Below are 230,686 nucleotides of genomic sequence, written 5' to 3' on the forward strand. Positions count from 1 at the left end.
AACCGCTGGCGCAGGCCGCACTGATACTGAAGTTCACGCCCCGCAGTTTGAAGATCGTGGCCAGGTTCATGGTTACGGTAGAATTCAGCACCTGGAATACCGAGCCGGAGCCGATCAGCATGGAATCCTTTTTCTCGCGTAATACGTCGATACCGTCTATTACGGGTTTGGCGCAACTGTCGTTGCCGTAAATGATCCCGGTTTCGTGTTTGTGGAAAAAGTCGATATCCATACCTGCCTGCTGCAGGGCCTCGATGGTGGCCATATAGGCAAACTCGGCCTGTTCGGGCATCATAATGCGCGAACGGCGGTCGAGCAGGGATTTTAAATTAGGACGGGCTACAAAACCGGTAAGGGCCGAGCGGTAGCCCAGCGCTTTACGCTCGGGGCGGTAAATAATACCGGAACGCCCCTCGAACAGGGATTTGGCCACTTCCTCCCTGTTGGTGCCCAGTGAGGAATAAATGCCGATCCCTGATATAACTACTCTATTCATTACTTCCGCTTTTCTAAATGCAAACTGTAAAATTAATAATTCAAAACCGCCCGGGTTATTCGTACCGGAGGGCCTGTATCGGGTCGAGTTTGGCGGCCTTGGCTGCAGGGTAATACCCCGAAATAAGGCCGACCAGCGTACAGAGCAATAGTCCGAGGCTGATCCACATCCAGGGGATGATGAAACCGCTCTTCAACAATACGGATACGATATTGCCGATCAGGATACCGGCCATGACACCGATAAGGCCGCCGGAAATGCTGATCAGTACCGACTCGGTAAGGAACTGGTTTTTAATGGAACTGTTTTTAGCGCCCAGCGCTTTATTGACGCCGATCTCGCGGGTGCGTTCGGCCACCGATACCAGCATGATATTCATAAGCCCGATGGCCGCGCCAAGCAGGGTGATAAAGCCGATAAACATAGCGGCTACCGATACCCCGTTAATGTTCTCCATAACCATAGCGGCCAGGTTGTCATTTTTATTGATGCTGAAATTCGGTTCCGCATTCAGGGGCACTCTCCGGATAATGCGGAACAGCCCCTCAGCCTCTTCACCGGCAATATTGATCATGGCTACATTCGGCACTTTTACGCTGATCACGAACGAGCGGTCGCCGCTGTATACGGCGCGGGCATTCTGCAGTGGTACGAATACGTTGTTGTCGACATTCGAGACCATACTGCTGCCCTTGCTTTCGGCTACGCCTACCACGCGGTATTTGATAAAACCTACGGTAATGACCGCATTCAAGGCATTTTGTTCTTTGCCTTTAAACAGCTTTTTGGCAATGGCATTGCCCAGCAGGCATACATAACTGCCGTTTTCGATTTCGGTAACGGAAAAATTGCGGCCGGCAATAAGATTGGTGCTGGAAATGGGCAGGTAGTTGTCGTCTACGCCCATGACGCTGATGTTCGGGTTGGTTTTTTCGTTGGCAAACTTTACGGTTGCTATGCCCGTGCCTACCATGGATATGCTTACGTCGGAGGGAAAGGTAAACCGTTCTTTAAAAGTAACGGCGTCTTTGTAACTGATGTTTTTCTGATCGACGGAGGAGATATTGATGCCGCCGCCTCTTTTGCTTTTCTTCAGGAGCTCGTTGGTAACCTGGAAGGTATTGGCGCCCATGCCGCTGAAGCTGGAATAGATACTCGCCTTCATGCCTTCGATAGCCGTAAGGATACCCACCAGGGCCATAATGCCCAGTGCGATAATACCTATGGTAATACCGGTACGGAGCTTATTGGTACGTACCGACCGGTAGGCAAGCTCCGTATTGAAAAGAAAACTGTTGTTAGCCATGGATAGGACAATGAGCTGGACCGGGGAATGAAGGCTTTGGAAAGCGCTCCCCAGGGAGCGCCGGGAAATTAAGGGGTGTAGTTATACAAAATGATAAACTCAACCCGCCTGTTTTTCCGTTTACCTTCCTCGGTATCATTGGTGGCAATAGGATTTTCTGAGGCATGTCCCCAGGTATGCATGCGCTCCATCACTACCTTATCCTGTTGTAACAGGCCACGGGCGCTGTCGGCGCGGTTACGCGACAGTTTCCGGTTCAGCTCTTCGGTACCGCTCTTGTCGGTATAACCGTTGATCAGGATACTGGTTTTATCATACTTGTTGAGGGCATCGGCAAAACGCTGCATCAGCGGGTAGGTGGCCTGGTTGATCTCCGAAGAGTTCAGGGCGAAAAGGAGATGTTCGGGGAACAAAACTTTGATGGTATCATTAAGCATGGTTACCTCGGCTTCGTTCACTGCCTCTTTCAGCTCCTTGTAACTTTTTTGCATATAGGTATGCTGCTTGCGCGCAAGCCGTTTCTGTGGACTGCAGGCAGCAAACAGCAACAGGCCTACAACAGGGACCAGGATAAACAGGTTCTTTTTCATAGTTTGGTCTGATTTCGGCAGCGAAATTAACTATTTTATCCTATTTCTGAAGTACCAGCTTAAAGCCTACCCCGTGCACGGTCTGTAACTCAACGCCTTCCACGTCGCGCAGGTATTTCCGGATCTTGGTCATGAAAACGTCCATGCTCCGGCCCAGGAAGTAATCTTCTTTACCCCATACATTCAGCAGGATATCTTCCCTTTTTACCACGGTATTGGTATGCAGGCAAAGGTATTGCAGCAGGTCTGCCTCTTTCTGGGTCAGTTGCTGCTTATGGGCGCCGTCGATCAGCAGCAGGTTATTGTAGTCAAATTCCAGTTTGCCCAGTTCAAAACGTTCTACCCCTTCGTTGGCTTTTTTGCGCGTGCGTTTCAGGAATACCTCGATACGCAGCAGCAGTTCTTCCATATTGAAGGGTTTGGTAATGTAATCATCGCCACCAGCCTTGAATCCCGCAATACGGTCCTCGTCCATGGACTTTGCGGTAAGAAAAAGGATCGGGATCTTTTCGTTCTTTTTGCGGATCTGTGCCGCGAGCGCCATGCCGTCCTTTTTAGGCAGCATCACATCCAGCAGGCAGATGTCTACATTATGACGCATAAACTGTTGCCATCCGCTTTCACCGTCAGAACTGAAGATTACCTCATACCCGTTTTCTTCCAGGTTATCTTTAATTACGAATCCAAGGGAGCTATCATCTTCTACTAAAAGGATCTTAGCTTTAGGTTGCATAGTATTGTTTTTAAATTTTTGGAAAAATTAAGGAAAAAATACTTCCTTTCCCAACTTTGCTGTTACAAATTGCCTCGCCGCCATGTGCCCTGGCGATGATGCGTACATAGTTCAGGCCAAGACCAAAACCTTTTACATCGTGGATGTTACCGGTGGGCACCCGGTAAAATCTCCGGAATAACATTTTCTGGTGGGTCTTATCGATACCGATACCGTTATCCGATACTTCCACCCGTATCTCCTTATGGTTGTCGCGCAGGCGTATCGTTACTTCCGGGTGTTCTGCCGCATACTTGAGGGCATTGTCTACCAGGTTGCTGATCGCATTTTTAAGATGCAGCTTGTCGCCCGAGAACGAAACCGGGTGCTCCGGCATCTCCAGGTGGATCTTCGCTTCATCCTTCATCAGCCTGCTTTCGAAACTATTGCCTACATCGCGCAACAGGTCCTGCCATACAATCTTTTCTTTACGCAGCTGGATCTCGCCTTTCTCTGCATGGGCCATCTGCAATACCCGCTCTACCTGCAAGGCCAGCTGCGACGCCTCGTTGTCGATAATAGTGGCATAGTTGAGCAAACGTTGCGGCTTCTGCACGATATCGGGATTCTTAAGCACTTCGGCCGACAGCTGTATGGTCGCCAGCGGCGTCTTGAACTCGTGCGTCATGTTGTTCACAAAGTCTTTCTGCACCTCGCTCAGCCTTTTCTGTTTCAGGATCACGAATACTACGTAACCCAGGAACACCAGTACGCATAATAATACTAAAGACGATAAAATCCAGATGGATAACTGGGAAGTGAGGTATTTATTTCGATGCGGGAAGAAAACACCGAAGTAATAGTTTTCCCGGGTCAGCGGCGGGAAGTTCATGACCGGGTCGAAAGTCTCGTTGCTGCCGCTCATCTGCACATAGTGATAACTCATTACCGTGTCGTGCATACAGTCGTACAGCCCGTATTCGAAATCGGTGATGATGCTGCGCTTTTCAAACTCTATCCGGAGAAAATGTTCCAGCACCACCGATTCTACGTGGTCGTTGATCTGGACGATGAAATAATCGGGGCTTACCTGGTCTACGACATTGAACACCAGCGGCTGCACCCGTTTCATCTCCCAGATCTTCATCGCCACATTACGGAGCGCGGTATTGACATTCAGGTTAAACTCTTTTTCTTCCAGTACGTAAGCCCTTTGTACCCAATAGGTCTGGGTAGCGATGATGCCGGCGCAGGAAAGAACGGCCAAAACAAAGATGAGCCGTATGGTTGCATTTTTCATTTACTATACAAATGTAGCCGTAAACCAGAGGTTTAGCAAAATATCGTACGCTATTCACATTTGTTTAAATTAATACCGGGCTTATGCAGGGCAGAACCTGAAAAACGCCAGCAGGTCGGCAGCCAGCCGTTCGGGGTATTCGTCCATGCTCATATGGCCGCAGGGGCTATACAGGTGCACGCTGTTTACCGGCGCCAGGTGGCATTGTTCCAGCGCTTCTTTCATCGGTGTAGCGGTATCTTCGTCGCCGATGATCCACTGCAGCGGGAAGCCGAAAGTGGCAAGTCGATCCCTTTTATCGCTCCGGTCCATAATGGCCTGGTAAAATGCGCAGAGCGCCTCGCCCGACAGCTGCATGCCCCGTGCTACAACATTGCGCACCACCTCGGGATGTGCTTCTGCAAAGCTTCCGGCAAACAGGTTCTGCGCCATACCCCGCAGGAACATTTCCTGCTCGGAGCGGCCCTTACGGATCAGGGTCATGGCTTTGCGGCGGTTTTCTTTTTTCTCTTCGCTATCGGCAGAGGCCAGCGAATGCACGAGCGATATACCCTTAACCCGTTCCGGGTAGCGAACGGCAAACTCCATAGCCGTATATCCGCCCATCGAATGGCCGGCCAGCAATACCTTCCCGATACCTTCCCGGTCCAGTACCTCCAGCAGGGCATCGGCCATCAGCGCCATGCTCAGCGGGGTATCCGGCATCGGGCTCTGACCCGCACCGGGCAGGTCGGGTAGCAATACCTGGTATTGTGCCGCAAGGGCGGGTACGATATTGTTCCAGGCGCTGCTGTCGTTGGGAAAACCATGGACCAGGAGTACAGGTTGGCCCTGTCCTGTTTTACTATAGTGTATCATCGGCAGGTGGATTGGCGGTTGGGGTAAGGGCGGCCGGTACAGGCGCGTCTATATTCTGTTTGTACAGGTCGATGTAAATATACATCAGGGCCAGCATCAGCGGCGACAGCTCGATCAGCGGCATCCGCTGGAAGCCGATCACATGGACGATCAGCGCTACGATCAGCAGGCTGATGGCCGCCAGGGCATAGATCCGCAGCCAGAATTTTTTCTTGCCGGCCAGGAAGGCTACGACCAGGTTAAGCGGTATGGCCCAAAGAATATTGTAATTGCCGGTGCAGGCCTGGTGATTGGTGCCCAGCCACATAAACAGCATCAGGCAACCGAGCAGGCCGGTTACCAGCAGGATTACGAAACGGATAACCGGTTTCAGGTAACGGAAGGCCGGGATATGAAAAGCCAGTACGGTCAGGATCAGCAGGCCGATCATCATCCAGAGCGGCCCGTTAAAGCGGCGTGCTTCGGTAATGCCTGATTTCATCAGTACATTGTCGGCGCTTACTACATGTTTGCCCCGGTATTTGGCATGGATCAGGCTTTGGTGCACAAAGTCGGGCAGGTACATACTGCCGTCGTCGGTCATAATGCTGTCGGTAACGCTGCCCAGCAGCAGGTTAATGCCAAAGCGCTCCCAGTGCTTGTTGACGAGGTATTGGTTCATGATGCCCCGGTAGCTGATCTTTTTCCCGTTGAGGGCTGAGCCGAAATAAAACTCCTCGCCCAGTACTTTGGGGAAGATGTCGCGTACGCGGGTGGCACAGTTGTCGAAAAAGAAATCGTAGCGGTAGGCACGGTTTTCGGGGCGCAGGTTGCTGTCGAGATACGACAACATGGTACGCTTCTGCACTTCGGTAAGATCGAGCACCTGCTCGTCCACAGCGCGTTTCTCTGCAATATAAACATTGATAAAATCGGGGTAGCTGCTCTTGTCGAGATAGTACAGGAGTTTGCCCAGCATAAACTTGCTGTAAAAATCGGGGTCGCCAAAATCGAAGGTGCCGTAGTTGTACACTTCATCCCGGCCTTTGCTGCTATCGATCACGCGTACGCCGGTATGGCCGAAGGAGGAGTACAGCTCGTTGCCGGAGCCACAGGTAAGGATACTGATGCGCAGGTGGCTGTTGTCGGCCACGGGGCCGAGACTGTCGCCCTGGGCAAAGGAAGTAAAGAAAAAGAGGGTAAGGACTACGGAAAAAAAGAAACGCATAAATATGCTTTTGTGAATAAAACTAAGGTCTGTTGTGGCTTAGGCGGTTAGCAAGCCGGCCACCTGCTCCAGGTAGTAACGGTCGGTTTCGTCGAAATGGTTCAGTTGTTCGCTGTCGGCATCCAGTACGCCGGTTACTGCGCCGGCACGGATCAGCGGCACTACGATCTCGGAGCGCGACAGGCTGCTGCAGGCAATATGCCCGGGAAACTGTTCTACATCAGGCACCACGAGGGTAGCGGCCTGTTCCCAACTGCTGCCACATACGCCTTTGCCTTTGCGGATACGGGTACAGGCCACGGGCCCCTGGAAGGGACCTACGACCAGTTCGCCATCCTTTACCAGGTAAAAGCCGATCCAGAGCCAGCCGAACTGCTGCCTGAGCGCTGCAGCAACATTGGCCAGGTTGGCCACCAGGTCGCTTTCGCTGGCAATCAATGCGGCAATCTGTGGCAGGAGCGCTTCGTATTGCTCCTTTTTATCGCCCTGGGTAATGATCAAATCTTCTGACATATCTTGATATTGAACAACTATTGGCCGGTTCAGGTGCAAACTTCCCACAAAAAGGTTAATTAATGGTAATTTGCAGCCAAATTTATTCCTGTTATGGCGCAAAAAACCAATTTATTAGCCGGTATCGCCGGTATGAAATGTCCGAACTGCCGGAAGGGAAGTATGTTTACCAACAAGAGTATTTTCCCGCTCGGCCAGCTTTTGAAAATGCCGGACCACTGTGCAGTATGCGGTCAGAAAATGGAACTGGAAATCGGTTTTTATTACGGTACCGGTTATGTGAGCTATGGCCTGTCGGTGGGTGTAGCCATTTTTAATATCGTCTGGTTCGCCATCTTCGTCGGTTTTTCCTGGAAGGATAACAGCGTGTTCTGGTACCTGGGTATTACCATAGGTATGTTGCTCTTGCTGCAACCCCTGCTGATGCGGTATTCCAGGGTGCTGTACCTGTATATGTTCGTGAAATACGGCAGCAGCCCGTATCGTAAACCGGGCACTACAGACGAGCTCAATACAGGCGGGCCCCCTCCGCAAAAAGACGTAATTTAAGCGGCTACGCCATGTTTTGACGGGGTTTTGCGGTAACTTTAGTTACCAAACAAAAACCTGCTGCCATGTATCCTTTTACCTGTACATGCCCGTCCCTGGCCCGTTTCCGTCGTGGCGCGCGCATCCGTAACCTCCCGCTGCTGCTCTGGCTCAGTGGTATATTACTCAGCGGCGCTGCTCCTGCACAAACCGCCACCCCCGAATTCCCCAAAGGTTATGTAGGGTACCTGGGCCTGCAACAGGGCCTGGTCTCCGATTTTAAATCGAGTGCCGATGCCTACCAGGTGGGCTTTACTTTTGCTCCGCAATATACCGTGGTGCCCCGTGTACTGCGGCTGGGCCTGCTGGGCGCCGGCATTTATGCCCAGCACCGCTGGCAGGCGCAGGTCGGGCCTGTTGCGGCTTTGCGCCTGTTCGACATTAAGGCCGGGGCTTTCGGTACCCTGGTCAATGTACAGCTTACGGCCGCCCATCTCTGGGGCTCGCATCGGCAAAAGCTTGCCGGTGGCGGCTTGCAGGCCGAGATCTTCCAGTTGTTCTCTTTATCTTTTTCCGGTTACCGCGACTATGGCAATAACCAGTGGTGGTTACAGTCGGCCATCGGTTATAATATCCTGAAACCACGCAAGCGTCCTTCCGACCCTTTTCAATAATCCTGAAAACTGTATGTTATGTCAAAAACAGCTTTGGTCATAAGCGGTGGTGGCTCCAAGGGCGCCTTTGCCGTAGGGGTGCTGAAGGCCATTTACCAGCATAATCCCGGTCTTAATTTCGACCTGCTGATCGGCACCAGCACCGGCGCCCTGATCGCTCCCCTGGCTACTTCCGGCTCGATACCCCTGCTGGAACAGTTGTACACTACCGTAAAGACCGATAACGTGATCGAGACCAATAATGTGGGCAACCGTTTTCTTACCGCCGACAGCATTTTTGGAGTAGGGCCGCTCGGCAAACTGATCCAGCAATATTATACCGACACGTTTTTTCAAAGCCTGCAGGCCCAACCCTGCAATGTGCTGCTGGCCACTACCTGCCTGCAGACGGCTACGGCCGTTTACTTCAGCACCCGAAAGGCCGCGGCGGTTAAGGGCTACGAAGTGGTACCACTCGGCAAGGCCGATCACTTCCGGCGTGCGGTAATGGCTTCGGCTTGCCAGCCGGTGTTTATGCCACCCATAGAGGTTATACCCGGGGCCGTACCGCTGCGGCAGTATGTGGATGGCGGCGTACGCGAGTATGCCGGTATACAGCTGGCTATCGAGCAGGGCGCCGACGAGATTTTCGTAATCCTATTGTCCAGCGGGCTCAACAAGCCGGTAGAAAAGCGTTACACCCAGGTGCCCGATATCCTGCTGCGTACCATCGAGATCTTTACCGAGGATGTGGGGGACAACGACCTGGAAATGCCCCAGATGTATAACAAAGCGCTCGACTACCTGAACAGTGTACGGCAAAATATGAAGCAGAGCGGTATGAGTGATCAGCAGATCGGCCAGTTGCTTTCCGTACCCGGTAACCCGCTCAGTAATAAAAGACCGGTAAACCTGCATGTGATCCGTCCCGACGGCGACCTGGGCGGCGGTACCGGCGGACTCAATTTCGATCCGGCGGAGATGAAGGGCATGGTAGCCAAAGGCATTACGGTAATGAACAACTATATTGCCGGTTTGCCACCGGGCAGTAGCATACTGGTATAACCCCGGGCTGTGCATGTTGGCCGGGAACGTATATTTGCAGGATAAAAATCAGATCATGCAATTATCATTAGAAGGAAAACACGCACTGGTAGGCGGTAGTACGCAGGGTATAGGCCTGGCCATCGCCAAAGAGCTGGCAGAACTGGGGGCAACCTGCACCCTGATTGCCCGCAACGAAGATTCTTTAAAGAAAGCCGTAAAGGAACTGGGTACCGCTTTCAACCAGCAGCATGATTACCTGGTTGCCGATTACAGCGACTATAAACAAGTAGAAGCAGTGGCGGCCGCTTATATACAACAGCAGCATATCCATATCCTGGTCAACAACAGCGGCGGTCCTGCCGGCGGTCCTATTACGGAAGCTACGCCCGGGGCCTTCCTGGATGCCTTCCAGCAGCACCTTATCTGTAACCAGGTGCTTACCCGCCTGGTGGTACCGGGCATGAAAGCCGCTAACTATGGCCGTATTATCAGTATTATTTCCACTTCCGTTAAAATTCCGCTGAAAGGCCTGGGCGTAAGCAATACCATTCGCGGCGCGGTGGCCTCCTGGGCCAAGACCATGGCCAACGAACTGGGCGCCTATGGTATTACCGTAAATAATGTATTGCCCGGTGCTACGGCCACGGCGCGTCTCGAAACCATTGTCAACAACAAAGCCTCCAAAACCGGCGCTTCTACCGATCACGTAGAGCAGGAAATGCTCGACGAGATCCCGATGAAACGTTTTGGTCAACCCGAAGAGATCGCTGCCGTGGCGGCTTTCCTGGCTTCGCCCGCAGCAGCATATGTAAACGGGGTAAGCATACCGGTAGACGGCGGCCGTACCGGAAGTCTTTAATACGGAATAGTTATGTCGCACTACGGAATTATCGGTTACCCGCTCAGTCACTCTTTCTCTCCCGGTTATTTCCGGGAGCAGTTTCGCCTGCGCGGTATCGATGCCACTTACGAAGCCTTTCCTATCGAAACGATATCGGCGCTGCCGGCCCTGCTGGAGCAAAACCCTGCGCTGCGCGGGCTTAATGTAACCATACCGTATAAACAGTCGGTGATGGCTTACCTGCACGAGCTCGACGATACGGCCCGGGCAGTTGGTGCGGTTAATTGTATCCGCATCAGCGAAGGCAGGCTGAAGGGGTTTAATACCGATTGTGTTGGCTTTGCAACAACGCTGCAACCCTTGCTGGGCGATATGCCCAGGCAGGCCCTGGTACTGGGTACCGGCGGCGCGGCTAAAGCCGTGGTGTATGCCCTGGCGCAACTGGGCATACCTTACCAGCTGGTATCGCGCAGTGGCGGCGACCTGCAGTATGCGGCGCTCACGCCCGAACTGATCGCCGGCCATACCCTGATCATTAACACGACGCCGCTGGGTATGTACCCCGCGGTCGATACCTACCCGGATCTGCCTTACGGGGCGCTGGGGCCGCAACATATACTCTACGACCTGGTATACAACCCCGAAGCAACCCTTTTCCTGGGAAAAGGCCGGCAACAGGGGGCTACGGTCAAAAACGGTTATGATATGCTGATCGCACAGGCCGACGCCGGCTGGGCGATATGGAACGAACCCTTATAAAAGTAATACCCGCTGCAACACCTGCAGCGGGTTCTTTTTAAAATAACATGCATAATTTTGTTAGGCATAAAACAATGCTTATTTTTGAAAACGATGGAACCCAATAAAATTATACGAGGCAGCCTGAGTACCGTGATCCTGCAATTGCTGCAGCAGAACGGGCGCATGTACGGCTATGAAATGACCAAAGCGGTTAAAGACGGTAGTAAAGGTAAAATGCAGATTACCGAAGCCGCCCTGTATCCCGCATTGCATAAACTGGAAGAAGCCGGGCTGCTGGACACGGATTCGGAGCTGGTAGATGGGCGCATGCGCAAATACTACAAGCTCAACCGGAGAGGGAAGAAAGAGTCGGCACTACAGCTAAGCGCCTTACAGGAGTCGATCGCTTCGCTTCAGAAGATCATGAAATACAAACTCAAACATGGATAACGGAATCCTAAGCGCCGGTGAACTGCGGCAGTTGCACCAGTTTATTATGTCCCGTTCGGCGAGGTTTGCCGGCCCGGTGATTATGCGGCTTACCGATCAACATTTACAAGCGGCTTTATGAGCATCCGTACTTATTGTATCGGCGGTTTCGCTACCGATGTCCGTTTGTTCCGCGACCAGCTCGATCATATACCGGGCACGGTATACCTGCCGTTCCCACAGCCTGAGCGCGGCGACAGCCTGGAGACCTATGCCCTTAAATTCCTGCCGCTGATCGACCAGGAACAGGCCTTCAACCTGGTAGGGCAGTCTATGGGCGGTATTATCGTGATGGAACTGGTCCGGCATATCCGCCCGGAAAAAGTAATCTTGATTTCATCGGTAAAAAGCCGGGCAGAAATGCCGCGCTGGTTTAATTTCCTGCGCGATACGCGCCTGTACCGGCTTTCGCCCGGGCCGGTCATCGTGGCGGCCATCTGGCTGGGTACCCTGTTTATGCGGGAACTTACGCGGGTAAAGGGGTTAAGACGCTTATGCCTCGATATGACCCGCGAAAACGGTCCTGCCTTCCTCCAATGGTGTACCGGCGCAATTATGAACTGGAAGGGCCAGCCCTCACCCAGGCCGGATATTATCCATATCCACGGTACAAAAGATACGATGTTTCCTTTCAGATATGTAAAAAATACGCTGCCCGTAACAGGCGGTACCCGCCTGGTGATGCCGGATCAGGCAGCCCTGATTACCGGCATGCTGTGCGGGTAACTCTGACCGGCACTGTCTCCGGAATCAATTCCTCGCTTCAATTTCTTATTTTTGCACCCGCGTACCCCAAAAATTACCCGAGGACAAATGATGGACGAGGAACTCCAACAAGAAGAAACATCCAGCACGCCATCCATCAACAGGATGTATGAGAGCTGGTTTTTAGAATACGCCAGTTATGTAATACTTGAACGTGCCGTACCCGCTGTAGAAGATGGCCTGAAGCCGGTGCAGCGCCGTATCCTTCACGCGATGAAGGAGATGGACGACGGCCGGTTTAATAAAGTAGCCAATATTATCGGTCAGACCATGCAGTACCACCCGCATGGTGATGCGTCGATCGGCGATGCCATTACCAATGTGGGACAGAAGGACCTGATGATCGAAACCCAGGGTAACTGGGGCGATGTGCGTACCGGCGACAGCGCGGCCGCAGCCCGTTATATCGAGGCCCGCCTGTCGAAATTTGCGCTGGAAGTGGCCTTCAACGGTAAAACCACCGAATGGCAGCTGAGTTACGATGGCCGTAAGAACGAGCCGGTAACCCTGCCCATGAAGTTCCCGCTGCTGCTTACGCAGGGTGCCGAAGGTATTGCTGTAGGTCTTTCGACCAAAATATTGCCGCATAACTTCTGCGAGGTGATCGATGCCGCAGTGAAACACCTGAAAGGACGCAAATTTGAATTGTATCCCGATTTTATGACCGGTGGTATGATCGATACCAATAACTACAACGATGGCGCCCGCGGCGGCAAAGTGCGGGTCAGGGTGCATATCGAAGAGCTGGATAAAAAGACCCTGCTGATCAAGTCGGTGCCTTATGGCGTAACCACGCAGCAACTGATCGACAGCATACTCAAAGCCAACGACAGCGGCAAGATCAAAATCAAGAGCGTAACCGACAATACGGCCAGGGATGTGGAAGTAGCGGTGCAGCTGGCGCCGGGCGTATCGTCCGACCAGACCATCGACGCGCTGTATGCCTTTACCGATTGCGAAACCTCCATATCGCCCAATGCCTGTATCATTCTCGAAGACAAGCCACACTTCGTAGGCGTTACCGACCTGCTGAAACACTCGGTAGAACATACCAAGGGCTTGCTGAAAAGAGAGCTGGAAATAAAACTGGCCGAGCTTGAAGACGACTGGCACTACTCTTCGCTGGAAAAAATCTTTATCGAAAAACGTATTTACCGCGATATCGAAGAAGAAACTACCTGGGAAGGCGTACTGGCTGCGATCGACAACGGGTTGAAGCCTTACAAGAAGCTTTTCCGCAGGGAAATTATACAGGAAGATATCGTGAAGCTGACCGAGATCCGCATCAAAAGGATTTCCAGGTTCGACTCCTTCAAGGCCGATGAACATATTAAAGCGACCGAAGCGAATATTGCCGAAACCAAACATCATATCGAGCACCTGGTCGACTATGCGATCGCTTATTATGAAAACCTGCTGAAGAAATACGGCAAAGGCCGGGAGCGCAAAACAGAAATAAAAATATTCGACAATATACAGGCCACCAAAGTAGCTATTGCCAATGCCAAGCTTTATGTAAACCGTAAAGAAGGCTTTATCGGTACGGGGCTGAAGAAAGACGAATTTGTATGCGATTGTTCGGATATCGACAACATCATCGTGTTCCGCAAAGATGGCGCGATGATCGTAACCAAGGTTTCCGATAAGACCTTCGTGGGCAAAGACATTATCCACCTGGACGTATTCCGTAAAAACGACGAACGTACCACTTACAATATGATGTATATGGATGGCAGTTCGGGTGTGGTATATGCCAAGCGTTTTAACGTAACCGGCATTACCCGCGATAAGGAATACGACCTGACCAAAGGTAATAAAGGCAGCAAGGTGATGTACCTGACCGCAAATGCCAACGGCGAAGCCGAGGTAGTATCGGTAACCCTGTCGCCGGGCAGCACCGCGCGCAACAAGGTTTTCGATTTCTATTTCGAAGAGTTGGCCATTAAAGGCCGCAGCTCGCAGGGCAACCAGATTACCAAATACCCCGTGCGGCAGATCAAGTTTAAAGAACAGGGCCGTAGCACCCTTTCGGCGCCCAAGATCTGGTACGACGAGCAGGTGGGCCGCCTGAACACCGATGGTTATGGCAGGCTGCTCGGCAGTTTCGAACAGGACAACCGGATCGTGGTGTTCTTCAAAGATGGTCATTACGAACTTACCGATTTCGACCTGAGCAACCGTTACGAGCCGCAGCAGATCGTACGGATCGAGAAATTCGATCCCGAAAAGGTGATCACTGCCGTATATTACGATGCTGATAAGACCCAGTATAATGTAAAGCGTTTCCATATCGAAACGCAGACGCTGAAAAATAAATTCCTGTTTATAAAAGAAGGTCCGAAGCATAAGCTTGAACTGGTAACAACGGTACAGGATCCGGTTGCCCTGCTGAAAACCGGTAAGAAAAAAACGGAAGCCCGCGAAGAGGAAGTGAACCTGGCCGAAAAAGTAGGCGTAAGCGGGTATAAAGCCGTGGGTAATAAACTTTGCGAAAAAGACCTGCTGGAGATAACTGTGGAAGAGCCGGCTATTGCCCCTGAAGCAGAACCGGAGGAAGAAAAAGGCCATGCCGCTGCTAAAAAAGAGCCCAGCGACGACTCGCCGACTTTGTTTTAAACAACGGCCTGAGCAGGGCTATATGCGGTAAAATGAGGTTAAAAGAGATAAAAATTTTATTGAATAATTCAAAGGTTTATTAATTTAGCGCCTTGTGTAAATCAGGTCATGCCACCCCTAACGACAAGGCTTATTGAGCGACAATATTTGTAATGAAAAAAATTGAACTGGAAATAACGGCTTTATCAAGTAGTGTAACACAAACCCATTCCTATGCCGTTGTGCTGGGCGAAATCAATGGCCTGCGCCGCCTGCCGATTGTTATCGGTGCATTCGAGGCACAGGCTATCGTAGTAGCCCTGGAACGGATAAAGCCCAGCCGCCCGCTTACCCACGACCTGTTTTACAACTTTATGCTCTCTTTCAACATCGAGTTGCAGGAGGTCCTGATCTATAAACTGGAAGAAGGTATTTTCTTTGCCCAACTGGTATGCACCTCGGGCAACGAAACCATCGAGATCGATTCCCGCACCTCCGATGCCCTGGCCCTGGCGGTACGCATCGGTTGCCCGATCTTTACCTACGAAAATATACTGGAAGCGGCCGGCCTCTTTATGGACCAGCCTGCGGCCAGTGCTACCCCAACGCCCTCGGCAGAAGAGGAGCAGCCCGAGCCGGTATCCGGTTCCGACCTGAAAGGCAAGACCCTGGATGAGTTGAACGACCTGTTGCAACAGGTGCTCGATAATGAAGATTATATGCAGGCGGTAGCTATCCGCGACGAGATTAAAAAACGCGAAGGCAAGGCTTAACCCGCTGCCCGTAAACGATAAAGGTCCGCACCGGCGCTTGATGCCCCTGCGGACCTTGTTTTGTTTAAGACCCGTTTAAGCTGTCCCTGTTTTATTTGCTCGCGGCGGCGCGCCACTGCGGGAAAACATGAAATTTAGGGGATCACATTCATCCGCCTGGACCTGGTATGATAGTATATTTATCTATCCCGGATAGCTACAGTACTCCCTATTTATTTTCTTTTAATAAGTCATGCAGGAACATTGCTGCAGGCTCGATTTTTACCCCTCCCCCCAGAAATTCCGCTTGATCCGGTGTCAGGATAATACTTTCTCGAACGCTTTACGGGCCGAACCCCGGAAATAAACTTCGCCGCAATAGGTATACCCCAGGCGATCCAGTATTTTGAGCATCGGGATATTGTCGAAATTGGTATCCACTTTAATGCTGTTGACTTGCTGCGCCAGGCAATGGCCTTCGATCATCCGGAACAATCCGGTGGCAATGCCTTTGCCTTTTGCCGCCGGGGCGGTGGCTACGCGATGTACCACGGCATAGTCGCCATCAGTAAGCCAGCGGCCCTCGATACCTTCGTAGGCCGGTTCGATATCGAAAATAATGGCGGCGTAGGCCATCAGCTCTTCACCTGCTACCAGCACATAGGCATAGCCCTTCGCGATATCGTCCAGGATCGTTTGCTCATTGGGGTAGCCGTCCTGCCATTGCTTACTGCCATCGGCTTTGCGTTGCGCGACTGCGGCCTGTAAAATGGTCCAGATGGCCGGTACTTCGGCTGTTGTTGCTTTTCTTAAATTCATGATTACGGATAACCCGGCGATTCTATATACCAGCGGAACAGATCGCCTGTTTTAATTCCCCGGGAGCATGCAAAGGTATTACTATTCCCCCGAGATCGGCTACAGGCGGAGGCTGCCGGTTATAGCGCCGACCGTATATTTTTTGTGGTATTGGGGAAGGTGTGTATTTTTATTCTTTTAATTTATTATGCACATCATAGGACCGGTGTGGCCAGGACCTTTAATCCGGGGCCGGACACCGGATCGCAACCTGGTTCAACATACACATACCCTACCCATGAAACATTTATCCTGCCTGGCTTTTGCGGCGTTCCTGCTGTTGCCCCTCTGCCTGCATGCGCAAACCGTATTGAATACCCGCAACACCGAGAGTGTGCTCTACCTGCCCGATACCCGGCAACCGCATGCCCTGGTCGTAGGCCTGGGCGGCTCGGAAGGCGGTAATGCCTGGACCAGCGATCGCTGGAAGCAGACCCGCGACCGCTTCCTGGAAAAGGGTTATGCCTTCCTGGCTATCGGTTATTTTGGTGCAAAAGGCACACCACCCATGCTCGATAAGATTGCGATCGATGCCGTACACGAGGCGATCGAAACAGCGAGGAAAGAACCCGGTGTGGACCCAAAGAAAACGGCCATCGTGGGCGGTTCGCGGGGTGGCGACCTGGCCCTGTTGCTGGGCAGCTATTACCCCGATATCTCCTGTGTGGTGGGCATCGTATCCAGTCATGCGGTGTTCCCCGGACATACCATGCACTTTACCAGTTCCTGCTGGACCTTCGGCGGCAGCGAGCTGCCCTTTATCCCTGCAAGCCGCGAGTCGGTACCTTTTATCCTGAAGCGGGACCTGCGCGGCGCCTTCGAAACCATGCTGAAAGATACGGCGGCCGAAAGGCGTGCACTGATACCGGTAGAACGCATCAAAGGCCCGGTATTCCTGCTTTCTGCAACGCAGGACGAGATCTGTCCTTCCACGCCCATGGCCGAAAAGATGATGGCCCGCTTCCGGGCCACTGGCTTTAAATATACTTTTGAACATGTAGCGGTCGAAGGGAAACATACCGCACCGCTCGATAAGTTCGACCTGGTCTTTAAATTTCTCGATACGCATTTCCCGGCAAAACAGGGATAATGTAAACAAGGCAGGCCCGATGGCCTGCCTTGTCGCATACTTTTATTTATCTTAATAAAAATACTGTTCTGTGTTGTGTGTGCCGGTTAGGAAATGGTCAGTGTAGCTGGTGCAGAAGGCATGGACGGCGTCTGGCTCCAGGTACAGAACACCAGCATCGGACAGAAGGCCACGTTACCCATAGCGAAAGGGGTATAGGTCGGTGTCATACCCACGGTAAACAATGGTGTCGAGGGAGAAGACAGATCGTAAAACGTAGCGGCCACAGCGTGCCTGGTAGCGCCGAAATTAAAAGTTACGGTAGGGTTGGCGCCTAAGCCCTGGCTGCTGGTCGTACCATCGGAAAAGGTAAAGGTTACGGAAAACTGGCAAGGCTTACCGTTGTTTACGGTTAATACATTGGCTTTGCTTTCCTGGGCAAAGAAAGTGGTCATGGCGAGGGTAGCAAGGCCTAAAATTACTCTTTTCATAATTAGTGATTTAAATGGTTAAAAAAAAGGTTATAATCACAATATATGAATTTGAAATTTCGCAATAAATAAAAATATTTTAAAAAATAGTTAAATAAATATTTGTATTCAAAAAACTCATATTAAATGAGCAGGCTTGCCTTTAGCGGGTAATACATGTGTTGTTCCTTACCTGCGCCATTTACCGAATACTTTCTCAAACAACCGCTGCAGAACACTTTTGTCCTCTGTCAGGATCTCGCCGATACCGTCGAGTTGCGGCTGATCGGGGATAACCTTGCCGGCATTGGTCCTCAGGCCATCGGCCAGTTTGATCTCCAGCAGGAATACGCTATCCATCGCTACCGCCGAACGCGACAGCACCTTACCGCGCAACATGCCGTATTCTTCAAAAGGGTAGGCCGTCAGTTTGATCAGCACATCCTGTCCGGCTTCGATCTTACCGGAACGGTCGGGGCCCAGCTCGCCACGCGCAATGTATTGCTGGGTGGGCGGCGTTACCATCATAACACCTTCGCCGGCCTGTACAAACTGGTTTTCCTTCCAGAACTTGAAGAAGGTTACCACACCCTCGATCGGGCTTTTGATGATATAGGTCTGTTCCCATTGGGCATACTGGCCGCTGAAGCGGCTGGAGGCGTCGCGTATTTTCTGCAGCAGGGTGTTTTCCTGGCTCTGCCTTTGCTGGCTGATCTCGGCAATGTTCTTTTGGTATTCGGTTTGCTGCAGGTTATTCTGGATAATACTGCTGCGGTTGGTTTGGGTATTCATCTGCTGGTCCAGCATGGTTTTGCGCGAGGTCTCGTACTCGGCCCGCGAAATCACCCTTTCCTTTACCAGCGAGGAGTCGGCTGAAAAGCGGTTGTGTTGCAGCGCGAGCTGCTCCTGCAGCATACGTTCCCGCTTGTCGAGCTCGCGGTTGAGCGCCCCGGTATACTCGGCCTGTTTACTGAGGCTGTTCAGCGTGGCGCCATACGAGTTATGTTTCAGGTAAAAGCGGTAGTCCTGTACGGCCTGGTACAGTTCGGCATAATTGGTTTGCAGTTCGCCCATTTGCAAGCCGGTCGGTATTTCTATACGTTCGAGGGTTTGCGGCAGGGATACGGTGGTATCTATCGAGCGGGTAATGGTTACGATCTTTTGCAGGTCGTCGTAGTTGGAGGCATTGGTAAGGATGCACAATACCTGTTCGGGTTTTACGGTCTCGTTACTTTTTACAAATAGCTTTTGTATGGGCAGGTTGCTGCGCGCCACCAGTTTTACCGGTGGTGTGCTGGATGAGATCAGTACCCGCGCCGGGATTACATCGGGGTATTTAAAGAAGTAGGCGCCGATGCCGATCACCAGCAGTAAGATGGCGACCAGGGTTATGCCCCGGCGTACCAGCCAGGCGGGCATTTTACCCATGATCTCCTGCACTTCCTCGCTTCTGACGTCTTCGTGCAGGGTATTTTCTAAATTATTTCTTTCTTCAGGCATATGGTATTGTGTTGGTGATTGCCGCGCATCCCGGGCCGGGAGGCAGCGGCGTTTGTGGTTTGTTGCAGCATCCCGGGGCTTAGCTACCCAGTTCCAGCTGGTTCTTTACCAGTTCATAGTAATTCCCCCTGCGGGCGGTAAGCTGCTCGTGGGTGCCTACCTCTACTACTTCGCCCTTCTCCAGGACCACGATCTGGTCTGCATTTTTTACGGTACTGAGCCGGTGTGCGATTACCACTACCGTTTTCCCTTCGAAGAAGCGGTCCAGGTTTTCCATGATCACTTTTTCGTTGTTGGCGTCGAGAGCGCTGGTGGCTTCGTCGAAGAAGAGGTACTGCGGGTCTTTATACACGGCCCTGGCAATCTGCATACGCTGCTTCTGGCCGGCGCTGATGCCGTTGCCCGAGTTGCCGATCTTGGTCTGGAAGCCCAGGGGCAGGTCTTCCACAAAATCTTTGATATTGGCCACATCAACGGCACGCATCAGTTTTTTGCTGTTTACATTTTCTTCGCTTACCGAAATGTTGCGGGCAATGGTATCCGAAAAGATAAAGCCATCCTGCATCACGGTACCGCATTGGTTGCGCCACCATTTGGGCGAGATCTGGTTCAGATCTTTATTGTCGACGGTGATCTTACCACCGGTGGGTTCGTAGAACTGCAACAGCAGTTTAAGCAGGGTAGTTTTACCGCTGCCGCTGGTGCCTACCACGGCGGTTACTTTACCCTGCGGTATGGTCAGGTTTACATCTTTAAGTACGTAAGGCGACTGCTGGCTGCCATACTGGAAGGATACATTCTCGAGGTTAATACTGCTCGATTCATTATCCAGGTTGGTATAGCGCAGTTTGTCGTCTTCTTCTTCCTCTTCCCGGTTGTGGATCTCACCAAGACGGTCGAGGCTGATCTTGGCATCCTGTGCGGCCTGTACAAAGCTCAGCAACTGGTCCAGCGGGCTGTTCATCTGGCCGATGATATAACTTACCGACAACATCATACCCAGGGTCATATTCCCGGTCATCACCTCGCGGGCGCTGATGTAAGAGATCAGGATGTTCTTAAGCTGGTTGAAGAATACGAAACCCACCTGCTGGTACTGGCCCAGGGCCAGGCCCTTAACGCTGATCTTGTACAGGCGGGCCTGTACTTTTTCCCATTCCCAGCGTTTAGCTGTTTCGCAATTGTTGAGCTTGATCTCCTGCATACCCGTGATCAGTTCGAAAAGCACGTTCTCATTTTCGCTCATGCGCTGGAACTGTTTGTAGTCGAGCTCTTTCCGTTTGCGCAGGAAGAACAGGATCCAACTGATGGCGCAAACGCTGAACAACAGGAAGGTAAGCAGGATCTTCCAGCTGTAAATGCCCAGTACGATGGAGAATACGAACAGGTTTACAAACGAGAAGAGGGTAGACAGAGTAGTGCCGGTAAGAAAGCTTTGTATCCTGCTGTGGTCGCCGATACGCTGGTGGATATCACCGATCATTTTGGTATCGAAAAAGCGGATCGGCAATTTCATCAGTTTGATCAGGAAGTCGGAAATGATACTGATATTGATCCGGCTGTTCATATGCAGCATGATCCAGCTGCGGATCATTTCGATCGAGGTGCTGCCTACGAAGAGTACGAGTTGCGAAATCAATACCAGGTATACGAAGCCGAGATTCTGGTGGTTGATACCGTAATCCACGAGCCCCTGGGTAAGGAACGGCGCCATCAGCGACAGGAGGCTGGCTACGATAATGCTGAGGAAGAGCTGTACTACGTATTTGCGGTAAGGGCGCAGGTAGCGGAACAGGAACTGGAAACCCTTTACTTTTTCATCGTCTTCTTTTTGCTGGTAAAAGGCATCGGTAGGTTCGATCATCAGTACGATGCCTTCCGAGCTGGTACCCATCCAACTGCGCAAAAAGGTTTCCTTGTCGACCTTGATCAGGCCATGGGCCGGATCGGCCAACAGGATCTTGTCGTTCTTTTTGTTGCGGTTATAGTTTTGCGGGGGCAGTACCACGAAGTGTTTCTGGTTCCAGTGCAGGATACAGGGTAGGGTCGCTTCTTCGTCCAGTTGTTCAAAACTTATTTTCGCCGCCAGGGTCCGGAATCCTATCTTCTCCGCCGCTTCGCTGATACCCAGCAGGCTTACGCCTTCGCGGGTAATATGTGCATTCTGTCTTAAAAAGTCCAGGGAGTAACTCTTGCCATAGTGTTTCGCGATCATGCGCAAACACGTGGGGCCGCAATCCATGGCATCCAGTTGTTTATAAAAAGGGAAGGGCATTATTTTTTTTGTTTTTTATGGCTGTCCGGGATTGGCAATGCCGTTCCAGGACATTGTTTAGCAACAGCGCGTATCTTATGTGCTGAGCAATAAACAGCCGGTTCATAAACATATGCATCTAGCTGGAGCATAAAGGACAAAACCATTTATGACACCATTCTTGTTCCAGTTTTTTCCGGATCACTGCCCCCGGTACGGAACCGCAGGACAGTTGCTCCTGTTTCTATTTGTTGTCGTCATTTTCAGGGTTAAAAAAATGACGGGAAATAAAAGCCTGGCACCTTTCCCGGCTTCCCATCCACAGCTGTCGCCGTTCTTCTTACAGCGTAGTGTATCCGGGCGGCCCTGCAAAAACAGGTGAACCGGGGTGTACGAAGGCCATCATTATAAAACAAAGATCCTGTCCTGCTTCCCGGTCCCTCCTGTAAGGTACCGGTGGCGCCTGGCGCGGGGCACAATAGCGCTGCAACACATGAAAAAGAATTTGCCGGGTAAACGGTCCTGTAACCCGTTTTCGGCGAACCGCGGCCAGCCGGTTGTACTACCGGCCCCGTAGTTTTAGCACCGCAATATACTTTAAAATATAACCATTCGCTATACAAAGAAAAATTCCTTTTTAATTCGATACCGCAACCGTTCCGGTCCTGCCGGGGTGACTCCTGCGGTGCTACCTGGTTTCCGGTAGCCGTGCCCTGCGGCGCTGTTCAGCGTCGCAGGACCGGTTATAGCTACAAGCCCCTGTTATACGCAGCGCGCATCCCGCAGGGCAGGCGCTGCCGGGCAGACACCTGTAACGCGGGAGCGCTACGAATATAAACAGGGGCATAACGTATGCAGGGCAATATTGTACTAATGCGTATTTACTGCGTACAAACGGGAAAGGTGCAGCAACAATGGGGGTATCAGGAGAAGAGCAAGGCCCGGTCCCATCCGCTATCGTTATACAGGCTGCTGATCAGCGACAGGCCGATACCGCTTATGCCCACGAGGAAACCCTGCGAGCGCGTCCATTCTATGGGAACTTCGCCGGTATGTACCCGGAAACCGGCAAAGCCTTCATCGAAGACGCCCATCTTAAGCGTTTCTTCCTGCCAGTAATTGCTGGCTTCCAGGAAGGTGGCATCGCCGGTATGCAGATGCATACGTTTAAAGATCTGCGCCAGGCCCGATGTGCCATGGCATAAGCCGGCATCGAACAGCGCAAACACCTCCTGGTCCTGCCGGGTGCAAAGTTCCAGCCCGTAAGATAAGGTGTCGTTGTATAGTTGCTGGTCCCCGGTTTGCAGTGCGGCCATCATCAGCGAAAGGGTAACGCCCGGATCGCCGTGGCACCAGGCCATACGGGTGATATGCTCCGACTCGCGTTCGTCGTTCACCATATGATAGGGGTAAAAATCGATGCCGTCGGTTTGGGTCCTGCAGGACCTGATATAGCTGGCCAGGCGTTGTATGTCGGCCGCCCGTTCCGGGGCCAGTACACCCGCCTGCTGCGCCAGGGAGAGGAACGCAAGGATACTGGAGAGGCCATGTGCCATGCCCAGTGTGGTTACCCGCTTCTCGGCATGCTCTCTTTTAAAACCATAGTAGTCCTGCCAGAGTATGCCCTGGTCGTGGTTTTCGCGGAAGGAGAACAGGATTTCGATCAACTGGTCGAGGTAGCTTTTTACACTTTTATCGGAGGCGTACCGCTCCAGGAAATAACGGCCCTTACCGATCATGCCCACAAAATAATCGTAACGGAACAGCGACATGTTCTCGCGTACCGCTTCGAAGATCAGCTCGTCGAAATCCCGGATGTTCTCTTCATAGGCCGGATCGAGCATGCCCGCGTTGACCAGGTGTTGCAGGCACCAGGCAATACCCGTAATACCATGCGAAAAAGAGTCGTCTACCTCGATCTGTTCGGTCACTTCGATCATACGGTCGATAAGGCTGTACATACGGGCGCCCGCTGCTTCGTCGCCGGTGCATTTATAGAGATAACCATAAAAAAGAATAATGCCGCCCAGGCCCGAAAAAAGGGAGGGCAGTTCGATCTCCAGTTGGCCATCGAGTACCTGCCGGATCTGTTGCAGCTTTTGCAACAGGGCGGCGTTCAGGCTCAGGGGTTCAGCGCTGTATAATGTTTGCATAGGATAAGGTAGTTGAAATGACTGATATAAGGACCCGCGCAGGAAGCCGCTACGGGAATAATGCCTAAAGAATGGGTAAGCTGAGCCTGGCACGCTTCCAGGGTGGTGAGCAGCGCGGCGTTGCTTTTGCGGTAAGGCCCGTAGGCCCGTACGATGCCGTCGTTCTCAATCGTACGGCTATTGGCTTTGCCGGTAGTGGTATTAAAGTACTGGACGCCGGTAATGCAAAGCCCCCGGGGCATCTGCTGCGACCGGTAGTAATCCCGGAGCTGACTGGCAAACATGCCCTTGCCATCGGCAGTGTTGACATGTGTTTCGCCAAACGAAGCGAAGAAGGTCGTGTGGGCCGGGTTAAGGTCGTATAACTTCAACATCAGGACAAAGTTCGCCAGCAGCTCATCATCGCGCGAGCCGCGGTAATCGGTATATGCGCTGGTAACAGCCAGCAGCTCCCGGTAACCGGCTTTAAGGAGTTGCCGGTAATGTTGCAGCTCCTGCTGCAACAGGGCAGCGATTTTTTGGTTGTAATTACGGATTTGTTTTTTGCTGCCGGCTGTGCAGGCCGCGTGTAATAAGGGGATAAGCCCGTCGCCCGGCGCCTGTTGCCGTAATGCGGTTTCAAAGTAGCGCAGGCAATCATGATAGGCTATGGTTTTGAAACCGGAAGCATCGTTGCCGATACAGAGGTCTATGCCGATAAAACGGATCTGCATACTATCGGGTTGCCCGCTGTTGAGACGGCGCAATTGCTGTAATAACCAGGTACTATGGCGGCTGTCGGGATGGCTAAGCAGGCTGTCGGTACCGGTTTGCAGGAAGAGATTATAGCGGAACGCATAACTATGCGGCATTTCCAGGATAACATACCGTAATGCCCGCTCCCGGTGCAATTTCCTGATATAAATGAATTGCAGTACAGGGTTGATATCGATATTATGAAGTTCTGAAAGCAGGAAGAATCGCGCTTCGGGTACCGCATCGAAGTCCAGGCGCCGGCCCAGGCCGGCGGTGTCGGTATCTACCATAGCCTTGCTGATACAGGAACGTATATCCCGGGCAATGCAAGGCCGCCACAGGAGCAAGAAGCACAGGAAAAGAAACGGGGTGTAGCGGCGCATAGAAATAACATAAACCCGGTTGCCATGTCGGCACGGCAACCGGGTGGATTGGCTTAGCAGTTAGAGCAACGGGTAGTACCCCTGTTGGTCATCCTGGCGCAGCTGTTCCTTTCGCTGCAGGCTACACCGATAGACAAGATACCCGGAGTGCCCGGATCGAGTGAAATGGTACCGCCGCCGCCACCGGTGGTCACGGCTCCGCCTTTTACTGCGTCGATTTCGTTGTTGGTCAGGTTAGATACCCTTACTTTTCTGATAGAAAGTTTTTTGATGTCCTTTTTCATTTGATGTGATTTGATATTTCCCGTTTTGTCGTACAGGAATAAAAACGCTGTCATTTTAAGTGTGCAGGCACTGCGCTCTTCGCATTTGTAATCCGCCCTGAAGAGAAGCGGTGTGCTGCCGGCCGGCTTATCGCTGCAGTCGAAAAGCTGCCGTAGGCAATAGGGTTGGGTTGCCGGATCAGGCCGGCTGCACCTGTTTATGTTTAGCCATCGCTAGTTGCGACAGGTAATATTTATCCAGGAAGAAGTAGATCAGCAATTCATATTTACGTTGCTGCGCCAGGAAGAGCCGGTTCATGAACATGTGGATATAACTGCGCAGCAGGTCGTCGAGTCTTGCTGTGTCGTCCTGTACGACCGACAGTATTCGCTCTATTACAGGGCCGTTACTGATCGAACGCGTTTCGAAGATAGCCGCCGCTTCTGCGATACCGTTTTCATCGTCCTGGTCAGTGTCGAGATGACGGGCAATTGCTTTTTGCAGGTTGCGGTACTTGTCGTTGAGTTGTTTTTGCAAAGCCGGGTGACCACCAAATTCTTTAAAGAAGCTGGTCTGCATGGCCTTCAGCAGTTTGCTGCGGCTTTCGGTAGTATACCCGAAATCGTCGAGCAATTTGCCAATGCCACGCATCGCGAAGTAAAGCCGGTATTGTTCGATCTCTTCGCCATCGAGCAGGTTGATAAAGCGCAACACGGCCAGGCTGTCGTTGCAAAACAAATGCTCTGCCGCTTCGATAAGGTCGTCGCCGTAGCGCTCCAGCTCCCGGCTGTAGCGATCGGTGGTTACTTTATACAGGGTTCCGGTGTCCAGCAAGGGTTGCAGTACTGCCATCAACTGCCGGGCCACCGCTGCTTGTTTGCGGGTATCGGTATTGTAAAAACGGATGCGGAAGTGTGCCCCGCTTTCGTCGCGGTAACGGATAAAAAAGAAACGTTCGAACAAGCCGTCTTCGAGTCCCTGTTCCACAAAGGGCAGCAGGCATTCTTTCAATACCTTCTCGGCTGTAACGGAGCCGCTGTATACTTTAAAGTAAAGCCATTCGCTGTGCAGGGCAAAGTGGCGCTGCGCTTTACCGGATTTTTGCAGCAGGACGCCGGTATCGTTACCGCCTTGCTGTGCGGGCAGCGTGACCGGTATAATAATTTCGTTGGTAAACGGCGCATCGCCCGGCCCGCGCACCACACAGTTCTCTTCCGTAAACAGGAACTCTTCGAGCAGCACGGATTTATGGCGGTTAAGATAATGCAGGAAGAGCTCCCGCCCCAGCTCCTGTTCGAAGTCGATCAGCAGTTCATTATCGCCCTCTACATAAACCACCCGGACCGGTATGCCTGCTTCGTTGCGAAAGGCCTGGAGGGCGGCATCGCGGCCGGCTTTATCCTTTGGCAGGTTGCCCAGGTCTTTTTCTTCGACCCGCCATTTGGCCTTATGCAGTACCAGGTTCTTGTATACTACGCGGGGCAGGTGTCGCAACTGTACCAGCGGCCCCCAGTCCCATACATTGGGATAGGCGATATGCTGGGCCTGTAGGTCGCAGAGAAAGCGGTATACCGGCAGGCTTTTTACGCTGAAGTTATGTGCAGTGGTAAGCCTGGGCATAATGCGTTTACCCAGTTTATGACTGAATAGGATCACTTCGTCCTGTTCGATGCGCACATAGAGGTCTTCCAGGGGTATCTGGTGTTCCTTGTCCGTGCCGGACTTGCCTACATAAGGGATCTCGTAGCGGCGCAGTACGGGCCGGAGCAGGATATTGCCTACCCTGGCCTGTGGCAGGTGCGCGATCTCGGCATAGATCACCTCCGGGTCAGTAGCTTCTTCGGCAGCCAGTATGGTTTGAGTAAGCTGGCATATGGCCGCATCGCCATGGGTAAAGCGCCCAAGTATATTACCACCCGAAGGACCACTAAAGCCCGAGAGGTCGAAGACGAAATGCTCCGCATCCAGCAGCCCGTCCTGTTTGAGTAAACTGCCCATCAGGTGCATGCTCGAAGGGAAGGTATAATTTTCTGTTTGTTTGCGGAATGCTTCCAGCTCTTCTTCCGTAACAACCACCTGGTCCTGCTTATGCTTTAGCCAGTCATGGTATTTCGATAGGGTAAAATGGGTAATGTAGTCTTCGTGGGCGCTGTTCTGGCTGCCGGGTACAAAGGCCAGCAGGTCGTCGATCCAGGCGCTGCCCCCGGCCAGCTCGTCGCGGGCGCTGCCATAGCCGATGCCCAGGTCGGCATCGAGCACGATGGCCAGCGGTACTTCGGCCTCTTCGTAGCGGGCATAGAATTTTTGCTTAAAATCGTCGAGATCTTTGTTTTTGGCAGGTCTGGCAAGGGCTTTCAGGTCTTCGGCCTGGTTGATGATAGCCGTTATCAACGACTTGCTGATGGTCTGTTCAGCCGTATCAAGGAAGAGGTCGGCCTGCAGGGTATTTTTAGGCACATCCACGCTCAGGCCCAGTTGCCGCAGTTCATCTTCTACCTGCTGGTAGTAAGCAACACCCGGCGCGGGGTTGCTGATCAGGGCCTGTATCTTCTTCAGTTGTTGCAGGATGGGCATTATGTCGCTGAACGATTCCAGCTGCCCGATCAGCTGGTCCAAAGGTTCCTGGCCCGTAACACAGGGCTCAAGCGATGCCGTCAGCAATTGCGATTGCCACATATCGTCTATGAATTCGAGCGCGCTTGCTTCGTCTACCGCCTCCTGCTCCATCAGCATCAGGCACAGTTCCTGTACGGTAGCGCCTACGGCTGCCCGTTGCAGTGTTGCTTTAATATAGTCCGTTTTGTCGATGGAGGTGAGGTGGTAATTCCGGACATTGTTCTGTATGGTATATTCGGCATAACGGAACCCGTCCGGCAGTTCATAGAGGCTATTGTTGGTATACAGGACTACCTGTTCGCGGATCACCGGCATGCCGATCAGGGCCTGGATGATCCCGGAAATATAGTTCATGTCGATGCGCAGGCGGCGCATATGTTGTGCCTTATCGCCCAGCAACAACCGGGTTGCCTGTTCGTCGCTTACGCCGGCCAGTGCCGATCCGGCAAAGGTGCCGTAAGGCGTACAGCGGGTACAGCTGCGTAACCAGTATTTGGCAAAACTCTGCCGCAGCTTCTCAACCGGTCCGGAGCGCCCGCCGCCGGCCTTTTGGTATTCGTTCCAGAACTCGGGCGAAGACAGGTAAAGGCCTTCCTGGAACAGGACATCGGTTTGCTCCGGGAAGCGAAAGGCCTGCTGCAGGCTTTGCAGAGGCGAGCGGAACAGGATATGATCGAAGTGCTGGTACATAAATACATTGGTTTTAACGGCGACAGTCGTAATGGTTGAACTCTTCTGCTGTTACCCGGATCCTGGCGCCGGAAAAGGCTACCAGGTCGAAGCCCAGGTCGCCGGTTGATGCCCCGGTGGCAAAAATGCCGGTGCTGAACAAACGTTGTTTGCTGCCGGCCGCGTAGCGTTCCATCATGCCGGCAGGCTTATCTTTGCGGCCTTCCCGGCCGAAAGCATTACGCAGTGCGATATGCCGGTTGGCGGCCCAGATAACCGTTATGCCTTGTCTACCGGTGGAAAAATGACGCTCCAGGAAATCTATATTAGCGGCCATCATCTCTTCGCGTAACCTGATCTTGTCCTGGCTGCGGGTATAAGCCAACAGGCGTGCCAGCACTTTACGGTTTTCCAGGCAGCGCACCAGTAAGGCGGTATAAGCCGGCTGCTTGTCTGTACGTTTCAAATCGTTGATGAGCGTATCCTGCGCAGCTATAACTAATGCTGCTTCTGTTGCGCTCAGGGCGCGGGTTTTAGCTCCCGGGTATTGTGCTATAGCCAGGGCCAGGAGCGCATCGCTGCGTTGTGCCGTTGCCCTCATGGCGCCGCTTATATAACCCTGTTCCAACAGGTAACGGTTAAGATACAGGAACGAACAGTTTTCCTGTGGATCCAGGCCGGCAACAATCACTTTGTTTTTTTCTATAAAGCCCGACAGGCCCGGGTATACGGCCTTCGTTTTCCAGAAGGGGTATACAAAATAGCTGTAAGGCTTTTGTTCGATCATTGCCAATACCGCATCGGTAAAGGGGCTTTCGAAATACAGGGCGCCTACCGTACAACGGCTATGGAGTTCCTGTAGCAAGGCCAGTTTATACAGGTGTTGTTGGTCGTCGTTGTGTTCGCTTTCGCCAAGCCCCACCAGTTGCGGCCCGGCCCGGCATATCTGTTCTGCCACTGAGGCGGCATCCTGGCCAAAGGCAGGCCCGGTACACAACAGGAGGACGAACAGCAGCCGGCTCATAACAGTAATATCTTTTGCCAGTCGCTGGTCGCGGGCTGCACCAGGCTCTGGTAGCTGAGCCCGATACCGGTAAGCCCTTCGAGCAGGCTGCTTTTTTCGGCCAGGGGCACATCCTTGTCTTCGTAAAAAAAATAACCATCGCCGCGTTTAAAGTCCAGGCCCTGTTCGTACCAGTATATCGATGCATCCCGGAATCGTTGCAGGCCGGTAGTGCGGTAGATGGCGTTATAGATCAGGATGCAACTGCTGCCGCCATGGCAAAGACAATTGTCGTAGATCACGGCACTGCCGCGGGTATCGCGCTTCAGGGTCCTGTCGGCCAGGGCCAGGCCTTCTGCATACAGCCCCTTATGTTGTAACTGCTTGCCTGCATGCAGCAGGGTACTGGCAATAGCCAGGTCGCCATAACACCAGGAAAGCCTTGTGGAGCGCCTGTTGTAGTCGGTTCGTTCCTGGAGTTGGTCGTCGAGGCGTATTTCGGTGGGGAACTTGGAAAATTGCAGGTCGTCGCCGTTAATGCTAAAGGTTTTCATAGCTTCGTAGGAATCGCAGATGATGCCTGCGATTTCCTGTTGTGCCGCTGCCGGCAGGAATCCCGCTATATCCGTAAGCAGGTACCACATCGAAGGTATGCCGTGTGCCAGGCCGAGATTATAGGCATAACCCTTACCCAGCTTCACATTCATATAGTCGAGCCAGAAGTATTTTTTGTTGACCCCGTACGTTGAGGCTTTAATTACCTTATGATACAAGGCGGCAAAGTCTTCGGGGTTGCGGATCGCGTTCCTTTCCCTGAGATAGATGTAATCGCCGAGACTGCCGAAGAGCAGGTCGAAGTTGCCGTTATCCATTTTATCCTGCAGCGAGGCATAAAGGTCGGCATCGATATCGTCGAATGATCCGGTATCCAGGAGGCTATGGTCGAATAAACGGTTTACATAACTCAGCGACCATAACATACCCGAGAGTCCTCTCGCAAAGGAAAGGTCGTCAACCGAGCCGCACTGTTCCGCGATGCGGTTACAGAGGTCGTGTATCACGGCCAGGTCAGCATCATTCTTTACGGGTTGGTATTGGTAATGCTGTGCCAGGAAAAGGTTTACGCCTGCCAGACCCTGCATCAGCGAATAGTCGTTATGTACAGCGGCTTCGCGGGTCAGTGCCTGGTGTATACCCGACAGCTCGCTGGTAACCGAATGTTTTACATCTGATAATAACTCCATAGACCGGTTGCTTGATGGGTGTGCGAAGAAGGATAGTGAAAGGGAATGATCCAACCTGAATGTATTTCGGACGGCAATTCAGGTCGGATCCCTTTTTGTCTTTATTGGTGATGTTGGTGCTTGTCGTACAAATATATCCAGCTGCCTGAAAGGCAGGAAATGAATAGGATAAACGGGAGTATAACAGGGATAAACCGGCGGGATAGTTTTGATAATACCCTTTTCTATAAGTTCGTAGCGGGACGCAACGAGCAGTGCAGAATATGTAAATGCAAAACGCCCCGGAGCAAGAAGACCGGGGCGTTTATATAAAAACAAAAGTATTAGCGGCTACACATTGTATCCACGCAGCAGCTGTCGCAACGCTGACAATGAGAACCGTTTTCTGCTTTACAGGTAATCATAGACAGGAAACCGGGGTTTTCGATAACAACGGTACCGCCACCGCCGCCGGCTGTAGTGCCGATAACACCGCCTTTAACGAGATTGATTTCCTGGTTGTTCAGGCTGGCAATTCTTTTTTTGTTGATCTGGAGTTTAGAGGAATTTAATTGGATCTTTTTCATGTTTGTAAGTTTTAAAGTACTCTTTTCTTGACCGCCGTAGAGTAATAGTTCAGCGTGCGTTGATGGAGGCAGGTTATAAACGCGTCTTCCTGTTTTGCCCGCGGATACAGATCCGGCAAGCGTTTCTGTTGCCTTGCCTGGGGTGGAGCTGCAGTCTGCCACCCGGCGGAGCACCCGTTTATCGCAGCCTGCCGGAAGGCAGTATTGCAACGCTGGTAAAACAAATATAATCGCAGCGCCGCCGGACTAAAAAAAATATCTTGTCAAGCAGAACATAGCAGGGATGAACCCTTTTGATAGGAAGGATATTGATTTTTGCAGGTACTTTCCGGGGTTTTGTACCGGGCTTATTGCGTTTTGCGGCCACTAAACCAGGGGTTAATATCTGCTAAGACCTGGTTCGTACCCGCTTAAAACGGATTGGGCTTAAAAAAAATACCGGAATTATGGAGTCAGTATATTTGTAATATCTTAATGGAGACACTAAAATCAACTAAAAACACTAAAGTTAACTAAACATGAAAACGAGGAACGTACAGCATAAAAGCACCAAACTGAAATTAAACAAGATCGCCATCGTAGACCTGACTGCTACGGAAATGTTACAGGTAAACGGCGGAGCGCCCACAGGTACCGGCGCCAATACCGGTACTGGCGGCGGTGGCACCAACACCCTGCAGACCGGTACCCGTACCATTCACTCTGCTGCACCGAGCGGCCCCTGCACCGGCGAGCCCATCCCTTATACCACTACGATCCTTACGGCTTCTATAGGCTAATCCCGGCCCGGCCCCTGTACATATTGATACCAGCCCCCGGGATGGTATCAATATTTTTTTTATAAACCTCCTGTATGCACGCTAAACTTCTGACCGTACTCCTGTTCCTGCTCCTGCTTGGCCCTGCTGTACAGGCCCGTGATACCGATCTTGAATTCCTGGTGGAAAAGATCAAACTGGATTATCCTGTATTCCGCGAGAAAACACAGCACATTAATTTCGACAGTTTCGTTACACGGACCATTGCTGCCAACAGCGATACTTTCAGGGCTATGGCGCTTATCGTCGATTTCTTTAAAGACCGGCACCTGGACCTGGTCCGCACACGCGCTGCCTCTCCTGTGGATACGGCCTTATGCCAGGCGGGATATCGGGATGTGATGCGTTATTTCGGCCGGCAGCAGCGCTTACAACGTTACGAAGGGTTCTGGGTAAATGATTATAATAATTGTATCATTGCACTGAAACAGGAAGGGCGCAGGCCCCTCGCTTACAGGGGATATGTAATTGCGTCGCGCGACAGCAGTATCCTTCGTCCCGGCATGACGGCACTTGATTTTGAACAGGATGCCGCAGGCGCTTACTTCGGCATGTTTGTGAGCGGTTATACCGGATCCCGGTTTTATGTCACCACCCGGTTCCGGAGCGATACCCTGTTTACGACCGGCGCTAACAGCAAGTGGCGGAAACTGCCGCATTTTGACCCCGGCCTGCTCCGTAACCTGCCGGTATTCGATAAACGGGTGCGCGGCGGCCTGCTGGACGAAGACAACTACCTGGTAGTACTACCCGGGAATACAGAAGACAATACCCTGCTGGCAGACAGCATCGTCAGGCGCGATTATAAAAAGATAGCCGGGGCCAAAAACCTGATCATCGATCTGCGTAATAACCTGGGCGGTACCATCAGGACCTATTTCCCGCTGATGCCATTTATATATACAGGGCCTATTGCGCGTACCGACGGTGATGTGTATTGTACCGAAGACGGTATCCGCAACGAAGAAGAAAGCCTGGCTGCTTATTGCAGGCAAGGCGCTGTGGATTCCGGCCAGCTTAAGGCCTGGAAGGCGTTAATCGAAGAGAAAAAGACGAAGATCGGTTCCTTTGTATCGGGTTATACCGATACCCTGTTTTATGACAGCGTGATGCGAAAGCCGCAACAGGTGGGCATTATTATTAACTATGCCTGCCAAAGTGCTGCCGAGATGATGCTGCTCGAATGCAGGCAAAGCAAAAAGGTGATGCTGTTTGGCGAGCATACCATGGGCGCTATAGACCAGCTGAACTACTTCCCGATACCCTTGCCATCCGGTAAATACCGCCTGATGATGGCAACCGGGAAAAGAAAAATACCACCCGGCGGCGCACCGATCGACGGTAGGGGTATTTACCCCGATGTGCCGATAAGCGATGCCGAACCCGACTGGATACAGTTTGTCAAAACCTACTATGAAAAACATTAAAAGACATATTATCTTCTGGTCCTGTTATTTTTTGTACGTCTATATCACAGACTACTTTACGGACCCCGATGCCACGCTGGTAAAGGAACTCATCTTCTTCCTGTCGCAGAATATCTTTCTCTTTTACGGTTTGTATTATGTGTTGCGCAGGTTTTCGGTAAAAACGAAAAAAGACATTGTACTCAGCCTGCTCCGGGCAATACTGATGCTGGCGGCCTTTTGCGCCCTGCGCTATTTTGTACGGTATTGGCTGCTTACGCGGTATTTCGACCCGGCCTATGGCCAGTACGATATGACCATATTCTGGGTGAAGAATTTGCTTTGGGTGGTTAACTATATGTTCTTCGCGCTTGCTTACTTCTATTTCGTATCCTCGGTAGAAAAACAGAAAGCGCTGATGAAAAGCCGGGAAGAAAAAATGGCCGAAGAACAGGCCAAGATACAGATCGAGAATACCGCCCTCAAAGCACAGATCAACCCGCACTTCCTGTACAACACCCTGGATTTCCTGTATGCAAAGGCCCTGCCTCATTCTGCCGAACTCTCCGATGGTATTATACGGCTCGCCGATATTATGCGGTATTCGATCAAGCCGCAGGACCGTGATGGCCTGGCCAGGCTGGAAGAAGAGATCGAACACCTCGAAAATGTGATCGATATTAACCGGCTTCGCTTTAATAATTCTATTTATATTAATTTTGAAGTGGAAGGCGATCCCGGGGAGTTGAAAATTATACCGCTGGTGCTGATCACCCTGGTCGAGAATGTATTGAAACACGGCAGGGTCAATGATCCCTCATATCCCGCTACCATACGGTTATCGGTAACCGGCGGCAACCGGCTCGAGTTTTCGACCAGCAATAAAAAACGAAGCGGTCCCAAAGAATTATCCACGGGCATCGGTCTCGAAAACATCAGGAAAAGACTGGAAAGTGCTTATGGTAGTCATGCTTCTTTCAGGACAGAAGAGGCGGACGATTTTTTTCATACGCACCTTACCCTGCAATTTGTTTAAGTAAACCCCATACCCCATGATCAATTGTTTAATTGTAGACGACGAACAGCACGCAATTGATATCCTGACGCATCATGTGCAGCAGACCAATTTCCTCAACCTGGTACTGGCCACGACCAATGCCATGGAGGCGCTCGATGTGATCAATAACCAGAAAATAGACCTGTTGTTCCAGGATATACAGATGCCGGAAATATCGGGTATCGATATGGTAAAGGCTATTAATGGCAAGTGCAAAGTGATCCTCACCACAGCCTATAGCGAGTATGCGCTGCAGGGCTACGAACTCGATGTGGTCGACTTCCTGCTGAAGCCCGTATCTTTTCCGCGTTTTATAAAAGCAGTACAAAAGGTAGCCGCGCTGATGCCGCAACAGCCGGCTGCGCCTGTGGCCGAAGCCCGGCCGGAAGAAGATTTTATTTATGTAAAGACCGGTATAAAACACAAGGTGATCAAGATCAACCTGGGCGAGATCGACTACATAGAAAGCCTGAAAAACTATGTGGCCATCTACCACGAAGGCAAGAAAACACTGGTATACCTGAGCCTGAAAGAACTGGAGGCCAACCTGCCTGCCAGCCAGTTTATCCGGGTACATAAGTCTTATATTATTCCCTATGCGCGCATCATGCGTATCGATGGCAACCAGATCATCCTGAAGAATGTGCAGGCCGATATCCTGCTGGGTGAAACGTACAAGGCCTTTTTCTGGGAGAAGATAAAAAACAAAACGATCGGCTAAGCTGCCTTGCCATAGGCAAAGGGCTCCCGGTATCCTACCGGGAGCCCTTGTGGTATTGACTACAGCGCGTTTCAGGATATAGCTGCCACAGTTTGCAGCTTGTTGTCGAGCTGTAAGGGATGATAGCGCCTGAACACCTTGCCCAGCAATACATCGGCGATCTGCTCCGATATTTTATGGTCAGCCAGCCGGTCCAGCCAGAAGTACTCGCCGGCCGAGTTGATCTCCAGGAAGTAGTATTCATTTTCCGGTGTAACGATAATGTCGATCGCTCCATAATTGGCGCCATAGATATCCATCAGGCGCAGCAACTTCTCCCGCACGTCTGCGGGCAGTTCGTAGGGTTCCCATTGGGCCAGCAGTTCCAGTCCTTCGCGCCGCCAGTCTACTTTTGCATTGTCCATCTGCTGCGAATCCACGGCGAAGGTAAACACGGCGTCGCCTACGATCGTGACCCGCAGCTCGCGGGCCTTTTCTATTTTCTGTTGGAACTGCATGGGGCAATACTGCAGGCTGTCGATGCTATCCAGGTTGTCTTCCGTGATGACATTGGTAAAGACTACATGCTCCCGGCCTTCGCGATATATGGCAAAGGAGCTCTGCATCTTTACAATAGCGCCTTCTTTATGCGCCAGTACAAACCGCCGCGCTTCTTCCGGACTGTTGGTGATACAGGTTTCCGGAACCTTGAGGCCCAGTGCTGAGGCGATTTTCATTTGTTCCTCCTTGCTGTCGAGCCGACGGTACTGGCTGAACCGGCCGATCTGGAAGCAATGCATGCCTTCGAGCATACCGAATAAGGTTTGCCGGATCTCGCCGTGTGCGCTCGACAGGTACTCGCCTTCGAGTTGTTCTTTAAGACCGCTGGCCAGGTTATGGCTGCGGCGGTACCACAGGGCGGTTATATCCCCCAGGTTTTCCCTTTTTCCTTCATAGTCGAGGTAGGTATGCCATACGCCGTTTTCGTAACAGGAGCTCAGGCCATAGGCCAGCGGGTAGCGGTCTACATTAAAGCGGATTACCTGTGCGCCCTGTGCTTCGAGCTTACCGGTTACGATATCGATGCATTCGTTGTCCTGGCTATGGGTAATGATGAGTATTTTCTGCATAGTGTGGTCTTGTGAGTAATGCCAATAATAGGGTGTTGAAGCGGATGCTTATATTTTGCCGGCCAGCTTTTCGGCTATGGTTTCTCCTATAGGGTAGCCCAGGTCGCGTTGCAGCATGCCCCATTCTCCCTGCGGGTTTACTTCCAGGAAAAAATAGCGCCCGTCCTGGTGCCGGATCATATCTATCGCGCCGAATAGCAGGCCCATGTCGCGCATCATCAGGTCCAGGCTGCGCTGTATCCCTCCGGGTAACTGGTAGGCTTGCCAGGCAAGGGGTACATCGGTCGCAATGCGCCAATCCGTTTTCCCTTTTTCGGAATCGCCGGTATCGATCTTGCCGGCAAAGAATACGCCATCTGCATAAGCGATCCGGAGCTCATAGGCTTTGGGTATAAACTGCTGGAAGATCATAGGGCAATAGGGCAGGGCATCCAATTGGTCGAGGTCCTGCTCGCGGATGCGCGTGGTCGGGAACATAGCGCCGCCGCCCGACATACTGCGGCTCAGGGTGCCATGCAGTTTAGCGATCATGGCGCCCTCGCATTGGCTATGGAAAAAATCCTGTACCTGTTGCGGGTCGTTGGAAAACAGGGTGGGCGCGATCAGCAGGCCGTTCTTTTGTGCCAGCTCGAGCTGTAGCGCTTTGTTGCCACCGATGCGGTGGTCCTGTTGCATAGGGTTCATCCAGGGCACATCACGCAGCGCATCGAAAAACAGGTCGCGCATGGTATCATACTCCTGGTAAAAGATAGCCCTGTACTGCGGATCAAGTTCGGCAGGAGCCTGTATGCCCCATAGCTTGCGGTACCATACGGCGGTTACCTCGCGGGTGTCGATACTGCGGCCGTCGAGTAGCAGGGTAAAATTAAAAGGGTAGGCATTGCCGCCGAAGGCAAAAGATACCTGGTCGGAAAACCGGTCGGTATCGAGCCGGATACTTTCGTGGCCCAGCTCGCCGAGCCTTTTTTGTACGATGTCAATGTTATAGAAATCTCTGGAATGGGATAGGCATAAGATCATGAAATACCGGTTATAAGGGCAAATAAAAAGCAATAGCCTGCCTGCCCGGCGGGCTATTGCTTCAGGAAAGATCAGGGGATTAAGCCGGGAGGCTTGTAATATCGTCGTCCCCGTCGGAAGGATATTTGTTGGTATGTGCTTCGTCGCTGTCGGAAGGTACCTTAAGGGTTACATGAATGGGGCCGCCATCGAGGTCGGAAACCTTGCTGGTATTGTCTTCCTGGTCGGAAGGGTATTTCAGGGTCTGGCCGCCCTGTACGGCTTCGGATTCAGATCCGGACAGGTTCTGGTCTTCGAGGAAATGCGCGAAGAAGGGCTTTTTAGCGTTTGTTTGTTTTTTCATATGGCTTTTGTTGAGGTAAGGAATTGCGTTTTTAACGGGATACGATAGGGGGTATTGCCGGTATAATTAAACCCGTTCCGGCAACAAGCAGAAACGGGTTTAAAGCTAAAGCAATTTTCTTCAACTTATAATGTTTTAACATAATTTGAGATAATAATTTATGTCAAAATAATCATTATATTGATAGCCATTCTTTTACTGTTTCCCAGCACCGGGTGCTCAGGACACCGGTACGGCCTTGGCTGCCTGCGCCACTTTGGAGGTGTAATATTTTTCCAGGAAATGGTAAATAAGCAGTTCATGTTTCCTTTGTTTGGCAACGAAAAGCCGGTTGAGGAACATGTGGATATAACTTGAAAGCAGGTCCCAGTGCTGGTTTTCGTTACCCGACTCTTCGGCGGCAAGCCTTACGATCTCTGGCGCCAGTTCGCGGATGCGTGCTGAGCGCTGCCTGAAGATGTCGATCACATCCGCAATATCGTTCTGCTCGTCATCTTCATCGTTCAGGAACGATTCGATATCCTTCTGGAACCTGCGGTACTTATCATTCAGTTGTTTGTTCAGGAGTTTAGCGCCGCCAAATTCTTCTACGAAGCCCCGTTGCAGGTTGCCCAGCAGGTTCTTTTTCCATTCCAGGTTAAAGCCGAAGTCATCGAGCAGGATGTCGAGGCCGCGTGCAGCCAGCTTCCAGCGGTACTCTTCGCCCTCCGGCCCCTCCAGCATACTTACGATACCCAGTACGGCATGACTGTCGGCATCGAAGAGCTGTTCGCTCAGGGCCATGGTGCTTGCGCCGTAACGCTCTATTTCGCGGGTATAGGTATCGGTCTGTATCTTTTTGATCTGGCCTGCTTCGATATAAGGTTGCAGGTCGTCGAAGATCATGGTAAGCAATTGTTCGTTCTTCGAACGGTCGGCGCTGTTCAGGAACCGGAGCCTCAGGTGCGGGTTAGGATCGGCATAACGCAGGAAGAAGAAGGATTCGGCAAGACCTGCTTCTTTCCACTCCGGTATCTTTTCGGCAAAGTAGGTAGACAGCAGTTCTTCGGTAAGTGCATAACCGCAGTAGATCTTCACATACAGCCATTCACTGCCCGGCGTATAGTTGCGGGGTATCGACTGCATCTGCTCCTGGTCGTGGAAGCGGGCCGCAGCCTTCTGTTCGGCGGTTACGGGTTTGTAGCGTAGCGGTATCAGCACTTCGTTGGTATACGCTCGGTTATCCGTATCGGTCACCATGCTTTCGTTTTCACCAAAGAGGAATTCCCGCAGCTTAACGGACTGGCGTTTCTTCACGAAGTCGAATAAGATCTCCAGGCTTTCGGGTTGTGTACAGTCGATCAGCAGTTCATTATCCGCATCGGCAATGGTTACCAGCGCCGGCATATTCCGTTCTTCGCGGTAGCGGGTAATATTTTCGACGATTTTATTTTTGTCCTTGGTCAGGGTATCCACATCTTTCTGTTTCAGCTCCCAGGTAGCCCTGCTGATGATGATGTTATGATACATAACGCGGGGCAGGTAAGGCTTGCCCGAACATACGCCCCAGTCCCAGTAGAAGCCGCTTCTTACGCCCTGCTGCTGCAGGTCGCAGAGAAACTTATAGGCGGGCAGGCTGTTATAGCCGTAGTTATGTGCAGAACTCAGCCGCGGTATAACGCGCTTATTCCATTTTTTACTTCTTAAAACGATATTGCCGCGCTGCACCGATACCATAAGGTCGGAAAGCGGCAACTGGTGTTCGGCGTCTACGCTCGCTACGCCCACATACGGAATCTCGTAAGGACGCAGGATAGGCCGGATCAGTACATTGGTAGCCCGCGCCTCGGGGAAGTGTACCACCTCGGCAAAGATGGCATCCGGGTCGGTGGCTTCTTCTTCGCGCAGCAGGTCTTTTACTTTTTCGGTCATTTCTGTATCGCCGCTGCAGAAGCGGCCCAGCAGGTTGGCCGCAGAGGGGCCGCCCAGCGATTGCATACTGAACAGGTAATCCTGGCCTTCGGGCGCCCCGGGCGCCGCTTTGTGCAGGCTGCCGAAGAGGAAGCAACTGCTGGCAAAATTCAGGTTATCTGTTTTGCCGAAGGGTTTCAGGTCTTCGTCGGTAATGTGTACGGTGGTCAGCCGGTCTTTGATAAACTGCTCGTACTTGTCTAAGCTGAGTTGTTGTAACGGAGTCCAGTTGATGGTGCTGGGGCCATTGCTGCCGCCGCCGGCCATAATATCTTCTACGAAAGGCGTATGGAACGAGTTGTCGATACTGGCGCCGTAACCGATGCCGGTCTCAGCATCGAGCGCCAGGTTCAGCGGTATTTCCTGGCCGTCGTACAGCTCGTTCAGTTTATTGCCGAAATTAGTAAGCTCTGTATTGCCCTGTGGATAACTGTTACAGATGGCCAGCAGCTTGGAGAGCTTTTGTGTAATGTCGTTTACCATATCGGCGCTCAGCGTGCAGTGGCTGGTGCTTTTAAACAGGTCGATCTGCAGCAGGTCCTTGGGCAGGGCAATGGGAAAGTCGGTTTCGCATTGCTGGTGGATCTCCGAAAGGCGCTCCTGGTCATAATCCTGTTTGCTGAACAGGACGGAGAGCGCCAGCAGCTGGTCCCTGAGGGCTTTGGCATCGGCGATGCTTTCCAGCCGGTCGATGAGCAGGGGCAGGTTGCCGGGCCCGGTTATTTTAGGTTCCATTTCCGAGATCAGCAGCTGCGCGTCGATCAGTTCGTTCACAAAGCCTTCTGCTTCTTCCTGCGCAATGCTGTCGTCTTCGGCCAGGATCAGTTGTACCATCTCGCCGATCGTCAGGCCCGCCTGGGCCTTTTCGATGATCTGTTCGATAAACACCGAGTTGGTAATGGAGCTCAGCAGGTATTTACGCCGGTTATTGTTGATGGTATATTCGGCGTAGCGAAATTTATCGCCGATCTTATACACGCTGTTATTGGTATAGAACCGGAGTTCTTTACGGATATATACCTCTTTGAGGATATAACTGCAGACTTTGGTATAGTAGTCCATATCCAGCCTTACCTGCTGGATAGCCTCGCCGGGACCGTTTATGGTAAGCTGTGTTTCGGCGCCTATCGTACCCAGGCTACAACCGGCAAATACACCGTAAGGGGTGCTGCGGGAACAGGCGCGTACCCAGTATTTATATAAGGAAGACTTCAGTTTATTGATCTTCTTTTCGTTGAATTCGCCGGGTTGTTCGATAAACCGGTTCAGTTCTTTTACCAGTTCCCGCGAGCCGATGTACAAGGCATAAGCAAACTCGGGTTTGCCGGCAATCAGTTGTGCCGGATCTTTTTCAAAGATATCCTTGTATTGGGCAACCGGGAAAAGCGGTGTTCTTAAGACGAAAAAATCAGATGACGTTAGTGGCATAGGTAATAAAAATAGGGTCCAATGATGTATTCAAATATAAGTATATGCCCCGGGAAATGTGTAATAAAAAGGACGAAACCTTGTTTTTACGTGATTTCCGGTAGGGGCAGCTAAGGGTATCCGGGTAGGCCGGGACCAGGCCCGGTAGCGATACATAGGAAGGATAACCGGGCAAAGCGCATTCCTGTCTTTTGCCCGGTTATTGATCCTGTTTTTAATTGCATTGCCCGCCCGGACCTTCCAGGGTATTGGCGGGGCACTTGTTACAGTTGGTCTGGTAACGTGTGTATACGCAGTATACCCGGTCGGTATACAGGTCGCCGCCTACAACCGCCCTTTGCTGGCCGGTATGCAGTGCTGCAATGGTTCCTTTATCGAGGAACAGTTTTTTGCCGAATGCTACTTTTCTTTTTTTCATAACCATTGGGTTTTTAAATGTTAATAAAAAAAGCATTGTTGCCGCAAGTCCGTATATACGGGCCTTTGGGGGTAGAAGCCAGCCAGGGCCGGGGCATCGAGCCGACCGGGTAACCCTGCTGCTAAGAGATCAGCAGCGATTCGTCCCAGTGCAGGGGCTCGTCCACATGGCGGGAGATAAGGCTAAGGCCCGTACCGGCGCTGCCATCCAGGAAGTCCCAGCGGTATTGCCATTTGTCGTCCTTGCCTTGCCATACGCTGATGCCGCGTTCTGCGGGATTCTCCGAGAAGCGGATCATTTCGTTGGTCATCTCGTACCAGTCCTCCGCGCATTTAAAAAAGGCGCGGTCGTTGGTGGCATGCCAGAACCTCAGGTACATGGCTGCATTGCCGGCTGCTCCATGGCAGAGGCAGGCATCCAGTATACCCGCCGATTCGCGGGTAACGCGCTTGGTATTGTGCATCAGTATATTCAGGGCTTTGGTCTGCCAGCGTTGTTCCTGGAACTGTTCGCCGCAATACCATAAGGCAATGGCGACATTGATATCGCCATAACACCAGGATATGCGGCTGTAGTTCGATTCGCCCAGGCTGGCGGGGTAGAGCGGGTCCAGCGGACCTGAGATCTTATTCTCGTGGTTCAGGATAAACTCCATCGAACCGTATACCAGTTCCTGGCAGGTTTTCCGGGCTATACCGGCTTTATGGATCTTGGCCAGTATGATCTGCATGGAACAGGTACCGTGCGCCAGGCTAAAGGCATCGGTGCCGGTGGGCGACGGCGGGTCGGTATGATAATAGAAGATCGGCATGCTCAGGCCCTGCGGTGTTTGCAGGCAAACGGCGGATAGGCAGTTGACAAACTTTTCGAGATGTGCTTTTACCTCGGGCCTGTGGCTGAAGGGCACCAGGAAATTACAGATACCACCGCTGCCATGCAGCAGGTCGAAATTGTTTACCGACAGGTGGTAATCGCTTTCCATAATGGCGGCACGTATAAAGTCGGAAGCCAGGTCTTCGAGATCCAGTTCTACAAATTCGTATTTATGCAGGTGGTGCAGCAGCCAGAAGGGGCCTGTAAGCCCGTTGCAATAGGTAAAGGTACTGGTGGGGCCGGCCTGGAGCTCGTTATAGAGCTCTTCCATAAAGGGGATGGCATTGTCCTGTGTATCGTCTACATACTGTTCGTAGTAAAACATATAGAACAGGGCGCCCCATGCACCTTTAAACATATTAGGGCCTGCTTCCTTCAGCAGTTCTTTGTCGGAGATGACACGGAGCAGATCTTTATAGATAAGCTCCTGGTTTTTTTCTAGGGTGATCATGTATGTTTTGCAATTGATAGGATACTAATATAACAACTTTAAGCTGATTTACGTGCAAGCGTTCTGAATTCTTAGCGCATTTTAATGTGCCGTTGGTAAGCCCGGTTGCGTATGGAGCGTCAAATGCCTGTAGCGGTTAGCATACAGGCATTTGTAATCGTTTGTCGTGCTGGCAGGGTTTAAGATGCGCAGGCAATGTTTACCGATACCTCGTACACGGGGCAGCATTGGGTCAGGTCGATGCCCAGGCCAAGCGTCCGGCAGTTATCATTATGGGTGGCCACTACGCAGCCTTCGTGCAGGGACGCTCCGCCCAGTATATTGTTTTGTGCTGTGTTGTTCAATGCGGCAAGGGTTGCTTTGCTGAAGGTCAGTTTACCGGATAAGTTCAGGGTCTTTCGTTTCATTGTTGGTTGTTGAGGTTGGTTAGTGTGTAACAAGGTACACGGGTTTGGGAATGCGGGTACTTGCCTGTCCGCCGAGGATCTTAAGGATGTTGAGATCGCCAACGGTTATGCTAAAATTAACCTTTACATGATCGGTATAATAATAGCTTTGTGCCGAGCGGCAATATTCAATCGGTAGCCCGTCCTCGCGCAAACTGCGGATGATTCTTTTGGCTTGCCAGCCCGTAACGCCGATTTTTTTTCCAAGGAGTTGCGGGGGCCCTGTGGCTCTTCTTCTGATCAGTTCGTCGATGTACGCGAATGATTCATTGTGTTTTTTAATTTTCATAAGTTTTTTTGGATCATTTAAGAGTAAAGATTGCTTTTCAGTATGCTTAATCTCAATGAGTAAGGGCATTGCCTGTATAGAAAAGAATTTCAGAGGCGGATGCACCGGTTAAAAACCAGTCATCGAATTTAAAGATTTCCTATGCGAACATGCCTGATTTATGATAAAAATTTTTTATAATTGCAGGCGTTTTTTTTCGAATCACTAAAAAAATATCAGGATAACAGATATGGAAATGGTTAATGGATTTGAAATACTTAAAAAAAGGGTAGGGGCTAATATTAAAAAGATCCGTTTGATAAAAGGTATAGAAGTGAAAATGCTTTGCCTGGATCTGCAGATCTCTCCGGCCGCCTACAGTAATATAGAAAGGGGGGTTACGGATATCACGGTCACTAAGCTGGCCCTGCTAGCCGATTACCTGAAGGTTTCCTACGACCAGATCCTCGACTTCGAGCATCATACCCAATTTGGCGATGGCCCCGAACAGCAGGCCGATAAGGAGCCTGCTATGGCTACGGAACAGCATATGGAGGGCTATATGGTGGCGTTGGAACAGGCCAAAGAGGAGAACAGGTTCCTGCGGGAACAAAACAGCAAACTGCTGAATATGCTCGCGCAACAGCAGGACCTGGTAAAAAAATAAAAGTGGTCCTTATGCAATCGTCCGGGTACCCGCATCTAATGGGTATAAAACGAAAGGACATGGAAAATAAGATCAGCATCCCCAAACCCTGCCACGAAAACTGGAACGCCATGCTGCCCGAAGAGCAGGGCAGGTTCTGCCTGAGCTGCAGCAAAACGGTAATCGATTTCTCCGGCTGGGAACCCGAAGCGATACTCGACTACCTGCGCAACCGTAAGGAGGAACGCGTATGCGGACGTTTTAACCTGGAACAGGTAGCCACGCTTCCTCCCAAAGAAGACCTGCTGAACCGCGTGGTACGGGCGCAGATGCCACTATTGCGTAAGATCGCTGCGGTAATCGTATTGAGCTTTGGCCTGCTGCATGCCGGTGAAAGCCAGGCGCAACATATGTTGGGTAAGGTAAAAGCGCCGCAGGCCACAGAACAGGTACAGGCAGCGCCGGTAGATACCGCCGTAACCGCGGTTGATACGGCACGGCCCGAACCCCAGATTATGGGTATGATCGCCTTGCCGCCCAAACCACCTAAGGAACCCAGAAACGGGCATAAGCCGGTGAAGCAAAAAACGGCAAAGGAAAAGGCTGTAGCCCCGAAGCAGAGATAATAGCCGGCCTTGCCACTGCTATCAATGCAGGGTCCAACCCAGCAACAGCCAGCCCAGCACGATCAGCGGTGCGGGTATCTTGGAGAATTGCAGCAGGCAGAAGGTGATGATAACCACGACAAGACTCATAAAATCGAAACCGGTCCGGTTGATCTCCATAAACAGGATAATACCGGAAGCCCAGATCACCCCTACGATAACGGCATTGATACCCTCGAGCGCACGATAGATAATAACGTGTTGCTTGAGGTTCTGGTAAATGGGAAAGAGGAAAAACAACAGCAGGGTGCTGGGCAGGAATATGGCGATAATGCTTACGGCGCTGCCCGCTGCCTGCCATAGCGGCCCATAGGTGCTCATGGCAATACCACCAGTATAGGCGCAGATCGAAAATACCGGTCCGGGCATGGCCTGTACCACGCCAAAACCGGTCATCAGCTCGCCGGAGGTCATATAGGGGTTATGCCCGCGCTTCAGGGGCAGGTTCACGAACTGGGCCAGCATCATGGGTATCAGGGCCTGGCCTCCCCCGAATACGGTGCTGCCGAAACGGTAAAAGTTCTCAAACAGGTTAAAGAGCCGGCGATGCTCCCAATGCTGGCGCCGCGCAATCTCGCTGAGGATACCGGCGATAAGGAATACCAATACGAATAGCCAGATATTGATCCAGCGGATCGGCTTGGGTTTGCTTACCTGTGTTACGATACGCTTGTCGCTGAAGTTGGAAATAAAGCCCGCGACCACCAGCAGTATCGGGAAGATCCAGGGAGAGCGTATCAGTACGGTGGCCAAAATACCGCCGGCCATAATGCCGTAAGTGGCGATATTGCGCACACTCTTACGCATCATACGCATGGCGGCATAACAAACAAAACCTACCGACATGGGTTTCACATACAGGAACAGGTTGGTCTGTACATTGCGCGTATCGATATAATAAACCAGGAAGGACAGGGCCGACATCAGTAAGGTAGCCGGCAATATCCAGATCAGCAGGGTAAGGATAGCCAGGGGTATGCCGCCTCTTTTCCAGCCGATCAGCATCACGGTCTGCGTGGACGAAGGCCCCGGCAACATCTGGCAAAATGCATTGTATTCGACCAGCTCTTCTTCCGTAACATCTTTCCGCTTCTGCACAAATGTTTTTACCATCATACCGATATGTCCCTGCGGACCGCCAAACGCCGTAAGCGAATAGGCAAATACCGCTTTAAGAAAAGGAATATGACGGAACAACATAGGGATGATTAAGACTGATCGGGTTAAGGTAAACGGGCTGGGTGTAACAGGACGCTAGACCTGGTCCATGCGGATCACTTCCCCGGCCCTGATGCCTCTTTCGGTCTGCTCCAGGTTGCACAGTTCGGTAGCGGCATCGTGTTCAAAAAACAGGAGCCAGTTATGGTCTGCGGCTTCTTTCAACAGCTTCTTCTTTTCGTTGAGGGTATCGAGCGGGCGCATATCATAACCCATAATCCAGGGCAGCGATATGTGGGCCTTGCTGGGCAGCAGGTCGGCGGCATAGAGTATGGTTTGTCCTTTATAGGCGATCTGTGGCAGCATCATGGCTTCAGTATGCCCGTTCACATAACGGATCCGGATGTCTTTCATCCATTCTTCGCCATCAGCTGTAGTGATCATCTCCAGTTGCCCGCTTTCCTGTAAAGGCATAATGTTCTCCTTCAGGAAAGAGGCTTTCTCGCGGTCGTTGGGATGTACCGCCCAATCCCAATGCGCCTCATTACTCCAGTATTTTGCGTTTTTAAACACGGGAGCGAGTTTATCGCCATCGCGTTTTACGGCGCCGCCTACATGGTCGAAGTGCAGGTGGGTAAGGAATACATCGGTAATATCATCAAGACCGAAGCCTTTCTGACGGATCGATTTTTCCAGGCTGTCGTTGCCATGCAGGTAATAGTGGCTGAAAAATTTTTCGTCCTGTTTGTCGCCAATGCCGGTGTCTACCAGGATCAAACGGTTGTCGTGTTCGATCAGCAGGCAGCGCATAGCCCAGCTGCACATATTGTTTTCGTCGGCAGGGTTTTGCTTGTTCCACATGCTTTTGGGCACTACGCCATGCATAGCGCCGCCATCCAGCTTAAACAGTCCGGTATCTATCGTATGTAATTGCATAAATTGAGGCTTGAAAAATGACGGCATAAAAGTAACGATTTGCGCCGTTTTATGGCTCAATACCGGCTTATAGTTTTCAAATAAGGCCGTTGCAGCGTCAACATGTTCGTGTTGCAACCGGCGATGGGGAACAGTCCTGGTTCCGGGAGCCTGCCGGCATTTAGAGATACTGCGTTTTTTATCTACTTTCGCGGCCTCAACCAATACACCATGTTTAAAAGATTTTTTGTTTTTGTAATGCTCCTGGTCTGTATTATACCAGGGGCAAGGGCCACCGTAATTTATGTAGATAGTAACCAGGTGGCCGGTATCCAGAACGGGCTCAGTTGGGCCACTGCATTCCGCGATTTCCAGGCAGGCATTGATGCGGCAGTCCCTGGCGACAGCCTGTTTGTTGCCGCCGGCAGCTACCAGCCCGCAGCGGGCGCTTCCTTCATCATGAAAGAAGGCGTAAAGCTATTCGGCGGTTTTACCAATACCATGCCGGCTTTTGCCGGCCGTAACTGGCAGCAGTATAAAGTTACCCTCAGGGGCAATAATGCCGGTGTGATCCGGAACAATGGCAACGGGCTTACCGCCGCCGCCCGCCTCGACGGTTTTTATATTACCGGGGGCAAGGCCGATGCAGGCGCGGGTATGTATAACAACGACTGTTCGCCCAGTATCGTGAACTGTTATTTTTCCGGCGACACAGCTACGGGCAAAGGCGGAGGCCTGTATAACCGCGGTGCTTCCGGCCCCGATATCATCAATTGCACGTTTGCCAATAATATGGCTACCTATGGCGGCGCCATGTACAACGATTCTTTTACGATGCCGAATATCGTCAATACCATCGTCTCTGCCAACCGTGCAGCCTTTACCGCAGGTATCTCCAATATCTATGCTACACCGGTGCTGACCGGTTGTACGTTTACGGGTAATGTATCTACCAATTGGGAGTCTATGGGCGCCGGTGTACAAAACTGGTATTCGCCTGCAGTTATTACGAATTGCACCTTTAACGCCAATAAGGGGCAGGGGCTTAACCCGGCGATGGATAACGGAAGCGGTGGCGGAGCCATTGCCAACTACCGGTCTAACGCGACCATCAGTTTTTGCAACTTCTCCAACAACGAAGCCAATTATGGCGGCGGTATATACAATAACCTTTCGGTGCCCCAGATCAGCAATTGCAATTTTACGAGTAATACAGCAGCCGACGGTGGCGGTATATCCAGCTATTACAGCTCGGTCTATGTAGCGCATTGCGATTTCAGGTCCAATTACGTGTACGGATCGGGTGGCGCCGGTGCGCAGAATATGCTGGGCTCGAGCACCTTTGTCAATTGCCTGTTTGCCCGCAACTCCTGCGGCGCCGGTCCCGGCGGTGGCATTAGTGATTACGTAGGACGGATAAAGCTCGTTAACTGTACAATCGCTTTTAACTGGGCCAGCTATGGCGCGGGTATGGGAGGATACGGCTCTGATTTTTCCATTACGAATACGATTATGTACGGCAATGGTAGCAATAGCCTGACGCCGGCTCCTGCAGCGGGCAGTGTACGGTACAGCATGATACACGGTATGGCTGCCGATGCGGTCAATCATAACCTGGATGGTAATATCAATCCCCTGTTCATCAATAACATGGTCAACAACTTCCGGCTGCAGGCAACCAGTCCCTGTATCGATGCGGGAACCAACGACTCTATCGCCGGTTTCCCGGCTGATCTTGAAGGTAATACACGCATCCTCGGTGGTACGGTGGATATGGGTGCTTATGAAAACGCGGGAAGTCCCCTGGCTTTGCAACTGGTATCCTTTAACGGGACGCGGGTGCGGGAGCAGGCGCATTTGCTGACCTGGGTTACGGCCGATGAGCGGGAGCTGAGCGGCTTCGAACTGCAGCGCAGTGCCGACGGGTTTGGGTTCTTACCCCTACATACCCTGCCTGTAAAAGGCTACGGCGCGGGCCGGTATAACTTCGAAGATCAGTATCCCCTGCCGGTTAATTATTACCGGTTAATGCTGGTACATACCGATGGCTCCCGGACCTATAGCGATGTATTGAAAATGGACCTGGCGCGTAAAATGCCTGCGAGTAAGGTGTATCCCAACCCGGCCAGGGAAAGCGTTACCCTGGTGCCTGGCGACCGGCAACTGATCGGTACCCGGGTCGTATTACTGGATATCTATGGCCGTAGCCGCGGCTCCTGGACGCTCGACGGCCACTCCAATACGTTGCCGCTTGCCGGCCTGGCCCCGGGCATCTATGTATTGCAGCTCGAAAATGGCGAACTGCTTAAAATTGTAAAAGAATAAATAAATTGTTCCTGCCCTGTAAGTTAGGCCTGTGGCCAGTTATAGCCTTGTAGAGCATTGGAAAAAAATGTCGGAGCCTGTTGACAGGTGATATAAAGAGATACAAACGTCCCGATGGCAAAGCCATCGGGACGTTCTGTTGATAGGTTGGGTATAGTCTAAAAAGCAAGGCGCCCCGGGTTAACGGGACGCCTTTGTCAGCCATATGCGGATCGGAAAGTCTAATCCGGTTTTTTGCCGTCTAAAAAGGTATTGATCGTACTGATGTTACCCTGGTTGCCGTTTTTGTCGGAGTTTACCGAGTAGCCGGATAAGTACGGATCAGAGGAGCTTACCTGGTCGTCGAGGTTGGCTTTGTTACGCATGTAAGCCGGTATGTTTTCGATATCCGAAGGGTTTTCGTTGCCCTGGATATTAAAGCTCATACGGCGCAGGCGTTCGGCGCGCTCTTCGAGGGCCCTCTTCTGCTCTTCAAACCTGCGTTGCTCTTCCAGTTCGTCAGGGCTCAGGAAGCGGTCGCCTCGTTTAACCTGTGTTTCCTGCTGGGGCAGCGGTTGCTGGGCTTGTTCGTTTTTAATGATCAGTTCCAGTTCCGGTGCTTTATATTCCTGTACCGGCGGTTGCTGCGGTATTACCGGTTGTGGCTCGGCCTGTGCTTTGGGCAGCTCGAGGTTGAACGATGTCCGGGTCTCTGCTACCGGTGCAGGTTCTGCAACGGGCGCGGTATAATACACCGGCTGTGGTTGTTGCGGTACCGGCGGTGCTTCTACCAGTACGGGGGCCAGCGGATCGGTCTCCTGTTTCGGCGGAGCTGCATCTGCTTTTACCTCGTTATGGCCGGTATTGCTCTGGCCCAGTTCTACCACGATCTTTTCGGGCGCCGGCTCTTTTTTAACCAGTACGTCGGCATTGATCTCGGTATGGTGGAAACCGGTAGCGATAATGGTTACCGACAGGTTTTCGCCCAGGTTAGGATCGTGACCCATACCCAGGATAATGTCGCAGGTATTACCAGCCTGCTGTTGTACATAACCCTGGATAATTTCCAGTTCGTCGAGCGTATGCTCGTGCGCACCGGCGGCAGAGGTTACGTTCAGCAGGATCCATTGTGCACCTTCGATCTCGCTGTCGTTCAGCAAGGGAGAGCTCAGCGCTTCTTCCACTGCCTGGCGGGCGCGGCCTTCGCCGGAGGACAGCGCGCTGCCCAGGATCGCAACACCACCGTTTTTCATAACGGTCTGTACGTCGTTAAAGTCAAGGTTTACTTTGCCGTCTACCGTGATCAGGTCGGTAATACACTTGGCTGCAGTAGCCAGTACATTATCCGCTTTGGAGAAAGCCTGGGTAAAGGGCAGGTTGCCGTATTGCTGGCGCAGCTTATCGTTGGATATGATCAGGATCGTGTCTACATGTTCGCGCATAGCCTCGATGCCTTCTTGGGCCTGCTTCAGGCGCTTACGGCCTTCGTAGGCAAAGGGAGTGGTAACGATACCCACGGTAAGGATACCGAGCTCGCGGCATACTTTAGCAATGATCGGCGCGCCACCGGTACCGGTACCGCCGCCCATGCCCGCAGTAATAAACGCCATCCTCGTGTTTACTTTCAGAATTTTAGATATTTCATCTACCGATTCTTCTCCGGCCTGTTTCCCGATCTCGGGATTAGCGCCCGCGCCCAGACCCTGCGTCAGGTGTGGGCCTAACTGGATCTTATTGGGTACAGGGCTTTGTGCCAGCGCCTGGGAATCTGTATTGCAGACAATAAAATCCACACCTTCTATGCCAAGGCCATACATGTAATTTACGGCATTGCCGCCGCCGCCACCTACACCGATCACTTTGATGATGGAGGATTGATTTTTGGGGATTTCAAAGTGTATCATAATCTTCTATTGTTTAAAACATCTTCATTCCGGGAGAAACAAAGAGCGATGGGTTAGTAATTAATGCGTACTGAAAAGTAGTTATGCTGCTATAATGGTGGATTACATTTTCTGGTCTTCAGGTTCTTCGAAGAAGCTCATGAAACCGTTTTTTATTTGTCCGAACACTTTCTTGATCATATCGGAACGTTTGTTGTTGCGCTCCTGTTTCTCGTACTGTTGTTCGGGTGTTTCGGCCGCTGCCGGTTGTTGCTCCGCTACCGGTTGCTCTACCCGCACTTCCTTCGGCATCTCCACTTTAATGAAGACATCTTTGGCAGGCGTTTCCTTAACGGCATGCATCTCTTTATTCGTACCCAGGAAGGTAAGTTTCCCGGTTTCGAAGTCGGAGTAACCGCGCAGGATCAAACCGATACAGGTCGCATACATCGGGTGTTTCAGCAGGTCGGAATGACCGCCGGCAAGATGCTCGTTCGGATGACCGATACGTGCACCCAGGCCGGTTACATACTCCGTAAGCTGGATGATGTGCGCCAACTGGCTGCCACCGCCCGTCAGGATGATGCCGCCATGAAGCCTTTTGTCCAGGTTGATCTGTTTCAGGTGGTACATTACATAGTCCAGGATCTCCTGGGTACGCGCCTGGATGATGTGCGCCAGGTTTTTTACCGAAATCTCTTTCGGCGGCAAGCCCCTCAGGCCCGGTATGGTAATATAGGCATTGGTATTGGCTTCGTCGGCCAGCGCCATACCGAATTGTACTTTCATAGCCTCGGCCTGTGCACGCAGTACACCCAGGCCCTGGCGGATATCGTTGGTAATATTGGTACCTGCATAGGGGATTACCGCAGTATGCTGCAGCAAACCGTCGTAGAACACCGCCATATCTGTCGTACCGCCGCCGATATCGACGATGGCTACACCGGCTTCGAGGTCTTCATTATTCATTACCGCCGCAGCAGAAGCCAGGGGTTGCAGCACCAGGTCTACCGCTTTCAGGTTAGACTTGTCTACACACCTTTTTATATTGCGGATCGCGTTGCGGTCGCCGGTAACGATATGGAAGTTGGCGCCGATCTTAACACCGCTCATACCGATAGGGTCCAGCACGTTCGGCGTATTGTCGATCATGAAGTCCTGCGGGATGATGTCGATGATCTGGTCGCCGGCAGGAATATAGGTCTTGTACTGATCTTTGATCAGCAGGTCGATATCTTCCTTGGTGATTTCATCATCGGTAATGGAACGTACCCTGTCGCCGCGGGTCTGCAGACTTTTAATGTGCTGACCGGCGATACCTACATATACCTCGTTAATTTCCAGGTTGGGGTTAGACTGGATACACTTGTCAATCGCCTGCTCTATCGATCGGATGCACTGTTCGATATTAAGGACCACACCATGGCTAACGCCCGCTGAATCTGCTTTTCCAAAGCCAAGTATTTCCAGTTTTCCGAATTCATTTTTACGGCCGGCAATAGCTACCACTTTGGTTGTGCCGATGTCGAGGCCAACAATGATGGGCTGTTCTTTCTTATTCATATTCGATAGTTGTATTTTAATGATTGCCGGCTTTCTTCCCGGAGTATATGTATTTAGGTGTGGGGTGTTTACTGTCTTTACTGTTGGCGGCCTTTGCTTTGGCTGCCGGTTTGTTGTCCTTCTTCACGGCCTGTTTGGCGATCGCTACAGGCTTCTCTGTTTTTTTGGCAACAGCCGGTTTTGGCTTGGCTGTTGTCTTTGCCGTTGTTGCGGCCGGTTTCGCAACTGCTGTTACCGGTTTATGTACTGCGGCATCTGCTTTGGGCGCTTCGGGTTTTGCCGGTGCCGCCGTGGCCAGGGCCGGGTTGTTATGGATCTCGTAGCTGCCGGTATCGGTTACCTTGGGCGGTACCCAGCCTATCGAAGGACTGGCCACTACCTGGTCTTTATACCGCAGGTCCAGGGTTTCGTATTTGTCCCAGCCTATCTTCGTGGATACCTGTTTGTAGAAAGCCCAGAGGTTGCCCAGCTTCCGCACCGCACCGGCGGTATCGCCGAGCAGGATACGCTGGTTACCGAACAACGGAGTCAGCACAAAAGTTTGATCGGGTTGTACATCGATCTGTGTGATCTGCGAACGCCAGAAACTGTCGGCGCCGATTACATTGCTGATATAGGCGATCTTGGTCTTCAGTATCCTGTTAAGGCTGTCGTTCTTCAACAATACCACATTGGTAAATACGGGCGCTGCATAGGCATAACCGCCGCTAACGGGCATCAGGTTCAGCAGGCTGTCCATATAAAAGCTGGCGCCATTGGCATCGAACAAGCGGGCTACGGGTTCGCGCTGGGTGATCTTTACCTGTAATACCTGGCGGTTGTCCACATAAATATCGGCCTTGGCCACCCAGGGGTTAGTCCTGGCAATGGCTTCCATACGGTCCAGGTCCAGTTGGTCCAGCGACGTATGCTCCAGGTCAATATTCCTGTTTTTAAGCAAAAGGTTTTCTATATCTTTTCTTTGTAAAAAGCTAAAGTCATTTTCATCATTAAGATTGATCTCGATGCCCTGTATCGTCTTATTGCCCTGGTAATGGGATGCCGCGACCAGTGCTACCGAAAACAGGATAACAAGCAACAGGCCTACGCCGAAGCGCATCGTCTTTTTTAATGATATTTTTTTCGGTTCACTCATATGCTGTCCTGGTCTTTGGCCTCCGGCGCCCGACCTCGTCCTGTTTTTACTTTTATTAGATTACTTCGCTTCCAGCGCTGCTTTGATCGGTGTCACCAGTTTATCGATATCGCCGGCTCCCGCAGTGATCAGCAGTGCTATCGGCGCCCTGCGTACATACTCCACCAGGCCTTCTTTCGATAAGATGGTATGGTTAGGATTGGCCATGCGGTCGGCGATCATCTGTACCGTAACGCCCTCCATCGGCAACTCTCTCGCCGGGTAAATATCCAGCAGTAATACCTCGTCGGCCATGTCCAGGCTATGGGCAAAGCCATCGGCAAAGTCGCGGGTGCGGCTGAAGAGGTGCGGCTGGAAAGCCACTACACAGCGCTTACCCGGGAACAGGGTCTTGGCGCTTTTGATCAGGGCTGCCAGCTCCTCGGGGTGGTGCGCATAGTCGTCGATATACACCACCTTATCGTTCTTCACTACATATTCGAACCTTCTCTTTACACCTTTGAACGAAGCAACGGCATTACGGATCAGGTCGCCGGCTACCCCCAATTGTTGGGCTATGGCAATGGCTACGATGCAGTTCTCCACATTGTGCATACCGCCGAGGTTCAGGTGTACCTGGTCCAGTTGCCAGTCTTTACCCTGCACGTCGAAAATATAACCGCCGTCGTTGATCTGTACCTGGCTGGCATATACGCCGGCAGCATCGTTCTGCAGGCTGTACGTTTGTTTATGATCTGCTTCAAGCCGGTTGGCATGCGGCAGGCCGTGCCGGTACCACAGGGTGCCACCCGCTTTAATATTTTTTGTGTATTGTACAAAGGCATTTTCCAATTCTTCCACCGTACCGTAAATGTCGAGATGATCGGCATCCATGGCCGTCAGTACGGCGATCTCCGGTTTCAGCTTCAGGAAGCTGCGATCATACTCGTCTGCTTCGATTACCGCTACATTATTTTCGCTGCCCCAGTAATTGCTGTTGTAGTTTGTCGAAATGCCCCCCAGGAAAGCATTACAACCAAACCCGGAATCGCGCAGGATATGTGCGATCATGTTGGAGATGGTGGTCTTGCCATGGGTGCCGGCTACGGTAACGGCTACCATACTTTCGGTAATCCATTGCAGTACATCGGAACGTTTGAAGACCGGGTACTGGTGGTCGCGCAGCCAGTTCAACTCTTTCTGGTCGGCAGGAATGGCCGGTGTGTATACGACCAGTTCCGCGTTTTTATCGATCAGCTCAATATTGTCTTCATAATGGATATCCATGCCTTCGGCAGCCAGTTGCCTGGTCAGTGCGGTTTCGGTGCGGTCGTAGCCGCTTACCCTTACGCCGCGTTCGTTGAAGAAGCGGGCCAGGGCGCTCATACCGATGCCGCCGATGCCGATGAAGTAGATGTTTTTTAAAGTATTGATATCCATTTTGGGTTATTGTACGCTGTTCTTAATTTTTTTTGTTTGCCATTTTATTTGCGGCTTATCGCGATCACTTTTTTCGCGATCCGCTCGTCGGCATCTTTAATGCCGTGTTTTACAATGTTGGCGGCCATCAGCTCCTGCATCTGTTCGTCGTGTACCAGGGTGTCCAGTTTTTTTACCAGGTCGGTATCCGCATCGTTATCTTTTACCATCATGGCGGCGTTATGTTCTACCAGGGCCAGCGCATTGCTGGTCTGGTGGTCTTCGGCTGCAAAAGGGTAGGGCACGAAGATTACCGGTTTGCCTGCGATGCAAAGTTCTGCACTGGCCAGCGCACCGGCCCTCGAAACCACCATATCGGCTGCGGCATATGCGTACTCCATGTTTTTAATGAACTCCTGTACCACTACCTGCCTGCCATAAAGCGCAGCTGCTTTCCGAGCCTCTTCGGTAAAGAGCTTGCCCGTTTGCCAGATTACCTGCAGGCCCCAGTTGGTTATCGTTTTCAGACCGGCGGCTATGGCTTCGTTAATGGTTTTGGCGCCGAGGCTTCCGCCCACTACCAGCACCGTTTTCCGGGCCGGGTCGAGGTTAAAGGCTGCTACGCCTTCGTCGCGGGTAATATGTGCATGCGCGATCCTGGCCCTTACCGGGTTGCCGGTCACGATAATCTTATCTTTCGGAAAGAAGCGGTCCATACCGTCATAGGCTACACAGATCGCTGCTGCTTTTTTACCAAGTATCTTATTGCTTTTGCCGGCAAAGGAATTCTGCTCCTGGATCAGGGTCGGAATACCTTTGCTCTGTGCCGCGTACAACATGGGGAAGCTCGCAAAGCCACCCACACCTACAACGGCGTCGGGCTGGAAGTCGCGGATCACGGCATTGGCCTGCTGGCGGCTCTTCCAGAGTTTGAACGGCAGTGTAATATTTTTCAGCAGGTTGCTGCGGTTAAACCCGGCAATATCGAGGCCTACGATCCGGAAGCCTTCCTGCGGTACCTTTTCCATCTCCATTTTACCATTGGCCCCTACGAACAGCAGTTCGGTGCCCGGTTGCAGGCGCTGCAAGGCATGGCCAATTGCCACTGCGGGAAATATATGTCCGCCTGTACCACCGCCTGCTATTACTACTTTCATCTGGAAATGGGATGTTTCTTTTTTATAAATCGTTTTATGCTTTAATCTGTTGTGCTCTTAATTTATCGGTACCCTCCATCTCATCTACATAACGGCTTACACTCAGTATAATACCGATGGCCACGCTGTTGAACCAGATCGAGGAACCACCCATACTCACAAGGGGCAGCGTAAGACCGGTAACGGGTACCAGGTGTACATTTACCGCCATATTCATCAGCGCCTGGAATACCAGGGTAAAGCTGAGCCCCACTGCCAGGAAGGCTCCGAACGCATAGGGACATCGCCTGAAGATGAGGATACTGCGCCAAAGAAAGAGCAGGTATACCCCTATTAATATCGTTGCCCCTATAATACCGTACTCTTCGATAATGATCGCGAAGATAAAGTCGGAATAGGGGTGCGGTAAAAAGTCGCGCGCCCAGCTTTTGCCCGGGCCGCGGCCGGTAAGGCCGCCACTGGCTATGGCAATCTTAGCCTGGGTACTCTGGTAATTGCTGTCTGCATCCTTATCGTCCGAACCCTTGCCCATATAGTTCTCGATACGTTTCTCCCAGGTAGCGCCACGGCCTATGCCCAGCGCCTTCGATACCAGGAAGAGCATCACCACGCCTGCAAGACCTACTGCGGCAAGCAACATAATATGCTTTACATCGACCCTGCCAATAAAGAACAGGATACAGCAGGTAAGGCCCAGCAACAAGGCCGTAGACAGGTTGGCCGGGGCAATGAGGCCGCAGATAATGAGTACGGGTACCAGTACCGGCAAAAAGCCCTTCTTGAAATCCTTGATCACTTTCTGCTTTATACTCAATTGCCGTGCCAGGAACATAAAGATTGCCAGGCGCGCCAGGTCCGAGGTCTGGAAGGTAAGGTTGATGATCGGCAGCTTGATCCAGCGGGAGCCCTCGTTGAGCGAGGTACCGAAGAACAGGGTGTAGATCAGCAAGGGGATACAAACCAGGAACAACAGCACGGAGAACCGTTTAAACTTGGTATAGTTGACCCGGTGTACGACGAAGATGATGCCGATGCCCGCGATCAGTACGCCAAGCTGCTTGACCATGTAAAAGCCGGAGCTTTTATCCATGCGCCAGGCCAGCGAGCCCGTAGCAGAGTATACGGCGAGCAGGCTCAGGAGCGATAGTAAGATCACTACCGACCAGATCACCTTATCTCCCTTTACCCTCTGTAATAGCTGTTGCATGATAATATCTGAATTTTAAAAAAATTACTTACAGTTCGCGTACCGCCTGCTTGAACTGAGTGCCGCGGTCTTCGTAGTTTTTGAACAGGTCGAAGCTGGCGCAACCCGGCGACAGCAATACCACATCTCCTTTTTCTGCCAGCGAATAAGCCGCGTTTACGGCATCTTTGGCGCTCTGTGTATCTACAATATGTTTGATCACGTTTTCGAATGCCTTGTGGATCGGCGCATTGTCGATACCCATACATACGATCGCTCTTACCTTTTCCTGTACCAGGTCCATGATCTCGTTATAATCGTTGCCTTTGTCCTGTCCGCCGAGGATCAGTACTACCGGCTGTTTCATGCTTTCGAGTGCAAACCATACCGAATTGAGATTGGTACCCTTGCTGTCATTGATAAAATCAACACCACGTACGGTCGCTACAAATTCGAGCCGGTGCTCGAGGCCTTCGAATGTGGAGAAACTTTCCCGGATCTTTTCTTTACGGATGCCTGCTGCCCTTGCTGAAATACCTGCCGCCATGGAGTTATATTGATTGTGCTTGCCTTTTAATGCCAGGTCGTGAATAGACAGTTTCATGTCGTCGCCTTCGTACTTAATGTGCATGTCTTCGTCTTTCATAAATGCACCTTCATCCTGGGGTAAGTTTTGTTCGCTCATCGTAATGCTGATTATTTTCGGTTTAATATGGTTATGTGCTAAGTATCTGGTAATCTCCGGGTCGTCTATATTGAGGATCAGCATGTCGTTTTCCGTCTGGAAGGCAGCAATCCTGAATTTCGATTTTATATAATTTTCAAACTTGTACTCGTAACGGTCGAGGTGGTCGGGCGTAATATTCAGCAATACCCCGATCTCGGCCCTGAAAGAAGTAATGTCGTCCAGCTGGAAACTGCTTACCTCGATCACATACCAGGCTGTGGGCGACAGGGCCACCTGCTTGGCAAAACTGATCCCGATATTGCCGACCATCGATACATCGAGTCCCGCATTGTGCAGCAGGTAATACAAAAGGCTGGTGGTGGTACTTTTACCGTTACTGCCCGTTATCGCTACAATCCTGCTGTCGCCTTTAAAACGGTAGGCCCATTCGATCTCGCTGATGATCTCTTTGCCCGCAGCCCTCAGGTTTTTGATCAGCTGCACTTTTTCCGGTATACCCGGGCTTTTGATCACCAGGTCGGCTGCCATAATGCGGTCGGCCGTATGCCCGTTCTCTTCGTATCCGATGCCTTCTTCCTCCAGTTCCTGTTTATAGTGCGGCTTTATGGGACCATTGTCCGACACAAAAACCGCGTATCCCTTTCGCCGGGCCAGTATGGCCGCACCGTTGCCGCTTTCTCCTGCGCCCAGTACTACGATATTGTTATATACTCTTTCCATGTATCCTCTTATTGTACTTTCAGCGAAACGATACTTAATACGACCAGCATGATGCCAATGATCCAGAAACGGGTTACGATCTTGCTTTCATGATAGCCCAGCTTCTGGTAGTGGTGATGCAGCGGCGACATCTTAAAGATGCGGCGGCCTTCGCCATACTTCTTCTTGGTATATTTAAAATAACTGACCTGGATCATTACCGACAGGTTTTCGACGATGAAAATGCCGCAGATGATGGGTATCAGTAATTCTTTACGTATGATGATAGCCAGCGAGGCAATGATACCGCCCAGTGCCAGGCTGCCGGTGTCGCCCATGAAAACCTGCGCCGGGTAAGAGTTGTACCACAGGAAACCGATACAGGCCCCAACAAAGGCCCCGATAAATATGGACAGCTCGCCCAGGTTGGGAATGTGCATGATATTGAGGTAACTCGCAAAAATGTAGTTACCCGATACATAGGCAAACACGCCGAAAGCCAGGCCCGCTATGGCCGAGGTGCCGGTGGCCAGCCCGTCGATACCATCGGTTATATTGACCCCGTTGGATATGGCGGTGATGACCAGGATCACGAACAGGATATATATGGTTGGCGTAAGCCAGCCCACTGCTTTTTCGCCGAATATGGAAGCGATCTTGGCATAACTCAGCTCATGGTTTTTGGTAAAGGGTACGGTGGTTACCGCGGCCTGTACCTGTACATAGGTATGCACATTGCCGTTTTCATCCACGCGGGTATAAGGCTCCGAAGCCAGCTTTTCCGCGTCGTTATAGAGTACCGGCTGGCCTTCGCGGATCTCGCGGGTGGTTACCACATGCTGGTTGTAGTACATGGTAAAGCCGATAATGATACCCAGGCCTACCTGGCCCAGTATTTTAAAACGGCCGGCCAGGCCTTCTTTATTCTTCCGGAATACTTTAATATAATCATCGAGAAAACCGATCAGTCCCAGCCATACGGTAGACAGCAGCATCATGACGATGTATACGTTCGTAATGCGCGCAAAGAGCAGGGTAGGGATAATGATACCTGCGATGATAATGAGTCCGCCCATGGTGGGAGTACCGCGTTTGGTTTCTTCGCCCTGCAGACCCAGGTCGCGTATGGTTTCACCGATCTGTTTGCGTTGCAGGAAACGGATCAGCCTTTTGCCGAAAACTAAAGTAATGACCAGCGACAATACTACGGCAACGGCAGCGCGGAAGGTGATGTATTGAAACAGCCCTGCGCCGGATAACCCGAATTCTTCCCGTAGGTATTTGAATAAATAGTATAACATGTCTGGTCTTTAATTACTTTTTGAATACGGTATTTTATTTTTCTAAAAGGGTAAACATCTCCTGCAGTACTTCTTTGTCGTCGAAATGGTGCCGCACGCCTTTTACCTCCTGGTACGTTTCATGTCCTTTGCCGGCGATCAGCAACACATCGTCGGGCTGGGCCAGCGAGCAGGCGGTCTTTATAGCCTCCCTGCGGTCGGTGATCCGGAGTACCTTTTTCTTATAAGAATAGCTTAGTCCCGATTCCATATCGTTCAATATCGCTTCCGGATCTTCGCTCCGCGGGTTATCGGAGGTCAGGATCACTTTGCTGCTGTGCTCGCAGGCTACCTCGGCCATTAGCGGCCTTTTGGTCTTGTCGCGGTCGCCGCCGCAACCTATTACCGTAATGATCTGGCCGGCCGATCCAAACTGTTTGATCGTAGCGAGTACATTGAGCAGCGCATCCGGCGTATGGGCGTAGTCCACGATACCCAGTATGCGTTCGTGGGCCGACCGGTAGGTTTCGAACCGGCCCGGGGCGCCCTGCATATTGCTGAGCAAAGCCAGTACCTGCATTTTATCTTCGCCCAGGCATACCGCGGCGCCATATACCGCCAGCAGGTTGTAGGCATTAAACAGGCCGCTCAGCCTGAAGTGTACATCCTGTTTGTCGATGGTCATATGCAGCCCGTCGAGGTTATTCTCCAGCACCTTGCCTTTAAAGTCGGAAGGCACGCGCAGGGAATAGGTCTTCTGCGTGGCTTTGGTATTCTGCAGCATCACCATGCCTCTTTTATCATCTACATTGGTAATGGCAAATGCTGTTTTGGGCAGGTTGTCGAAAAACGATTTTTTGACACTGATGTATTCGTCGAACGTCTTGTGGTAATCAAGATGGTCGTGGGTAATATTGGTAAACAGGCCACCGTCGAATGCGATGCCGGCAATGCGGTGCTGGTGGATGGCATGGGAGCTCACTTCCATAAACACGTGACTGCAGCCATCGTCGGCCATCTGGCGGAACAGGGCCTGCAGGCTTATCGGGTCGGGTGTGGTATGCGTGGCGGGCACTACCTGCTCGCCGATATGGTTCTGCACGGTAGAGATCAGGCCGCAATGATAACCCAGGCCCTGGAACAGTTTATAACTCAGCGTAGCCACGGTGGTCTTGCCATTGGTGCCGGTTACCCCCACCACGGTCATATTACGGCTGGGGTTGCCATAAAAGGTGGCGGCAACGATACCGGTCACTGCGGCTACTTCCTTTACCTGGATATAAGATACCTGTTCGGAAAGCGTGGCTGGCAGGTCTTCGCATACCACGGCTATTGCACCGGCAGCGATCACCTGGTCTATATATTTATGTCCATCGGTAAGGGTGCCTTTCTGTGCAAAGAAGAGGCAGCCCGGCTGTGCCTTACGGGAGTCGAGGATAAGCGCGCTTACCTCCGTATCGCTGTTGCCGGCGATATGCAGGGTGTTGATGGTTGCAATAAGTTGTTTAATCGTTGCCATATTGTGCGCTTATCCTAACTGTATATGTATATGTTGTCCTTTAATTACCTTGTTGCCGGCCTGCAGTGATTGGGTAACCACCTTGCCGTTGCCGCTTACGCTCACCTGCAATCCTGTATTTTCAAGGATGTATAAGGCGTCGCGCAGGCCCATGCCGCTTACGTCGGGCACATAACTTTTAGATGTTTCAACTTTGCGTAACGCATAACGGCCCGATGAATCGGGTTGGAGATACGCGATGCCCCGCCAGTTTTCGGCCGGGGCGGGCATGCCCATATTACGCATTACGGTCACCAGATTTTCGCTGGCCGCTTTTTTGGCTACGATCCTTTTCTCCTTAACCAGCGAATCGGCCGGAACGCGCCAGCCGCCGATATGTGCGGCATACAGCTTGTCGGCAATAGCTTTGAATACCGGTGCGCCTACCACGGCGCCATAGTAAGAACCGTGCGGGGTGGAGCGCACCACTACGGCAATGGTATACTGCGGGTTTTCATAGGGAAAATAACCTACGAACGATCCCTGGCGTACGCCATCGGCATAGGAGATGCCCTTATCGGCTACCTGTGCCGTACCGGTTTTACCGGCAGCGGTATAATAAGGCGACTTGATACCCCTTGCGGTGCCTTCTTCCACCACGGCGCGCATGGCCTGCTGCATCTGCGCTACGGTGCTGCGTTTGCCGATGCTGTCGACCAGCACGGTGGGTTTGAATTCTTTTACATTTAGACCGTACTCCCTGATTGCGCTTACCAGGTAAGGCTTCATCATACGGCCGTTATTGGCTACCGCATTGTACACCATGCAGGTGTGCAGCGGCGTGATCAGGCTTTCGTAGCCGTAACCGATCCAGGGCAGCGAGGTTACTTTGTTCCAGTCGCTGCTCGAGGTGGTCTTGATCCGCGGGCTGCGCTCGCCGGTAAGGTCTATGCCGGTTTTGATATTCAGCTTCAGCTTTTGCAGGTGACGGATATACTTCATCGGGTCGTTGAAGTAGTATTGGTTCACCAGTTTGGCAAAGGCCACGTTCGACGATTGGGCAAAGGCTTTCTTGATCGAGATCAGGCCCAGGCCGCCGTGGTCGTCCACCACGCGCTGGTTACCGAATACGGCTACACCGCCCTGTGCATTTACATTATCGTTGATGGTTACGTAACCGTCTTCCAGCAGCGAGTACAGCGACATCAGCTTAAAGGTGGAGCCGGGCTCCGTTGGGATCATGGCGTAGTTAAAGTCTTCCCAGTAGCTGCCATCCGACTGGCGGCCCAGGTTGGCCAGCGCCCTGATCTTGCCAGTTTTTACCTCCATTACGATGGCGGTGCCGTACTGGCAATTGTTTTTGGTCAGCACATCGAGCAGGGCATGTTCGGTTATGTCCTGGATATTGATGTCGAGTGTCGTTACGATATCCTGGCCGTTGATCGGGTCTACCTCCGAGCCTTCGATAGGCATCCAGGTGCCGCCTGTGGTTTTGCGGATAATACGACGCCCCTGCTTACCGCAGAGGACCGAATCATATTTTTTCTCCAGGCCGATGTTGTCCGCATTTTCACGGAACAAGCCCACCGTACGGTAGGCCAGCATGCCATAGGGGTTTACCCTGCGGGACCGGGGTTCGGCGATAAAACCGCCTTTGTTTTTTCCTTTACTCAGCAGCGGGAAGTTGCGCACCGCCTGGTATTCGTAATACGGTGCGTTCTTCCTGAGCAGCCAGTAGCGGTCGCCGCGTTTGTAGGCGTTCTTAAGCTGCTGCCGGTAATCATCGGCCGAGGCATCTGCAAAAAGCCGGGACATACAGGTGGCCAGCGTATCTACATATTGCCGGAAGGTATCTTTATTGATCGCTTTAAAATCCACGCGCAGGTCGAACTGCGGTATGGTGGACGATAACAGGGTACCGTCTTCGGAATAGATATTGCCGCGTTCGGGAAATAATTTTTCTTCTTTGGTATGGGCTTTCTCTGCCTGGGCGCGCAGGGACTCGCCTTCGTTTACCTGTATGGTCAGGGCTTTTACAATAATAGCCACTGCCAGTATAACTATACCGGTAAAGGAAAGGTAAACCCTGAATCGTATGTCGCGTTTTACATCCATCTCTCTCTTGATCGTGCCAGGTGTATATATTAATCTTCGGTTGCCGGAGCCGGCGCGGTTACTTTTATTTCGAAGGCCGGTTTGTCGAGCGGTTTAAGGCCCAGTTCTGCTGCTTTAGGTACCAGTTGGGTTTCGGAGGTCTGGTACATCAGCCGCGACTGTATATCCATATACCGCCAGCGCAGCTCCTTTAGTTCTTTTGTTTTATCGTTGATACTGCGGGTCAGCGAAATGGCCCTGTTGTTGTTCGTGATATACAGGATACAAAGCAGCGTTACGAACATGAGGTACGGCGTGTTGCGCACGATACCCTGGTACGAGATCCGCTCTATCACATCTTTCCAGCTGCTCTGCCGCGCCGCCGCAGCACTCTCGGGCGCCGGTTGTTCCGGTGCGGGTACTGCGATCTCCTCTGTATTGCTTGTTGCCGGCATGATCTGCTGCTGTTTCTTTTATATTTTTTCGGCCACCCTCAGTCTTGCACTGCGCGACCTTGGGTTTTCATTAATTTCTTCTTCTGTAGGCACGATATCTTTAAGCGCCTTCAAAGGGTTTTCGAAAAGACTGCGGCCAAAAGGATCGGTCTGCTGTTCGGTTTCGAAGGTGCCGCGTTTCATAAACTGCTTTACCATGCGGTCTTCCAGCGAGTGGAAGGTGATTACGGCCAGGCGCCCGCCCGGGTTGAGACAGGCTATGGTCTGTTGCAGGAAGTCCTGCAGTACGCCCATCTCGTCGTTTACTTCTATGCGTAAAGCCTGGAACACCTGTGCCAGGTAGCGGTTGGGATTGCCTTTAATGCAATCGCCGATCAGATCTTTAAAACTCTGTATGGTCTGTACCGACATTTTCTTTCGTCCATCGACGATAGTCTTTGCCAGGGTACGTGCATTTCTTACTTCGCCGTATTGCTCCAGGATGCGGTGCAGCTGCTCTTCCGAATAGTCGCGTACCAGGTCGGTAGCGGTAAAGTCGGCGCGTTCGTCCATACGCATATCGAGCGGTGCATCGAAGCGGATCGAAAAACCCCTGTCGGCTGTGTCGAACTGGAAAGAGCTAACCCCAAGATCGACGAGTATACCGTCTACCCTGGGAGATCCGTGTAATCTCAGGAAGCGTTTCAGGTAGCGGAAGTTTTCCTTTACCAGGATAATACGCTTATCATCCGGCAGGTTTTGCCAGGCGTCTTTATCATGATCGAAAACGATCAGTTTTCCTTTTTTGCCCAACCGTTTCAGGATTTCGCGGCTGTGCCCGCCGCCGCCGAAGGTGCCGTCCACATACACGCCGTTATCCCTGATGTTCAGGGCATCTACGGCTTCGTGCAGGAGTACGGAACGGTGGTAGGTGGACGGGTTACTCATGGGTACTTATATATATTGCCGTTAGCGGCGGGAATGAATCATTGTTATTGAAAAGGGTCCATAAAACTTCCTCCGAATACCTCGTCTGCCAGGTCGCTGAGCCCTTCGCTATGTTGCTTGATGTAATCGTAATAAGTATCTTTATCCCAAATTTCAACTTTGTTACCCTGCGCCGAGAATACGAGATCCTTTTTCATGCCTGCATACTCCTGTAGCGATTTCGGTAGCAGCATACGTCCGGCACTGTCCAGCTCCACTATAGTTGCGCCGCCCATCAACAATCTTTTTACCCGGGCGGCCTTGGTATTCAATTCATTTAGTTTGGAAAGCTTTGCGGTAAACTGTTCCCAGTCCTGCATAGTATATAATGTGAGAAAGTTCTCCAGGCCGCGGCTGACAATAAAGCGCAATTCACCTTCTTCCGGCAATTGCTTGCGAAATCCGGCGGGCATCAGGAAGCGACCTTTGGCGTCCATTGCTACTTCATATTCCCCTAAAAAGCCTGTCATTGCTGGGTTTTACCAAAACTTTCCACAAAATAACACAATTTCCCACAAATTACCACGGCGTAGTATTGAATATTTTTTCCACATATTATTTTGTCTTAGATGCAATGCTGTCGCGGCTTTGCGCAATTTTTTATCTTTGTGGTCTAAAAGTGTGTGGATAAGTTGTTTGTTGTTGTGGATATCTTTGTTTTGAGTGTGATTTGTTGCTTTGTTGCTGTGGGCAACTTGTTTGTAATGCGGATTTTGTGATTTTTTTATGCAATTTTAAATCAGGAAAAATATGGATATCAGGAACCGGGAGGATATCGAATTGCTGGTAAACGAGTTTTATACCGCTATTCGCGGGGATGAATTACTGGGGCCGATCTTTAATGGTGTGATCGGCGACCGCTGGTCCTATCATCTGGAAAAGATGTACAGCTTCTGGGAAACGGTGCTGCTGGGGAACCATACGTATTCGGGGGCGCCCTTTATGCCGCATGCGCGGCTGCCGCTGGAGCAGCGTCATTTCGATCGCTGGCTGCAACTGTTCGATCAAACGGCAGACCGGCATTTTGAAGGGGATATCGCCGATGATGCCAAAGCCAGGGCCGCAAAAATGGCGGTTATGTTTCTCGCCAAGATCAATTACCTGAAGGAACACGGGCAATTCCGGCCCCTGGCCTGAGCCGCTGCAGACCGTTAGCAGGCATATAGCTACCGTTTATATAATTGGCTCTATTAATTTTATGTTTTTCTTTTGACTTCATTAACTTTTCTTTTATTTTCGCGGCCCTAAAATCCCCCTGAAAAAAGTTATGAACTTCAAAAGAATCAAATTCAAGACCTTGTGCCTGGGTATTATCCTGACCTGCCTGTTGCAGGATGCCGGCGCGCAATGGTTCCAATTGCCGGGCGTGCTCCAGCGTTATGAAATGGGATATAGTTATGCCGTTGGTATGGCTACCTACAAGAGTTCCAACAATTGGAATAACGGGGGCAATAACCTCGATACTTCCTTTAGCCAGGATGTAACTTCCACCGCTGGTTTTGGCGTAGTGGTCGGCACATCGATCCCCTTAAAGCAGCTGAGCAACCGTTGTATGCTGGCCCTCGGCATCGGTTACAACTACAACATGTTTACCTGGGATTATAAAAGTCCTTCGTTCCGGAACAAGCTGACCGATGGGGAAGGAAGGGTGTATTATGATTTCAACGAACTGCCGATCTCCGGTGTCTCTCTCCAGATGGGTTTGCCGATAAGCGCCGATTTTAAATTCGGTAACGATGCCTTCCTGCGTAAAAATGTACGGTTTGGTACCACCTTCGGTGCAGGTGTACTGCCTGTGGCCGCTATGACGGCCGACTTCGACAATGCCGGTTTCGGTTTTGGCGCTGCGCCTTTTGTAAAAGCCGAAGTGGGCATTTTTGCCGGGATCTGTTTTAAGCTGCGTGCACAATACGCGCTGGGCTACCTGCCTTTTTACGACAGCAAGAACAGCCTGTCCGGCTTTACCGGTTATGATGTGAAAAGTTCCCTGATCGGGAAACAACAGCTTTCCATTTCCCTGTTGATCATGCCGTTTTCCTGGGCATGGCAGGAGCGCGGCTGGTGGAATACTTATTAATAGCCGGAGTATATGCCGGGAAAGTACAGCCTTAACCGGGTTGTACTTTTTTTTAAAATCACCGGGTTTAAATACAGTCGCTTACGTATAGTTTATGTAATTGACGGTTATGGCCCAACCCCGGATTTCTTTCGATCGTCTTTAAGAATATAGGCCCGTAGTCAATCAATCCAGTAAGGCGCCTGCTTTTCCGCTGCTCCTGTAAAATAGCCTGCCGGCCCCAGATCTCCCGATAACATAATCAGCCTGCCCGGCGATAGACCGGCAGGATGGTGAGCATACTAAAGTCGTTTTTTTGTTTTTTGTTTTCGATTGTACAGACGGCCGGAAGGCCGTCTTTTTTTGTAAATAATTTAGAAACTGCAGCGGGTTTCCTATCGGTATAAAACCGGATAAAGTAAAAACACCCATCCCTTTATCCCATGAAAAAATACCTGAAAAAAACGGCCCGTTTTACGGCTTATGTGCTCGGTTCCCTTACCGGCCTCGTGCTCCTCTATATCGGCGCAGCCTGGTTGCTGTCGCGTGTGCCCGTAAACCGGCATGCGGCGCCTGCCGGCGATACGGCGGTCTCCATATATATACGGACGAATGGTGTGCACACCGATATCGTAACGCCCGTTCGTAATGCGATTAAGGACTGGCGGCCGGATATTCCTTTTACAAATACCGGCTCGGGCGATACGGCTATGGCCTATATTGCCTTTGGCTGGGGCGATAAGGGCTTTTACCTGCAAACCCCCGAATGGTCCGATCTGAAATTCAGCGTGGCCTTCAAAGCCATGTTCCACCTGGGTTCTACGGCGATGCACACTACCTTTTATAAAACCATGTCTACCGGCGCCTCTTGTAAGGAGATCCGGATCAGCGCAACGCAGTACGGTAAGCTGGTGGCGTATCTGGAGGGGAGTTTCTGCAAGGATGACCGGGGGAAGTTTATAGCCATTGCTACGGCAAATGACGGGTATGGGGATGATGACGCTTTTTATGAGGCCAAGGGCGTATACGACCTGTTTCATACCTGTAACACCTGGGCCAACAATGCGCTCAAGGCCTGCGATCAGCGTGCCTGTTTATGGACGCCCATCGATAAGGGTATTTTTTACCAGTACCGGGAGCGATAATAAAGGCCCTTTCGAAAAAGGGCCTTTATGTTGATCGTAAAAGTTGAAATAGTGGTTAGGCCAGCGCCGTAGGCGGGCGGTGGCGCGGCTACGGCGTATATTTAATCAGGGGTAAAGCATGCGATGGTTCAAAACAAAACGGGCCGCCTCTTCAAGAGGCGGCCCGCGGGTCTATTGCGTATCGTTGGCTTATTTATGTTTACGACTTCCGGAGCCGGATCACTTTAAGGTGATGCAGTGCGAAGATCACGACATAAGAAGGATCGAACTCGTACCACTTCTTGGCAAAGTTCACGCTGTTGGGACTTTTGTGATGGTTGTTCTGCATCAGTTCGCCCATCATCAGGAAATCGATCGGCAGGCTGTTTTTACTGTGGTCCTGGTTATCGAAACTGGAATAGCCGTATTTGTGGCCGCACCAGTTTACGATAGCGCCATGCACCGGTCCCATAAAGAAGTGTACCGGCAGCAGGAGGAACATCCACCAGGACGAAGCGAAAGCGATATAAAAGGCAATATAACCCAGCATAAACAAGATGCGCACCGACCACATATCGCTGATCTTATCCATGATCTTCCATTCGGGATAATTGCCCTGGAAGGCCTTTTCGGGCTGTACATTATACTTGGCGTAATTGAGGTAAATATCTTTAGTATGCATGGTCATATGCCATACATCTTTGAAAAAATGCGGGGAATGCGGGTCCTGCTCGGTATCGCTGTAGGCATGGTGCATACGGTGCATGATGGCATACGCACGCGGGTTCAGGAACGAAGAGCCTTGTGTAACAAAGGTGAACAGGTAGAAAAAACGTTCCCAGAATTTACTCATGGTAAACATTTTATGGGAGCCGTAACGATGCAGGAAAAACGTTTGGCCGAAAAGAGATAAGAACCAGTGTGCTACAAAAAAAATTAAAATGGGCATTACAAATATTAAGCGATAAAAAAACAACAGCTCTGAAGCCGTTCAGAGCTGTTGGCAGTCGGCGCAAAGTTATCGTTTATAACCGATTCCTTCGTTTATTATATTTCAAATTATATGGCTACCGGGCCTGGTACTCAGAGGTACTCCGCAGTATAGCTTTCTTTTACCTTTTTTAGTCCGTCGGGCTGACCGCTGTATAAGAGCTGGCCGCCGCCGGCGCCGCCTTCGGGGCCGATATCGATCAGCCAGTCGGCATTTCGGATCACATCGGTATTGTGCTCGATCACGATAATGGAATGTCCCTGTTCGATCAGGGCGTGGAAGGAGCGCAGCAGTTTGTTGATATCGTGGAAATGTAGGCCGGTTGTGGGTTCGTCGAATATAAAGAGGATCTTCTCCTTCGTATTGCCGCGGCCCAGGAAGGAGGCGAGTTTTACACGCTGCGCTTCACCGCCGCTAAGGGTATTGCTCGACTGTCCCAGCTTTACATAACCCAGGCCTACATCGCTCAGCGGCTGCAGGCGTTGTGCCAGGGCCTTTTCATCGTCAAAGAAAGCGATGGCTTCATCCACGCTCATTTCCAGCACATCGTGTATGTTCTTCTCCCGGTAGGTTACTTCCAGCACTTCGTCCTTAAAGCGTTTGCCCTTGCAGCTTTCGCATACCAGGTGTACATCGGCCAGGAACTGCATTTCAACAACCACTTCGCCTTCGCCTTTACAGGTATCGCAGCGGCCGCCATCTACGTTAAACGAAAAATGCTTGGGCTGGAAGCCGCGCATTTTGGCGATCCGTTGTTTGGCAAACAGGTTGCGGATCTCGTCGTAGGCTTTAATATAAGTAACGGGGTTGCTGCGCGATGATTTGCCAATGGGATTTTGATCGACCATTTCCACCTGCTGGATCATTTTAAGATCGCCGCTCAAGGCTTTGTGCGTGCCCGGCCTGTCGGTCGTTTCGCCCAGGTGCTTTTGCAGCGCAGGATACAGCGTTTGTTTGACCAGTGTGGTCTTGCCCGAACCGCTTACCCCCGTAACCACGCAAAGCATGTTGAGCGGGAACGATACAGTAATATCTTTAAGGTTGTGCTGGCGGGCGCCTTCGATGGTAATATAATTGATGGCCTTACGTTTAGCCGGTATGCCGCTTTGGCCGGAGGTAACCTGTAAGGCGCCCGAAAGGTATTGTCCAGTAAGGCTTGCAGGCGCTTTCAATATCTCTTTATAGGTGCCGGCGGCAATCACCTCGCCACCCAGGTGTGAGGCCAGTGGCCCCATGTCGATAATATAATCGGCTTCCTGCATCATCATTTCATCGTGCTCTACCACCACTACCGTATTGTTCAGGTCGCGCAGGTTTTTGAGTACATGGATCAGGCGTGCCGTATCGCGGGGATGCAGGCCTATGCTCGGTTCGTCGAGTATATAAAGCGAGTCGGTAAGGTTGCTACCGAGGAATTTGGTCAGCTGTATACGCTGGCTTTCACCACCCGACAGGGAATTGGCCAGGCGGTTAAGGGTAAGGTAGCCCAGGCCCACGTCCAGCAATGTTTTCAGGCGTTGGTTGATCTCTACCAGGATACGTTGGGCAATAGCGCTTTGTTGCGCCGATAGCTTAATCGATTCGAACCAGGCATTGAGATCGCTTACCGGCAGGTCGGTAAGTGCCGCGATGTCGGCGCTGTTTACCTTTACATACAAGGCATCGGGCCGCAGGCGGGTACCCCTGCAGGTCGGGCATTTGGTACGGCCGCGGTAGCGGGCCTGCATAACGCGGTACTGGATCTTGTACAGGTTCTCTTCCACCATTTTAAAGAAGTCGTCGATCCAGCGCTGCAACACGGATTCCTGTTCTTTGCTCAGTTCCAGCACGGGCTTGTGTATCGGGAAGCCTTTGGGGCCTTCGGCCCGGATAAAGGCCGCCTTCCATTCCGACATCTTTTCTCCTTTCCAGGGTACCACGGCATCTTCATAAACACTCAGTCTTTTATCCGGGATCACCAGGTCTTCGTCGATACCCAGTACCTGGCCGAAGCCTTCGCATACGGGGCATGCGCCGTAAGGGTTGTTGAACGAAAAGAGGTTGGGCGTAGGTTCTTCGAAGCTCATGCCATCGGCCTCGAAGCGGTTGTTGAAGGTATGAATCTTATTACCATCCGTTTCGAGCAGGCAGGCGCCGTCGCTTTCGTAGAAGGCCGTCTGCACACTGTCGGCGATACGGTGAATGTCATCTTCATCAAAATCCGCCTTGGCCACGATACGGTCGATCAGCAGGTATACCTGGGCTTTAGCGCCGGGTATCTGCGTTTCATCTTCGATCAGGTCTTCGATGCGCAATACGGCGCCTTGTTTTTTCTCTACGGCATACACCCTCGAAAAGCCTTTCTGCAACAGTACATTCAGCTCCTCTGCAATGCTGCGGCCGCTCAGGGTGCGGAAGGGAACCAGGATCTGCACCTTGGTGCCTTCCGGCAGGGTTTTTATAAAATCCACCACATCGGTTACATCATCCTTCTTCACTTCTTTGCCGGATATGGGCGAATAGGTTTTGCCCACACGGGCGAAGAGCAGGCGCAGGTAGTCCTGCAGCTCGGTCATAGAGCCTACGGTCGAGCGGGGCGTGCGCGTGGTTACTTTTTGTTCGATGGCAATAGCCGGGCATATGCCTTTAATAAAGTCTACGTCGGGTTTATCCATGCGCATCAGGAACTGGCGGGCATAAGCACTGAGGCTTTCTGCATAGCGTCTTTGTCCTTCGGCAAAGAGGGTATCCATGGTCAGCGACGATTTGCCGGAACCGGATACGCCGGTTACCACCACCAGTTTATTACGGGGAATGGCAACCGTTATATTTTTCAGGTTATGCATCCTTGCGCCCTGGATGATGATGGCATCCTGTTCGGGTGTGGGGGCTGCGGCTTTTGATCTTTTTTTCGGGGGTGTTTTTATGGTCGACATCTGTATGCACCTCTGTATTGAGTATGGGTGAAGCGTTTCGCGCTGCAAAGAGGAAGACCGGATGAACGGCGCTAACTGCTGCGCAAAAACGGACGTAAAGTTACATCATTTACGACGATCGGCGGGCTTAAAGCTATCGTAAAAATCTATTTCTTTATCATGTATGGCCGGCCGGAGCTCGTAGAGGCCATAGGGCTAATCTGCATGAGTTCTGGTCGCGTTACCGTTTGCGGGTAGCCGGGATTCAGGTAAAAGGTTTGGAAGCATGTTATCGACCAACCATCGTAGGATGATCCATGATTTCTTTTTGCAAATCTTTACAGTAGCGTAATTATGTGCTCTTTCCCAATAAGTTAAAATATTTGTATAAATTAATGTAAATGTTATTTTTAATCTAAAATATAGCTACTATTTTAGTTGTAGCAAAATGATCCTACTCTTTTTCTGATGTTATGCATATTTATGAATAAGGTAGCGATCTGTTGTTTTTTAACGCTAACTGGTTTGCCATGAAATATATCCTGTATGTGCTGTTTTTACTAGCCTATTTCCCCAGTCTTGCCCAGCGTTGCGCACAACTTTCCATGGAAAGTATAGGAGGGAATAAAACGGATGTTCTTTCCGATCTTGTAACTGTTCATGATGATGGTACTTTCAGCTTATTGATTTTTAATAATTCCGTTTCAGGAAATATTAATACAGCATGTTTACGGCCAAGTCCTGGTGGTGGTGTAGAGCACGTTTTTTATAGACGTTATAACGCAGCAGGATCCATTATGCTTAGTAATCATTGTGCTCCAATAGGTTCATCATTCGTTCAAAAGTATTATTTCCCGCAAGCCAATGGTGATACGATTTTTATCGGTAACAAAGAGATAACGGGCCGGAGTGATGATATCGCCATTGAGCGAAGAAGCGCTTCGGGAGTCCTGCTGTGGACCAAATACTATGGTGGAACCGGGGATGATGGATTAGGCAAAGTTATACCCACACCGGATGGCGGCTTTTTTATCGCCACCGGTACCAATTCGACCGATGGCGATGTCGGCCTGCACTATGGCAGCGGTTTTGATGCCGATATCTGGATACTGCGTGTCGATAATAATGGAGATAAATTATGGGGCAAGGTATTGGGTGGGACGGGACCTGAATTGCCACGTGACCTCGAAATTTCCCCCGGCGGTGGTTGCTATGTATTTGGGGTTACAACTTCTACAGACCATGATGCTGTGGGCATGAAAGGCGGGAGCGATCTGTATATCGTAAAGCTGGACAGCATGGGCCAAAAGGAATGGCACCGCTGCCTGGGGGGGACGGCAGCCGATGGCGGTGGTTATGATCCTGAAGGGATTAAGGCACTTGAGGATGGTCAGGGAGGATTTTATATAATGAACCGCACGCATTCGCACGACGGCGATGTACAACGCCGGGTACCTCTGGACGATGGGGCTGATTTCTGGCTGGTACATATCGACAGCCTGGCCCATATCCTTTGGGAGAGCACCTTTGGCGGGCCCGGTTGGCAGGTCCCCAGGGTTTTTTGCCGGGCTGCAGACGGCAGTTTCTGGATGGGGGGGGCAAAATTTGAGCAGCCGGATCGGTGGTATGATCGAGGTTACTTATGGCATGACGGACTCCTGGGTGGTACATGCCGACAGCCTGGGCAATTTTATTAACCAAAGAAGTTTTGGCAACAATAAGGAAGACCAGATCGATATGCTGTATCCGCTGCCGGGTGGTACCGTATTGGCGGGAGGCAGGTACTATGAACCAACCACACCAGGTCCTGCCAGCCCCGGGTTTCCCGCAACTTCAGAAGGGGAACTTGATATTTTTCTTACCCGGCTTGGCCCCGAAACCGTAGGTATAAAAGACAAACTGAAGGAACCTTTGGCTTGGGAGCTGTTCCCAAACCCACCTCGGGGGCGGCTTACTATTTGGAATAAGACAAACGATAAAAATAGATCCCAGTTGCGCATCACCGATTCCCGGGGCAAGCCGGTATTTCAAAGCAGTTTTCGGCAAAAGCAGGAAGTCAATACCGGGGCATGGCTCCCGGGTACCTATTTTGTTGCATTGCAGGATGAGCATGGTCGCAGCGGCACGAAGAAGATAACGATACCCTCATGGAATGCAGTAATGTAAACCCCAATTGCTAAATACTGTGTAAACACTTTCTCCATGACTAAGCATCTGTTTTTCCTGTTACTGATAGCCGGTTGCACCGGGGTATGTAAGCCGCTCTATGCCCAGCGCTGCGCTCAACTTTCGATGGAAAGCTTTGGGGGGAATAAATCGGAAGGGGTTTCTGACCGGGTGATTGTCCATAATGATGGTACGTTTAGTTTATATGTTGAGAGTGAATCTACCACAGGTAATATCAATACGTCCTGCTCGGCCATATTTCCCGGAGGAGGTCCGGGGAGCTTTTATTACCGTAGGTATAATACTGCTGGGACATCGATTCTTAATGAGTACTGTGCGCCAAAAACTACTTCCTTCTATCCGGAATATTGGTTTGCGCAGCCGAACGGCGATACGATCTTTATCGGTAACAAAGAAATACCCGGCCGGAGTGATGAGATCGCCATCGAGCGAAGAAGTGCATCGGGAGTTCTGCTGTGGAGCAAATACTATGGGGGGACGGGCAGTGATGGATTGGGTAATGTTATTCCGGCGCCAGATGGCGGTTTTTTTATCGCTACTGGTACCAATTCGACCGATGGCGATGTCGGCCTGCACTATGGCAGCGGTTTTGATGCCGATATCTGGATACTGCGTGTCGATAATAGTGGAGATAAATTATGGGGCAAGGTATTGGGCGGAACATTACCGGATTTACCCGGTGACATTAAGTTGTCGCCCGATGGCGGCTGTTATGTATTTGGAGTAACGGCTTCTGTAGATCATGACGCTATTGGTACGAAAGGTGAAAGCGATCTGTATATCGTAAAGCTGGACAGTCTGGGGCAGAAGCAGTGGCACCGTTGCCTGGGTGGTACAGGCTCCGATGGTAGCGGATATGATCACGCAATTCTATGCCTTGAAGATGGTATTGGTGGCTTTTATATACTGAATCGTACCAGTTCAAATGACGGCGATGTACAACGCCGGGTACCTCTGGACGATGGCCCCGATTTCTGGCTGGTACATATCGACAGCCTGGCCCATATCCTTTGGGAGAGCACCTTTGGCGGTCCGGGCTGGCAGGTCCCCAGCGTATTTTGCCGGGCTGCAGACGGCAGTTTCTGGATGGGCGGGCAAAACCTAAGCAGTCGTACCGGGGGCATGATTGAAGTTACTTATGGCATGACGGACTCCTGGGTGGTACATGCCGACAGCCTGGGCAATTTTATTAACCAAAGAAGCTTTGGCAATAACAAGGAGGACCAGGTAGATATGCTGTATCCCTTGCCTGATGGGACCGTATTGGCGGGAGGCAGGTACTATGAACCAACCACACCAGGTCCTGCCAGCCCCGGGTTTCCTCAGACGTCTGAAGGGGAACTTGATATTTTTCTTACCCGGCTTGGCCCCGAAACCGTAGGCGTCAGGGATAAGATATTGGACCCGGCAACCTGGGAGGTATTTCCCAACCCGGGGAACAGGCTTATCCAATTCCGGGTAAAAAACGGGGATAAGCATAAGTATGCGCTGTTGATTACAGATGGCGCTGGCCGGACCCGATGCAAAGCTACATTTCGAGATAAGCTGGAACTTGACATCAGCCAGTGGGCGGCCGGGATATATAGGGCAACGCTCAGCGACAGATCTGGGAATGCCGGTACGAAGAATATTGTTGTAAGCCAACCATGACTGCTATGCTACTGCCAATAGCCCGCATCCTTTAAAAACAAAACAGATGAAAAAGCTCATTTTTACCTGCTGCCTGTTATGGGCGGCCTGGCAGGGCTATGGACAAGATTTCCTGAGTTTAAGCCCCTCGGATACGAATAGTTTTGACTTTATCTCCCGGCAGTACCTGAACGGAATGCTCGGCCAGGAAACCGATTCCACAAAGATTGCCAGGGCGAGAAAATTACATGGCCGTTGGGAGGCTTTCTGGAAGGGACGTGTGGCTAATGATGCCCCTCCAGGCACTTCCATTTTTGGCAAAGTGAGCGAAGCGCTGGATATAGAACTGCGTTCGTTCTCTAATTGCCTGGGAGCAGGTTACAAGGGGAACTGGACTTGTCTTGGCCCCTTTACCAATTACTATAATAAAAATGCAGACTTTAACGGACGCGTTGTTAGTCTTTGGGTTAGTCCCACCAACCCGGATTCTATTCTTGCCGGGTCGGGCGCCGGTGGGTTGTGGAGAACTGTAAACGGCGGACAAAGCTGGACGAATATTACGGACGGCGTAAATAACGATGTGTTGCCGGGAACGATGGGTATTACTCATATTGCAGTGACCCCGACTAACCATAAAAGTATTTATGTCGCTGCGGGTACTTTTATGGGTGCAGGGCAGGCCTGGCACGGGCTATATGGATTGGGGCTTATGTACAGTAAAGATGGCGGGCAGACCTGGCAGCCGGATATGAAATTCAGGCAGATTGTAAATACGACAACGGACAAAGGGTGGACTACAGAACCTATTGTTAAACTTGCTTACAGCCCCATGACCAATAGATTATACGCACTATGCAATAAGAAGCTGTATGTAAAGCCGATGGCCGGTGATAACCAACCCTGGTTTGATATAACAAGTTCGGTTTTTAATAGTTACTACAACTTATCCGATATGGATTTTACCCATAACCCGGCAGGCAGCATTCTACTGAGTACCACCAATACTGCTACAGATCACAAACTGTATACATTCAATGAAATCAACGGTACGCTGCCTGGTGTATGGGGAGAGCACAACATCACTTTTGATCCGGCAAATACAACAGCCGGAATCTGGGATATTGCCTTAAACGCTGTTGATGATGTTTATATGCTGGTACAGGGTACCGCAGGTGATGAGAACTCCTTTAAACTATACAAAACAGGTATTCCTGCGTTAAGTACGCTCTCCCTGTTGAATAGCAATCTCTCGGGTGCAGCCAACTCTACTAAATTCCGCGGTATAGAAGCTTCGCAAAAAAATCCGAATGTTCTTTACCTCTACAATCACTCAGGCATTCCGGATTACCCTTACAATTTTATTCATAAATCTGCTAACGCGGGACAGACCTTTAGCCCGATAGGCGGTGGGCATCCCGATGGCCGTATCGTTCATATCTACCATGGAGGGAGTACCGGAGGAGATACGCTTTTTTGTGGAACAGATGGCGGGTTGTCCCGTTCGGATAAGGGAGCCACTTTTAAAAGCCTTATGGGGGGCAATATCTGCGTCACGCAATACTATGGGGTAGCAGTAAGCCCGTCTGACGATGCCTATATGTCGGCAGGGGCACATGATAACGGCAACCACGCTTATAACAAGCGTCGTGCTGTACCCTGGAGCCTGGAGGATACCTATGGTGATGGTATTATCCCGGCATTCAGCAGGAATGGTATTAATAGCTCTTACATGCAGATGCAGTATGGCATGAATGTACACTTAAACTTCTCCGGTGCAACCGTAACCAACCTGGGAGGAATACCCAATCCTCCGGATATCATGGATGAACGTGTGGCAAAACGTTGGATGCGCCCGTTAAAATTCGATGAGCATAATATTGCCCGGCTGGGCTTTCATTTTATCTGGAAGAAGAGTTTGCAGGATGCCGGCTGGTCTTCTGAATTTGGTGGTCAACTAAATATGAATGAGCCAAAGCCGTCTATTGGACTCAACACATCAGCAGCTAATTTAGAATTGATTTCCCGGCACAAGAATCCTCCCGATTTTATTATATCCCAAAAGAACCCGGACGTGGCCTACATCGCCTACTCCGATCTGTACTGGGCTAATGGCGAGGCTGGCGATCTTTATGGCAACCTGTTCCTGACAAAAAACAGGACGACTTTTTTTACCTGGGAGAACATTACACCGACAAAAGTAGAAGGTTGCGCCATCAGCGACCTGGAGATCGATCCACAGAACCCCAACCGTATATGGGTAAGCTATGAAAGTATTATTTCATCACAGGTTGCGGTACCCAGTACATCGCGGGAAAAAAGGGTTTTGTATTCCGGTAATTATGGTAGCACCTGGACCGATGTCAGTAGAGGATTGCCCGCTATGCCAGTAATTAAGTTGCTTTATATAGAGGGTTCGGATGATTTATTATTTGCAGCCACCGATGTGGGTGTATACCGCTGGAGCAAGGCCCGCCAGCAGTGGGAATGCTTTAATAACGGCATGCCCAAAACGGTAGTTACAGATATTGACTACAATGCCTGTAGTGGTAAATTAAAGATATCCACCTTCGGCCGCGGCATCTGGGAAACCCCGATAGAAGATAACCCCAGCAGCCTTAACCCTGTGGGTGAAACTAATATCATCACCACTAATACCACCTGGTCGTCGAGCAAGACAATCAGCGGCAGCATCCGGGTAAAAGCGGGCGCCACCTTAACGATCAGCGGCACGGGTACTACCATTTATATGCCTTCGCGGGGCAAGATCGCGGTAGAACGCGGCGCCAAACTGATTATCGATGCGGCCCGCATTACCAACGAATGCGATGGCGCCATGTGGCTGGGCATACAGGTAGCCGGCGATATCAACCGCCCCGCTGATCCCGCTTACCAGGGTTACCTGGAATTAAAGAACAACGCCCTGCTCGAACATGCGCGGCTGGCGATCCTCAATTTTGAGCTGGGCGAGAATACAGGCGGGGGCATCATCAAAGCCAGCAACAGCCGGATCAATAACTGTAAAATGGCCGTTTGCCTCAACAATTATCCCAACTATACCTACTTTACTCCTGGTACTATAACATCCAATTGTAAGTTCGATAACGTACAATTCATCAAAGACGACCCGCGTTACGAGATCGATGGAGGCGGCTATTTTGCTTCCTGGTTAATCAAGGGTGGCGTGGATATTCGCAATTGCACCTTCCGTTATAGCGTGCCCTGGCAACAGTTGCCTTATCTCAATCGGTCGTCGGCCATCAATGTATCGACGACCGGTATGCGGGTAGAGAGCTGTGTTTTCGACGGCTACCGCAGGGGAGTTTACATCAGCGGTTATGACAATAGTATTACCGCACCCATAATTTACAATAACACGTTCGATCATAATTCAGAAAGCATTACGGTAGCCGCCAGCCTGTACGCCGACATCCGGGGTAATGTGATCCGGAATATGTATCCCTACAAGACCAGTAGCGGTAATACCCTCACCTACCGGTACCCGGTGGGCATTTACCTGGATATGGGCGCGGGCAGTTATGTAGGCTGTAGCAATACGGTATCCGGTACCATCGATGGTGGTCCCAATGATATGTTCCTGAAACGCCTGGGCATATTGGCCAATAATAATGGTTTTCATAACATCATCGTTACCGATAATAACCTTAATGACCTAAGCATCGGTACACAGACTCAGGGCGGCCATTTTTATTTGAATATCTTCTGTAATAGCTATAACAGGAATCAATTGGCCTGGGCTGTCAACCCGCACGCATCGGGGCAGGTAGAATTTCTAAACGACCAGGGCACCAGCTGCGATCCGGTAAGCGGCATCAGGGCAGGCAACCGTTTTGTAAGCAACCAGCGGGACATCAACTCTTACTCGGCTGTACCCTGGCGCTACTATGCGGGCAATGGCGCTTACGAAAATCCGGTATGGGCCGGTTTAATGATCATGAACAACTGTGCTACTAACAGCAATTCGCAATGCAACCTGCCCCGAAGTTGTCCGCAGCGGTTTATGACGCGCCAGGCACACAATATCCTGTTGAATGTCTATAATCTTATGGTAAAGGCGGGCGGCCAATACAGCCTTGCAGGCAGAATCATGCAAACGCAGTTGATATGGGGTTATAAGGACCTGGAAGACGAAGCCGGCCTGATGAGTTTCCTGGAAAAGGAAAAAGATGTGCCATCCCGTAAACTGCTTATTCCGATATATGTCAATGCCGCGATGTACAGCCAGGCATTAAGTACGATACAGGGTCTGGACTTACCCCAGGTTGAATCGGATGCCTATACTGCCTATTATGGGGTAATGATCAGTCTTAAACAGCAGGGGCGGCGCATTGATGCGCTGACTCCGCAGGAGCTGGCCCTGGTTACGGACCTTGCGGCAACGAACCTGGAAGTAAGCCGCCTGGCCAAAGGATTGCTGGAGTATGCCTATGGGCAGGACTGGCTGCACCCGATCGAGGAACTACCCACTGACCCGATGTCGAAAAAGATACAAATCCCCGAAACGCCGGGGCGGCAGCCCAGCACGCTTGCCGACGCTGTGCCCAACCCGGCGGGGCAAAGTACCATGATCCTCGCTACGGTAAGTGCCGATGATATGGCATTGCAACCAAGACTCGTGATCCGCAACAGCCAGGGGTTTGAACTATGGAAGACAGCGTTAAGCGCCGGGGAAAACCGGGTTACGGTACCGGTAAACAGCTGGCCCGCCGGGGTGTATTTCTATACCCTGGAACTGGGCAACAAAGTCATTGCCTCCAGGAAGCTGAGTGTGGTCTATCAATAATAAAACCTGATGCTGCATGCCGTCTCAGTCGGCAGTGCTTTATTTAATTTTTAAATGTAGTTGTTATGAATAGGCATTTTTTTAAGGCGCTCCTTTTTTTTGCGCTGCATCTTATCTCATTACAAACAAACGCACAAAGGATTTATTTTTCGGATACGACGAATAACTGGATCTGTAGTCGCGGGGGCGAAATGGGGCCTGGTGGCATGAGTACCTGGAGTTATTGTCAATATTATGCTTCTGACACTTTAGTGGAAAGTAACGGGCATATCTATACCGAAATAAAACCTGGTATTGGATGGGGAGGGCAATACTTTGCCAGAGCCTTGGTGAGGGACGATACCGCAGCTGGTTTAGTATATATAAAACCTCAAAACCACCAGAATGGATTTTATCGCGCAACCGACACTAATGAGTTTGTGTATATGAATTATAATCTTAATGTTGGCGATACCCTGATTATGCCCTTGGTTTTAGGTGGTCGTAGTGACAGTATCAGTATGCATATAGTCCAACAAAAGGATAGCTTCCTGGTCGGTACAACCTGGTACAGGCAACTTGAACTTTACGCATACAAGGGAATGAGCGGCGGGGGTACTTCGAATTATACCCGTTATACTATTTACGAGGGAGTAGGACCGGGCTCCGGCCCGATCCTGGAACCTAGTACTTTAAACGAATACGGTCCCCCGAATTTAAGCTGTTTCCGCAACCAGGGTGCCATTCATCCCAAATTCGGTTACAGCTGTGACCCCTTAGCGTTGAGAAAAGTGGTGGAAAGACAACAGAACTTTCAATACTATCCGAATCCAACTTCGGACCAATTAAGGATTAAAGACCCGGAGTTATCGGGTAGCCTTTACGCTGTGAGCATAACAAACCTGCATGGCAGTATACTGCAGCATGTTTCGTTCCGTAACGAAATCACCCTTGAGCTTGAACAATTACCGGTGGGCCTGTACTTTCTTCATTTTTTTAACGGGACACTACTCCTGCAGTCCGAAAAACTTTTAATAGACCGCTAGAACTAAAGACCGCTCTATTTCCTGGCGCCATTACCTGTAATCAAATCCTTGGTTTGATCAGTACATGTATTGTGCCCATCTTATAAAACATTTCATCCCCGATATCCATGAACAAACAATTATCCTTTGTAATCCTGGCGTTGGCCGGGACGATAACTTCCTATGCACAGCAAGATAGCGCTGCATCACGGCAGCAGGTTGCCGAAATTATCGTTACCGCCAATAAGTTTGAAGAAAAGAGCAGTTATGTCGCCCAGAAAGTGGAGGTAATGGATACGCCGGTTATCGCGGATGCTTTATCCAATACTACGGCCGGCCTGTTAGAGCAGAGTGGAAAAGTGTTTGTGCAAAGAAGTCAGCTGGGCGGTGGAAGCCCTGTACTGCGCGGCTTCGAGGCCAGTCGTATCCTGCTGGTAGTGGATGGTGTACGGATGAACAATGCCATATACCGGACCGGGCATTTACAGAATGCGATTACGATCGATGATGATATCCTGGAAAGGGTCGAGATCCTGTATGGACCCGCTTCTACCATCTACGGGTCCGATGCGCTCGGTGGTGTCGTACACTTCCAGACAAGGCAGGCACAATTGTCCGCAAGCGAAAAGCCCCTGGTAACAACTAATGCCAGCGTCCGCTACAGCAGCGCCTACCGCGAATACAGCGGCCATGCGGACATCAACCTGGGGTGGAAAAAATGGGCAATACTCACCTCCCTTAGCTATAGCAGCTTCGGCGATCTGCGCCAAGGCAATAACCGTAATCCTTTTTATCCCGAACTGGGCAAAAGAACAACTTATATAGACCGGGTTAATGGCGTGGATTCCATTGTCGCCAATACCGATCCTAATGTGCAAAAGTTCAGCGGCTATAAACAACTCGACCTGCTACAGAAAATACTTTGGCAACCCAGCCGCACGCGAAGCCACCAGTTAAACGTTCAGTATTCGACCAGTAGCGATATACCCCGTTACGACCGGTTGACAGATACCCGGGATAGTAAGCTGCGTTGGGCGGAATGGTACTATGGGCCACAGCAAAGGTTTTTAGCGTCTTACCAGTACAAGGCAAAGGCATTGAACGGATTTTTTGATCAGTTCAATGCCGGGGCCAGCTACCAGAAAATAAACGAGAGCCGCATACAGCGCGCTTACAGGAAGGATCATAAGGAATACCGGGTCGAAGATGTTGATGTGTTGGCGCTGAACGCAGACCTGCGTAAAAGTACCGGCAGGCATGAGTTGGGCATAGGCGTCGATGGCCAGTTCAATTTTTTGAACTCAACGGCTTTCCTGCAAAATATCGTCAGCCAGGAAAAAAGCTATGGCCTCGATACCCGTTACCCGGACGGTAGCAATAGGATGAGTTATACTGGTCTGTATGTGCAACAGCTTTTTAAACTTATACCAGGCAAACTGATCCTCAATGATGGGTTGCGGCTGAACTATGTAAGCCTCAGGAGTCGATTCAGCGACACGGCCATTCTGCATTTGCCTTTTACCGAAGCCCGCCAGCGCAATCTTACCTTCAGTGCCAATGCTGGCGTCATTTACCTGCCGGATGCCAAAAGCAAACTCTCTTTCAATTTTGCAACCGGTTTTCGTGCGCCTAACATAGACGATATGGCCAAGGTTTTTGAATCGGCGGGTGGCGTACAGCTTGTGGTGCCTAACCCTAACCTGAGGCCGGAGCAAAGCTATAACTTTGATCTGAGCCTTTCGCGTAATTTGCTGGGATGGATTTACATAGAAGGCAGTGGTTTTTACAGCTTATTCCGCAATGCGATGGTATTGGATCAATACCGGCTTAACGGGGCAGACTCTGTGCTGTACAATGGGAAGCTGACGGCGGTGGTGGCGAACCAGAATAAAGCCCGTGCTTTTATTTACGGCTTCCAGGGCAGCATTGAACTACGCCCGAAAGATGGGCTCAGTATATACGGTCACATTACCTATACTTATGGCCGTTACCAGGGGGCGGATGGTCACGAAGTGCCGATGGATCATATTCCCCCCATATTTGGTAAGGTGGGGCTGAGCTATCGTTACCGGTCCGTAGTAACAGAAGCCTTTATTTTGTACAATGGCTGGAAACACCTGGCCGATTACAATCCTTATGGCGAAGACAACCTGCAATATGCCACGTCACCGGGCATGCCATCCTGGTATACGCTTAATATCTCCTCTACCTGGACCGTTACGCAGCATATAAAAACGCAGATTGGCATCGAAAATATTTTTGATCAAAACTACCGTGTGTTTGCTTCCGGCATCAATGGCCCGGGCAGAAACCTGGTCGTTAAACTGAAAGCAGGTTTTTAAGCGCCCTTGTTGTTCGGCGTAGATTGTACCGGGCATAAAAAGGCCCGTATGCGGGATACGGGCCTGGTTGAATCAGTCTTGGATCAGTTCGAGAAATTCCTGTTCGGTCAGTACTTTTACGGTGCCCAGCTTCTTGGCTTTTTCCAGTTTGGAACCGGCATCGGCGCCTACTACCAGGAAGTTGAGTTTGCTGCTTACGCCGCTCAGCAGTTTACCGCCGCGTTCTTCTACCATGGATTCTGCATCGTTGCGTTTAAAATGCGTGAGGGTACCGGTAAACAGGAAGGTTTTGCCACTGAGGGCGCCACCTTCGCCGGTTGCCTGGCCCACGTGCTGGTTCGTCAGCGTCAGGCCTATGGCCTCCAGTTCGTCGAGCAGGTGCAGGTTTTCGTGGGTCTGGAAGAACTGGTGTACCGAGCCGGCCACTTTCGGACCGATATCTTCGAGGGTACACAACTGTTCTACCGTCCAGGTGTTGTAGTCTTTGAGATGTGCCACTGCATTGGCCAGGGTCTTGGCCGTGGTTTCGCCCACATACCGGATGCCCAGTCCGAATACAAGCCGGTTCAGCGGTTGGCTTTTGGACTTTTCGATAGCGGCTTTCAGGTTTTCGATCGATTTGGCGCCAAACTTCTCGAGCCCGTTCAGCTGTTCGAAATCTATTTTGTAAATGCCTGCGATATCGCGTACGATACCCAGCTCATAAAAACGGCGGATGATAGAGTCGCCGAAGCTGCGGATATCCATGGCATCCTTACTGGAGAAATGGATAATGCGCTCTACTACCTGTGCCGGGCAGCTTACATTGATACAACGCCAGGCTGCTTCGCCCTCGGGGCGATACAGGTCTTCGGCGCATTCGGGACACTGTGTCGGGAACACGATAACGCGTTCCGTGCCATTACGCAGTTCAGGGTTGGATTTTACGATATAAGGTATTACATCACCGGCCCGTTCTACGAGTACGGTATCGCCTTCTCTTAAATCTTTTTCGCGGATCACCTCTTCGTTAAACAGCGACACGCTGCTTACCGTTACGCCGCCGATGGGCACCGGCTCTATTTTGGCTACCGGGGTAATGCTGCCCGTACGGCCCACCTGGAACGCTACCCGCAACAATTTGCTGGTGGCCTGGCGTGCCTTGAATTTATAGGCGATGGCCCAGCGGGGGTGGTGCGTGGTCATGCCCAACTGGTCCTGCTGATCGAGGCGGTTTATTTTTACTACCATACCGTCGATCTCGAAGGGCAGTTCGTCCCGTTTCGTTTCGAAATCGAGACAGTGGCTGATCACCTCGTCGATGGTGCTGCAGCGCTTCATATCTTTTACCGGGGTATTGAAGCCCAGTTGCTGCAACCAGGCCAGGGTGCCATAGTGTGTATGCAACACTTCCGGGTCGGGTTGATTGTCTGTAGTGGTATGATAACTTACATTGTACAATACTGCGCTCAGCCCGCGTTTGGCCACTTCCCTGGGATCGAGCATACGCAGGGTGCCCGAGGCGGCATTGCGTGGGTTGGCCAGTGGTGGCAGCCCTTCCGCAATACGTTGTTCGTTATATTTCTTAAAGGTCTCTTTATGGATAATCACTTCGCCGCGCAGTTCGAGGCTGTCTACCTGTTGTGTACTTAGCTGCGCCGACAGGGGTATACTCCTGATCTGCCGGATATTGGGCGTAATGTCTTCGCCCTGTATCCCGTCGCCACGGGTAGCGCCACGTACGAGTTGGTTGTTTTCATAGATCAGCGAAATACCCGCGCCATCGTACTTTGGTTCTACGGTGTATTCGATCGCAGTTTCTTTCAATCCTTCCCTGCTGCGTTTATCCCATTCCCGCAGGTCGTCGGGGTTGTAGGAGTTTTCGAGACTGAGCATGGGCACCAGGTGGGCCACCGAGCTGAATTGTTCGCTCAGCCCTTTGGCGATGCGCTGCGTAGGCGAATCGGCCGTAAGTAGGTCGGGATACTGAGTTTCCAAATCCTTCAGCTGGCGGAATAGGGTATCGTATTCCACATCGGCCAGCACAGGATTGTCCTGCACATAATATTTCCAGTCGCTGTAATTGATTACGCCCCGTAACCGTTCCACACGGGCGGCCGGCTCTTCCGTGTCGGTCTGCTGTAACAGCTCCTTTGCCCAAATGGCAAACCTTTGTTCGTCTTCTGGTTGGTACATGTATAAGTTACGGTTGAATGATTTAATTGGGTATTGGGTATTGGGTATTGGGTATCAAGAGGGAGGCTGTAATGCTGAGCGTAACGAGCATCTCAGCCATTAGCTGATCGTCTTCCCTGGTAGCGTACTCCTTGTTTTACAATACACGCTCCCTTCGATAAGATCCTTCGCTGGGCTCAGGAGGATAATCGTCTTCCCTGATAAAGTACTCCTCGTTTTTACAATACACGCTCCCTTCGATAAGATCCTTCGCGATGCTCAGGATGACAATCGTCTCCCTTTATAGACTAATCCTTGCTTTTACAATACACAGGCCCTCGGGTAAGATCCTTCGCGATGCTCAGGATGACATCTAACTTCTAATATCTCACATCTCAAATCTCACATCTCAAATCTAACTTCTCACATCTAATAGCTACACAAACATCTGCGCTGCTTTTTCTACGCCGGCAACCAGGCGGTCGATATCTTCCTTGTTGTTATAAAAGGAGAAGGATGCTCTTACGGTACCGGGTATATGGAAATGTTCCATAACCGGCTGGCAGCAATGGTGCCCCGTACGTACCGCAATGCCCTGCTTATCCAGCAGTTCGCCGATGTCGAAGGGGTGTACCTGGTCGATCAGGAAAGACAAGGTACCTGCCTTATGTGTAGCGTCGCCAATGAAGCGCAGGCCTTTAATGCCCGACAGCGCCTGTTGCGCATAGGTCATCAGGTCATGCTCTGCTGCGATAATGTTGTCTAATCCTATTTCGTTTACATAGTCGATAGCTGCGCCCAGACCTATAATACCGGCCACATCGGGTGTGCCTGCTTCAAATTTGAAGGGCAGGTCGGCATAGGTTGTTTTTTCGAACGATACCGATTTGATCATCGAACCGCCGCCCTGGTAAGGTGGGATGGCGTTGAGCAGGGCTTCTTTACCATACAGTACACCGATACCGGTGGGACCATAGATCTTGTGCCCCGAAAATACGAGGAAGTCGACGTCCAAAGCCTGTACATCCACATGGGTGTGTTGTATGGCCTGCGCGGCATCCAGCAGTACGGGAATGTTGCGGGCATGTGCACGCGTTATGATCTCGGCAACCGGGTTCACGGTGCCCAGGGAGTTAGATACCCAGGTCAGCGCTACGATGCGGGTACGGGCGGTCAGAAGCTGGTCGAGATCTTCGAGGATCAGTTCGCCCTTATCGTCGATGGGTATTACTTTGAGTGTGGCGCCATGGTCCTCGCAGGCAATCTGCCAGGGTACCAGGTTGGAATGGTGTTCCATACCGGAGATCAGCACTTCGTCGCCCGCCTTAAGGTATTGCTTGCAAAAGGAGTAGGCTACGAGGTTCACGCTTTCGGTTGTACCGCGTGTAAAGATGACCTCGTAATCGTGTTTGGCATTGATAAAACGTGCGATCTTGCTGCGCGCCGCCTCCTGTGCATCGGTGGCTACCTGGCTCAGGTAATGCACGCCGCGATGGACGTTTGCATTATACGTATCGTAATAATTGCTGATGGCTTCGGTTACCTGCCGGGGCTTCTGGGTTGTAGCGCCATTGTCGAGGTATACCAGGGGCCGGCCGTATACCGTGGTCTGCAGTATCGGGAAGTCGGCCCGTATTTTTTCTATATTTAAATGCGTAGTCGGTGTCATGTGTACTTATTTAAGCGGGAAACGGCCCTGTAAAAAGGCGATGATCGGTGGTTCCCGGGCGACAAAGTTAGGTAAAAGGAGAGGGGATTCATTATCTTGCATTCCCAAAAGTTATATAGTTTTTCAATAGCCGCATGAAGATCCTGCAACTGGTCAATCGCATTCCTTACCCCTTAAATGATGGCGGAAGCCTGGGTATTCATTATTATACCCAGGGCTTTATAGATGCAGGTGTACGGTTAAGCATGCTGGCGATGAACACTACCCGGCACTGGGTGGAGGAGCAAAACCTGCCCCCGCTTTACCGGCAGCTGGAACATTTTGTAACCGTAAAGGTCGATAACCGGGTAAAGCCCCTGCCGGCCCTGCTCAACCTGTTCGGCAGCTCCTCCTATAATATCGACCGTTTTGTAACCACCGGCTACCGCAATGCCCTGGTGGCCCTGCTGCAACAGGAAACCTTCGATGTGATCCAGTTGGAAAGCCTGTTCCTGGTGCCTTATATCCCCGTGATCAGGCAGTACAGTAAAGCGAAAGTGGTGATCCGGCAACATAATATCGAGTACCGGATATGGGAACGGCTGGCAGCACAGGCCGGCAACCCGCTTAAGAAGTGGTACCTGCGGTTACTGGCCAGGCGGTTGAAGCAATTTGAGCTCAGGCATCTCGACGACTACGACCTCATCCTGCCCATATCGGAGGCCGATCTGCAATTGCTACAGGCCCTGGGTGTGCGCAAACCCATGTTCCTGCATCCTTTCGGGATCGATATGGCACACATTCCCTACTGCCCGGCTACCGAACAACCGTTAAGCCTGTACCATATCGGCGCCATGGACTGGCTGCCCAACCAGGAAAGTGTAAACTGGCTGCTGGAGCAGGTAATGCCACTGGTGAGCCGCGAGCTGCCTTGTATAAAACTACACCTGGCCGGTAGAAATATGCCGGAATACTACCTGAAAAATACCTGGCCCAATGTGGTGGTGGCGGGCGAAGTGCCCGATGCCATGGCCTTTGAGCGGGATAAAAGTATGCTGCTGGTGCCACTGCTTTCGGGTGGGGGTGTGCGGATCAAAATATTCCAGGGTATGGCTATGGGCAAAACCATCGTGACCACGCCTGTAGGATTGGAAGGGATCGAAGCCCGCGACGGACAGGACGTGCTGGTGGCGGAAACGCCCGAAGCCTTTGCCCGTAAGATCATCGGAGTGGTGCGCGAACCCGGACAACTGACCGCCATAGGTACAGCGGCGCGCCGCCTGATCGAAGAAAAATATGACCGTAAAAAACTGATCGCTGCGCTGCTGGACCGTTACCGCCGGCTTTAGGGTTGCGCGGCAGGCGGCAGTGGCTCGCCCTGTTCATCGTACCGGTAGCTGTAGCGTACGCCGGCCGCATTGCGCAGCTGGATCGTATAAGCGAGGTGGTGTGCGCCCTCGGGTGACGGGTTGTCCCGCTCAATACCTGCCATAATCAGCCTGCCGCGGCCATTTGCCGGGTCGGCAGCCAGGGTACGCAAGGCCTGTTCGGCGAGTTTCCCCATCTGTTGCAGGTTGCCGTTCTGCAGTTGAAATAAAAAATCACGGGGTTGTACGCCCGAACATTTTAATTCGATATCCGCTTTTTGTTCCCAGAAACCATGAAACCAGGTCCATTGTTCCTGCATGGCTTTATCGGGATCGGCTGCGCGTTCTACTGTTATCATATCATCGCCCGCAGCGTCGTGCACCAGGATAATGCTGTTGTACCAGGCGCCGGCTCCGAATTTTTTTTCGAGTACCTGGTACAGCTGTTCCATGCCTTTACGATCGGGGTTGAAGCTTTTGTTGCAGGACCAGGCCAGGCAGGCAAGTAGAAGGAGGAGCACAGGCAGCAGGCGTTTCATGAAATGGCGGTTGATATTTGCAAATATAACGAAATGTTAAGGTTTTGGCGGCAGATAATAAGATGGATAAGCAGTGTTTATGCTTTGAAAATAATATTGCCGGTCTTACGTTATAAATAGCCTGCAGACCGCTAAAATAGGGACTGCACAAGGCTTCTAGGCTAACAAATCTTTATATTTTCATTACACGCAAGTCAAAAGCCAATTCTTTATCTTTGCTGCATTTTAAAATGAATAAAATTTAATATTGGGTAAAATTCAATGTTTTACGCAAAAAACATCCCTGTTTAATGAGCGCTGTACTTAAACGTTTTTTGATCATTTCCGGATTGCTCTCTGGTCTTCATATCCTGCCTTTTGCCCCCGAATCCGCTGCACAGATACCGATAAGTAACCGCGTCGAAGACAGATTGCTGAAGCACGGGATCGAACAATTTCAGCAGGGCCACTATACCCTGGCATCCCAGTCTATAAAAGAATACCTGCAACAGCATATCCAGCCTGCCGAAAGCCGCAATAAAGAAGCCCTGTCCCTGTCCATACAACAGGCTAAATACATACTGGCGCTCAGCAACCTGAAAGGCAAACATGCCGATGCGGAAGACGAGATCCGTACCTATATCGAAGAGACCGTAAACCCGGTATACCGCCAGCGGGCTGCATTTGCCCTGGCGCAATATTATTTCCAGCAGAACAACCTGCCCGAAGCCATTGCCTACTACGAGATTGCAGGTATCGATAACCTGAGCAATAAGGAGATCGCCGATGCAAAGTTCGAACTGGCCTACAGCTATTTTAACGAACGCCGTTTCGATAAGGCCAAACCCCTGTTTGCCATTATTAAAGAACTGCCGGACAACAAATATTATATAGCCGGTAACTACTACTATGGCCTGCTGGCTTATAATGATAAAAATTACGAACTGGCGCTGAAGAGCTTCGACCGTATTCATAACCAGGAAGAGTATAAAGACATCGTACCTTACTACGAGGCCGAGATCAATTATTTCCAGGGTAATTACGATAAAGTGCTCCAGTTGTCGAATCGCTACCTGCGTAAAAAAGACAAACTGTTTTATGATAAGGAAATGAGGTTGCTTACCGGGCAAACCTTATTCGAACAAAAGAAATTTGCCGAAGCCCTCCCTTACTTCGAGTACTACTATGAAAACTCCGATAAGATACGGAAAGAAGAGCTGTATGAACTGGGCTACACGTATTACCGGCTGGAGAAATGGCCCAGGGCTATCGAGAGTTTCCAGCCGTTAAGTAATACCCAGGACTCGCTCGGCCAGACCTCGATGTACCTGTTGGGCGATTGCTACCTGAAAACAGGCGATAAGAAGGGCGCCCGTAATGCCTTTGGTCTTTGTTCCGACATGGATTTTAACGCCTCGCAAAAAGAAGCAGCCAGCTTCCTCTTTGCCAAACTCTCCTATGAACTGGGCGACGAAGGTATCGCCACGCGCAGGTTCAACAGCTTTATCAAACAATATCCCAACGCTACATTTGCTACCGAAGCCAAAACCATGCTCTCCGGTCTGCTGGCCAAAAGCAGCAACTATGGCGAAGCCTTTGCCATTATGAGCGACATGGCCGTTAAAGACAACGCTACCTGGGCCGTGTACCAGCAGGTGGCCGTAGGCCGCGCCATGCAACTGATGCAGAACAACCAGTTTGCATCGGCCGACAGCGTGCTGAGCCTTTCGCTGCAACAGCCGGTAAATAACGCCTACGAAGCCATCGCTTACTTCTGGAAGGGCGAGATTGCTTACCGGGAAAAACGGTACCCGCAGGCTATCCAGTTTAGCCAGTCCTTCCTCAATACGGCTAAAGGCAACGAAGATGCGATCCGCAGGATCAGCGCCAAAGCCACACCGCAGAATGCACACCTGAATATCGGTTATGCCCAGTTGGCTAAGGAGAACTACGGTAACGCACGCGAATCTTTCCTGGCCGCACAGCAAGGCAGCAAGGACGGTGGTTACAGCAATACCCTGGCTGCCGATGCCATACTGCGGGAAGCCGATGCGATGTTTATGCAGAAGGACTTTGATAAGGCCGCGCAATTATACGACAAGGCGATTGCCGGCAATATCAGCAACCCGGACTACGCCCGCTTCCAAAAAGCCCTGATCTATGGCCTGCAAGGCAAGCAGAACGATAAGATGAATATCCTGAGCGATATCATCCAGAAACAACCGGCCTCGGAATATAAGAAAGATGCCCAGTACGAACTGGCCGTATCTTACCTGGAGGCTGACCGCAACAGCGAGGCCATATCCATGCTGAAAACACTTACCGATAACAGCAGCACCCCGGATAACCTGCGTGCCAAATCGCTGGTAAAACTGGCCTACGCCTACCAGGAAAGCAACCGGAATAACGATGCGATCGACGCCTACCGGAAATATATTGCCGATTACCCATCGGCTACCGACCGCGCTGCTGCGGCCGATGCGCTGCGCAGCCTGTACATTGCCACCGGTCAACCCGAAAAATACGAAGCTTTCCTGAAGGAGAACAATATGCCGTCGACCAGCGATGCGTCGGTTGAGGCTACCTATTATGCTGCAGCAGAAACAGAATATGGCAACAGCAACTGGGCCAAGGCCGCCGAAAGTTTCAGTAAATACCTGAACCAGTTCCCCAACGGCGTCAATGCCAATAAAGCGCATTACTACCGCGGCGAATCGTACTATCATCTTAAAGACAATACCAAAGCGCTTGCCGACTACGATGCCGTGGTAGCGGGCGGCTGGAGCGACTTTACCGACGATGCCGCTTCGAGGGCCGCATCGCTGGCTATGCAGCAGAAAGATTATACCGCAGCCGGTAAGTACTACAATACCCTGCGCGGTTCGGCTATGGATAATAACAACCTCCAGAATGCCTATACCGGCCTGGTAAAAACAGCATACGAACGTGGCGCCTTTACCGAGGCCAGCGCTTATGCCGATACCCTCCTATCATTGCCCGACCTGGGTGCGCAGGCGGTAACCGAAGCGCAGCTCTATAAAGCAAAAGCCCTGCAACGCGGCAATAGCCTGGAAGAGGCCAAAGCCCTGTACCAGGTTATCGATAAGAAAAATATCGGGGTGATCAGCGCCGAAGCCCGCTTCCGCGTGGCAGAGATCCTGCTGGCACAGAAAAAGCTGAAGGAAGCCGAAGCACAGGCCAACTACGCTGCGCAGACCTCCGGCGGACAGGAATACTGGGTGGTAAAATCCTATATCCTGATCGCGGATATCCTTACCGAGCAGAAAGATTACTTTAATGCCAAAGCCACCTTACAGAGTATCGTTAAAAATGCAGGCGACAAAGAGCTGAAAGAAGAAGCTACTAAAAAGCTGGAAAACGTAAAAGCCCTGGAAAAAACAAAATCCAAGCTTACTGAAGAATAAAAACAGGTTGCCATAAAAATACCACAAACATGAATTACGCTAAATATATTGCACTAACCGGTGGCAGCCTCCTGTTCTTATCTGTCCGTACCAACGGGCAACAACGGAATACCAGGGATACCGTCATACAGGGCCAGACTATCGAAATCATACAGTCGTACAAACCCGAGATCGCACGTCCCGACAAACCGGAGCTGACCCCTACGCTGCCCAATATCGATACTACCAAACCGCGTTTCCTGTACGAAGTACCGCAGCAGACGCTGAGTTATACTTATCATTCCGTACCGATCAGGCCCCTCGCCCTCGGTCGCCAGGAGGCGGTAACGCCTTTCCAGAACTATATCAAAGCCGGACTTGGCAACCTGTCTACCGTTTATATAGATGCCGGTGTGGGCAGCCTTAAAGGCCAGGATTACGAAACGGCTTTCCATTTCAACCACCTGTCCCAGAAGGGGAGTATCGCTAACCAGCAAACCTCGCATACGGGTTTCGACGCTTCGGGCAAATACTATACTTCGGGTCATGCCATAGGCGCTACCCTGGGAATACAACGCGATGCGCTTTCTTATTACGGGTATAACCACGACTCTTTCGAATATGCCCGCAACTCGGTAAAACAGGTGTATACCGGCGCCGATATCAAAGTGTTTGGCGAGAATACCGAAGCCAACCGCTGGAACATCTGGTACAAGCCTTCTGTGGCTTTCAGCATGTACAGCGACAAGTACAATGCCCGCGAGCGCACCTTCGCTTTTGATGTGCCGGCGCGTATTGCCATCGATTCTACGCTGAGCTTTGGGCTGGGCGTAGAAGGCAACTTTACGCAGTTAAAAACCGACGCTTCCGACCGGGGCAATAACCTGATCAAGGTAAATCCCGCACTGGATATCCATTTCCCGACCACGAATATCCACTTGGGCCTGAGTCCTGCATGGGGTATGGATAATACGGCCTACCTGCTGCCCGACCTGAGCATCAACAGCCGTTTCTTCAACAGCGGGCTTACCCTGGTGGCCGGCTGGAAGGGCAACCTTATCCAGAATACCTACAAGCAACTGAGCACCAAGAACCCCTTTATCAATAACAGCTACGACCTGAAGCAGACAAAGTCCGACCAGGTATATGGCGGGTTTGAAAGTGCGCTGGGACAGCATATCTCCTTTGGCGGAACCGTAAGCTGGCGCCAGTGGAAAGACCTGGCCGAATTTGTAAACGACTATTCCGGTACCGGCGATGGCAAGCGTTTCGACGTGGTATACGACCGCAACGTGCAGGCCATCAGCCTCGACGCCTTTATCCGTTACCAGGTAGGCAATGTGTTCGGACTGAGCGCAAGCGGCTCCTGGTACAACTTCTACCACCGCGAAACGTTCAGCAAGGTATACCACGAACCCATGTTGCGCCTGGGTGGATCGATGTATGTGCACCCGGTTGACAAACTGCATATTAATGTAAACCTCGACTTCTGGGACGGCAGCTACGCAAGGCTCTCGAATGGCGACAGTTATAAATTAAGCGCATATATCGATCTGAGTGCAAATGCCGAGTATAATATTATTCCGCGTTTATCTCTATTTTTACAGCTCAATAATATTCTGGGTAATAAATACGAACGCTGGTACCAGTACGAGGCGTACGGCTTTAATATTATGGGTGGGTTAAGATTTAAGTTTTAATTCAAAACCTATTTGATTATTTTAGCCCTGCATATTACATTGCCGGATAATTCAAATAATATAATAAGACCTGAAAATGGACATAGCAAAATACGTTGGTTTATTCCTGATTAAAAATGAATACTGCTTCCTTCCGGGTATCGGGAGCCTGCAGGTGATCAAGAAGAAGTCGGTATACAATAAAGAATCGGAACAGTTGAGCGGACCTGCTTATGATGTGGTATTCGATCAGCGTTACGGATCGATCGACGACTCATTTGCCAACTTCATTGCCAATAACGAACGTATCAGTATCGCTCATGCGGCCAACCATCTTAAGGACTTTTGTGCCGGCGCTAAACAGGAACTGAAGGACGGTAAGGAAATAATTATCCCGGCCATCGGCAAGTTTATCAGCGCGGCCAACGGGGCTATCCAGTTTATTGCCGATCCGAACCTCAATATCCAGGGCCGTACCATTCCTTATTTCAAGAACAGTACGGTAGCCGAAGCCAAACGGGAAGAGCCTATTACGCAGATTATCGAGAATACCTCGTTCCGCGAACCTAAGGGCGATGAGGAGATTGTGCTGAAGGCGCCGCAGGTAAACTGGGGCAAGATCGTTATGCTGGTCGGTATCGTGCTCGTGATCCTGGCAGCCGGTATTTTCCTGTTCTGGTACATGAACAACAATAAAGAAGAAAAAGCGCCGGCCGCTACACCGCCGGTTACCGAAGAGCAAAATACCGCACCACCGGTTGCCGATACGCCTGCAGCACAGGCGCCTGCCCAGCAACAGCCTGCTACTGCAACGCCAGCTGTTAATGCCGACGGTACGATTACTTACACCGTGGCGCTGCACCAGTATCCTACCCGCGAAAGGGCCGAAAGCCGCGTTGCCAAACTGAAGTCTTACGGCAACAGCTCCGTAGCTATGGTGGCGAAGGATTCTTCAAATTATTTTGTAACCATTTCCGTTTCTTCCCTTCCTGCCGATACCACCAGGACGGTAGACTCCCTGAAAAAATTATTCAATCCATCAGGTAAAGTAGAGATCCTGAAATAAGTAATTTCAAATAAAGTAAAAAGAGAGATCGTCATTTCACGGTCTCTCTTTTTTTGTTGGTAACCGTATGCGGAAATCCGCCCCGGACAAGGCATACCGGATCAAGCGGAATTTCCGGGCGGTATTAAAAATTGAGCCTGCAGTTGTGTTCCTATAGTATTGATTCAAAGAAAATAAATAGGAAGCGTTTAAGCTATCCAGGGTAGGTAAATAGGTGACAATACCGGGCCTTTGCGGGTGCATGTGATGTCGTGAATTTTATTGCGGCCACAGTAGGGCCTCAAACAGGTCGGCCGGTTTTCGCCGCGACGGCTACTGTAAGGGACGTTGCGCGTGAGTGGCATTTTATCTGGTAGGTAGGGATACGCATTTGATGCTATTTACTTCTGTTATCCCCCGCCTTCCGCAGGGTCCCTTTGCAGGAGCCCCTGCGGGGGACAAGTTTCCCAAACCCAGGCGCCATCGCTAATACCGGCTTACCCGTAAAAACGAAGCCTTAGTTTTTACGCATCACGAAAATGAGATTACTGGTTTTTTTCGAAAGGTCTATGACTTCGGTAGCCAGACCTTTTTCTTTGGCCCAGTTTTCCAGGAAGTCTTTGCTCAGGAAGTGCAGTTCATTTTGTGTCTTATTGAAGTTCACGATCTGTGTTGACCATACCTCCGTGCGGCGTGTGCCTTTATGCCTGTCGGCCAGTTCTTTTACGCCATCTCTTATAATCAGTATGCCGCCCGGTTGCAGGGCGGTATAACTTCTGTTCAGCAGGTCCAGCTGCTGTTCGGGCAACAGGTAATGCAATACATCGCTGATGATAATGCCGTCGCAGGCTTCCAGGGTATAAGCGCTCAGGTCGGCCTGCTCAAAGCGGATCTTTTCCGGTATGGTTATGTTTGCAGTAAGGGTAGCCTGCTCTTTTTTCGAACGGCGCTTGAGGCGTTTATAGTTATGTTGTGCCGTTTCTATTTTGTTTTCGTCGTAATCTACACCGATAAAACGGCGTTCTTCCGAAGCCCAGTGCAGCATATAGGTCATAAAGCCATAACCGCAGCCCAGGTCATAAAACTTGCCGGCGCGCGGTAATAATTCATGGAATGGCTCGTAGTTGCCTTCCAGCGCGGTTTTAACCCTGCAATACCATTCCAGTACCGGGCCTTTGTAGATATGACTCTTAATGATCTGTTCGCGAAAATAACGCGGTGTTTCGTTTTGCGCTTTCTCGGCTGCAAACGCCTGCCGGAACCAGCGGCTGATCTGCTTGGTGCGTTCCCGGTAACCCGTACCGAAGCTGCTGTCATTGGCCCTGATCGGCGGGTGGATCTTTGCCGTGGCAATACCGTCTTTCAGCAACCAGTCGCCTTTCTGCATGGCATAGTGTACGCCATGTAATACCACTGGTACCACATCCAGCTGCAGCTGTTCTGCAATATAAAAAGCGCCCTTATGGAAGCGGTGTATCTGGTCATCGTAGGAACGCGTACCCTCGGGAAATACAACGATGCCGTAACCCCGTGCTACCAGGCTGCGCAGTGGTTCTATACTATCCTCGGCGCCATCGGCCACGGGGTAGTACTCGGCCATGCGCACGATCTTGCCGAATACCGGCGAACGCCATACCCATTTATTGGTCAGCAATACCAGCCTGGGGTGCAGCATCGTAGTGATCAGGATATCGAGAAATGAAGAGTGGTTGGCGATATAAACCGCTGGCCGGCCAAATACGCCGGCATCCATTTTGATTACCCGCTTTTTGATATTCGTCATTACATACATCACACTGCCGGTGTACTTGCTCAGTACCAGGTGGAACAGGTATTTGCTCCTGGCCCTGCCAAAAGGCCGGAGGCCGGTAAGCAGCAGCCCGGCCAGGGTAACGAGCAGGCAGCCTGTAAAGAAGTACAGGAAGGAGAAGGCCGATTTAAAAAGACTCCAGAGCGTAAAGGGCATAAAACCCTTGTCGGCCCGGTGTTGTATCATAAAGTTGAACAGGAAGGGCTGCAATACCTGCGATACGAATACCACGCAAACCAGGCCCAGCGTAGCCACAAGGGCAATAGACTGTAAGGCCGGGTGTTTGGCGAAGATGAGGGTACCGAGGCCGATAACCGTGGTGAGCACGGAAAGGTATACCGCGGCGCGGGCCGGCCGGATATTGTTCTGCCCCGTACGGTATTTTTCCATCAGGCTATCCATCATAAATATGCTGTAATCGTCGCCCAGGCCGAAGATCAGGGTGGAGATAATGATATTGACGATATTGAACTTCAGTCCGAAAATGCTCATCATACCCAGGATCCAGATCCAGGTAAGGGCCATGGGCAGGAAGGAGATCAGCGCCAGTTCGATACGGCCATAAGCGATAAGCAGGGCCAGGAATACCAGCAGCCCGGAATACAGCAGGATCCGGTTAAAATCGTGGTTGAGCAGTTGCAGCAGGCGTTCGGATACCGATTGCCGGTCGGTGGCAATTACGTCGGGACTATGGCCAAAAGCATCGAGTACTGCTTTACGTGCGCCGGGCGCTACTTTCAGGGTGGCTATGGCATAGTGTTCCGCACCCTTCTGCGCCAGGGCGCCGGGTACCAGTTGCTGAAGAAAGGCTGTAGTAGCGGTGTCGAAGGGGCTATACGTTTGCCGGAGCGTGGTGCCGAAGTCGGCAAAGGCGTTGGCGCTGAAGCCTGCAGCCTTGCCATATTGCTGTACGGCCGAAAGGGTACGGTCGATCCGCTCCCCGGTCCAGAACTGTTGCCAGCGGCTGATGCGGCGTTGTTGTTCCTGCAGCGAAGGCAGGATCACTGCGGGATTGATGCTGTTGCGGATGGCTCCCCGGGCCTGCAGGTTTTGGATTGTAGCCTGTACGGCCTCCATTTTGCGGGCGGCAGCTTCGGCGCTTTGCTCCTTGGCCACTACAAATACCGAACTGAGCGCATAGGCATTGTTGCGGTTGAGCTCCTCCTGGGCCTGCTGCAAGGCCGGCGACATATAATTCAGGTGCATCAGGTCGCCGTCGAACTGCACTTTTTTGGCATAATGCCACAATACAGGCGTGGCGGCGATTACCGCCAGCAATAACCATTTGTTGCCCTCCGGACGTAAGCCAGCCAGCCGGTCTATAAAGTTGGGTTTGGCATGTGTGGTAGCTGCAGAGCCGTCGAGCCCTTTTAATAAATGAGGCAGGAAGATCAGGGTGAACAACGAGGCGCCGGTAAGGCTTGCTGCCGCAAAGGTGCCCAGGTCCTGCAACAGCGGGGCATGGGCAAAACGCAGGGCAAAGAAGGCGCCGATGGTGGTAAAAGCACCCAGGGTAAGCGGGAAGGCCAATGCTTTTACATGACTGCGCATACCCTTGTGCAACCGGGCATGGCTCATAAAATGCACGGAGAAATCCATGGCGATACCCAGGATCACTGCGCCTGCACCCAGGGCGATCAATGATATGCTGCCCTGTACCAGCGCGGTTACCGCCAGGCCGAATACCGCGGCAAATACCACGGGTACCATCAGCAGCAGGGGCGCCCGCTTACGGCGGAACACGTAAAAAGTAAGCGCCAGCAGCAGGGCAATGGTAATGCTGAGTGTGAGTATAGTGTCAGCCCGCATCTGGCTGGCATTGCCGGCTGCTACTGCCGGGCCGCCAAAGTAGCTGGTATGCAGCCCCGGATGGGCACGGTTCCAATCCTGCAGTTGGCCATCGAGTTGCTTGAAAAATTTGCCGTTGATACCCGTTTCAGATGCGGGGTGTTTTAATTCCAGGAAGAAGGTAAGGCGCTTGCTGTCCTTGCTGAAGATATACCCGTTATACAATTCGTAACCCGGGTCGAAATGGAGCGATTTCAGTTTGTTGAAAGCCAGGGGCACCATGCCGATCGGGTCGCCGGCGATCCATTGTTTGGCTACGATACCGGCCGGTGATAGCAGCAGCCGGTGTTCTTTTTCGAGGGTAGCCCTGATCCGTTCGGGTTGTACCAGCGAGTCAATGGTGGTATAGTCGTGTTCGTCCAGTAGTAAGGGCAGGTATTGCAGGGCCAGCGCCGAAAACTGTTGCTCTTTATCTTCGTTGACCTGTGCCTGTATCGTTTTTACCCAGGCCCCGTTGCCCTGCAGCAGTTTTTCCTGCAGGTGCTCCTGCAGGCTGATCAGGCTGTCGGGCGCCGTTGCGTTGCTGTCCTTAAAGGATAACGTAAAAATGATCTGTTCGCCCGTTTTTGTTTTGCTGAGCACATCGTTCATTGCTTCAATACCGGGATCGTGGGGGATCATTTTATTGATATCGTCGACAAAACGGATCCTGGAGGCGCCGAGCAGGCAAAGCCCGAACAGGAGCGCGAGGCAAAACCAGAAAAGCTTTCGGCGGTTTTCAAAAAAATCGTAGAGGGCCGTGAAGATATATTGCATAAAGATAATACTGCAAAAGTAAAGGAAAAGAATAAGGCTGGCTTACCTTCCCGCTTCAATCCGCTATAAATATTGCGGACAGTCGCTTTGTAATTCTTTTCCGTATATTTTTGAATATATTTGTCCTGCATAAAAAATATCCTTTCATGACCTCAGCCCCCGTCCGGTATCTTATAGTCGATGATAACGAGCTGGACCGTATGGTAGCGGAGGCCTTCGCCGGGCCTTATCCTTTCCTCCAGCACCTGGGCAGTTATGCAGGCCCCGTAGAAGCATTGGAGGTGATAAAAGCGCAAAAGCCCGACCTGGTATTGCTCGATGTGGAAATGCCCGGGGTAAACGGCATCGACCTGTTCCGCGCGATCAAGGACATGGTACCCATGGCCGTATTCATTACCGCCTATCCCGAATTTGCGCTCGAAGGCTTCGAGTTGTCGGCGCTGGATTATATCCTCAAGCCCCTTACCGAAGAACGTTTTGCCTTATCCGTAAAGAAGATCGCAGAGTATTGGGAAATGAAACAGAAGTCCACGGCTTACGATGTGTTTATCGAACAGGAAATGATCACCATCAAGCAGGGGCACGATAAAATACGCATCCCGCTTAACGATATCATTTACCTGGAAGCGCTTAACGACTATACCAAGATCTTTACCTCGGAAAAAAGTTATATCACTATCGGCGCGCTCAGCCGTTTGCTGGAGCAGCTTCCTGCACAGCATTTCTGCCGTATTCACCGCAGCTACGCCATAGCAGTCCATAAAATTTCGGCCTTCAGGCGCAATGAAATAGCCTGTGGTGCTGTTGTTTTGCCGGTAGGCAAGACTTACAGGGCTGCGGTCGCACAAATGAAACAATAGTGTTTCCCCCTTCTCAATCCTGTACCTATGCGGAAAATCTTTACCCTGCTTTTCTTATGGTTACCTACAGTGCTCGCGGCACAACATGCTTTTAAAAAAGAAGCGCAACAATGCGACTCGCTGATCGGCATCACCAACAACCACGAGCTCGAAATACTGGCCCGTAAAGTATTGCCGCAGGTAGCCGGCGACGACTGGTATAACCTGGCCCTCTTTCATTATTATATCGGGCAGAGTATGGAAATGCCTGCCAACTACGATACTGCCGTATCCCATTATGAACAGGCGATAGCTTATGCCCGTAAGGCAAAGGATGGCGCCTTGCTATCGCGGCCGCTGAGAGGATTGGTATTTGCCTACTACGCGGCCGGAGAAAAAATGAAGCTGGACGAGGTGGCACGCGAACTCGAGCATATGTCCGATACCACGAAAAACCAGGACCTGCGTATCATCAATAATTCTGTACTGGCCAATTATTATGCAGCCAAAGGTATTCATGAAAAACAACTCAACTACCTGCTTGAAGACCTGGCTTATGCACAACGGGAACTGGCCAAAGGAAAAGAGACGGCGCGCTTTAATGCCTATGTAGCCGAAGATCTGATTAAGATTGCCGAATTGTACAATGTAAACCTGAAGCAGCCCGATAAGAGTAAGGTATACCTCGATAAAGCAAGGCCTCATATCCTGCCCGCCGACCGCGGCGCCAGTGTATTTTATTATAAATTATATGCAGAAGCCTTACTGGACCTGGGACAGGCAGATAAGGCCAACCTTTACTACGATAGCCTGAGCGCTATGTGCACCGGCGGATTCGGTATGGCCTGCAATGTGCGCATTACGCTCGACCTGGTATTTATAGAACATATGCTTGCAGCCGGCAAGCAGGACCAGGCCCGTTTGTTCCTGGATCGTGCCAAAAAGCTGGCGCCCGAATATGCGCAGGATCCCACTACCCTTAGCCAATTGCAGTTACTAGAAGGCCAGGTATATATGGCTGCTGCGGATTACAAGGCAGCCTTGCCCTTGCTGAAGCAAGCCGAAGCCGGTGGACGCTTGGTAAGCCTCGAGTTCTTTACTAAAGTGCAGGCCGCCCTGGCCCGCTGTAGCGCCGGCCTGGGACAATGGCAGGACGCCTATCGTTATGCACAGGAAAATGTGTTGTTGCAGGATTCGCTATACCTGGAAAAGACGCAACAGGGGCTTGCCAATGCAGAAGCAAAATACCAGAACAAAGAAAAACAACAACAGATAGAACAACAGCAGGTACAATTGTCCTATGCCCGTAAGCAGCTCTGGTGGCTTGTTGCAGGCCTCGCCCTGGTCCTGCTTATTGCGGTGCTCCTGTTTGTTATTTACCGGAATAAAAAACGTACCGCCGATCTGCTGGATCATAAAAACAAAACGCTGGCCCGGCTCAACCACGACCTGGAGGAGGCCAACCAGACCAAAGCCAAGCTGTTCAGTATTATCAGCCACGATCTGCGCTCGCCCATAAGTCAGGTCTATCAATTCCTGAAGCTGCAACAACTGGATCAGAACCGGCTTACCGAAGAACAACGGAATGTATTAAGCTACCGGATACAAACTGCTACCGGTTCGTTGCTCGAAACTATGGAGGACCTGTTGCTCTGGAGCAAGACCCAGATGAACCAGTTTAATACCGAGATGCAACCCGTTTCTGTGGCCGATGTGGTAACCGACTGTTTGCAACTGCTGCAGCTCAACAGCGATGCCAAAGGGCTAAGGGTAAATAATGCCGTAGCTGCAGACGCCCGGGTAAAATCGGACCCCTACTTCCTGCAGGCCATTGTGCGCAACCTGTTGCAGAATGCCATAAAAGCAGCCCCTGAAGGGAGTGTTATCGATATCGGTTTTACCGGACATACCTTGTCGATAGGTAACGACGGCGTACATTTTTCGCAGGCAGATTATGAAACGGCAATCGCCGCGGCACAAAGTCCCAAATCCTTGTCGGGATTGGGTTTGCGCCTGGTCGATGAGCTGAGCCGTAAAATAGGCGCAACTATAACCTTTGCCGATACCACGGGTAGCGGTACCCGGGTAGCGCTGAGTATGGGGTAAAACAGGCTGCGACTGGGGAAACCCCATAGCTGGAAAAGGCGGTCTTTAAGGCCGTCTTTTCCATTGGGCGATTATTTGCAGGCGTTGGGCGATTATTTTATGTGTGTTGTGTGAATAATACCATTTTTGTCCCGGGTATCACTTGTACATGCTGCCTGCCCCGGCAGCCTATCCACAGTGCAGTTGATGCCTCCGCCCCTATACCCGGCGTTCTGCAATATCACCCTATGTTGCTCACCCTAAAATACCTATACCATGAAAAAGTCTATCCTGTCCGCCGTGTTGTTCTGTGCAGCAACATGGTCCTTGCATGCGCAGGTAAAGCGCCCTCCGGTTATTGTCCGCCCGGTCAGCAATTGCTGCAGCAGTAATCCCTACGTACTTACCCCCTGTGCTACGGCCTTATTCCAATCCTTCAAAAACCTGGCAGCCGGCGCCGGTACCCGTATCTGCAACACCAGTCTCAACTATCCAAGCCTGAGCTTCGCCATGCCGCACAACTGCTATTCGCTTATGGATACCGCAGCCGGTATGGTTACCTTTACCAGCTTCTATGTGCCTTCGGTATCCGAGTTCCGGGTAATCTGGGGTAGTGTGCCGGGCAACTTCAGTTACTACGGTGTTTGTGCGCCGGAACCTATCATCTTCCCGCATCCGGGCATTATCGAAAATCATGTGTTTGCTGCAAAATTGATCCGGCAGAGCGATTACAAAGCTTTTAGCGGCGCAGTTAAAGATTATTCATCAATGGCTGCCGTGCCTTATGTAAAAGTGGCTGCCATCGAAAAGATACTCGCTGTTTATGTGGAGGAGCAGGGAGGGTTTATCAGTACCACCGAAGCTGCGAGCTATAACAGCCGCAATTCTTCCAAAGGCATCGTGGTAAAGGTAAAACTCAAAAGAGGCGGTACCGAGCTGTGTTACCTGGTCAATAATTATGACAATGCAGGCACCATTTATTGGAAGGAGCCTAACCCTGCCTGTATACCCTGATCCGATCCCTGTTACGCGCTCCGCGTAAATGACTGCGAACACCGCAACGAAAGCCCGGGTATAAAACCGTGCAGCAATGAACGTTGCAGCGACCTAAGGTTATTGGCCGGCCTTCGAACGAAGGCCACTGCTCTGCACCTGTTTTGTACGGGCCGGGCGCCTTACGCTTATTTGTCCTGGCAAACCGTTGCCTGGCGCCACATCCCAATCATCTTTCTTTAAAAAATACAACATGAACAATAAATTTATTTACCTGAGCTGCCTTTTTATGGGCTTGTTGCCCCTGCGTATGATGGCGCAAAATGTGGGCATCGGTACTACCACCCCCGCCACCAGCGCCGCACTGGATGTGAGCAGTACCACTAAAGGCATATTGATACCGCGTATGACTACTGCACAGCGTACAGCCATTGCTGCGCCCGTTAATGGACTGATGGTATACGATACCGGCACCAACAGTTTTTGGTATTACAAGGGCTCGCTATGGACGGAGGTGGGCGGCACTGCCGGCGGCTGGTCGCTTACCGGCAACACGGGCATCGATACGGCCATAAACTTTATCGGTACTACAGATAACAAACCGTTACGGTTCCGGGCGGGCGGTTACCGTTCCGGTGGTATCGATCCCAATAACGGTATTGTTTCTTTGGGTATCGAAGCTTTGTTACACAATACTTCGGGTTCTGAAAATATAGCCGTGGGTAGTAATGTGCTGTTTAGTAACACAACGGGCGGCAACAATACGGCTATAGGTGGCTATGCCGCCTACAGCAACACGTCGGGCAGCAGGAATACGGCCTCGGGCCGCGATGCATTGTACAGCAATACCACGGGAAGTAATAACTCGGTATATGGCGCCGGGGCTTCATATTACAACACGACAGGTAATAGCAATGTAGCCCTGGGCGTACGTTCGCTGTATAACAATACTACGCGTAATAATCTTGTAGCCATAGGCGATAGCGCCCTGTACAACAACGGGACAGGTGCTACGGGCGCCCTGGAGGCCAGCGGCAATACAGCCGTAGGCAGCAAAGCGCTTTTTAGTAATACGACCGGCTATCGTAATACAGCCGGCGGCAGCCGGGCACTGTATAGCAATACGACCGGGGCGGGCAACACGGCCCATGGTTTCAACGCCCTTACTGCAAATGTTTCGGGTGCAGGCAATACCGGTACCGGTAATTATGCGCTTACGGCCAACCTGAGCGGAAGCAATAATACAGCTGGCGGCGCAGGGGCTTTATACAGCAACACTACCGGGGAAGACAATACTGCTACCGGCGCTGCTGCCATGCTGGCTAATACCACGGGGGGCGGCAATACAGCCGCAGGAAGGCTGGCCTTGTATAACAATAACACGGGTTACAATAACGTGGCCATTGGTATAGGCACATTATACAGCAATACTTCGGGCAACAGTCTTGTCGGTATCGGTGATAGCGCTTTGTATTATAACGGTACCGGAGCAGGCTCGGGCGCTGCCTATAATACCGCCGTTGGCAGCAAGGCCCTCTATGCCAATACACAGGGCTCGGGCAATACGGCCCATGGCTACCGGTCGCTTAACGATAATACGATAGGCGACAACAATACCGCTACCGGCTATAATGCCTTGTCGAATAGTACGGAAGGGTTTAATAATACCGCCACCGGCAGCTTTGCCCTGAATGCAAACAGTACAGGATCGTTTAACGTAGCAGTGGGCAGCAATGCCTTGTTTAATAACACTACCGGTAGTAACAATACGGCTGCCGGGCGCACGGCTTTAAACTTCAATACGACCGGTTATAGTAATGTAGGCATAGGTACCCGCGCTTTATACAACAACACTACAGCCAGTAACCTGGTGGCTGTAGGCGATAGCGCCTTGTATAGAAACGGTTCGGGCGCTACAGGTACACAGGAGGCTACGGGCAATGCGGCCGTGGGTAGCAAGGCGCTCTTGGGCAATACCACCGGCTATAACAATACGGCCGGCGGTAGCAAAGCACTATATACAAATACATCGGGCTTCCGCAATACGGCTTATGGTTATAGCGCTTTGTACCTCAATAGTTCTGGAAACTATAATACCGCTGTAGGTACCAATGCCTTGCTGGGCAATGCTACCGGCGATAATAACACCGCCATAGGCGATGCGGCAGGTACGGTGGGTAATATCTCCAACGCTACGGCTATAGGCGCAGACGCATCGGTAGATGCCAGTAATAAAGTACGGATTGGCAGCACCGGGGTAACAAGCATAGGCGGGCAGGTAAGCTGGACGACCTATAGCGATGCACGGTTCAAGCGCAATATAAAAGATAATGTACCCGGCCTTGCCTTCATCAACAAGCTGCGGCCTGTTACTTATACCGTAGATATCGATGGTATCGATGATTATTATGCCGGCGCCAAAGAGCTCCGGGGCAATATGGCTACCGGTATAAAAGCAAAACAAAGTAATCCTATGGCAGCAAGCAATGTGCAAAGCGGTTTCCTGGCGCAGGATGTAGAAAAGACGGCCAGGGAACTGGGTTACGATTTCAGCGGGGTAGATATCCCGACCAACGATAAGGCCTTGTATGGCTTGCGTTACGCCGACTTTGTAGTACCCCTGGTTAAAGCGATACAAGAACAGCAGGAGCTGATCGAAGCGCTGAAAAAAAGAATAGCGCTGCTCGAAAATAAATAACCGGTCATCAGCAGGGATGTATTACGTTACGAAGGTTAATGATCCTGCTATCCTTGCCTTTTACTTGTAAAACGACCGTGGGGAAAACTTGATATTCCTGTTGTGCTGTTTGCAACGGCAACAACTTCATCAATGCTGCAAAGTACCAGCCGGATGCATCTATCTTTTTATGCCACAATATTACTGCAGCGATTCAATGATCTGCTCTTTATTTAAAAAATCAAACAATATGAGAAGGAAAATTATCTATTTATGCGTACTCCTTTCGGTAACCCTTATCCCTTGGGCAAAAGCGCAGAACGTTGGGATCGGTACGACTATCCCCACCGAAAAGCTGGACGTAAACGGGGCCATTAAAATAGGGACTACGGGTAGCGGTTCGAAAGGTACGATACGCTACCGCGACGCCGACTCGAGCGTGGAAGCCTATGCCGGTACCGGCTGGAAATCGGTGATCAATTACTTTGATGTAGTGGGCTTGGCTGCAAATGGTTCGGTGCCGGTTTTTACCTCCATGACGCGGGGCCAGGCGGTGGTCTTACCCAACCTTACCTATACGGTTAAAAAAAGCGGCTATTACCTTGTATTGCTCAGTGCGGATGGCACAGGGGTACAGGAGCGCAACAACATTTTTAATTTCCAGGATAACCGCGAAGACCAGGAAGGCGAGATCAAACTGCGCAATAATGGTTCCGGTATCCTGACGAAAAGATTCTTCCATATCAGTCCCGATGCTGCCGATGCGGCCCAGGATACGCCATGGCGTTATCATTCGGACGATGGTGAAAAGAGTACGATCCAATACCTGGCGGCCGGCGACGTGATACAAACGGTAGGTACCGTATACCAGGCCGTAGGCGCAGCAGCTCCGGCCCAGCAAAATCCCTGGTCGGTTTATGTGCAGGTTAAATTCATCCTGCTCCGGTAAATAACCCCCCATTTATTAAATGAATACACCATGAAAACACTTTTATTACTCCTGGCATTGATAACGGCGACCGCATATAGCTTCGCCCAGAAGGTAGGTATAGGTACCACCACGCCGGGTTATACCTTAACGGTAAAGGATACGACCCCGGCTGGAGTGGGTATTGCACAGGTATTGCCCGGTCCGGGCGGACAGATCGAAGTGGGTACTGCGATAACCGGCGGCGAAGCCTATATCCAGACCCATTCCAGCCATAACCTCAATTTTACGACCGGCGATTTCCCCGGCATACCCCAGGTAACAATTGCGAACGAAAACGGGTATGTCGGGATCGGCACATCCAACCCGGTGGCACGGCTCGATGTGAGTGGGAACATAAATATATCGGGTTACGTGCGGCTGCAGGCGGGTACGCCCGGCTTAGGCAAAGTACTGGTCAGCGATGCGCTTGGGGTGGGAACCTGGCAAAGTATGCCCCGTTCGGCTAAGGTAATGTCCATACCGGCCGTGGCGTTTGTCAGTAACCAGGGCGGCAATCTAGCCTTTAACCTCACAGACGGTGCCTGCGTAGGCATGAACCCAGGCATTGCCAATACGATGACGATGTTGGCCCCTGTTATGTTGCCCGACAGTGCCGTAATCACGAAGGTGAAAGTACTTTACGTAAATAATACTACAGCGACGGTCTCCCTGAAACTAATGCGGGGTTCAGAATTCGGCAGTATTACTACAACGGCTGTTACGGATTTAGCGCTCACTTTACCCGGTACGGTTATTAAGGTGGCCCAATCTTCGGTATTAAGCCATACGGTATCCAACACCAGGGCCAACTATTACATCACGGTGAATACAACAGCTGCCAACTGGCCCGATATCTCCCAGTTCAAAATAACATGGGTCGAAATTACCTATACCAATTAATTGCGGGACAAAAACAGCGAAGAGCCGGCAGAGCGTCGGCGCCGCTACTAATGCACTAAAAATAATAACCATGAACAAGATCATCCATATACTCGCCCTGTTGCTGGCTGGCACAGGCGTCCATGCCCAACTGTTTATCGAAAACGGCGCTACCGTATACACAACCGGCGCCGCGGTGGTAACCCTGCAACATACCAACCTGGTCAATAACGGCACCTACTTCCAGGCCACCGGCGGTAAAACAATATTTGCCGGTCCGGGCAACGATACCATTAGCGGGACGGTCTCCCCGCTATCGGCATTGGATACCCTGGAAATAGCCAAACAGGGAAACGGCAGGCTGGTGCTGCTCCAGGACCTGAAGCCCGAAGGCGCCCTGAAGTTTACATCCGGCATCCTGGATTTACACGGGCATATCGTTAACCTCGGGCCTAATGCCGCGCTGACTGGCGAAACTGAAACCAGTTATGCTACAGATACCCTTTATGGCGGCTACCTCGCTGTTACGCGCAGCCTCAACGCCCCGGTGGGTGTTAATCCCGGCAACCTCGGGGCCATCATTACCTCGGCGCAGAACCTGGGCGCTACAACGATTCGCCGCGGGCATATGTCGCAGCTAAACGCACACAATGCCGGCAGCAGTATAACACGCTATTATGACATTCTTCCTGCAAATAACACCAACCTGGGCGCGACCTTACGCATCCTGTACCGCGATGGAGAACTGAACGGCCTTACGGAAAGCCAGCTCGAGATGTGGAAGAGTACCGATACGGTTACCTGGACGAATACGGGCAGCTCTTCCAAAAGCGCGGCTGCCAACTATGTAGAGCGTAACGGTATCCAGGATTTCTCCCGCTGGACACTCTCTGTTGTCAATAGTCCCTTACCCCTGCAGTTGACCCGCTTCGATGCCGCTTGTGATAATGGCCGCGTAAACCTGGCCTGGACCACAGCGCAGGAAACTAAGGTCAGCCGCTTTGTAATACAATACAGCACCGATGCGCTGACCTGGCAGGACTGTGCTGTTGTCGCGTTTAATGCCGGGACGCATGGCTATACCTATACCGCTAAACAGGACAGGGGATACTACCGCCTTGCTGTCATAGACCGTGATGGCAGCGCCCGATACAGCAGGGTGGTGTATGCAGCATGCGACGCAGTAGCCACCGGGCCTGAATTATGGCCCAATCCTGTTGCCGGCCGTTTATTTCTTGCTTTTACGGTAACTGCCGCAGCCGAATTGCAAATGAAGCTATTCGATGCTAAAGGAGCATTGGTCTACAGTGGCCGGCAGGCACTACAACCCGGGCGTAACCAACTGGGTCTCGAAACACAGCAGTTGCCGGCGGGCATCTACTGGCTTACTGCGGCATGGGAGGGCAACAGGCATACCTTTAAGGTCGTAAAACAGTAACAGGGTCCGGTACCCGGAACCAGGATCACGAAGCCCGGGACCTTTGTCGCCGGGCTTCGTAGCGCCAGGAGTTCTGTCTGCTCCAGGGTATCACCGGTTCTTCCGGCAAGGTCCGTATCCCGATGGATACAATAACAACAAAAATCCCGCTCCTTTTGAGAGCGGGATTCTTTATGGGGAATCAGGTCAACTTATTTGTTGTTACCCTCTTCTTCGTTTTTCAGCTTTTCTTTCAGATCAGCTAAGGCGCCCAGGTCACCCAGGGTAGCTTTTTCCACTTTAGCCTGTATGTTTTTTACAGTCTTTTTAGTGTTTTCAGCTTCAGCCTGGTTGGCTTTGTGCTCAGCTTCACGCTCGTCAGCTTTAGATTGTTCCCAAACTTTGCTGTGAGAAACCATGATACGTTTGTCGTTACGATCGAATTCGATGATTACGAAAGGCAGGGTTTCGTCTACAGACAGGATGCTATCGTCTTCTTTACGCAGGTGGCGTGCAGGTGCGAAAGCTTCCAGGCCGTATTGCAGTTGTACTACAGCACCTTTTTCATCCTTGCGGATTACGGTACCTTCGTGCTGAGAGCCGATCGGGAATACGCTTTCAAAGGTGTTCCAGGGATCGTCTTCCAGTTGTTTGTGGCCTAAAGACAGTTTGCGGTTATCTTTATCGATGCTCAGGATGCTCACTTCGATCTCATCACCAACTTTGGTGAATTCGCTCGGGTGGTTATAGCGTTTGGTCCAGCTCAGGTCGCTGATGTGGATCATACCGCCGATACCTGTTTCCAGTTCAACGAATACGCCATAAGGAGTGATGTTTTTCACGATACCTTTATGACGGCTTTCGATCGGGAATTTGTTTTCGATAGCACCCCATGGGTCTTCGGTCAGTTGTTTGATAGACAGGCTCATTTTGCGCTCGTCTTTATCAAGTGTTACAACTTTTGCACCGTATTCGTCACCCATTTTGAAGAATTCTTTCGCATTGATCGGCTGTGAGCTCCAGGTAATTTCTGAAACGTGCACCAGACCTTCTACGCCAGGCATAACTTCGAGGAATGCACCGTAGTCTTCGATGTTTACAACTTTACCCTTAACGGTAGCACCTTCCTGGATTTCTGCAGGCAGGCTATCCCAAGGATGAGGAGTCAGTTGTTTCAGACCCAGGCTGATACGTTTTTTCTCATCATCGAAATCAAGAACTACTACGTTCAGTTTCTGACCGTTGCTCAGAATTTCGTTCGGATGAGAGATACGACCCCAGCTGATATCTGTAATATAAAGCAGACCGTCTACACCGCCCAGGTCAACAAACGCACCGAAGTCGGTAACATTTTTGATGGTACCTTCCAGTACCTGGCCTTTTTCCAGTTTAGACATGATCTCGCCGCGCTGCTGTTCCAGATCGCTTTCGATCAGGGCTTTGTGCGATACTACGGCATTGCGGATCTGCTCGTTGATTTTCACAACTTTGAAATCCATAGTCTTACCTACGTACTGATCGTAATCCGTTACCGGTTTTACATCAATCTGAGAGCCAGGTAAGAATGTTTCCAGGCCATTAACGTCCACGATAAGGCCGCCTTTGGTTTTGGAAGTGATGGTACCGGTAACCACTTCACCGGATTTGAAGTAGTCAACCACGTTCTGCCAGCTGCGTACCTGGCGCGCCTGGCGGCGGCTGAGGCTCAACTGTCCGTCGCGGTCTTCTTTTTCAAGAACCAGTACTTCGATTTCATCACCGATTTTCAGGTTAGGCATATCGCGGAATTCGTTCAGCGATACCAGACCGTCAGATTTGAAACCGATGTTTACGATAGCATCAGTTTTGGTTAAACCAACAATAGTACCTTGAATCAGTTCGGATTCTTCGATGCTTTTGAAAGTTTGTTCGTAGCTTTTTTCAAGCTCTTCGCGTTGCTCTTTAGAGTAAGTAGCAACATTTCGCTTATCGACGTTCCAATCGAAATCGTCATGAGCGCTGTTTTGAGTGTTAATAATTTGGTTTTCTTCCAATGTTAAAGTCCTCCTTTTATAAGAAATTTTGGGATGCAAAGGTAATATTTTTTTCTAATGAGAAGAAATATTATTGCTTTTTAACAAAAAAAGGACGCTTTTCAGGGCGTCCTTTCCGGTTTAACTTAAAAATGGTTTAGCGTATCAGGGTCACTTCGCCCTTAAAGGCTCTTTCCGTGCCGTTAGGCAGGGTCAGTTTTACGGTGTAGAAATATACATCCATAGGCGCAGGCTGGCCGTTATAGGTACCATCCCAGCCTTTGCGGCCATCCAGTGTTTCAAACACCATTTGTCCGTAACGGTTAAATATGCGGAATTCGGTAAGCTTGTCGTACCTCAGGTTTTCTACCCTGAAGATGTCGTTCAGGCCGTCGCCGTTTGGCGAGAAGGCATTGGGCATACCGCTGTTCGGTTCGTAGATCACTTTTACATTCACAAGAGCAGTGTCCCTGCAACCGTATTTATTGATGCCTACCAGGGTGTAACGGGTCGACTCGAGCGGTGTTGCATAAGGCGCTTTGGCGGTCGGGTCGCTCAGGTAAGTAATCGGGTTCCACAGCCAGTAAATGGCCTCGCTTTCCGAGTCGAACTGGATCTGGTCGCCGTAGCGGATGGTCGTATCTACAGGCCTTACGGATACGAATTCGAAAGGAGGTACTACATGTACGGTAAAGCTATCCTTGCTGCTGCAACCGGCAACAGGTGTGGTGGCTGTAATTACATACCGGTAATCGCCTACGGGGGCCTTCAGCTTGTTGTTGGCCGAACTGTTGTCGCGCAGGTAAGTGGCCGGCGACCAGTTGTACTGGTACGCTATACCGGTAGGCAGGGCGTATACGCTCAGGTCTACAGAGTCTGCACCAACGCATATCGTAGTATCTTTTGCCGGCAGTTTTATACGCGGCAGCGGTTCTACATTAGCAATATAATTACGTCTTACCGGCGGACAGGTGGCCGGTGCACCCGGTTGCGTTACGGTAATGCTGAACTGGGTAGTCACCGTAGGTTTGGGGTGTATGGTCAGTCCCAGGGGCAGCGGATCAGGAATGAGCGCTGTCGGATTCCAGTAAAAATTCAGGGAGGTATCGATATTGGCGGTAATGGTAATCTCCGTATTCGGACAAACGGTTACCGGTGCAGTCGGGATTTCTACGAACAGGGAATCGTGGATATACATCACCGCGGTATCTACAACATTGGGCTGGCCATTGCCGCAGGTATACGGAGATAAGGCGCGGATAATAACCTCTTTGACGCCGGAAGGATATTGTACCAGTTTGGGTTTGATCTCGAGCTCGGCGGCGATCTGGTTGGCCGGGATAATGATGCTGTCCGTAATGGTCTGGTAGTCCACGCCATTAACTGCGCTGCCGCTGATCAGGTATTTGATGGTAAGTGGGGTAGGCCTTACCGCAGGGCGGGCAAAACGGATAAAGCCCGATTTACAGCCGCGGATACAGTGTGCCTTCGTGTCGGCGCCACCATTGGTCGATTCGGGGGTCAGTTTGATACCGGTAGAGTTAAGACTGCCTGCTTTCAGGAATACGCCCGAATCCAGGATCTCGTCGATACCGGAACCGGAACCATCGGCAATGGCGAGTTTCAGGTGGAAGGTATCGCAGGGAATAACGGCCGCCACCGCGGTATATATTTTGGTAAAACCGGAGTAGGTAATGGTTGCGCCACCCACATTATCCACATAATAGATGGAAAAAGGAGAGCCGGGCCCCATAGCCGAACATTGGGCGCCGGTCGTAACCCCGGTAGTACTGTTTACGCAAATAGGGATATTGGTGCCCGGGATGAGGGCGATATTACGTGGCGCGGTGTAACCCGGTCCGGAAATAAAGAAGCCGAAGATATCGTTGAAGCTCGAGCAGGAATAGTTCATATACTCGCTGGAGCCGAAAACATAATCGAACTTAACGGTATCGCCTGCAGGAACAAAGTCGAACTCCAGGTTACAGCGGTCCTTACTTAAGAGGCCTGCCAGCACGGTGTTCAGATCCGGGTCGCCGGGGGCGCCATTACTCTGCGATGGGCCCGAGGAGGGGGCAACGTTGGGTCCGTTAACGCCGATATCGCCGGGTATGCTCATTGCCCGGCCGCTCGTAAGTACGATGCCGCTATCGATACCCAGGTTAGTGGTGCCGGCGGTAAGCCTAAACTTACCGTTGGCTATGCCGGGGCAGTTCAGCACCGGGTTGAGCAGTACGACACCCTGTCCTACAAGCGTTTGGGCGAGGGCCTGGGCCGTTTGGTTGTCTACCACGTCGATCTGCGCGCGCAGGCCGAAATGGATGCTTATCATTATACCTAAAAGGAGTAATGCTTTTCTCATAAAAGAATAAAAGTTTGGTCTATGGATTTTTGTTGGATCTAAGTAGGGCTGACAATAGCTTCCGTGGGCTTCCCTGCGTTGCATCTATGGTCACCGGTTAGAATTTTTAATTAACACCAGTTTGCACTAATTCTGGTTAATGACTTGTTGCCTACATTTAAAGGTTGGGTAATATTAAGGTATTTTCACAGAAAAAACAATTTAATAACAGATAGGGTGAATTCTGAAATGTATTTTCAGTTGAAAGCACTTTCTTTGAGCTAAGATGTTAAAAACGGTAAATAATTGTTTTTGATGTATTTTAACTTTTATCTAATCCTTAACCTTTAACTTACTTATTACCAACCAGACCGTAAACAATACTGTCTTATCTTTGTAGCAAGTAGGTAAAGAATTCAAGAATTTTAAGTATACCGGACAAATGAACAGATTATTAAAGCAGGTTTTCAGGAGTGGGGTCTTATTGTGGATGATGCTTGTTCCTGCTTTGGTCCACGCTTCGCATATGATTGGCGGTGATGTCACCTACCGGTGCATTGGCGGCAATAATTTTGAAGTAACCCTGACCCTTTACCAGGACTGTCTTTACGGCGAACCTGTTGCTATACAACAGGATAACCCGGCACAGTATGCAATCTACACCTCCGGTAATCCCGCAATATTATACACCAGCGGTAATGTAAGCGCTTTCAGTACCGAAACCGTTCCACCCAATTTCAGTAATGAGTGTATTAATAATTTCCCGAATACCTGTATGCGCAAACAGGTATTCAAGTTTACCGTCAACCTGCCGCCCAGCAGTACCGGTTACGATATCGTATACCAGCGTTGCTGCCGTAATGCAGCGATCAACAATATCGCGAATCCCGGTAATGTGGGGGTAACCTATTCCGCACAGATCCCGCCGTTTTTAGGCGACCAGTGTCCCAACAACAGCGCCGTATTCAAATCGATGCCACCCCAGATCATCTGTGCACAAAATCCTTTTGTTTACGATTTCTCCGCTATAGATCCTGATGGCGATTCCCTGTCGTACCGGCTTTGTGCCGCGCACCCGGGCGGTATGGCCACCAACCCGGCGCCCTCCGGCGGCGGCATTTCTCCCCCGCCGTTTCCATCGGTTCCCTACCTGGCGCCTTATTCCGCAACAAGGCCCATGACAGGATCTCCCGACCTGCAGATCAACCCGGTAACCGGGCTGATGACCGGAACGCCCGGCACAATAGGCCGTTTCGTTGTTACCGTCTGCGTAAGCGAATGGCGTAATGGCGCGATCATCAATACGAGTTCCCGCGATGTACAGTTTGTCGTTACCAATTGCTCCAAAGCGGTGGTCGCCAATATTCCCGAGCTGGCCGACGAGCCCAATACCTTCACGGTGCAATGCAAGGGCAAAACGGTACAGTTTATCAACAACAGTACGGGCGGCTTTACCTATTTGTGGGATTTTGGCGTGCCGGGCGCTACCTCTACCGAATTTGCCCCCTCCTTTACCTATCCCGATACCGGCACCTACATCGTGCGGTTGCAGGTAAATGCAGGTACTACCTGTCCCGACAGCATTTCCCGCCTGGTAAAGATTTATCCCGAATACAGGGCCGATTTTGTATGGAATGGCAAGCTCTGCCCGGGCGAACCGATCCAGTACTTCGATTCAAGCGTAGCTACCTATCCGCCTGTAGTAAGCTGGAACTGGGATTTCGGCGACGGCAGTACCTCCGACCAGCAGAACCCGGTCCATGTTTATGCCAGGCCGGGCGGCGAAAAGCAGGTTACCCTGATCTCGCGCAGCAAACTCGGCTGCCGCGATACGGTGACCAAAACCCTGCCGATGCGGTATTTCGATCCTTTTGCCGGTAACGATACCATTATCGTATTCGGGTACAATTATAGCCTGAACGGTACGGGCAGCCAGCATTACCGCTGGACGCCAACAGATTACCTCAGCGATCCGAATATTGCCAACCCGACCGTTAACTTCCCCGATACGGGTACCTATACCTATATCCTGCATGGCTCCAGCGACGAAGGTTGTGAGGCCACCGATACGATCAATATACAGGTCGTAAACTTCGGGCACATTTTCATTCCCAATGCCTTCTCGCCCAACGGCGACGGTATTAACGACGTGCTGATACCGCGCCTGGTAGGTTATGCCAGGATCAATTACTTCTACATTTTTAACCGGTTTGGCCAGCGGGTCTACGAGTCGATCAATAACAATGCGCCGAATTGGGACGGACAGTTCAATGGTGCGCCGGTAGAACTCGGCGTGTACTATTGGGTGATCAATGTAACCGACGTAAACGGCAACCGCGTCGACCGCAGGGGCGATGTGATGGTGATCCGGTAAAACCTGAAATCATAAAAAGATCATGAATATATTTATTACCGGCGCAACATCCGGTTTTGGAAAGGCTATTGCGGAAAAATTTGCAGTTCCCGGTAACCAGCTCTGGATCACGGGCAGAAGGGCCGACCGCCTGGAGGCCATCAAAAAAGACCTGGAAGAAAACAAGGGTGTGACGGTTACGGTAAGTACGCTCGATGTAAGGGATAAAGCCGCTGTGGCTGCCCTGGCAGACACCGTAAAACAGCAGTGGCGTACCATAGACCTGCTGGTCAATAATGCCGGCCTGGCATTGGGTATGAGCAGTATAGAAGAAGGCGATACCGACGACTGGGATACCATGATCGATACCAATGTAAAGGGCTTGCTGTATGTAACCCGTGCCATAGCGCCGCTGATGCGCGCGCAACGTTCGGGGCATATTATCAATATCGGATCTACGGCGGGCAAAGTAGCCTACCAGAACGGCAATGTGTATTGCGCCACTAAGTTTGCGGTAGATGCCTTGTCACAAACCATGCGTATCGATCTGTTGCCTTATAACATTAAAGTGACGGCGATCAACCCGGGTATGGCGGAAACCGAGTTTTCGATCGTACGGTTTAAGGGAAATGAAACGCAGGCGCAAAAAACGTATGAAGGTTTCCTGCCCCTGCGTGCCGAGGATATAGCCGATGCCGTTTACTATTGTGCGACACTGCCTCCTCATGTGTGTATCAACGATATGACGATTACCTGCACCCAGCAGGCAAACAGTATTTATAAAGTGAGCCGCTGATTTATGCGCCGCCTCTTGGCGTAGCGGCAGCGGTACGGAACAGCATAATGTCCCTGTCGAACAGGTAAATGCCGCTTTTGTCGTCGCCTACCAGCTCCAGCTTATCATTGAGCGTGCGGGCCAGTCTTTCCTCTTCGATCTGCTCGGATACATACCATTGCAGGAAGTTGTGGGTAGAGAAATCTTTCTCTTTAAGCGCCTGGTCCACGATCTCGTTAATGCTTTCCGAAACCTTGATCTCGTGTTTCAGTAACTCCTCGAACACTCTTTTCAGCGATTGGAACGTAATATTAGGCTGGGGCAGTGCAGGCACCACGGCAAATCCGCCGCGTTCGTTAATGTAACGGATCAGTTTGAGCATGTGTATACGCTCTTCGTCGGATTGTTTGTAGAAAAAGTCGGTTACACCGTCGAGACCCGGCTGGATCTCCGCCCAGGAGGCCATAGCGAGGTAAGCCTGCGAGGATTCTGCCTCCATAGCTACCTGCCTGTTCAGTGCTTCTTGAATAGTTTTTGACAGCATGTTTATCATGTTTTTGTGTACAATACTAAGATAGTATAAAAAAGTTATCCGGCAAGACAGCACAGGAAGCGCTGCCGCTGCAAAAGGCCTTATACTATGCCTTTAAAGCCGTTATAGATCATCTGGATAGCCAGATAGGTAACAACGATCGCGAAGCCGATGCGCAGCCATTTGGTCTGCGCCTTTACCAGTATCCTGGCGCCGAGCATAGCCCCGATCAGTACACCCAGCATAACCGGTGCCGCGATACCGGGTATGATATAACCCTTCTGGAAATACACGACAGCGCTGGCCGCTCCCGTTACCCCGATCATAAAGTTACTGGTAGTGGTGGATACCTTAAAGGGAATGCGCATAATGTTATCCATGGCCAATACCTTCAGCGCTCCCGAACCAATACCCAGCAGCCCCGACATAATACCGGCAAAAAACATCATTACAAACCCGCCGATCACGTTCAGCACAGTATAGTGCTGTTCGCCGTTCGGGCCGGGATAGGTACCGTTCAGCTTAAAGGTCGAGGCCCAATAGCCCGATGGGACATGCGTTTCATGGTTTACCTTTTTACGGGTCGACATGAAGGCGGAGAACAGCAGGATAAATCCGAAGATGATCCCGATAATATTTTTAGGCAGGTAGCGCGCCAGCAATACCACGGCTATTACAGCGCCCAGCGTGGTGGCCACTTCCAGGAACATACCGATACGCATATTGGTAATGCCTTCTTTTACATAAGCCGATGCCGCACCCGAAGAGGTGGCAATCACCGAGATCAGCGATGCCCCGATGGCATATTGCAGGTCTACCCCCAGCCCGAGGGTAAGCAGGGGAATAATGATCACACCGCCGCCCAGCCCGGTAAGGGCGCCCAGCAGCCCCGCCAGCAGCGATCCTAAAAACGTAATGAGGGAAAAGAGAGCAATAGACATGAGATGCGAAAGTACAAATTAACTGCCAGCCCCATAAAAAATACGGTTATTATTTATCAGGTACCGGGTCGTGCCCGTGCCCGCCCCAGGGGTTGCAGGAGAGGATGCGCTTGAAGGCAAGCCAGCCGCCTTTTAAGGCGCCGTGCTTTTGCAGGGCTTCTACTGCGTACTGGGAGCAGGTAGGCGTATAGCGGCATTGCGCCCCCAGGAAAGGTGACAGGAACTTCTGGTAAAGCCGGATGATAAAGATGAAGATCTTGCGGATCATAGGTGCAAAAATAGGTAATCAGGCGTTAGCGCCTGCAGCTGTTTCTCCCTGCCCGCTTTCCGGTGCAGGGTTTACGATACGCAGCAAGCGGCCCATTACTTTTTTTACCACCTTCTCCGCATCGGGAAAGGTAAACTGGTCGTTGCCGGTATAGATAAAAAAACAGTGCAGCTGGGCCGTGGCCGGTACCTGGGCGTAGAGGGCATGCTTTTGCAGGCGCCAGGCCTCCTTCAGCAGGCGGCGTACCCTGTTGCGTTGTACCGCCTTGCGCAGCCTTTTTTTGGGAATGCTGAAACCTATGCGCACGGGGGAGGGTTCCGCTTCGCCTCTTTCGGGCAGGTACTGGTATACCACCCGTAAAGGGAAAACAGAAAACGCCTCTCCGGTCTGGAAAAGCGTTTCAATTTGTTTACGCAGCTTTAGCCGTTCTACAGCTTGCAGCGTGAACCGTTGATGAATACGGGTTGTACTCAAGAATAACGGGTTTTAATGCTTTGAATTTTTTATTTCAGGCGCAGCTCGTCGGAAACAGTCAGTTTTTTACGGCCTTTCTTACGGCGGGAAGCTAATACTTTGCGGCCGTTGACTGATTCCATACGCTTACGGAATCCGTGAACAGACTTACGACGGCGGCGAGATGGTTGATACGTACGTTTCATAAAATCTTAATTAACAAATCCCAGTTTACAGGGACGAGGTTCAACAATTAATACAATAACCCCGAAGCCGGGTTCATTTTTAAAAAGGAATGCAAAGGTATAAGATATTTCCGGAATAACAAAAAGATTTTTTCTTCGTGTTTTGCCGGGGTATTAATAACGGGTCAGCTTCGCTACCGCTTCATCCAGTCTTTTGTTGGCCAGGAAGTTTTGTTCCAGTTCGATGGCAAAAGGCACCGGGGTATCAAGACTGGCGCAACGCACGATCGGCGCATCCAGGTATTCGAAGCAATGTTCTGCGATCCAGGCGCTCAGTTCGCCGCCCAGGCCACCGATCAGGGTATCTTCGTGCAGCAGCAGTACTTTGCCTGTACGTTTTACGGATGCTTCTACGGCCGTATAGTCGATCGGGAGCAGGGTACGCAGGTCCAGGATGTCGATCGACAGCCCGGGGTGTTTGGCGGCATAGTCCATAGCCCAGTGTACGCCGCTGCCGTAGGTAATAATGCTCAGGTCTTCGCCGGTCTGTACCTGGCGGGCCTTGCCGATCTCCACGGTATAGTAGTCGTCCGGTACCGGACCGCTGATGCTGCGGTACAGGATTTTGTGCTCGAAGAAGATAACCGGGTTCGGGTCTTCAAACGAGGCCAGTAACAAGCCTTTGGCATCCTCGGGCGTGGAGGGGTACACCACTTTCAGGCCCGGCGTATGGGTAAACCAGGCTTCGTTGCTCTGCGAGTGGAACGGGCCTGCGCCTACACCGCCGCCCGTAGGCATACGGATCACCACATCGGCATTCTGGCCCCAGCGGTAGTGGATCTTGGCCAGGTTATTGATGATCTGGTTAAAGCCCACGGTTACGAAGTCGGCAAACTGCATTTCCATCATCGACTTAAAGCCTTTTATGGATAAGCCGAGCGCCGTGCCTACGATGGCGCTTTCGCAAAGCGGGGTATTACGCACACGCGATTTGCCAAAGAGGTCTACCAGGCCTTCGGTCAGTTTAAAGGCGCCGCCGTACTCTGCAATGTCCTGGCCCATCAGCACCAGGTTATCGTGTTTTTCCATAGCCTGGCGCATACCATCGCTCAAGGCCTGGATCATTTTCTTTTCGCTTTTGGCAAGCGGGGCCAGGTCGGTGCTCGTAGTGGTAAAGGGCTGGTATACATCGGCCACCTCTTCGACAGTATCGGGTACAACCGGCGCGGCGGCAAAACCGATCTCCAGGCCTGTTTCGATTTCCTGCTGTATGGTTTCGCGTATAGCAGCGATCCGTTCGGGCGTCAATACTTTTTCCTGCAGCAGGAAGTCTTCAAAGTTCTTAACCGGGTCTTTTTTGCCCCAGGTTTCAAACAGTTCTTTCGGTACATATTTAGTGCCGCTGGCCTCTTCGTGGCCACGCATCCTGAAGGTCATGGCCTCAACCAGGATCGGCTTTTGTTCTTTGATACAGTATTCGCGGGCTTCTTTAATGGCCTGGTATACTTCCAGCAGGTTGTTACCGTCGATGGTAATGCCTTTCATTCCGTAGCCTATGGCTTTATCGGCAAGCTGCTTACAGATAAACTGTTCGTTGGAGGGGGTGCTGAGTCCGTAACCATTGTTTTCGATCAGGAAGATAACGGGCAGGCCCCATACTGCGGCGGTATTGAGGGCTTCGTGGAAGTCGCCTTCGCTGGTGCCGCCATCGCCCGAGAAGGCCAGGGATACTTTATCTTCTTTCCGGAGCTTATGGGCCAGCGCAATACCGTCGGCAATGGCCAGCTGCGGACCGAGATGCGAGATCATACCGCAGATATGATGCTCGTTGCTGCCGAAGTGAAAAGAGCGTTCGCGGCCTTTACTGAAACCTTCTTTGCGGCCCTGCCATTGCAGGAACAATTTGGAGAAAGGCATTTTACGTACGGTAAACACGCCCAGGTTGCGATGCAGCGGCATTACATATTCGTCTGCATCGAGCGCCATGGTAGCACCCACGGCAATGGCCTCCTGGCCGATACCGCTAAACCATTTACTTACCCTGCCCTGGCGCAGCAGGATCAGCATTTTTTCTTCTATCATCCGCGGCTTTACGATTTCCTGGTAGAGTTCACGTAACAAATCGTCAGAAAAGCCTTTACGGGTAAATTGCATAAGTTCGAAATTTGCGCAAAGGTATAGGAGTTTTCCATTGGGTGTATCAAAAAATGCCGTGGTAAAAAGAAGGGAAGGGATGTCTATAGCTTTTACACGCAACACGATGCGGGATTAAAAAAATATCGGGCTTCTTTTTGTTTTTCAATTCTAAAAATTATATTTGTACGTCTTTTGTTAAGCAGCTATTAATTCTGGAACTGCTTTCCGAACAGCATTGTATTAATTCATATTAAAATTGTTGCCTTGAAAAGACTATTACTTTCTTTCATGTGTGCCTTACCGTTTTTAGCATCTGCTCAGAAACACCACGAAATAGGGTTGTGGGTCGGAGCTGCCAATTACTATGGCGATCTTCAAACGAAATGGGTACCGACAGGTGCGTCCAATTCCAGGACCTACAGGCCTGGCGGTGGCATTATCTATAAGTATTTCCCTAATCCAAGGCTGGGCTTCCGTTTCGGGGCATCTTATGTGAGTATCACTGCTGCCGACAGTCTTTCGGATATTAAAGCCAACAAACTCCGTAACCTCGATTTCACGAATAACATCGTGGAAATGTATGGTGCGCTGGAGCTGAACTTCCTGCCGATAGACATGGAAAAGTTCAAGGTAACCCCTTACGTGTTTGCAGGTGTGGGCGCCTTCTATGGCCGTCCGTTCTCTCTTGATGCCGGTGGCAATAAGATCATCCTGCGCGATATGAGCACCGAAGGTCAGGGCCTGCCCCAGTATCCCGATCGTAAGGTATACCCGCTGGTAAATGCCATGTTCCCCTTCGGTGGCGGTATCAAATGCTTTATCGGTAACACGGTTATGCTCTCTGCGGAAGTAGGTCTTCGTTATACCACCACCGACTACCTGGACGACGTAAGCCGTTCTTATGTAAGCATGGATACCCTCCTGGCTTACAAAGGTCAGAAAGCGGTCGACATGTCCTATAAAGGTAATATGGAGCGCAACTGGGACGGCAACTATCCCAACTACAAGTTCCAGCGCGGCGACTATAAACGCAACGACTGGTACTGGACGGCCGGCCTCTCCGCAACGATTTACTTCGACGCCTTCGGCAACGTAAAAAAATATATCCAGACCAAATGCCCCCGTATTTTCGGCAGGAGGTAAACACGATACCAGATTCTTAAAAAAACAAGCCTGCTCCGGGCTTGTTTTTTTTGATCTGTTCCGAAAAATGAACGATCGTTCATTTTTTTGACGCTAATTTTACTTTTGGATAAGTAATGTTATTTATATTTGCGCACATTTCTAATAATCATCGATTAAATATTCAGTTTCATGAAAATACTGGTTTGTATCGCCCAGGCGCCAGACACCACGGCAAAAATTGCTTTTACGGACAACAACACCAAGTTTAACGAACAGGGAGTTACTTATATCATCAACCCTTACGACGAGTGGTATGCACTGGTGCGTGCACTGGAGCTGAAAGAAACAGGCGTTGCATCTGAAGTGCACCTGGTAACCGTAGGTAATGCCGGCGCCGAAGCCGTTATGCGCAAAGCACTGGCTTTGGGCGGCGATCAGGCTTTCCGTATCAATACCGAAAGCCACGACACTTTTGTAGTTGCTTCCGAAATCGCTGCATTTGCAAAAGATAAAGGCTACGACCTGGTCCTGGCCGGTAAAGAGTCTATCGACTATAATAATGCTTCTGTGGGCGCTACCATCGCCGGTGTGCTCGACCATAACTTCATCGGCTTCGCTACCAGCCTCGATGTTGCGGGTACTACTGCAACCGTAAAACGCGAGATCGAAGGCGGTGAAGAAACCGATACCGCTACACTGCCCCTGGTAATTTCCTGCCAGAAAGGTATGGCCGAAGCCCGTATCCCCAACATGCGCGGCATTATGGCTGCCCGTACCAAACCTTTGAATGTTGTTGAACCTACTGCCGTTGCCGCGCTGACCGAGATCGTAGCTTACGATCTGCCACCGGCTAAAACCGGTGTGAAACTGTTCACCGTCGACCAGATGGACGAACTGGTAGAAGCACTGCACAGCCAGGCCAAAGTGATCTAATCAACCCGGAGTACAACCATTCAATTTTTTAATTTTCAATATTCAAATAAGATATGTCAGTATTAGTATTTGTCGACCATACCCAGGGCTCTTTCAAAAAGAAAGCCTTCGAAACCGTAAATTATGCTGCTGAAACCGCTAAGCGTATCGGTGGCGGCGATGTTACTGCAGTAGTATTGGGTACTGTAAGCAACGAGGAAATTAACCAGCTGGGTCAGTACGGCGCTACCAAAGTGCTGCATCTGAACGATGCCCGTTTCGATAATTTCAGTGCCCGTGCCTATGCCAAAGCGATTGCTGCAGGCGTACAGCAGGCCGGCGCTAAAGTAGTGATCGTTTCCTATAACGTAAGCGGTAAAGCCGTTGCCGGTATCCTGGCAGCCCAGCTTAAAGCAGGCCTGGTTTCCGGCGCCGTAGACTACCCGCAGACCGACAACGGTTTCGTGGTAAAGAAAACCGTATTCTCCGGTAAGGCCTTTGCACATGTAAAGATCACTTCCGACGTGAAAATCATTGCCCTGGTGCCGAATACCTTTGCACCTAAAAAAGGCGAAGGCGCCGCTGCCGCCGAAGCCCTGAATGTAAGCCTGAGCGATGCCGACTTCGGTATTACCAAAGTTGCTGAAGATGTGGTAAAAGGCGAGATCCCGCTGAGCGAGGCGGAACTGGTGGTATCCGGCGGCCGTGGCCTGAAAGGTCCCGAAAACTGGGGTATCCTCGAAGACCTGGGTAAAGCCTTCGGTGCAACCCTGGCTTGTAGCCGCCCGGTAGCCGATGCACACTGGCGTCCGCACCACGAGCACGTAGGACAGACCGGCGGTACCATCCGTCCGAACCTGTACGTAGCCGTAGGTATCTCCGGCGCTATCCAGCACCTTGCGGGTGTAAACAGCTCTAAAACGATCGTGGTGATCAATAAAGATCCGGAAGCGCCGTTCTTTAAAGCTGCCGATTACGGTGTGGTAGGCGATGCTTTCGAAGTACTGCCTAAGCTTACTGAAGCGGTAAACAAATTCAAAGCCGCGCATAACTAATCCGTTAGCGCTTAAGATAGGGAAAGGGACTGCAGTCTAGACATGCGGTCCCTTTTTTTATGAACCGGGAAAAATAATATATATATAATGCGACGGCGCCTGGTTGGTTACAGCCAGGTAACAAGCCGGTTATAATTTTGCGGGATTTTATGCGCTGCTTATCTGCGGGCATACCCAAAAACGTTATATACCTTATTATATTATGCTTCATCCCGTTCAGGATATTACCATAAGGCTGTCGGACGACAGCGACTTCGATAGCATCTTTAATATATGGCTCGAAGGCATCGAAAACTCGTTCGATATGGGCGAGTTCGGCGAAGCAGAAGTACGGCAAAAATTCCATACCAATTTCCGGGAGCGCCAGGGCATCTTCAACTTCTGGGTAGCCGTCGATCCTGAAAACAAGGTAGTGGGCTGGCAGTCGCTGGTCAAATTCTCCAATAATCCATTCCGCCAGGATACCTATGCCGAAAGCAGTACCTATATCGCAAGGGCTACCCGGCTGAAGGGCCTGGGCAGAACCCTGCTCAGCCATGCGGTACAAGAAGCCGAGGCCAGTACCCTGGAATATATCATCGCCTTTATTGCACAAAAGAACGAAGCCGCGCGTAAAATGGCCCGCGAAACCGGTTGGCTGGAAGTAGGCGAGATCCCCGCCGACCGCGAGCGTATGAAACACAAACATCCCAAGGTATTCCTGGTAAGGCAGGTGGGGTAGTTATATTGCCGGTAAGATAAGAGGGTGCAGTAATTCCGGGAACACCAATAACATTATTGGTGTCATCCTGAGCTTCCGGCTTTTTCTTATGCCCGACAAACGGCAACCAACCGGGCCGCCGCATATGCGGCTTTGTAACGGCAGGCCTGGGCTATTTGAAAAAATGGAAGCAAAGTAAACGTGCTACGAGGGTTGTCACTTCTTGTTGGTGTAAAGTTTTGCCTTTTTAGCTTTAGGGGTTCCCCTGCATATATCCCCCTCTTCCACCCCGACTAACCACATCCTTAATGCTTTGATCCGGGTTTTGGTCAGGTTTGTTTTATGCAGGTTCCAACACATCGGGGCCGAACTTCCTTGTAGCTCGTCCGCGCGTTCGGGGTAATAGGCGTCCATTTCCGCATCGCGAAGCTGGTACCATATTTTTTGCGCTTTTTTAAAGTTTCGGATGAATACCGTATCGCTTTTATAGGCTTTTAATATTGCCTGGTAACTGTTGTTCAGTTGCTTTTCAGCCTTTAGATAGCCCTTATATGCAATCTGGTTCAATTCGTATTGTGTCTGACCATAGCCCAGCATGGTGATTAAGCAAAAGCAGGTTAATGCAAGTATCGTCTTCATGACTTTTTTTGAAATTTATGCATTTTATAAATGCCCATCATGGCGGGGAAGTTTTTTTTATTACGGCTAATGATAATTTCAATGGCCAGGAAATAAGTGTAGTATAACTGCCCCGTAGCCGCCTATTAGGCCTCCTCCCTCTTATGTCGTACCTTGTAGGGAGCTATGTCTACCATTTTATCATCGGGCACCTATTACGGGATAGAACGTAAACAGGAGGAGGGGATGTGTTTCAAACTGAACATTACCCGTTACGATCCTTTTACGGATATCGGTAAGCATTATCATGAAAATGCTTACCTGAGCCTGTTGATCCATGGGGTCTACCGGGAAATGAACCGGAAAGCAGAACAGGACCTGCTCCCGGGCGAATTGATCTTCCGGCCTGCGGGTTACGATCATGCCAATCATTTTGCGGCCGGCGGTGGCAGTTGCCTGAATATAGAATTCAAACCGGAAGCCATACAGGCGTTGATCGAAAAGCCGGTGCTGCCACAGGTTATGGCTGTTTATCCCGCCGGCACTTTCGAATACCTGTACAAATTGCTGTACTGTTTTATACAGGACCTGGGCGATGGCCTGCAGGATGAGTATATACTCAACTGGCTCGCGGCGCAAACCGTACAGAAAATACCCGCCCGGCTTTTATGGTTGCCCAGGGTAAAACACATCCTGGAAGAGGAGCTGGACCAACCCTATTCTATTACCGGCCTGGCTGCCCGGGTACATGTGCACCCGGTATACCTGGCCCGGGCCTTTAAAGAGCGCGAAGGTATTACGCCGGGCGAATACCGGCTGAAAATGCGGCTGGGCAAGGCAATGGAGCTGTTGTTCCGTACCCGCGAGTCTGTTTCTTCTATCGCCTATGCAACGGGTTTTACCGATGCGGCTCACTTTATCCGGTCTTTCCGGGCCTGTTATCCTACCTCCCCGCACCGGTTCCGTGCGTCCCTGAAAAGTTAATAGGGTACAATTTTTACCGGTTCTCCTTCCCTTTATTTGCAATAAAAAATCATGGGCCAAGTTATCCGTGTACTGAAGAACCGCATCCTGGTATGTCTTGCCGTATTCTGTCCGCTGTTGGCAGCTGCGCAGCAGGACCTGCATTACGAGTTAACAGTCAGGGCAAATCTTGCCGGTAAGACATTTTCTGTAAATGGCTCCATGTCTTTCCTGGCGGGCCCTTCGGCTACAGATACCCTATCTGTTACGCTCCACAAATGTGCAGCCCCGCCTGTACTTCGCTTAAAATGCCCTTCGGGGCAGCTTGCCGGTATCGATACATCCACCAACGAAACAGGCGACAGGGTTTACCGGTTCCGGTTTCTAAAAAGGCTTGCTGCCGGTACGCGCCTGGAATTCGATTACCGGTACGAACGTGGCGCCGCGCCTGCATTCCAGTATTACATAGACCCTACTTTTTGTATGGCGGGTGGTTACGGATCGGCATGGTACCCGCAGGTTTCCGCTGCTACGGGCACGGGTGCAGAAGAGGTAATGCGGGGTACTGCCCATATCAAGGTTGTATTGCCCAAGCCGCTGGTGGCGGTGATGGCGGCTGCAAGTCAGAGCACTACAATGCAGGGGCAATCGGTTACCTACGATTTCCGCTATGCAAGGCCCGATATTTTTTCGTTGTATATCGGCGCTTACCGGCGACAGGAAGTAAAGGGCCCGATCCCGTTTTACTACTTCAGCATGGATCCCGAAACTCAGGTCGCGGAGCTTTCTGTAAAAGCGTCGGAAGTACTTAACTATCTCGTATCCCTGTTCGGTCCTTTGGCTATTCCCCATTTCTCTGTAATCGAATTCCCGGATGAGGTGTCCGAGCGCACGGGTATCGGCGGGGCCAGCATCATGGGTGGGATCGTAATGCCGGCGCATGCCATGAAACGCTTTAACTACGCGCTTTTCGGCCATGAGTTTTCCCACCAGTGGTGGGGCAATAAAGTGCTTGTGCGCGGGACTAAAGGCGGACCAATGTTAAGCGAAGGCCTGGCGCAATACGGCTCCCTGCAGGTGGTACAACACTTCGACAGTGCGCAGGCGCTCCTGTACCGGAAAACGGGGTATCCGGGTTATATCCCCGATCAATGTGGCCTGGGCTACCTGAAAAATGCGGCGGCAGGTATCGATGCTCCACTCGCAGAACTGACCGATGCAAACGGGCATACGATCGGCAACAGTAAAGGATTCCTGGTGCTGGAGCTGTTGTCCCGGGTAATGGGGAAGGAAACATTCCATAAAACCTTACGGCATATCGCCGATCAGTATAGTGTACCCGGCCTGCGTTGGGAAGACTTCCTGCAGGAGCTCGAAACGGCGCATGGCGGTAGTCTGCAGTGGTTCTACAGTCAATGGTTCGACCGTACCGGCGCCCCCGCCTGGAACACGGCCTGGCAACAATCGCAGGACGAGCTCCTGCTCACGGTTACGCAAACAGGCAGCAGCTACCGCCTGCCCCTGGATGTGCTGATCACCTGTGCCGGTGGCGAACGTATACTGCAACAGGTATGGATCAGCGGGCGCGAAACTTTATTGCGGTTTCCTGTACCGGGCCGCGTTACAACCGTACAGCTCGATCCGTATTTTAAGATAATCCACTGGGACGACACATTGACGCCTATGGCCAGGGAGCTGAGCAAGGTGCAGCGTGTACAACAGCTCCGTGCCGAACAAAAACCAGAAGCGGCCGAAACACTGGCCTGGTCTTACTTGCAGGCCGGATTCCCCGAAGATCGTTACGGTACCGAATTTCACCTTTGGTATAACCTGGGCCGTATTAAAGGGATACTTGGTAAAGAAGAGGAGGCGCTTTCCTGTTACCAGGACGCGTTGCGTTGCGCCGTTCGTTCGCCCGAGCTGCTGGCCTATACCTATTACCGGATCGCGCAGATCGCGCAGCGTAAAAGAGACGCCGCGCTATTGCTCTGGGCCTGCGACCAGGCGCTTAAAGCAGATGCCTTGTATGACAGGCAGGACGATATGCAGACATTGATCGGTCAGTTGAAAACGGCCGGTATGCCCGCGCAGAAAAACTAAACCGTTGCGGGCAAAAATTACCCATGGTTAGGTATAGAAACTGCCTGTTATTCAGGCTACGTTTGTGGCATTGCTGATATGTAATCCCTTATCAAAATTATGCTGCACGATGTTTTTATAAGCTATACGCAACCCGACCGCAATGTTGCCACCTATATGCATGATCTGTTCCAGGCCAACCAGCTGAAAAGCTGGATGGCGCTTTCCGGGAGCAACGGTATCGTGATGGACCCGCCTTTTGAAACCCAGCTCGTTCATGCTATCCGTAACAGTAGGATCTTTGTATTGATCTACTCCGATTATTGTAATCATTCCGACGATATAATCCGGGAAATCCGGCAACGTAACAAGCAACATCCGACTGTTATTATCCGGCTCGACGATTCCAGATACCGTCCCGATCTTTCTTATTATCTTGAAGGTATCCAATACGTGAAAGCTGCTCATCATAACCTTTATCCTGCTGCCTGCAGGGTGTTACAGGAAGTGATCAAAAAACTGCAGGAGCATTTCCCCGGTCTGAACCTCCCTACAGATAAACTGCTTTTTTACAACGGCGTGAAGCTGCTGGATGACAGGAAATATAACAGGTCGGTTGCTACTTTGGCGCAATACACAGAGATCGATCCGGATAACTGCGATGGTTGGTTTTACCTGGCACTCGCGACCATAGGCGGCAGAAAGATCCGGAAAATGACGCTGCAGGAGGTACAGCGGTTAGAAGCTATGCTGCTGCCGGTATCCGGTACGAAGGAAACGGGTTTTATCAGCCTGTTACTGGCGATCATCAGGCAGAGTTATTATGCCGGTAATGGTTTTATCGTACCTGCGCCGGGTATCGAAGCTTTGGTAGATGGTGTCGTCCTGGTCAGGGAAGAGGCCCTGGTACTCGTTATGCATATCGATGAATCGGAACGCAGCCGGTTCCAACAATTTTTAGCATATTAAATAAGGCGCCGCATGGATTATTCTTCAAACGAAAGCCGCAGAACGGGAGTCGCAAAATACTTTATAGAAACACCGCGCAAACCGGACAAAAAGATCTGGATACTAATGACTGGGGTTTCATTATTACTGATACACAAAGGATATGGACAGGCCAATGAGGGAGGTACGCTTTTTATAATTGCGGGTTGGGGCGGCTTATGCTGGGTAGGAGCCAAACTCTATCAAATCGCGAGGCAATATCGTCTTGATTTTAACGAAGCCGAGCCTAAAGCTACGGATATGGATATGGACGCATGGCTTGTCGATGGGTATGCTATGATCCTGGGTATGGCAAAAAAGAGATTAGGGCTCGAGGAGGACGACATCAGTGCAAACCCCTTGAGGATCGATGGCCCTGATCTCCAATCCCACATAGCGCCGGGCCGGGACCGTGTGCTGCGTTTTGATCGTCATGATATTCTTTTATTGTTTTTGACGAAACATCACGTTGCTACCTACCGCTGCACTTTTGATCTTCGTAGCGGGAAGATTCTGGCAGAGGACACAAAAGAAATCCTGTACCGGAATATTACCACCGTGGAAACAGGCAGATCCGGTGATGTTTTTGTATATGGCATCAAAAAGATCCCGATAAAAGGGGTACGAAACCTGGCTATATACACAGCCCATGGTAAAGTTATTTCCATTAATTATTTCCTGGACCGCGAAATCCAGGATGACAATACAATTACGCCTGCATCGGATGCGGAATATACCATCATGGCCTTGCGCAGGCGGATAATCGAGAGCAGGGGCGGATAGGCAGCGCATATTTATATATAGGCGGGCAGCGAAAAGGCGGGACTGGTTATCAGTCCCGCCTTGCTTTGTATAACGTTGGCCTGGTATTTACCGGTTAGTAGGTTTCGGTCACATAATCTGAATTTACAAGCATGCGTTCGTAAAGATCTTCGAGCAGTTTTGTCGATTCGGGCCTGTAACCAAAGAAACGGAAGCCGGAAGGCGCTGTTGTTATACCATGTTTAAATGCATCTGCCATATCCTCGGCGCAGATCAGCTCGTCTATCTTGTCCAGTACAAAGTCATCACCCTGGCCATAAATCCCGATATAACTCAGGCAATAGATAAGCGCACAACAAAAGAGAAGAGCTGCGATAGTGTACTGGTTAACGATATAAAAGAGGATGGCAACACCAATGACCAATAGCGGTTCGACGAAAGTCTCCTGTATGCGGGTCCGGTTTCTGGCCGGGCCAAGGCCTATATTTTCAACGAAGGGCAACAGCTTGCCGGTCGAGCGGCTGAACCGCATATGCTTCTCGTCGGGATAATATTTAGACTCCTGGTAGCGGAAGTAGCTGAATATTAAAAATCCTGCTGTAAAAAGATACCAGCCCCAGTTGAGGGCCATGATATCAGACCAGTCGGCCCCGTGCATCATTGACGCCATGAAAAGGGGGAAAATAATCAGGAACAGGCCAATCACAGTTACGGGGAAAAGATTGAAATAGCGGCAGCCCATGTCACGGCGTATAAAGACTTCGAGCAGCAGCTTTGGGTAAGAGGCGATGCCCAGGAAAAAGTTAAGCAGCGCTTCTCTAATGGGGTTTCTTCTTTGGCAGACAGAGGTGAAATAAAGATTTTTCTTCATTGTTTTTGTTGTTTGATAATTGTATGATAGAAAATATTTTCATGTGTAAAATTAGCCTGCGACGATATGCCGGGATGTACCTACTGCTGGGTATTTTGAAAGAACAACGGGCCGGAGATTACAGGATTCCGGCGGGAGCCTCCGGGAATGCGGCATTTGTTGAGGGGTACCTGCGACAATGTTCCCGGATGCGCCTTTAGCATATGTGCGCGTCCGGAAGCTGTTGCAGGCATGGGGTGTATAAGATGCCGAGGTTGATCTGTGAGGCCAAGGTGCAATCTTGCCTTGAGAAAATGTATTAAGAAATTAAATGATCCTTGGCCGGGACAATGCCGCTAATGACGGATAATATTAGTATTTTTATAATCCTATAAATTGGCCATGAAAAGACTCGCTTTGATCATCCTTTTACTTGTTACTGGGTTAAAGGTAACGGGACAACAAATTAATGCTAAAATATCAGCCGATCAGCGCAGGCAGGAAGTTATACTGCTTCAAAAGTCGCTGATCAGCTTGCACCCCGGATTATACCGTTATAACACACCCGGGCAAATCGATCAATACGTAAACGAGTTGCTGCAAAAGGTATCGGGCCCAATAACGGACCATGCGTATTTTATTTTGTTGTCTCAATTTGTGACGAAAATAAAATGCGGCCACACTTACCTGAATCCCTGGAATCAAAAAAAACAAGTCATCGACGATTATTTTTCTAAGTCCTACATCCCATTTTTATACCGGGTAGTCGATAAGAAATTTATCATCACGCATAACCTGTCTGAGCATCCCGGGATCAGGGAAGGAGATGAAATCATCAGTATTAATGGTATTGCGGTACATACGATCTTTGATAGTCTGTGGACGGTAAGCCGTTCCGATGGCAACAACGGGCCGGGAAAGAAGTCAGACAATATGAATATTGTCCCTATAGATATTGACACCAGTAATTATTCGATGTTCGATATATTTTTCCCGCTCTTTTTTCCTCAGAATTTTGATACAGCTACTTATCGTTTCGGGATAAAATCCTCAAAAGGCAAGTCCCGCATGATAACGGTCAGGTCGCTGTCGAAGAAACAACGGCAGTTGGTTTGCGTTTCAAGATTCGGGAAAATCCCGATACACGAAGAAAATTGGACGTTCAGATCACTGAATCCTGAAACTGCCTATTTCAGGATCGGAGATTTTGAAACATGGGAATGGAAAACTGATTACAAAAAGTACCTGGACAGTGTTTTTAAAACAGTGGCACGAAATCATACACCAAATCTGGTCATAGATATCAGGGGCAATGAAGGTGGCGATGATGAGGCGCGGGACGAACTGCTGTCCTATATAATCGATAAGCCATTTGGTTGCGAAAATCCTACCAGGAGGTTGTATAGATTTCTGAGCATACCAGACACGCTAATGCCTTACTTAAAAACATGGGAAAAAGAAGCCAAGCAGCCTAAAAATGCAAAGGAATATACGATGACATCAGAAGGTTTGTACGAACGGAATGAAGCCATACGGCAACCCTGTAGCCCTGTTAACCCCAAACCGGGTGTTTTTAAAGGGAAGGTATTTTTAATAACCAATTCAAACAATAGTTCCACAACTTTTACACTCGCAGATATCTTCCAGGTAGCACACAGGGGGAGCATTGTGGGGGAGCAGACCGGAGGAACAAAGCAGGGCCTGAACGGAGGTAAATTTTTACTCTTAAACCTGCCCTATTCGAAAATCGAAATCGATATTCCCATCATCTGGCAGGCGCCTGCAACTGCCAGGCAGGATGAGGGTATTGTCCCGGATTATGTTATCCCGGAAACACAAAAAGACATAGCCCTGCACCATGACGCGCAGCTTTCTTTTGTCCTCGGTTTAATTTCGAAACAACAGACGCAACATAAATAGCCAGGGAAGGGATAAGCGCATCTTCAAATGCTAACCGGAGAGATCAATACGATTTAAGGGCCGTAAACAGAGCCCAAAACAACAAAACCCGCTCGAAGAGCGGGTTTTGTGTTGTAGAATCACATGGATTCGAACCATGACCAACAGAGTCAGAGTCTGGTATGCTACCGTTACACTATAATTCTAGTTCCTTTTGGGGAGTGCAAAGGTAAAACACTTTTTTATTTCTGCCAATTCCTGGCAAAAAAATCTGCCCGCCTGAATACCTTTTATAAATAATCCCCGGAAGAAGGGTCCCGGGGATTACTCGTACCCGTTCAGCAGACCGGGCTATTGTACTTTTTCCCGTATCAGGAACGGATCACGGAGAAGTAGATATCGTAACCTATGCGCCATGCGTTAACCTGTACGATGTAAGGCGCTGATGAGCCTACGGTAACCACTTTCGAAAAGCTGGTCGGTGCGGATGGGTTGGTAGAGATGTCGACCAGGTTCGTGCCCAGGATACCATTGAACCGCACACTGGCTTCATCGGCAAAATAAACGATCGTGGGAGCGGTAAGCGGTGTGGTTTTCGTTACATCGCTTGCCGACAGGCCAAAGGCATAATAAGGCGCGCCGAAACCTGCCTGGAATACGGCACAGCTGACGATGGTGTTGCCGCCGCCGCCTTTGCGGGTAATGGTAGTGGCAAAAGAACTGCTGAAGAACAACATTGCGGTTACGGTAAAGGCGAGCAACAATTTCATGTTTTTCATAAAAAATTGATTTGTGTTTTGGTGAAGGGCAAAGATCAAAAGGCATAAGGGTATTAAATGCCCTCCTGTAACATCCTGCATTTTTTTAATCGCGCAGGAATACTTCCGGCCCTTTCCAGGCTATAATAGACGATAAACATAAATGATTTGTTAATATTTTATTATATTGCAATCGGGAATATGTGTTTTATTGACTGCAAGCTCGTGAGTAATCCCTGATGTAATACCTAACCTTAACCTGAAACACCCAACAATGTATGAAAACACAATCACTACGCGGAGCATTCCGCAATTGCCTCTTTGGCCTCCTGGGCCTTATTGCCTGCGGCACCGTATTCGACCTTAGGGCGCAAACGGCGCTTACAGCAGGAGATATAGCCTTTACGGGTTATAATAGCTTTGACGCCGCAACGACTACCTACAGCAACGAGTTCAGCTTTGTTATCCTGAAGGTGGAAGGCATTACTGCCGGAACAACGATCAACTTTACCGACAATGGCTGGAACGTTGCTACAAGCATGACCAGTCCCGCTTTCACGAACGACGAAGGCGTCATTACCTGGACAGCCGGCAGCGATCTGCCGGTGTTTACTCAAGTGCATATCCAGGTAAACGGGACCGGTACGGCAATCGTGTCGGCTACTTCGGGTACCGCGGTCCTTACGACGCCTAACTTTTGGCTGTCCCCGGCGGGCGACCAGGTGTTGGCTTACCAGGGCGCGCTCAATGTCGATCCGCTGATGATAGCCGGGGTACATACCAATGCAGAGAACGTAGACGGGACTAGTACGCTGGTCGCCTGGGATGCAGGTTATGTTACCAGCAACGGAAGCCGCTCGGGTATACCTCCCGGCCTGGCCGGTAATATTACTGCAGTAATGCTGGTAACAGGAGCCGGACCTTTGTTTGACCCTGCAACCGATAAAAAGGCCAACTGGAAATACGACTGCGCCTTAGCCGTCTACCCGACAGGCGTGGCGTTGCGTAACGCAATAAACGACCGGTCAGGCTGGAACGGGGCCAATGCCTCGCCTTATGACTTAAACGCGACCTGCGCCTTTGCCGTGCCGCCTGTGATTACTTTACAGCCCGTCAAAACCACCGCCTGTATCGGTATGGATACGGTACTTAAAGTAAATGCCAGCTATGCGACAACCTATAAATGGCAGCGCCGAAGCAATAGCACACTTGCATTTACCGATATGGTGGATACGCTGCCTTTCTCGGGAAGTAATACCAGCCGTTTTCATATTAATGCGGGTGCATCGGGTGGAGGTGGGTATTACCGTGTCGTGGTCAGTAATGCTGCAGGTTCGGTAACTTCTGATAGTGTGTTGCTGAGTGTGAAAGCGAGAGGGGAGTGGCTTTTTGGTACGCCGCAATGGTCGAATCCGAATAACTGGAGTTGCGGGTTACTTCCCGACTCTACTACCGATGTAGTGATTGCGCCCATACATGCGACATCGCCAAGCCCGGTGGTCGATATTCCCGATGCCGTCTGCCGGAATCTCTATGTTGGTATCCTCACCTCGGTCACGTTTGCCAATGCCGCGAGTGCGCTGAAGGTGCATGGCGCCATTACCGTCATGCAGTCTTCGCTTATGGTAAGGGGAACCCTGGATCTCACCCAGGGTAAGCTGATTTATGCGGGTGCACCGACGCAGGTCGTTCTTTCAAGCACTTATAACAACCTTGAGATCCGGGGTGATAAAACACTTACGATAGCCGGTGGTATCCAGGTAAACGGGACGCTGACGCTGAATAACGGCAAACTTTTTACAGGCGACAATACCGTTACGATCAACGCCACCGGTAATATCGTGCAGGCAGATCCCAATTCCTTTATCGTACTGGCGCCGGCACGGTCTTCCTCGGTGCTGATCCAGAATAATATTGGTACAGGAGGGCGTACCGGAGATGTTCTTTTCCCGGTAGGCACGAGCGCAACTTCTTACACGCCGCTTAAGGTAAATAATAGCGGCCCGGCAACTTATTTTTCCCTGGGGATGCGGGATTCCGTATGTACTGGTTATTTCGGATCCTTCAGCACGCCCAATGGTCCTAAAATAACGAATAACGTGGTGGCTAAAGCCTGGAATCTCAGCTCAACAAATGCCTTGAATGCCTCGGTTACTTTACAATGGAATGCTGCGGACGAGTTACCTGGTTTTGATAACCAGAATTGCACCGTATCCCGTTACAGCAGCGGGAGCTGGAATGCGTCAGCCCTGGCTGCGGCACAAGGATCGGGCCCATATACCCTTACCCGTTCGGGGTTGACGACGGCAGGCGCAGTACTGGCTGTGGGTAGTGCAGGGTCGCCCCTGCCGCTCCACCTGGTAGCCTTTAAAGGCATATACCGGGAAGGCGGAGTAGATCTGGATTGGGAAACCGTAGATGAAAAGAACAGCAGCCATTTTGAATTGCAGCACGCAACCGATGGCATACGGTTCAGCACGTTGGTTATGGTTCAGGCACGCAGGGCTTTATCCAATCATTACAGCTACAGGCATCTGCAGCCTGTGTCTGAAAACTATTACCGGTTAAAGATGATCGATGCCGACGGTTCCTATACGTACAGCGAGGTGGTGCTGGTACGTAATAACGATGGCGCTGATGCCGGCAATTACCGGGTCTATCCAAACCCGGCCAAAGAATGGGTTACTATCCGGAGCAATCATGTACCGGTATCGGGCAGGCTTTTGTTGTACGACTTTACCGGCCGGCTGGTGCTGGAGCAAGCAATAACCGGGCAGGAAACGAAACTGTCGCTTGCCGGTTATCCTGCCGGTATGTACCTGTTGCAATTGTTTAATGGGAATACCGTTACCCAGCATAAATTGAATAAGGAATAACTGCACATTGTAACATGTCCCGCAGAGGATTGTTTTGATATAATGGAACACACCCGGCTGTTGGGCCGGGTGTGTTTTTCATTTCCTATAGCTGCTCTCATCTAATATCTAATATCTAATATCTCACATGCTTTGTTGAGGATACAAACCTACGATGCAGGTACGCCGGGGTGAGGCGGAAGGGGATGGGTAAAAGACTGGAAAATACAGGACATAAAAAAAGCCCCGCTGTGTTAGCGGGGCTTCTGGGCTCTCCCTGCTGGACTTGAACCAGCGACCCTCTGATTAACAGTCAGATGCTCTAACCAACTGAGCTAAGGAAGAATGTGAATGCCTTCTCGCGAAGGGAAATATTGCACGGGTAATCAAAAAATGAAAGCCCTGCTGTGCTAGCGGGGCTTTTGGCTCTCCCTGCTGGACTTGAACCAGCGACCCTCTGATTAACAGTCAGATGCTCTAACCAACTGAGCTAAGGAAGAATTTCAATGCCTTCTCGCGAAGGGAGTGCAAAAGTAACTAAAATTTTTATTTCGCAAAAATATTTCAGGACTTTTTAAAAATTTTTTCCCAGGAATCTGAAGTTTACCCATACGATCCGGAAATCATCCAGCGCGGCAAAATTTTCGGCGTATTGCTCCGATAAATGTTCCTGGTTATACCGGTCGGGCGCATACGAAGTATTAAGCGGGTAGGGCGGAATAACCGGCGTGGGTATAGCCGGCAGTTGTTTGGCTGCTGCAAGATCCGGTGCATAGCCTACCCATGTTTTTTTACCCCCGATCACCTGCAGGATGTTTTTCCAGAAGCCCTTTTTATCGGCCACCTTAAACGACAACAGCGGGTACAACAGCAGGAGAGCGATACCGGTTGTCAGATCGAAAATGCGTTTGTTGCGGCGGGAGTCGGCGGCACTGATCGCATAACGTTTACTGAGCGAAAACTCCTCGGCATTATGCCGGAGGCTATTGCTGCCCACAATGGCATTACTGTCTGTTACATGGATCTTGAAAAACGGCCGCGTGGTTTGTCCCATGCGCTGCATGATCTCCTTATAGGGCATCGAGCCGGTGTTAAATACAAATTCGTTGATATTGTATACCTGCTGGATGCCGGACAGGTCGGCTGTATTGCCCAGGCTCTGGTCGGTATCGTTTGTTGCGGAGGATACCCGGCCAACGATCTCGAGATTATAATGCTGTTGGTCCAGCAAGGTCTCCGTGGCTGCCGCCTCATCTTTATTACCAATAATGGCTGCCTTATAATCGATCTTACCGCGGGGTACCAGGCGGATCCAGCCCAGCAGGGATAACAGCCAGCGTATCAGCAGCAATACCACTGCGCCGGTCATGCCGCTAAACAGGACCACCCCGCGGGAATAGCGGTAGGCCATAGGCAATAGCCCGTACCCTGCCAGCACCAGAATGGTGCCCAATACCATACCCCGGCCCGCCTTAAACAAGCTGAATGGCTTATCGTATGCGCCGTTGAGGAACAGCGACAACAACCAGATGCAGAGGAACAGCGGGATGGTCGTGCCGAATAGTCCCGGTGGCATGGTACGGGGGGCGATATTGTCGAACCAGAAATCTTTGACCAGCGTTGTAACGATAAACAACAGCAAGGCATCGAGCAGGAACATCTTAAACAAGGAGAAGAGATAGCGGCCCCAGTTGAAAAAGTTACGCAGTGCCAATACCATCTTCAGCGAGAAAATATAAATGGCGCCAAGCCTTTTGGGATAATACCGTTTCACAAACAAAGCATGGGCCTCGTAAAAGATCTTGATATAACGGGCGCTTAGCTTACGGGTACTTTCTCCTTTGTAATGGATGATCGAGGTTTGCGGGTAATAATAGTTTTTGTAGCCGGCCTGTTGTACCCGGTGACAAAGATCCACGTCTTCGCAGTACATGAAATACGACTCGTCGAAACTGCCGCCTGCAGCGTCCATGGCGCTTTTGCGTACCAGCAGGCAACAACCTGAAAGGATATCGACCTCCGCCGTTTCATTTTCGCCCACATGTGCAGCATAGTACCGGTTAAACACGACCGACCGCGAAAAAAGTTTGGAAAGACCGGTTACTTTATACACGGAAGTCCAGAACGATGGGAAAGACTTTTTGGAATCATAGGCATATTGCCCCCGTCCATCGAGCAGTTTGGGACCCAGGCAACCGATCTCGGGATGCTGGTCCAGGTAAGCAATGGTGAGTTCATAAAAATCTTCAGGAACAACGGTATCCGGGTTCAGGAAGTGGATATAGGCCCCCTGTGCAATGGCTACGCCCTGGTTGTTGGCCTTCGAAAAGCCTGCATTGTCTTTATTGGCGATCAGGATAACCTCTTTGAACTTTTCCGCTACCAGGGCACAGCTGTCGTCTGAAGAGTTATTGTCGATAACGATAATCTCTGCAGGTAACGAACGTACAGCACGCGTTACGGAATCAAGGCACAATTCCAGGAAGGACCGGACATTGTAACTGACAATAATAACGGATACTTTCTTCTGTTGCATGTAGATCACAAAGTTGGGAGCGGGGTATGCCGGATAAAAAAATGCACCCCCCGGATCACAAAAATAGATTTTCTGGAAGGAAGTGCAAATTTTCGAAACTAATAATCAATATTATACGGCTGCAGGTATGCGCAGACTAGTAAACGTGCTGCCCGCCGTTGATCGCATAATTGGCGCCGGTAATAAACCCCGACTTGGGAGATGCGAGGAACGATACCAGGTGGGCAATCTCTTCTGTGCCGCCCATACGCCCTACCGGTATACCTTCTATAATCTTATTACGCACCTCGGGGGCAACGGCCATTACCATGTCGGTGGCCACATAACCCGGCGATATCGTATTTACGGTAATGCCTTTGGACGCTGTTTCTATAGCCAGCGTTTTGGTAATACCGTGCATGCCGGCCTTAGCTGCAGCATAGTTTACCTGGCCAAACTGCGCCCGCTGCCCGTTTACAGAAGATATATTGATGATGCGGCCATAGGTTTGGTTGAGCATCGGGTTGATGACGTGGCTACAGCAATTAAAAACACTGGTGAGGTTAGTGCCGATCACGGCATCCCAGTTTTCTTTGGACATTTTCTTAAAGGCGCCGTCGCGGGTGATGCCGGCATTATTCACCAGTACATCTACAGGGCCATGGTCTTGCGTAATGGCTGTTATCATCCGGCCTACATCGTCGTAATCCGACACATCGGCATGATACAAATGAAAAGTATAGCCGTCCTGCTGCATCTGTTGCTGCCATGCTTCCGCTTTCTCCTGCGACCTGTAGTTCGCACAAACGATATACCCGTCATCGGCGAGGCGCTTGCAGATATGCGTGCCCAATCCCCCGGTAGCCCCGGTCACTAAAGCGACATATTTTTTATTTTCCATAAGTAAACAATTTTTTGTTTAAGATATAAAAATAAATCCAAACCGGTGTAAAGGCGGGGTGTAAAAGAAAGATAACGAAAGCTTATTGCAGGGCCTGTAAACAGGAACGCCGCTTAGTAGCGGCGTTCAGTTACATATTGTACGAGTTCTTCCATGGCGTTCCGCGCTTCCGATTCCGGGAAGCGGTGCAGCACTTCCATGGCTTCGGCCTGGTACTGCATCATTTTCTCGTGAGCATAGGCAATACCGCCATGTTGCTTCACGATCTCGATTACTTCGTTTACCTTATGTTTATCCTTGTTCTGGTTTTTGACGATGTAGATGATCTTTCTTTTGGTCGCTTCATCCACATGCTGCAGGGTATAGATCAGGGGCAGGGTCATTTTCTTTTCCTTGATATCGATACCTGTGGGCTTACCTATATTATCGTGGCCGTAATCGAACAGGTCGTCCTTGATCTGGAAACTGATGCCGATCTTCTCCCCGAAGGTGTGGAATAGTTTGGCTGTTTCCGGGTCGCCGGTGGCCGACCAGGCGCCTGCCGAGCAGGCCGATGCCAGCAGGGAGGCTGTTTTACTGCGTATGATCTCGAAATATATGTCCTCTTTAATATCGAGCTTCCTGGTTTTTTCGATCTGCAGCAGTTCGCCTTCACTCATTTCTTTTACCGCGGTAGATACGATCTTCAGGATCTGGAAATCGTCGTTCTCGAGCGACAGCAGCAATCCTTTAGACAACAGGTAGTCGCCGACCAGTACGGCTACTTTATTTTTCCAGAGTGCATTTACAGAGAAGAAGCTGCGGCGCATATTGGCGTCATCCACCACATCGTCGTGTACAAGCGTGGCCGTATGCAGCAACTCGATCAGGGAAGAGGCCCGGTAGGTGCTGTCGGTAACGCCCCCGCTTATTTTGGCGGCAAGGAATACGAACATAGGGCGCATCTGTTTGCCTTTACGCCTTATAATAAAGCGCATGATACGGTCGAGCAGGGGATTCTTGCTGCGGACGCTTTCTGCAAATTTTTTTTCGAACAGGTCAAGCTCTGCGGCAATCGGTTTCTTTACATTTTTCACCCGCGGGAAGTATTGTTTGTTGTTTTAAGTAATTTTTGTGTATGTTTAAACTTCATTTGAAGCCAAGGTCTTCGACAATTCTGTCGTCTTGCAATGAGACGGCTAAAATAGAAAGGATTATTGAAGGATAAGATAGAATTTGAAAGATAATTTGTTTTTATTTGGCATGATATTTGCTCGTTAATGCAGGAGCCACATTCCGGAAGCATAGATCGAACGGGGCATACAGGCAGGCAGCCATTACACGGCCCTGTTTATAAAATACACAACAAAGGCATAGTATTAATTGTACTCTTACAATATAAGATTCATGCTTTTTAGTGATAAATTGTATTTGTATAAACTTTAGATTCTTTTGGCAATATTTTAAAGAATGCCCCGGGACATTTTTTTTGATAATTGGATTTCCTGTTATACCTTTGTCCCGGATTTTATAGTTTAAATTATAATTTTTTTTTCAAATAAACAATCTCGTTATGGTCAACAAAAAGTACATCTTGTTAGCAGGTGTTTGTTCAGCGTTAGCTTTACAACCTGCTTTCGCACAAGAATCAGCGCCAGCGTCCTGGACAGGTAGGGATATGACCTACCGCGGTCAGAGCTATGATGCATTGGATACTGCCTACATTCCTGCAAGCAGAATGGAGCAACAAAAGCAGTACCTCAACCACCAGTACGCTTTCCCTGCTAAACCACGTAATATGTGGGAACTGGGTATCAATGCAGGTGTTTACAACGTATTCGGAGATGTTACCAGCAAAACTCCGTTCACTGCAGCAAAACCTTTAAACTCTGTAGGTTTCGGTGCTACACTGCGTAAAGCTCTGGGTTATTCTACCTCACTGCGTTTACAGTATGTTTACGGTATGGCTTCCGGTTTCGACTACCGTACCCGTTCAGCTTCAGGCGAACTGCCATGGAGCGGTATTCCAGCATATCAGACTATGAATGGTGGTAAAATCTACAGCAACTACAAATTCACTTCTCACGAACTGACTTTACAGTTGGTAGGTAACATCAACAACATTAAATTCAACAAGGCTAAGAATTCTGTAAGCCTGTACGGATTTATCGGTGGCGGTCTGATGGCCTGGCAGACTAAAATTTCTACAGCCGACAAAAACGGTGCTGCTTATGACTTCAGCAAAGTACCTGCAGGTACGCAGCAGTGGAAAGATAGGAAAGCTACAAACGACGCTCTGAAAGAACTGTTTAAAGATGGTCAATACGAATCAGTAAACAGGAAAGAGTCGCATTCTATGATGGGTGACAACCAGCTGAGCCCTGTGCTGACTGGTGGTCTGGGTCTGCAGTTCAAATTAGGTAACCGCGTATCCCTGAACTTCGAAGAAAAACTGTCCTGGATCGGAAGCGACCTGGTTGACGGTGTACAAATGCAGCCTGCAGGTGGCCTGAGCCCAGATAAAGACCTGATCAACTACGCTTCTGTTGGTCTGTCTTTCAACATCGGCAACAAAAAACGCAGCGTTCTGCCTCTGTGGTGGGTTAACCCAATGGATCACATCTACAACGAACTTGCTGATCCTCGTCACATGAAACTGCCTGATCCGGTACTGCCTGATACAGATGGTGACGGTGTAACTGACCAATTCGACAAATGTCCTGATACTCCTGCTGGTGTAGCTGTAGACGTTCACGGTTGTCCTCTGGATACAGATGGTGATGGTGTTCCTGACTACAAAGATAAACAACGCATCACGCCTACAGAATGTCAACCAGTTGACGTTGATGGTATCGGTAAATGCCCTTGCCCTGGCCCTGAGTGTGGTACTGTAGGTCCTGTAGGTTGTAACCTGGGTGCTGGTTCCGTATGCTTCAAAGGTAGCTCTGCTAAACTGAGCTCTGAAGCTCAGAACCAACTGGCTAACCTGGCTGCCCAGATGAAAACTGCTCCTACTTGTAAAGTTGTAGTTATGGGTAACGCTGGTAACAGCAAAGTTCAGCAGCAGCGTTCTTGGGATCGCGTTAACGCGGTAATCGAGTACCTGAGCGAAACTCAGCAGATCAGCCGTGACCAGTTCATCTTCCAATACACTGGTGGTACTGGTGATGTAAACTGTGTAATGTACCGTTCTGCAATGCCTGGCGAAGAAGGCCCATCTAACCTGCCTCCTCCGCACCCACAACTGGGTACTAAAAAATAAGAAAGTCTGACTTCTTAATATTACGAGCGCCCCGGATTATTCCGGGGCGCTTTTTTTTGTGGTTGTGATCTACCCTCGAAGGGTAAAGCCCGCTTACCGGTGAGATCCTTCGCGCAGCGAAGGATGACCACATTCCTCCTGGTGCTTGATGCTTTGCACCCTAATACGGCCAGCTAATTGATGAGATCCTTCGCGATGCTCAGGATGACAACATTCCTCTTGGTGCTTGATGCTTGGCACGCTCATACGGCCAGCTAATTGATGAGATCCTTCACTGCGCTCCCGATGACAGGCTTCCTTTTGGTACTTGATGCTTTCCACGCTGTTAAAGCCAGCTAGGGGATGAGTTCCTTCGCATGCGCTCCCGATGACAGGCTTCCTTTTGGTACTTGATGCTTTGCACGCTGTTAAAGCCAGCTAATTGATGAGTTCCTTCGCTGTGCTCAGGATGACAATATTCCTCTTGTTGCTTGATGCTTTGCACGCTAATACGGCCAGCTAACTGATGAGATCCTTCGCTATGCTCCCGATGACAGACTTCCTCCTGATGCTTGATGCTTTGCACGCTGCTAAAGCCAGCTAGGGGATGAGATCCTTCGCTGCGCTCAGGATAAGAACATTCCTCCTGGTGCTTGATGCTTTGCACCCTAATACGGGCAGCTAATTGATGAGATCCTTCGCTGCGCTCCCGATGACAGACTTCCTTTTGGTGCTTGATGCTTTACACGCTAATACGGCCAGCTAATCGGTGAGATCCTTCGCTGTGCTCAGGATGACAGACTCCCTCTTTCAGAATGACAGGCTCCTTCTTGATACTTGATACTTGATACTTGATACTAATAAATGAGCTCCATCGCTGCGCTCCCGATGACAACATTCCTCCTGGTGCTTGATGCTTTGCACGCTGTTAAAGCCAGCTAGGGGATGAGATCCTTCGCGATGCTCAGGATGACAGGCTTCCTCACATCTCACATCTAACAAAAAAAAAGCGCCCTGTTCTGCAACAGGACGCCTTCGCTTTAAAAGACATTCTTTTATACTTCTTCTGTATTATCAGTATTGTCGGTATCAGTATTGTCGGTATCTTCTCCGTCTGTTTTACCGGTATCGCCGGCATCTCCATTCCTTTCGCCTTCCCTTAATTCGCCCGAACTGTCGATAAACAACTGGCCGCTTTCCGCGCGCTCCACATCGCTATCCGGGATAGCTTCCGCACCATTGGTCGGGAATACGATATCGGTATTGATGATCTCTTTCAACTCCGGTAACTGCCCGGTAGCGTTGATGCCCAGGTAGTCCATAAAGTTCTTGGTCGTGGCATATAACAGGGGTTTGCCTACAGCCTGTTCATTACGGCCGGCGATCATAATCAGTTCCTTTTCCAGCAGCTTCTGGATGGAGTAGTCGGAACTTACACCCCGTATAAATTCGATATCCGATTTGGTGATGGGTTGTTTATAAACGATAATAGCCAGGGTCTCCATGGCAGAGGTCGAAAGCTTTTTGATATACTTATCGCCGTTGAGCTGCAATACGGTCTGGTGGTAAGTTTTCTTGGTCAGGAACTGGTAACCGCCGCCGGTTTCTGATAACTCGAAGGGATAGTATTCGGTATCGTATTTTTCTTTAACAGCTTCGAGGCATATAGCCACCTTATCGCTTTCCAGCGGGGCGTCCATCACGTTGCCCAGCAGTTCGATCATTTCCATTTGTGGTAATGGTCTTTCGCTGGCAAAGATCAGGGCTTCTACATGCGGCATTAATTGTTCTATTTCCATGGTGTTTCTTGGGCTTATCTGCTATCGTATGCTGCATCGAAAGTAAAACAGCTTTTCTATTTGCGTTTAAAAAGTAATGCACAGGTGTGGACAAATTTCCGGGTATTGCTGTATGCCTTTACCATAAACGATCCTGGCGCTTTAAGCAGGCCTCTGCAGGCTGAAAGCAGCGCTGCATCGCTTTTTCATACTTACTTAACCATTGCGTAATGATTAGTTGCTCTTTTTTTGTATATCTTTATAAGAGTTTAATTATGAAAAACCTTCATTTATGCATTGGAGAACATTTAAAGGCGAAACCATTAAGACGCCGATCAAAGCTGCGGTGGAAGCCGCCATTATCCGGGAGACGAATGCGGGACATAAGCTAAAGGTCTGTATCGGTACCGATTCGCAGGTATACAGTGGAACGCATGTGGAGTTCGCTACCGTTATTGTTTTCCTGCGGGAAAAACGCGGCGGCTTCATGTTTATCCAGAACGACCGTTCGAACCAGGCCTATTCGCTTAAAGAACGTATGCTGGTAGAAGTGGCTAAGAGTATCGAGACCGCTTATGATCTCTGCGAACTGTTTAACCGCTATGATGTCGATATGGAAGTACATGCAGACATCAATACCAATCCCCAGTTTAAAAGCAATATAGCCCTGAGCGAAGCCATGGGTTATATCCTGGGTATGGGATTCGCCTTTAAGGCCAAGCCCGAAGCCTTTGCCAGCAGTTGCTGTGCAGACAAAGTGATCAACTAGCAGCAGGTATCCTGTCCCTACTGCAGCGTTGTAAGCTCCCGTTGCCTGATTCGGTTCAGGCGATAATATCCTCCTCACCTTATTCCATTTCAAAGTCATACCCTTACTGCGCCCGGTGGCAATAAAAAAACTGCACCGGCAGGGAGATGCTGATGCAGTACTATTTATGTTATACCTTTGGGAAAGAGAGGCAGTTTGCCGGCTTAATCTTCGTCTTCCGAGCTGGTAATACCAACCGCGTTATCCTTTACGGTTTGCATAAATTCTTTAGCAGGTTTGAATGCCGGGATGAAATGTTCCGGGATCTCCACTGCGACATTTTTCTTGATGTTACGCCCTATTTTAGCGGCCCTCTTCTTTACGATAAAGCTGCCAAAACCTCTAACATATACCGCCTCGCCTTCGGTTAGTGAACTTTTTACCTCTTTAAAAAAGGTTTCCAGGGTCACTAAAACATCTACTTTGGGAATGCCTGTTTTATCAGCAATCCGGGCTACCATATCTGCCTTTCTCATAGGTTATTTTTTGTTTTGCTCAGGAATGATTTTTTGTTAAATAATGCAAATTTATATTGTCATGTTTCTGATAATCAAACATACAACACAAAACTACCAAAATCATTATCTACCCTTGGAAACTTTTGTTAAAGCAGAACTTATTCTTGTTATTTAGGATTTTTTTTTCATTTGGTTAACGCATTATTGGTTTGTCTTACGCACATAGTATTGTAAATAGGTGCAGTCCTGCAATAATTCTTTGTATGCAGCGGTGTTGGCGTACTCGGCCTTCAGCTGTTTGAAATAGGGGCTTTTAAGCGTGTATTGTACGTAGTCGTTGTTCTCTGTAGGGTCGTAATGGTAATCGCGGAGGGAGGTTGCGCTTTTTTGCCAGCATTTGGACAGCATAAACAGGCATTTTGCTTTCAGCTCCTTATCCTTACTCTTATCCAGGGCAAGCTGGTAGTACTTCATAGGCTCTTCGGCAGTATAGTATTTCCGGTAATCGTCCAGCAACCTGTTACGGCTGGTATCGGCATAATAGGCCATTCCGTCCGAACCGCTGCGGCCGTACATACCGGCATCCCAGCACAAGCCGTAATAAGTCATGCTATACAGCCCGTTGGCATAACGGTACAGGGTAGCGGCATCGGCCTTGTCGATATTACTTTGCATGCGGTTCATTTCGCGGGCAAACTGGTATTTATCCGAAGGGGTGGTGGTATCGGCCGGCTCCTGGGTGTCGATCCAATAATCTGCAAAAGGATCGGCAAAAGCATAATCGCTCAACAGGCTTTTCGAGACATTTTTCAATATGGCTTCTGCCTTATCGAACTCATGCTGGCGCAGGTAACGTGTGCCCACATACAGTTCCAGGGCGCCGTCTTTATAGGGCTTGTGTTTTATCAGCCAGGATTCGTAGGCCGATTTCTTGCCGCTTTTAAGCCAGTCTTTAAGGGCCAGTACACCGGCAGTGCTTACCTGGTTCATTTCCGAAGAAAAGCCGGGATCAACATATACCTGCTCTTTCTTCTCATACTGCCAGTAACTGTAACTGCCGTAACCTTCAGGGCCGGTAGAGCCGCGGGCTATACACAGCAGGGCTTTCATGGTATCGCCTTGTTTGATATAGGCATTGGGCAATACGGTCGTCAGCAGGTTGCGGTAGGTAATGGCATAACGGTTTTGCTTTTTAGCCTTCTCTTCGAGCCATTGTACCGAAGGCAGGATATCCTGTTCTGTAGCGGCGTCCAGCTTTTGTTTGCTGTTAATGGCCAGCAGCAGTTTTTCCAGCAGCAGCATATCCTTTATCTTACCCGTTGGGTTTTGTTTTTCTGCTTTGGCAATCCATTCGGCACAGCTTTTCCAGTTCTGGTCCATGTAGTGGAGATAGGCCAGGGCCAGGGGCCAGTAGCCCGACTGGGCTTCTCGGGTCTTGCCTTCGTTATATACTTTTTCACCGAAGCGCATCAGTTCCTGCATTTGCTTCCGCGCACCGGTGGCGCGTTCGGAGGCTTCCCGCTCGTAACTACCGTAGTAGCTGCTGTTGCTGGTACGGTAGCCATAGCTATAGTCGCCACTGAAGCCGCTGTTGGCGCCCAGGGTATAGTTGAAGTAATTCTGTTCGGCTTTGTTGATCTCGCGGGTCATTACGATATCGAGGCCCGAAGCCTGTGGCGACAGTTCGTAAGCTTTTTTCAACAGGGGCAGGGCATTTTCGTAGGTATGCAAGGCATCCATAACCTGCAGCACCGCCTTCTCCTCATTGGTGTGCGCCAGTTTGTATACGGCTTCCCGGCTGGCTTGCGGCCCCTTTTGGTAGTCCTCGCCATGCGGGGTAAAACACCAGTCGTAGCTGATATAGTTACTGGGCTTGTTATCGTCGGTTGCATTAAAAGCGAGCGAGTACAGGTAGGCGGCAAAATTATAATCGCCGGTCTGGTAGAAAGCGCCGGCCTTCAACCCCAGGCAACGGTTGTACATGATATTGGTTGATGTTTTGTCGCCGACCAGTTCGGTAAACAAAGCTTTGGTACCGCGGTAATCCTTGCTGTAAAAGGCCAGGCGCATTACCTGGTAGGCATACCGCCACTGGAAGAAATCCTTTTTAGCGGCCTTCCACAATTGTTTGCCGCTTTTCTGCAGTTTATCCATGGATGGCACATCTTTGGGCGCTGCATTCCAGCTGCCTTCTTCGCCGGCACCGCTGTACAGCTCACATTTCTTGGCATACATGAGGTAACCCAGGGCTTCCAGGTCTTTATCCTTCAGGAACCATTTGGTCATACTGTTGCGCGATATGGAGTCGGGCAACTGCAGCGCCTTCTGTTGTTCGATATGGTAATAAAGATTACTGAGGTCCTTATAGGCGTATTTGTAGATAAACGCTGCGGCATCGGCATCGGAAAACTGCTGCTGGCCGTACTCCCGCCATTCTTTGATATTGATATCGTCGGGGGTATCGTCATCGTCCAGGCCGCCCCACTGGTCGTAGTAAGAGAGGCCCGAGGTGTAATAGAACATAGAGTAGGCTTTGCTGCCGGTCACATTGTTCTGGAAAAAAGAGGTGTAATAATCGTAAGGGTCTTCGCTGCCGCCGCAGGCAGTTACGATCTGTTCGAGGCATAGGGCGCCGATAATAATCAGGGCGGTAAATACGTTTCTCAGGTGTTTCATGATCATTTTTGCAGGATTGAATAGAACCGTTTCCGGAAATTTAAGCGGTTTATATTCCGTAGTTTTGCAGGCACAAAAATAAAACAATAAACTATGCCCGGTTTTGAATTTTTCGGTGAGGAGGAAAGGAAAGAGGTGAATGACGTATTAAATACAGGTATCCTGATGCGCTATGGCTTCGATGCGCAACGCCAAGGCATCTGGAAGGCCAAAGAGCTGGAACAGGGGCTGCGCGAAAAGCTGAACGTGCAATATGCACAGCTTACCTCGAGCGGTACTTCGGCCCTGAGCACCATTATGGCGGCTATGGGAATAGGCGCCGGCGATGAGGTGATCATGCCGACGTTTACCTTCGTGGCCAGTTTCGAATGTGTGTTGTTTGCAGGCGCGATGCCCGTGCTGGTAGATATCGACGATACCCTTACTCTCGATCCTGCCGCGGTAGAGGCTGCGATCACCCCGCGTACCAAAGCCGTAATGCCGGTACATATGTGCGGCGCCATGGCCGACCTGGACGCGTTGAAAGCTATCTGCGACAAACATAACCTGATCCTGCTCGAAGATGCCTGCCAGTCTTTTGGCGGTACCTACAAAGGCAAGGCCCTGGGCACCATCGGCGATGCCGGCGCTTTCTCTTTCGACTTCGTAAAAACAGTAACCTGCGCCGAAGGCGGTGGTATTGTGACCAATAATAAAGACCTGTACGAAAAGTGCGATGCCTATAGCGATCATGGCCACGACCACCTTGGCGTTGACCGTGGTGCAGACCTGCATCCCTATATCGGTTACAACTTCCGTATTTCCGAACTGCATGCCGCCGTGGGCCTGGCGCAGCTCCGCAAGCTCGACCGCTTCCTGGAGATCCAGCGCCGTACCAAGAAGATCTTTAAAGATGCCCTGGCTGCCATACCCGAAGTAAGCTTCCGCCGTATACCCGACGAGGCCGGCGATAGCGCTACCTTCCTGGGTTTCTTCCTGCCGGATGAAACAACGACCCGTGCGGCGGCCGCCAATATGAAAGCAGCCGGTATCGTGCCTTTCCACTATTTCGATAATAACTGGCACTATATCCGCAACTGGGAGCACTTCCGCAACCACCGCACGCTGTCGCGCCTGGCGCCGCAACTCGAAGAGGCGATGGCCATTTATAAAGACAAACAATTCCCGGCTTCCGATGCGCTGATCAGCCGCTGCATCTGCACGCCGATCAATATGTCGTGGTCGGATGAAGAAGTAAATGCAAGGGCCGCCAAACTGGTGAAGGCCGTAAACGATGCCCTGGGAAAATAATACGAAGCTTTGAACAATTTTAATACAAGCCCATGCTAACGCTTAAGAAAAGCCTCGGACAGCACTTCCTGCACGATGAGAACATCTGCAGGAAAATAGTGGAACAAGTAACCCGTAAGGAAGGCCTGCAACTCGTAGAGGTGGGGCCGGGCGGCGGTGCGCTTACCAAATACCTGCTGGCCTGGGAGGACGTGCGGTACAAAGCGATAGAGGTGGACGACGAAAAGGTAACCTACCTGAATGCGCAATACCCTGCCATAAAGGATAAACTGGTGCATATCGACTTCCTGAAAGCCGCCGTGCCTTTTGAAGGACAGTTCTCGGTGATCGGTAATTTTCCCTATAACATTTCCTCCCAGATCCTGTTCAAGATCCTGGATTGGGAAAACCAGGTGGATGAAGTGATCGGTATGTTCCAGAAAGAAGTGGCCCTGCGGGTGGCCGCACCTTCGGGCAACAAGGCCTATGGCATACTCAGCGTACTGATCCAGGCATTCTTTAAAGTGGAATACCTGTTCGATGTACATGAAAATTGTTTTACGCCGCCGCCCAAGGTAAAGTCGGGTGTGATCCGGCTGAGCAATGCACAGAACCCCTTTGGCATCGAAGACCGTAAAACCTTCACCCGGATCGTGAAAGCTGCTTTCGGGCAACGGCGCAAGATGTTGCGTAATGCTCTGAAAGGCACATTCAGCGCGGCTATACTGGAAGAACCCATATTTACCAAAAGGGCGGAACAGTTGTCTGTAGCCGATTTCGTAGGCCTGTATCAACGTTATTTAAAACAGCAACATGACTAAACGGGTACTTATAGCAGCGCCGGTGCACGAAGTGCTGACCCGGCAACTCGAATCCTGGGGATACGTATGCGAACAGGTGCTCGATATTACCGGCGCGCAGGCGCTCGAGATGATCCCGGCGTTTGAAGGCGTGATCACCTCGACCCGTTTGCAGATCGATAAAACCTTTATAGACCGTGGCACGCAACTGAAATGGCTGGGCCGTATGGGCTCGGGTATGGAGGTGATCGACGTGCCTTACGCTACTGCACGCGGTATACAGTGTTTCAGCAGTCCTGAAGGCAATGCCAATGCCGTGGCCGAGCAGGCCCTGGGTATGCTGCTGGGGCTACAGCACCGTATCGTGGCAGCGCATCTCGAATTGCAGCAGGGCATTTACCTGCGCGAAGAGAACCGGGGTGTGGAAATAGAAGGGCTTACCGCAGGTGTTATCGGTTATGGCAACAATGGCAGCGCCTTTGCCCGCAAGCTAAAGGCTATGGACGTACAGGTACTGGCCTTCGATAAATACCGGCAGGGCTATGGCGAGCCCGGTATACAGGAGTGTACAGACCTTGAAGCGATTTACCGGAAAGCCGATATCCTTAGCTTCCACCTGCCGCTTAACGAGGAAACCGACTATTATTTCGACGATACCTTCCTGCAAAAAATGGAACGGCCGTTTGTGTTGCTCAATCTGTCGCGGGGCAAAATAGTAGCCGCGGCAACCTTACTGGCCGGCCTGCAATCGGGTCGTATAAAGGCCGCAGCGCTGGATGTATGGGAACAGGAACCCCTGGCCCGTATGGATGCCGCAACGCGTGCCGTATTTGACGAACTGATCCGCCGGCCCGATTTTATCGGCACACCGCATATTGCCGGGTATACCGTACAGGCGCTTTATAAAATGAGTTATTACCTGGTCGGGAAGCTGGGTAAAGCACTTGGGTTTAATTAAAAGTTAAACCCAGCACGCTTTCCACGGCCCGGTATTTATATTTGGAAAACATAAACTTATTCTTTACCTTTGGTTTTTACATGCAACGCACTCGCTATGGGCGCGTTGCATGTTTTCTTTTACTAAAAATTTTGATAAAAGGAGCATTGACATGGCAGATATCAATTATGTAACCAAGGATACCTTGGAGCAAATGAGGCAGGAATTAACGCAACTTAAAACAGCAGGCCGCGCGGAAATCGCAAGGGCTATCGCAGAAGCGAGGGAAAAGGGGGACCTCCGGGAAAACGCGGAGTACGATGCAGCCAAAGAAGCTCAGGGATATCACGAAGCCAAGATCGCACAACTGGAATTGGCGATCATCGGTTCGCGGGTTATTGATACCAAAGACATTGACATCAGCAAGGTCTCTATTCTCAGCAAGGTGAAGATCACCAATGTTAAAACGAAAAAATCTTTCGAATACCAGATCGTTTCCGAAACCGAAGCCGACCTCAAAGCCGGTAAGATCTCGGTAGGTTCCCCTATTGCAAAAGGCCTGCTCGGCAAAGCGGTAGGAGAAACCGCAGAAGTAGCTGCACCCTCCGGTACCATGAAATTCAAAATCGACGCGATCAGTATATAAGCCTGCAGTAATGCAGTAAAAAGAGGCCGCGATCGAAGATCACGGCCTCTTTTTTATGGTTTGTTTCCCGGGGTAATGGTATCTTTAGCGACCATTAACCGGCCTTGCACCCGTTATTGCAACAGGCACAAGCCCTCAAACACGAACCATTGTTTTATGACTGTTTTTTCGAAAATCATTGCAGGTGAAATCCCTTCTTACAAGATCCTGGAAGATGACCGTTTTTATGCCTTCCTGGACATTTTCCCACTTGTAAAAGGGCATGTGCTTGTTGTACCCAAAGTGGAAGTGGATAAGGTCTTCGACCTGGACGACGATCTGCTCGGAGCTGCTTTCGTGTTTGCCAAAAAGATAGGCAAAGCGATCGAAAAAGCTTTCGACTGTAACCGCTGTGGTATAAGCGTAGTGGGGCTCGAAGTGCCGCATGCGCATATCCATCTCATGCCCATCAACAGTGTCGACGATATGAACTTTCACCATCCTAAACTGAAGCTGAGCGACGAAGAGCTGAAGGCCGTACAGCAGCAAATTATCGATGCCTTGCAGGCATAGTGTACCCGGTAGGGCAATAAATCTTTGCACAAAGAGATGGATAAACACGGACAAGATTGTTCCGTGCTTACCCGCCTGTGTATTGTAATCAAAACGCATGGTTATTCAGCCTGTTATTGTTTGATGATCTTAACCACGGTTTCTGCATTATTGATCCGGAGCAGGTAAGCGCCCGGGGCCAGGGTGTGTTGCCGGCATCGTATTGTATCTGTGCGCAGCAGCAGGAAATGGCCTGGTGTGGCGCGCTGCCACGACCTGTAGCCGTTTTACGGTAACGGATACTCATGCCAGGTTCATAACCCGGCATCAGGTCGTCGAGAACTACGGTCCATACGCCTGTTCTTAGGAAATTGGCATCTACAGCGGTGCTGTATGCATGGTGTCTGTAAATCCGATGTAAATGTGCAGTATAGTGCGCATAAAAAAACCGGCTTTTCGGGAACCGGGTATTTTTATTTAATAAAGTATGTAGGTGTTTTGTTATTAGGAATATGTGTTCATTTTAAAGGCATACTTCACCGCTTGAGTCCCGTTTGTAAGTAAGTGGTAGCCATTGCAATTATGCTATACCGGACGAAGACGCTTTGTTGTCGACCAGCTTTTTCCACCGGAAATAACCAAACACCGCAACCGTAAACAGGAAGAGGGTAAGCAAGGCCGTAAGCGGCATATGCTTGTAAAAGAACAGCGGAATGGCAATGGCGTTGGAAATGTTGAGCAGGATCCAGTTTTCGAGCTTACGCCGTGCCAGCAGCCACATACCCGACCAGGCGGTAGCAGCAACCAGGGCATCGGCCACAGGTACGTTGGAAGGTGTGATATAAGCAATGAGCGGTGTGGCATACTTGAGCAGTACAAAGAAAACCAAGAATGCAAGACCCGCTATAGATAAGGCTATTTTCCAGTCCCGCGGACTACAACGGGTTATGGGCAGCGGTTCGGTGGCTTTCGTTTTCTGTACCCAGAGGTACCATCCGTAAATGCTCATGATGAAATAATAGAGGTTGAGCGTGGCATCGGCATAGAGGCCTGGATGAGGCTGGGCCAGCATCCAGGTGTAAATGCCGGTAGCGATAATACCCGCAGGATACAGCAATACATTATTGCGGTAGGAAAGGAGCACCTGTACTACGCTGAAAAAAACGGCAACGAGTTCCAGCCAGCTGGTTTGTTGCCATTGCTCGATCATATAAGGGTAAATATCCGGCATAAAAGGCCGCAAAAATACAAGGTTAAAATCGTAACACCATAACAACAGGTACTGGACTACTGTCAAGTTCTTCGTACCTTTGTTCAAAATCAGGAAAAGAGATCAATGGCAAAACAAAATAATGTGCGAAAATGCTCTTTCTGCGGAAAGCTGGAAAGTCAGGCAGCACTGCTCATTACGGGCGTAGATGGCAACATTTGCGACGAATGTGCCGAGCAGGCGCACCTGATGGTGACGGATGCGAGCATGAAGCCTAAAGCGGGCAACAACAAATACGACGTAAAAAATCATAAGGTCTATAAACCTAAAGAGATCAAATCCTTCCTCGACCAGTATATCATTGGCCAGGACGATGCCAAGAAAGTAATGGCGGTAGCCATGTACAACCACTACAAAAGGTTGATGCATCCCATTACCGACGACGTGGAAATCGAGAAGTCCAATATCATTATGGTTGGGGAAACCGGTACCGGTAAAACCCTGCTGGCCAAAACCGTGGCCCGTATCCTGCAGGTACCTTTCGCTATTGCCGATGCTACCGTGTTTACCCAGGCGGGTTACGTGGGCGAAGATGTAGAGAGCATCCTGTCGCGCCTGCTGCAGGCCTGCGACTATGATGTGGCCGCTGCGGAAAAAGGTATTGTTTATATCGACGAGATCGATAAGATCGGTCGTAAGAGCGACAACCCTTCCATTACCCGCGATGTAAGCGGCGAAGGGGTACAGCAGGCCTTGCTCAAACTGCTCGAAGGGTCTGAAGTGCTGGTACCACCGCAGGGTGGCCGTAAGCACCCCGAGCAAAAACTGATCAAAGTAAATACACAAAATATCCTCTTTATCTGCGGCGGCGCATTCGAAGGCATCGACAAGCTGATCGCCCGCCGTATGGAGGCTTCTACCATCGGGTTCAAAAATGCGGATCAGAAAGATAAGATCGACCGTACTAACCTGCTGCAATATGTAAACCCGCAGGATCTGCGTTCCTTCGGCCTTATCCCCGAATTGCTGGGCAGGCTGCCTGTGGTTACTTATCTCAATCCACTCGATAAAGATGTGCTGAAGCGTATCCTTACCGAGCCAAAAAATGCACTGATCCGCCAGTACAAGCGCCTGTTCGAATATGAAAATATCCAGCTCGAAGTAGAAGAGGCTGCGCTGGATTATATGGTGGACAAGGCTTTTACTTACAAACTGGGCGGCAGGGGCCTGCGTACCATCTGCGAGATGATTCTTACCGATGCCATGTTCGAACTGCCTTCGGAGCAGCACGATGGTGTATTCACCCTGACGCTCGATTATGCGATGCAAAAACTCGAAAGAGCCAAGCTCGAGTATATGAAGGCAGCTTAGTACTGAAAAAGAAACTCATTTATTTAAAACAAGACTTAATAACCCATGCAGGCACTTATTGATGAATTAGTAGCAAAAGCAGGACTGACGCCCGAAGCGGCAGCCAAATCCGTGGAAACAACAATCGGCTTCGTAAAAAGCAAATTACCGCCATTCCTGGCCGATAAGGTAGAGGACCTGTTGAACGGTAAGTTTGATCTCGGTTCCCTGCTCGGCGGTTTCGGCGGTGGCGGATCGGCCGACGAAAGCCCGCTCGACAAACTGAGCGGTATGTTCGGCGGCAAAACGGAAGAAGGCAAAGCCTAAGATCCTTATGCTATCCCGGGTTGTACTTCAGCCCGATGCGTCTTTACAATTTTTCAGGAAGCAGCTGTATCGTACAGCTGCTTTTTTTGTGGGTAATACCGACGGTGTAAACAAGGTAGTCGCCACGGTCAAAAAGCCCGGGTGTGCATGGATTGCCGTAAGCCTTGTAAGCGGCGCCTGCAGATAAAAAGAGAGGCTGTCTCCAGGTTAGAGACAGCCTCGTTGTTTTATAATATGCCGTAGAAAAATTACCAGGGGTGGTAAACGGATACCTCGATAGTATAGGCAAACGTAGCGCCGACAATGCTGTAGCCCCAGGTTTTCTTAAACGTGAACGTAGAGTAATAGGTGCCGGTATAGAGCAGCGAGCCGCCCATAGGCATAGCATCAAAGGTAGAAAGCGGGATGTTAAGTGCCTGGTAGGGACCCCATGGTGCTACGAAATCGTTTAAGGCAAAGCTTACATTGGTAAGTGTAGGGCCTAAGCCGGTAACCGGGAATTCGCCTTTGGTACCGATAGTTGTGGTGGTCCAGCTGGCGCCGGTTGGGGCAACGGTGGCTTTAAACTGTCCGGCCGGATTGGCGCTGGTGTTGGCCACATAGGCTACCGCGAAACCATTGGCGCCGGAGAGTTGTGCGCGGGACATAAAGGAGATGGAGAGCAGGGCAAAGGCCGTCAACAGGAATTTTAAACTTTTCATTGTTTGTGCTTTTTATGGGTGAACACCAAAGGTCAATGTACAGAAGCGCAAAAAATGCCCCTGGTAAAAAAAGTATCAGGTATGGAGATGTTAGATATGAGATGTGAGATGTTAGATATGAGATGTTAGAGAGTGACTGTCATCCTGAGCATCGCGAAGGAGCTCCTTTTATTAGTATCAGGTAGCAAGTAGCAAGTAGCAAGCGTGCGATTGTCATCCTGAGCATCGCGAAGGAACTCATCGGTTAGCTGGCCGTATTAGCGTGCGGCATCCCCCTTACAAAACAGGCGATAGCAGCCTGGCCGTATCTTCCAGCAGCTCCAGCCACCAGGCGCGTTTGGCCCAGTCTTCGATAAAGATTTCCTCACTATCGGCCATATCCTTAACCAATGCGGCTTCCAGCTCTTCGCTTACACGCCGGCTATAGATCACCGCATTGATCTCGAAGTTAAGTTCAAAACTCCGCCCATCCATATTTGCCGTGCCAACGATCGACAGGTTATCGTCGACGACCATGGTCTTGGCATGCATAAAACCTTTGTGGTAGAGGAATATCCGCACACCGCAGGAAAGCATCTCTTTAAAATAGGAGCGGGCGGCTGCATTCACGATAAACGAATCTGATATACCGGGCAGCAGCAGGCGTACGTCTTTGCCGCTTAAAGCCGCCTTTTTGAGCGCATCGTAAATACTCTGGTTCGGGATAAAATACGGCGAAGAGATATAGACCTTTTCACGGGCATCGACAATGGCTGTAAAGAAACTGAGCATAATGGCAGAGCTCGGGTAGTCGGGGCCGCCGGCCACGATCTGCACCAGGTCTTCGTGGTCTTCCTGCGGGGCTTCAAACAGGTTGGGAAAGAAATTTCGGGTAATATCGAGTGTCTCTTCGGTACAAAAATTCCAGTTGGCGATAAAGTGATATTGCAGGCTGCTTACGGCCGGACCTTCTATCTTAACATGGGTGTCGCGCCAGTAAAGGCTTGCAGGATCGCCGTCGTTCAGGTATTTATCCGATACATTAATGCCGCCGATAAACCCGGTAACGCCGTCTACGATGATGATCTTGCGGTGGTCCCGGTAATTGATCCTGTTGGCCAGCAGGTAAAATTTGACCTCGAAAAACGGGAATACCTGGATGCCCGCCTGGCGCATGTCAGCTATGGTGGCGTCGGCCAGGCCATGACTGCCGAAGTCGTCGTAGATAAACCGGACCGTAACACCTTCCCCGGCTTTCCGTTTCAGCAGGTCGATGAGCTGCATCCCGATCTTATCATCATCGAATATGTAGTATTCCAGGTGGATGTATTCGCGGGCTTGCTCCAGTGCGCGGATCACTTCCGGGAATTTCTGTTCGCCGTTGAGCAATAGCTTTACTTTGTTATAACTGAGTACGGCCTTCGAATCGCGGAGTAGCAGTTGTACCAGGTCTTTATGACCTTCCAGGAGTTCGCTGTGCGCGGCAAATACCTTCAGCGAATTTTCCGACAACTGGTTTTCGATCTTCTCATACAGTTCGTCGTTTTGGATGATCTTTTTGGTGAAGAGCTTGCGCCGCCGGTAATTGGTGCCAAAGGAGAAGTAAATGATACTGCCGGCAACGGGTACCAGGAATACCAGCAGGATATAGGCCATGGTCTTCGACGAATTGTCGGTATCCATGATGATGCGTATGACCGTAAATACGGACAGCAGTACGACAAGTACCAGGGAAATCGTGGACAAGTGCCTGCTGATGAGTTCGATCATATTGCTGCTAACAAATTTATCGGGAAATTGTTAATCCGGCGGCATACCGGGAAACCGTTTAGGTACGCCTACTTCAGCTGTTGCATCGTAACCAGTTTCCGGTAGGTGCCCTCTACCTGCATCAGCTCCTGGTGCGAGCCGCGTTCCACAATCTCGCCCTGGTTCAGTACAATGATCTCGTCGGCATGCTGCACGGTAGACAGGCGGTGGGCAATTACGATACAGGTACGGTTTTTCATCAGCTGGTTGATTGCATCCTGTACGATACGCTCCGATTCTGTATCGAGCGAGGAGGTGGCTTCGTCGAGGATCAGTATCGGCGGGTTTTTCAGCACAGCACGGGCAATGGTGATGCGCTGGCGTTCGCCACCGCTGAGCCGGTTGCCCCGGTCGCCGGCAAAGGTCTGGTAGCCGTCTTTTTTACGGAGTATAAATTCGTGGGCATTGGCTACACGGGCGGCATCTGCCACCTGCTCTTCGGTAGCGCCACCGGTACCCAGGGTAATGTTATTGTACAGGGTGTCGTTAAACAAAATAGGTTCCTGCGATACCATACCGATCAGGCGGCGCAGGTCGTAGATCTTGTAGTCTTTTATATTCACCCCATCGATCAGCAACTCGCCGCCGGTCACGTCATGAAAGCGCGGTATCAGGTCGGCCAGGGTACTTTTTCCCGCGCCCGAAGCGCCTACCAGCGCTACCGTAGCGCCTTTCATGATCTTCAGGTTTACATTGTTCAGGATCTGTTTGGAGCCATAGGCAAAGCTTACATTGCGCAGCTCTATACTGTCGGTAAATGTTTTTACGGCTTTGGCATCGGGTAGTTCCTTAATGGTATTTTCCACCTGCATCAGTTCCTGGATACGGTCCAGGGCGGCGGCCCCCTTCTGCATGTTGTAGAATGCGGTAGATAAGGCCTTGATGGGATTGATGATCTGGTAGAACAGGGTAATGAAAAAGAGGAAGAAGGGGCCGGTAAGACTGGTGCCGCCGGTAAAGATCAGGTAGCCGCCCCACCACAGGATGGCCGATACCACGACAATGCCCAGTGTTTCGGAGAGGGGAGAGCCGGCATCCCTGCGCGCCGATATCTTGTTGCGTATACGCAGCAGGGTATTGTTGATCTGCCGGAAGCGCAGTTGCTGGTGGCGTTCGGCGTTGAATGCCTTTACCACGCGGATGCCTCCCAGGGTCTCATCGATATTGCTCAGCATTTCGCCCAGCTGCTCCTGTGCATCGTTGGAAGGGCGTTTGAGCGACTTGCCCACTTTACCGATTACGAAACCGGCAATAGGCAGGAATACCAGAAGCGACAAGGTCAACTGCGGGCTGATGGCGATCATGGTAACCAGGGTAAAGATAATGGTAAGCGGCTCCCGGATAATTGTTTCGATAACGCTCATCACCGATACTTCCACTTCGTTTACATCATTGGTCATACGCGATACCAGGTCGCCTTTATTTTCTTCGGTAAAGAAGCCGATCGGCAGCGAGAGGGCTTTGCCAAACATATCGTCGCGCAGCTGCCGCATTACCGTATTGCGCAGCGGGTTAAGGATAAGCTGCGAACAGTAGATAAAAAAGTTTTTCAGTATCGTGGCCAGGATCAGGATCACCACGGCGTAGGTAAGCGCGGTAAGCTTGGTCTGCTCCAGCATAAAGGCATTGATGTAATTGGTTACGCTGGCAATAAGCCCGCTGCCGGTTGCGACAACGGCCGTCTTTTCGGCGCCGGCAAACAATACCTGCAGCACGGGTATCAGCATACCAAACGAGAACAGGGCAAACACTACCGAAAGAAAGCTGGTAAAAAAGTACAGGACGATCTTGCCTTTATAAGGACTCAGGTAGGCTAATAGCTTTGGAATATTTTTCATGCAATAATAATAGCGGTAAGGGCGTGCAGGCTTATGCCGCGCCCGGCAAGCAACGCAAAGTTAGGGAATAGCGGCAGGAAAAAGCTTAAGTTCTATGCCGCAAGGCCTTCGGTACGCCTCGGGGCCAGGAATCTTCGCTCTACCCAATGCCAGGATCCTAAACCCAGCAACCAGGAAAGCAATAAGGAAGGTAATAAGAAATTACCGGGCGTAAGGGCCGGGAACAGCACGATCAGCGCCTGTTGCAGCGGGAAGGCGTAGATGTAAGTGCCATAGGAAATGTCGCCGGTATACCGGCTGAAATGCAATGCCGGCACATACAGGTAGCCTGCAGTGATGATCATAAGCGGGAAAGACAACATCGAAAACAAAAACAATTCGCGTTGCCATACCAGCGATGATAAGGTAAATACTGCAGCCGACAACACGAAGAGTGTCTTGCGGTAATTGAGCAGGTGACCGGTAAACAGTGATAAGGTCATGCCGGCGCTGAAATAGGCGCCCAGCGAGGTAAAGAAGTAAAGGTGGTTACCCAGCGAAGCCGGCACCGGTAGATAGCCGTATTTGATCAGCAGGTGCGCAACCGTCAGCAGGCTAAACAACAAAGGGAACAATAATTTTTTGAGCCGGGGCGGTGTCCGGAAAAAACAACAGAGTAGCAGGTAAAACAGCACTTCGTAACGCAAGGTCCACAACGAACCGTTGACGGCTGTTTCTACATTATGACTGAACAAACCCGGCAGATCCTTGTACAGCGGTAGCAGGAAGATATTGCCCAACAGGTATTTCCAGGTGCCGGGGTTTAAGAAATAGGCAGCAGGCGATAAGGTGCTGAGTAAGGGGCCGAGTACCAATACGCTAAGCAGCAATACCACTACCAGTCCCGGGAAAACACGTACCAGCCGTTTGCGCAGGAAAGAGCGCAGGGTTTGGGAACGTTCGAGGCTTTGATGGATGAGGAAACCGCTGATCACGAAAAAGCCGCATACCGCGATCTCCGAAAATGCCCGGCCCGTAACCCGGTTGAACGGATCGTTGTCCAGCTGTCCCAACAGGGCATAGGCATGGGTAACGATAACAAGCGAGGCAAAAAGAAAACGGAGAAAATCGAAATTGTTGGAACGGGCTGCGTTATTCAAAGCGGATGGGTTGACGGGTCAAACGAAGCGCTAAAATAACGATAAATGATGGAATAAGCTGCGCGATCAGGACACGATGCGCTTAACCAGCCGCAGGTTATGGGTGCGCTGTCGCAGGCGTTTGCTGATAATGCCGCCGTTGTCGATCGGGTCGATCACTACGCAGCCGCTGCTTTCGGTAGCGTGGATAATGGTATGGTCGTCGAGCAGGATGCCGACGTGGGTAATACGCCCTTCTTCGTTGTCGAAAAAGGCCAGGTCGCCACAGCGGGCCTGTTGCAGGAAACCTACGGTTTCGCCGTTTTCCGCCTGCTGGTAGGCATCACGGGGCAGGCGTATATGCATCATCTTATACACCATTTGCGTAAAGCCGGAACAGTCGATACCCATCAGCGACCGGCCGCCCCAGTTATAAGGACTGCCGATAAACAGTTTGCTGTACCCGGTTACCAGCTCCGGGCTGAAAACCGCTTCTTTCAGCGCTATCTTTTTGCCTTTGAACAGGAATTCGCGGTTATGCCAGCGCATCAGTTTGGCCCGCATCTGGAAGAGGCTGCTGCCGGGGCTCAGCATAAACTGGCCTTCGGGCACCCTGATCACGTCAGCCGGGCTGAGCGACAGGTTATGCAGGGGTTTGCGGAATTCTTTATAGGGGATAATAGTTACCTGGCCTTCTTTGGCCCAGCCTTCGTAATCGTCCCATTCGCAGCGTACCTTTAGCCAGCCGCCTTTTTCCTGGGCCATTACCTCGAGCCGTTCGCCAAACAACACCTGCGAAACCTGTTCGGCCCTGTGCGAGGCTTCGGCCCGCAATGGCATTACAGATACAGAACAAACGGCGTAGGCTAGGTTCATGAGATTCCGGTAAAGATACTTTCTGACTTTAAAAAAAGGGCTGCAATACAAGATATTACGGCCCTTTCCTGGTTATTAAAGATAACGGTTATTCTGCTTTTTTGTTGGTTTCGCCCAGCAATTGTTCCAGGGCGGCAACCATCGACGGCGTATTGGGCGCCGGCGCTTTGATGGTCAGTTTCAGCCCTGCATCTTCCACTGCTTTGGAGGTAGTATGGCCAAAGGCGCCGATCAGGGTACCGTTCTGCTTGTACTTCGGATCGTTGTGGAACAGCGTATCTACGCTGAAAGGACTGAAAAATACGATTACATCATGGCCTTTCTTCATTACGTTCTGTACCTCGTTGCTTACGGTACGGTACAGCACTGCTTCTGAAAAAGTAAACCCTTTATTGATCAGCAGGGGAGAAAGGTCGTTTTTGGTATTTTCAGAGACGGGCAGCATAAACCGCTCCCGGTCTTTGTATTTCTGGAGTACATCCATCAGGCCTTCGGTAGTACCGTCGGCAGAGAAGAATACTTTTCTTTTACGGTATAATATGAATTTCTGCAGGTATAAAGCCACGGCTTCCGTTACACAGAAATACTTCATATCCTGGGATACCTTAAACTTAAGCTCTTCACAGATGCGGAAAAAGTGGTCTACAGCATTACGGCTGACCAGGATTACCGCGGAAAAGTCGGAAATGTCGAGCTTTTGCTTCCTGAACTCTTTGGCATTCAATCCCTCTACCCGGATAAATGGAAAAAACTCCAACTCTACATTGTATTTTTTCGCTAAATCAAAATAAGGAGATTTGTCACTTTCCGGCTTGGGTTGTGTGATCAGAATGTGCTCAATTCTTTTCTTCTCAATTATTTTCGACTGAGATTTCGTTGCTTTAGCCATTGTGTTTTGAAAGGGAATTTTTCAAACAATATATTTTCCACTCACTCATACGCCAGGCACAATGTTAAGTATTAAGCCATCCACTGAATAACTTTACCAGCACCGCTAGAGGCAATAATTCGGAGGCGCAAAGGTACATAAAAAAATGGAATTTGCTAAACTTTAAGAAATATCCGAATGCAACACCGGAGCGCAAATACCGGTTCAGCAACAGGATCAGCACTACGATACCCGATAACAGCAGTGCTACCTGCACCCAGGCGCCTTGTCCGAACGCTAATATTATAGTAAACGGAATAAGGGCGATGCCCATTATCTTATTGATCAAAAAAACATTAAAGGTATAGTTGTCAGTTATTTCCGGGATTTTGAATACCCAGCCGGTAAACTTCAGGAACAGGAAACGCACCGAGTACACAATAATAAACAACAGGATACAGCCCAGGATGACGATGGCCGGCGGATAACTGCCCAGCGGCCCCTGGCGATGCATGTAATTCAGTAAAAAAAACAGGTACAGACCCAGCGAAATGCAAAAAAACAGGTCCATGGCCAGGGTGGCGATACTGTTTTGCCGCAACTGGTCCTTCAGTTGCCGGGTACTGAGCGTAGGATTACGGAAGGCCCGGAACAGGTTCCGGAAATAAGAAGGATTGGTGATCCTGAAAATACCCAGCAGGGCAATCAGTATGAGTACAACGGCGAAGTCGGCCGTGCGGTCGTGAAAGGTATGCGGCCTGGCTAGGGTGGCGATATAGGTGCTCTGCCCGCTCATCAGGGGATGTTTGGCCAGGTCGAGCGCTACTTTTTCCTGTGCCCGCTGCCTGATCAGCGCTTCGGGTATATTATAACCGTACAATACCCGCGCCGTTGCTGTTCCGGTACCCAAACCAAGAAACAATAAAAAGATAATTGCAATAAAATGTCGCATCCCGGGCTCGTTGTCGTTATTTCTTTGCAAATGTAAAGAGTAAATATCCAATTTTACGGGCTCTTTAATAACAGACTGTGAATATTTGGCAGGATTGCAGATATTTGCACTCCGTTACCGACGGAAAATTTTTTATTGATCATTTTTTATACCTGAACCTATAATGACTGCTGCCCAGATCCGACAGGCCTTTCTCGATTTCTTTCAATCCAAAGGACATACTATTGTGCCTTCAGCGCCCATCGTGGTAAAGAACGACCCTACCTTATTGTTTACCAATGCGGGCATGAACCAGTTTAAAGATTACTTCCTGGGCAACCGCACACCGGAGCATACCCGCGTGGCCGATACCCAGAAGTGCCTGCGGGTAAGCGGTAAGCACAACGACCTCGAAGAAGTGGGCGTGGATACCTACCACCATACCATGTTCGAGATGCTGGGTAACTGGAGCTTTGGCGACTACTTTAAAAAAGAAGCTATAGCCTGGAGCTGGGAGCTGCTGACCGAAGTGCTGAAGATCGATAAAGATAAACTCTACGTTACCGTATTTGAAGGCGATGCAAAAGAGCAACTGCCCTTCGACCAGGAAGCCTACGACGAATGGAAGAAATGGGTTGCCGAAGACCGCATCCTGAAAGGTAATAAGAAAGATAACTTCTGGGAAATGGGCGATACCGGTCCCTGTGGTCCCTGCAGCGAGATACACGTAGACTGCCGCAGCGCCGAAGAGCGTGCACAGGTAGACGGTGCTACCCTGGTAAATGCCGATCATCCGCAGGTGATCGAGATCTGGAACAATGTATTCATGCAGTTTAACCGGGTTTGGGACAATAAACCCGCTTTCGATACCTGGGATAAAGCCAACAATACTACCGAAGAATATAAAAAAGAAAGACCCGCTAAGCTGGTGGAGTTTACGAAGCTGGAAAACCTGCCGGCTACCCATGTAGATACCGGTATGGGTTTTGAACGGCTGGTAAGGGTGATTCAAGGCAAACAAAGCAATTATGATACCGATATCTTTACCGGTACCATAGCGCTTACCGAGCAGATCACGGGTAAAACATATGATTTCAGCGATAGCAAAATGGCTGTGGCTTTCCGGGTACTGGCCGATCATATCCGGGCCATATCCTTCACCATTGCTGATGGCCAGCTGCCTTCCAATACCGGCGCCGGTTATGTGATCCGCCGTATCCTGCGCCGCGCAGTACGGTATTATTATTCTTACCTCGATTACAAACAGCCGCTCATGCACCAGCTGCTGCCGCACATCGCAGGCCAGTTTGCAACGGTGTTCCCGGAGCTGCAGGCCCAGCAAGACTTTGTGACCAAGGTGATCCGCGAAGAGGAAGAGTCCTTCCTGCGTACCCTGGAGAAAGGCATTAAACGGTTTGACGAATATTATGCCGCTAAACTGGCGGAGTATGGTGTGGAAGCCAATGCATCGGGTGGCATACTGGGCACCACTACCCAGGAGGTGATCGCGCAGATCGACCGCCAGGCGCAGCAGCCCATCGTGATCGACGGCAAATTTGCCTTCGAACTGAACGATACCTATGGTTTCCCCCTGGATCTTACGGCCCTGATGGCGCAGGAGGTAAATGCCGTAGTAGACGAAACCGGTTTTAATGCCGAAATGAAACTGCAGAAAGACCGCAGCCGTCTTGCTACCGTAATCGATACCGAAGACTGGGTACCAGTAAACGATATAGAAAAAATCACCTTCGTAGGCTACCAGGATCTGCTGGTGGATACGCGTGTGGCCCGCTACCGTAAAGTAAAGGCCAAAGGCAAAGAGCAATACCAACTGGTGCTGGAAACAACACCGTTCTATGCCGAAAGCGGTGGCCAGGTGGGCGATACCGGGGTACTGGTATTCGATGGCGAAGAGATTGCCGTAACCGATACCAGGAAAGAAAACGACCTGATCATTCACTTTACCGATAAACTGCCGGAAGCGATTGCCGGAACCGTTACCGCCAAGGTAGACTGGGAAACCCGCATGCTGACCAGTTATAACCATACGGCTACCCACCTGATGCATGCTGCATTGCGCCAGGTGCTGGGCAACCATGTAGCCCAGAAAGGCTCGCTGGTTAATAACGAGGTATTACGTTTCGACTTCTCACATTTTGCAAAAATGACCGACGAGGAGATCCGCCGGGTGGAGGAGATCGTGAATGAAAAGATCCGGCAGAATATACCGGTCGTGATTAAAGAAATGCCGAAGGAAGAAGCCATTGCCATGGGTGCTATGGCCTTGTTCGGGGAGAAATATGGTAATACCGTACGTACGGTAGTTATCGATCCGGCTTACTCGATCGAGCTTTGCGGCGGTACCCATGTGGGCCATACCGGTATGATCGGCGTATTTACCATTACCTCCGAAGGTGCCGTAGCTGCGGGAGTAAGGCGCATCGAGGCTTTAACCGGTCCCGAGGCTATCCGTCACTTCAGCGATAAAGTGCGGCAGAGCAAACAGATCATGGAATTGCTGAAGGCAAAAGATCCGCTGAAAGCGATCGAGAAACTGATCGAAGAAAAAGCGGCGCTGGAAAAACGCATCGAAAGCATGGAAGCCCGCCAACTGGTAGGCATTCGCAACGAACTGATGCAAAAGGATGAACTGCTGAATGTGAAAACGACGGCAGGCCAGGAGTTCGCGATCAACTTTATCGGTGATATCGTGGAAGTCAGTAATCCTGACGCGCTGAAGAAACTGTGCTTCGACTTTAAAAACCACCTGCGCGACCATGTGGTGGTATTGGGCGCCAATATAGGCGGCAAGCCGCATGTAGCCGTAGGCATCAGCGATACGGTAGTAGCTGCGATGCAGCTCGATGCCGGCAAGATTATTAAAGAAACCGTAGCGCCACTGATCAAAGGCGGCGGCGGCGGACAAAAAACGCTGGCCACTGCCGGCGGACAAGATGCCGGTAAGCTGCAGGAAGTAATCGAAAAAGTAAAAGGATTAGTATAACCCTGTAAACAGGTATAAACAAAAGCCCCGGTACACGCAGTACCGGGGCTTTTATATGCCTGCTGGGATTTGTGCTAGAAACGCCAGCCGATCACCCCGCCGATGGATGGCCATATTGCGAAGTCATTTAAGTTAAGGTTATACTGTTTGCCCGAAATGCTGGTGGTATACCGCACGCGGTTGTCGCGCAGCCACAGGAACTCGGCAAGCAGCACGGCGCCGAAATACAGGCTTGGTCCTTCTTTCAGGTAGCTTACCCATTTGGTATGGAGCTCCACTTCGCCAAACCAGGCTTTGTCGGTCAGTTGGGTATAGAACAGGTTGCTGGCCTCGCCATCCCTGCGCAGCCGGTCTTCGTCGGGGCTGAACATGCACAGGCCTATACCGCCTCCTAATATCCAATAGGTAGGCCGCCGCTCTTCGTTGGCGTAGAGTGTGCCGTTAAGCCCCGCTTTAACCGCGATATTGCGTACCGTAAGCGACAGGTTATCGATATCCTTGCTGTGCAGCGGTAACGCCATACCCGTTATAGATGCCGCGACATAAGGATGCCAGGGAGCACGCTCCCGCTGGTAACTTATTTGCAGCCGCCCGGTTACGGCCCCGTAACTGCTGTTGTTCCTGCCCGATAGCATAAAAGGATTGCCATACATAGGCTGGAACTCGACCTGTAACTGGGCGTGCCCTGCAGGCAGGGCGCAATAAAATAAGAACAATAGAAAAACCAGTTGGCGCATGGATAAAACAGGGAGTAGGATTGCAATGATGGAAGATAGGCAATAATACCGGAACACCGGTTAAGAACCATGCTGCTGCTGTTAAGATACCAGTCCGGCAAGCTCCTGCGCCACCGATGCGCCGAGCGCCACGCCCATGCCACCCATCCGGAATGCGCCGTGCACGCGGTCGCCGAACGATTGTACAATAGGCTGCTTGTCCTTGCCGAAGGCCATAATGCCCGACCAGCGCTGGTCTACGGCTACGGTGCTGCCCGGCAGCAGCAGATTGCGGAGCTTATCTTCCAGGTCTTGCTGTATCCGGTCCTGCAGGGCAATATCGGTAGTGGTTTCGCCGGCAAAGTCGAGGTTGCGGCCGCCGCCGAACAATACCCGGTTATCGATTTCGCGGAAATAATAATAGCCTTTGTCGAAGTGGAACACGCCCCGGAAGGGCACTTCCAGCGGTTCGGTAATCAATACCTGGCCGCGTCCCGGCTGCACATCCACACCCGGCAACAATTGCGGGGTAAAGGCATTGGTACAGATCAGCAATTGGGCGCATCGAAGGTCGATACCTTCCGGGCGCAGGGTATCGGCCACTTTTACCCGTACCTCTTTTGTAGCAGCTTCGAAGTGTTGTACGGTAGCACCCGTTTTTATTTCGATACCCGAGCGGAGCGCATGGTCGATCAGGGCGCGCATCATATTGCCGGTATGCAATTCGCCTTCGCAGGTAGCTTCTACCAGCGCGGCCACCTTCCCCGGCGGGAAGCCGAAGGTTACAATACGTTCGTTGGCCACCCGGAATGCCGGTTTCCCGGTCGTTGCGGCCAGCAGGTCGTTCAGTTCGGCGAGGTGGTCCAGTACGGCGATCTCTTCCGGCGCGATCAGTTCATGACTGCCGCGTTCGCGATACCCGATAGGCCCGTCGCCAAGCCGCTTCCGTAACAGGCCCAGGCCCGCAGCCCTGCGTTGGAACAAGGCCAGGGTCTGCTCCCGGCTCATATGTTCGAGGTCGTCGAGCAGTTCGGTAGGCGAACCCATACAGGCAAAGCCTGCATTGCGGGTGCTGGCGCCATAGGGAAACAGGCTGCGTTCCAGTACCAGCACACGTTGCGCAGGGAAGCGCTGTTTTAATTCTATAGCCGTGTTCAGGCCTACAATGCCCGAACCAACGATAATATGGTCGTAATGTAAAAAGGATTGCTGTTCCCAATAACTGAGCATAACCGGTCTTTTATTCGTGTACGATGCTTTTATTCTTCGAGGTAATTCAGGTCTTTGTCAAAGGTCTCCTTAAGCTGGCTCAGCGCCACTATGGCGATAAGGGTAACGGTAAAAATAAGGATATAGGCCGCCGTGATAATATTGAAGCGGTGTACGAAAAATTCAAAAATAAAGGTGATCGGGATGAGCGAGCCGCGTACGAAATTGGGTACCGTTGTCGTTACCGTGGCCCGTATATTGGTACCGAACTGCTCGGATGCGATGGTGACGAAGGTGGCCCAGTAACCCACGCCAACGCCCATGATAAAGGCCAGCCAGCCAAACTGTTCGGGTGTGATACCATGGAAATTGAGGTATACCATTACCGTACACAGGGAAACCAGCAGGAATACCAGCACGGCCAGCCTGCGCGATTTGGTAAACTGCGCCAGCAGGCCCGCCAGGATATCGCCTACAGAGATGCCGATATAAGAATACATAATGCCCTGGCCGGCATCGAGCGTGCCTTTGGCGCCGAGCGCCTTGCCAAATTCGGGGGAGAGGGAAATGAGGATGCCTACTACAAACCATAAAGGCATACCGATAAGGATACAATTGATATACCGGATAAGACGTTTACGGTTGCCCAGCAATAGTTTAAAGTCGCCGCGGGATACATGGCTCTGTGCCACGTTCTTGTACAGTCCCGATTCGAAAGTGCCGATACGCAGCAGTAACAGGGCAAAACCCAGGCAACCGCCCACGATATAGGCCGTGCGCCAGTCGAAATAATGCGATACCTGCCTGGCGGCCACTGCTCCAAACAGGCCGATCACGGCCACGATCATCGTACCATACCCGCGCTTGTCCTTACTCATGGTTTCGCTTACGAGCGTAATACCCGCGCCCAGTTCGCCTGCCAGGCCTATACCGGCAATCAGCCGGATCCAGGCATAACTGTTCACATCGGCTACAAAGCCGTTCAATACATTGGCTACGGAATACAGCAGGATAGAGCCGAACAGCACTTTGATACGGCCGTATTTGTCGCCGAGTATACCCCAGAGTATACCGCCCAGCAGCAGGCCGCCCATTTGCATATTCATGATGTACTCGCCCACATGGCGCATCTGGTCTTCGTGCACACCAATTTCCTTAAGGCTCTTAACCCGCACAATAGCGAAGATCAGCAGGTCGTAGATATCGACAAAGTAGCCGAGTGCGGCCACGAGCACCAGCAGGAATACATTTTTTCTTTGGAAGGCTTCGGTTGGCATAAAACAAGTAAAACTTTTCGGGACACATAATACAAAAAAACCTCCTGGTTTGTACACCGGGAGGTTTTTGTTTATAGAAAAAATTCAGGATTAATAGTCGCCTACATTGCCTGCCAGCTCGCTAAGCGCTTGGGTAAGCTGGGCATCGTTAGGAGCAATACCATGCCACTCGTGGGTACCTTCCATAAAGGAAACGCCGCTACCCATTGCCGTATGCATCAGGATGCAGATGGGTTTGCCCTTACCGGTAAGCGCCTTGGCAGCAGCCAGGCTGGCCAGTACCTGCTCCATATCGTTGCCGTTTTCGAGATCCAGTACTTCCCAGCCAAAAGCTACGAATTTGGCTTTCAGGTCGCCCAGGTCCATTACCATACTGGTAGGACCGTCGATCTGCTGGCCGTTATAATCTACGGTAGCGATCAGGTTATCTACTTTGTGGTGGGCGGCAAACATCATGGCTTCCCAGTTCTGGCCTTCCTGCAGTTCGCCGTCGCCGTGCAGCGAGTATACGATACGGTCGTCGTTATTCAGTTTTTTTGCCATAGCGGCGCCCAGCGCTACGCTCATGCCCTGGCCCAGCGAGCCGGAGGCAATACGTACACCCGGCAGGTGTTCGTGGGTAGCGGGGTGTCCCTGCAGGCGGGAGTTCAGTTGGCGGAAAGTAGCCAGCTCTTCTACGCGGAAGTAACCGCTGCGGGCCAGTACACTATAAAATACCGGGGAAATATGGCCGTTGGAGAGGAAAAACAGGTCCTCGCCCACGCCGTCCATATTAAAGGCCGGGTCGTGCTTCATCACTTCGAAATACAGGGCTACCAGAAAATCGCTGCAGCCTAAAGATCCACCGGGGTGGCCGCTTTGGGCACCATGCACCATCCGTACTATGTCGCGGCGAACCTGGGTTGCCATATCTTTCAATTGTTGAAGTTCCATTGCGTTTTAAAAATTTTGTGCAAAAGTAAATATAATTCGAACAAAGTAAAAATAAGGGCCTCAAAAAAGAAGGAAAGCCCGGGGCGGAATTGATAATGTGTCCTGGGCAGATAATATCTTTTTTACGTAAAAAGCGAAAGGAGGCCACCGGCCTCCTTTCTGTATAAAAGGTGCTGAAGCGGTTAGGCTTCTTCTTTTTTCTTTTTAGGTGCCGCTTTCTTAGCCGGTTTTTCTTCACCGTCTTCGGTTGTAGCCGCTTTCTTTTTAGCCGCTGCTTTTTTTACCGGTTTTTCTTCGCCTTCAGCAACCGCTTTTTTAGCTGCTGCTTTTTTCTTGGGCTTTGCTTCTTCGGTAGCTTCTTCCACTACGGCAACCTCTTCTGCGGCTACGGCTGCAGGCGCTTCGGTTTCGTCTTCAGGCTGGGCCTTCAGGTATTCGAACTTCAACAGGTCGTTATTTTTAAGCAGTTCGTACCATTTCAGGATCTTCCTGATATCGCTGGTATATACACGCTCTTCATCAAAATCAGGTAAAACTGTTTTGAAATATGCTTTGATTGCTTTATCGTCTTTTTTACTGTTCAGTTCTTTTACCTGGCCGTCGTTCTCTTTGATCTTTTCCAGCACTTCATGCAGACGGACATTTTCTCCGGTTGTATAGATCTCAATACTTTCCAGCGGCGTAATATGGTGGATACGTGCGGAAACGAATTTAACGCTCTTGTCAACCAGGCTGCGTACTATGGCACCATCATTTTTAGTGCTCATTAATTGATAAAGACCACCAAGGCCGGTCACTGATACTATTTGTCTATATTCCATAATTAATTAGCAAAAACCCGAATGGGCGAAAACAAACTTTTAAGGGGGGCAAAAGTAAAGAAAATTTTCATACAAAAAGATGAAAAGTAAAATAGCCTGGAAATGCAGTATTGCAGTATGACCCGGGGAGGGGAGCCGGCGCTCCGTTCATTTTGCCGGAAAAGAAGGATCGCAGCCAACTTCCGGGAGGCCGGGGGCAGTCTTGGCTGGTGGATAAAATACCCAACCCGATGATGAAAAAAAAGACCCTTACGATGAAAAGTCCTCTTCGCCTGCTGCGCTTAGGCCTCCTGCTGCTGTGCCTGCTGACCGGTGCAGGCAGCGCTAGCGCCGGCGATACCCTGCGCGTACTGTTTATCGGTAACAGCTATACCGATGTCAATAACCTGCCCGAGGTAGTACGCAAACTGGCCAATGCCAGTGGCGACAGCCTCTATTATAAGGTCAGTGTACCCGGGGGAACAACCTTCGAACAACATGCGGCACTGCCCGCTACCGTAAACCTTATTGCCCAGGGCGGCTGGGATTACGTGGTACTGCAGGAGCAAAGCCAGCGGCCGTCTTTTAACGACGCCCAGGTAGCCAATGAAGTATATCCCTATGCCCGCAAGCTCGACAGCCTGGTGCATGTATACACGCCTTGTGCCAAAACGGTGTTTTATATGACCTGGGGCCGTAAGAACGGCGATGCGGGCAACTGTGCCGTATGGCCGCCGGTATGTACCTACCAGGGCATGGATAGCCTGCTGCAACTGCGTTACAGCATTATGGCACAACAAAACAATGCGATGATAAGTCCGGTAGCCAAAGTATGGCGCCGGCTGCGCAACACCACAGGCGCGCCCGAGCTCTACCAGGCCGACGAGAGCCACCCTTCGCCTGCAGGTACCTATGCGGCGGCGCTTAGCTTTTACAGCCTGTTCTTTAACAAAAACCCGGAAAGCAATACCTTCAATTTTTCGCTCACAGCCGCACAGGCAGCCCTGATCAGGACGGCCGCCAAAACCGTGGTGTACGATAGCCTGGGGTATTGGAAACGTTTTTCCTCCTGGCCCTGGATCGATTCCATCGGTTATACCCGTACCGGCAATGCCTTTACTTTCAGTGGCGTGAACCCACGTAATGTACTGGGCTATAGCTGGAACTTCGGCGATGGCAGCCCGGGCGCTACCCAGCCGGCGCCTACACATACTTTTGCCACAGCGGGCAATTACAATGTATGCGTTACGGTGAGGAATACCTGCGATACCGTTACTTATTGCCGCACCGTCAACGCCGGCACAACGGGTATTACCGGGCCCGATCCCCTGCAGTATGTAGCTGTTTATCCTAACCCGGTAAAAGATAAAGTGCAGGTTACCGGGTTGCAGACCCCGGTGTCGTTTACGCTGGGCAATACGGCCGGTGTGCTGGTCCGCAGCGGTAGCCTGTCGGGTAAGCAGGCCTGGATCGATATGTCGGTTTTACCGCCAGGCCTCTACTTTTTGAAATTGCAAACGAGTACCGGCGCCGTTAAAGTGCTGACGCTGGTTAAATAAATACCGCTTAGGGTTGTGGAAGATCCCGTCTTAAAAGGAAATCTTCCGGCCTGGAACGCAAGGCCGCAGGTGGAGTCAAAATCCATGCCTGCGGCCTTATTTTTTGAGACCAGGTATTAAAGTTGGCAATGCGTCCCAGGGGAAATGACGATTGTATTAATTAGGGCATCTCTTGCGTCGTCTTGTCTTACAATCATTATTTTAGTACCGGCATAAAGCCATAACCCTTACTCAAATCCCTCAAAACACAACTCATGACAAAACACAAAATCCTGATGCTGGCCCTTATGGTGCTGGTCACAGCCCTGCGCGCGACAGGGCAATGCCCGACGGTACTGGTCTTCAATCCTTCGAACCCCGACCATACAAACCTGTCTACGATCTTATCGCTTGATATCAAGGAAGACTTTTGCGCCCTAGGTAATGGTACAGATAACGACCAGGCAGCCTTTGAGGCAGCCAGTACTTTTATTAAAAAAAGAGGCGGATACACCAAGCTGGTTATACCTGCCGGTACTTACCGGGTAGGCAGGCAGGCTCATGGTTTTGATGGTTGGTATGACTACCCGGTTCACGTATTACCCCTCGAATTTGTCAAAAACGTAACGGTAACGGGTATTGGGATGCCTACGATTCAGTATGTGGATGGCCTCAGGTATGGATACTTTGATCCTGCGACCGACCTTCCTACGGATATTGACATTTTTGCCACCGGCAACCTGCTTTCTTACACAGCGCGGGTAGGGGATATGTTCCGGATTGTAGGCGCAGAAAATATCGCTATCAGCAATCTCCGGCTGGATGGTAACCTGTATCCCGGCAAGATGGTTATTGGTGGCAGGCATAACAATCCTGCACACTTTGTCGGTATCCAGGAAGGGTACAGCGGCTTTGACGTGCTTTTTTCGAGAGGGATACACATCGATAATGTTATTGCCAAACGGTTCGGATTGGATGGGTTCCTGCTGGAAGATCATGCAGTGGCGGGATCTCCTAAAGCCGGATTGGTATACCTCAATAATTTTCACGCAGATTCAAATGGAAGGCAGGGCGCCAGTTTTGTAGGTGGTGACTCCATCTTTGTAAATGGATCAAGCTTTAAAAACAGCGGGATGGGCGAAATTACTTACTCCGGCCTGCAGGCAGGTATTGATATTGAACCCGACCAGTTGGGACAAACATCCCGGCAGTTTTTCTTCACGGATTGCCTCTTCGAAAATAACCGCAATACCAATATCTCGATTATTTCAGGGGTGGGTTATGTCGAAGACGTCTATTTTTTACGTTGCAAAAGTATTAACATCGGGCAAAACGGTAACACGGCGCCCACAGGCAGCACGTCTTTTAACAACATAGCTTTAGATATCGGCGCACGGAAGAATTTAAACTTTACAGATTGCGAATTTTACGGCTACGTGCTGATTTCAAAAGGCTACTCCGGTAACAACAGTGCCGAAGACGGTAATAAATTTATGCGCTGCCTGTTTACGGATTGCTACCAGAAGAAAGTCAACTGGTATGAAGTTTTTCAAAACGTATATTACCCTAAATGCAGCCTTGTCCGGCAGCATATCAGTAATATAAGCACACCCCTTATGTACGCTCCCGCAAGAAGCTACAACAATATATGGGAGTACGTGACTATCGATAGTAGTGTTTTTGACGTTTACGACCGTCGTCCCTGGTTGAATGTCTCTGCCTCTATCGACAAACCGTCCATTATAAAAAATTCAACCGTGTATATAAACAGTCCCTCAGGACCGGGAAGCCCCATCGTCGAAACGGTTGTATTAAGCGATACCCAGCTATTGACATCCAATCTTAAGGTTGTTATGTATAGCAATCAGCGTTATATTCACGATGGCGTGGAGGTTGCGGGTCCCTCCGGTACAACCACGTCCTGGGGGTCTGATGTATTCCACCGTTGGTACGATTCCCCTTATGGCGGCCCTAACGAATGCATTGATTCGATGTTGACAGATTGCGATACCCTGTTGCCCCCCATAGATTCCAATTTAACCAACGCAATGAGGAAAGGTGCTTTGAAAAGCACAGCAAATGCTGGTTACCAGCTCTATCCTAACCCTGCAAGGGCAAACCGTTTCGACCTGCGCAACCTCGATGGTACGGTACTTTATTTCGAACTGCTGAGCGCCAATGGCCGTTCAATAGCGCGGGGAAGCGTAGCCGGTTATACCACCCAAGGCTTTAACTTACCGCAGTTGAGTGCCGGTATTTATTACCTGAAGATCATACAGGCTAATGCCGTACGGGTAGAAAAGATTGTGCTCCAGCCTTAAGGAGCAGATGATAACAAAGGGTTCCGGGCATATACCCGGAACCCTTTGTTATTGGGACGTTTCAATTGGAAAGAAAAACGACTAATCTGTTTGCCGTTGAAGCTGCGTTGGTGTGTATTAGTGTGTTGTACGGCAAGGATATATACCAGGAACAACCGTATTTTTTTATCGGGTGAAATAAGCTACCGGGGCTGTAAAGGATACTGGCCGATTACTTATTTTGAGCTGCGGGACGGTCGTTTGAAAAATTTATTCAAAAAAATATAATTTATTTTTGGAATTATTTGGGTAATAACACTACCTTTGCCGCCCAATAGCAAGTGTAAAAGGGAAATTTTAAAAATAATTTTGTTATTTTGAAATATACCTCTACCTTTGCAGTCCCAAAAATTTTAACAAGGAAGTTTTTTGATATGTCACAGCGTATTCGCATTAAGCTAAAGTCTTACGACCACAATTTAGTAGATAAATCTGCAGAAAAAATCGTTAAGACTGTTCGTAATACAGGCGCCGTAGTAACTGGTCCTATTCCACTGCCTACGGATAAGAAAATATTTACCGTGCTGCGTTCTCCGCACGTAAATAAAAAAGCACGTGAGCAGTTCCAGTTGTGCACGCACAAGCGCCTTTTGGATATTTACACTTCATCTTCACGTACGGTGGATGCATTGTCTAAATTAGACCTCCCCAGCGGTGTAGAAGTAGAAATCAAAGCGTAACAGTTGCCTGTTTTCTGAACAGAAAGATTATTACAAGAGTGAAAGCGAAAGCGCAAATTGTTCTTTAAAAGAAATAAAATTAGTAGCTAATCCCGCTACCGTGAATAAATCCCCAGTGGTTCACAGGTAATTCGGGCGCTTGGCCAGGGAGCAGGCATCAGTTCTGACTTTCCATTAGCCCATAAATTAAAAATAATTATGTGGACGAGATAAGGATATAAACTTATACTATCGACTCTGCAATAAATAAAAAAACAATGAAAGGTATTATTGGCAAAAAAATCGGCATGACTAGCGTGTTCGAATCTAATGGAAAGCAGGTGTCCTGCACCATTATCGAGGCCGGACCTTGCGTAGTAACGCAAAAGAAAACAGTCGAAACCGACGGGTACGAAGCCTTACAAATAGCTTATGGTGAGCGTAAAGAAAAAAATACGCCGAAAGCACTGCTTAACCACTTCGCCAAAGCTAATACAGACCCCAAATCTGTTGTAAAAGAAATCCGTAATAGTTCCATTGATAAACAAGTTGGTGAAAGCATTACCTGCGACATCTTCGCCGAAGGCGAAAAGGTGAGCGTAATTGGTACGTCCAAAGGTAAAGGTTTTCAGGGTGTAGTTAAGCGTCACGGCTTCGGCGGTGTGGGCGAGGCTTCACATGGTCAGCACGACCGTCAGCGCGCTCCGGGTTCTATCGGTGGCTCATCTTATCCTTCCCGTGTATTTAAAGGTATGCGTATGGCTGGCCGTATGGGTGGCGATCGCGTTAAGGTGAAAGCGTTGAAAGTAATGAAAGTTTTCCCTGAACAAAATTATATTTTAGTAAGCGGTTCAGTTCCTGGTCATAACGGTGCTATCGTTCTTATTCAAAATAATTAATTAGCCGGTTCTCTTATTAGCTAATTATCCAAAATAACAAAAAATGCAAATCGAAGTATTAAATAGCAAAGGCGAAAAAACAGGACGTAGCGTTGAGTTACCGGAAGATATCTTCAACATTGAGCCTAACGATCACGTTATTTACCTTTCCGTAAAGCAATACCTTGCCGCACAACGTTTAGGTACACACAAAACCAAAACCCGTGCTGAGGTTAAGGGTTCTTCCCGCAAGCTGCACCGCCAGAAAGGTACCGGTGGTTCCCGTAAAGGTAACATCCGTAACCCTTTGTATAAAGGTGGTGGTACCGTTAACGGTCCTTTACCGCACCGTTACGATTTCAAGCTGAACCGTAAAGTAAAAGATCTGGCTAAAATGTCTGCCCTGACTTACAAAGCACGCGAAAGCAAGATCGTTGTGGTGGAAGATCTGAAACTCGAAAAGCCCAATACCAAAACGTTCCTGGGTGTATTGAATGGTCTGAATGTAGCCGGTAAAAAAGTACTGATGATCAACTCCGATTACGATCAGAACCTTTACCTGAGCAGCCGCAACGTACCTCGCGTAAAAAGCAGCGTACTGAGCGACATCAATACTTATGATATCGTAAACGCCAACACCCTGCTGTTTACCGAAAGCGCAGCTAAGATTTTTACCGAAGAACCGGTAGAAGTAGCGGGATAAGATCAGGACGCGTTATGCGCGGCTCAAAATACTAAAAACACGGATCGGCTTACAAGCTGGTTATAAATTTAATAACAATGAGACTTTCAGAAGTATTGCTTCGCCCCAAGGTAACTGAAAAGGTAAACGGTCAGATGGAAAAACAAAACCGTTACACTTTTGTGGTGGACAAGCGTTCTAACAAATTAGAAATCAAAGCAGCGGTTGAAGAGTTCTATAACGTTAAGGTTGCGCAAGTAAACACTATCGTTGTACCTGCCAAGAGCAAGAGTCGTTTTACAAAAGCCGGTTTCATCTCCGGTCGTAAACCTTCCTTCAAAAAAGCAGTAGTAACTCTGGTTGAAGGAGAAACAATCGATTTGTTTGCGTTTTAATGGATCGGCAATAACATCCGATCTCTGATCATAAAAATTATAAAATTCAGTCGGTTCTTATCAGAAAACCTGGCTGTCAAATAAACAAAAGATGCCTTTACGTAAATATAAACCGACCACAGCTGGTACTCGTTGGAGAGTAGGTAACGCATTTGCCGAAATTACTACTGACAAGCCTGAAAAAAGCCTGTTAGCTTCTAAGAAAAGCACTGCTGGTCGTAATAGCCAGGGACGTATGGTAATGCGCTACATGGGTGGCGGTCATAAAAAACATTATCGTATCATCGATTTCAAACGTGACAAGAAAGAAGTTCCTGCCACTGTTAAAACAATCGAATACGATCCGAACCGTACCGCGTTTATCGCCCTGCTGTCTTATGCTGATGGTGAAAAACGTTATATCATCGCTCCCCAGGGTCTGGAAGTTGGCGCTACCGTAGTAAGCGGCGACAACGTTGCTCCTGAAGTTGGTAACGCGCTGTTGCTGAAAAACATGCCACTTGGTACTGTAATTCACAACATCGAGCTGCAGCCTGGTAAAGGTGGCGCTATGGCCCGCTCTGCAGGTACTTATGCCCAGCTGAACGCGAAAGAAGATAAATATGTAGTACTGAAAATGCCATCTGGCGAACTGCGTAAAGTACTGGCTACCTGCATCGCAACTGTAGGTATCGTATCCAACAGCGACCACGCCCTGCAGTCTATGGGTAAAGCCGGCCGTAACCGTTGGAGGGGTATCCGCCCCCGTACCCGTGGCGTAGCGATGAACCCTGTAGATCACCCGATGGGTGGTGGTGAAGGTAAATCTTCAGGTGGTCACCCACGCAGCCGTACCGGTAAATACGCTAAAGGTGAGAAAACCCGCAGCCTGACTAAAGACTCTAACCGCCTGATCATTCAGCGTCGCGATGGTAAGAAGTTGTCCGGTAAAGCTAAAAAATAATTCATAACCCCCCGGGGTATATAATAACACGATAAAATGGATAGTGAGGCTCCGGCCTCATTATCAAATCATCAAAACACCAAATAACAATGGGTCGTTCAATTAAAAAGGGTCCTTATATAGACCACAATCTGGAAGAGAAAGTATTAAAAATGAATGAGGCGGGCGGAAAGAAATCTGTCGTGAAGACCTGGAGCCGCCGTTCTACGATCAGCCCTGATTTCGTAGGTCATACATTTGCAGTGCACAATGGCAACAAATTTATCCCTGTGTACGTAACAGAGTACATGGTAGGTCATAAATTAGGTGAGTTCGCTCCTACCCGTAACTTCCGTGGTCACGGTGGTAGCAAGAAATAATCATAAATAGTCTCCCTTCCTCCTGTAACAGGAGCAGGCAATAATAAAATAATTAACTAACCTTAAATATAAAGTCCCCCCGGGGATTAAGGTATATGGAAGCAACAGCTCGTTTACGCAATTATCCTACATCACCACGCAAAATGCGTTTGTTAGCCGATTTGATTCGCGGCCTGGATGTAGAAAAAGCATTGAATATTTTAAAATTCAGTACTAAGCATACATCAGTTCCGATGGAAAAATTGTTGCTGAGTGCGATTGATAACTGGAAACAAAAGAACCAGGGTGAAGATGTAGCGACAGCTAACCTTTACGTTAAAATCATATTTGTAGATGGTGGTCGTATGCTGAAACGCATGTTGCCTGCACCGCAGGGTCGCGCTTACCGTGTACGCAAACGCAGCAATCATATTACAATCATTGTAGATAGCCGCGCTAAGTAATTAATAAAAAAATTCAAAATCCATAATTAAAGTAAAATGGGTCAAAAAGCAAATCCGATAGGTAACCGTTTAGGAATTATCCGTGGTTGGGATTCTATGTGGTTCAGCAATCCAAAAGATTTCGGAGCGAAAGTGGTAGAAGATCACAAAATCCGTACATATCTGAATGCACGTATCAACAAAGGCGGCGTAGCCCGTATTGTTATCGAGCGTACACTTGGAAAGTTAATCATCACGATCCACACTTCTAAACCGGGTATCATCATTGGTAAAGGCGGCCAGGAAGTTGACAGGATTAAGGAAGAATTGAAGAAACTGACCGGTAACAACGATGTTCAGATCAACATTATGGAGATCCGTCGTCCTGAGCTGGATGCTCAGATCGTAGGTGAGTCTATCGCCCGCCAGATCGAAGGCCGTGTAAGCTACAAACGCGCTATTAAAATGGCTATCGCCACTGCAATGCGTATGGGTGCTGAAGGTATCAAGATCAAAGCCGGTGGCCGTTTAGGTGGTGCCGAGATCGCCCGTAGCGAAGAAATCAAACAAGGCCGTACGCCATTACATACCTTCCGTATGGATATCGACTATGCTTCTGTATACGCGATGACTGTTTACGGTAAGATCGGTCTGAAAGTATGGATCTGTAAAGGTGAAGTACTGGGCGAGCGTGAACTGAACCCGAACATCAGCAGCGGAGCAACCGACCGTCGCGGAGCTGGCAACGCCGGTGAAGAGCGTCGTGATCGTGGCGAACGCCGCGGAGGTGGTGGTGATCGTCGTGGCGGTGGTGATCGTCGTGGTGGCGGTGGCAACCGTGGTGGTGCCAAAAGGGACTAATTTTCGTATTAGGTAGCCTGTATTAAGAAGTAGGTGCATAACCGCTGGCTTGATACGCTTACAGAATACACTATACATAATACTTAATACAAGTATCTGATACTTAAAAATATCAACAATGTTACAACCAAAGAGAGTAAAACATCGTAAGCAGCATAAAGGACGTATCAGGGGTAATGCAGAGCGTGGATCTACCATTGCATTCGGTTCGTTCGGTCTTAAATCCATGGAACCCATCTGGATTACCAACCGCCAGATTGAGGCAGCCCGCCAGGCCCTCACCCGTCACATGAAACGTGAAGGTAACGTCTGGATCCGTATCTTCCCTGATAAGCCAATTACAGCAAAACCTGCCGAGGTGCGTATGGGTAAAGGTAAAGGTAGCCTGGAATACTGGGCAGCTGTAGTGAAGCCGGGTCGTATCCTTTTCGAATGCGATGGTGTACCCGAGCAGATTGCACGTGAAGCCTTCGAACTGGCAGCGCAGAAATTGCCGATCAAAACCAAATTCATAGTTCGCCCTGATTATGCAGGTGCATAAGGGAGTAAATTATAAAATTGAGCAATGAGGAAATCTTATCGCTCGCAATAAAATCTCAATAAAATGGCAAAGTCAACAAAAGCGGACGTTCAGGATTATCGCTCATTCAGCGATGAAGCGCTTAGCGACAAAATAGGTGAAGAAACACTGCGCTTAAAAAAGCTTAAGTTCAGCCATGCTGTTAACCCGATCGAAAACCCGATGGTTATCCGTAGCATCCGCCGTCAAATTGCACAGATGAAAACTGAGCAACACAAAAGACAATTAGCATCTTAATAAAATATTTCAATCTCTTTCATAATGTCTGTAGTAGAAAGAAAAGCAAGGAAAACCCGTATAGGGCTTGTAACCAGCGATAAAATGGATAAAACCATTACAGTAGCTGTTGAACGTAAAGTTAAACACCCTTTTTACGGTAAGTTCCTTAAGAAAACTACCAAATTCCATGCTCATGACGAGACCAACCAGTGCGGTATCGGCGATACAGTACGTATCATGGAAACACGCCCGCTGAGCAAGTCTAAGCGTTGGCGCCTGGTAGAAATAATTGAAAAAGCGAAATAAGTTTCTTTCAGTTTTTGACATTTAATTTTGGATTACCGCTTTTAAGAGCAGGTAACAATAAATAAACTTAGCCAACAGCTAAACATAATTTAAAATGATACAGCAGGAATCAAGACTCAATGTGGCTGATAACAGCGGTGCTAAAGAAGTACTTTGTATTCGCGTATTGGGCAACAGCGGTCAGCAATATGCAGCCATTGGCGATCAGATCGTAGTTACTATCAAAGACTCTATTCCCGCCGGTGGCGTGAAAAAAGGTACTGTAAGTAAAGCGGTTATCGTTCGCACCAAAAATAAATTACGTCGTAAAGATGGTTCTTATATCAGCTTCGATGACAACGCAGTAGTATTACTGAATAACTCTGGCGATCCGCGCGGTACCCGTATTTTCGGACCAGTAGCCCGTGAGTTGCGTGACAAAGGATACATGAAAATTGTTTCTTTGGCTCCAGAAGTATTATAATTAATATATTTTCGTACCTTTGCCGCCCGTTTAATTCAAAGCGGCTCAAGATCAATAGAAATGAGTACTAGATTCAAACCTAAATTCAACATCAAAAAGGGCGACCAGGTTGTGGTAATTTCCGGTAACGATAAGAACCGCACTACCCCTCGCCAGGTGTTGGCTGTATATCCGCTCAAGTCGCGTATACTGGTTGAGGGCGTTAATATTGCTACCAAGCACTTAAAGCCTAATGCTAAAAATCCTCAGGGCGGCATCGTAAAAGAGGAAGCTACAATTCACATTTCCAATGTGCAGTTGTGGGACGCTAAAGCGAAAGCTCCTTCCCGTGTTCGTCTCGAACGCAAAGAAGGCAAAGCTATTCGTATTTCTAAAAAAACAGGTCAAGAAATTAAATAATGAGCACTGTAAATTACGCTCCCCGTCTTCAGAGCAAATATAAAGACGAAGTAGTGCCTGCCTTGATGAAAAAATTCGGGTATTCCACCGTAATGCAGGCTCCCAAATTAGTAAAGATCTGCCTGAACCAGGGTGTTAAAGGTTCAGTATCTGACAAGAAACTGGTGGATGACGCCGTGAAAGAGATGACGATGATCGCCGGTCAGAAAGCAGTACCTACCATGTCTAAAAAAGACATCTCTAACTTTAAACTGCGTAAAAACATGCCTATCGGCGCTCGCGTAACTTTACGCGGTGCTAACATGTTCGAGTTCCTGGACCGTCTGGTTTCCATCTCCCTGCCTCGTGTACGCGATTTCAAAGGTATCAACGAGAAGGCTTTTGACGGCTACGGTAACTATACCTTCGGTGTTACAGAGCAGATCATCTATCCCGAGATAGATATCGACAAAGTAAACCGTATCAGCGGTATGGATATCACTTTCGTAACTACAGCTAACACTAACGAAGAAGCTTACGAGTTACTGAAAGAACTGGGTATGCCGTTCAAAAACATCAAAAAAGATAATAACTAAGAAAGGAATAGGGAATCTGGAGCCGTAACGCCTCAGGTTCTTTGTCCGTTCTACGAACAATAACAATATGTCTAGAAATTCAATCCTTGCACGCCAGCGCAAACGCGAGAAAATGGTGGCTAAATTTGCAGAGAAACGCGCAGCCCTGAAAGCTGCCGGTGATTACGAAGCATTGGATAAACTGCCGAAGAACGCTTCTCCGGTACGTTTGAAAAACCGTTGCCAGATCACAGGCCGTCCTAAAGGTTATATGCGCCAGTTTGCTCTTGGCCGTGTTATGTTCCGCGATATGGCCCTGGAAGGTAAATTACCCGGCGTTAAGAAAGCCTCCTGGTAATTGCCCGGACGTTGTTCAGAACGATTTTTAATCTGGTGCCTGTTCTGCGCAACACATTGAAACATTAGATGAAAAGACCATCGACACCAGCTCTGGTAACTATCATCAATTATCAAACATTAAAATCAAAAATTAAAAATGGTAACAGATCCTATTGCAGATTATCTTACCCGTCTGCGTAACGCACAGATGGCCCGTCACCGTATCGTTGAAATTCCGGCATCTAACCTGAAGAAACGTATCACTGAAATCCTGTATGACAAAGGCTATATCCTGAAGTATAAATTCGAAGACGATAGCAAACAAGGGGTAATCAAAATAGCACTGAAATACAACGCAGAAACCAAAGAGCCTGCTATCCGTTCCCTGGAGCGTGTAAGCCGTCCCGGCCTGCGTCAATACGCTAAGCCTGCCGAGATCAGCCGCGTTAAAAATGGCCTGGGTATCGCAATCGTATCTACTTCTAAAGGCGTTATGACTGATAAAGAAGCCCGTGCCAACAACGTTGGTGGCGAAGTTCTTTGCCAGATCTGGTAATATATTTCAAATAGCTAACCTGTGCTGTTGTACGGGTTAGCTATTTGCTTAAAACCAGGGTTTCCGACAATCTAAGTTCTCCTATACGGAGCTGAACACAGAAGTCCCGGAAGTTCAAAAGAGTACCGGTGGTACTTTTCAATTTTAATCTTTTTAAATACCAATTTAGCAATGTCACGTATAGGCAAAAAAATTATTACGCTTGCAGACAAAGTTACCCTTACCGTAAGCGCCGACAACGTAGTTACCGTTAAAGGCCCTAAAGGTGAACTGAAACAAGCGCTCGACCGCGATATCAAAGTTGAAGTCGAAGGTACTACCGTTACCGTTAACCGTCCTACCGACCAGATCCGTCACCGCGCACTGCACGGTTTATACCGTTCCCTGGTAGCCAACATGGTGGAAGGCGTTACCAACGGTTACACTAAAACCCTGGAACTTGTGGGTGTGGGTTATCGTGCTGCCGTTACCGGTCAGCAACTGGATATGTCCCTGGGTTATTCTCACAACATCATCATCGACCTGCCTGTAGAAGTAAAAGCTACTGCTACCATGGAAAAAGGTCAACCTCCTCGTATTTTCCTGGAATCTATCGACAAACAACTGATCGGCCAGGTAGCAGCGAAAATCAGGAGCCTGCGTAAACCTGAACCATACAAAGGAAAAGGTGTTCGCTTTGCCGGTGAAATCGTTCGCCGTAAAGCTGGTAAAACTGCAGGTAAATAATCTAAATAGAACAACATCCGGAATTCAGAAATGGGAATTGTTTAAGAGTATATTATCTTCTTTAATTCTCATTTCTGATTTCTTATACATAGTTATTAGCAACCTTCGGAAGCCTTCTTATCATCCCGGCCGGGTGGGGGCGCAATAAGTCAAAAAAGGGACTTGCAACCACTGCCCACTGTCGCCATAAGTAGAGCCCGTACAAATACAGTAAACATGTCAAAAACAGCAAAAACAGTAGTACGCCGCCAGAAGTTACGTTGGCGTATTCGTAAAAATGTAAACGGTTCAGCGCAGAAACCACGTCTGTCCGTATTCCGTAGCAACAAAGACATCTATGCTCAGCTGATCGATGATGCAAAAGGTCTGACCCTCGCTTCTGCCAACTCCCGTATGAAAGATATCGCCGCTTTAGGTGGTACTAAATCCGAGCAGGCTGCAAACGTAGGTAAAGCATTGGCTCAGAAAGCGGTTGCGCTTGGCCTCGAAACCTGCATATTCGACCGTGGTGGTTACCTGTATCATGGCCGTGTTAAATCACTGGCTGATGGCGCACGTGAAGGTGGATTGAAATTCTAATCCCCGGCTGACATAAACATAATTTAAAAATAGTCTTTGTACTAAGTACTCTGTACACAATACTAAAAGCAAAATGAATCAATCAAATAACCGGGTTAAATCCGGAGACTTAGAATTAACAGATAAAGTAGTTGCCATCAACCGCGTGGTAAAAACTACTAAAGGTGGCCGTGCGTTCAGCTTTTCTGCTCTTGTAGTGGTGGGTAACGGTAACGGTATCGTAGGCCAGGGTTTAGGTAAAGCAAAAGAGGTAAAAGAGGCGATTGCCAAAGGTATCGACGATGCTAAGAAAAACCTGATCCGCGTACCGGTAATGAACGGTACCGTACCTCACGATCAGTTCACTAAATCCGGCGCTGCTAAAGTATTGATCAAGCCTGCAGCACACGGTACCGGCGTACTGGCTGGTGGCAGCATGCGTGCTGTACTGGAAGCTGCCGGTTATACCGACATCCTGGCTAAATCTTTAGGTTCTGCTAACCCGCACAACGTGGTTAAAGCTACGGTTAAAGCCCTGGGCGAAATGCGTGAGCCGATCCAGGTTGCCAAAGAGCGTAACGTAGGTCTGAAAAAAGTATTTAACGGTTAATATTGGTTACTTGTCCGGCCCGGCCGGGAGTTTTCATCCAATACGAACATTTAATCCATATAAGTCATGTCAAAATTAAAAGTAACTCAGGTAAAAAGCGGTATCGATCGTCCGGAGCGTCAGAAACGTACGCTGCAGGCTTTGGGTCTGCGTAAGCTCAACTCTTCTGTTGAGGTAGTACCTACCCCTCAGATCCAGGGTATGATCACGAAAGTGCTGCACCTGGTAAAAGTTGAAGAAGTAAAAGGTTAATCAGCCCTTTGCTCCCCCAAATTTTATTTTATTAATCGCGAGCGGGAATGCTACCCGCGTAAGTTCAAAAACAATAAGCTATGCAATTGCACAATTTAAAACCTGCAGCAGGTTCTACACACCACACTAAACGTGTTGGTCGTGGTGAAGGTAGTGGTTACGGTGTTACAGCCGGTAAGGGTAACAAAGGCCAGCAGAGCCGTACCGGTTACCAGAGCAAAAAAGGTCACGAAGGTGGTCAGATGCCTATCCAGCGTCGTATGCCTAAACGTGGTTTCAAAAACATGAACCGTGTTGAGTACAAAGTGTTCAACCTGGGTCAGGTAGCTGAACTGGTTGCCAAATACGAACTGAAAGAGTTCTCCCTGGAAACTTTGTACATCAATGGCCTGATTAACCGTACCGATCTGGTTAAGATCTTAAGTGCAGGAGAAATGCAGGCAAACGTTACCTTTAAAGTGAATGCTGTAAGCGAGAAAGCGAAAGCTGCGATCGAAGCTGCGGGTGGTACTGTGGAACTGGTTTAATATCAATACTTAGTAACATTTTCTGCGGTATATTATACAGCACATAAATCATAAGTCAAAGGCGCATTTTTCCAAGCGAATGTTATTATTTAATAACTTCATGCATTTAGCAAATATTATCTTTGCTAAACATTTGGTAAAATGCGCCTTTTGTCGTTTATTCGCACTCCTATTTAAATATTTCAGTTCCTGTGAAGAAACTTATTGAGACCCTAAAGAATATCTGGAGCATCGAAGAGCTCCGTAAGCGTATTCTGTTTACGCTCGGCCTGATTCTTGTTTATCGTGTCGGATGTTACATTGTACTCCCCGGGATCAACCCGCACATCCTGAGCCAATCTCAATCCCAGGACGGGCTTTTGGGTTTGATCAATATGTTTGCCGGTGGCGCGTTCAGTAACGCGTCTATTTTCGCATTGGGTGTAATGCCCTATATCTCTGCTTCCATCTTCATGCAGCTGGCGGGTATCGTTATCCCCCAGTTTGCCAAAATGCAGAAGGAAGAAAGCGGTCGTAATAAAATGAACCAGTATACCCGTCTCCTGACGATCCTGGTAACGATATTCCAGGCAAGCGCTTATATCGCTTACCTGCGTACACAAACCAACGGCGCCATCGTTACCGACGGCATGCTGTTCTATGTGTCTACCATTGTAGTACTTACTGCCGGTACCCTGTTTGTAATGTACCTTGGTGAAAAAATAACGGATAAAGGCATCGGTAACGGTGTATCCATGATCATCATGGTGGGCATCCTTGCCCGTTTACCCCACTCGCTTGTGCAGGAATTTACCGAAAAGCAACAGACCGATAAACTGCTTTTCTTCCTGGTAGAGCTGGCTTTCTTCGTAGCCGTAGTGGTAGGCCTGGTACTCCTTACGCAAGGTGTACGCCGCATCCCGCTGAATTATGCCCGTCGTATCGTAGGTACCAACGCCGCTAAAGAAATCGGTGGCGCGCGTAACTTCATCCCCCTGAAAGTGAACTCTGCCGGTGTAATGCCGATCATCTTCGCCCAGGCCCTGATGTTTATCCCTGCGATGGTTGCCGGTTTCGCTACTTCAGAAGACGGTCCCAATACCTTTATTAAATCACTTTCCGATCATACCTCGCTCTGGTATAACCTGATCTATGCCGTATTGGTTATCGCCTTTACGTACTTCTATACCGCATTGATCTTTAACCCGACCGAAATGGCGGAAAACCTGAAACGTAACAACAGCTTTATCCCTGGTATCAAACCGGGTCAGCCTACGGCCGACTATATCGGTGCGATCATGGACAGGATCACTCTTCCCGGCGCCATCTTCCTGGCAGTAGCAGGTATCCTGCCTGGTATCGCTGCCCTGTGTGGTGTAACCAGCGGTTTTGCCAGCTTCTTCGGCGGTACTTCCATGCTGATCGGTGTAGGTGTAATCCTCGATACCCTGCAGCAGGTAGAAAGCCACCTGTTGATGCGCCACTACGATGGCCTGATGAAAACCGGAAGGATTTCCGGCCGTCAGCCCGCTACGGTTTAAGTATCTGATAAATGATTAATAATTTTAAAACGCCTCGTTATCGAGGCGTTTTTTACTTTATATTTGTGGCATGCTGAGCAAATTTTTCGAACACCTGGGCAGTTATTTCCTGATGCTTAAAGGCATGTTTACCCGCCCGGAAAATGGCAAGGTCTACTGGAAGGAATTTATGAATCAATGTATCGATATCGGGTTTCGCTCCCTGCCTATCGTGATCATTATCGCCGTGTTCCTGGGTGCCGTAATGACGGTACAGACCGCCTATCAGCTGATCTCCCCCATTATCCCCAAATACATCATGGCCCAGGTGGTGCGCGATTCCGTAATCCTGGAGCTGGCGCCTACCATTATCTGTATCGTACTGGCCGGCGTAGTCGGCTCTAAGATCGCATCCGAACTGGGCAATATGCGCGTAAGCGAACAGATCGATGCGCTTGAGATCATGGGCATCAATACCAAATCTTACCTGGTAATGCCGAAGATTTTTTCGGCGCTGATTATGATACCCTGTCTCATTATAATCGCCATTACGCTGAGTATAACGGGCGGCTTTCTTACCGGTATCCTTACGGGCATCATGTCTAAAGAGCAGTATACCTACGGCCTGGTCGAAGGCTTTAAAGCCTTCGGTATCCTGGTGGCCATGGTCAAGGCTTTTACCTTTGCCTTCATTATCGCATCTATCCCCGCCTACTACGGCTACAATGTAAAAGGCGGCGCACTCGAGATAGGCAGGGCCTCTACCACGGCTGTGGTGGTTACCTGTATCATGATCCTGTTTGCCGATTACGTGATTACTATGCTGATGCTGTAGGCCGGATACTTCTTTTTCAACACGATGGACAACTATTGTTTCACTTCCACACGACTGGGCTTCCGTAACTGGCTCCCGGGCGATATTACGGCTATGGCCGCGATTAATGCCAACCCGGAGGTAATGCGGTATTTCCCGGCTACCCAGGACCGCGAGCAGACGGCAGCCTTTATCGATCGCATGCAAAAGCTGTATGCGGCCCGAGGGTTTTGCTATTTTGCCGTAGAAACGCTTGCGGAAAAAGAATGGATCGGTTTTATCGGTCTGGCCTGGCAGGAATATGACGCCCCGTTTACGCCTTGCGTCGATATGGGCTGGCGGTTAAAGCCCGAAGCCTGGGGTAAGGGTTATGCTACCGAAGGCGCCAAGCGCTGCCTGCACTTTGCCTTTAACGACCTGGGCCTGCAGCAGGTAATTGCCACGGCTCCCCTCGTGAACCGGAAATCGATAAGGGTAATGGAACAAATAGGTATGAAACCCCTGCTGCAGTTTAAGCATCCTGCGCTCCTGGCGCACCCGGAGCTGGAGTTATGCGTGGCGTATAGTATCGGTCCCGCTTAAAAAGGATCTACATCGGCAATGATCTGCAAGGCTGCATTGCCCCGCTGTTGCATCACTGCATTGATCGCGACCGATATCCCTTCTTTTCCCTGTTGCAAAGGCGCTGCTTCGCGCGGTAGCTTCAGCCAGATCTCCTGGAGGTAAAAATTCCGTACCCGGGGCACCAGTGCGGCCGCCGGTCCCTGGATAAAAATACCCGGTATCTTTTGTAATTCTTCGGCCAGGGCCTCTGCGCCCTGTGCCGCTTTCTGCATATCGCGGTGCCGGCAGGTAAGCCGTACCATGCGGGTAAAGGGCGGGTAGCCAAATTGCTGGCGCATACCGATCTCGGCCTGGTAAAAGCCGCGGAAGTCATGCTCCTTTACCCATTGTAATACCGGGTGCCTGAGGTTGAAGGTTTGGATAATAACATGGCCCTTGCCATCGAGCCTGCCTGCCCGGCCGCTTACCTGCTCCATCAGCTGGAAGCCCCGTTCATTAACCCGGAAGTCAGGATAACTCAGCAGGCTGTCGGCGCTCAGGATACCCACCAGGCCTACCTGTTCGAAGTCCAAGCCTTTTACCACCATTTGTGTGCCCACCAGTATATCGACCCGGCCCCGGGTAAAGTCTTCGATCAGCTGGCTTTGTTTGTTCTTGCCGCGCATACTGTCCCAGTCCATACGTGCGGTACGGGCCTTGGGAAAAATCCGCTGCAGCTCTTCTTCGATCCTTTCGGTGCCGAAACTACGGGTGGTGATCTGGGTATTGCCGCATTGCAGGCAATGTTTAATGGGCGCCGATTTAGTGCCGCAATAGTGACAGTGCAGCTTATCGGTTTGTTTATGATAGGTAAGCGATACGTCGCAGTTTTTGCAAAGGGGTATCCAGCCGCAGGCGCCGCAGATCAGGAAGGGAGCATAGCCTCGTTTGTTCTGGAACAGGATTACCTGTTTACCCTCGGCCAGGGTACGGGCAATAGCGTCGAGCAGGTTGGTGGTCATCAGGCCGGAAAGCGCCACCTGCGTATTCTTTGCCGATACCGGTTCTATTTCGGGTAGCGATACGCCACGGTACCGTTCTTTCAGTGGTACATATTCGTATTTCTTCTGCTGCGCATTAAAGGTACTTTCTACCGAGGGGGTAGCGGAGCCCAGCAATACACGGGCCTTGTGCAGCGATGCCAGGTAAATGGCGGCATCGCGGGCATGAAACCGGGGCGCCGGTTCGTACTGTTTGTACGATGTGTCGTGTTCCTCATCAACGATAATACAATCCAACTCCTGGTAGGGTAGCCAGAGGGCAGAACGCGGGCCCAGCACCACTTTGTACTTGCCGTCCTTTACTTTATTCCAGATCTCCACCCGCTCGTTATTGCTGAACCGGCTATGGTATACACCCAGCTCGTCGCCGAAGTAGGCTTTTAACCGGGACACTACCTGGGTGGTTAATGCGATCTCGGGTAACAGGAACAGGGCTTGTTTGCCCGCTGCGATCGCTTCCCGGATCAGCTGGATATAAATAAGGGTTTTGCCACTGCCGGTAATGCCATGGAGCAGTACCACCTTGTTGTCGGCCCAGCCCTTACGGATGGCGGTAAAGGCCTGTTGCTGCGCATCGTTAAGGGTAAATGCCGCATCGCCATTGCTTTCGCCGGAGGGTAAGCGGTCGGTGGCTATATTTTCGAAACGGAACAAGCCCTTTTCTGCAAGGGCATTGAGTTGGGCGGCCGAGGCTTTCGCTTTTTTCAGGAGTGCAGCCACGGGAATACCGGCCTGTTGCTGTTTAAGCTGGAAGAAGGTAAGGAGCAGGGATAATTGTTTGGGCGCCTTTTCCAGTGCGGCAAAAGCTTCCTGCAGCTTTTGCTCCGCTTCGTAGGCCGCTTCCAGGAAGACGTAACGTTCGGTACGGGCTTTGTATTTTTCTTCCAGTAACTCGGTAACGATGGCCAGCTCGATCTCGAGCAGTTCGTTAATGGCTTTGGAGGTATTGCGGCCATCGAGCAGTTGCCTGATCTCGCCAATGGTCAGCTGTTTGCGGATGTGCAGGGCCTCGGCCACGATAAAGGCATTATCGCTGAGCCCGGTAGGGGGCTGCTCATACATATCGTTCCAGATCAGCAGGCTTTCGCTCATCAGCTTCAGGTGTGCGGGCAATGCGGCATGCATTACTTCGCCCAGGCTGCAAAGGTAGTAGCGGGCTATCCATTGCCAGAACTGCAGCTGCAGCGGAAATACCACCGGCGCCTCGTCGACCAGGTTGCGTATGGGCTTTACTGTATAGTGTTCGGGTTTGAAATTGTGTACCTGCAGTACCAGGCCGGAGTAGATCTTGTTACGCCCCAGGCCTACCTCCACGCGCATACCGGGCTGTACCAGTCCCTGCAATTCGACAGGAACGCCATAGGTAAGCGTAAGGGGCAGGTTGAGCGGGAGAATGATATCGGCGAACTGCAAGCGAAAGGCGGGTTTAGCTGCGCAAGTTAAGCAATTTACCTTTTACAGGATAAGGGTAAGGGGCGCAAAGCGGTGAGCAAAGGCAATAGGGTTAAACGCAAAAAACCGGGTGCTTATCAATAAGCTCCCGGTTTGCTGGAAACAGCGAATGCCGCTCCCGGATTATTTTGTAGCCGCGAAGTAATCTTTCACTTTGTCTTTGTGAACGATAGCTTCTTTAAAAGAGTAAGCGCCGGTTTTAGGACTACGTACAGTTTTGATCACTTTAGTGTAGTTCTTAGCTTCCAGGTTAGCTTTAGGATCTTTCTTTATCGCGGTTTTTGCTGCTTTAGCCATGATAAATTATTTTATGACCAGGTGAGATACAGTAATGGCTGTAGCTTACTTGATTTCTTTGTGAACAGTTACTTTTTTAAGAATAGCGTTGTATTTTTTTAATTCAATACGCTCCGGTGTATTCTTTTTATTTTTTACAGTGACATAACGGCTTGTGCCTGGTGCGCCGCTTGTTTTATGCTCGGTGCATTCCAAGATCACCTGAACGCGGTTTCCTTTTTTAGCCATTTCTCTATTATTTAAATGATATTAATGAATAAATTTAGATTGCAAGACCTTGCTCACGGAGTTCTTTAACTACTGCGAACAGACCTCTTTTATTGATGAGGCGGATAGCATCAGAAGATACTTTCAGGGAAACCCAACGGTCTTCTTCCGGCAGGAAAAAGCGTTTGGTCTGTAAATTGGGTAAAAAACGGCGTTTTGCTTTCTTGTTAGAGAAACAAACCTTATGTCCGCTTACGGGTTTTTTGCCGGTTACCTGACAAACACGAGCCATGATTAAAATTTTTTGGACTGCAAAGGTGTAACTTTTTTGCCAAACAACAAAATTTCGCGGCAAAAAAATTTTAAATTTTGAGCATATAACTTTTTCAAGTCATTTTGCCCTTATTCTTTCCTGCCTTTGACAGCTGGGTTAACAATATAGATATTTAATTTCCCCTGCGTGATTCAATTTTGCTTTTTTAGAATAAATTTGTCTCGCATCAATTCAACAAATTTAATTTCTATGAAAAGAAATCTACTCGCCGGGATACTGGTCCTGTTCTGTATTTCATGGGTTTGCGTTAACCCCGCTACAGCTCAGGAAAGCACAAATACGCCTATGGATGCGTTTATTGCGCGTGCAAAGTTACAACATAGTTTTAAATCTGTCGATAATATCTGGCAGAAAACTGATCCATCCCGTTTTAAGCCGGTCGATAACTACGTAAGTAAGGCGCAATTGTTCACGCTCGACCAGGCTGCGCTCAACGCCTTTATGGACCAGAAGAACAAAAGTATCCGCCTGGTGCTGCCCGATGGCAACAACGGTCATTTCGAAATCGACCTGTCCCGGTTCGATATTTATGCCCATGGTTTTAAGGTGCGCGAAGTGGCAGGTGGGGTAGCTTCCGACTTTAACTACACCCCCGGCCTGGTTTACAGGGGCGTAGTAAACGGTATCCCGGGTTCGCTGGCCGCCTTCTCCTTTTTCAACAACGAGGTATACGGCCTGTTTTCCCTGCCTGGTGTGGGCAATTTTACCATTACACCCAATACACTCGAAACAGAACCCGGTAATAAAAGTTACATCCTTTACAACGATGCCGACCTGAAAATCCGTCCGCAAGGCCCCGGCTGCTCCAGCGAGCACCTGCCGCAGCTCAATCGCGGCACAGGCAGCGAGGTAGCCCGCAATACTTACCAGGACTGTAAAGATGTGGAAGTACTGCTGGTGGCCGACTATGCCACCTATACCTCCCGCAGCAGCAGTACCACCAGTGTGGCCAACTACCTGACCGCGGTGTATAACGTACTCTCGGTACTCTACCGTAACGAAGGCATCTATACCAGTATCAGGGCCATTAATGTAAATACGGCTACCGATATCTACCAGACCCTGTCCTCTTCTTCCAATACCTTCCTGACCACCTTCGGACAGCAAACCCAGAATAGCCTGGGCGGCGCCGACCTGGCCCACCTGGTATCTACCCGTTACAACGGCGTTATGGGTGGTATTGCCTGGGTAGGCGTTATGTGCGCCCCTTACTACGGCCCCAGCCAGAATGCAGGTCCTTATGCTTTTTCCAATATCTATGGCAACGAAGTGGCTGGCAGTTTTCCTACCTATACCTGGAATGTGGAATGTATGACCCACGAAATGGGGCATAACCTCGGCTCGAACCATACCCAGTGGTGCGGCTGGCCCGGCGGGGCCATCGATGGCTGTGTGGCCCTCGAACCTGCAACACAGGGAGGCCCTACCTGTGCAATGCCATCGCCGCAATACCCTCCTGCCGGCGGTACCATTATGAGCTATTGCCACCTGGTAGGCGGCGTGGGTATTAATTTTAGCAATGGCTTCGGACCCCTGCCCGGCGGCGTGATCCGCAGTACCATGTCGACTGCGGCCTGTGCTACCGCTTATATCCCGGATACGGTGCTTACCGTAAGCAATACCGTATTGAATGCCACCCGCGAGTGTACCAACGGAACGGTTACCTATTACTGGAATGATAATGATAACTCCGACGAGGCTGACAACAGGCTGGCCCTGAAAATACTGAAGGGCGCCAATAATATCGGTACCCTCGACGACGTAGGTTTTGCAGTAAGCACCAGCACGCTCGCCGCTTATGGCAGCAATGCCGGTACCGGGGTTACTTTCCCTTCCGGAACACCGGGTATCGGAACTACCAGTGCTGCCATGAACCGCTACTGGAACGTAACGCCCATCACGCAACCGGCTACCCCCGTGGAAGTACAGTTCCCCTTCAGCCAGCAGGATGTAAATGATATTGCCGGAACGGTAAGCGGCATCGTGAATTTTTCCAGTTTGAAATTCTATAAAATGGCTACCGGTGTAAATCCTAATCCTGCTGCGGGGTTTACAGGAGCTACTTCGGCCAATACGACCATTTATAACTATAATGCAACCACACCCGGGCTCAGCACCTGGACCTCCTCCACTTCGGGTAGTACCCGGTTTGCCCGTTTCCTGGTCAGTTCTTTCTCCGGGGGCAGCGGCTTCGGTACTACCGCACCTTTACCGCTGGATATTATCTGGTTTAAAGGCCGGGCGCGTACCAGCGATATCCTGCTGGACTGGGAAGTAGCGCTGGAAAAGAATGTAAAGGAATTTATCGTGGAGAAATCGCTGGATGGTGTGCAGTACGAAGATATGAGTATCGTGGCTTCACGTAACCTGGCAGCAGGTACCTACAGCACGATCGATAAGGAACCGGCACAGGGCAATAACTATTACCGCCTGTCGTATAACTCTATAGATGGTATCCGCAAAATACTGGCTTATACCCGCGTGGCCATCAGCGGCAATACGGCTTTGAGCATTTACCCCAATCCTGCGCGGGATGTGCTTTACATCGACCAGAAAGGACAAAGCGGTACTGCCATGATCCGCATTACGGATCTTAATGGCCGTACGGTATTCCGTACCGAAAACAGCCAGGCCAGTACCAGTATCGACCTCAAACACTTTGCCCGCGGTATCTACCTGGTGCAGGTGGTATGCGGCAACGAACTGGTCAGCCAGAAAATAGAACTGCGTTAAGTATGGTTCGCAACAGACCATGAAAAAGGAGGAGCCTCGGCTCCTCCTTTTTATGTTTTAGGTCGCAGACTTTAGGCCAATTCAGGATATACAAGCTGGTCGAAATCGGATATACCCAGGGTAGATTCGCAATGAAAGCCCTCTCCGTATTGCACGCCTATGCGGTGTCCGAGCTGTGCCGCACGGTTTTCGATCTTGCCGAGAAACGAAGGGTTGGAAATATAGGTTTCGGGTTCGCCGGAGTTGTCGTTAAAGAATTGTGTTTTATAACAGGCGATAGCTTCCATCTTTTTGGCAAAGGCATTGCTGATGTCGATAATAATATCGGGCTCGGTAAAGCGGTCCTGGATATAGTGGAATACTTTGGCCGGACGCCAGGCCTGTTGCGGCTCGTCGTCCCAGGTGGTCTCGATTTTGCGGAGTCCGCTCAGGAAACAGGCATCGGCAATCAGTCGGCCCGCACGGCCATGGTCGGGGTGACGGTCGGCAAGAGCATTGGCCAGCACGATATCGGGCTGGTACCTGCGCAGGAAGCGTACGATCTTTAACCGGTTCTCCTGGTTATTTTCGAAAAAGCCATCGGCCATCTGCAGGTTTTTGCGAACGGCTATGCCCAATAATTGTGCCGCCGCCGCCGCTTCTGTATAGCGGGTCTCTACAGTACCCCTGGAGCCCAGTTCGCCTTCGGTAAGATCGAGAATGCCGGCCTGCTGGCCTTTATGGATATGGTTGATCAGCGTGCCGGTACAGCCCAGTTCTACATCGTCGGGATGCGCGCCGATAGCAAGTATATGCAGTTTCATGAATTGTGTTTTTGAATACGGGGATAATAAAAATGGTTGCGGCGGGTTTAGCCCGGCGCAAAATTAATGGCAATGATCGAAAAAAAGCGGGATTAAAAATCGGGGGAGGCCGGGCGCGGCTTAATTGGTCATTCTTTTCTGCTGCAGCTGCATCTGGTAGCGGCTATAGTTTTTGGCCTCTATTTCCTGTACGATGGTTTCTATATCCCGGTCTTTATTGAAGGGGTCGTACTGGCGTTTCAGGTCGTTGTTGAAAAAGAAGGCTGCAGTCTGGTAAATACGGGCATTAAGGCCTCCTTTCAGCTCTTTGATCAGGCTGTAACAATCTTTACCGGTTTCGCGGTTGATCAGTTTTACCAATATCTGGCCCTGGGTCATCGACAGGTCTTTGAGCTCGTTTTTAAAGCGGGCGTTCATTTCCTTTTCGATCTGTTTCAGGTATTCCTTGCGGTCTTTGCGTTTGGTGCGGATGGCCATTTCCTTATCTACGCTGTTCATTACATAGGCGGCGGTTACGGCGTAGGGGTACACTTTGTATACATTGTACCGCAGCCGGGCCAGTTCGGCCTTGCGTTGCGGGTCGAGAATAGCGGCGAGTACGTCTACATTATCTATGAATACCAGGGGGTACAACTGGTTATCCACCTGTATTGCGCTGAGCAATATGGTGTCATTTTTCCCCGATGTATCCTGGGCCCGGCCTGTGGCCGGCAAGAACGATAGAACGAGGAGCAGCAGGGCTGTTCCTAAATGCTTATGCATTGTACCGAAGTTATTATTTATAAAGTTCCGTATATTAAACGGATTTAGAAAATTTAGATTGTTGGGTTTGCAATAGGTTTAATAAAATATGTTGTGTTGGTAGCAATTATTTTATTTCAGCATGTTGGGAAAAAATAGTTTATTAGCAGCCAAATTGTTAAGAAATGGTCTACAACTTAAGCGTTCAGAACTCGATGGTAACGCAATGGATGAGTGAAATAAGGGAGGTCGGTACCCAAAACGACCGGATGCGCTTCCGGAGAAATATGGAACGGATCGGCGAAATTGCTGCCTATGAGATCAGTAAGCTCGTGGACTATGAAGAAAAACTGATACAGACGCCCATGGGCGAGGCCTCCTGCAGGGTAATGACGGAGCAGCCGGTACTGGCAACCATACTGAGAGCCGGTGTGCCGCTGCACCAGGGATTGCTTAATTATTTCGATAAAGGCGACAGCGCATTCGTAGCCGCTTACCGCAAGCATCACCGCGACGGCAGTTTTGAAATAGAACAGCATTATGCGACCTGTCCTTCGCTGGAGGGCCGGGTGCTGATCATTGCCGATCCGATGCTGGCTACCGGCGCCTCGCTGATCCTGGCAATAGAAACGCTGCTGGGGTATGGCAAACCATCACATATTCATGTCGTTGCGGCTATAGCCTGTACCGAAGGCATTGAAAATCTGCTCCGCAAATTTCCGGAGGTGGATGTATGGGCCGGCGATATCGACGAAGAACTTACCGCTAAAGGTTATATCGTGCCCGGATTGGGCGATGCGGGCGACCTGGCGTTCGGAAAAAAGGAACAGAATTAGTGTCCTGAAAGGCTTTTTATTGCCCGGGAAATATAGGTGTAAGTATCCTTGTTTTCAATTATTTTACGCTTATATTTGTAGGGCATTTTTTTTGTAAAAACCCAACATGGAAAAAAAAAATGCTGTCTATTGTATAATAACATTGTTTGTGTTATTTTGTGGGCAGAAATGTTTCCATTTAATCTGGTAATCCGAAAAATAAAATCATGAAGAAAGTATTACTAAGTGCTTTGGCTTTGGCAGGGATATCTTTAGCAGGGTGGGCACAGGATGTGCATTTTACACAATATTTTACCTCACCCTTGACGCTGAACCCTGCTCAGACCGGCCTCACGCAAAACGACTGGCGCTTATCCGCTAACTTTCGCACACAGTGGTATACTGTTTCCAGTAATCCTTACATGAGCGGTACCGTGGCTTTCGATATTCCAACATTGAGAGGGAAACTGCCGGAAGGCGATGCATTGGGCGTTGGTGTACTGGGCTTGTACGACAGGTCGGGTACCGGTGGTTTGCAAAATACGACTGTAGGTATATCGGTAGCTTATCATAAAGCACTCGGTGCTGAAAAACAACATACGCTTTCACTCGGTGTGCAGGGTTATATGGTGCAAAAAAGCATCCAGTTCGATAAGCTGATCTTTGGTGACCAGTTTGACGCTACCCGTCCTGAAGGTTACCTGAAAAATGCATCTGCCGAGAATTTCGGTAATGCAGATCTTACCTATCCCGATTTCAACGTAGGCCTGATGTACTCCGGCCGCGTAAGCGATAAGGCGACTATGTATGCCGGTTTTGGTTATTATCACCTTACCCGCCCCGAAGAGCGTTTCCTGAACAGCGGTACAGCGCTTAAGATCAATTCCCGCTATTCTGCCTATATGGGCGGCTCCTTCGAGATGAATGAAAATACCGTGGCTTACCTGAGCGCTATGTACCAGAAACAAGGACCCGCTTCTGAGTTCCTGATCGGTGGTGCTGCCGGCTTTATCATGAATCCCGGTCACGATGAGTATACCCGCAACACTATTTTCTACCTGGGTGCCTGGTATCGCTACGGTGATGCGATTGCTCCTTATGTAGGCTTCGAATGGTCTAAAATGAAAATCGGTTTCAGTTATGATGTTACCCTTTCCAGTGCACAGAACATGACCGGTGGCCAGGGTGCTTATGAAGTATCTGTAATCTACAACGGTGTGATCAATAAAATTACCCGTAAAAAATACAACTTTGCTTGTCCTAAATTCTAATACGGACGATAAAAACGGAAAACGCCGGCTGACAAACAGCCGGCGTTTTTTTTATGGGGTGTATGCATCCTGGCATAGCCTTGATCGGGCGAAATGGCTGTGGACAAAGAAGGGGCGCGCATTCGACGTATCGGGATGTATAATCCTGCAGAGCCGGGTATTCTACCGGTCGCAGTAATATACCGGAAGCAGCGCTATAACCAGGCATAAATCGAATGCATACAGGTAAGCCCTGTAGCGCGCATATACCCGGCAGGCCGGGCAACAGGTTATAAACGACCTTGTACGATACCCTGTACGATATCAAAAAGCGAAGGCCACCCATAAAGGGCGGCCTTCGCTTCTTTTGGAAAAAGGATAGTTCTTTTATCGCTTGATTGCCAGTTTGGATATGGCGCGTTGTTCGTCGGTTACGAGCTCAAGGTAATACATACCGTTCGTCAACGACGACACATCGACCGATAGCGTTTTTTCGCCGGCGGCCTGCCTGCCAAAGTCCTGGGTCAGTACTACACGGCCGGCAATATCCGTAACCCGTACGGCCGCGTTACCGGCTTTAAAGGCGTATTTAAAACTTACCAGGGATTGTGCCGGGTTAGGATAAGCAAACAGCGAGGTCCTGTCGAGGCCTTTTACCGCATCGGCTATGCCGGTACCGCCACAGTTGATCACAACACTGTGTAATGCAAGGTTATTGCTGGACACAGTATCTTTAATAGCCGTGGTATCGGAGAAACCGAAGAACACGGCAAAGTACTTGTAGTTGCCATCGGGGAAAGGCCCGGTAACCAATGAGGTGCCGGCACTGTTAAACAAGGCGCCGGTAATGCTTAAGCTCGTATTGGCGTCGTAGCCAACGAGTGTATCACCTACTGCCACTGCCTCGCCGGAATAGGTGAAAGAACCTGCAGAAGGGTCTTCAATCTCCGGGTCAAGACCTACCAGCGTATCTGTTGCCAGTATTGCATCCGGGCCATGGTTTATAAACAGGTATTTAATGGGGAAATCACCGGTACAAGGCAGGGTGGTACCCTCTGTAGGCGTTATCAGAATTGTTTCGATATCACAATACCTCTGCGCATATGCTCCGGTTGCCAAAAGTCCGAGGAGCGTCAGCGTTGCGTAAATTCTTTTCATAATTTTCCGTTTTAGTTATAAATAAATCAATAGTCAAATGTACGGGCTTTTCGCCCGTTGGTATACTAATTAAATGGTAAAAGGAGGGTAACTCCACGTTAAAAAAGGCGGGGATAAAAATGCCGAGAGAAGGCCTGTGGGACCTCCTCTCGGTTTATGTGTTTCCCGGGGGAATGATAAGCCCACGCTGTAACTTAGCGTTGCAGTACGGTAAATTTGCTGATGGCACGCTGGCTGTCCATTACCAGTTCGAGGTAGTAGAGGCCGCCGTTAAGTGCGGAGATGTCGATGCTTAATTCTTTTTCTCCGGAAAGCTTACCGAATTCCTTGGTCATAATCACACGGCCGGCGAGGTCGGTAACGCGTGCTGTGGCCGTAGTATTGGTAAAGTTATACTTAAAGTGCAGCTTGTCGGACGCCGGGTTAGGATATACATTCAGCGCAGTTTTCTCCAGGCCTTTGATGGATCCGATACCGGTAGAACCGAAGGTTACGTTTTCGATTACACTCTGGTTATCGCCACCTACGGTTGCCTGCGTGCCGTTAAGGTCCACGCCCGGATCGTCATGCCATACGCCGCTCCTGGAAACGATGTATGCATAAAGGCTTTCGAAAGTGGTATTAACCGGGATGTTAAACTGGCCTGTAGCAGAACCTTTGATGGCATAAATGTTCAGGGTGTCGACCTCGTTGGGATACAGGGTGAGGGTACCATAGTAGCTCACACCTACTTCGTTGGGCAGGCCCAGCAGATCGCCCGACATACGGAAGTATACGGTATCGGTAGCGGTAATACTGTCTGCTCCGGCATTTTTAACTTCGAGGCGTGTCCAGAGGGTGTCGCCGGTGTTGAGGTTGGCATAAGTTCCGTTGGTTTGTGGTGTCAGCCACTTCAGTTGCAGGTCTACATGTTTTTGTGCCTGCGCTCCGATTATAAACATACAGAACGTGATTAATGTAAGGCAAATTCTTTTCATAAAGTGTTTATTTAAGAAGTTAATAAAAAGATTAACTCAAATATAGCTAAACTTTTGGAATATTTAAAGTAGTACAAATAAAAAAGGAGCGCAATTTTGCGCTCCTTTTAAAAATAGTTATTGATTAAAACTTATTTCTGTACAGTTATTTTGCTAACAGCTTGCTTATCGCCGGCGGTCAGTTCTACAAAATACATACCGTTGTTCAAAGAAGATACATCCAGGGAGATCTCTTTAACGCCGGATTGTTTACCATATTCCTGGGTCAGCACAACGCGGCCAGCGATATCGGTAATACGTACAGATCCTGTTGTGTTTTCAAAGTTGTATTTGAATGTCAGTTTGCCTGTAGTCGGGTTAGGATATACATTCAGCGCTTCTTTTTTAGTGCCGAACAGATCTTTAAGACCAGTCTGGGTACCGAAAGAGAAAGCTGCGAAATCAATGTTGTTACCTGCAACATCTACTGGAGGATCTTGGGTCGGATCGTAACCTGCGTCAGTGAAAGGAACACCACTTCCGTCAATACCACGAACATAAGCTATTAAGGTATCGTTAGAGTTCGTTGGGAACCTTGCAGTTACGGGACCCACGCTTGAGTTACCAAAACTCTGACCTTGCCTAACTGCCAGGTATACGGTATCAGATGAGTTAGCAGCAATGGCTGGGCTGTTTAAGGTGTAAGTGATGTTGTAATCGTCTGTTCCGTCAGATGCAAATCCTTCTGTAGTAATCTTGATGGTGTCAGTTGCAGTTACAGCGGCAGGGCCGTTGTTTTTAATAACTACAAATATTTTAAATGTATCGCCAGCGTTCAGGTTAGCGAAATTTTGACCATTAACGGGTTGTAAGAAGGTCATTTCCAGGTCCGCTGTTTTTTGCGCGTATGCGCCAGTTGCCAATGCGCCGATCATGCCGAGCATCATGTAAATCCGTTTCATGTTTTTTGTTTTTTTGTTTTTGTTTAAAATAAAAATTAATCTAAAATTTCCCGGACGACCGGATGATCATCCGGGAAAACTCTTTATGCCAAAGCTAATTGTATGCGTATTATAATAAATTAGTTCGCGGTGAACTTGCTGATCGCCCTTCTTTCGTCGGCGATGAACTCTACGAAGTAAGTACCTTTAGTCAGGGCAGATACATCTACCGTAAACAGGTGGTTACCTACGCTGGTTTTACCAAAGTCTTTTACCAGTACGGTACGGCCGGTAATGTCGGTGATCCGTGCAGTAGCTGAGGCTGCTTTGTCGAAGTTAAAGTTGAAGTTCAGGGAACCGTGTGTCGGGTTTGGATAGATGCTCAGGGCTTCTTTAGTACCCGCGTTCACGTCGAAGATAGCAGTACCTGTTTTCTTCTTAAGGGTAACGGTTACACAAGTGGTATCGTTGGTGTGTATGTTGTCGAGGTAAGTATTGGCGTATGCCGGCATACCCTGGCCATGTAAGATTTCGCTTTGCTTGAACAGGAAGAAGCATAAGTCAATAGGCTGGTCTGCAGCCCTTGCAGAGTCGTTAGCCAGGTACAATACGTTGGCGAAATTTACAGAAGCACCGCTGGCAATGGCAGACAGGTTGAACACAAAAACCCGGTTAGTATTCTTTAAACCATAGAATATGGTGTCGGTTGTTGCAATGGCAGCAGGGCCATTATTGGTCACCTTAAAGCTGAGTCGTGCGGTGTCGCCGAAATCAACCGAGGTTTTATTGGCAGTTACTTCGAGTTTCAGGTCGCATGTTTTTTGAGCTGAAGCCACAAAGGAAAAAGCACCCAGAAGGGCGATAGTGGTAAAGATTTTTTTCATTTTTGTTTTTTTAAGAAGTAATCGGTTTTTTTTTAGTGTGTATGTGGTTTAAAGATTTTTAATGATAATCTGCCAAAAATAAGTAAACTTTTTCCTTCTGAAAAAAATAATCTAACAATAATCTATTTTTTTTTGAAGAACCCCCTTTGTTACATCTCTTTAAAGAACAAGGTACTTAGCTTCCCCTTTAGCAATAGTATTACTTAATCTTTGGCAATGGTATTGACATAAGTTTCTACCGGTAATCTTTTAGCGATAGACCTGGCGAGGGTCAGCTCGTCGGTATATTCCAACTCACCGCCAAAGGATATGCCCCGGGCAATCCCCGATATCGGGACAGCATAGGGATGTAACTGCTTACTGATATAATAGACGGTGGTATCGCCCTCGATTGTTGGGTTTAAGGCCATAATTATTTCCTTAATACCGCCGGAAGCCACGCGGCTGGTAAGATTGTCGATATAAAGCTGTTCCGGACCTATGCCATCGAGCGGCGACAACAGGCCGCCCAATACATGGTAGAGTCCGTTGAACTGGCGCGTACTTTCTATCGAGATAACATCCCTTATGTTTTCCACGACACAGATAAGCGACCTGTCGCGCAGGGGATTGTTGCAGATACTACACAGGCCGCTATCGGATATATTGTTGCATTCGGGGCAAAAACAAGCCTCGGTGCGCATACGGGAAATCGTGTCGCTGAAGTAAGCCACCTGTTCTTTATCTTCTTTAAGCAGGTGCAATACCATCCTCAATGCTGTTTTACGACCTATGCCCGGTAGCCGGGTAAAGGCGTCAACAGCGTCCTCTATTAATTTTGACGAAAAGATCATGTTGTAAAACCAGGTACAATACCTGCTGCAAATATAAGCAATCGTCCCGCTCCGCCCCCCCCTCCGCCGATTATTAATACGGCAGAACTGCTTTGATTTGATTAATCATCGTAATTTGGCAGCCGGATTACTAAATATTACATCTTGGAAACGGGTAAACACGGATTTAAAGACTTGAAAAGGACTTATAACATCAGGATCGGGATTTTGTTGATCATCAGTATGCTGGCTGCCTATCGCAGCTTCGGGCAGCCTGAAGCACAGAAGCCGGCCCGTATCCTGTTCCTGCTCGACGCTTCGAGTAGTATGCTGAGCGACTGGCAGGGACGCGAAAACCGTTTCCATGCAGCATCCCGGATCATAGGTGCTATTGCCGACAGTATCCATGGCATTAATCCTGATGTGGCGTTTGCACTGCGCGTATACGGCAACCAATTTCCTGCACAGGATAAAAACTGTTACGACTCCCGGCTGGAAGTGCCTTTTGGATATAACAATGTAGAACGTATCCAGGCCCGCCTGCGCTACCTGCACCCAATGGGCTTTTCGCCTATAGCCTGGTCGCTGGCACAAACCGCGGAACTCGACTTTACGGAAAGCAACAGCTTTGCCTATAGCATTGTGCTGATTACCGACGGGGGCGAAAGCTGTGGCGGCGATATCTGTGCTACGGTAACCAACCTGCTTTCCAAAAAGATCAGCTTCAAACCCTATATCCTGAGCCTGGTGGAGTATGAACCGCTGCGGCAACAATATGCCTGCCTGGGTAAATACCTTACTGTAGCTACCGAAAAAGACATTATCCCGGCGGTTAAAACCATTATCGGTGATAACCGCGTTATATTTTCCATACGCGGTACCGGCCTGAAGACCATTGCAGGAGCCACGCCGCCACCCACGATAGTGCCGGTAAAAATGCAACCCAGGTCCGTGGCCCCTCCCAAGGCCGAAGAAGACCCGAAGCCGGCAACGCCTAAAGTAGTGCAGCCCGAGCCGCGGCAGCCGGTAGTGGTTAAGGCACCTGCGCCGGTAAAGGAACCGGTACCCGTAAAAGAGGAGGAGCCGCGGGCTCCGGCCCGTAACATCGTACAGGTAGACCGGATACGCCGGCATACCAAATTATTGCGGCTGAACAATCTTTATGTACTGCCGGATCCCAACCCGGTAACGGTACCGCGATTACCCCGCATAAAAATACCCCTGGAGGAAGAGCCCCGGATTGTCGCTTCGACCCCACCGCCGGCCACAAACAGGCCGCCGGTAACCCAACCCCTGCCTGAGCGCCGCCCTGCAACTAAACCGCCGGCTGAGCGCCCGCCCGCGAAGCCTCCGGTGGCAGATAAAAAAGAAAAGGAAGAGCCCGTAGACTTTTTGGTGAAGCAGGATGAAGCCCAGGAAACCACCGCCCAGATCTACTTTACGAACGGGCAGGGCAAGTTTTACCTGACCGAGCCCCGCATGATCTTCCGCGACAGCAAGACCCAGAAAGAGATAAAATCCGTTTACCGTAATGTTAGCGGCGGCGAGCCTACGCCTATCAAAATACCGGAAGGTACTTACGACATCGTAATACCGGGCAGCAAGGCCAAAGCCTCTAATGTAACCGTGGCCCCCAACAAGACCAATAAGATCTATATCAAAGTAGGCCGGGCATCGCTGGCATTCCATTACTCCACTGCGCCCAAAAGACCGGTGAAAGAATACACAGCCCTGGTAAGCAAACGTTTTGAAGGAGGCCCGGTGGTCAAGCACCGTTGCGACGAAGAGTTGCCCTACGATCCGACCAATTACCATGTAGAGATCAATACCCTGCCGCCCACAATCTATAACGTAGACCTGAACTTTAACGAGGTGAAACTGCTGGATATACCCGAAGCCGGTACCCTCGAAATTACCAATACCGTGAGCTTTGGTAAAGTACAGTTCTGGTACCGCCTCGGCGATGCTTTTGTACCTTTCCTCGAAATGATGATCAATGGCAATACGGCCGCCCAGCGTGCCAACCTGCTGCCGGGCGCCTACCAGGTACGCTACTTTAAGCGTAATGCGGCGGGGCAGGAGGCTACCGTAAGGGCATTCTCGATCAAAAGCAATGCCGTAACACAGGTACAGCTCGAACCTTAAACCGGCTAACGATAATCACCCAGGCAACTGCAGGTAACGCAGTTGACAGCAAACCAGATATCCTATGCGTATTATCTCTTTCCTGTATTTTTTCCTGCTTACTTATATCATTGCGGCCCTGGTCTTCTGGGGCATCAGTCTCAATAAGCAGAACGAAGTAATCTTCAGCAACGAGATAGAGACCCTGCAGGTAAAGGTAGATAGCGTAGCCCGGCCCGAGGCTTACCGCAAGGCCTATGCCATGATCAAGGAGCGCGAAAATAGCCGCAAGCGCCAGTATCTTGGCGAGGGCGCTACCTTCCTGGCCATTATCATGATCGGGGCAGGGGTGGTATATTCTTCCATACGCAGCAGCCACCTGCTTTCGCGGCAACAAACTAATTTCATCCTGTCTGTAACGCATGAACTGAAGTCGCCGATAGCCGCCATGAAGCTGAACCTGCAGACCATGGCCCGGCGTAAGCTGAACGAGGAAACACAACAGCAACTGATTACCCGTAGCGTGAATGAAGCGAACCGCCTCGACGACTTGTGTAATAACCTGTTGCTGGCCTCGCAGATCGAAAGCCGGCATTTTAAACCGGCCGATGAGCGGTTTGACCTGTCTGAGGTCGTGGAGGAGTGCGTAACGGCTTATATACATCGCGACAAGCAACAGTTTATGATAAAACTGGAAGACGAGTGTTTTACCTCGGGCGACCGTTTTCTTTGGAAACTGGCCATTAATAACCTGTTGGAAAACGCGGCTAAATATGCGCCGCAGGATACATTGGTCACGGTGGAGTTGCAACGCCAGGATGATGAGCTGGTGCTGAGTATAGCCGACGAAGGCGAAGGCATACCCGATGAGGAGAAAGCGAAGATCTTCCGAAAGTTTTACCGGATCGGCAACGAGAATTCCCGTAAAACGAAAGGTACAGGCCTGGGCCTGTACCTTACTTCCAAGATCATCCAGCAGTTTAAAGGCGCTATCCTGGTGCGTAATAACACGCCTAAAGGGAGTGTATTCGAGATAACGGCGCCCGCTGCCTGAGTCGTTTTATAAAACAGTTTTCTTTACCGCTTCGAGTATATCCAGGGCCTCTTCCTGGCTGTTGCCCTCTGCATAGATACGCAGTACCGGCTCGGTACCCGAAGCCCGCAGCATCATCCAGCCGCCGTTATCGAGGTGGTATTTAATACCATCTATCGTTTCCACGCGTTCTACCTTGTATTTGCCGAAGGCGGTGTATACGCCGTCCTGCGCTTCTTTGATGATACGCAGTTTCTGCTCTTCCTGCAGCAACAGGTCGTTGCGTTCGTAGGCAAACTTACCTACTACGGCGTAAATCTCTTCGCAAAGCTCTTTCAGCGTCTTGCCGGTTTCCATCATATACTCGTAAATGGTGAGGCCGTCGAATATACCGTCGCGTTCGGGGATATGGCCTTTAATAGCGATGCCACCGCTTTCTTCTCCACCCAGCAATACATCTTCGGATACCATAATCTCGCTGATGTATTTAAAGCCGATCGGTGTTACCTGTACGTCGAGGCCGTATTGTGCACACATTTTTTTCACGCGGTCGGTTACCGAGAAGGCGATCACCACTTTACCGTTCAGTTGTTTGTACTTATGGAGATAGTGGATCAGCAGCAGGATAATATGGTGGGCATCGACGAAGTTGCCGTCTTCATCGTACAGGCCGATGCGGTCTGCGTCGCCATCGGTAGCCAGGCCCACTTTAAGTTCCGGCGTTTCGGCCATAGTCTGCGACAGTTGCAGCAGGTTTTTATGAATCGGTTCCGGCGCGGTGCCTTCGAAAGAGGGATTATAGTCGCAATGCAACAACACCGCGGCAGGCAGCGTTTTACGGATCACATTTTGCCCGGCCCCGAACATGGCGTCGTAAGCCATCTTGTACGGTGCATTATTCAGTTTTTCGAAATCGAATTTGGTATGCAGGTAGTCGATGTACATCGTTTCGAGATCGATGTACTCGAGCAGGCCTTTGGCTTCCAGGTCCTTCAGGTTGGCCGATGGGATGGTTACCTGTTCGGGGATGAGCGCCTCTACCGCAGCAATATCGGCGGGGCTGCTGGGGCCGCCGTGCGCGCCTTTCAGCTTATAACCGTTATAGGAAGGAGGATTGTGCGAGGCGGTAATTACAACACCCTGCTGCGCATTTTTGGCTTTAACGCCAAACGATACCATGGGCGTGCTTACAAAGCCTTTGGCCAGCAGTACTTTTACGCCGTTGCCACAAAGCACCTGGGTTGCCGTTTCGGCAAAAAGTTCGCCGGCAAAGCGGCAATCGTGGCCGATCACCACTACCGGCGCCTGGTGCGATTGCTTCAGCCAGGCGGCCAGGGCCTGCGATACGCGGGCTACATTATATACGGTAAAGTCTTTTGCAATAATGGCGCGCCATCCGTCCGTGCCAAATTTAATTTTGTCCATAAACTAATAAGATTCTAGAGATATGCTTTGGTTATTTTGTTGGTTCTGGTGCAAAGAAAAGGAAAAAACAACGATATGCCGAGCAGGGGATAATTACTATTTCGATAATGCATTATTTTTATGATATGAGCCTGCTGTATTCTTCCCTGCAGAACCGCGTAACAAATTGTACTTTTGCTGCTCAATAAAATATATACCCGTTAGGAATGGGCATCGTTATCCGTCAGTCTATTAAATCAGTAGCGATCACCCTTGTAGGTGTAGTACTGGGTGCTGTTATTACCATTATGTCGCCCCGTTTTTTCCCGAAGGGAGAACTGGGCTTTACGCAGAACCTGATCAAGATAGCCCTGCTGGTAACCAACCTGGGGCTCTTCGGCTTTAACTATACTTTATTGATCTATGGGCAAAAGTATCCGCCGGGGCATAAGGCCAGGGGTACTTTTCTCACGATCTCCGCCGTTATCCCGATGGTGTTTTCCCTGTTGGTTTGTGCGGGTTATTACCTGTTCCGCGATTATATCATATCGGTGTATCATAGCGGCGACGAAGTGTTGATGCGGCGGTATTTTGTGCTGTTTCCCCTGCTTACTTTCTTTACCTTCCTGATCAACTGGATGGAGGGCTACCTGCAATCGCTGCATAAGACGGCGATACAAAACGTGGCACGCGAGATACTGGCGCGGATTATCTATATCACGCTGATCGTGCTTTATGCCCTGGATGTTATTCCGTTCGAGACGTTTATCTGGGCCTATGTGTTTTTTTTCCTGGTGCCCTTCCTCTTCCTGCTCGTTATCGCTTTGCGCAACGCGGGCTTCCGCTTCGAGTACAAGCCCGGCCTGTTTTCCGGCAAAGAGATCCGGGACATCATCCGCTTTTCGGGATATCATATGCTCACGATCGTAAGCTCTGTGCTGATCGTACAAACCGATTCCATCCTGCTGGCGCCGCTTGATAAAAGCGGTTTTGCCGCGGTGGCGGTGTATGGTGTGGCCTCAACCTCTATCGCCATGCTGCGCAACCCGACAAGGGTGATCGGGATAGCGGCTACACCGGCTTTTACCCAGCACTACAATGAAGGTAACCTGACAATGCTGCGGCAGTTGTTCTCACGTTCGGCCATCAATATGCAGATCATCGCCACGGGTATGTTTGCCCTGGTGTTTCTTAATATCGATAATGTACAGCAGGTCATGAGCCTGATACAAAAGGGATATGACGAAATTAAAATACTGATCCTGGTCCTGATGATCGGGCAGGTGGTGGATATGTTTTCAGGGCTTAACTTCGAACTGATCGGGGTTACCAAGTATTACCGCTTCAACTTCTGGATCGCCCTGTTGCTGCTGGCCCTGGTATTTGCCCTTAACTACATACTGATCCGCAGGGTAGGGATCTATGGCGCCGCCTGGGCTACCACGCTGGGCCTGGTGGTATTCAACATACTGAAGACGTTGTTCCTGTGGAAGAAGCTGAAGATGCAGCCATTCTCTGCAGGCACGCTTAAAGCCCTGGCTGCCGGGTTGCTGGCCTGTGGCGTGGTGTGGCTGCTGCCCTTTATCGGCAATGTTTTTGCAGATGCGGTACTGCGCTGCATCCTGTTCTGTGGCCTGTACTGGCTGCTGTTGTTCCGCTTAAAGGTATCGGGCGAACTGAACGACATCACGCTCAACATTATCCATAAGCGCCGGCTTTACTAAGGTCGCGTGTTATAAAAATGCCGGAAGTTTCACGCTGGTGCCTCGCGCCCTTGTGGAATAAAAAGCTCATTCCCCCTTGCACCAGGGGCAATAAAAAAGTCCGAGAGCGTGCAGCCCTGGACTTGGTCGGAATAAGGGTAAAGTACCTGATTAGTGTATTACTACTACATTCACTGCATTGAGGCCTTTCCTGCCTTGCTGCAATTCGTATTCTACAGCATCGTTTTCTTTAATCTCATCAATGATACCGGTTACATGCACGAAGATGTCTTCTTTGCTGGTATCGCTTTTGATAAAGCCAAAGCCCTTTTCTGAGTTGAAGAACTTAACCGTTCCCTGATTTTTTACTTTTTCCACGGTAATGAATAATTTTATTTTGTATAAAAATGAGACCCGAAGATAAGTGTTTCGGATATTATGCGCATCAACATCCTATAAAAATTATAATTATTTAATTGCTAAAAACAGGTGTTGCTACAAGGGTGGAAACTCAGGTCTTTTTCGGCTTTTTCTTGGCTGCCGGGAACAGGACATTGTTGAGAATAAGCCGGTAACCGGGCGAGGTGGGGTGCAGGGCCAGGTCGGTAGGCGGATCGCCGATCTGGTGCTGGTAGTCTTCGGGATCGTGGCCACCGTAAAAGGTCCAGGTACCTTTGCCATACTCGCCATGGATATACCGGGCTTCGTTGGCAGCCTTGCTGTCGCCCATAACCAGTACACTGCTTTTCAGTACTTCCTTCCGGAAAGCTGTGGTCTGCCCCATAAATCCTTTAATGGTCGTAGTATGGTTCTGGCACAGCATGGTGGGTACCGGGTCGAATTTAGCGGAGAACGTAAACAGCGAAAAGTAATCGGCATTTTGCGGCACACGGCGCAGCATGGTGTTGTCGATGTCGGAGTACTCATACACATAAGGACTGGTAACCAGGTTGAAGTCCTTGAAGGCAAAACAGGGTGCGAAGTTGAGCTTCTGCTGCGCCTGCGGATCCATGGGGTCACCGTCGAATGGTTCGTCGCATATATCCACGCCATCGGCCGAGAGGGCGATGTCGTAACTATCGGTGGCGCTGCACATGGCAAAGAGGTAACCGCCGCCGGCCACGAAGGCCTGTATCTTTTTGGCAACGGCGAGTTTCAGCTGCGATACTTTTTTAAACCCGTGTTTTGCCGCCATGCCTTCCTGCAGTTTTACGTCCTCTTCGTACCAGTTGGTGCCGCGGTAGGCACTCCAGAATTTACCGTACTGCCCTGTAAAGTCTTCGTGGTGCAGGTGCAGCCAGTCGTATTCATGCAGTTTATCTTCCAGCAGTTCGTCGTCATATACCTTGTCGTAAGGGATCTCGGCATAGGTAAGCGCCATGGTTACCGCATCATCCCAGGGTAGTTTGCTTTTGGGAGTATAGACCGCAATTTTCGGGGCTTTTTCCAGTTTGATCACATCGCCGTTGTAGTCCGGGTCGGCTATCTTCTGCAGTATGCCGTCGTATTGGGCATTGGCCATAACCTGGTAATCCACGCCCCGCAGTTTACAGGTACGTTCGAGCTCGGCATTCTGATCCATGGCAAAGGCGCCGCCGTCGTAGTTCAGCAGCCAGTCCACAGTCATCCCGGCTTTCAGGGCCAGGAAGGCAATGCCATAGGCTTTCAGGTGGTTGGTCTGGTCGTCGGCATTCATGGGGATATACAGCTTACCGGCCCGGGCTACGGGAGCCAGGCCTGCAAGCAGCAGCAGGATAAATAGTTTCAGGCGCATACCGCAAGTTAAACATTTAAGTATATACCCGCCAATACTTAACGCGCCATTAATAGAAAGGGAAGGCAGGCCTGGTGTTCTGTTGCATCATTCTGCTTATTTTTGCTAGGTTCATGAAAAAAGACGCCGTTAAATACCTCCTGATCGCATTGGGAGCCGCCCTGCTTTTTATACCCTTCCTCGGTCAGGCACACCTGTTCGACTGGGATGAGGTAAACTTTGCAGAATGCGCCCGCGAAATGCTGCTTACCAAGAACTACCTGCGCGTGCAGGTCGACTTCCAGCCTTTTTGGGAAAAGCCCCCGCTCTTTATCTGGATGCAGGCGCTTTGCATGAGTGTCTTCGGCATTAATGAATTTGCGGCACGGCTGCCCAATGCCCTTATGGGTATCGTAACCCTGTGCACGTTGTTCTATATCGGTAAACGCGTGGTGAGCGAACGCATGGCCTGGTGGTGGGTGCTGCTCTATGCGGCAAGTTGGCTGCCGCATTTTTATTTCAAAAGCGCCATTATCGACCCTACGTTCAATTTTTTTATTTTCCTGTCTTTCTTCCAGGTATACCTGATGCGTTACGGGCGCAAACCCTTGCTGCATACGGTACTGGCAGGTGTCTTCCTGGGGCTCGCCGTGCTTACCAAAGGGCCGGTAGCCATCCTGGTGGCTCTGCTTTCGCTGGTGGTATACCTGCTGCTTAATAAAGGGTTCTGGGGGTATAAGTGGGCGCACTTCCTGCTGTTGATCGTGGTATGTGCCGCCACTACTTTCCTCTGGTTCGGTGTCGATATCGTGCGCAATGGCTGGTGGTTTACCCGCGAGTTCATTACCTACCAGGTACGGCTTTTCCAAACCGAGGATGCCGGTCACGGCGGTCCTTTCTATTACCATTTCATCATCCTGCTGATCGGCTGCTTTCCTGCGGCTGCTTTCCTGTTCCAGGCCGGGCGTAAGTCGGCGGCGGTGCGCAATACCAAAGAAGAAAGTGAGTTTGCCCGCTGGATGTGGATCCTCTTCTGGGTTACACTTATCCTCTTCTCGATCGTAAAGACCAAAATCGTACACTACTCCTCCTTGTGTTATTTCCCGCTTAGCTTCCTGGCCGCCCTGCAACTGAGCCGGATCGACGAGGCCAAAGTGAAGATGAAAAAGATCGTTACGGTCCTGTTATCGGTAACCGGTGTTTTGCTGGCGATCGTGATTACCCTCCTGCCCCTGGTCGGGCTCAACAAGGACAAGCTGATCCCCTTGTTCGATGACGACTTTGCCGTGGCCAACCTGCAGGCCCAGGTGCCCTGGAGTTATGCGGAATGTGCTTTCGGGCTATTGTACCTGGCCGGGGTAATCGTGGCCCTGGTATGGATGCGGCGCTCGTTCCGGCGGGGCATGCTGGTATTGGTTGCCGTGCAGGTATTGATTATACAGGTTACGGTAGCCCATTTTACCCCTAAGATAGAGGCCTTCTCACAGCGGGCGGCTATCGAGTACTACAAGTCATTTGCCGGTAAGGATGTATACCTGCGGCCCCTGGGTTTTGCCAGTTATGCCTTCCTGTTTTATTCTGAAAAGCAGCCTTCGCAAAATCCCGAATACTATAAAGGCAAGAACGAGTGGCTGCTGAATGGCAAAGTGGATAAGCCGGTCTATTTTATTACAAAAATTACAGATACGGAGTGGAGCAAAGACCCGCGACTGGTACAGATCGGGTCTAAAAACGGCTTTGTATTCTATAAACGGAAAGAATAGCGCTATTAACACTTTTTAGCAGAAGCAGGGAAGCAATAACAGCTTTTTTGCCTATTTTGCACGATTGAACAAAACCGAATCTTTTATCCAAAACTAATTTACACGACTTAATGAAACGTTTATTACTACTGTTCCCATTGCTGTTTGTTCTGCTTACTGCAGCCTTCGGTCAGGATGACAATGTAAAAGATGTGATCAGCTGGAAATCGGCTGTTCAAAAAACAGGGGACAGCACTTTTAAAGTAACCGTTTCGGCAACGATCAAAAAAGGCTGGCATATCTATACTGCGACACCGGGTGGCGACGGCTCGCAGATCCCTACAAAAGTAAGCTTCAGCAAAAATCCCAATATCCGGCTTAGCGGTAAAGTTATTGCCGATGGCAAGGCGCATACCGAAGAGGTAAAGGAACTGGGCTTTTCCATCAACTATTACGAAAACAAAGTAAGCTTCAGCCAGGAGCTGGTAGCCAGCGCCAATACCACGTTGAAAGGTTCGGTAGAGTACCAGGTCTGCAACGATGAAAAATGCCTGCCTACACCGCTGGAAAAATTCCAGGTGAATATAGAAGGCCTGGCTACAACTGCGGCGCCCGATACCTCGTCGGCAGTAACTGAAGATACCGCTGCTACGGTAAGCACAACCGTTACGCCCCCAACGCCTGCCAGCGGCGATACCGTAAGTAAGGCTACCACTACTACGGTAGCCGGCGACGGCTCGCAGGACCTGGAGAAAAGCTCTTTATGGCAGTTATTTATCGCGGGCTTTATCGCGGGCTTCATTGCCTTTATCATGCCTTGTATCTATGCCATGCTGCCCATTACCGTAAGCTTCTTTACCAAGCGCAGCAAGAGCCGCAGCCAGGGTATCAAAAACGCGGTCTTCTATTCGTTATCGATCATCCTGATCTTTACCGCAATCGGTGCATTGGTAACCTTGCTGTTTAGCGAGAAGACCATGTATGAGCTCTCGACCAGTATGGGCTTTAACCTGTTCGTATTTATCCTGTTTATCGTATTCGGTATCTCCCTGCTGGGGGCATTCGAAATTACCCTGCCGGCATCCTGGTCCAGCAAGCTGGATTCCAAGTCCAATACCAATAGCTTCGGCGGTATCTTCTTTATGGCGCTGGTACTGGTTATCGTATCGTTCAGCTGTACTTCCGCCTTTATCAGTTCGCTGATCGTATATATCGTTAAGTCGCAGAACAGCCTTGGCGGCCTGGTGGGCTTCTTTGGCTTCGGCCTGGCCATTGCGCTTCCGTTTGCACTTTGCGCCTTCTTCCCCGGCCTGCTCAACAATATTGCCAAATCGGGCGGCTGGCTCAATACCGTAAAAGTAACCATGGGCTTTATCGAATTGGCCATGGCCATGAAGTTCCTGTCCAATATCGATCTGCAGTACCACTGGCACCTGCTCGATTTCGAAGTATACCTGAGCATCTGGATCATAATTTTCGGTTTGCTGGGCGTCTACCTGTTGGGCAAGATCCGCTTCTCGCACGACGATGACCTGCCCAAGAATATGTTTGGTCATTCGTATCTTTCGGTGCCCCGGTTGATCTTCGCTATGGCTTCGCTGGCCTTCGCCGTGTACATGATCCCGGGCCTGTGGGGCGCGCCTTTGCAGGGTATCAGCGGCTTCCTGCCGGAGCGTAAAACGCTTGACTTTAATATCCACGATAACCTGATCAGTATACAGGCCAATACCGCTGCCAAAGATGACGATGGTGGTGTGCACCCGGTTAAGTATACCAATACGCTCAAATCGGAACTGCCGGGCATACCGTCCTTCTTCGATTACCACGAGGCGCTTGCGGCTTCCAAGAAGCTGGGTAAACCCCTGCTGCTCGACTTTACCGGACACAGCTGTGTTAACTGTCGTAAAATGGAACGTGCCGTATTATCCAAACCTGAAGTACTGGCCGAGCTGAAGAAACACTTCGTAGTTGCCAGTCTTTATTGCGATGATAAGACTGTGATGGCCGAGAACGAACACTTTAAAGCCAAAGACGGCAGCACCATTACCACCATCGGCGGTAAGAACCTGGAACTGGAGATCACCAAGTTCGGCGCCGTAGCCCAGCCGCTCTATATCTTTGTCGACAGCGAGGGTAACGTGATCAAAAATGCAGGCGGTTTTGTACCCGATGTACAACGCTTCCTCAATATCATGAACGAAGTAAAAGAGGCCTATAAAGCGCCTGGAAAATAAAATAGAACATGCTTATACACGACCGGCCCGGGAACATTTCCCGGGCCGGTTTTTTATTGTGGGCCACGCAGGTTATCAATGAATGTAAAGGATCGTGTTATTAACAGGCTTTGGTTAGCAGGAGTAACGAATAATTGCTATTTTACGGGATATAAACAACCCTATTTTTTATCTCCGTGTAATCGTCTACCCTATGAAACGTTTATTGCTATTATCCTCTTTATTGTTGGGTTTGCTCCATGCTGCCTCCGGGCAGGAGAGTGTACAAGATGTCATCAGTTGGCATCCCGTGGTTCAGAAAATGAAGAATGGCGCTTTTAAAGCCACCCTTTCGGCAACGATCAAAAAAGGTTGGCATATCTATACCGCGACACCCGGTGGGGACGGCTCGCAGGTCCCGACCAAAGTAAGCTTCCATAGTAATCCTCATATCAGGCTTACCGGGAAGCTGGCGGTTACCGGCAAGGTACGTACCGAGGAGATAAAAGAGCTGGACTATTCTATCAACTATTACGAAAATAAAGTAAGCTTCAGCCAGAACCTGGAAGCCGGCGCCAATACGGTGTTGGAAGCTGCTGTAGAATTCCAGGCCTGCAATGATGTGAAATGCCTGGTGCTTACCGTCGAAAAATTCAACCTGGAGATCGGAAGGTTATCACGGCAACCCGGTCCGGCAAGGATAGGGTATTAAGCAGCAGGTACGACTGTTTAAGTTATGGTAAGGCCCGGCTTATCTTTCTTTTTTTGATTATATTTACAGAAACCAAAAACAAGGATAACATGGCAAGCACAACCTGGGCGCTGGACCCCACGCACTCCGAGATTCAGTTCAAAGTAAAGCACATGATGATTTCGACCGTATCGGGCGAATTTACCCGGTTCGATGCTTCTATAGAAACGGAAGGCGACGACTTCTCCCATGCGAAAGTCACCTTTAACGCCGACGTCAATTCTATAACCACTAAAAATGAACAAAGGGACGGCCACCTGAAAGGCGAGGACTTTTTTGATGCCGGCAAGTTTCCCGACCTGCGTTTCGAGAGCACCGAACTGCAACCGGCGGGAGACGGGCAATACACCCTGAGCGGCAACCTCACGATCAAAGGCGTTACCCGCCCGGTAACGCTCGATGTAGAGCACGCCGGCGCCATAAAGGATCCCTATGGCAATACCCGCGCGGGTTTCGAGGTGATGGGAAAGATCAATCGTAAAGATTTCGGCCTCACCTGGCACCAGCTTACGGAAACCGGCGGCCTGATCGTAAGCGACGAGGTACGCCTGTTTGCCAATGTTGAATTTGTAAAGCAGTAGCAGCAAGGCTTAGCGACTATTATCGGAACGGCACAGACCCTCGGGTCTGTGCCGTTCCCGGTTAAGATGTATGGCGTATAATTAATCTCCGTCCTTAACGTTATAATGAAAGTATTATCGGATTTTCGCCGTAAATTACACAAGTTTTAAACCATACATTATCAACCAGAATTCCAGGCTGCTCATGAAAAAAGGGCTTTTATATACCGTGCTTATGCTTGCTGTTGTTGCGGGAAGCCTGCAAACAAGAGCACAGGCCAATATCGAAGTTTTTGGTCAGAACCGCATTCAATACCGCAGGTTCGACTGGAAATTTTATGATGCCGAACACTTCAAGATCTTCCATTACGACCGCTCGGGCAGGGAGCTCGCACGCTACGTTGCCGAGCAGGCCGAGCAGGATATAGCCGCCATCGAACGCCGCTTGGGTGGCCTGTTTCCCGAACGGATCAATATCATCCTCTTTAATGCCTACGACGAATTCCAGCAATCCAATATAGGTTTGAACGGCGACCTGCAATTGCAGAACGATAACCCCGCAGGTACTGTAAATATCGTGGGCGATAAACTGGTCATCTATTTTACCGGTAAGCATGCCGACCTCAAACGCCAGTTGCGCCAGGGGATGGCCAAAGTGGTGATGGAGCGGCTGATGTTCGGCGAAAACTTCAGGGAGATGGTGCGTAATGCCGTGCTGCTGAACCTGCCGCCCTGGGTAACCGAGGGCTATGTGGATTTTGTGGTGGATGGATGGACTACAAACGATGATAATGACTGGAAGAACCTCGTAATGCCGGAAGGAAAAGTGCGGTTCGATGTGATTGCCAACAAGAATCCCCGCCTGGCCGGCAAGGCTTTCTGGAAATACATCAGCGTAAAGTATGGCGATAACAATGTAAAGAACCTGCTCTACCTGACCCAGCTCAAAAGCAGCCTGAGCAAAGCCCTGGAGCTTACCATCAACCAGAAGCTTCAACCCGCATGCGATTCGCTGGTATCTTTTTACCAGCAGCGTTATGCATTCGAAGAACAGATATTCGAACCCCTGGATACCAATGCTGCCCTGATCCGGATCCCGGTGCCCAACGACGAAAGCCGTATCCGCGACATTATGGTATCGCCACGGGGCGGCGACGTCGCCTATGTGGAATGGAAATTCGGGGAGTATAAAGTAATACTCGAGAAAACAAGGATTATCGAAGGGGTGCCCAAAAGGGAAAAAACAGTACTGCTGACCGGCGGTGTAAAGAATCACCGCGAGAATGATGATCCCGATTATCCCCTGCTTTCCTGGAACAATACCGGCTTTAAACTGGGGGTGATCTTCAAGAACAGGAACCGGCTCAGGATTCGCGTGTACAACTCCGTAAAGGCCAAGATGGAAGACTTCCGGATTCCGCCCAACCGTTTCGACCGCATTACGGGCTTTACCTTTATGGAAGACGACGATAAATTGTTGATCTCCGCAATCCGCAAGGGCCAGAGCGACCTCTTCGACTACCGGTTGAAAGGCGGCCGTATGACCCAGATCACCGATGATGCCTGGGATGACGTAGCGCCGGTATTTGTAAGCGGCGGTTCGCGCAAAGGCGTGCTCTTCCTCAGCAACCGGCCCGAGCCTTATCTCAACATCAAACCCCTGCCCAACGAATTGCCTGCAGGCCCGATGAATGCCTTCTTTTACAATGCTACAACGGGCAGCTACGACCTGTTGCAGCTTACCCGTAACCAGAAAGGAAGCATAGAGCAGCCCGTAGCTTACGGCAGCGATCACTTCGCCTATCTTTCCGATCAGAATGGTGTGCGCAACCGTTTTGTGATCCTGTTTGCCCGTAGTGCCAAAAACCAGGATTCGGCCTATTCGGTACCGATGACCAATTTCAGCCGCAGCATCCTGTACCAGCAGTATAACCCTGCAAGTGGTAAGATCGCTGATGTGGTGCAGACGCGTGACAACTACGATATCTTTTTCCGGAATATAGACCTGCCTGCACCCGATGGCGCGGCCAAGCCAAAGAAGCTGTTGCCTTTGAGTTTCGTGGATGGTGTAATTAACTATAAGACAGCCGTATCCGCCGCGCCGATCAATTTTATGGAAGGTAAAGGCAAAGAGATAAAAGAAAAAGATCCTTTCGATATCCAGTCGGGAAACAGTTTCCAGAACGAGTTCAGCAGGAGGAGCAAACTCAATCCCGCCGACTCTGCCGCTGTAGAACCCGGACCGGAATCGAATGCCCTTGCCGATATGCTGGACCTGAAACAGCCTGCAGATACGGCCGTGAAAATAAGCCGGAGCGGCGACAAGGCCGGGGCTGAAGAGCCCGTGGTTACCTCTTCATCCGGCGCTACGGCATCGGACAATAAGCGGATCGTGTATGTCGATAGTACGTTTATCGATATGCGTTCCGAAAAATACCGCCTTTCGTTCAAACCCGACTTCTTCAGCGCAAGGGTAGATAACGGGGTTGTCTTTAACCGTTACCAGCCGTACAACAATAGCGGCGGACAGTTTACCAACCCATCGCTGGCGGGTATGCTTACAGCCAGCCTCAACGATAAAATGGAAGACTACCGTTTTACCGGCGGTATCAGGATACCGGTTAATTTTTCGGGGCTTACCTATTACCTGCAGTTCGAAAATTTCAGGAGGAGAGTGGATTGGGGCATCCTGTTATTGCGGCAGGAAAATAAGTACAACTACAGCTTCATGATTGATCCCAACCAGCCTGCATTTATAGAGCCGGGTAAAAGTACCACTACGATCCTGCAGGGAAGCGCCAGCTACCCGCTCGATAAGGTAAAGAGCTTCCGGATGCACTTCGGCCTGAGGCAGGACCGCATGGTGGTTAAGGCCCAGGATGCGATCGGGCTGGCGCTGCCCAATACGCAGGACTATTGGGCCCTGAGCCGCTTTGAATTTGTATACGACGACACCCGTAACCCTGCGATGAATATCTGGAATGGGCTGCGTTACAAACTCTTTGCCGACTATATGTACAAGATCTATTCCGATAATGAGTTCTACAATGCAGGCGGTTCTACGCAGTTTTACAAAAACGGCGGCTTCTTTAATGTGGGCTTCGATATCCGCTATTACCATAAGATCTATAAAAACTTTATCGCGGCAGTACGGGCTTCAGGTGCGCACAGTGCCGGCAACCAGAAGATCATGTATGTGATGGGGGGTATAGATAATGCTTTCAGTCCTAAGTACAGCAATGCCCTGCAGCCTTCCGATAAAAACAGTTACGCATTCCAGGCCCTGGCTACTTCGCTGAGGGGCTACGATCAGAATGCCCGTAACGGTAATACTTATGGCCTGATCAATGCCGAGTTGCGTTTCCCGATTTTGAATACCCTGATGCGTCGTCCCATCCGCTCCACCCTGCTGGATAACCTGCAGGCGGTAGCCTTCGTCGATATGGGATCGGCCTGGGAGGGCCTGATACCCAATGCTAACGATGCCAACCGGCATTATACCGTAAACTGGCCGGGCGGCAACCAGCCTACCGTAACCCTGCAGCTGCCTAACTATGCCGACCGGGGTATCGCGATCGGTTATGGCGCCGGCTTGCGTACCATGCTCTTCGGCTATTTCGTAAGGGCCGATGCGGCCTGGAATATCCGCAGGGAATTTACCTGGTACATCGGTTTAGGAACCGATTTCTAATTTTTGCAAAAAGTTGATAAATATCAATCTTAAATGTTATTATTGTGTTTTAAATATTTGGTACCAACCTTTTTTCTAAGATGGCAGTCTATCTTTACGTAGCAAAATTTAAAATGAGAAAAGTACTATACTTATTGGTTTGCCTGGCTGGTATCCTGCCGGCGGTGGCATATGGACAAAGCAGTGCGAATATTATCGTAGGACAAGGAGAGGCTTCAGATCCCAACCGCAAAGAACTACTGATTCCCAACGCCTTTACCCCCAACGGTGATGGCAGGAACGATATATTCCAGATCTCCAACTTCTCCAACGAGAAGCTGATCGACTTCCGGATTTTTAATCGCTGGGGCACCATCCTTTTCCGCTCTACCGATCCAAAAAATGGTTGGGACGGTACTTACAAAGGACAGGAGCAACCTATGGGCGTATATGGTTACCTGATTTGTATCGGTTATCCCGATGGCAAGGTAGAGACCTATAAAGGAACTGTAACCCTGCTTCGCTAAAATACCCATCAAAAGATTTTCAGACCGCTGCAAAGCGGTCTTTTTTTATGGCGGTTATTGTAAAAATTACAACTTTTAAAACTCATTATGAGTGACTTATGTCTGATAATTGACATTTTTTTGCTTATTATTGAAAAAGGATATGAATTTTCCATCAATACGATTAAATTTGTCTTGAACCTAAATTTCTTAAACCAATCAGTAAGTAAGTATGAATACACTTTTCTATTTAGTGCCCTGTTTTGGGATCGTCGCTCTTTTATTTACCCTGTTGAAAGGCGCCTGGGTCGGCAAGCAGCCGGCGGGCAATGACCGGATGAAGGAAATCAGTACCTATATCGCAGACGGGGCCATGGCTTTCCTGAAAGCGGAATACAAAATTCTTACTTACTTCGTGATTATTGCAGCAATACTGCTGGGCGTTATGGGGGCAAGCAATGCCAACTCGCACTGGAGTATTGCTTTGGCATTTGTAGTGGGCGCATTCTTCAGCGCGCTCGCAGGCTACCTGGGTATGCGCATTGCTACCAAATCTAATGTGCGCACCGCAGAGGCCGCCCGTACCAGCCTGAGCAAGGCGCTTAAGGTATCCTTTACCGGCGGTAGTGTAATGGGTATGGGTGTTGCCGGCCTGGCTGTACTGGGACTTGGAGCTCTGTTTATAATCCTTAAATTGATTTTTGCCCCCGAGGCCGGTGTGGACTCCGTAGAGATGGAACGTACCATCGAGATCCTGACCGGCTTTAGCCTTGGCGCCGAGAGCATAGCGCTCTTTGCCCGTGTGGGCGGTGGTATCTATACTAAAGCCGCCGATGTAGGCGCCGACCTGGTTGGTAAGGTGGAGGCGGGTATCCCCGAAGATGATCCGCGTAACCCGGCAACCATTGCCGATAACGTAGGCGATAACGTAGGCGACGTAGCCGGTATGGGCGCCGACCTGTTCGGTTCTTATGTAGCTACGGTACTGGCCACCATGGTACTGGGCCGCGAAACCATAAGCGGAGCCGGCGACCAGTTTGCCGGCCTGGCGCCGATCCTGCTGCCCATGATGATCGCCGGTGTCGGTATCCTGCTGTCTATTATCGGTACCTTCTTTGTACGCATCAGCGAAAATGCAGGCCTCAGCACCGGTAAAGTGCAGGCCGCACTCAATATGGGCAACTACGGATCTATCGTACTTACCGCAATCGTTTCCGTCGGGCTGGTCAGCTACCTGATGCCCGAAACTATGATCCTGCGCGGTCATGAATTTACCAAAATGGGTATCTGTGGCGCTATCTTCGTGGGCCTGGTCGTAGGTACGCTTATGAGCGTGATCACCGAATATTATACCGCTATGGGCAAACGCCCGGTAATGAGTATTATCCGCCAGTCGGCTACCGGCCATGCCACCAATATCATCGGTGGTCTGAGTGTAGGTATGGAAAGTACCCTGCTGCCCATCCTGGTGCTGGCGGGTGGTATATATGGCTCTTATGCTTTTGCCGGTCTGTACGGTGTGGCTATTGCCGCTGCGGGTATGATGGCTACTACAGGCATGCAGCTGGCCATCGACGCCTTCGGGCCTATTGCCGATAATGCCGGCGGTATTGCCGAAATGAGCGAATTGCCTGCCGATGTAAGGGAGAAAACAGATATCCTGGATGCGGTCGGTAACACTACCGCCGCTACCGGTAAAGGTTTTGCCATTGCTTCTGCCGCACTCACTGCCCTGGCGCTCTTCGCGGCTTTTGTGGGTATCTCCAAAATCGATGGTATCGATATTTACCGCGCCGATGTGCTGGCCGGGCTTTTTGTAGGCGGCATGATCCCCTTCATCTTTTCTTCGCTGGCGATTAAAGCCGTAGGACAGGCCGCCATGGCCATGGTGGAAGAAGTACGCCGCCAGTTCCGCGAAATACCCGGTATCATGGAAGGTACCGGTAAACCCCAGTACGAAAAATGCGTTGCAATCTCTACCGATGCTTCGATCAAAAAAATGATGTTGCCCGGTGCTATTGCAATCCTGGCGCCGCTTATCATCGGCTTCCTGCTGGGCCCCGAAGTATTGGGTGGCTTCCTGGCCGGTGCAACAGTAAGCGGGGTGCTGATGGGTATGTTCCAGAACAATGCCGGCGGCGCCTGGGATAATGCCAAAAAATCTTTTGAAAAAGGAGTAGATATCAATGGCGAAACTTATTACAAAAAGTCCGAGCCCCATAAAGCATCCGTAACCGGCGATACCGTTGGCGATCCTTTTAAAGATACTTCAGGTCCTTCAATGAACATCCTGATCAAACTGATGAGTATCGTGAGCCTGGTTATTGCCCCCACGCTGTCGCACCTGTTTGCCGAGCGTATCCAGCAACAGCGCAGCGAAAGCATTACCCGCATGACGCAGATGGCTGCCGGCACCACTACACACGAAGCGCCTCCTATGTCTAACGGAACAGAGCCATTGGCTGCGCCGGCTGCTGCTGCCGGCCAGGTAGACGACCAGGGCAATTACATCTATGATGTGGGTACGGTATCGGTATTGAAACTGGCCGATGGTACCGAGTTGCAGGCAGGAGAACGCAGCGTGGAGCGGAAGCTGGTTGATTTTATCGAACACGGCACCATCGACGAGCAGAACAAAAGCGCCAATTGGATATCCTTCGACCACCTGCAGTTCGAAACCGGTAAGTCCGACCTGAAACCCTCTTCAGAAGCGCAGTTGGGTAATGTGGTCGCTATCCTGAAAGCCTATCCTGCAGTAGCCCTTAAACTGGGCGGCTATACCGATAATACCGGCGATGCCGCTGCCAACCTCAAATTAAGCAAAGAGCGTGCAGAACATGTAAAAAGCCGGCTCACAGCAATGGGTGTCGATGCTGCACGTCTTGAAGCCGATGGTTATGGACAGGAGTTCCCGGTAGGCGATAACACGACTGCTACCGGCCGTGCACAGAACCGCCGGATCGATGTGAAAGTAGGAAAGAAATAGGCATGTATTGCCGGCAAGAGCCCCGTCCTGCTAAGCTTAGCAGGACGGGGCTCTTGCTTATGTGGTCCCTCCATTAAAGCCAGCTAACGGATGAGATCCTTCGCTGCGCTCAGGATGACAGGCTTACTTTTGGTGCTTGATGCTTTGCACGCTAATACGGCCGGCTAACGGATGAGATCCTTCGCTGCGCTCAGGATGACAGGGCTCCCTTTGGTACGTACCACGCTGATGAAGCCAGCTAACCGGTGAGCTCCTTCGCTGCGCTCAGGATGACAGGCTTACTTTTGGTGCTTAATGCTTTGCACGCTAATACGGCCAGCTAACGGATGAGATCCTTCGATGCTCAGGATGACAATACTCCTTCTGATACTTGATACTTTTCACGCTATTAAAGCCAGCTAACGGATGAGATCCTTCGCTGCGCTCAGGATGACATCTAACATCTAACATCTAACATCTAAAACCTAACCGCTATCTTTGCTGCCGACAGATCGTACATGAAACTACTTCTTATCCGTTTTTCTTCTATCGGCGATATCGTGCTGACCACGCCCGTACTGCGTTGCATACGCCGGCAATATCCCGACGCCGAAATTCATTTCCTGGTCAAACAATCGTTCAAGGCAGTAGTGGCGCACAATCCCCATATCGATGTGATCCATACCCTGGATAAAGACCTTAATGCCAATATAGAAACGCTGAAGAAGATTGGGTTTGATTACGTGATCGACCTGCACCGCAACCTGCGTACCATGCGGGTAAAACGCGCCATCGATGCGCCTGCGCTTACTTTCGACAAGCTCAACTTCCGGAAATGGCTTTACGTAAATTTCAAATGGAACGTAATGCCCGATAAAAGCATTGTAGACCGCTATTTCGAAGGCATGCGGCCACTCAAACTGCAAAACGACGGACAAGGCCTGGATTATTTTATCGCACCGCAACAGGAAACCCGGCAGGATGATATTCCAATGGGCCACTGGGCGGGCTTTATAGCCTGTGTGATCGGGGGCTCCTATGCCACCAAAAAATTCCCGGTCAGCAAATGGCGGGAACTGGCGCAACAAAGCCCTTATCCCATGATCCTGCTGGGTGGCCCCGAAGACCGGGACGAAGGCAACGAGATCGCGGCCGTGGATCCGGGCAAAGTGTACAATGCCTGTGGCAAATTCAGCCTTAACGAATCGGCCGACCTGGTGCGGCGTTCGAAAGTAGTGATCACCAACGATACCGGCCTTATGCATATCGCGGCGGCCTACAAAAAGCCCGTAGTTTCCCTTTGGGGCAACACCACGCCCGAAATGGGCATGTTTCCCTATTATGGTTTTAATAATTTAAACCAAAACGTGGCGCAATTGTCAGTAATACATGAAGTGAAAGGCCTGGGTTGCCGGCCCTGCAGCAAAATCGGGTACCCGTCCTGTCCGAAGAAACATTTCAAATGCATGGTGGATATTCCTGTGGGCCCGGTAATCGAAAGTGTGAAAAAATTCTGGAAACTATAAAGAATGCGATAATTACGATAATATTGCCCTAAACAATTCACAACCCAAAATCAAACTTATGCGTTACCTGCTTGTTTTATCCCTGTTTGCCCTGGCCTCCTGTTCTGCTACCAGGCAGACCGGTAAATCTGCCGATACGGCCGCCAAAGCTTCTCTGAAAGGAACAGTATGGACCCTGTCCCGCATACCAGGAACCGAAATGGAAAAGACCCGTAAACCGGTAACCATCCTGCTTTCTGACACCTCTGCCCGTTACGGCGGTTATGGTGGTTGTAACGGTTATGGCGGCGATTATGTGCTGAACGGCGACAGTCTTAAGCTGGGCGAAGTGCTGGCTACCATGATGGCCTGTAAGCCCGGATCGCATACCGAAAACAACTTTTTTAAAGCCCTGAGGGAAACAAATATGTACCAGATTTCGGGCGATAAACTGTTGCTGAAGAACGGTAATACGACCCTTGCAGAACTGACCCGGAGCAAAAAAGATTAAATTTTATTTGGGTACAAAGAAAAATAACTTTAATTTTGCGCAAAATTTTTGGAGCATGTTTGCAGTTGTAACAATAGCAGGACAGCAGTTCAGGGTTCAGGAGAACGACGAACTTTTTGTACACCGCCTCGAAGGTAAAGCCGGAGACAGCGTAGAATTTTCTGATGTACTGATGACAAGCAACGGCGGTAATATTACCGTTGGTGGCGCTGTTAAATCAGTAGTAAAAGCAGAAATCATTGATCATCTTAAAGGCGACAAGGTTCTTATCTTTAAAAAGAAACGTCGTAAAGGATATCAAAAATTAAACGGTCACCGTCAGGCTTTGACCAAAATTAAGATCCAGGGAATCGCATAAAGATTTTTTGGATGAATTAATTTATTATTTAACTTTGTAAGGATTACATTTTTAATTAAAAAATCATGGCACATAAAAAAGGTGAAGGTAGCGTAAGAAATGGTCGCGATTCACGTAGTAGACGCCTTGGTGTTAAAATATTCGGAGGTCAGCCCGCTATCTCAGGTAATATTATCGTACGCCAGAAAGGCACTGTATATCATCCCGGTGAGAATGTCGGTATTGGTAAAGACTTTACGATCTTCGCATTGAGAGATGGTATCGTAGAGTTTAGGAAAACCCGCAGTAAAACTTTAATTTCAGTTAATGAAGTAAGTGCCGTTGAAGCCTAACCCTCTTCACCGGTTTTGCCATAATAAAAAGAGCTTTTTTTATTTTCTAACCCTTAAATTCGATTAAGTATGGCAACTGCAAAAAAAGCTGCTCCGAAGAAAGCAGCCGCAAAAAAAGCCGCTCCTAAAAAAGCCGCTGCGAAGAAAGCTGCTCCTAAAAAAGCTGCTGCGAAGAAAGCCGCTCCTAAAAAAGCTGCTGCGAAGAAAGCTGCGCCTAAAAAAGCTGCCGCTAAAAAAGCTGCGCCTAAAAAGGCCGCTGCTAAAAAAGCTGCACCTAAAAAGGCTGCTGCCAAGAAAGCTGCTCCAAAGAAAGTGGCTGCTAAAAAGCCAACTCCAACTAAAGTTGCTGCTAAGAAAAAGTAAAAACTCAAAATCTTTAGAAGAAATCCCGGCATACATCTGCCGGGATTTTTTTGTGCCCGCTGAAAGCAATATTTTTGAAAAAAAACAGTTTTGACTATTCACCGAAATAAATCCTGTTTGAAGCCAATCCTCTTTTGCCTGTTGCTCTTGTGCAGCGGCAGCCTGCTGCAGGCGCAAAGTATCCAGGGTGTAGTTACCGATATGGAAGGTATGCCGCTGGTAGCCGTAGCGATCAGTAACAAGACCAGGGGCCAGGTTACCATGAGCGATGCCGACGGTCGTTACAACCTCGCAGCCCATAAAGACGATAACCTCGAATTTACCTACCTCGGTTATTACTCCGTAAGCATGAAGATGCCGGAAGAAGGCAATGTATTCCGCAGGATCAGTCTGAAAAAGAAATTATTCTCGCTCGACGAAGTCGTGATCGGGCCCGGCTGGACCGACTACCAGAAAGACTCGATCGAACGGCGCAAGACCTATAAGTTTGCCCTGGATCGCAAGAAAGAAGGCTCTGTATTCAGCCCGGCAACGGCTATTGCCGATAACTTTTCGCAAAAAGCCAAACAACGCTGGCGCTTCCAGAAGAACTTCGCAAAATGGGAAAACCAGAAATTTGTGGATACGCGGTATGGCCCCGAAGAAGTAAGCGAACTAACCGGGCTGCAATCCGATTCGCTGGCCGCATTTATGAGCGCTTACCCGATGCCCGCCGATTATGCCCGTACGGCAACCGACCTCGAGATAAAAATGTGGATCAAATATAATTACCGGAGTTGGATGAAGCACCCCTTCGTTCCCAAAACCGATACTATGTCGCCCGCCGATACCACGAAGAAGAAATGAGGTTATCCATCTGTATCCTGGTTTTATGTTGTTGCTGCCTGGGCCGCCTGTCGGCTGCAGTGCTTAAGGGTATCGTATCCGATACCGAGACCGGCGAATTGCTGGCAGGGGTATTGGTAAGCAATACCAGCAGGCATACTGCTGTTTTTACCGACGAATATGGCGCCTTTACGGTCGAAGCCTATGCCGGCGATACCCTGCAGATCAGTATTACCGGTTATCTTTCCCGGTCGCTGGTCATACCCTTGGATGGCCTTTCCTGGTTCAGGCGTATCGCACTGAGTAAAAACCGGATCGCCATCGATACTGTAGTGATCAGGCCGGGGCTGAGCGCCTATCAGCAGGACTCGCTGGAGCGCCGCGAACTATATGGCGATAAGCTGGACAAGCGGCCGGCTAAGTTCGGCCTCAACAAACCGCATCCCTTGTATGGTGGTTATGGCGCCGGCAAAGTAACCTTTAACGGACCGCTATCCTCTATTTTTCAGAAGCGCAGCAAGCGTTACAAAAGACTCAAAGCCTTCC

The 230,686-nt window shown here is 50.2% G+C and carries 197 protein-coding genes and 3 tRNA genes (2 of these 200 running past the window's edge); 105 read left to right on the forward strand and 95 right to left on the reverse strand.

The features are described 5' to 3' along the window. From B0I18_RS04150 to B0I18_RS04185, 8 genes are all read right to left on the reverse strand, one after another. Positions 1-496, reverse strand: partial view of a beta-ketoacyl-[acyl-carrier-protein] synthase family protein gene (locus B0I18_RS04150; RefSeq protein ID WP_106521372.1) — the beginning only. The gene continues 725 nt to the left of window position 1, outside the view; only the first 496 of its 1,221 coding nucleotides appear in the window; its start codon is at positions 494-496; its stop codon lies off the left edge, out of view. 55 nt (positions 497-551) lie between these two features. After that, positions 552-1,802, reverse strand: a complete 1,251-nt coding sequence (locus B0I18_RS04155; protein ID WP_106521373.1) for an ABC transporter permease — start codon at positions 1,800-1,802, stop codon at positions 552-554. A 68-nt stretch (positions 1,803-1,870) separates the two neighbouring features. After that, positions 1,871-2,392 carry an OmpA family protein gene (locus B0I18_RS04160; protein WP_106521374.1) on the reverse strand — a complete coding sequence of 174 codons (522 nt, stop codon included), beginning with the start codon at positions 2,390-2,392 and terminating at the stop codon, positions 1,871-1,873. Positions 2,393-2,432: 40 nt separating this feature from the next. Then, positions 2,433-3,125 carry a response regulator transcription factor gene (locus tag B0I18_RS04165; RefSeq protein WP_106521375.1) on the reverse strand — a complete coding sequence of 231 codons (693 nt, stop codon included), beginning with the start codon at positions 3,123-3,125 and terminating at the stop codon, positions 2,433-2,435. A 10-nt stretch (positions 3,126-3,135) separates the two neighbouring features. Next, a complete protein-coding gene (locus B0I18_RS04170; RefSeq protein WP_106521376.1) occupies positions 3,136-4,404 on the reverse strand; it encodes a sensor histidine kinase in 1,269 nt (422 codons plus the stop codon). 81 nt (positions 4,405-4,485) lie between these two features. Continuing rightward, positions 4,486-5,262: an alpha/beta fold hydrolase gene (locus B0I18_RS04175; RefSeq protein ID WP_106521377.1), complete on the reverse strand. Its 777-nt coding sequence runs from the start codon at positions 5,260-5,262 to the stop codon at positions 4,486-4,488. Continuing rightward, positions 5,249-6,469, reverse strand: a complete 1,221-nt coding sequence (locus B0I18_RS04180; protein ID WP_106521378.1) for an Lnb N-terminal periplasmic domain-containing protein — start codon at positions 6,467-6,469, stop codon at positions 5,249-5,251. The genes B0I18_RS04175 and B0I18_RS04180 overlap by 14 nt, the downstream gene beginning before the upstream one ends. 39 nt (positions 6,470-6,508) lie before the next feature. After that, positions 6,509-6,982: a GAF domain-containing protein gene (locus B0I18_RS04185; protein ID WP_106521379.1), complete on the reverse strand. Its 474-nt coding sequence runs from the start codon at positions 6,980-6,982 to the stop codon at positions 6,509-6,511. Between the two features lie 93 nt (positions 6,983-7,075). Here B0I18_RS04185 and B0I18_RS04190 point away from each other — a divergent pair, with 93 nt between their 5' ends. The 9 genes from B0I18_RS04190 to B0I18_RS04230 all read left to right on the forward strand — a co-directional run bounded on the left by B0I18_RS04190 (position 7,076) and on the right by B0I18_RS04230 (position 15,414). Next, positions 7,076-7,531 carry a DUF983 domain-containing protein gene (locus tag B0I18_RS04190; protein ID WP_106521380.1) on the forward strand — a complete coding sequence of 152 codons (456 nt, stop codon included), beginning with the start codon at positions 7,076-7,078 and terminating at the stop codon, positions 7,529-7,531. Positions 7,532-7,596: 65 nt separating this feature from the next. After that, complete coding sequence (locus B0I18_RS04195; RefSeq protein ID WP_106521381.1) at positions 7,597-8,184, forward strand: hypothetical protein; 588 nt, start codon at positions 7,597-7,599, stop codon at positions 8,182-8,184. An 18-nt stretch (positions 8,185-8,202) separates the two neighbouring features. Next, positions 8,203-9,228 carry a patatin-like phospholipase family protein gene (locus B0I18_RS04200; RefSeq protein WP_106521382.1) on the forward strand — a complete coding sequence of 342 codons (1,026 nt, stop codon included), beginning with the start codon at positions 8,203-8,205 and terminating at the stop codon, positions 9,226-9,228. A 55-nt stretch (positions 9,229-9,283) separates the two neighbouring features. Continuing rightward, positions 9,284-10,069: an SDR family oxidoreductase gene (locus tag B0I18_RS04205; protein ID WP_106522043.1), complete on the forward strand. Its 786-nt coding sequence runs from the start codon at positions 9,284-9,286 to the stop codon at positions 10,067-10,069. A 12-nt stretch (positions 10,070-10,081) separates the two neighbouring features. After that, positions 10,082-10,810, forward strand: coding sequence for a shikimate dehydrogenase family protein (locus B0I18_RS04210; RefSeq protein WP_106521383.1), 729 nt, complete (start codon positions 10,082-10,084; stop codon positions 10,808-10,810). A gap of 93 nt (positions 10,811-10,903) precedes the next feature. Beyond that, entirely contained in the window at positions 10,904-11,242 is a 339-nt protein-coding gene (locus tag B0I18_RS04215; RefSeq protein ID WP_106521384.1) for a PadR family transcriptional regulator, read from the forward strand. Between the two features lie 117 nt (positions 11,243-11,359). Beyond that, positions 11,360-12,007 carry an alpha/beta fold hydrolase gene (locus tag B0I18_RS04220; RefSeq protein WP_106521385.1) on the forward strand — a complete coding sequence of 216 codons (648 nt, stop codon included), beginning with the start codon at positions 11,360-11,362 and terminating at the stop codon, positions 12,005-12,007. 87 nt (positions 12,008-12,094) lie between these two features. Next, the gene (locus tag B0I18_RS04225) at positions 12,095-14,662 is read left to right on the forward strand and encodes a DNA gyrase/topoisomerase IV subunit A (RefSeq protein ID WP_106521386.1); all 2,568 of its coding nucleotides are present in this window, start codon (positions 12,095-12,097) and stop codon (positions 14,660-14,662) included. 152 nt (positions 14,663-14,814) lie between these two features. Then, a complete protein-coding gene (locus tag B0I18_RS04230; RefSeq protein WP_106521387.1) occupies positions 14,815-15,414 on the forward strand; it encodes a bifunctional nuclease family protein in 600 nt (199 codons plus the stop codon). A 297-nt stretch (positions 15,415-15,711) separates the two neighbouring features. Here B0I18_RS04230 and B0I18_RS04235 read toward each other — a convergent pair whose 3' ends face one another. Beyond that, a complete protein-coding gene (locus B0I18_RS04235) occupies positions 15,712-16,212 on the reverse strand; it encodes a GNAT family N-acetyltransferase (protein ID WP_106521388.1) in 501 nt (166 codons plus the stop codon). Between the two features lie 277 nt (positions 16,213-16,489). On the opposite strand from B0I18_RS04235, the gene B0I18_RS04240 reads away from it, so the two are divergent. Further along, entirely contained in the window at positions 16,490-17,341 is an 852-nt protein-coding gene (locus B0I18_RS04240; protein ID WP_181358331.1) for an acyl-CoA thioester hydrolase/BAAT C-terminal domain-containing protein, read from the forward strand. An 86-nt stretch (positions 17,342-17,427) separates the two neighbouring features. Here the strand turns inward: B0I18_RS04240 and B0I18_RS04245 are convergent, their stop codons facing one another. The 10 genes from B0I18_RS04245 to B0I18_RS04290 all read right to left on the reverse strand — a co-directional run bounded on the left by B0I18_RS04245 (position 17,428) and on the right by B0I18_RS04290 (position 31,177). Further along, a complete protein-coding gene (locus B0I18_RS04245) occupies positions 17,428-17,811 on the reverse strand; it encodes a hypothetical protein (RefSeq protein ID WP_106521390.1) in 384 nt (127 codons plus the stop codon). Between the two features lie 168 nt (positions 17,812-17,979). After that, positions 17,980-19,290 carry a putative HlyD family type I secretion protein gene (locus B0I18_RS04250; RefSeq protein ID WP_106521391.1) on the reverse strand — a complete coding sequence of 437 codons (1,311 nt, stop codon included), beginning with the start codon at positions 19,288-19,290 and terminating at the stop codon, positions 17,980-17,982. 79 nt (positions 19,291-19,369) lie between these two features. After that, complete coding sequence (locus tag B0I18_RS04255; protein ID WP_106521392.1) at positions 19,370-21,565, reverse strand: peptidase domain-containing ABC transporter; 2,196 nt, start codon at positions 21,563-21,565, stop codon at positions 19,370-19,372. Between the two features lie 902 nt (positions 21,566-22,467). Next, entirely contained in the window at positions 22,468-23,697 is a 1,230-nt protein-coding gene (locus B0I18_RS04260; RefSeq protein WP_106521393.1) for a lanthionine synthetase C family protein, read from the reverse strand. Continuing rightward, on the reverse strand, positions 23,667-24,722 hold the full coding sequence (locus B0I18_RS04265) for an erythromycin esterase family protein (protein ID WP_146146649.1): 1,056 nt from the start codon (positions 24,720-24,722) through the stop codon (positions 23,667-23,669). Before B0I18_RS04265 ends, B0I18_RS04260 begins: the two co-directional genes overlap by 31 nt. Before the next feature lie 146 nt (positions 24,723-24,868). Further along, a complete protein-coding gene (locus tag B0I18_RS04270) occupies positions 24,869-25,099 on the reverse strand; it encodes a class I lanthipeptide (protein WP_146146650.1) in 231 nt (76 codons plus the stop codon). Positions 25,100-25,277: 178 nt separating this feature from the next. Continuing rightward, positions 25,278-28,385, reverse strand: a complete 3,108-nt coding sequence (locus B0I18_RS04275; protein ID WP_106521396.1) for a lantibiotic dehydratase — start codon at positions 28,383-28,385, stop codon at positions 25,278-25,280. A gap of 13 nt (positions 28,386-28,398) precedes the next feature. Next, positions 28,399-29,388 carry an erythromycin esterase family protein gene (locus B0I18_RS04280; RefSeq protein WP_106521397.1) on the reverse strand — a complete coding sequence of 330 codons (990 nt, stop codon included), beginning with the start codon at positions 29,386-29,388 and terminating at the stop codon, positions 28,399-28,401. After that, complete coding sequence (locus B0I18_RS04285; RefSeq protein ID WP_106521398.1) at positions 29,385-30,611, reverse strand: lanthionine synthetase LanC family protein; 1,227 nt, start codon at positions 30,609-30,611, stop codon at positions 29,385-29,387. The genes B0I18_RS04280 and B0I18_RS04285 overlap by 4 nt, the downstream gene beginning before the upstream one ends. Before the next feature lie 323 nt (positions 30,612-30,934). Beyond that, positions 30,935-31,177, reverse strand: coding sequence for a class I lanthipeptide (locus B0I18_RS04290; protein WP_106521399.1), 243 nt, complete (start codon positions 31,175-31,177; stop codon positions 30,935-30,937). Positions 31,178-31,695: 518 nt separating this feature from the next. Between B0I18_RS04290 and B0I18_RS04295 the strand changes: the two genes are divergently transcribed. The 4 genes from B0I18_RS04295 to B0I18_RS04310 all read left to right on the forward strand — a co-directional run bounded on the left by B0I18_RS04295 (position 31,696) and on the right by B0I18_RS04310 (position 35,179). Then, on the forward strand, positions 31,696-31,956 hold the full coding sequence (locus tag B0I18_RS04295; protein ID WP_106521400.1) for a class I lanthipeptide: 261 nt from the start codon (positions 31,696-31,698) through the stop codon (positions 31,954-31,956). 74 nt (positions 31,957-32,030) lie between these two features. Continuing rightward, positions 32,031-33,422 carry a S41 family peptidase gene (locus B0I18_RS04300; RefSeq protein WP_106521401.1) on the forward strand — a complete coding sequence of 464 codons (1,392 nt, stop codon included), beginning with the start codon at positions 32,031-32,033 and terminating at the stop codon, positions 33,420-33,422. Next, positions 33,409-34,437, forward strand: a complete 1,029-nt coding sequence (locus B0I18_RS04305; protein WP_181358332.1) for a sensor histidine kinase — start codon at positions 33,409-33,411, stop codon at positions 34,435-34,437. Before B0I18_RS04300 ends, B0I18_RS04305 begins: the two co-directional genes overlap by 14 nt. A 16-nt stretch (positions 34,438-34,453) precedes the next feature. Next, on the forward strand, positions 34,454-35,179 hold the full coding sequence (locus B0I18_RS04310) for a LytR/AlgR family response regulator transcription factor (RefSeq protein WP_106521403.1): 726 nt from the start codon (positions 34,454-34,456) through the stop codon (positions 35,177-35,179). Between the two features lie 71 nt (positions 35,180-35,250). Here the strand turns inward: B0I18_RS04310 and B0I18_RS04315 are convergent, their stop codons facing one another. The 8 genes from B0I18_RS04315 to B0I18_RS04350 all read right to left on the reverse strand — a co-directional run bounded on the left by B0I18_RS04315 (position 35,251) and on the right by B0I18_RS04350 (position 43,506). Continuing rightward, the gene (locus tag B0I18_RS04315; RefSeq protein WP_106521404.1) at positions 35,251-36,288 is read right to left on the reverse strand and encodes an MvdC/MvdD family ATP grasp protein; all 1,038 of its coding nucleotides are present in this window, start codon (positions 36,286-36,288) and stop codon (positions 35,251-35,253) included. Between the two features lie 48 nt (positions 36,289-36,336). Continuing rightward, positions 36,337-37,308, reverse strand: a complete 972-nt coding sequence (locus tag B0I18_RS04320) for an MvdC/MvdD family ATP grasp protein (protein ID WP_106521405.1) — start codon at positions 37,306-37,308, stop codon at positions 36,337-36,339. Between the two features lie 79 nt (positions 37,309-37,387). Then, on the reverse strand, positions 37,388-37,651 hold the full coding sequence (locus B0I18_RS04325; RefSeq protein WP_106521406.1) for a microviridin/marinostatin family tricyclic proteinase inhibitor: 264 nt from the start codon (positions 37,649-37,651) through the stop codon (positions 37,388-37,390). 219 nt (positions 37,652-37,870) lie between these two features. Continuing rightward, positions 37,871-41,029: a lantibiotic dehydratase gene (locus B0I18_RS04330; RefSeq protein WP_106521407.1), complete on the reverse strand. Its 3,159-nt coding sequence runs from the start codon at positions 41,027-41,029 to the stop codon at positions 37,871-37,873. A 214-nt stretch (positions 41,030-41,243) separates the two neighbouring features. Then, the gene (locus B0I18_RS04335; protein WP_106521408.1) at positions 41,244-41,447 is read right to left on the reverse strand and encodes a class I lanthipeptide; all 204 of its coding nucleotides are present in this window, start codon (positions 41,445-41,447) and stop codon (positions 41,244-41,246) included. A 121-nt stretch (positions 41,448-41,568) separates the two neighbouring features. After that, positions 41,569-42,771, reverse strand: coding sequence for a lanthionine synthetase LanC family protein (locus B0I18_RS04340; protein WP_106521409.1), 1,203 nt, complete (start codon positions 42,769-42,771; stop codon positions 41,569-41,571). Between the two features lie 179 nt (positions 42,772-42,950). After that, a complete protein-coding gene (locus tag B0I18_RS04345; protein WP_106521410.1) occupies positions 42,951-43,178 on the reverse strand; it encodes a class I lanthipeptide in 228 nt (75 codons plus the stop codon). Between the two features lie 19 nt (positions 43,179-43,197). Beyond that, a complete protein-coding gene (locus B0I18_RS04350) occupies positions 43,198-43,506 on the reverse strand; it encodes a hypothetical protein (protein ID WP_146146651.1) in 309 nt (102 codons plus the stop codon). Between the two features lie 235 nt (positions 43,507-43,741). Between B0I18_RS04350 and B0I18_RS04355 the strand changes: the two genes are divergently transcribed. Both B0I18_RS04355 and B0I18_RS04360 read left to right on the forward strand, forming a co-directional pair. Next, complete coding sequence (locus B0I18_RS04355) at positions 43,742-44,152, forward strand: helix-turn-helix domain-containing protein (protein ID WP_281257984.1); 411 nt, start codon at positions 43,742-43,744, stop codon at positions 44,150-44,152. Between the two features lie 59 nt (positions 44,153-44,211). Continuing rightward, positions 44,212-44,757, forward strand: coding sequence for a hypothetical protein (locus B0I18_RS04360; protein WP_106521413.1), 546 nt, complete (start codon positions 44,212-44,214; stop codon positions 44,755-44,757). A 21-nt stretch (positions 44,758-44,778) separates the two neighbouring features. Here the strand turns inward: B0I18_RS04360 and chrA are convergent, their stop codons facing one another. Both chrA and B0I18_RS04370 read right to left on the reverse strand, forming a co-directional pair. After that, on the reverse strand, positions 44,779-45,996 hold the full coding sequence (gene chrA, locus B0I18_RS04365; RefSeq protein ID WP_106521414.1) for a chromate efflux transporter: 1,218 nt from the start codon (positions 45,994-45,996) through the stop codon (positions 44,779-44,781). A 54-nt stretch (positions 45,997-46,050) separates the two neighbouring features. After that, positions 46,051-46,890 carry an MBL fold metallo-hydrolase gene (locus tag B0I18_RS04370; protein WP_106522044.1) on the reverse strand — a complete coding sequence of 280 codons (840 nt, stop codon included), beginning with the start codon at positions 46,888-46,890 and terminating at the stop codon, positions 46,051-46,053. 210 nt (positions 46,891-47,100) lie between these two features. Between B0I18_RS04370 and B0I18_RS04375 the strand changes: the two genes are divergently transcribed. Continuing rightward, on the forward strand, positions 47,101-49,194 hold the full coding sequence (locus B0I18_RS04375) for a choice-of-anchor Q domain-containing protein (RefSeq protein WP_181358334.1): 2,094 nt from the start codon (positions 47,101-47,103) through the stop codon (positions 49,192-49,194). 221 nt (positions 49,195-49,415) lie between these two features. Here B0I18_RS04375 and ftsZ read toward each other — a convergent pair whose 3' ends face one another. From ftsZ to mraZ, 13 genes are all read right to left on the reverse strand, one after another. Next, complete coding sequence (gene ftsZ, locus B0I18_RS04380; protein WP_106521416.1) at positions 49,416-51,077, reverse strand: cell division protein FtsZ; 1,662 nt, start codon at positions 51,075-51,077, stop codon at positions 49,416-49,418. A 102-nt stretch (positions 51,078-51,179) separates the two neighbouring features. Further along, positions 51,180-52,619: a cell division protein FtsA gene (gene ftsA / locus B0I18_RS04385; protein WP_106521417.1), complete on the reverse strand. Its 1,440-nt coding sequence runs from the start codon at positions 52,617-52,619 to the stop codon at positions 51,180-51,182. A 16-nt stretch (positions 52,620-52,635) separates the two neighbouring features. Then, positions 52,636-53,754, reverse strand: a complete 1,119-nt coding sequence (locus tag B0I18_RS04390) for a cell division protein FtsQ/DivIB (RefSeq protein WP_146146652.1) — start codon at positions 53,752-53,754, stop codon at positions 52,636-52,638. 60 nt (positions 53,755-53,814) lie between these two features. Further along, complete coding sequence (murC, locus tag B0I18_RS04395; RefSeq protein WP_106521419.1) at positions 53,815-55,173, reverse strand: UDP-N-acetylmuramate--L-alanine ligase; 1,359 nt, start codon at positions 55,171-55,173, stop codon at positions 53,815-53,817. Positions 55,174-55,217: 44 nt separating this feature from the next. Continuing rightward, positions 55,218-56,309 carry an undecaprenyldiphospho-muramoylpentapeptide beta-N-acetylglucosaminyltransferase gene (gene murG / locus B0I18_RS04400; RefSeq protein WP_106521420.1) on the reverse strand — a complete coding sequence of 364 codons (1,092 nt, stop codon included), beginning with the start codon at positions 56,307-56,309 and terminating at the stop codon, positions 55,218-55,220. Positions 56,310-56,343: 34 nt separating this feature from the next. Next, on the reverse strand, positions 56,344-57,516 hold the full coding sequence (locus tag B0I18_RS04405) for an FtsW/RodA/SpoVE family cell cycle protein (RefSeq protein ID WP_106521421.1): 1,173 nt from the start codon (positions 57,514-57,516) through the stop codon (positions 56,344-56,346). A gap of 28 nt (positions 57,517-57,544) precedes the next feature. Continuing rightward, a complete protein-coding gene (murD, locus tag B0I18_RS04410) occupies positions 57,545-58,903 on the reverse strand; it encodes a UDP-N-acetylmuramoyl-L-alanine--D-glutamate ligase (protein WP_106521422.1) in 1,359 nt (452 codons plus the stop codon). An 8-nt stretch (positions 58,904-58,911) separates the two neighbouring features. Beyond that, positions 58,912-60,183, reverse strand: a complete 1,272-nt coding sequence (mraY, locus tag B0I18_RS04415) for a phospho-N-acetylmuramoyl-pentapeptide-transferase (RefSeq protein ID WP_106521423.1) — start codon at positions 60,181-60,183, stop codon at positions 58,912-58,914. Positions 60,184-60,217: 34 nt separating this feature from the next. Continuing rightward, positions 60,218-61,681 carry a UDP-N-acetylmuramoyl-L-alanyl-D-glutamate--2,6-diaminopimelate ligase gene (locus tag B0I18_RS04420; RefSeq protein WP_106521424.1) on the reverse strand — a complete coding sequence of 488 codons (1,464 nt, stop codon included), beginning with the start codon at positions 61,679-61,681 and terminating at the stop codon, positions 60,218-60,220. Between the two features lie 9 nt (positions 61,682-61,690). Then, positions 61,691-63,775: a penicillin-binding protein gene (locus tag B0I18_RS04425; RefSeq protein ID WP_106521425.1), complete on the reverse strand. Its 2,085-nt coding sequence runs from the start codon at positions 63,773-63,775 to the stop codon at positions 61,691-61,693. A gap of 29 nt (positions 63,776-63,804) precedes the next feature. Continuing rightward, positions 63,805-64,209, reverse strand: a complete 405-nt coding sequence (locus B0I18_RS04430) for an FtsL-like putative cell division protein (protein WP_106521426.1) — start codon at positions 64,207-64,209, stop codon at positions 63,805-63,807. An 18-nt stretch (positions 64,210-64,227) separates the two neighbouring features. Continuing rightward, the gene (gene rsmH, locus B0I18_RS04435) at positions 64,228-65,136 is read right to left on the reverse strand and encodes a 16S rRNA (cytosine(1402)-N(4))-methyltransferase RsmH (protein ID WP_106521427.1); all 909 of its coding nucleotides are present in this window, start codon (positions 65,134-65,136) and stop codon (positions 64,228-64,230) included. 44 nt (positions 65,137-65,180) lie between these two features. Next, the gene (mraZ, locus tag B0I18_RS04440; RefSeq protein ID WP_106521428.1) at positions 65,181-65,645 is read right to left on the reverse strand and encodes a division/cell wall cluster transcriptional repressor MraZ; all 465 of its coding nucleotides are present in this window, start codon (positions 65,643-65,645) and stop codon (positions 65,181-65,183) included. A gap of 280 nt (positions 65,646-65,925) precedes the next feature. Here mraZ and B0I18_RS04445 point away from each other — a divergent pair, with 280 nt between their 5' ends. The 3 genes from B0I18_RS04445 (at position 65,926) to B0I18_RS04455 (ending at position 68,376) form a co-directional block, all read left to right on the forward strand. Further along, entirely contained in the window at positions 65,926-66,312 is a 387-nt protein-coding gene (locus B0I18_RS04445) for a group III truncated hemoglobin (protein WP_106521429.1), read from the forward strand. 130 nt (positions 66,313-66,442) lie between these two features. Then, on the forward strand, positions 66,443-67,252 hold the full coding sequence (locus tag B0I18_RS04450; protein WP_106521430.1) for a hypothetical protein: 810 nt from the start codon (positions 66,443-66,445) through the stop codon (positions 67,250-67,252). A gap of 422 nt (positions 67,253-67,674) precedes the next feature. Further along, positions 67,675-68,376 (forward strand): TIGR02117 family protein, encoded by a 702-nt coding sequence (locus B0I18_RS04455; RefSeq protein ID WP_106521431.1) that lies wholly within the window; start codon positions 67,675-67,677, stop codon positions 68,374-68,376. Positions 68,377-68,575: 199 nt separating this feature from the next. Here the strand turns inward: B0I18_RS04455 and B0I18_RS04460 are convergent, their stop codons facing one another. Together B0I18_RS04460 and uvrA are read right to left on the reverse strand one after the other, a co-directional pair. Then, positions 68,576-69,304 carry an acyl-CoA desaturase gene (locus B0I18_RS04460; RefSeq protein WP_106521432.1) on the reverse strand — a complete coding sequence of 243 codons (729 nt, stop codon included), beginning with the start codon at positions 69,302-69,304 and terminating at the stop codon, positions 68,576-68,578. 134 nt (positions 69,305-69,438) lie between these two features. Next, positions 69,439-72,261, reverse strand: coding sequence for an excinuclease ABC subunit UvrA (gene uvrA / locus B0I18_RS04465; RefSeq protein WP_106521433.1), 2,823 nt, complete (start codon positions 72,259-72,261; stop codon positions 69,439-69,441). A 509-nt stretch (positions 72,262-72,770) separates the two neighbouring features. Between uvrA and B0I18_RS25025 the strand changes: the two genes are divergently transcribed. The 6 genes from B0I18_RS25025 to B0I18_RS04490 all read left to right on the forward strand — a co-directional run bounded on the left by B0I18_RS25025 (position 72,771) and on the right by B0I18_RS04490 (position 84,203). Beyond that, on the forward strand, positions 72,771-73,937 hold the full coding sequence (locus tag B0I18_RS25025; protein ID WP_181358335.1) for a hypothetical protein: 1,167 nt from the start codon (positions 72,771-72,773) through the stop codon (positions 73,935-73,937). After that, entirely contained in the window at positions 73,846-74,406 is a 561-nt protein-coding gene (locus tag B0I18_RS04470) for a T9SS type A sorting domain-containing protein (RefSeq protein ID WP_181358336.1), read from the forward strand. Before B0I18_RS25025 ends, B0I18_RS04470 begins: the two co-directional genes overlap by 92 nt. Positions 74,407-74,442: 36 nt before the next feature. Next, positions 74,443-76,077 carry a T9SS type A sorting domain-containing protein gene (locus tag B0I18_RS04475; protein ID WP_106521435.1) on the forward strand — a complete coding sequence of 545 codons (1,635 nt, stop codon included), beginning with the start codon at positions 74,443-74,445 and terminating at the stop codon, positions 76,075-76,077. A 46-nt stretch (positions 76,078-76,123) separates the two neighbouring features. After that, entirely contained in the window at positions 76,124-80,857 is a 4,734-nt protein-coding gene (locus tag B0I18_RS04480) for a hypothetical protein (RefSeq protein ID WP_106521436.1), read from the forward strand. Positions 80,858-80,922: 65 nt separating this feature from the next. Then, positions 80,923-81,882: a T9SS type A sorting domain-containing protein gene (locus B0I18_RS04485; RefSeq protein ID WP_106521437.1), complete on the forward strand. Its 960-nt coding sequence runs from the start codon at positions 80,923-80,925 to the stop codon at positions 81,880-81,882. 107 nt (positions 81,883-81,989) lie between these two features. Then, positions 81,990-84,203 (forward strand): TonB-dependent receptor plug domain-containing protein, encoded by a 2,214-nt coding sequence (locus B0I18_RS04490; protein ID WP_106521438.1) that lies wholly within the window; start codon positions 81,990-81,992, stop codon positions 84,201-84,203. A gap of 72 nt (positions 84,204-84,275) precedes the next feature. On the opposite strand, the gene ligA is transcribed toward B0I18_RS04490, so the two are convergent. Further along, positions 84,276-86,378, reverse strand: coding sequence for an NAD-dependent DNA ligase LigA (gene ligA / locus B0I18_RS04495; protein WP_106521439.1), 2,103 nt, complete (start codon positions 86,376-86,378; stop codon positions 84,276-84,278). A gap of 415 nt (positions 86,379-86,793) precedes the next feature. After that, the gene (locus B0I18_RS04500) at positions 86,794-88,026 is read right to left on the reverse strand and encodes an aminotransferase class V-fold PLP-dependent enzyme (RefSeq protein WP_106521440.1); all 1,233 of its coding nucleotides are present in this window, start codon (positions 88,024-88,026) and stop codon (positions 86,794-86,796) included. Between the two features lie 134 nt (positions 88,027-88,160). On the opposite strand from B0I18_RS04500, the gene B0I18_RS04505 reads away from it, so the two are divergent. Continuing rightward, the gene (locus B0I18_RS04505; protein ID WP_106521441.1) at positions 88,161-89,354 is read left to right on the forward strand and encodes a glycosyltransferase family 4 protein; all 1,194 of its coding nucleotides are present in this window, start codon (positions 88,161-88,163) and stop codon (positions 89,352-89,354) included. Here the strand turns inward: B0I18_RS04505 and B0I18_RS04510 are convergent. Then, positions 89,351-89,911 (reverse strand): hypothetical protein, encoded by a 561-nt coding sequence (locus B0I18_RS04510; protein ID WP_106521442.1) that lies wholly within the window; start codon positions 89,909-89,911, stop codon positions 89,351-89,353. The genes B0I18_RS04505 and B0I18_RS04510 overlap by 4 nt on opposite strands. Before the next feature lie 290 nt (positions 89,912-90,201). Between B0I18_RS04510 and B0I18_RS04515 the strand changes: the two genes are divergently transcribed. The 3 genes from B0I18_RS04515 to B0I18_RS04525 all read left to right on the forward strand — a co-directional run bounded on the left by B0I18_RS04515 (position 90,202) and on the right by B0I18_RS04525 (position 96,039). Continuing rightward, a complete protein-coding gene (locus tag B0I18_RS04515; protein ID WP_106521443.1) occupies positions 90,202-93,315 on the forward strand; it encodes a tetratricopeptide repeat protein in 3,114 nt (1,037 codons plus the stop codon). A 29-nt stretch (positions 93,316-93,344) separates the two neighbouring features. Then, positions 93,345-94,994 carry a porin family protein gene (locus B0I18_RS04520; RefSeq protein WP_106521444.1) on the forward strand — a complete coding sequence of 550 codons (1,650 nt, stop codon included), beginning with the start codon at positions 93,345-93,347 and terminating at the stop codon, positions 94,992-94,994. 76 nt (positions 94,995-95,070) lie between these two features. Beyond that, positions 95,071-96,039, forward strand: a complete 969-nt coding sequence (locus tag B0I18_RS04525) for a hypothetical protein (protein WP_106521445.1) — start codon at positions 95,071-95,073, stop codon at positions 96,037-96,039. Between the two features lie 496 nt (positions 96,040-96,535). Here B0I18_RS04525 and B0I18_RS04530 read toward each other — a convergent pair whose 3' ends face one another. Continuing rightward, positions 96,536-100,432 carry a trifunctional MMPL family transporter/lysophospholipid acyltransferase/class I SAM-dependent methyltransferase gene (locus B0I18_RS04530; protein ID WP_106521446.1) on the reverse strand — a complete coding sequence of 1,299 codons (3,897 nt, stop codon included), beginning with the start codon at positions 100,430-100,432 and terminating at the stop codon, positions 96,536-96,538. A gap of 146 nt (positions 100,433-100,578) precedes the next feature. On the opposite strand from B0I18_RS04530, the gene B0I18_RS04535 reads away from it, so the two are divergent. The 7 genes from B0I18_RS04535 to B0I18_RS04565 all read left to right on the forward strand — a co-directional run bounded on the left by B0I18_RS04535 (position 100,579) and on the right by B0I18_RS04565 (position 110,313). Further along, positions 100,579-101,292, forward strand: a complete 714-nt coding sequence (locus tag B0I18_RS04535) for a LytR/AlgR family response regulator transcription factor (protein ID WP_106521447.1) — start codon at positions 100,579-100,581, stop codon at positions 101,290-101,292. Between the two features lie 27 nt (positions 101,293-101,319). Beyond that, the gene (locus B0I18_RS04540) at positions 101,320-103,377 is read left to right on the forward strand and encodes a sensor histidine kinase (RefSeq protein WP_106521448.1); all 2,058 of its coding nucleotides are present in this window, start codon (positions 101,320-101,322) and stop codon (positions 103,375-103,377) included. 255 nt (positions 103,378-103,632) lie between these two features. Then, complete coding sequence (locus B0I18_RS04545) at positions 103,633-104,370, forward strand: hypothetical protein (protein WP_106521449.1); 738 nt, start codon at positions 103,633-103,635, stop codon at positions 104,368-104,370. A gap of 232 nt (positions 104,371-104,602) precedes the next feature. After that, positions 104,603-107,047, forward strand: coding sequence for a tail fiber domain-containing protein (locus tag B0I18_RS04550; protein ID WP_106521450.1), 2,445 nt, complete (start codon positions 104,603-104,605; stop codon positions 107,045-107,047). A gap of 229 nt (positions 107,048-107,276) precedes the next feature. Next, positions 107,277-107,975 (forward strand): hypothetical protein, encoded by a 699-nt coding sequence (locus B0I18_RS04555; protein WP_106521451.1) that lies wholly within the window; start codon positions 107,277-107,279, stop codon positions 107,973-107,975. Between the two features lie 30 nt (positions 107,976-108,005). Next, on the forward strand, positions 108,006-108,896 hold the full coding sequence (locus tag B0I18_RS04560; protein ID WP_106521452.1) for a hypothetical protein: 891 nt from the start codon (positions 108,006-108,008) through the stop codon (positions 108,894-108,896). 70 nt (positions 108,897-108,966) lie between these two features. Further along, positions 108,967-110,313 carry a T9SS type A sorting domain-containing protein gene (locus B0I18_RS04565; RefSeq protein ID WP_106521453.1) on the forward strand — a complete coding sequence of 449 codons (1,347 nt, stop codon included), beginning with the start codon at positions 108,967-108,969 and terminating at the stop codon, positions 110,311-110,313. A gap of 191 nt (positions 110,314-110,504) precedes the next feature. Here B0I18_RS04565 and rpsA read toward each other — a convergent pair whose 3' ends face one another. Continuing rightward, on the reverse strand, positions 110,505-112,325 hold the full coding sequence (rpsA, locus tag B0I18_RS04570) for a 30S ribosomal protein S1 (RefSeq protein ID WP_245882046.1): 1,821 nt from the start codon (positions 112,323-112,325) through the stop codon (positions 110,505-110,507). Between the two features lie 136 nt (positions 112,326-112,461). Next, positions 112,462-114,666, reverse strand: coding sequence for a choice-of-anchor L domain-containing protein (locus tag B0I18_RS04575; RefSeq protein ID WP_181358337.1), 2,205 nt, complete (start codon positions 114,664-114,666; stop codon positions 112,462-112,464). A gap of 421 nt (positions 114,667-115,087) precedes the next feature. Between B0I18_RS04575 and B0I18_RS04580 the strand changes: the two genes are divergently transcribed. Beyond that, positions 115,088-117,019, forward strand: a complete 1,932-nt coding sequence (locus B0I18_RS04580) for a T9SS type B sorting domain-containing protein (protein WP_106521456.1) — start codon at positions 115,088-115,090, stop codon at positions 117,017-117,019. A 22-nt stretch (positions 117,020-117,041) separates the two neighbouring features. Beyond that, positions 117,042-117,794: an SDR family NAD(P)-dependent oxidoreductase gene (locus B0I18_RS04585; protein WP_106521457.1), complete on the forward strand. Its 753-nt coding sequence runs from the start codon at positions 117,042-117,044 to the stop codon at positions 117,792-117,794. Position 117,795: 1 nt separating this feature from the next. Here the strand turns inward: B0I18_RS04585 and B0I18_RS04590 are convergent, their stop codons facing one another. The 6 genes from B0I18_RS04590 to B0I18_RS04615 form a co-directional block, all read right to left on the reverse strand. Then, a complete protein-coding gene (locus B0I18_RS04590; protein ID WP_106521458.1) occupies positions 117,796-118,317 on the reverse strand; it encodes a ferritin in 522 nt (173 codons plus the stop codon). 89 nt (positions 118,318-118,406) lie between these two features. Beyond that, on the reverse strand, positions 118,407-119,246 hold the full coding sequence (locus tag B0I18_RS04595) for a sulfite exporter TauE/SafE family protein (RefSeq protein ID WP_106521459.1): 840 nt from the start codon (positions 119,244-119,246) through the stop codon (positions 118,407-118,409). A gap of 49 nt (positions 119,247-119,295) precedes the next feature. After that, positions 119,296-119,514: a membrane protein insertion efficiency factor YidD gene (gene yidD, locus B0I18_RS04600; protein WP_106521460.1), complete on the reverse strand. Its 219-nt coding sequence runs from the start codon at positions 119,512-119,514 to the stop codon at positions 119,296-119,298. An 18-nt stretch (positions 119,515-119,532) separates the two neighbouring features. Next, a complete protein-coding gene (gene rnpA / locus B0I18_RS04605) occupies positions 119,533-119,988 on the reverse strand; it encodes a ribonuclease P protein component (protein ID WP_106521461.1) in 456 nt (151 codons plus the stop codon). A 29-nt stretch (positions 119,989-120,017) separates the two neighbouring features. Then, positions 120,018-120,173, reverse strand: coding sequence for a 50S ribosomal protein L34 (gene rpmH, locus B0I18_RS04610; RefSeq protein ID WP_106521462.1), 156 nt, complete (start codon positions 120,171-120,173; stop codon positions 120,018-120,020). A 153-nt stretch (positions 120,174-120,326) separates the two neighbouring features. Then, positions 120,327-122,306, reverse strand: a complete 1,980-nt coding sequence (locus tag B0I18_RS04615; RefSeq protein ID WP_106521463.1) for an alpha-ketoacid dehydrogenase subunit alpha/beta — start codon at positions 122,304-122,306, stop codon at positions 120,327-120,329. A 246-nt stretch (positions 122,307-122,552) separates the two neighbouring features. On the opposite strand from B0I18_RS04615, the gene porG reads away from it, so the two are divergent. From porG to B0I18_RS04635, 4 genes are all read left to right on the forward strand, one after another. Then, complete coding sequence (porG, locus tag B0I18_RS04620) at positions 122,553-123,431, forward strand: type IX secretion system protein PorG (RefSeq protein ID WP_146146653.1); 879 nt, start codon at positions 122,553-122,555, stop codon at positions 123,429-123,431. A gap of 171 nt (positions 123,432-123,602) precedes the next feature. After that, the gene (locus tag B0I18_RS04625; RefSeq protein WP_106521465.1) at positions 123,603-124,346 is read left to right on the forward strand and encodes an electron transfer flavoprotein subunit beta/FixA family protein; all 744 of its coding nucleotides are present in this window, start codon (positions 123,603-123,605) and stop codon (positions 124,344-124,346) included. 53 nt (positions 124,347-124,399) lie between these two features. Beyond that, a complete protein-coding gene (locus tag B0I18_RS04630) occupies positions 124,400-125,380 on the forward strand; it encodes an electron transfer flavoprotein subunit alpha/FixB family protein (protein ID WP_106521466.1) in 981 nt (326 codons plus the stop codon). Between the two features lie 202 nt (positions 125,381-125,582). Continuing rightward, positions 125,583-126,101, forward strand: a complete 519-nt coding sequence (locus B0I18_RS04635) for a GNAT family N-acetyltransferase (RefSeq protein WP_106521467.1) — start codon at positions 125,583-125,585, stop codon at positions 126,099-126,101. 195 nt (positions 126,102-126,296) lie between these two features. On the opposite strand, the gene B0I18_RS04640 is transcribed toward B0I18_RS04635, so the two are convergent. Then, positions 126,297-126,719, reverse strand: a complete 423-nt coding sequence (locus tag B0I18_RS04640; protein ID WP_106521468.1) for a lysozyme inhibitor LprI family protein — start codon at positions 126,717-126,719, stop codon at positions 126,297-126,299. Positions 126,720-126,884: 165 nt separating this feature from the next. Here B0I18_RS04640 and B0I18_RS04645 point away from each other — a divergent pair, with 165 nt between their 5' ends. The 4 genes from B0I18_RS04645 (at position 126,885) to B0I18_RS04660 (ending at position 131,510) form a co-directional block, all read left to right on the forward strand. Then, positions 126,885-127,682 carry a helix-turn-helix domain-containing protein gene (locus B0I18_RS04645; RefSeq protein WP_106521469.1) on the forward strand — a complete coding sequence of 266 codons (798 nt, stop codon included), beginning with the start codon at positions 126,885-126,887 and terminating at the stop codon, positions 127,680-127,682. A 51-nt stretch (positions 127,683-127,733) separates the two neighbouring features. Then, a complete protein-coding gene (locus B0I18_RS04650; RefSeq protein ID WP_106521470.1) occupies positions 127,734-129,761 on the forward strand; it encodes a M1 family aminopeptidase in 2,028 nt (675 codons plus the stop codon). A 99-nt stretch (positions 129,762-129,860) separates the two neighbouring features. After that, a complete protein-coding gene (locus B0I18_RS04655; RefSeq protein ID WP_106521471.1) occupies positions 129,861-130,709 on the forward strand; it encodes a toll/interleukin-1 receptor domain-containing protein in 849 nt (282 codons plus the stop codon). 12 nt (positions 130,710-130,721) lie between these two features. Continuing rightward, entirely contained in the window at positions 130,722-131,510 is a 789-nt protein-coding gene (locus tag B0I18_RS04660) for a hypothetical protein (protein ID WP_106521472.1), read from the forward strand. Positions 131,511-131,604: 94 nt separating this feature from the next. Here the strand turns inward: B0I18_RS04660 and B0I18_RS04665 are convergent, their stop codons facing one another. Next, complete coding sequence (locus B0I18_RS04665) at positions 131,605-132,360, reverse strand: hypothetical protein (RefSeq protein WP_106521473.1); 756 nt, start codon at positions 132,358-132,360, stop codon at positions 131,605-131,607. A 381-nt stretch (positions 132,361-132,741) separates the two neighbouring features. On the opposite strand from B0I18_RS04665, the gene B0I18_RS04675 reads away from it, so the two are divergent. Next, complete coding sequence (locus B0I18_RS04675) at positions 132,742-134,259, forward strand: S41 family peptidase (protein ID WP_106521475.1); 1,518 nt, start codon at positions 132,742-132,744, stop codon at positions 134,257-134,259. Between the two features lie 114 nt (positions 134,260-134,373). Here B0I18_RS04675 and B0I18_RS04680 read toward each other — a convergent pair. Together B0I18_RS04680 and B0I18_RS04685 are read right to left on the reverse strand one after the other, a co-directional pair. Beyond that, positions 134,374-134,444: transfer RNA gene (locus tag B0I18_RS04680), tRNA-Gln, on the reverse strand. 165 nt (positions 134,445-134,609) lie between these two features. Then, positions 134,610-135,017 (reverse strand): hypothetical protein, encoded by a 408-nt coding sequence (locus B0I18_RS04685; RefSeq protein WP_106521476.1) that lies wholly within the window; start codon positions 135,015-135,017, stop codon positions 134,610-134,612. 257 nt (positions 135,018-135,274) lie between these two features. Between B0I18_RS04685 and B0I18_RS04690 the strand changes: the two genes are divergently transcribed. Next, positions 135,275-137,872 (forward strand): T9SS type A sorting domain-containing protein, encoded by a 2,598-nt coding sequence (locus tag B0I18_RS04690; RefSeq protein WP_106521477.1) that lies wholly within the window; start codon positions 135,275-135,277, stop codon positions 137,870-137,872. A 250-nt stretch (positions 137,873-138,122) separates the two neighbouring features. Here the strand turns inward: B0I18_RS04690 and B0I18_RS04695 are convergent. From B0I18_RS04695 to B0I18_RS04715, 5 genes are all read right to left on the reverse strand, one after another. After that, positions 138,123-138,196, reverse strand: a tRNA-Asn gene (locus B0I18_RS04695). A gap of 78 nt (positions 138,197-138,274) precedes the next feature. Continuing rightward, positions 138,275-138,351, reverse strand: a tRNA-Asn gene (locus tag B0I18_RS04700). Positions 138,352-138,425: 74 nt separating this feature from the next. Next, a complete protein-coding gene (locus B0I18_RS04705) occupies positions 138,426-140,387 on the reverse strand; it encodes a glycosyltransferase family 2 protein (protein WP_106521478.1) in 1,962 nt (653 codons plus the stop codon). A 136-nt stretch (positions 140,388-140,523) separates the two neighbouring features. Further along, positions 140,524-141,267, reverse strand: a complete 744-nt coding sequence (phbB, locus tag B0I18_RS04710) for an acetoacetyl-CoA reductase (protein ID WP_106521479.1) — start codon at positions 141,265-141,267, stop codon at positions 140,524-140,526. A gap of 113 nt (positions 141,268-141,380) precedes the next feature. Continuing rightward, a complete protein-coding gene (locus B0I18_RS04715; protein WP_106521480.1) occupies positions 141,381-142,343 on the reverse strand; it encodes a polyprenyl synthetase family protein in 963 nt (320 codons plus the stop codon). A 476-nt stretch (positions 142,344-142,819) separates the two neighbouring features. On the opposite strand from B0I18_RS04715, the gene B0I18_RS25410 reads away from it, so the two are divergent. Further along, entirely contained in the window at positions 142,820-144,508 is a 1,689-nt protein-coding gene (locus B0I18_RS25410; protein ID WP_281257985.1) for an OmpA family protein, read from the forward strand. A 1,034-nt stretch (positions 144,509-145,542) separates the two neighbouring features. Here the strand turns inward: B0I18_RS25410 and scpB are convergent. Continuing rightward, on the reverse strand, positions 145,543-146,286 hold the full coding sequence (gene scpB / locus B0I18_RS04725; RefSeq protein WP_106521481.1) for an SMC-Scp complex subunit ScpB: 744 nt from the start codon (positions 146,284-146,286) through the stop codon (positions 145,543-145,545). A 271-nt stretch (positions 146,287-146,557) separates the two neighbouring features. On the opposite strand from scpB, the gene B0I18_RS04730 reads away from it, so the two are divergent. Then, positions 146,558-147,034, forward strand: coding sequence for a ribonuclease H-like YkuK family protein (locus tag B0I18_RS04730; RefSeq protein ID WP_106521482.1), 477 nt, complete (start codon positions 146,558-146,560; stop codon positions 147,032-147,034). 203 nt (positions 147,035-147,237) lie between these two features. Here the strand turns inward: B0I18_RS04730 and B0I18_RS04735 are convergent, their stop codons facing one another. Next, entirely contained in the window at positions 147,238-147,549 is a 312-nt protein-coding gene (locus B0I18_RS04735) for an HU family DNA-binding protein (protein WP_106521483.1), read from the reverse strand. Between the two features lie 183 nt (positions 147,550-147,732). Further along, the gene (locus B0I18_RS04740; RefSeq protein WP_146146654.1) at positions 147,733-150,207 is read right to left on the reverse strand and encodes a hypothetical protein; all 2,475 of its coding nucleotides are present in this window, start codon (positions 150,205-150,207) and stop codon (positions 147,733-147,735) included. 93 nt (positions 150,208-150,300) lie between these two features. On the opposite strand from B0I18_RS04740, the gene B0I18_RS04745 reads away from it, so the two are divergent. The 5 genes from B0I18_RS04745 (at position 150,301) to B0I18_RS04765 (ending at position 154,411) form a co-directional block, all read left to right on the forward strand. After that, positions 150,301-151,497: a DegT/DnrJ/EryC1/StrS family aminotransferase gene (locus B0I18_RS04745; RefSeq protein ID WP_106521485.1), complete on the forward strand. Its 1,197-nt coding sequence runs from the start codon at positions 150,301-150,303 to the stop codon at positions 151,495-151,497. Positions 151,498-151,529: 32 nt separating this feature from the next. Further along, the gene (rsmA, locus tag B0I18_RS04750) at positions 151,530-152,297 is read left to right on the forward strand and encodes a 16S rRNA (adenine(1518)-N(6)/adenine(1519)-N(6))-dimethyltransferase RsmA (protein WP_106521486.1); all 768 of its coding nucleotides are present in this window, start codon (positions 151,530-151,532) and stop codon (positions 152,295-152,297) included. Continuing rightward, positions 152,290-153,234, forward strand: a complete 945-nt coding sequence (locus B0I18_RS04755) for an NAD(P)-dependent oxidoreductase (protein WP_106521487.1) — start codon at positions 152,290-152,292, stop codon at positions 153,232-153,234. Before rsmA ends, B0I18_RS04755 begins: the two co-directional genes overlap by 8 nt. 151 nt (positions 153,235-153,385) lie before the next feature. Then, on the forward strand, positions 153,386-153,859 hold the full coding sequence (gene greA, locus B0I18_RS04760; RefSeq protein WP_106521488.1) for a transcription elongation factor GreA: 474 nt from the start codon (positions 153,386-153,388) through the stop codon (positions 153,857-153,859). Positions 153,860-154,015: 156 nt separating this feature from the next. Then, positions 154,016-154,411 carry an HIT family protein gene (locus B0I18_RS04765; RefSeq protein ID WP_106521489.1) on the forward strand — a complete coding sequence of 132 codons (396 nt, stop codon included), beginning with the start codon at positions 154,016-154,018 and terminating at the stop codon, positions 154,409-154,411. A 559-nt stretch (positions 154,412-154,970) separates the two neighbouring features. Here B0I18_RS04765 and pnuC read toward each other — a convergent pair. Next, a complete protein-coding gene (gene pnuC / locus B0I18_RS04770) occupies positions 154,971-155,621 on the reverse strand; it encodes a nicotinamide riboside transporter PnuC (protein ID WP_106522045.1) in 651 nt (216 codons plus the stop codon). A 105-nt stretch (positions 155,622-155,726) separates the two neighbouring features. Between pnuC and clpX the strand changes: the two genes are divergently transcribed. Both clpX and B0I18_RS04780 read left to right on the forward strand, forming a co-directional pair. Further along, complete coding sequence (clpX, locus tag B0I18_RS04775) at positions 155,727-156,971, forward strand: ATP-dependent Clp protease ATP-binding subunit ClpX (protein WP_106521490.1); 1,245 nt, start codon at positions 155,727-155,729, stop codon at positions 156,969-156,971. 45 nt (positions 156,972-157,016) lie between these two features. Continuing rightward, positions 157,017-157,277, forward strand: coding sequence for a hypothetical protein (locus B0I18_RS04780; RefSeq protein WP_106521491.1), 261 nt, complete (start codon positions 157,017-157,019; stop codon positions 157,275-157,277). Positions 157,278-157,525: 248 nt separating this feature from the next. Here B0I18_RS04780 and B0I18_RS04790 read toward each other — a convergent pair whose 3' ends face one another. From B0I18_RS04790 to B0I18_RS04820, 7 genes are all read right to left on the reverse strand, one after another. Further along, positions 157,526-157,978 carry a hypothetical protein gene (locus tag B0I18_RS04790; RefSeq protein WP_106521493.1) on the reverse strand — a complete coding sequence of 151 codons (453 nt, stop codon included), beginning with the start codon at positions 157,976-157,978 and terminating at the stop codon, positions 157,526-157,528. 276 nt (positions 157,979-158,254) lie between these two features. Continuing rightward, positions 158,255-159,727, reverse strand: a complete 1,473-nt coding sequence (gene cls / locus B0I18_RS04795) for a cardiolipin synthase (protein WP_106521494.1) — start codon at positions 159,725-159,727, stop codon at positions 158,255-158,257. A gap of 68 nt (positions 159,728-159,795) precedes the next feature. Next, entirely contained in the window at positions 159,796-161,604 is a 1,809-nt protein-coding gene (locus B0I18_RS04800; protein ID WP_106521495.1) for an ABC transporter ATP-binding protein, read from the reverse strand. A gap of 92 nt (positions 161,605-161,696) precedes the next feature. Then, positions 161,697-162,743, reverse strand: a complete 1,047-nt coding sequence (locus B0I18_RS04805) for an acyltransferase family protein (protein ID WP_106521496.1) — start codon at positions 162,741-162,743, stop codon at positions 161,697-161,699. A 66-nt stretch (positions 162,744-162,809) separates the two neighbouring features. Then, on the reverse strand, positions 162,810-163,598 hold the full coding sequence (locus B0I18_RS04810; protein ID WP_106521497.1) for a C40 family peptidase: 789 nt from the start codon (positions 163,596-163,598) through the stop codon (positions 162,810-162,812). 88 nt (positions 163,599-163,686) lie between these two features. Further along, entirely contained in the window at positions 163,687-164,355 is a 669-nt protein-coding gene (locus B0I18_RS04815; protein ID WP_245882047.1) for a uroporphyrinogen-III synthase, read from the reverse strand. A 196-nt stretch (positions 164,356-164,551) separates the two neighbouring features. Further along, a complete protein-coding gene (locus tag B0I18_RS04820) occupies positions 164,552-165,376 on the reverse strand; it encodes a DUF4271 domain-containing protein (protein WP_181358338.1) in 825 nt (274 codons plus the stop codon). Between the two features lie 205 nt (positions 165,377-165,581). On the opposite strand from B0I18_RS04820, the gene alaS reads away from it, so the two are divergent. Then, the gene (gene alaS / locus B0I18_RS04825; protein WP_106521500.1) at positions 165,582-168,401 is read left to right on the forward strand and encodes an alanine--tRNA ligase; all 2,820 of its coding nucleotides are present in this window, start codon (positions 165,582-165,584) and stop codon (positions 168,399-168,401) included. Positions 168,402-168,475: 74 nt separating this feature from the next. Here the strand turns inward: alaS and B0I18_RS04830 are convergent, their stop codons facing one another. The 5 genes from B0I18_RS04830 to B0I18_RS04850 all read right to left on the reverse strand — a co-directional run bounded on the left by B0I18_RS04830 (position 168,476) and on the right by B0I18_RS04850 (position 173,357). After that, positions 168,476-169,138, reverse strand: a complete 663-nt coding sequence (locus tag B0I18_RS04830) for a hypothetical protein (RefSeq protein WP_146146655.1) — start codon at positions 169,136-169,138, stop codon at positions 168,476-168,478. Positions 169,139-169,219: 81 nt separating this feature from the next. Then, positions 169,220-170,347 (reverse strand): NAD(P)/FAD-dependent oxidoreductase, encoded by a 1,128-nt coding sequence (locus tag B0I18_RS04835; protein WP_106521502.1) that lies wholly within the window; start codon positions 170,345-170,347, stop codon positions 169,220-169,222. A gap of 29 nt (positions 170,348-170,376) precedes the next feature. Then, the gene (locus B0I18_RS04840) at positions 170,377-171,603 is read right to left on the reverse strand and encodes an MFS transporter (protein WP_106521503.1); all 1,227 of its coding nucleotides are present in this window, start codon (positions 171,601-171,603) and stop codon (positions 170,377-170,379) included. A gap of 90 nt (positions 171,604-171,693) precedes the next feature. Continuing rightward, entirely contained in the window at positions 171,694-172,536 is an 843-nt protein-coding gene (locus tag B0I18_RS04845; RefSeq protein WP_106521504.1) for a transketolase, read from the reverse strand. 182 nt (positions 172,537-172,718) lie between these two features. Further along, positions 172,719-173,357, reverse strand: a complete 639-nt coding sequence (locus B0I18_RS04850) for a DUF5606 family protein (protein WP_106521505.1) — start codon at positions 173,355-173,357, stop codon at positions 172,719-172,721. A 254-nt stretch (positions 173,358-173,611) separates the two neighbouring features. On the opposite strand from B0I18_RS04850, the gene B0I18_RS04855 reads away from it, so the two are divergent. The 26 genes from B0I18_RS04855 to B0I18_RS04980 all read left to right on the forward strand — a co-directional run bounded on the left by B0I18_RS04855 (position 173,612) and on the right by B0I18_RS04980 (position 191,417). Then, positions 173,612-174,895: a PKD domain-containing protein gene (locus B0I18_RS04855; protein ID WP_181358339.1), complete on the forward strand. Its 1,284-nt coding sequence runs from the start codon at positions 173,612-173,614 to the stop codon at positions 174,893-174,895. A 254-nt stretch (positions 174,896-175,149) separates the two neighbouring features. Continuing rightward, positions 175,150-177,195, forward strand: a complete 2,046-nt coding sequence (locus tag B0I18_RS04860; RefSeq protein ID WP_106521507.1) for a T9SS type A sorting domain-containing protein — start codon at positions 175,150-175,152, stop codon at positions 177,193-177,195. Between the two features lie 356 nt (positions 177,196-177,551). After that, a complete protein-coding gene (gene rpsJ, locus B0I18_RS04865; protein ID WP_425444924.1) occupies positions 177,552-177,914 on the forward strand; it encodes a 30S ribosomal protein S10 in 363 nt (120 codons plus the stop codon). A gap of 257 nt (positions 177,915-178,171) precedes the next feature. Then, positions 178,172-178,792 carry a 50S ribosomal protein L3 gene (gene rplC, locus B0I18_RS04870; protein WP_106521508.1) on the forward strand — a complete coding sequence of 207 codons (621 nt, stop codon included), beginning with the start codon at positions 178,172-178,174 and terminating at the stop codon, positions 178,790-178,792. Positions 178,793-178,835: 43 nt separating this feature from the next. After that, on the forward strand, positions 178,836-179,474 hold the full coding sequence (rplD, locus tag B0I18_RS04875; RefSeq protein ID WP_106521509.1) for a 50S ribosomal protein L4: 639 nt from the start codon (positions 178,836-178,838) through the stop codon (positions 179,472-179,474). 77 nt (positions 179,475-179,551) lie between these two features. After that, the gene (gene rplW / locus B0I18_RS04880) at positions 179,552-179,848 is read left to right on the forward strand and encodes a 50S ribosomal protein L23 (protein ID WP_106521510.1); all 297 of its coding nucleotides are present in this window, start codon (positions 179,552-179,554) and stop codon (positions 179,846-179,848) included. A gap of 91 nt (positions 179,849-179,939) precedes the next feature. After that, a complete protein-coding gene (rplB, locus tag B0I18_RS04885) occupies positions 179,940-180,791 on the forward strand; it encodes a 50S ribosomal protein L2 (protein ID WP_106521511.1) in 852 nt (283 codons plus the stop codon). An 89-nt stretch (positions 180,792-180,880) separates the two neighbouring features. Continuing rightward, positions 180,881-181,150, forward strand: coding sequence for a 30S ribosomal protein S19 (rpsS, locus tag B0I18_RS04890; protein WP_106521512.1), 270 nt, complete (start codon positions 180,881-180,883; stop codon positions 181,148-181,150). Between the two features lie 95 nt (positions 181,151-181,245). Then, positions 181,246-181,593: a 50S ribosomal protein L22 gene (gene rplV / locus B0I18_RS04895; RefSeq protein ID WP_106521513.1), complete on the forward strand. Its 348-nt coding sequence runs from the start codon at positions 181,246-181,248 to the stop codon at positions 181,591-181,593. A 36-nt stretch (positions 181,594-181,629) separates the two neighbouring features. Continuing rightward, a complete protein-coding gene (rpsC, locus tag B0I18_RS04900) occupies positions 181,630-182,433 on the forward strand; it encodes a 30S ribosomal protein S3 (protein ID WP_106521514.1) in 804 nt (267 codons plus the stop codon). Positions 182,434-182,551: 118 nt separating this feature from the next. Continuing rightward, positions 182,552-182,974, forward strand: a complete 423-nt coding sequence (gene rplP / locus B0I18_RS04905; protein ID WP_106521515.1) for a 50S ribosomal protein L16 — start codon at positions 182,552-182,554, stop codon at positions 182,972-182,974. 63 nt (positions 182,975-183,037) lie between these two features. Then, on the forward strand, positions 183,038-183,250 hold the full coding sequence (rpmC, locus tag B0I18_RS04910; protein WP_106521516.1) for a 50S ribosomal protein L29: 213 nt from the start codon (positions 183,038-183,040) through the stop codon (positions 183,248-183,250). 24 nt (positions 183,251-183,274) lie between these two features. Next, positions 183,275-183,538, forward strand: a complete 264-nt coding sequence (rpsQ, locus tag B0I18_RS04915; RefSeq protein ID WP_106521517.1) for a 30S ribosomal protein S17 — start codon at positions 183,275-183,277, stop codon at positions 183,536-183,538. A gap of 94 nt (positions 183,539-183,632) precedes the next feature. After that, a complete protein-coding gene (gene rplN, locus B0I18_RS04920; RefSeq protein ID WP_106521518.1) occupies positions 183,633-184,001 on the forward strand; it encodes a 50S ribosomal protein L14 in 369 nt (122 codons plus the stop codon). Positions 184,002-184,061: 60 nt separating this feature from the next. Next, a complete protein-coding gene (gene rplX / locus B0I18_RS04925; RefSeq protein ID WP_106521519.1) occupies positions 184,062-184,400 on the forward strand; it encodes a 50S ribosomal protein L24 in 339 nt (112 codons plus the stop codon). Then, on the forward strand, positions 184,400-184,975 hold the full coding sequence (gene rplE / locus B0I18_RS04930) for a 50S ribosomal protein L5 (RefSeq protein WP_106521520.1): 576 nt from the start codon (positions 184,400-184,402) through the stop codon (positions 184,973-184,975). The genes rplX and rplE overlap by 1 nt, the downstream gene beginning before the upstream one ends. A 67-nt stretch (positions 184,976-185,042) precedes the next feature. After that, complete coding sequence (gene rpsN / locus B0I18_RS04935) at positions 185,043-185,312, forward strand: 30S ribosomal protein S14 (protein WP_106521521.1); 270 nt, start codon at positions 185,043-185,045, stop codon at positions 185,310-185,312. Between the two features lie 138 nt (positions 185,313-185,450). Continuing rightward, positions 185,451-185,849 carry a 30S ribosomal protein S8 gene (gene rpsH / locus B0I18_RS04940; RefSeq protein WP_106521522.1) on the forward strand — a complete coding sequence of 133 codons (399 nt, stop codon included), beginning with the start codon at positions 185,451-185,453 and terminating at the stop codon, positions 185,847-185,849. A 171-nt stretch (positions 185,850-186,020) separates the two neighbouring features. Further along, positions 186,021-186,575: a 50S ribosomal protein L6 gene (gene rplF, locus B0I18_RS04945; RefSeq protein WP_106521523.1), complete on the forward strand. Its 555-nt coding sequence runs from the start codon at positions 186,021-186,023 to the stop codon at positions 186,573-186,575. 216 nt (positions 186,576-186,791) lie between these two features. Further along, entirely contained in the window at positions 186,792-187,154 is a 363-nt protein-coding gene (gene rplR, locus B0I18_RS04950) for a 50S ribosomal protein L18 (protein ID WP_106521524.1), read from the forward strand. A gap of 73 nt (positions 187,155-187,227) precedes the next feature. After that, positions 187,228-187,743 (forward strand): 30S ribosomal protein S5, encoded by a 516-nt coding sequence (gene rpsE / locus B0I18_RS04955; protein WP_106521525.1) that lies wholly within the window; start codon positions 187,228-187,230, stop codon positions 187,741-187,743. Positions 187,744-187,809: 66 nt separating this feature from the next. Continuing rightward, positions 187,810-187,995 (forward strand): 50S ribosomal protein L30, encoded by a 186-nt coding sequence (gene rpmD / locus B0I18_RS04960; protein WP_106521526.1) that lies wholly within the window; start codon positions 187,810-187,812, stop codon positions 187,993-187,995. An 80-nt stretch (positions 187,996-188,075) separates the two neighbouring features. After that, positions 188,076-188,522 (forward strand): 50S ribosomal protein L15, encoded by a 447-nt coding sequence (rplO, locus tag B0I18_RS04965; protein WP_106521527.1) that lies wholly within the window; start codon positions 188,076-188,078, stop codon positions 188,520-188,522. A gap of 191 nt (positions 188,523-188,713) precedes the next feature. Next, positions 188,714-190,042, forward strand: a complete 1,329-nt coding sequence (gene secY / locus B0I18_RS04970; RefSeq protein WP_106521528.1) for a preprotein translocase subunit SecY — start codon at positions 188,714-188,716, stop codon at positions 190,040-190,042. A gap of 70 nt (positions 190,043-190,112) precedes the next feature. Then, entirely contained in the window at positions 190,113-190,856 is a 744-nt protein-coding gene (locus B0I18_RS04975; RefSeq protein ID WP_106521529.1) for an MlaE family ABC transporter permease, read from the forward strand. A 24-nt stretch (positions 190,857-190,880) separates the two neighbouring features. Further along, positions 190,881-191,417 (forward strand): GNAT family N-acetyltransferase, encoded by a 537-nt coding sequence (locus B0I18_RS04980; RefSeq protein WP_106521530.1) that lies wholly within the window; start codon positions 190,881-190,883, stop codon positions 191,415-191,417. On the opposite strand, the gene priA is transcribed toward B0I18_RS04980, so the two are convergent. The 4 genes from priA to rpmB all read right to left on the reverse strand — a co-directional run bounded on the left by priA (position 191,414) and on the right by rpmB (position 194,750). After that, positions 191,414-193,852 carry a replication restart helicase PriA gene (priA, locus tag B0I18_RS04985; protein WP_245882049.1) on the reverse strand — a complete coding sequence of 813 codons (2,439 nt, stop codon included), beginning with the start codon at positions 193,850-193,852 and terminating at the stop codon, positions 191,414-191,416. The two genes, B0I18_RS04980 and priA, sit on opposite strands and share 4 nt — an antisense overlap. A 162-nt stretch (positions 193,853-194,014) precedes the next feature. Next, positions 194,015-194,188, reverse strand: a complete 174-nt coding sequence (locus B0I18_RS04990) for a DUF4295 domain-containing protein (protein ID WP_106521531.1) — start codon at positions 194,186-194,188, stop codon at positions 194,015-194,017. A gap of 45 nt (positions 194,189-194,233) precedes the next feature. Beyond that, entirely contained in the window at positions 194,234-194,416 is a 183-nt protein-coding gene (gene rpmG / locus B0I18_RS04995; RefSeq protein ID WP_106521532.1) for a 50S ribosomal protein L33, read from the reverse strand. A gap of 34 nt (positions 194,417-194,450) precedes the next feature. Continuing rightward, positions 194,451-194,750, reverse strand: a complete 300-nt coding sequence (gene rpmB / locus B0I18_RS05000) for a 50S ribosomal protein L28 (RefSeq protein WP_425444925.1) — start codon at positions 194,748-194,750, stop codon at positions 194,451-194,453. Positions 194,751-194,918: 168 nt separating this feature from the next. Between rpmB and B0I18_RS05005 the strand changes: the two genes are divergently transcribed. After that, the gene (locus B0I18_RS05005) at positions 194,919-197,462 is read left to right on the forward strand and encodes a zinc-dependent metalloprotease (protein ID WP_106521534.1); all 2,544 of its coding nucleotides are present in this window, start codon (positions 194,919-194,921) and stop codon (positions 197,460-197,462) included. Positions 197,463-197,533: 71 nt separating this feature from the next. Here the strand turns inward: B0I18_RS05005 and bshB1 are convergent, their stop codons facing one another. Together bshB1 and B0I18_RS05015 are read right to left on the reverse strand one after the other, a co-directional pair. Beyond that, the gene (gene bshB1, locus B0I18_RS05010; RefSeq protein WP_106521535.1) at positions 197,534-198,265 is read right to left on the reverse strand and encodes a bacillithiol biosynthesis deacetylase BshB1; all 732 of its coding nucleotides are present in this window, start codon (positions 198,263-198,265) and stop codon (positions 197,534-197,536) included. Positions 198,266-198,385: 120 nt separating this feature from the next. Further along, positions 198,386-199,027: a DUF4294 domain-containing protein gene (locus B0I18_RS05015; protein ID WP_106521536.1), complete on the reverse strand. Its 642-nt coding sequence runs from the start codon at positions 199,025-199,027 to the stop codon at positions 198,386-198,388. Between the two features lie 164 nt (positions 199,028-199,191). On the opposite strand from B0I18_RS05015, the gene upp reads away from it, so the two are divergent. Together upp and B0I18_RS05025 are read left to right on the forward strand one after the other, a co-directional pair. After that, positions 199,192-199,842, forward strand: a complete 651-nt coding sequence (upp, locus tag B0I18_RS05020; protein WP_106521537.1) for a uracil phosphoribosyltransferase — start codon at positions 199,192-199,194, stop codon at positions 199,840-199,842. A 206-nt stretch (positions 199,843-200,048) separates the two neighbouring features. Beyond that, positions 200,049-201,092, forward strand: coding sequence for a PorP/SprF family type IX secretion system membrane protein (locus B0I18_RS05025; RefSeq protein WP_106521538.1), 1,044 nt, complete (start codon positions 200,049-200,051; stop codon positions 201,090-201,092). Between the two features lie 366 nt (positions 201,093-201,458). On the opposite strand, the gene B0I18_RS05030 is transcribed toward B0I18_RS05025, so the two are convergent. The 5 genes from B0I18_RS05030 to recR form a co-directional block, all read right to left on the reverse strand. Next, on the reverse strand, positions 201,459-202,229 hold the full coding sequence (locus B0I18_RS05030; protein WP_106521539.1) for a T9SS type A sorting domain-containing protein: 771 nt from the start codon (positions 202,227-202,229) through the stop codon (positions 201,459-201,461). A gap of 194 nt (positions 202,230-202,423) precedes the next feature. Then, a complete protein-coding gene (locus B0I18_RS05035) occupies positions 202,424-203,170 on the reverse strand; it encodes a T9SS type A sorting domain-containing protein (RefSeq protein ID WP_181358340.1) in 747 nt (248 codons plus the stop codon). A 167-nt stretch (positions 203,171-203,337) separates the two neighbouring features. Further along, positions 203,338-204,147, reverse strand: coding sequence for a T9SS type A sorting domain-containing protein (locus tag B0I18_RS05040; protein WP_106521541.1), 810 nt, complete (start codon positions 204,145-204,147; stop codon positions 203,338-203,340). Positions 204,148-204,266: 119 nt separating this feature from the next. Beyond that, the gene (locus B0I18_RS05045) at positions 204,267-205,010 is read right to left on the reverse strand and encodes a T9SS type A sorting domain-containing protein (protein WP_106521542.1); all 744 of its coding nucleotides are present in this window, start codon (positions 205,008-205,010) and stop codon (positions 204,267-204,269) included. A 203-nt stretch (positions 205,011-205,213) separates the two neighbouring features. Then, entirely contained in the window at positions 205,214-205,843 is a 630-nt protein-coding gene (recR, locus tag B0I18_RS05050) for a recombination mediator RecR (protein ID WP_106521543.1), read from the reverse strand. Between the two features lie 174 nt (positions 205,844-206,017). Here recR and B0I18_RS05055 point away from each other — a divergent pair, with 174 nt between their 5' ends. Together B0I18_RS05055 and B0I18_RS05060 are read left to right on the forward strand one after the other, a co-directional pair. Continuing rightward, positions 206,018-207,967 carry a vWA domain-containing protein gene (locus B0I18_RS05055; protein WP_146146656.1) on the forward strand — a complete coding sequence of 650 codons (1,950 nt, stop codon included), beginning with the start codon at positions 206,018-206,020 and terminating at the stop codon, positions 207,965-207,967. 64 nt (positions 207,968-208,031) lie between these two features. After that, the gene (locus tag B0I18_RS05060) at positions 208,032-209,000 is read left to right on the forward strand and encodes a sensor histidine kinase (protein WP_106521545.1); all 969 of its coding nucleotides are present in this window, start codon (positions 208,032-208,034) and stop codon (positions 208,998-209,000) included. A 6-nt stretch (positions 209,001-209,006) separates the two neighbouring features. Here B0I18_RS05060 and B0I18_RS05065 read toward each other — a convergent pair whose 3' ends face one another. Next, positions 209,007-210,404, reverse strand: coding sequence for a phosphoglucomutase/phosphomannomutase family protein (locus tag B0I18_RS05065; protein ID WP_106521546.1), 1,398 nt, complete (start codon positions 210,402-210,404; stop codon positions 209,007-209,009). Positions 210,405-210,610: 206 nt separating this feature from the next. Between B0I18_RS05065 and B0I18_RS05070 the strand changes: the two genes are divergently transcribed. Then, a complete protein-coding gene (locus tag B0I18_RS05070) occupies positions 210,611-212,107 on the forward strand; it encodes a lipopolysaccharide biosynthesis protein (protein WP_106521547.1) in 1,497 nt (498 codons plus the stop codon). A 150-nt stretch (positions 212,108-212,257) separates the two neighbouring features. On the opposite strand, the gene B0I18_RS05075 is transcribed toward B0I18_RS05070, so the two are convergent. Beyond that, a complete protein-coding gene (locus B0I18_RS05075) occupies positions 212,258-212,464 on the reverse strand; it encodes a cold-shock protein (RefSeq protein ID WP_106521548.1) in 207 nt (68 codons plus the stop codon). A gap of 133 nt (positions 212,465-212,597) precedes the next feature. Then, complete coding sequence (locus B0I18_RS05080; RefSeq protein WP_106521549.1) at positions 212,598-213,860, reverse strand: asparagine synthetase B; 1,263 nt, start codon at positions 213,858-213,860, stop codon at positions 212,598-212,600. 113 nt (positions 213,861-213,973) lie between these two features. Here B0I18_RS05080 and B0I18_RS05085 point away from each other — a divergent pair, with 113 nt between their 5' ends. From B0I18_RS05085 to B0I18_RS05150, 14 genes are all read left to right on the forward strand, one after another. Beyond that, complete coding sequence (locus B0I18_RS05085; protein WP_106521550.1) at positions 213,974-215,602, forward strand: ArnT family glycosyltransferase; 1,629 nt, start codon at positions 213,974-213,976, stop codon at positions 215,600-215,602. A 110-nt stretch (positions 215,603-215,712) separates the two neighbouring features. Beyond that, on the forward strand, positions 215,713-217,815 hold the full coding sequence (locus B0I18_RS05090; RefSeq protein WP_106521551.1) for a protein-disulfide reductase DsbD family protein: 2,103 nt from the start codon (positions 215,713-215,715) through the stop codon (positions 217,813-217,815). Positions 217,816-218,008: 193 nt separating this feature from the next. Continuing rightward, on the forward strand, positions 218,009-218,506 hold the full coding sequence (locus B0I18_RS05095) for a protein-disulfide reductase DsbD domain-containing protein (RefSeq protein WP_106521552.1): 498 nt from the start codon (positions 218,009-218,011) through the stop codon (positions 218,504-218,506). Positions 218,507-218,595: 89 nt separating this feature from the next. Beyond that, positions 218,596-219,126, forward strand: a complete 531-nt coding sequence (locus B0I18_RS05100; protein WP_106521553.1) for a YceI family protein — start codon at positions 218,596-218,598, stop codon at positions 219,124-219,126. Positions 219,127-219,310: 184 nt separating this feature from the next. Further along, entirely contained in the window at positions 219,311-222,796 is a 3,486-nt protein-coding gene (locus B0I18_RS05105; RefSeq protein WP_106521554.1) for a hypothetical protein, read from the forward strand. 113 nt (positions 222,797-222,909) lie between these two features. After that, positions 222,910-223,302 (forward strand): T9SS type B sorting domain-containing protein, encoded by a 393-nt coding sequence (locus B0I18_RS05110; protein ID WP_181358341.1) that lies wholly within the window; start codon positions 222,910-222,912, stop codon positions 223,300-223,302. A 211-nt stretch (positions 223,303-223,513) separates the two neighbouring features. Beyond that, the gene (locus tag B0I18_RS05115; protein ID WP_106521556.1) at positions 223,514-226,267 is read left to right on the forward strand and encodes a sodium-translocating pyrophosphatase; all 2,754 of its coding nucleotides are present in this window, start codon (positions 223,514-223,516) and stop codon (positions 226,265-226,267) included. Between the two features lie 497 nt (positions 226,268-226,764). Then, entirely contained in the window at positions 226,765-227,772 is a 1,008-nt protein-coding gene (locus B0I18_RS05120; protein ID WP_106521557.1) for a glycosyltransferase family 9 protein, read from the forward strand. 58 nt (positions 227,773-227,830) lie between these two features. After that, positions 227,831-228,262 (forward strand): META domain-containing protein, encoded by a 432-nt coding sequence (locus B0I18_RS05125; RefSeq protein WP_106521558.1) that lies wholly within the window; start codon positions 227,831-227,833, stop codon positions 228,260-228,262. A 7-nt stretch (positions 228,263-228,269) separates the two neighbouring features. After that, positions 228,270-228,620: a 50S ribosomal protein L21 gene (gene rplU / locus B0I18_RS05130; protein WP_245882050.1), complete on the forward strand. Its 351-nt coding sequence runs from the start codon at positions 228,270-228,272 to the stop codon at positions 228,618-228,620. A gap of 65 nt (positions 228,621-228,685) precedes the next feature. After that, the gene (gene rpmA, locus B0I18_RS05135) at positions 228,686-228,952 is read left to right on the forward strand and encodes a 50S ribosomal protein L27 (protein WP_106521559.1); all 267 of its coding nucleotides are present in this window, start codon (positions 228,686-228,688) and stop codon (positions 228,950-228,952) included. A 69-nt stretch (positions 228,953-229,021) separates the two neighbouring features. Next, complete coding sequence (locus tag B0I18_RS05140; protein ID WP_106521560.1) at positions 229,022-229,315, forward strand: histone; 294 nt, start codon at positions 229,022-229,024, stop codon at positions 229,313-229,315. A gap of 117 nt (positions 229,316-229,432) precedes the next feature. After that, positions 229,433-230,161 carry a carboxypeptidase-like regulatory domain-containing protein gene (locus B0I18_RS05145; RefSeq protein WP_146146657.1) on the forward strand — a complete coding sequence of 243 codons (729 nt, stop codon included), beginning with the start codon at positions 229,433-229,435 and terminating at the stop codon, positions 230,159-230,161. After that, positions 230,158-230,686, forward strand: the 5' portion of a protein-coding gene (locus tag B0I18_RS05150; protein WP_106521562.1) for a carboxypeptidase-like regulatory domain-containing protein. It continues 215 nt past the right edge of the window; only the first 529 of its 744 coding nucleotides appear in the window; the start codon lies at positions 230,158-230,160; its stop codon lies beyond the right edge, outside the window. Before B0I18_RS05145 ends, B0I18_RS05150 begins: the two co-directional genes overlap by 4 nt.

The sequence above is a fragment of the Taibaiella chishuiensis genome (assembly GCF_003014535.1).
In the GTDB taxonomy this organism is placed as follows: Bacteria; Bacteroidota; Bacteroidia; order Chitinophagales; family Chitinophagaceae; genus Taibaiella; species Taibaiella chishuiensis.

Bases quoted from the DNA above. Each gene is read 5' to 3' on its own strand.
- B0I18_RS04835 (WP_106521502.1), bottom strand. From the start codon at position 170,347: ATGCTCAGTTATTGGGAACAGCAATCCTTTTTACATTACGACCATATT.
- B0I18_RS04830 (WP_146146655.1), bottom strand. From the start codon at position 169,138: ATGCGCCAACTGGTTTTTCTATTGTTCTTATTTTATTGCGCCCTGCCT.
- B0I18_RS04200 (WP_106521382.1), top strand. From the start codon at position 8,203: ATGTCAAAAACAGCTTTGGTCATAAGCGGTGGTGGCTCCAAGGGCGCC.
- B0I18_RS04840 (WP_106521503.1), bottom strand. From the start codon at position 171,603: ATGCCAACCGAAGCCTTCCAAAGAAAAAATGTATTCCTGCTGGTGCTC.
- B0I18_RS04370 (WP_106522044.1), bottom strand. From the start codon at position 46,890: ATGCAATTACATACGATAGATACCGGACTGTTTAAGCTGGATGGCGGC.
- B0I18_RS05125 (WP_106521558.1), top strand. From the start codon at position 227,831: ATGCGTTACCTGCTTGTTTTATCCCTGTTTGCCCTGGCCTCCTGTTCT.
- B0I18_RS04245 (WP_106521390.1), bottom strand. From the start codon at position 17,811: ATGAAAAGAGTAATTTTAGGCCTTGCTACCCTCGCCATGACCACTTTC.
- B0I18_RS04625 (WP_106521465.1), top strand. From the start codon at position 123,603: ATGAAAATACTGGTTTGTATCGCCCAGGCGCCAGACACCACGGCAAAA.
- B0I18_RS04345 (WP_106521410.1), bottom strand. From the start codon at position 43,178: ATGAAACGAAAGACCCTGAACTTATCCGGTAAACTGACCTTCAGCAAA.
- B0I18_RS04535 (WP_106521447.1), top strand. From the start codon at position 100,579: ATGACCTCAGCCCCCGTCCGGTATCTTATAGTCGATGATAACGAGCTG.
- B0I18_RS05065 (WP_106521546.1), bottom strand. From the start codon at position 210,404: ATGGACAAAATTAAATTTGGCACGGACGGATGGCGCGCCATTATTGCA.
- B0I18_RS04500 (WP_106521440.1), bottom strand. From the start codon at position 88,026: ATGACACCGACTACGCATTTAAATATAGAAAAAATACGGGCCGACTTC.
- rpmG (WP_106521532.1), bottom strand. From the start codon at position 194,416: ATGGCTAAAAAAGGAAACCGCGTTCAGGTGATCTTGGAATGCACCGAG.
- phbB (WP_106521479.1), bottom strand. From the start codon at position 141,267: ATGGAAAATAAAAAATATGTCGCTTTAGTGACCGGGGCTACCGGGGGA.
- recR (WP_106521543.1), bottom strand. From the start codon at position 205,843: ATGATCTTTTCGTCAAAATTAATAGAGGACGCTGTTGACGCCTTTACC.
- rpmD (WP_106521526.1), top strand. From the start codon at position 187,810: ATGTCAAAATTAAAAGTAACTCAGGTAAAAAGCGGTATCGATCGTCCG.
- B0I18_RS04240 (WP_181358331.1), top strand. From the start codon at position 16,490: ATGAAACATTTATCCTGCCTGGCTTTTGCGGCGTTCCTGCTGTTGCCC.
- yidD (WP_106521460.1), bottom strand. From the start codon at position 119,514: ATGATCCGCAAGATCTTCATCTTTATCATCCGGCTTTACCAGAAGTTC.
- B0I18_RS04285 (WP_106521398.1), bottom strand. From the start codon at position 30,611: ATGGAGTTATTATCAGATGTAAAACATTCGGTTACCAGCGAGCTGTCG.
- B0I18_RS04450 (WP_106521430.1), top strand. From the start codon at position 66,443: ATGAACTTCAAAAGAATCAAATTCAAGACCTTGTGCCTGGGTATTATC.
- B0I18_RS04980 (WP_106521530.1), top strand. From the start codon at position 190,881: ATGGACAACTATTGTTTCACTTCCACACGACTGGGCTTCCGTAACTGG.
- rpsE (WP_106521525.1), top strand. From the start codon at position 187,228: ATGAATCAATCAAATAACCGGGTTAAATCCGGAGACTTAGAATTAACA.
- B0I18_RS04565 (WP_106521453.1), top strand. From the start codon at position 108,967: ATGAACAAGATCATCCATATACTCGCCCTGTTGCTGGCTGGCACAGGC.
- rplV (WP_106521513.1), top strand. From the start codon at position 181,246: ATGGAAGCAACAGCTCGTTTACGCAATTATCCTACATCACCACGCAAA.
- B0I18_RS04630 (WP_106521466.1), top strand. From the start codon at position 124,400: ATGTCAGTATTAGTATTTGTCGACCATACCCAGGGCTCTTTCAAAAAG.
- B0I18_RS04210 (WP_106521383.1), top strand. From the start codon at position 10,082: ATGTCGCACTACGGAATTATCGGTTACCCGCTCAGTCACTCTTTCTCT.
- rsmA (WP_106521486.1), top strand. From the start codon at position 151,530: ATGCTAACGCTTAAGAAAAGCCTCGGACAGCACTTCCTGCACGATGAG.
- B0I18_RS04300 (WP_106521401.1), top strand. From the start codon at position 32,031: ATGCACGCTAAACTTCTGACCGTACTCCTGTTCCTGCTCCTGCTTGGC.
- rplD (WP_106521509.1), top strand. From the start codon at position 178,836: ATGCAAATCGAAGTATTAAATAGCAAAGGCGAAAAAACAGGACGTAGC.
- B0I18_RS04310 (WP_106521403.1), top strand. From the start codon at position 34,454: ATGATCAATTGTTTAATTGTAGACGACGAACAGCACGCAATTGATATC.
- B0I18_RS04155 (WP_106521373.1), bottom strand. From the start codon at position 1,802: ATGGCTAACAACAGTTTTCTTTTCAATACGGAGCTTGCCTACCGGTCG.
- B0I18_RS05060 (WP_106521545.1), top strand. From the start codon at position 208,032: ATGCGTATTATCTCTTTCCTGTATTTTTTCCTGCTTACTTATATCATT.
- B0I18_RS04205 (WP_106522043.1), top strand. From the start codon at position 9,284: ATGCAATTATCATTAGAAGGAAAACACGCACTGGTAGGCGGTAGTACG.
- B0I18_RS04705 (WP_106521478.1), bottom strand. From the start codon at position 140,387: ATGCAACAGAAGAAAGTATCCGTTATTATTGTCAGTTACAATGTCCGG.
- B0I18_RS04580 (WP_106521456.1), top strand. From the start codon at position 115,088: ATGAACAGATTATTAAAGCAGGTTTTCAGGAGTGGGGTCTTATTGTGG.
- B0I18_RS04375 (WP_181358334.1), top strand. From the start codon at position 47,101: ATGTTTAAAAGATTTTTTGTTTTTGTAATGCTCCTGGTCTGTATTATA.
- B0I18_RS04320 (WP_106521405.1), bottom strand. From the start codon at position 37,308: ATGATCTTATGCCTATCCCATTCCAGAGATTTCTATAACATTGACATC.
- B0I18_RS04390 (WP_146146652.1), bottom strand. From the start codon at position 53,754: ATGAGTGAACCGAAAAAAATATCATTAAAAAAGACGATGCGCTTCGGC.
- B0I18_RS05025 (WP_106521538.1), top strand. From the start codon at position 200,049: ATGAAGAAAGTATTACTAAGTGCTTTGGCTTTGGCAGGGATATCTTTA.
- B0I18_RS05110 (WP_181358341.1), top strand. From the start codon at position 222,910: ATGAGAAAAGTACTATACTTATTGGTTTGCCTGGCTGGTATCCTGCCG.
- B0I18_RS04735 (WP_106521483.1), bottom strand. From the start codon at position 147,549: ATGAGAAAGGCAGATATGGTAGCCCGGATTGCTGATAAAACAGGCATT.
- B0I18_RS04270 (WP_146146650.1), bottom strand. From the start codon at position 25,099: ATGAAAAAGGACATCAAAAAACTTTCTATCAGAAAAGTAAGGGTATCT.
- rpmC (WP_106521516.1), top strand. From the start codon at position 183,038: ATGGCAAAGTCAACAAAAGCGGACGTTCAGGATTATCGCTCATTCAGC.
- ftsZ (WP_106521416.1), bottom strand. From the start codon at position 51,077: ATGATACACTTTGAAATCCCCAAAAATCAATCCTCCATCATCAAAGTG.
- ligA (WP_106521439.1), bottom strand. From the start codon at position 86,378: ATGTACCAACCAGAAGACGAACAAAGGTTTGCCATTTGGGCAAAGGAG.
- B0I18_RS04640 (WP_106521468.1), bottom strand. From the start codon at position 126,719: ATGAAGACGATACTTGCATTAACCTGCTTTTGCTTAATCACCATGCTG.
- B0I18_RS04590 (WP_106521458.1), bottom strand. From the start codon at position 118,317: ATGCTGTCAAAAACTATTCAAGAAGCACTGAACAGGCAGGTAGCTATG.
- B0I18_RS04850 (WP_106521505.1), bottom strand. From the start codon at position 173,357: ATGGAATATAGACAAATAGTATCAGTGACCGGCCTTGGTGGTCTTTAT.
- B0I18_RS04485 (WP_106521437.1), top strand. From the start codon at position 80,923: ATGAATAGGCATTTTTTTAAGGCGCTCCTTTTTTTTGCGCTGCATCTT.
- B0I18_RS04550 (WP_106521450.1), top strand. From the start codon at position 104,603: ATGAACAATAAATTTATTTACCTGAGCTGCCTTTTTATGGGCTTGTTG.
- alaS (WP_106521500.1), top strand. From the start codon at position 165,582: ATGACTGCTGCCCAGATCCGACAGGCCTTTCTCGATTTCTTTCAATCC.
- B0I18_RS04990 (WP_106521531.1), bottom strand. From the start codon at position 194,188: ATGGCTAAAGCAGCAAAAACCGCGATAAAGAAAGATCCTAAAGCTAAC.
- chrA (WP_106521414.1), bottom strand. From the start codon at position 45,996: ATGTTGTTCCGTCATATTCCTTTTCTTAAAGCGGTATTTGCCTATTCG.
- B0I18_RS05140 (WP_106521560.1), top strand. From the start codon at position 229,022: ATGGCAACTGCAAAAAAAGCTGCTCCGAAGAAAGCAGCCGCAAAAAAA.
- B0I18_RS04810 (WP_106521497.1), bottom strand. From the start codon at position 163,598: ATGAACCTAGCCTACGCCGTTTGTTCTGTATCTGTAATGCCATTGCGG.
- B0I18_RS05105 (WP_106521554.1), top strand. From the start codon at position 219,311: ATGAAAAAAGGGCTTTTATATACCGTGCTTATGCTTGCTGTTGTTGCG.
- rplR (WP_106521524.1), top strand. From the start codon at position 186,792: ATGTCAAAAACAGCAAAAACAGTAGTACGCCGCCAGAAGTTACGTTGG.
- B0I18_RS04540 (WP_106521448.1), top strand. From the start codon at position 101,320: ATGCGGAAAATCTTTACCCTGCTTTTCTTATGGTTACCTACAGTGCTC.
- B0I18_RS04855 (WP_181358339.1), top strand. From the start codon at position 173,612: ATGAAAAGTCCTCTTCGCCTGCTGCGCTTAGGCCTCCTGCTGCTGTGC.
- rplW (WP_106521510.1), top strand. From the start codon at position 179,552: ATGAGACTTTCAGAAGTATTGCTTCGCCCCAAGGTAACTGAAAAGGTA.
- murG (WP_106521420.1), bottom strand. From the start codon at position 56,309: ATGAAAGTAGTAATAGCAGGCGGTGGTACAGGCGGACATATATTTCCC.
- B0I18_RS04425 (WP_106521425.1), bottom strand. From the start codon at position 63,775: ATGGATGTAAAACGCGACATACGATTCAGGGTTTACCTTTCCTTTACC.
- B0I18_RS04295 (WP_106521400.1), top strand. From the start codon at position 31,696: ATGAAAACGAGGAACGTACAGCATAAAAGCACCAAACTGAAATTAAAC.
- B0I18_RS04195 (WP_106521381.1), top strand. From the start codon at position 7,597: ATGTATCCTTTTACCTGTACATGCCCGTCCCTGGCCCGTTTCCGTCGT.
- rpsC (WP_106521514.1), top strand. From the start codon at position 181,630: ATGGGTCAAAAAGCAAATCCGATAGGTAACCGTTTAGGAATTATCCGT.
- B0I18_RS04655 (WP_106521471.1), top strand. From the start codon at position 129,861: ATGCTGCACGATGTTTTTATAAGCTATACGCAACCCGACCGCAATGTT.
- B0I18_RS04730 (WP_106521482.1), top strand. From the start codon at position 146,558: ATGCATTGGAGAACATTTAAAGGCGAAACCATTAAGACGCCGATCAAA.
- B0I18_RS04545 (WP_106521449.1), top strand. From the start codon at position 103,633: ATGAAAAAGTCTATCCTGTCCGCCGTGTTGTTCTGTGCAGCAACATGG.
- B0I18_RS04685 (WP_106521476.1), bottom strand. From the start codon at position 135,017: ATGAAAAACATGAAATTGTTGCTCGCCTTTACCGTAACCGCAATGTTG.
- B0I18_RS04260 (WP_106521393.1), bottom strand. From the start codon at position 23,697: ATGCAAACATTATACAGCGCTGAACCCCTGAGCCTGAACGCCGCCCTG.
- B0I18_RS04220 (WP_106521385.1), top strand. From the start codon at position 11,360: ATGAGCATCCGTACTTATTGTATCGGCGGTTTCGCTACCGATGTCCGT.
- B0I18_RS04430 (WP_106521426.1), bottom strand. From the start codon at position 64,209: ATGCCGGCAACAAGCAATACAGAGGAGATCGCAGTACCCGCACCGGAA.
- B0I18_RS04615 (WP_106521463.1), bottom strand. From the start codon at position 122,306: ATGCAATTTACCCGTAAAGGCTTTTCTGACGATTTGTTACGTGAACTC.
- B0I18_RS05070 (WP_106521547.1), top strand. From the start codon at position 210,611: ATGGGCATCGTTATCCGTCAGTCTATTAAATCAGTAGCGATCACCCTT.
- B0I18_RS05040 (WP_106521541.1), bottom strand. From the start codon at position 204,147: ATGAAACGGATTTACATGATGCTCGGCATGATCGGCGCATTGGCAACT.
- B0I18_RS04175 (WP_106521377.1), bottom strand. From the start codon at position 5,262: ATGATACACTATAGTAAAACAGGACAGGGCCAACCTGTACTCCTGGTC.
- bshB1 (WP_106521535.1), bottom strand. From the start codon at position 198,265: ATGAAACTGCATATACTTGCTATCGGCGCGCATCCCGACGATGTAGAA.
- scpB (WP_106521481.1), bottom strand. From the start codon at position 146,286: ATGGAAATAGAACAATTAATGCCGCATGTAGAAGCCCTGATCTTTGCC.
- B0I18_RS04160 (WP_106521374.1), bottom strand. From the start codon at position 2,392: ATGAAAAAGAACCTGTTTATCCTGGTCCCTGTTGTAGGCCTGTTGCTG.
- B0I18_RS04165 (WP_106521375.1), bottom strand. From the start codon at position 3,125: ATGCAACCTAAAGCTAAGATCCTTTTAGTAGAAGATGATAGCTCCCTT.
- B0I18_RS25025 (WP_181358335.1), top strand. From the start codon at position 72,771: ATGAAATATATCCTGTATGTGCTGTTTTTACTAGCCTATTTCCCCAGT.
- upp (WP_106521537.1), top strand. From the start codon at position 199,192: ATGGTCTACAACTTAAGCGTTCAGAACTCGATGGTAACGCAATGGATG.
- B0I18_RS04305 (WP_181358332.1), top strand. From the start codon at position 33,409: ATGAAAAACATTAAAAGACATATTATCTTCTGGTCCTGTTATTTTTTG.
- B0I18_RS04800 (WP_106521495.1), bottom strand. From the start codon at position 161,604: ATGAAAAATATTCCAAAGCTATTAGCCTACCTGAGTCCTTATAAAGGC.
- murD (WP_106521422.1), bottom strand. From the start codon at position 58,903: ATGGAAAGAGTATATAACAATATCGTAGTACTGGGCGCAGGAGAAAGC.
- mraZ (WP_106521428.1), bottom strand. From the start codon at position 65,645: ATGACAGGCTTTTTAGGGGAATATGAAGTAGCAATGGACGCCAAAGGT.
- B0I18_RS04575 (WP_181358337.1), bottom strand. From the start codon at position 114,666: ATGAGAAAAGCATTACTCCTTTTAGGTATAATGATAAGCATCCATTTC.
- B0I18_RS04335 (WP_106521408.1), bottom strand. From the start codon at position 41,447: ATGAAAAAAAGAAAAGTAGCATTCGGCAAAAAACTGTTCCTCGATAAA.
- B0I18_RS05035 (WP_181358340.1), bottom strand. From the start codon at position 203,170: ATGTTTATAATCGGAGCGCAGGCACAAAAACATGTAGACCTGCAACTG.
- ftsA (WP_106521417.1), bottom strand. From the start codon at position 52,619: ATGAATAAGAAAGAACAGCCCATCATTGTTGGCCTCGACATCGGCACA.
- B0I18_RS04740 (WP_146146654.1), bottom strand. From the start codon at position 150,207: ATGAAACACCTGAGAAACGTATTTACCGCCCTGATTATTATCGGCGCC.
- pnuC (WP_106522045.1), bottom strand. From the start codon at position 155,621: ATGCCGGATATTTACCCTTATATGATCGAGCAATGGCAACAAACCAGC.
- B0I18_RS04355 (WP_281257984.1), top strand. From the start codon at position 43,742: ATGGTTAATGGATTTGAAATACTTAAAAAAAGGGTAGGGGCTAATATT.
- B0I18_RS04405 (WP_106521421.1), bottom strand. From the start codon at position 57,516: ATGCAACAGCTATTACAGAGGGTAAAGGGAGATAAGGTGATCTGGTCG.
- B0I18_RS04860 (WP_106521507.1), top strand. From the start codon at position 175,150: ATGACAAAACACAAAATCCTGATGCTGGCCCTTATGGTGCTGGTCACA.
- mraY (WP_106521423.1), bottom strand. From the start codon at position 60,183: ATGTTATACTATTTATTCAAATACCTACGGGAAGAATTCGGGTTATCC.
- B0I18_RS04350 (WP_146146651.1), bottom strand. From the start codon at position 43,506: ATGAAAATTAAAAAACACAATGAATCATTCGCGTACATCGACGAACTG.
- B0I18_RS04665 (WP_106521473.1), bottom strand. From the start codon at position 132,360: ATGAAGAAAAATCTTTATTTCACCTCTGTCTGCCAAAGAAGAAACCCC.
- rplC (WP_106521508.1), top strand. From the start codon at position 178,172: ATGAAAGGTATTATTGGCAAAAAAATCGGCATGACTAGCGTGTTCGAA.
- B0I18_RS04290 (WP_106521399.1), bottom strand. From the start codon at position 31,177: ATGAAAAAGATCCAATTAAATTCCTCTAAACTCCAGATCAACAAAAAA.
- B0I18_RS04690 (WP_106521477.1), top strand. From the start codon at position 135,275: ATGAAAACACAATCACTACGCGGAGCATTCCGCAATTGCCTCTTTGGC.
- B0I18_RS04280 (WP_106521397.1), bottom strand. From the start codon at position 29,388: ATGAGCCGGCTGCTGTTCGTCCTCCTGTTGTGTACCGGGCCTGCCTTT.
- B0I18_RS04475 (WP_106521435.1), top strand. From the start codon at position 74,443: ATGACTAAGCATCTGTTTTTCCTGTTACTGATAGCCGGTTGCACCGGG.
- B0I18_RS04505 (WP_106521441.1), top strand. From the start codon at position 88,161: ATGAAGATCCTGCAACTGGTCAATCGCATTCCTTACCCCTTAAATGAT.
- B0I18_RS04765 (WP_106521489.1), top strand. From the start codon at position 154,016: ATGACTGTTTTTTCGAAAATCATTGCAGGTGAAATCCCTTCTTACAAG.
- B0I18_RS04420 (WP_106521424.1), bottom strand. From the start codon at position 61,681: ATGGCAACGATTAAACAACTTATTGCAACCATCAACACCCTGCATATC.
- rplE (WP_106521520.1), top strand. From the start codon at position 184,400: ATGAGCACTGTAAATTACGCTCCCCGTCTTCAGAGCAAATATAAAGAC.
- B0I18_RS04560 (WP_106521452.1), top strand. From the start codon at position 108,006: ATGAAAACACTTTTATTACTCCTGGCATTGATAACGGCGACCGCATAT.
- B0I18_RS04975 (WP_106521529.1), top strand. From the start codon at position 190,113: ATGCTGAGCAAATTTTTCGAACACCTGGGCAGTTATTTCCTGATGCTT.
- uvrA (WP_106521433.1), bottom strand. From the start codon at position 72,261: ATGTCGACCATAAAAACACCCCCGAAAAAAAGATCAAAAGCCGCAGCC.
- B0I18_RS04745 (WP_106521485.1), top strand. From the start codon at position 150,301: ATGCCCGGTTTTGAATTTTTCGGTGAGGAGGAAAGGAAAGAGGTGAAT.
- B0I18_RS04845 (WP_106521504.1), bottom strand. From the start codon at position 172,536: ATGGAACTTCAACAATTGAAAGATATGGCAACCCAGGTTCGCCGCGAC.
- rpsS (WP_106521512.1), top strand. From the start codon at position 180,881: ATGGGTCGTTCAATTAAAAAGGGTCCTTATATAGACCACAATCTGGAA.
- rpsN (WP_106521521.1), top strand. From the start codon at position 185,043: ATGTCTAGAAATTCAATCCTTGCACGCCAGCGCAAACGCGAGAAAATG.
- B0I18_RS05080 (WP_106521549.1), bottom strand. From the start codon at position 213,860: ATGCGCCTGAAACTATTTATCCTGCTGCTGCTTGCAGGCCTGGCTCCC.
- B0I18_RS05005 (WP_106521534.1), top strand. From the start codon at position 194,919: ATGAAAAGAAATCTACTCGCCGGGATACTGGTCCTGTTCTGTATTTCA.
- B0I18_RS04480 (WP_106521436.1), top strand. From the start codon at position 76,124: ATGAAAAAGCTCATTTTTACCTGCTGCCTGTTATGGGCGGCCTGGCAG.
- B0I18_RS04215 (WP_106521384.1), top strand. From the start codon at position 10,904: ATGGAACCCAATAAAATTATACGAGGCAGCCTGAGTACCGTGATCCTG.
- rsmH (WP_106521427.1), bottom strand. From the start codon at position 65,136: ATGAGTAACCCGTCCACCTACCACCGTTCCGTACTCCTGCACGAAGCC.
- B0I18_RS04645 (WP_106521469.1), top strand. From the start codon at position 126,885: ATGTCTACCATTTTATCATCGGGCACCTATTACGGGATAGAACGTAAA.
- B0I18_RS04340 (WP_106521409.1), bottom strand. From the start codon at position 42,771: ATGATCACCCTAGAAAAAAACCAGGAGCTTATCTATAAAGATCTGCTC.
- rplF (WP_106521523.1), top strand. From the start codon at position 186,021: ATGTCACGTATAGGCAAAAAAATTATTACGCTTGCAGACAAAGTTACC.
- B0I18_RS04170 (WP_106521376.1), bottom strand. From the start codon at position 4,404: ATGAAAAATGCAACCATACGGCTCATCTTTGTTTTGGCCGTTCTTTCC.
- rplP (WP_106521515.1), top strand. From the start codon at position 182,552: ATGTTACAACCAAAGAGAGTAAAACATCGTAAGCAGCATAAAGGACGT.
- B0I18_RS05090 (WP_106521551.1), top strand. From the start codon at position 215,713: ATGAAACGTTTATTACTACTGTTCCCATTGCTGTTTGTTCTGCTTACT.
- B0I18_RS05100 (WP_106521553.1), top strand. From the start codon at position 218,596: ATGGCAAGCACAACCTGGGCGCTGGACCCCACGCACTCCGAGATTCAG.
- murC (WP_106521419.1), bottom strand. From the start codon at position 55,173: ATGGATATCAATACTTTAAAAAACATCTACTTCATCGGCATCGGCGGC.
- B0I18_RS04185 (WP_106521379.1), bottom strand. From the start codon at position 6,982: ATGTCAGAAGATTTGATCATTACCCAGGGCGATAAAAAGGAGCAATAC.
- B0I18_RS05095 (WP_106521552.1), top strand. From the start codon at position 218,009: ATGAAACGTTTATTGCTATTATCCTCTTTATTGTTGGGTTTGCTCCAT.
- B0I18_RS04325 (WP_106521406.1), bottom strand. From the start codon at position 37,651: ATGAAAAAACAAACAAACGCTAAAAAGCCCTTCTTCGCGCATTTCCTC.
- B0I18_RS04190 (WP_106521380.1), top strand. From the start codon at position 7,076: ATGGCGCAAAAAACCAATTTATTAGCCGGTATCGCCGGTATGAAATGT.
- rplO (WP_106521527.1), top strand. From the start codon at position 188,076: ATGCAATTGCACAATTTAAAACCTGCAGCAGGTTCTACACACCACACT.
- B0I18_RS05030 (WP_106521539.1), bottom strand. From the start codon at position 202,229: ATGAAAAGAATTTACGCAACGCTGACGCTCCTCGGACTTTTGGCAACC.
- B0I18_RS05015 (WP_106521536.1), bottom strand. From the start codon at position 199,027: ATGCATAAGCATTTAGGAACAGCCCTGCTGCTCCTCGTTCTATCGTTC.
- B0I18_RS04225 (WP_106521386.1), top strand. From the start codon at position 12,095: ATGATGGACGAGGAACTCCAACAAGAAGAAACATCCAGCACGCCATCC.
- B0I18_RS04510 (WP_106521442.1), bottom strand. From the start codon at position 89,911: ATGAAACGCCTGCTGCCTGTGCTCCTCCTTCTACTTGCCTGCCTGGCC.
- B0I18_RS04460 (WP_106521432.1), bottom strand. From the start codon at position 69,304: ATGCCCATTTTAATTTTTTTTGTAGCACACTGGTTCTTATCTCTTTTC.
- cls (WP_106521494.1), bottom strand. From the start codon at position 159,727: ATGATCGAACTCATCAGCAGGCACTTGTCCACGATTTCCCTGGTACTT.
- rpsH (WP_106521522.1), top strand. From the start codon at position 185,451: ATGGTAACAGATCCTATTGCAGATTATCTTACCCGTCTGCGTAACGCA.
- B0I18_RS04250 (WP_106521391.1), bottom strand. From the start codon at position 19,290: ATGCCTGAAGAAAGAAATAATTTAGAAAATACCCTGCACGAAGACGTC.
- B0I18_RS04275 (WP_106521396.1), bottom strand. From the start codon at position 28,385: ATGTACCAGCACTTCGATCATATCCTGTTCCGCTCGCCTCTGCAAAGC.
- B0I18_RS04530 (WP_106521446.1), bottom strand. From the start codon at position 100,432: ATGCAATATATCTTCACGGCCCTCTACGATTTTTTTGAAAACCGCCGA.
- B0I18_RS04755 (WP_106521487.1), top strand. From the start codon at position 152,290: ATGACTAAACGGGTACTTATAGCAGCGCCGGTGCACGAAGTGCTGACC.
- rplN (WP_106521518.1), top strand. From the start codon at position 183,633: ATGATACAGCAGGAATCAAGACTCAATGTGGCTGATAACAGCGGTGCT.
- rpmA (WP_106521559.1), top strand. From the start codon at position 228,686: ATGGCACATAAAAAAGGTGAAGGTAGCGTAAGAAATGGTCGCGATTCA.
- B0I18_RS04675 (WP_106521475.1), top strand. From the start codon at position 132,742: ATGAAAAGACTCGCTTTGATCATCCTTTTACTTGTTACTGGGTTAAAG.
- B0I18_RS05045 (WP_106521542.1), bottom strand. From the start codon at position 205,010: ATGAAAAAAATCTTTACCACTATCGCCCTTCTGGGTGCTTTTTCCTTT.
- B0I18_RS04455 (WP_106521431.1), top strand. From the start codon at position 67,675: ATGAAAAAATACCTGAAAAAAACGGCCCGTTTTACGGCTTATGTGCTC.
- B0I18_RS04780 (WP_106521491.1), top strand. From the start codon at position 157,017: ATGCAGGCACTTATTGATGAATTAGTAGCAAAAGCAGGACTGACGCCC.
- B0I18_RS25410 (WP_281257985.1), top strand. From the start codon at position 142,820: ATGGTCAACAAAAAGTACATCTTGTTAGCAGGTGTTTGTTCAGCGTTA.
- B0I18_RS05120 (WP_106521557.1), top strand. From the start codon at position 226,765: ATGAAACTACTTCTTATCCGTTTTTCTTCTATCGGCGATATCGTGCTG.
- B0I18_RS04555 (WP_106521451.1), top strand. From the start codon at position 107,277: ATGAGAAGGAAAATTATCTATTTATGCGTACTCCTTTCGGTAACCCTT.
- B0I18_RS04595 (WP_106521459.1), bottom strand. From the start codon at position 119,246: ATGTCTATTGCTCTCTTTTCCCTCATTACGTTTTTAGGATCGCTGCTG.
- B0I18_RS04265 (WP_146146649.1), bottom strand. From the start codon at position 24,722: ATGGTAGATACCGACACCGCCGGCCTGGGCCGGCGCCTGGACTTCGAT.
- B0I18_RS04525 (WP_106521445.1), top strand. From the start codon at position 95,071: ATGGACATAGCAAAATACGTTGGTTTATTCCTGATTAAAAATGAATAC.
- B0I18_RS04790 (WP_106521493.1), bottom strand. From the start codon at position 157,978: ATGAAAAGTTTAAAATTCCTGTTGACGGCCTTTGCCCTGCTCTCCATC.
- B0I18_RS04520 (WP_106521444.1), top strand. From the start codon at position 93,345: ATGAATTACGCTAAATATATTGCACTAACCGGTGGCAGCCTCCTGTTC.
- B0I18_RS04235 (WP_106521388.1), bottom strand. From the start codon at position 16,212: ATGAATTTAAGAAAAGCAACAACAGCCGAAGTACCGGCCATCTGGACC.
- rpmH (WP_106521462.1), bottom strand. From the start codon at position 120,173: ATGAAACGTACGTATCAACCATCTCGCCGCCGTCGTAAGTCTGTTCAC.
- B0I18_RS05115 (WP_106521556.1), top strand. From the start codon at position 223,514: ATGAATACACTTTTCTATTTAGTGCCCTGTTTTGGGATCGTCGCTCTT.
- B0I18_RS05085 (WP_106521550.1), top strand. From the start codon at position 213,974: ATGAAAAAAGACGCCGTTAAATACCTCCTGATCGCATTGGGAGCCGCC.
- greA (WP_106521488.1), top strand. From the start codon at position 153,386: ATGGCAGATATCAATTATGTAACCAAGGATACCTTGGAGCAAATGAGG.
- rplB (WP_106521511.1), top strand. From the start codon at position 179,940: ATGCCTTTACGTAAATATAAACCGACCACAGCTGGTACTCGTTGGAGA.
- B0I18_RS04585 (WP_106521457.1), top strand. From the start codon at position 117,042: ATGAATATATTTATTACCGGCGCAACATCCGGTTTTGGAAAGGCTATT.
- rpsQ (WP_106521517.1), top strand. From the start codon at position 183,275: ATGTCTGTAGTAGAAAGAAAAGCAAGGAAAACCCGTATAGGGCTTGTA.
- B0I18_RS04315 (WP_106521404.1), bottom strand. From the start codon at position 36,288: ATGCAGAAAATACTCATCATTACCCATAGCCAGGACAACGAATGCATC.
- clpX (WP_106521490.1), top strand. From the start codon at position 155,727: ATGGCAAAACAAAATAATGTGCGAAAATGCTCTTTCTGCGGAAAGCTG.
- B0I18_RS04650 (WP_106521470.1), top strand. From the start codon at position 127,734: ATGGGCCAAGTTATCCGTGTACTGAAGAACCGCATCCTGGTATGTCTT.
- B0I18_RS04445 (WP_106521429.1), top strand. From the start codon at position 65,926: ATGGATATCAGGAACCGGGAGGATATCGAATTGCTGGTAAACGAGTTT.
- rplX (WP_106521519.1), top strand. From the start codon at position 184,062: ATGAGTACTAGATTCAAACCTAAATTCAACATCAAAAAGGGCGACCAG.
- B0I18_RS04490 (WP_106521438.1), top strand. From the start codon at position 81,990: ATGAACAAACAATTATCCTTTGTAATCCTGGCGTTGGCCGGGACGATA.
- B0I18_RS04360 (WP_106521413.1), top strand. From the start codon at position 44,212: ATGGAAAATAAGATCAGCATCCCCAAACCCTGCCACGAAAACTGGAAC.
- B0I18_RS04515 (WP_106521443.1), top strand. From the start codon at position 90,202: ATGAGCGCTGTACTTAAACGTTTTTTGATCATTTCCGGATTGCTCTCT.
- B0I18_RS04635 (WP_106521467.1), top strand. From the start codon at position 125,583: ATGCTTCATCCCGTTCAGGATATTACCATAAGGCTGTCGGACGACAGC.
- B0I18_RS04255 (WP_106521392.1), bottom strand. From the start codon at position 21,565: ATGCCCTTCCCTTTTTATAAACAACTGGATGCCATGGATTGCGGCCCC.
- B0I18_RS04230 (WP_106521387.1), top strand. From the start codon at position 14,815: ATGAAAAAAATTGAACTGGAAATAACGGCTTTATCAAGTAGTGTAACA.
- B0I18_RS04660 (WP_106521472.1), top strand. From the start codon at position 130,722: ATGGATTATTCTTCAAACGAAAGCCGCAGAACGGGAGTCGCAAAATAC.
- B0I18_RS04180 (WP_106521378.1), bottom strand. From the start codon at position 6,469: ATGCGTTTCTTTTTTTCCGTAGTCCTTACCCTCTTTTTCTTTACTTCC.
- B0I18_RS04330 (WP_106521407.1), bottom strand. From the start codon at position 41,029: ATGCCACTAACGTCATCTGATTTTTTCGTCTTAAGAACACCGCTTTTC.